The sequence below is a fragment of the Nitratireductor sp. L15S-10 genome (genome assembly GCF_045011005.1).
Lineage (GTDB): Bacteria > Pseudomonadota > Alphaproteobacteria > Rhizobiales > Rhizobiaceae > Nitratireductor.
In genome coordinates this window covers 225,424-449,546 of sequence record NZ_CP120674.1, presented here as the reverse complement: position 1 = coordinate 449,546, position 224,123 = coordinate 225,424, and the positions used below count along the sequence as shown (strand labels likewise).

Below are 224,123 nucleotides of genomic sequence, written 5' to 3'. Positions count from 1 at the left end.
AGTTCCATAACTGGACGGAACATGGTCTCAACTGTCTCCCCCATGCGCAAAAGCTCGCGCGTGGCGCTGGCCAGCGCCAGACGAGGCGTATCGATCACCGCCTCATCGAGTGCACTCATCGGGCGGGTGAGAAGCGCACCCGCCTTCTCCATCTTGGACTTATCGCCAATGAGGCGCTCCGTCAGACGTTCCACTAGTCCTGTGAATGGAAGGCAGACCAGAACCAGGAGAACGTTGAACACCAGGTGGAAATTGACGATCTGACGCGCCTCACCCATTCCCAGCGCATCCATGGGAACAAAGCTCAGTTCCACAACCGCCAGGGCCACGAGCGCTGCCGTGACGCGAAAGAGCAAATTTCCAAGCGGAATGCGTCGCGCATCTTCACTCAACCCGCGCGTAAGCCAGACAGCGATCAGCCCGCCGCCGATATTGGCGCCCAGAACCATGGGCAGCGCAACCTCGACCGGCAAGACGCCCTGCTCCGCAAATGCCGAGATAAGCAGGATCGCGGCCACCGAAGAATGAATGAGCCAGGTCAAAAACGCTGCCAGAACCAGCGCAGTGATCGGGTCATCCCGCAGGTAGCCCATAATTTGTGGCAGAACCTCACTTTCACGTAGCGGTGCGGTCGACTGGCCAATCATGGACAGCGAAAGTAGGATGAAGGCTATGCCCAGCAGGATGCGCCCGCCCTGGCGGATCTCACGACGTTCGAACTTGAGAAACATCGTTGCACCCGCAAGCATGACAAGCGGGATCGCCCAGGAAAGGTCGAAGGAGAGAACCTGCACCACCAGCGCCGAACCGAGGTCGGCGCCCAGAAGGATCGCAATTCCTGTCGAAACTGTCAGTATGCCGCTTGCAGCAAATCCCGCCGCCAGGATAGCCACCGCCGTCGAACTCTGCAGAACGACCGCCAGAACGGACCCCGCTACAGCGGCGCGCGCATGCCCGCCTCTGGCCTTCCGCAGTGCATCCTTGAGCGCGCGTCCATACGCACGTTCCACCCCCGTGCGCACCATGCGCACGGCCCATAGCAAAAGCATCACGGCAGCTGCCAGATGAAGCAGAACGACCAATGGATGCATGAACGTCTCCTTCAGGGAACGGGTATCACAACGGTCAATTTCGTGACGTCGTCCAGGTTCCAGCGATTTTGCTGCGAGCTGCCTGTGAAGTGGAGTTCAGTTTTTTGGTGTCGCTGGTATTACAACCTTGGGTCAGGCTGTGGTTTCTGAGCCTTTCAAAAGGCCCGCTAGCCAGGCAGAGACCGACCGGGACTGAAATGAAGGAACATGAGCTGTTTCAATCCGCCTACCGTGCTTTGGCGACCCTTCGTTGGTAAGTCACGATTGTTGAACATCCCAATGAGGCGCTTCATCGCCCATCTGTCGCTGTCCTGCGTCTCGAGTTCCCACCAGGACAGACCGTCTGCGCACATTTCCTGACCGATGCTATTTGATCCCGGCCCGCATGAAGCTCTGGACGAACTGCCTCTGAAACAGAAGGAAGCCGATCAGCAGCGGTCCGGATGTTATCAGGGTTGCCGCATTGATGATTGACCACTCGATACCGCTGTCCGTGGTTGCGAAGATCGAGAGGCCAACGGTGAGAGGACGCGTCTCGGTGGAAGAGGTGATGATCAGCGGCCAGATAAAATTGTTCCAATGGTGCGAGACCGAAACAAGGCCAAACGCGAGCATGGTGGGCTTCGCGAGCGGTACGTAAACCCTCCACAGCAACCCAAGCAGCGTGCAACCCTCAATGCGTGCGGCTTCGTCGAGCTCTTTCGGGATCGTTTTGAACGTCTGGCGCAGCAGGAAGATCGCAAAGCCGGAAGCAAAGTAGGGTAGCCCAATTGCAAGGATCGTATCGACCAGTCCGAGACTACTCATCGCAGCATAGTTCCTGACGATCAGGATATCCGGCATCACCATGAGCTGAAGCAGCACCAACGAAAACAGAAGGTTTTTTCCCGGGAATTCGAGCCTGGCAAAGGCAAAGCCCGCCAGGGTGCAGAGAACAAGCTGCGCGGACAGAATCATGCTTACGAGCAGGATGGTGTTCACGAAATACCGCGCGAATGGCGCTGCATTCCATGCCTCAACGAAATTCTCCAGAGTGAGCGGCGCAAACAGATCGAAACGCGTCTCATAGGCAGAGGGATGAATGGCGGTCCACACTGCATAAAGCAGTGGAAGGAGCCACACCAAAGCCAGCGCCCATGCGCCAGTGACGAACAGGATGCGGTCGAAGCTGATCTCACGCACGCTTGAACCGGAGGACACCTGCGTCTGTTTTATGGCGGTCGTCGTCATCTGTAGTGCACCCTGCGGTCGAGAAGAAAAAACTGGCCGATGCCGACAACCGCCAGGATCACAACCATGACAACGGTGAGGGTCGCGGCATAAGACGTATCCCAGAAACGAAAGCCCTGATCGTAGATATAATAGAGCAGCAGGATCGAAGCATTGTTCGGCCCCCCCTGCGTCATGACGAACACATGGTCGACCATGCGAAACGCATTGATCGTCGCATTGACCGACACAAAGAGAGTGGTTGGCATGATCAGCGGCCAGGTAACCCGCCAGAAGAACACCCAGCTTGAAGCGCCTTCAAGCGCCGCCGCCTCGCGCAGGCTTTGCGGTATGGTTTGCAGCGCTGCGAGGAAAAAAATCATGAAGAACCCGGCCTGGTTCCAGACCGTCACCGCTGTAATGGCGTAAAGCGCGGTGGAGGGCTGCCCCACCCAGTTGACGGGCGACAGGCCGAAAAGGCCGCGTATCTGGTCGAAAAGGCCGAAACCCGGAAGATAAAAAAACAGCCAGATGTTGGCGACCGCAATCAGCGGCAGGACAGTCGGCGTGAAATACGCCATCCGAAGCAATCCCTGCCCCAGAATCTTGCGTGACACGAACAGAGCCATCGACAGTGCGAGTGCGATCGAAGCGGGGATCGTTATGGCAGCATAGATCGCGTTGTTGATCATCGCCTTGATGAACACCGCGTCGGAGAGCATTCGCTCATAATTGTCGAGCCCGAGAAAGACCGCGGGACGTTGCCCGCGCGGCGTGGACCAGAAGCTGTCGAGAACCGTCTGCACGGCCGGCAGGTGCGTGAACCCGAAAAGCAAAAGCAGCGCAGGCATCAACAGGAGCCAGGCGTTTATCCACTCGCGTTTGATCATGATCTGCGGCCTTTTGGTGAAGACACAATCGGGGGCGGCCATTCTCGCCACCCCCGCTTGTTCCTACTGACGATACAGTTTCAGAACGGCGTCCGCTTCGCTCTGAGCATCCTTGAGAGCCTGCTCGGCGGACTTCTCACCGACAATCGCGGCCGCAATGGCGTCATTCAGGATCTGACGCACGCGGGCGTTCTCATAGGTCGAGAACTCGGCAACTGCATGCTCGAGCTGGTTGCGGGCAACAAGAGCACCCGGCGCCTCCCGAACGTACTCTTTCATCTTTTCGGTTTCCCAGATGTCGGGACGTGGCGCCACATAACCAGTCGCGATTGACCATGTGGCGGCCTGTTCGGGAGCTGTGGCCCATTTCACGAAATCGATGGCCGCACGGGTCGATTCCTCGTCATGTCCCTTGAAAAGGAAGAAATCACCGCCGCCTGTCGCAACGCCATACTGCTTGTTTTTTGGCAGCATTGCGACACCGAGATCGAAGGTTGCATTGGTGCGGATGTTGGTGAGATTTCCGGTCGTGGTGATCGCCATCGCGGTTTCGCCATCCAGAAAAGCGCGCGGGGTGGCGCCCCAGTCGACAATGCCCGGAGCCATGATTTCATGCTTTTTCGAAAGGTCGACGAAGAACTCAAGCGCCTCGATCACCGCCGGCTGATCGAAATAGGTTTCGGTGCCCTCTTCGTTCATGAGTTCAGCGCCATTCGCGATGGCAAGCGCCTGGAAAGGCCAGTAGGGAAAGCCTGAGGAGGGTATGCGAACTCCCCACTGGGTGACGTTATCACTGTCGTCGCGAACCGTAAGTTTTTTACCGGCCTCTATAAGCTCCTCCCAGTTACTGGGTGGGGCCTCCGGGTCAAGCCCTGCCGCCTTGAAGGCATCCTTGTTATAATACATCACTGGTGTAGACCGCTGGAACGGGATACCCCAGGTCTTGCCATCCTTGTAGGTGTTGGCGCGGAATGCATCGTAAAAGCCACCCACCCAGGTCTCGAGTTCATCTTTCGTCAGGTAGCTGTCCCATGCCTCAACGAGACCTTCATCCTGAAGCATGAACACATCCACGGCCGAGAGAATGGCGAGATGCGGCGGGTTGCCACCGCGGGCTGCCGTGATGGCACGGGTCGTCGTGTCAGCATAACTACCGGTGTAGATGGCGTTGATCTCAACATCAGCGTTCTCGGCCATGTACTGTTCGGTCATTTCCTGAATGGTGTTCGCCGCATCTCCTCCGACGGCGACCGGGAAATAGAGTTCGAGATCGACGGCAAGCGCCGTGGACATCGACAACGCCAGCATTGCACCGCAAAGCGACGAAGATTTCAGAATCTGTTTCATTGAATGCTCCTCCCTGGATTGTTCTTGTTTCACTTAATCAAGGCGTCGTCCGTCGGGACCGAACAGATGCGCGGCCGTCTGTGGCCAGACCAGCCTGATCGTGCCCTCTGGTGTCTGTGAACGCGCAGGCTGGCGGACAATCACCCTGGCATCGCCAATCCGGGCAGCCACAAGTTCATCCGCACCCAGATATTCAACCCCCTCGACCACGGCCTCCACGCCTTCGGTTCCGACCGCAATGTCTTCTGGACGCACGCCGATCAGACATCCATCGGGCGACCGCTCATAACCATGCACGCGGCGGGCCGGAATGAGGTTCATCGGCGGCGTGCCGATGAACCTGGCGCAGAAGGTAGTTGCTGGCCTGCCGTAGAGTTCACGCGGGGTCGCGATCTGCTCAATGCGTCCCTGGTTCATCACAACGATCTTGTCTGCCATGGTCATGGCTTCGACCTGATCGTGAGTCACATAGACCATGGTCAGGCCCAGGCGCTGCTGCAATGCGCGGATTTCGACACGCATGCTCGCACGCAGCTTGGCGTCGAGATTGGAAAGCGGCTCATCCATCAGACAGACCGGGGCCTCTGCCACGATGGCACGACCAAGCGCGACACGCTGCTGTTGCCCACCAGACAGCTGGTTTGGCGTCCGGTCCAGCAATTCGCCAAGATTGAGGATGTCACTCGCCCGCTTCAGCCGGCGCTCGCGTTCGGCCGCATCAACGCGTCTCACCCGGAGGCCGAAGATGATATTTTCTTTCACGCTCAGGTGGGGAAACAGTGCGTAGGATTGAAACACCATCGCAACGCCATGGTCGGCCGGCGAAGCATTCGTTACATCGCGACCGCTGATACGAATGGTGCCGGAACTGACTTCATCCAGACCGGCAATCAGACGGAGAGTCGTTGACTTGCCGCAGCCGGATGGCCCGAGCAACACTGTCAGCGTTCCCGGCTCCACCTCGAAGCTCACCTGGTGAACAGCACTCACGGTCCCCCACTGCTTGCTAAGATCGCTGATCTGAATTCCCGACATTTCCGATCCTTTGCCCCTCACCCGGAACCCAGCCAGCTTTGCCAGCAGGTACCTCCCGAATTCTTCATCCAAGCTATTGAACTAATTCTTCTAGGTCAATACAAATGTTCAAAAATGGATTTCGCGCCAATCTCAAAGCCGCCTTCCCCTTCGAAAAGGAGAACTGAAATGACCGCTTTCAGCATGCTTCATCTGTCCGACACACACCTGTCGGCGCGGATGGACCATTTTCGACGCAACAACGAACTCATGCTTGAGAAGCTGAAAGAAGCTGATCACGATCTCATGGTTCATACCGGCGACATCACGCTAGACGGCATTCGCCACGAGGACGACTTCGATTTCTGTCGCTCCTTTTATGAGGGACTGGAGCGTGACATCCTTTTCCTTCCAGGGAACCACGATGTCGGCGACAACCCGCGACTTTCCAGACCAGCCAGAGAAAACGGCAGCGCGATCGACGGGACACGCATGGATCGCTACCTTGCGCACTATGGCGAAGACCGCTGGGTGATCGATCGGGAACGCTGGCGCATTCTGGGCATAAATTCCCTGCTCATCGGCTCCGGTTTGTCCCGTGAGGCGGAACAGAATGCATGGGTGGAGGAACAGTTGGCGGACCTCGGTGATCGCCATCTGGCAGTGTTTAGCCATCAACCTTTTTTCATCAACGAGCCGGACCCGCTAGAGCTCAGCTACTGGACCGTCGATCCGGAAGGCCGGGAGGGTCTGCGCTTTTTGATGGAACACCCCAGTCTCAGGGTGATTGCGAGCGGACACCTCCACCAGCAGAGGTCGCGCGAATACGGCCAGACCGGCCTCATCTGGTGCCCGTCAATCGCCTTCACCACCCGTGCGGAACTCGTGCCCGAGATGGGCGGCCAACGACAGGTCGGCTATCTTGAGCATTCGTTCGAAGACGATGGAAGCGTTGTGACGAAGATGTGCACACATCCCGGGTTCGAAAACAGTCATCTCGATGACGTGATCAGGGTCGTCTACCCCTTCGCCGGATAAACGCCCGGCATAGAGATTTCCGCGCGTTCAGGCCGGCTGGACGCGCGCTACGGTCTCGTTCTCCCAGAGTGCTGCGACCGGAACGCTGCCCTGCCCCATCCAGTGCAGACAGGTTACGCTTGCGCTTCCGCTGTCAATCAGACTGTTCTCGTCACCATACTGGCTTGAATAATCCCGATCTGCCAATGGCTCGATGTCGGCCGATTCTCCATCCTGACGATGAACAATGACGCGCTTTGCGACCTTGTCCCGCCCGATACGCGCGGCACGCATGGGCGCTGGCAACTGATGCGGGAGATTCACACTCAGCCAGTGCCCTTCATAAGCCCATTCCCTGCGGGTGCGCCAGAAGCATTGAATACGGTCTGCCAGCCATCGGAGCCCCGCTCCCTCAACCGGCCCGGCGTCCCTCGGCATGGAAAACGCGATGCCCGGGATACCAGCCAGCGATGCCTCGCGGGCCACAGCCATCGTGCCGGAATAGGCAACATCCTCGGCAACGTTGCGCCCTTCGTTTATTCCCGAAAGGACCAGGTCGGGTGTTTCAGCCCCGTCGAAAACCCATTGCATGGCTGCAATAACGCAATCGGCAGGGGTTCCTGAACAGGCAAAACGTCGAGGCGAACGACGCTCGATGCGGAAACTGCGACGCAGCGTGATCGAATGACCATATCCGCTGCGGTTTCCATCGGGAGCAATGGTCCAGACGTCATCGCTCAGCAGGGAGGCCGCACGCTCCAGAACAGCCAGTCCCGGCGCATCGATACCGTCGTCATTGGAAATCAATATTCTCACAGAAGAGCCTCCCGATCATGACATTCGCTCGCTGAAGACCCCGGTCAAAGTGATCCCCCGTTGCATTCTTCGGAGCGGGTTTAGTGCATTTTTGAACATTTCTATTCTTCTACGATGTTTTGTTCATTATGAAAAGTCCGATAGTGTGGTATGAAGACGCACCATCGCCAGCAGCGCATTCTTCCAGAACGGGCAACAACGTCGTGACAGCCAGGAAAAAAACCAAACGGACCAGCTTTCAGGCCAATCAGGAGGAACTCAAACTCCGCTGCGCCTGGCTCTACTATGTCGAAGGAATGACTCAGGAACAGGTGGCTCACAATCTGGGCATAAGCCGCCTGAAGGTGCTGCGTCTGCTCGCAGCCACGCGCGAGGATGGGACTGTCCAGATCATCATCAATTCACAGGCTCAGTCTTCGCTCGCTCTCCAGCGCGCGCTGGAAAAACACCTCGGGCTGTTCGAAGCGATCGTGGTTCCTTCATCCGATCAAAGTGAATCGACCATTGCCGGCGTGGTTGGATATGCTGCAGCCCGCTTTCTCTCCGAGCAGGTTTCCGACGGCCTCTCGGTCGGCGTCGGCTGGGGTGGCGCTCTACAGGCATGTATGCGGGCCCTTACCTGGCACGAAGTCTCGGACATGACTGTTGTGTCATTGCTTGGCGGCCTGACGAGAGCCTCGGTTCACAACCCGTCCTCGGTCGCCTGGCGCCTGGCCGACTTCTATCAGGCCGAACTCTATCAGATCACCGCCCCCGTGTTCGTGCCCGACAACAGTCTCGTGACAGCGTTGTGGGATCAGGCCGATTTTCGTGCGCTGCGCGAGCGCGCCCGTTCAGTTGATATTGCTCTTTTCAGCGTTGGAGACCTGAGCGCGCAGGCATCGATCTTCAGGCGTGGCATCCTCAGCTCCGATGATGCCAAAAGCCTGCGCGATAGCGGTGCGGTGGGAGATGTGCTCTGCCACTTCATCGACAAGACCGGTGAGGTCATCGATCACCCGGTCAACCGGCGTGTCATGGCAATCAACCCCGCCGACCTGATGCAGGTCCCGAAAGTCGTGATAGCCTCAGGAGGCGTGAGGAAGGTTCAGGCAATTCGAGCCGGTCTGCTTGCCACTGGCGCGAGGGTGCTTATCACCGATGTTGCTGCGGCCAATGCATTGCTGGAGCTGCCTGCAATTGAAAGAACCAGTTCCTGAAGGAGCCGGTGCGACATTCCAGTTTGGGCTTATTGTTCTCTCGCTAGTGCAGCATGATAAAAAGCCAGCAACCTGAAACAACCACCTCATCCCTATCGTCATGGGAATTTGTCTGAAGCGGTTCGCTTTGCGCAAAGCGGTATCAAACTCGTCTTCGATGGCGATGCAGTCGTCCAGGTCGGATTATGCTGAAAAGTCGCCCTGCCGGCCGTACCGAGCGGAGAAACTCTACGCGGCAGGCGCGTCTTCTTCCTTCAACGAAAGGACATCAAGCATCAGCTCTGGTGCCACGCCAAGCCCCCAAAGAGCTGTCTGGCCTGCTGCCAGAGTAGCGTTCAACCCTTTCACGCACTGTGCGGTCGCTTTTCCAACGCATCCGGCTAGGCTACCGCAGTTCAGCCCGCTCTTTCCGCAAGAAGTCTGGCCGTGAACAGGTCCAGATGAGCACCGCCCACATTCTTGCACACTGTGATGTCTTCCTCAGATCGCCTACCCGATTTCACACCAGAGCACAGTTCAAAGAAATCGGCCTGCACGTCCTCCCAGTCGATCACGCCGTCGCGGACCGGACGGGCGAGGTCGCCCGCGCCCTCCATACCTTGCCGTGTATCGACGAAGATGGCGCCGCGCTTCATGGCCTCGTCATCGGCTTCGCGCATGTGCGGCAGATAGGCGCCCACAAGATCCAGATGAGCGCCGGGTTTGAGCAAACGTCCCTTCACCAGCGGCTCCTCGGCCATGGTCACACAGGAGATGATGTCCGCCTGGCCGACAGCCTCATCAATGTTTTCGACAGCCTGCGCGGTTACTGGGCCTTCAATCGATGAAGCAAGGGCCCTCGCCCGATCATGCGTGCGGTTCCAGATCAGGACGCGCTGTATGCCGGGCCGGGCAGCACGGTGGGCAGCGACCATATGCGGCGCAAGGCCGCCCGCCCCAACGATCAGCAGCGTTTCAGCATCCTGTCTTGCCAGAAGCCGTGTGCCCAAGGCTGAATCGGCGGCTGTCTTGCGAAAAGTCATGGCCTCGCCATCTGCAGCCAGAAGGGGCGTGCCCGTCCGGGCATCGAACACGCATACGAGGCCCTGCACCGAGGCCTGCGGCGGCGTGAGGGACAGGTTCTGAGGGAAGACCCCGACCGTTTTGACAGCGATGATGTCCTTCTGGCGCCAGCCAACGAGCGTCACGAACTTGTTTGGCCCGCCCCCTGGCTCATCCGCAATCGAGTTGGCCGTCTCCGGCATAACGCCGTGATGGGCCTGTTCGAGCGCGTCGATCAGCGAGGCATAGTCAAGAGTTTCGTGCACGGTTTGAGCATCGATATAACGCATGAATGGTCTCAGAAAAGAAGATTGGGCAGAGCGGTGACCAGCGGTGGGAAGAAGGCCAGCAGAAGAAGGACCGCCACCAACGCCGCCAGGAAGGGCAACGCCTCGCGGGTGTATTCCTCCACCGAGCATCGGGTGATGGCGCAGACGGTGTAAAGCACCGTTCCCACCGGCGGCGTCAGCGAGCCGATGGTGGTGTTCAAGACGAGAAGAACGCCGAAATGGACGGGATCAATCCCGAGCAGGCGCGTGACCTCCAGAAGCAATGGCGCAAGGATTACAAGCAAAGCCAGCCCTTCCAGAACGGTTCCAAGGGCAAGCAGCCCCAGCATGATGATCAGAAGAACCACATGCGGATTGTCGGAAATGACAAGCAGTGCCCCGACAATCTGCTGAGGAATCTGCTCCAGTGCGAGGATCATTGAAAAGACACTGGCAGAGGCGACGATGAACAGGACGCTCGCAGTGGTGTGAGCGGATTCACGCAGAAGAGCGTATGTGTCGCCAATGCCGATTCCGCGATAGATGACGAGGCCGACCGCGAATGCATAGATTGCGGCAATAGCACCAAGCTCTGTGGGGGTGAACCAGCCCGTGCGCAGCCCGAAGATGAGCATGACAGGCATGGCCAGCGCCCAAAGTGCGGCGCGCCCCCGACTGAAAACCTCGGTGGCCGGCGCTCTTTTCTCGCGTTCCGGCCGATATCCGCGCCGCTTGGCTATGAGCCTCACCGTCAGCAACAATGCGCCCGTGATCAGGAAAGCGGGGACGACTCCGCCGAGGAAAAGCCGCCCAATCGAGGTGTTGGTGAGCAGGCCATAGATGATGAGGCCGATGCTTGGCGGCATGATCGGCGCTATGGCGCCGGACGCCGCGCTGATGACGGAGGCAAATCCGTTGGAGTATCCCTTGTCTCGCATGATCGGGGCGATGGTGCGCGCATCAATGGCTGCGTCGGCATTGGACGATCCCGACATTGCGCCCAGAAACAGCGAGTTCATCACCGCCACCTGCGCCAAACCGCCCCACCAATGCCCCACCAGCGCATTGGCAAAACCGTAGAGGCGCTCTGCAATGCCGCCGCGGGCCATGGCGGCCCCTGCGACCACGAAAAAGGGAACGGCGAGAAGCGGAAAGGATTCCAGCGCCGACGACATGCGTTGAGCCACAATGCTGGCCATCATCGGGTTCAAGGCGAAATAGGCGACCGATGTTCCAAGCAGAACAAAGGCGATCGGCGTTCCGAGAACAAGAAGCAACAGGAAAACAATTGCGATAAGGGTCAAGGCCGATCCTCCGGGCCCGCTTTCAAGCGTCCCCATGCCTGTGTGATCTGAACGAGGATCAGCACCGCCATCGCAGCCAGAAGCCCCGCCGATACGATCCATTTTGGCCAGCCAAGTGCGAGGAAGCGTGTGAAGCGCGCTGTGGCGATCTGTGCCAGAGCCGCGTCAATCACTGCGAGCGCAATGGCAATGACGATGGCATGGACCAGCAACTGCACCGCAAGGCGCCAACGGGGTGGAAGCCGATTGGAGAAAAAGCTCACGCCAAAAAGCTGGCCATTGAGCGCCGCTCCGACGACGCCGAACCACACGACACCCGCAAAGGCCACCAGCGCAAGATCATGCGCCGCATGAAAGGTGATCCCAAACAGGCCGCGCGCGAGGACATTGGCACTAACGACCATCAGAACCACGCCCAACAGGATGGCCGGGATCACCGACCCGACAACGGAAAAGAACCTGTGCAGCACTCTCCTCACCTTTCCTCCCGGGGTCCCCGCGCCCGATTTTCCATGTTTTCAGGTTGAGACACCGGCGGCGATGACCTCTGTGTGGAGGACACCGCCGCCGGTCAATACGGGCCGATGGCAATCACGAATTGCCCCAACACGCCACCGACCCCTACAGGTTACTGTCCGGTGGCGGCCGCACGAACCTTTTCGTAAAGCCCTTCGGGCCATTGCGGAAAGCTATTGTAGAAGCCGGCAGTAGCGCTTCGGTAGGCGTCGATATCGGCGTCGTGGAACGTTACGCCAGCCGCTTCAAACTCCTTGCGTATCTCCGCCGCCTTCTCTTCCGATAGAGCTGTCAACTCGCGTCCGCCCTGACGGAACTCCTCGATGAGGATCGCGCGATCCTCATCGCTTATCGACTGATAGGCAGCCTCACTCATGACCCATCCGGTGAAAAGGTTGAAGTGACTCGTCAAGGTCAGATGCTTCGCCGGCTCATACCAGCGGCTCGCGCGCAGGCCCGTCAGTGGTGCCTCGGCTGCTGTCACCACGCCCTGCGACAGGGCGGAGTAAACTTCCGCCGCCTCAACCGTGGTCGCAATGACCTCAAGCGGCTCGAATGTCTTCAGCCATGTTTCCACCGGGGGCACGCGCATCCGCACCCCCTTCAGATCCGTCGGCTCGGTATAGGGTGCATCACCGATCATATGCCGCGGCCCATCGAACCAGTTGATCGCCAGGACCCTGATTGCCGCCTTTTGCGCCAGTTGGTCGTAGTAGCCCTGCATCAGGTCCGAATTGGCGAGGCGCTCGCCCTGTTCACTGTCATCAATGATGAACGGCCCCTCCACCACAGACAGTTCCGGCACGCCGAACGTGGCCATGAACGAGGCAGAAGTGAAAGTGATGATCGGCTGCCCCTGGCTGGCTTGCTCCAGTGAATCACTGGTCGAGCCAAGCTGTCCCGATGGAAAAAGCTGGAAGGCGACCCGTCCCTCGGTGCGCTCGGTGATGCGTTCGGCCACCTTTTCCACCATTATGACCGAATCCGCCGTAGGGGGATTGACCGAGGCGATGCGCAAGGTCACCGGCTCGGCGTGGGCAGCAGACAATGCCGCCATCGCCACGGCACCTGCAATACCGCCCAGTAGGTTTCGACGTTTGATCAAGTTCATGTTTAGGTTCCCCATGATTGCTCCTCCGTTATGGCGTGCCCATCTGAGATGATGAACGCCTTCTCCCTGTGTTTGCGGCGGCAATGTTTCCACCACCGCTCCCAGATTTTCTCCTCAGTAGTCGTGGATTTTCTTCATGTAGCGCCGTGCTTCGAGCATGGTGTGATTACGGCGCTGCGCAAGCTTGTATGCGAACCCCCAAAGGGCATCGAAGAAGATCAGGGGCACAAGATAGCCCTGGAAAGCCTCATCGATCCCACTCAGATCTAGCTCGGCTGCATCCAGAACCATGATCCTGTCGCGATCACCGAACCGGTAGAGAAAATCGCGTGTACGCTCTTCGATGCGTCGCGTCTCATCCATCCCGACGAGGAGAATGGCGTTCGTGCTTTCGTCAACCACCTCGAACGGCCCGTGAAAAAATTCATTGGCGTGAATGGCCTGTGAGTTGATCCACTGCATTTCCATCAACACGCAGATGGCGAAAGAATAAGCGGCCCCATAGCCGGCACCGCTGGCTGCGGTGTAAATGACCGAACTGTCCTTGAAGCGGTCCGCATATACCTCGAAGCGATCTTCATAGACGGCTTTCGCCTGTTCGATCGCCGATTGCAGATTGCCAAGGCTGGACAGAAGGGTGGAAACGACATCGCGTCCTTCCCGCTGGCGCAAAAGGCCAGCCAGGAGCATATAGAGAATCGCATAGTTGCTGTCTGCCGGGTCGATCGGGACGCCCGTCGTGTAGGGTGCATCATAGCGCACCACATGTTCTGCCGCTTCGGCCAAAGGCGATTGAAGATCAAGGGTCATCGCCACGGTAATCGCGCCGTTCTCACGCGCAAACCTCGCAGCATTCGCTGTTTCACGCGTCGTGCCGGTCTGCGAACAGAGGATCACAAGCGCCTTCTCGCCCAGATGACGGGGGTGGCGGCAGATGAATTCGTCCGCATTGTACAGGTCGGACGTGATTGTCTCGAAGTGCCGATCGATAAAATACTTTCCCGGGTACATGATCGACAGAGATCCACCGCAGGCAACCAAAAACACGTGGGTGATCTCGCGCTGTCCGATAGCCTCGAGGGCCGCCTGCACATCCGGGCTCAATTCACGCTTCATACCAAATCCTCTGTACAGCCTCCCCTCGACGGAGACCTTGTTGACACCATGAGACCATTGTGGGAACGTTCTCACATCTTGTCAATCGGAATAGAGAAAAATGGTTCGAATCGCGGCGATCGGAGACAATGATGTCGACTGCTACCTCTCCAACGGGCTGATGTATCCGGGAGGAAATTGTTACAATGTATCCGTCTTTGCCCGCCGCTTTGGTGCCGATAGCGCCTACGTCGGCGCCATGGCCGACGACGCGGCGGGGAGGCATATGCGCGATGTTCTGCTGCAGGAGAACATCAACATCGAGCGGCTGCGCACTGTCGAGGGCATCACCGCCTATTGCGTGATCGGCCACGTGGACGGGGACAGGGTGTTCCTCAACAACGATTTCGGCGTCTCGCGCTTCATTCCCGTGGCGGATGATTTCGATTTCCTCTCAGGGTATGACGTTGCCCATGTGGGCCAAAGCAGCGCACTTGACCAATGGCTTCCGGAGATCGCTGAGCGTACGGCCCTTTCTTACGATTTTGCCGTTCGTCACGAAGCGGAACATATCGCCAAAGTCGCTCCGTTGTGCCAGTTGGCTTCCGTTTCCACCAGTCATCTCTCGCGGCAGGACGCAGTTGCGCTTGCCCGGGCGATCAGCAATGCAGGCGCGCAATGGGTGCTGGCTACCCGAGGGCGCGATGGCGCCGTTCTCCTTAACGGCGACACGCAATACGACATGCAGGCTGTTTCAGTTGAGGCGGTGGATACCCTTGGCGCAGGCGATACTTTCATCGCCCGAACCCTGGTCGGTCTCATGACGGAGGAAAAGCCGAACGACACGCTATCGGCCGCAGCCAGGGCGGCTGCCGAAACGTGCTCCTATTATGGCGCCGTCGGCTATGGGGTTCCCATCGACCTTCCTGTGCAACTCGACATGGCGCAAGCTGCCCTCAACCGGAGTTCACCGGCGGCTGAATAGACTCCCTCAGGATCAGGTCGGCTTTCAACACCGAGCGGCGAGGAGGCCGCGCGGCGTGGGCGATTCGGTCGAGCACGAGACGCGCGGCCGTCTCGCCAACCTCTCTTGTCGGCTGCACAACGGCACTGATCGTCGGCTCATGGAACTGCATCCAGTCGAGATCATCGAAGCACACCAGTGAAACGTCTTCCGGGATCGAAAGCCGCCCCGACTTCAACACACCCATCAGCGCAGCAGACATCAGACCATCGGTGGAGAAGAAGGCCGTGGGCGGTTCACTGTGTCGGAAACAGGATGCGATGGCTGCGGTGGCAGCGTCGACCGAATAGGTGCCGACACGTGCCACAAGCGCCGGATCCACGGATACTCCGGCCTCCAGATGCGCCTGCAGATAGCCGAGCAGGCGTTGCCAACTGGGAAACAGGTGATCCGACGAGACCGTGCCCGCCAGGACGCCCGCAATAAAATCCTCGAGATTCCCGCCCTGCCACCATTCGAGTTCGGCAACGATACCGATCCGCCGGTGACCGGCCGCAATAAGCTCAGCCGTGCAGCGTCTGGACGCCGAAACATTGTCAACAGTCACAGCATCGGTGTCCAATCCTTCGACAATACGGTCGATCTGGACCAGGGGCTTCCCTGTGGCTACGAAAGCCCGCAGGTGTTCCGCGCCTGACAACTGGCTCGGGGCAACAATCAGACCATCCACCTGCTTCTGGATGAGCAGCTCTACGGCCTCAATCTCCTTCTGCGGGTCTTCATCGCTGCCGGTCAGCAGAATGCCGAACCCCTCGGCACGCGAAATGTCGTAGATTCCACGAAGAACGCTCGAATAAAAAGGGCTTTGGATGTCCCCGGCGACAACGCCAATTGTCTTGGTCACACCGGTGATCAGGCTGCGTGCGAGCTGATTGGGCTGATAGCCGAGCTGACGCGCGCTTTCATGAACGCGATTGCGCACATCCTCACTGCTATAGCCATAGCCGCCCAGCACCCGACCGGCGGTGGCAGTGCCCACACCTGCCAGTCTGGCAACCTCCGCGATCGTAACCTTGCGGCTTTTTTCCTGTGTCACATCGACCCTCCAGGCCCTCTATCTCGCAAAGCCGCCGCGCCGGCAAGCCACCTCTTTCATCAATCAGTCCCGTGAAACGGGAATGAGCGGCTGCGATATGTCGATCCTGGAGACCGCATCTCTTATGCGACTGATCACTTCACGTCCTGCGAGTGGCAACTCATGTACGCGTTATGTGCTCAGCCAGATGGACGTTTCAATACGTTCGGCGAGCGGACGAAAGTGTAAACCATCTCTCCGGTATCAAATGTAAACCATGTGACAAGAATGGACCCGCGGGTGGTTGGTGGAGCTGAGGGGAATCGAACCCCTGACCTCGTCATTGCGAACGACGCGCTCTCCCATCTGAGCTACAGCCCCATTTCGCCGGAGACCCGCATTTATGTCCGGTCTGGACGAGCTGTCAAGAATCCAGTTCGTGGCCAGATCACCCGTGCCTCTTCATCCCATAAATGCAAATATCCGGCCCAATTTCCCGCCGCCGTCCGGCAAATGATCGCGCCAGACTTGCCGCATCCATCGGCAATGGCTACATGTCGCAAAATTCACGGCATGGGAAGCGAGCTTTTTCGTTCCCGCTTCCCGATAGCCGCGCTTAACACGGCCCAGGAGACCGGCATGCTCGCGCTTATCCAGACCATCATCATGGCGCTCGACATTTATTGGTGGCTGATTATCGGTTCAGCTGTTTTTTCCTGGCTTTATGCGTTCAACGTGGTCAACCCCCGCAACCAGTTTGTCGGTTCGGTCGGCAATTTTCTCTTTCGCGTCACGGAGCCTGCACTTCGTCCGATACGGAAGCTTCTGCCCGATCTCGGCGGTATCGACATCTCGCCAATCATCCTGCTACTGATATTGTTCTTCGTTCGACAGTTCATACTGACGACCATCGCTCCCGCACTCCTCTGAAGCATGGTCGATGTACCGGCCTTCTGTCGGTTGTCTGACCAGGGGCTGGCGCTTTTCGTGCGCCTGACACCCAGGTCCGCGCGCGATGCGATCGAAGGCCCTGCGGAGACTGCGGAGGGCCGCTGCCATCTGAAGGTGCGCGTACGCGCCGTTCCAGAGAATGGCAGAGCCAACACCGCCCTGGAGAAACTGCTTGCCAGGGAAATCGGGGTTCCCCGAAACTCGGTTTCGGTCACCGGCGGAGCTACCACACGTCTCAAGACGGTGGAAATCCAGGGAATGCCAGAGGAGCTCCTCGCGCGCATTGGCGCGGTCGTCACACGCCAATAGGCGTTGTCACGAAATGCGTCTATGCTCGCCACCCCTGAAGGAAGGAGCATGGCTTATGCGACTGGCAATAGCGGGAGTTCTGGTGGCAGCACTCGGCAGCATGGCACAGGCCAGCGAGATCGAAAGCGCCTATACCGAGATCAACACGCAGGAGAATTGCGCGCCGTTTGCCGCCCCTGCAGCCGATGATCCAGGTGAATGGATGAATTTCGTCTGCGAGGGTTGGCGTGGCTACCCAGTGCTCATTTACTATGGTGATGCGCGTGAATCGATCTTTTACGGCTTCCCGCCGGACGGCGATCTCGCGCCGGAGTGGGAAAGCTTTGCCGGCTTCAACTCCACCGGATCGACCATTGAATGGCGCATCATGAGCGATGGTGACCGCAAGTGGCCCCTCGCAACGATCCACCGATGGTTCATCGACGACGGCGAAGGTGTGGGCGACAAGATCGAAGTGCTCGCCATAGAAAAGGTCGGGCAGGTTTTCGGGCGGGAGGGCTGCGTGATCGGATATGTCGTTGCCACCGGCAACGAAAATGCCAATGAAAAAGCCCGCCGCATCGCCGATGGGCAGGCTTTCGATTTTGCGTGTGGCGCGGATCAGCCGGTGATCGACGCCGGCGATGTGCCGCTGCCCATGACGACGGGCAGCGATGGCGGCGGTTGAGCGCCGCCCCCCTTACTTGCTTGCCTTGGCTCGCTCGACCGCCTCGACGATCAGCTTTCTGGCTGCCCCGGCATCCATCCAGTCGCCGATCTTCACCCATTTGCCGGGCTCCAGATCCTTGTAGTGCTCAAAGAAATGCTGGATCTGCTGGAGCGTGATTTCCGGCAGGTCGGTATAGTTCGTCACATTCTCATAACGGCGCGTCAGATGCGGCGATGGTACGGCAATGATCTTCTCGTCCTGACCGGAATTGTCTTCCATGATGAGTACGCCGATCGGCCGGACGTTGATAACGCAGCCGGGAATGAGCTGACGTGTATTGCAGACCAGCACGTCGATTGGATCGCCATCGTCGGACAGCGTGTGGGGCACGAAGCCGTAATTGCCCGGATAGGTCATCGGCGTGTAGAGGAACCGGTCGACGACCAGCGTGCCGGAGTTCTTGTCCATCTCGTATTTGATCGGCTGGCCGCCGACCGGCACTTCGATGATGACGTTCACGTCTTCTGGCGGATTGTCACCGGTGGAGATGGCGTCTATGCGCATGGGATAAGCAACCTCTGTTCTGACAGTTATGGCTGCCGGATACCGGCATGGCGACGGTGGAGTCAGCCAGCCGGAGCAGCCCGGAAACGGATGGCTGCCGCTTTATCGCGTCAAAAGCCGCATGGCAATGCAGCGAATGGTGCAGTGCGAAAGTTTTGGCGCTTTGGTTGCACACACACACATTTGGTTGCACACACAAATGCGCCGAAACGGAAGGCCGGGCCTTAATCCCAGACGAAAGCCAGCTTGCGCAACGCCCGGTGCTCAAACACCTCGACGCCTTCGGCGATGTCTCGACCGCCTGCGCCCGAATAAAATGCTAGAGCCGGTTCGTTGTCCTCCAGCGCCCAGACAACCAACCCTTTGAGACCATGGGCTTCGAGCATATCGCGCGCGGCCTGGAAGAGACGCCGGCCAAGCCCGACACCCTGGTATTCAGGCCGTAGGTAAAGCTCGTAGATCTCGCCTTCCTGGCTGAGTTCGCGTGCACGGTTTCGCCCGAGTGTTGCATAGCCTGCAATCTCGCCGCCTATCTCGATCACCAGAACGGTAGCGGAGCGGCGTATCGCGTTGGCCCACCAGCGCGGCCCGCGACGGCCGATCATGCGCCCAAGTGCCTGATAGGGAATAATGCCGGTATAGGCGCCGCGCCACGCGCTGTCATGGACCTCGGCGATAGCCTCGGCGTCGTACGGCTCTGCTCGTCTGATGTCGATCGTCAGCGTGTTCATGATTTCTTAACCATAGCTGCGTCGGGTCGACATGCGCAAGCATTAGAGCGCTCATCTTTGCAGTCACACACAAATCGCCGAAAAGTGCTCAGATTTCGGTCAAACGGTCCATGATTTCATTGGAATTACGTCGTCCGGCGGGAAAATGCATAGAAAGCACCTCGCCTGCATATGCTACCGTTTCCACGAACCCGTCTGCCAGCGTTCCGCGCCGTGCATGCTCCAGCATCAGCGCAACACCCTCGTTCCAGACTGTCTGCTCAACGCGAGCATCGATCTCGGAATCGGCCACGATTTCCACATAGCGCTCCGCCAATGAAACGAAAATGAGAACGCCGGTCCGACCTTGCGTTACATGAATGTTATGAGCCAGGAACTGGTTCTGTGCGTTGGCGTGTGCGCGCCGGTATTTCAACGCTTTGGGAACCAGCGCGACACGCAGCCCCTCGAACGCTGTCACCAGACCTGCAGCAGCGCAGAAAGCGGCAAGTTGAGCCACAGCGAAAATCACCGGATCGATTGATATCCACCAATACCTGAGAGCAAGGCCAACGAACGGCCCCAGAACGAGGATGGCAAGCGCCACCATCAGGCAGGCAGGATAGAGATAGGCATCACTGGAACGCGCAAGCACACAATATATCTCCCCCGATGTCTCTTTCTCGGCTTCGCCGATTGCCCGGGCGATGCGCGCATGTTCCGCGTCTGAAAGCTTTCTGATGCGTCGTGTCATATCTACCAGCTCCCCGAAGCACCGCCGCCGCCCGACGAGCCGCCACCGCCTGAAAAGCCGCCGCCACCACTACCGGAAGACCAGCCACCCGATGACCTTCCACCGGACGAACCGCCACGCGACTTTGTGTAATCCACTGTCATGCCGAGCCATTTGTAACGTCCAGGCCCGATCTTGCGGCCAAAAATCGGCGGTAGAAACGCCATCGCGAAACCACCGAAAAAGAACGTACCCCAGACGAGAAAGAACAGTATGACCGGCCACGCAGGCCCCTCGTCACTCTGTTGGCTGCGCCTGGCACGCGCTTCGAGTTCGGCTGCATTGCCTTCCAGAACCATGATGATGTCATCGACCGCACCACTGATGCCAGCCGAAAAATCGCCGGCGCGAAATGCAGGCACCATGGTGTTTTCGATTATGAGTTTTGAATGGAGGTCCGTCAGCGTTCCCTCAAGACCGTACCCCACTTCAATGCGCATCTTGCGGTCATCAAGCGCTACAAGAAGCAGGACGCCATTGTCCTCGCCCGCCTGCCCGAGTCCCCAGGCGCGAAACAGTTGGTTGGCAAACGGTTCCAGCGCCTCTCCATCCAGACTTCGAATCGTGGCAACCACGATCTGATCCGACGATCTCTCCTCGAAAGCTTCCAGCCGCGTACCGAGGGCCGCTTCGGTGGCTGCATCAATGATCCCTGCATTGTCGACCACCCGTCCGGTGAGCCGTGGCAATTCGGCAGCGGCGATTGGGGACGTCGCCACGACCCAGATCAATCCCGCCACAATTGCGAGCCAGATGTTGCGATGACCAAACGCGATCAGCGCCCGCGAGGCAGCCTCCCCCATGGATCAGTCTCCGTCAGCCGCCGCTGCTGGTGCCGAAATTCACAGACGGCACATCCATGTTCTCTTCCGAGATGGTGAAAGTCTCATAGGGTTCATTGCCTGTGAACCAGAACATGGCCCAAAGCATGGAGGGCAGCGTTTTCAAGGACGTGTTGTAGAGCCGCACCGCCTCGATATAGTCACGCCGGGCAACGGCAATGCGATTTTCCGTACCCTCGAGTTGAGCCTGTAGGGCGAGAAAGTTCTGACTCGATTTCAGATCCGGATAGTTCTCGACGACCGCAAGAAGACGCGACAGCGCGCCGGAGAGGCCGGCCTGGCTTTCCTGAAACGCCTTGAAGGCCTCCGGGTCGGTCAGCATATCAGCAGAAATCTGAACCTGGGTTGCTTTCGCGCGCGCTTCGACAACACCTTCGAGCACCTCGCGTTCCTGAGCGGCATAGCCCTTTACGGTCTCGACCAGATTGGGGATCAGGTCGGCACGGCGCTGATACTGGTTCAGCACTTCACTCCAGGCCGCTTTTGCCTGCTCCTCGCGTGTTGGGATGGTGTTGAAACCGCAAGCCGACAGCAACGGCAGCATCAGGCAGAGCCCCAGCAGGGTAAGTAGGCCGCGTACGGGTGTGGCGGCGAGCGGTTTGGCAATCGACATGAAGGAGCACCTCCGGGAAATTGGTTCTCTCGACATTAGAACATGGTCCACTGATAGGAAACCAATTCCGAACGATGGATCCTTGATGTACGGTCGTGCCTCAACAACGGCATCAGGTTTTTGCAAAGTGACAGCACGGAAGCGGGTGGAGCAGGCAGAAGCAGAATCGCGGCGGATCCTTGACCGGGTCAGCCGTGAAAGCGAAGGCAGCTCCATGATGACCCGCGCGCGCGATCACATTTCGGCAAGGGATGCGGTACAGGACGATCCAATCGAACTATGGGGAACGCGGATCGGCAGAGCCATCGCGGTAATCACCCTGACCGCCCTCATCCTTTGGATCCTCCTTTACGTTTTCGGAATCATCGGCGGGTAAATGACAGCATGACCAGAGAAGAACACCGGCGCGAAACCCGTGCCGTTATTGTCATATCCAGCCATGTAGCGCGCGGCAGCGTGGGAAATCGTGCCGCCGTCTTTACATTGGAGGCCCTCGGGTTTCCCGTCTGGGCGGTGCCCACAGTCATCCTGCCCTGGCACCCGGGCCACGGTCCCGCGACGCGCATCGTCCCTGAACCCGACCAGTTCGCGCGTTTCATGAACGATCTCGAAAACGCGCCATGGCTCGGCGAAGTCTCTGCAGTTCTATCCGGCTATCTGGGCGGTCCCGAACAGGCGGATGCGATAGCTGGCCTGGTGGAAACCCTGAAAAGCCGCAATCCAAAAGCGCGCTACGTCTGCGATCCGGTGCTTGGAGACCGGGGCGGCCTGTATGTGCCTGAGGCAACGGCTACAGCCATCCGCGACAGACTGTTGCCACTTGCCGATATCGCCACGCCAAACCGTTATGAGCTGGCCTGGCTCACAGGCGTCCATATTGATGGTACCGATTCTGCGATACATGCCGCCCGAAAGGCACCCCCTGCCGAAGTGATGGTGACATCCGCTCCCGCGAGCAGCCCCGACCGCCTGGCAAATCTGCTGGTTGGGAAGACGGAAGTCCTGCGCGCGGCCCATGACAGCATTCCCAAAGCTCCAAACGGTACCGGCGATCTCACCGCGGCACTTTACCTTGCCCGATTGCTCGCCGGCGAGAACCAGGAAGAAGCTCTCGCCAAGACCACAGGCTCGGTAGTCGCAATCCTCAACAGGGCGATCGAACGCGGGTCGGATGAGCTGATGCTGGAAACCGACCGGCAGATTTTGACACGACCACAAATGAGGATCGACATCGAGCGTGTCGCAGAACCCGCTTCCGCTTCACATTGAAGCTTTCAGCGTTCCGCGGATAGTTGAAAACACCGGGACCATGTCATTACTGCAAGTTTGAAGTCCGGGCGTCGATTAAGCGTTCGAGAACGGTGCACAGCACTGTTGCAGACGGATCAAACCGGATTGCGCGCCACGCATTTTCTCGCTATTCGAAAACCCATGACGCACCTTCCAGAACGCCTTATCTCCGGCTACCGCAATTTCATGGCGGGCCGATACAGCTCCGAGAGTGAGCGCTACCGCAAACTGGCCAAAGAAGGCCAGTCACCGCAGACCATGGTCATCGCATGCTGCGATTCACGCGCGGCACCGGAAACGATTTTCGATTGCGGCCCCGGTGAACTTTTCGTTGTGCGCAATGTGGCCAATCTTGTACCGCCCTATGAGCCAGACGATCACCATCACGGCACTTCGGCAGCGCTCGAATTCGCGGTGCAAAGCCTCAAAGTGAAACACATCGTTGTGATGGGTCATGGGCGCTGTGGCGGTATAGGTGCCGCGCTCAACCCGTCGGCTGAGCCGCTTTCGCCCGGCGATTTCATCGGCAAATGGATGGGCCTTGTAGCGCCGGCAGCCGAAGCTGTGGCAGGCAACAAGCTGATGACTCCGTCTGAGCGTCAGACAGCGCTTGAGCGCATTTCCATCCGCTATCAGGTGCAGAACCTGCGTAGTTTTCCATGCGTGAAAATTCTGGAAGACAAAGGCAAGCTCTCCCTGCATGGTGCCTGGTTCGATATTTCAAGCGGCGAGCTGTGGGTGATGAATCCTCAGACCGGCGATTTCGAGCGGCCGCAGCTTGATTAACGAGCCTTGTTAAACCGGCCCCGGCGGACTTGGCCTTAGCGCCGTCGCCAATGCCGGTTCCGGCAGCCTGTTCCAGATAAGCCACGCGAGGATCGCGGCGGTTCCAAGCGTCGGGATGATAATCACCATTGCGAGCACGGGGTCGCCGATCAATGCCGCGATGGTGCCTCCGGCAAGCCCGGTGCCCATTTGCAAAAACCCGGTGAGCGACGATGCTGAACCCGCAATGCGCGGAAACGGCGCCAGGCCGGCTGTCATCATTGCCGGCATCACAAAGGCGATACCGAACGCATAGATTCCGACAGGGCCCATAACTCCGATAAAGCTGGGCTCGAACTGGGTCAGCGAAACGATCAGAAGAAGACTGCCTAGCCCGATGGCGGCGAGGCCAATAGGCACGAGCCTGTAGGCTCCTAGCGACCTCATCAGATAACGCGCCGCGAGCGCACCCACGAAATACATGCCCGACTGCGCGAGCATGCCGATACCGAATTCAGCCGGGGTAAGACCAACCCGGCTCATCAGGATGAAGGGCAGTACGGACGCCTGGGTGTAGAGGGCCCCAACCGCACCTGCGATGACCAGGCTTGAAAGCATGAAATAGGCGCTGCGGATCAACAGACCGTAGGAATGGATCAGGGCTTTCGGACTGATCCGCGACAGGTCGCGTTCGACCGTTTCGCGCATGCAGAAATGAATGACGAGGGAAATCACAACGCCTGCTGCAAGCATCAGTCCGAAGATCGCATGCCAACCCGCCAGCTGCATGGTCAGCCCGCCGAGCGTCGGAGCAAATGCCGGCCCGATCGCGAGGATGATGCCAATCAGGTTCATGATCCGGGCAGAGCTCTCATGCGTGAAGAGATCCCGTACGACCGCCCGCGACACCGCAACCCCTACGGCGGCTCCAAACCCCTGCAGGAAGCGCGCTGCGATAAGCGTCTCGATATTGGGCGACATCAATGCGACAAAGCTTGCCACCACGTAGATACCGATAAAGCCGAAGGTGACCGGCTTGCGCCCCAGCCCATCCGAGAGAGGTCCGCAGAAGAGCTGCGCCAATGCAAAGCCGGCAAAATAAATCGATATGGTCATCTTGACCGCTGCTTCGGTGGTGCCGAACGCCTCGACGATCTGCGGCATGGCTGGCGTGAAAAGCGCCATCGAAATCGGTCCGAGCGCCACCAGCATCGCCCCGATGATGCTGACGCGCCGTTCGCTCATCAGCGGTGGTGAGACAACCTCGTCCGACGTATCGGCGCGCAGGTTCATAAACGTCCCTCCGCCGGCTTCTGAGAGAACACAGCGAGATTGGAGCGAACGAGCTTGAGCTGCTCCAGCAGGCTTTCCCATTCAGACTGGCTGAGCGAACCCGCTGCCTTCTTTCGCATTTCCGCAGCAACCGCACCAATTGCTTCCAGAACGCCGTCGGCTGCGTCGGTGAGTTCGACCAGTTTGGCACGACGGTCCTTCGGATCATTCAAACGGCGGACGAGCGCGCGCGCTTCAAGCCGGTCCAGATAACCGCTCAACGTCATGGCCTCCACACCCATGCGCTCAGCCAGAACGTTCTGCCGAACAGCCCCCGCGCGTGCCGCATGCACCAGAGTTCTCGCCTCACCAGGTGTTACACCGATACCGGCTTCCGCTATCGCGCGGTCCATCGTACCGCGGATCAAGCGATGGATATCTGCGACCAGAAAGCCGAAGGAATCGGGATTGACAGAATGTGTCACGACTGGACCCCTTATTATAAGGCAAGCTTAATATAAGCCTTACATACAGTCATGATTGATGACCGTCAACGCCGGCCATTGCGCCGCAGGTGAGCAAGGCTTACATCGCTAAGAGCTTTCCCTTCCAACGTTCCGGAACCGTCATGCAGAAATCCGCTCCCATTGACCTTGCAACGCATCCGCTGACGAGTTGGAAAGGCCCGCACGGCCTGCCGGATTTCACCGCTTTCGACGACGCGGCTTTTGCCCCCGTATTCGACGCTGCCCTGACCGCGCACGAAGCCGAAATCACCAAAATAGCTTCCAGTCCCGAAGCCCCCGACATTGCAAACACGCTGGTGGCACTGGAGTTGGCCGGCGAAGCGCTTTCCAGGGTCTCTGCCATTTTCTGGTGCCGCGCCGGAGCGCATACGAATGAAACCATCCAGGAGCTGGAGCGTGAGATTTCGCCACGCATGGCCCGGCACGTTTCCGCGATCTTCATGAACGAGGCGCTTTTCGCCCGCATCGACCGGCTCTATCAGGATCGTGAGACACTGGGTCTCGATACCGAAACGAGCCGCGTTCTTGAGAAGACCTGGAAACGCTTCGTGCGTGGCGGAGCACAGCTTGACCAGAACAAAAAGGACCGCCTTGCAGCGATTAACGAGGATCTGGCTGGGCTCGGCGCGCAATTTGGGCAAAACGTGCTCGCCGACGAAAGCGGATGGGCCCTGTTTCTCGAGGAACGCGACCTGGACGGGCTTTCAGAGGCCCTCAAGAGCTCCATGGCCGAAGCTGCGGAAGAACGCGGCGAAAAAGGACGTTACGCTGCAACACTGTCACGCTCCATTGCCGAACCGTTTCTTGCCTCATCGGAACGGCGTGACCTGCGCGAGAAGGTGTTCAAAGCCTTTGCGAAGCGGGGCGAGAACGGCGGAAAAACAGACAATACGGATGTGATCGCCAGAACCCTGAAGCTACGCTCCGAGAAAGCCAGGCTGCTTGGCTATGCGTCCTATGCCGCGCTGAAACTTGACGACACCATGGCCAAGTCACCAGAAGCCGTGCAGGATCTGTTGCAGCCTGTCTGGCAGAAAGCGCGCGAGAAGGCCGCCGAGGATGAGAAGGATCTGGCCCGCCTCGCCGCTCGGGAAGGACAGAACCAGCCCATTGCGCCCTGGGATTGGCGATACTATGCCGAAAAGAGGCGCGCTGAACGCTTTGCCTTCGATGAAGCCGCGTTGAAGCCCTACCTTGTGCTCGACAATGTGATTGCGGCTGCGTTTGACGTCGCACACCGGCTGTTCAACCTCACCTTCGAGGAGTTGAAAGAGGTGCCCGCATGGCACGAAGACGTGCGCACATTTGCCGTGCGCAATCCCGATGGCACGACGCGTGGTCTTTTCCTGGCCGATTATTTCAATCGCCCGTCCAAGCGTTCCGGCGCATGGATGAGCGCACTTCAATCCGGCTATCGTCTGGGTGAAGGCAAATCGCCAATCATCTACAACGTGATGAATTTCGCGAAGCCGCCCAAGGGTCGGCCAGCCCTGCTATCCGTGGATGAAGCACGCACATTGTTTCACGAATTCGGTCATGCGCTACATGGTCTCCTGAGCGATGTTACCTGGCCTTCCATTTCCGGCACATCGGTCTCGCGTGATTTCGTGGAACTACCCTCACAGCTCTTCGAGCACTGGTTCACCGTGCCCGGGGTGCTGCGCAAGTTTGCCTTGCACCACGAGACCGGCGAACCCATGCCCCAGGACCTGGTGGAGAAGATGCGCGCTGCCCGCACTTTCGATGCCGGCTTCGCCACAGTGGAGTTCACCGCATCCGCACTGGTCGACATGGCCTTTCACAGTCTGGCCGAGGCCCCGGACGATCCGCTGCGCTTTGAAGCAGAAACACTGGCAAAGCTTGGCATGCCCGATGCCATCGCCATGCGCCACCGGACACCGCATTTCCTCCATGTCTTTGCCGGCGACGGGTACTCAGCCGGCTACTATTCATATATGTGGTCCGAAGTTCTCGATGCCGATGCCTTCCGCGCTTTTGAGGAAAAGGGCGATCCGTTCGATCCGGAAACGGCAGAGAAGCTGCGTCGGTACATCTATTCTGCAGGCGGCTCGGCGGATCCCGAAGATCTTTACAGGGCCTTCCGCGGCCGCATGCCCACCCCGGAAGCCATGATGGAGAAGAAGGGGCTTTCCTGAGAGAGCTTTTGACAGTCACGGATGTGTCATGTGAGCGATAACTCACTGCAACATTGAAGCACCAGATTGCCTCCCGAGAATCAACCAGATTGAGGGAGACTGTCATGACGTCCTTTGCAGTGAGTACCCGCCGCAAATTCCTTCTTGGAACCGGCGCAACCGCACTTGCCACAGCCGTGAGCGGGCTTGCCATGCCCGCGATCTCGCGGGCTTCTTCACGCCCGGTGTTCACCCATGGTGTTCAGTCTGGTGATGTTGATACGACAAGCGGCATGATCTGGACCCGCACCGATCGACCGGCAAGGGTCGAGTTCGAGATTTCAACCACCGAGAGCTTTGCCAGTCCCGTGCGGCTGCCCACCATGGACGCGCTGCCGGAGAGCGACTTCACCGTAAAGCGGCTGCTCGAAAACCTCGCTTCCGATCAGGAAGTTTTCTACCGGATGAGGGCCGTTGACCTGAACGACGTCTCGGCTGGTTCCGAGCCGATTATCGGCCAGTTCCGCACGGCTCCGTCTGCCCGCCGCGACATCCGCTTTGCCTGGTCCGGCGATACGGCCGGTCAGGGCTGGGGCATCGACGAGACCGGCATGAAGACCTATGCCACCATGGCGAAGCACCGCCCGGATTTCTTCCTCCACTCGGGCGATACCATATATGCCGATGGCCCGATGGAAGATGAGGTTACGCTGAAGGACAGCAGTGTCTGGAAAAACACCGTACTCATCGACGAAAAGCGCAAGGTCGCCGAAACGCTGGACGAGTTCCGCGGCCAGTGGAAATACAACATGATGGACGATCACGTTCGCGCGCTGAACGCCGTCTGCCCGACCTTCTTCCAGTGGGATGACCATGAAGTGGTCAACAACTGGTCGGCCTCCAAGGATCTCTCGGAAGACGACCGCTACACCGAAAAATCGGTAGCGCTGCTGCAGGCGCGTGCGGCGCGCGCTTTCCACGAAATGACGCCGATCCGCTACACCCCGGCAGAGCCCGGCCGCGTCTATCGCAAGATCGCCTACGGGCCGATGCTCGATGTCTTTTTCCTGGACATGCGCTCCTACCGTGCCGCCAATTCGGAAGGCCTCCAGGAAGCCGCCGGCGAGGAAACCCGCTTCCTTGGTGACGAGCAGATCCGCTGGCTGAAGCGCGAACTCGCCAACTCCCGCGCCACATGGAAGGTCATTGCCGCCGACATGCCGATCGGCCTCGTGGTGCCTGATGGTGACAGGATCGAAGCCATCGCCAATGGCGACAATGCCGCCCCGAAAGGCCGTGAGTTCGAGATCGCCGATCTCCTGCGCTACATCAAGAATGCCGGCATCGAAAACACGGTCTGGTTCACCGCCGACGTGCACTATACGGCCGCGCATTACTACAATCCCGACAAGGCCGCGTTCCAGGACTTCAAACCGTTCTGGGAGTTCGTTTCCGGCCCGCTTCACGCCGGCACGTTCGGGCCCAACAGGCTCGATGGCACATTCGGACCCGAGCTCAAATATGTAAAGGCTCCAAGCGAAGAACAGGGCGCCAACCTGCCGCCCTCCGCCGGGTTCCAGTTCTTCGGTCTCGTCGACATCGACGCCGCCTCGGAACAGATGACGGTGCGCCTCATGGATCGTGACGACAACGAACTCTACAAGGTGACGCTCGATCCAGTACGCTCTGCCTGATCGGGGCTGCCGATCCATCAACCGGGGTCTCTGGCCCCGGTTTTTTCTTGCGCATATTCGAGAGATTAAGCCAACAGTTGGCTCAAACTACCAAATTGTTAGAACAGCATGCCCAATTGGTCGCAGTTTGCGAAATTGAATCTTCCTCGTATCGGCACTAACTATTTTGTATCGCAAGGACGCACGGAGAGCATGATGGACCATACGCACACGCCTCGGGAAGCCGATGCAGCGGTAAAAACCGCTTATGCAAGGCCGGACGTGACCGTCTTCTTCGACAAGCGCACCTCCTCCGCCCAGTATGTCGTTGCCGACCCGGCGACCGGAAAATGCGCCATCATCGATCCTGTGCTGGATTTCGACGAGAAATCCGGAAATACCTCAACGGAACACGCGGACAGGCTCCTCGCTTTTATACGAGAAAAGGATCTGGAGCTTGAATGGATACTCGACACGCATCCCCACGCCGACCATTTCTCCGCTGCAAGCTATCTTAAGGAGAAGACGGGCAGGCCTACTGCGATTGGCGAGAAAGTCGTCGAGGTCCAGAAGCTCTGGAAGGCGATCTACAACTGGCCCGACTTCAAGGCAGACGGCTCGCAATGGGACAGGCTTTTTGCCGATGGTGACACCTTTGCGATCGGTTCGCTGCCGGCAAAAGTGATGTTCTCGCCAGGCCACACACTTGCCTCCATCACCTATGTGATCGGTGATGCCGCCTTTGTTCACGACACGCTGTTCATGCCCGATTCCGGGACGGCACGCTGCGACTTCCCCGGCGGCAGCGCCGAACGGCTCTGGACGTCCATTCAGGATATTCTCAGCCTGCCTGACGAGACTCGCACCTTCGTCGGTCATGATTATCAGCCGGACGGGCGCGAGCCCCGCTTCGAAAGCACCGTTGCCGAGCAAAAGGCGACCAACAGCCACATCTCGAAGTGCAGGACGCAGGCAGAATTTGTCGCCATGCGCGAGGCGCGCGACCAGACCCTCCCCATGCCCAAGCTTATCCTGCATGCGTTGCAGGTAAACATCAACGCAGGGCAGCTTCCTGCGCCGGAGGCCAACGGCAAACGCTATCTGAAGTTTCCGATAAACGCGCTGGAAGGCGCAAGCTGGGGCTGAACGCGACCGGGTCTTGCCCGGCATTGGCACTGCACACTTTCGCAATTGCGAAAAAACCTGTATGAGCGCGGCAACGCAACTGGCCGCGCCATGCCTTTCGCGCGCCTTCCGACCCCAAAGAGCACATATGAAACTGCGCAATATTGCGATCATCGCCCACGTTGACCATGGGAAAACGACGCTCGTTGACGAGCTTATGAAGCAGTCCGGCGCCTTTCGCGACAACCAGCGTGTTGCCGAACGGGCAATGGACTCCAACGATCTCGAAAAAGAACGCGGCATCACCATTCTGGCGAAAGCCACCTCGGTGGAATGGAAAGATACCCGCATCAACATCGTCGACACACCGGGACACGCCGATTTCGGCGGCGAGGTGGAACGTATCCTTTCCATGGTGGATGGCGCCGTGCTTCTGGTAGACGCGGCCGAAGGCCCGATGCCGCAGACCAAATTCGTTGTCGGCAAGGCGCTGAAGGTCGGCCTCAAGCCGATCGTCGCCATCAACAAGATCGACCGCCCGGACGCCCGTGCCGACGAAGTGATCAACGAAGTGTTCGACCTCTTCGCCGCGCTCGACGCTACGGACGAACAGCTCGATTTCCCGATCCTCTACGGATCGGGCCGCGACGGCTGGATGAACTACGAGCCCGAAGGTCCCAAGGATCAGGGTCTTGCCCCGTTGTTCGATCTGGTGCTCAAGCATGTGCCCGAGCCGACCACCGAGCCCGGCCCCTTCCGGATGATCGGCACCATTCTGGAAGCCAACCCGTTCCTCGGCCGCATCATCACCGGCCGTATCGCCGCCGGCTCCATCAAGCCGAACCAGGCCGTGAAGGTGCTGCATCACGATGGTACGCCTCTGGAAAACGGCCGCATCTCCAAGATCCTCGCTTTCCGCGGGCTTGAGCGCCAACCCATCGAGGAGGCCCATGCGGGTGACATCGTCGCCATTGCGGGGCTATCCAAGGGCACCGTCGCCGACACGTTCTGCGATCCGTCGGTCACCCAGCCGATGGAAGCACAGCCTATCGATCCACCGACTGTGACCATGAGCTTCATCGTCAACGATTCGCCGCTGGCCGGCACCGAGGGCGACAAGGTGACAAGCCGTGTGATCCGCGACCGTCTCCTGAAGGAAGCTGAAGGCAATGTTGCGCTGAAGATCGAGGAAGCCGACGACAAGGATTCCTTCTACGTCTCCGGCCGTGGTGAACTCCAGCTCGCCGTTCTCATCGAAACCATGCGCCGCGAGGGCTTCGAGCTCGCCGTCTCACGTCCCCGTGTGGTGATGCAGAAGGACGACAGCGGCCAGCTCCTTGAGCCCATCGAGGAAGTGGTCATCGACGTGGACGAAGAGCATTCCGGCATCGTCGTGCAGAAGATGTCGGAGCGCAAGGCCGAGATGATCGAGTTGCGCCCCTCCGGCGGCGACCGCCAGCGCCTTGTCTTTCACGCGCCCACGCGCGGCCTGATCGGCTACCAGTCGGAGCTTCTGACCGACACGCGCGGCACGGCCATCATGAACCGGCTGTTCCACGATTATCAGCCCTACAAGGGCGAGATCGGCGGCCGCGTGAACGGCGTCCTGATTTCCAATGACGATGGTGAAGCGGCAGCCTATGCCCTGTTCAACCTTGAAGACCGCGGCCCGATGGTGATCGACGCCGGCGTGAAGGTTTATCACGGCATGATCATCGGCATTCACTCCCGTGACAACGATCTGGAAGTGAACGTTCTGAAGGGCAAGAAGCTCACCAATGTCCGCGCCTCCGGCAAGGACGAGGCCGTGAAGCTGACCCCGCCGATCCGCATGACACTGGAGCGCGCGCTTTCCTGGATCCAGGACGACGAGCTGGTTGAGGTGACGCCGAAGTCGATCCGCCTGCGCAAGCTTTATCTCGATCCACACGAGCGCAAGCGCTTCGAGAAAAGCCGCGCCGGCGCGGCTTGAGACTAACCGGTTTTCCGGCCAGGTTGTCTGCATGAATGACTTGGTCGAACCGCTCTATGCCGAACCAGATGTCGCGCAGTTCTATGATTTTCGCGGGGCTGCGCGACCTGACCTGGCTTTCTGCGGGAAACTCGCCGGCAACGCCCGCTCGGTTCTAGACCTCGGCTGTGGAACTGGCGAACTGGCCGCTCTCCTGAGCGCAGGTCGACGCGTTGTCGGGGTCGATCCCGCAGCGGCTATGCTCGACTCGCGCGCACCCGCCCAGATGGAAGTACGGTGGACTGGATCGAAGGCGATGCACGCACGATCCGACTTGATGAGCGTTTCGATCTGGTTGCTCTCACGGGCCATACGTTTCAGGTCTTTCTCACCGAAGCGGATCAGCGCGCTGTGATTGAAACCATCGCCGCACATCTGAAACCGAGTGGCCAGTTCATCTTCGACAGTCGCAATCCGGATTTTCCCGGCGGGAAGACCCGCACAAAGGAAACGACACTACGCCGCTTCACACACCCCGGGCATGGTGAGGTCGAAGCGTGGAATGAGTCCACCTTTGACGACGCGGCGCAGATACTCAGCTATCGAAACAGCTATCGCGTGCTGAAAAGCGGTGAGGCGCATACGGCCACGGCACGCATTCGCTATACGCCGAAGAATGTCATCGCAGAGCTGTTGCAGGAAAGCGGGCTTCAGGTCGAACGATGGTTTGGGGATTGGACCGAAAGCACCTTCGAACCAGCATCGAAGGAGATCATTCCGCTTGGGCGCGCAGTGCCGCAATAGCCAGTTGAAGCACGCTGTAGCGTCAGGCGGGCACCAATCTCGCGCCTGGCGCAGCCGTCAACACATCCCACCATCCGGGTTGACAGTTTCCATACATAGCGCCCTAATCTCCCCCGTTTTCGTGGAGGAGCTCCCCAATGGATCCCGCATTCCTGCTCACGGCGCTTGTCGTCGTGCTCATTCCCGGCACTGGCGTCATTTATACGCTGGCCATCGCGCTTGGGCGTGGCGGACTGGCATCCATTTCGGCCGCGTTCGGCTGCACGCTCGGCATTCTGCCCCATATCGCAGCCGCGATCCTCGGCATCGCCGCCCTGCTGCATGCCAGTGCGATGCTGTTCCAGATCGTGAAATTCGCCGGGGTGCTTTATCTCCTCTGGATGGCATGGGGCGCGCTGAAGGAGAACGGCATGCTGAATGCCGAGCCAGACCGCAGCGCGATCCCGCATCGGGCGATCATCCGCCGCGGCTTCCTGATCAACATTCTGAACCCAAAGCTCTCGATCTTCTTTTTGGCCTTCCTGCCCCAGTTCATTCCCGCCGAAAGCGCCCTGCCCGCGCTCGACATGGCGTGGCTGGGCTTCATCTTCATGGCGATGACCTTCGTCGTCTTCGTGCTCTATGGGCAGATGGCTTCGCTCGTGCGCGGCAGGGTCCTGTCGAGCCCGACCATCATGAAATGGCTGCGGCGTTCCTTTGCGGCAGCCTTTGCCGCGCTCGGCCTGCGTCTGGCGCTCTCCGCAAGGTAGAACAATGGATATTTCCGCCCTCATCATCTTTGCCGGTGCATTGCTTGTCGCGGCTGGCTCTCCCGGCCCCAGCATCGCGGCGCTGGTCGCCCGCGTCATCACGCGCGGCTGGCGCGATGTGCTGCCATTCCTGGCCGCCATGTGGATCGGCGAGGGGATCTGGCTCTCCTTCGCCATCCTAGGCCTCGCCTATGTGGCGGAGACCTTCCACATGGCTTTCGTGGTGATCAAATATGCGGGCGTGGCGTATCTGCTCTATCTGGCCTGGAAGATGTGGACCGCACCGGTGGAAGCAAGTGACGAAGCCCTGCCCAATGCCGGCTCGCGCCTGCGTCTCTTCTTCACCGGCATGGCAGTGACCCTCGGAAATCCGAAAATCATGATGTTCTATCTGGCGCTGCTGCCCACCATCATCGATGTCGCCTCGGTAACGCTGATCGGCTGGGCGGAACTGACACTCACCATGGTGGTTGTTCTGGTGGCGGTGGATGCCGTGTGGGTGCTTGCCGCCACACAGGCGCGCAGGCTGCTCAAAAGCCCGCGCGCCATGCGCATCGCAAACCGCACCAGCGCCTCAATGATGGCCGGTGCTGCGGCGGCGATCGCAACGCGCTAGAGCATCGGACCGAAAAGTGGAACCCGGTTTTCGGACTATTCCGATGCTCCATCAATAGTCTGGATCGCCGCGCGTCTTATAAGACGCGCAAAGGACGCTGTAACACTTTCAAATGATGCATGTTCGTTGTCTTTCAAATGAATTCATTTGAAAGCGACATGCATTAGAGCAACCACTCGATCCAGCGGCCATGGAAGTCGCAGCGTGCAAGATCGCGGCGCTCTCCAGTGGGCCACAGCGTGAGTGAAACCAGCGCGAATGGCTCATTCGTGTCCGAGGGTTCCATGCGCAGCCATGCGATGGGTGGACCGCCTGCCCGGCCAGCCGTTTCAAGCGCGGTCTCTATACGGGCCCGCGTTTCATGGCGAAGGTATTGCCACATGATCGAATGGAAAAGCACCGTGACCCGATCGGGCCGGCGGGCGGCAAGCGCGGCCTCCACAAAGTCAGCGGCATCCGCCTTTTCCAGTGCGAACGGCGTCTCGTTTGCCAGTTCCATGGCCGCACGCAGGCGGGAAAGCCGCGCCTCCTGATCGGCCCACACATAGGAGGTTAATCGCAACCGCTGATCATCACGGGACACGTCGATGGGCGCGATGTCGCTCCCCTGGCGCGTGGCGATATCCAGCACCCCCGACAGGTCCGGTGCTGACCCGCGCGTTTCAGGCGCCTGCCTCACGGGAGAAGCGGGGTCGCCCCATGCGCTATCGCCATAGCGGTAGTGAAAGCGGTCAAACAGAAGGTTGAGCCCTGCACTCGAGCCGATTTCATAAAGGTCGAGCGGCAGGCCGGTTTCCCGCACGATGGCGAGAAAGCCCGGCAGAAGCATCGCCGAACGGCCGATCTCATTGGTCTGTGGTGCGCTGTCCAGATTCGCGCAAAGGCGCTGGTCATGGCGCGCAATGGCCGCGCTCACGGCCTCCCGAAGCTCATCAGGTGAAGCCGCGTTCGGTGGATAGACCCCGGCAAGTGCGGCATCCTCACCGGCAAGAACGAGCGCATGAAGCCCGCCACACAGACGCAGCGCCAGCGCATCCTCCCCGGGCTCGCCCGGCCAGCCGAGCACCCGCGCGCCGGTGGCGGCCTCGCGGTCCAGGATTTCAGGCAGAAGGCGGCACAGTCGCGCCGTAAAAGGAGAGCCCATGCGATCACAGGCCTGCGCCTGCTTCTCGAAATGCGCGCTGATATGGGTCGTCATACATCCCTCCTGTTCGTTGGGATGAAAACCCTAGCATGCGTTTCACGGCACCTTTGCTGCAACGCAGCAATTCATCTGGGCCAATGAACAGGGCGTGGCCGATCAGCCCGCCGGGCGCACCGCCAGAGCCTTTTCGATCTCCGGCATCAGGTCGTTGCGGATGCTCTCGGGCGTGAACGGCCCCACATGCTTGTAACGGATCGTGCCATCGGGACCGACGAGAAAGGTTTCGGGAACGCCATAGACGCCCCAGTCGATCGCCGCGCGGCCGTTCTGGTCAACACCAATGAAATCGTACGGATTGCCGAGATCGCCAAGAAACCGGCGGGCGTTTTCCGGCTTGTCCTTGTAGTTGAGCCCCGCAATCACGACACGCTCGTCCTCGGCAAGCTGCATCAGCAGCGGGTGCTCCTGACGGCATGGCAGACACCAGGAACCCCAGACATTGACCAGCGTGACCCGGCCGCTGAACGCATCTGAAGAAAGGCCGGGCAGGTTCATGTCCTCAAGCGGGGGAAGATCGGTCTGCGGCGCGGCGCGGCCAATCAGTGCGGATGGCACCACAGACGTGTCCTTGCCGGAGATCAACTGAACCAGAAAGACCGCCGAAAGCGCCAGAAAGAGAAGAAGCGGCAGCAAAAACAGGACGAGCCGCGAACGTGCCGGTTTGTCGCTCGTCACGCTCATTTCTTCGGCGCCTTGCGGTCCGAGCGGCGACGAATACCGCGTTCCTCAAGCTCCTTGAGCTCGCGCTTGCGACCAGCCTGATCGATCAGGATCCACAGGCCAAGCCCCGCGATTACCAGCGCCGAGATCCCGTAGGCGGCGAAGACATACGCTGCGTGAGTCATCGTGCTGCCCTTTCTGCTGCCCGCGCCGAAAGCCGGCGCATGGCAACAACACGACGGCGCCAGATGTCCGCACGCATCGCCATCAGATGCAGCGTGACGAAAAGCAGTGTAAAGCCCAGCGCACAGATGAGCAGCGGCCACAGCAGCGAGGCGTGGATCGTTGGCCCATCGAGACGGAACACCGAGGCCGGTTGATGCAGCGTGTTCCACCAGTCCACCGAGAACTTGATGATCGGTATGTTGACGAAGCCGACGAGCGTGAGGATTGCCGCAGCCCGCGCCGAACGGCCGGGATCGTCCATGGCCCGCGTCAGGGCAATGATGCCGAGATACATCAGGAGCAGGATGAAGACGGAAGTGAGCCGTGCGTCCCAGACCCACCACGTGCCCCACATGGGCTTGCCCCAGACGGAGCCCGTAAAGAGCGCCAGCGCCGTGAAGGCCGCGCCGATGGGAGCGGCGGCTTTCAGCGCCACATCGGCGAGCGGATGCTTCCACACAAGCGTCCCAAGCGCGGAAATGGCCATCAGCGAATAGCAGAACATGGCGAGCCAGGCGAACGGCACATGGATATACATGATCCGGACGGTGATTCCCTGCTGGTAGTCTTCAGGCGCGGCAAACGCCATGTAGAAGCCGACAGCCAGAACCGCCAGTGCGAGACCGCCCAGCCACGGCACGAGGCTATCGGCCAGCGCGAGAAACCGCGTGGGATTGGCGAGCGCCGTCAGGCGACCGGAGAGCGTAGAGGCTTGCGGCGTGGCGTTTGTCATGCCTGAACCCATAGCGTTGCGTGTCCTGTTCCGCAATCGAATCGATTGCCGCACATCAGTCGCCGCCCCAGCGCAGTGCAAGGGAAGCGGCCAGCGGCCCGATGACGGCAAAGAACAGCATCAGCGCGGCAAGAATGAGGAAAGGCGGCAGAAATGGATCGGGGTCGGCCACCGCCCCGCGCGCCGCCGCCACACCGAAAATCAGAACCGGGATGGTGAGCGGCAGCACGAGCACCGAGACCAGAAGCCCGCCACGCGGCAGCGCCACGGCAAGGGCCGCGCCCACCGCACCGATGAAGGTGATGGCCGGCGTGCCGACGGCCAGTGTCGCGGTCGCAGCCAGAATGCCCACAGGTTCGATATTCATGAAAAGGCCGAGCAAGGGCGTCACCACCACCAGCGGCAAAACATTGACGGTCCAGTGCGCGCAGCATTTTACAAACACGGTCAAAGCCCTCATGTGCCGGCTGTCGGCCAGAAGCATCAGGTCCAGAGAGCCGTCCTCACGGTCAGCCTGGAACAGGCGCTCAAGCCCGAGAAGGCCGGCAAGCAGAGCACCGATCCAGAGAATTGCCGGGCCGATGCGCGCCAGAAGATTCAGATCCGGCCCGACGCCGAAAGGTATGACGGCGACAACGGCAAGAAAGAAAAGCACCCCTGTCAGCGCGCCGTTCCCGGTGCGCACGCCAATCTGCAACTCGCGTCGGAAAAGCGCTAGCATGGTGCAAACCGGGATGGTTGCTGTTTGAGGTGGCGCACGTCCTTCATCATCAACCCACAGCCTCCCCCATGCGCAATTCCCGCGCGCCCTTCAGGCCAAGCGGCAGATGGGTGGCGGCCACGATCATTCCGCCATCTTCGAGATGCACGCCCATGAGGTCGGCAAACTGCGCGTCGGATGCCTTGTCGAGGCCGGATGTCGGCTCGTCAAGCAACCAGACGGGCCGATAGCTCACCAGAAGCCGCGCGATGGAAGCGCGCCGTCTCTGCCCCGTGGACAGATAGCCGAACGGCAAATGGCCAATATCGCCCAGCCCCACCATCTCCAGCGCCTCGAATGGCGGCAGATGAGGCTCTCCCATGAAATCCTTCCAGAAGCGCAGGTTCTCCTCAACGCTGAGCTCCGCCTTCATCGCATTGCGGTGGCCGAGATAGTGGCAGGCGGACGCGACATCCGGAAACGCATCGCCGCCGCCGGAAAACTGCACCTTGCCCTCCGCGGCTGGCAAGAGGCCGCAGATCACGCGCAACAGGGTGGATTTTCCGGCGCCATTTGGCCCCGTAACCGTGAGCGCCTCGCCTTCACCCAGCGTGAAGGAAATGCCGGAGAACACGGTTTCGCCGCCGCGCTCACCGCCAAGCCCCTCGGCAGCAAGCCGCATCATGTGGTCGTCCTTCGGCAAAGAGATGGTCCTGAATTTTTTTACGAGATGGCAGATTTGCCATTTCTCACTCTAGAACTCTTCTACAAAATTCTCTATATCCGCCTCAACCACGCCAGCGGTCGGCGTGTAACTCTTTGTGCCGATACCCGCGCGCGCGCCGCCTTGAACGGCCGGGACGCTTGGGGGCGGACAGCGGAAATGACCGTACCCGCACCTTTTGCGCGTGATGCCTCGAGGAGTCCGTTCCCGTTTCGGATAGCAGAACAGGATAGGATCGCCCGTGACCAAATCTCTAGACAGTTTCAATTGCCGTCGCACCCTCCAGGTGGGGGATGCGGAGTATGTTTATTTCGACCTCAAGGAGGCCGAGAAAAACGGTCTCGAAGGCATTTCCCGCCTGCCCTTCTCCATGAAGGTGCTGCTTGAAAACCTGCTGCGCAACGAAGACGGACGCTCGGTCACCAAGTCCGATATCGAAGCGGTCGCGGCATGGCTCGACGACCGCGGCACGGCCGGCCACGAGATCGCCTACCGTCCGGCCCGTGTGCTCATGCAGGATTTCACCGGCGTTCCTGCCGTGGTGGATCTCGCCGCCATGCGCGATGCCATGGTTTCGCTCGGCGGCGACCCGCAGAAGATCAACCCACTGGTGCCCGTCGATCTCGTCATCGACCACTCGGTCATCGTCGATGAATTCGGCACACCGAAGGCCTTCGCGCGCAATGTCGAGCTGGAATACCAGCGCAATGGCGAGCGCTACCGCTTCCTCAAATGGGGTCAGAAGGCGTTCAAGAACTTCCGCGTCGTGCCGCCCGGCACCGGCATCTGCCACCAGGTGAACCTTGAATATCTCGGTCAGGCCGTCTGGACGAAGGATGAGGACGGCAAGACGATTGCCTATCCTGACACCTGCGTTGGCACCGATTCGCACACGACCATGATCAACGGTCTCGGCGTGCTCGGCTGGGGCGTTGGCGGCATCGAGGCAGAGGCGGCCATGCTCGGCCAGCCGATCTCCATGCTCCTGCCCGAAGTCATCGGTTTCAAGCTCACCGGCAGGCTGAAGGAAGGCGTGACGGCCACCGATCTGGTGCTCACCGTCGTGCAGATGCTGCGCAAGAAGGGCGTTGTCGGCAAGTTCGTCGAGTTCTTCGGCGAAGGCCTCGACCATCTGACGCTGGCAGACGCAGCCACGATCGGCAATATGGGTCCGGAATACGGCGCTACCTGCGGCTTCTTCCCGGTCGATTCGGAAACACTGAACTACCTCAACGTCTCCGGCCGCTCGAAGGAGCGCATCGCGCTCGTGGAAGCCTACTGCAAGGCGCAGGGCATGTTCCGCGAGACAGGCACCGAGCATCCGGTCTTCACTGACACGCTCGAGCTTGACCTTGGCGAAGTCGTTCCGTCAATGGCTGGCCCGAAGCGTCCCGAAGGCCGCATCCCGCTCGAGAACATTGCATCCGGTTTCGCCGAATCGCTCGAGAAGGAATACAAAAAGGATCCGTCCACACTCGAACAGCGCTGGAAGGTTGAAGGCGAGGACTACGACCTCGGCCACGGTGACGTGGCGATTGCCGCCATCACCTCCTGCACCAACACCTCGAACCCAAGCGTGCTGATCGGCGCCGGCCTTCTCGCCCGCAACGCCAACCGCCTCGGCCTCAGGCAGAAGCCATGGGTGAAGACATCGCTCGCCCCCGGCTCGCAGGTGGTTGCCGAATATCTGGAGAATTCCGGCCTGCAGAAGGAACTCGACCAGATCGGCTTCAACCTCGTCGGCTTCGGCTGCACGACCTGCATCGGCAATTCCGGTCCGCTTCCGGCCCCGGTCTCCAAGACCATCAACGACAAGGGCCTGATCGCCGCCGGCGTTCTCTCCGGCAACCGCAATTTCGAAGGCCGCATCTCGCCGGATGTGCAGGCCAACTATCTGGCCTCACCGCCGCTCGTCGTCGCCTACGCGCTCGCCGGTTCGGTGACCAAGGACCTGACCAAGGAACCAATCGGTCAGGACAAGGACGGCAACGACGTCTATCTGAAGGACATCTGGCCCTCCAATCAGGAGATTCAGGAGTTCATCCAGAAGAACGTCACCCGCGATCTTTTCGAGAAGAAGTATGCCGAGGTCTTCACCGGCGACGAGAACTGGCAGGCCGTACAGGTGCCGGAAGGCGAGACCTATGCATGGGACGACAAGTCGACCTATGTGCAGAACCCACCCTACTTTGTCGGCATGAAGAAGACGACCGGCGATGTGAGTGACATCAAGAATGCGCGCATCCTCGGCCTGTTCGGCGACAAGATCACCACCGATCACATTTCGCCCGCCGGTTCCATCAAGGCACAGTCGCCAGCCGGCAAGTACCTGATGGACAATGGCGTGGGCGTGGCCGACTTCAACCAGTACGGCACGCGCCGCGGCAACCATGAGGTGATGATGCGAGGCACGTTCGCCAACATCCGCATCCGCAACCACATGCTGGGCGAAAACGGTACCGAAGGCGGCTACACGATCCACTATCCCTCCAAGGAGGAGATGTCGATCTACGACGCAGCCATGGAATACCGCAAGGAAGGCGTGCCGCTCGTGGTCTTTGCCGGCGGCGAATACGGCAATGGCTCCTCGCGTGACTGGGCTGCCAAGGGCACCAACCTGCTCGGTGTCCGCGCCGTCATCTCCGAAAGCTACGAGCGCATCCACCGCTCCAATCTGGTTGGCATGGGCGTCATTCCCTTCGTCTTTGCCGACGAAGGAACGAGCTGGTCAAGCCTCGGCCTGAAGGGCGATGAGACCGTCACCATCGACGGGCTGGAGACCATCAAGCCGCGCGCCACGGTGAACGCGAAGATCACCTTTGCCGACGGTTCGGTCAAAGAGGTTCCGCTTCTGTGCCGTATCGATACGCTGGATGAGCTTGAATACTTCAAGAATGGCGGCATCCTGCAATATGTGCTGCGCGACCTGGCCGCCTGACGGGGCCACGCAGACGCGATGATCAGACCGCCGGCGGAAACGCCGGCGGTTTTTTTTCGCCTGAAGACGCTCCGCCAATCGGCTCACCGGAACGTGACTTCTTGTTGAGGCTCGCTCGCTCCTATAGTTCTGAAACAAAGCAATGTTCGCTTCAATTTCCACACGGAGAGCGCATGTTCCGGCTCTGGACACCAGGCCATTTCACGGCACTGGCTTTAGGCTTACTCGCCGCCATTGGCCCAGCGGAGGCGGAGAACACGGGTCGCCCGATCGGTGTTGTAGAACTCTTTACGAGCCAGGGGTGCAACTCCTGCCCTCCAGCGGACGCGGTTCTCGATGAGCTCGCCTCCCGTAAAGATGTCGTCGCACTCGCCTATCACGTCGACTACTGGGACTATTTAGGCTGGCGCGACGCACTCGCACGCCCCGCCAATTCTGAACGGCAACGAAAGTATGCCGGCACCCTTCAGAAGAGTTCGGTTTACACCCCTCAGGCTATTGTCAACGGCCACCGTGATATGAATGGCGCCAATCGAGCCGAGGTCATGTCGACGCTTGAAGCGCTGGCAGGAACGGCAGCTGGGCTCCAGGTGGATCTGTCTCTGGAAGACACGGGTGACAGCATCATTGTCAGCGTTGGCTCATTGCCTGAAGGCCTTGAGGACAAAGACATCAGCGCACATCTGGTCTTTGTGGATTATACACCAAAAAGCACCGTGGAGATCCGAGCCGGCGAAAATCGCGGGCGCACAATCCAGTATCGCAACGCGGTCAACCGCATTCAGACCATCGGCATGTGGGACGGCACCGCCAGGAAATTCGAAATGCCCAGGTCGGAGCTGATCCAGAAGGGCAATGGCTGCGCACTGCTGCTCCAGCGTGTCGATGGAAGTGGCTTGCCCGGCGCAATACTTGGCGCCATTGCACTCGACCCATAACACCCGCCAAAGGTTCACCGATGAAAGGCTGGTCCCAAAAGAAAAACCGGTGCTGACTCATTCAGCACCGGCTGTATTCCTTTGGGACCGTTGCCTTGCTCGGGCGTCCGAGAGTTGGTTCGATCCGGTCATGACCCCGAGGGCGGGGGGGCTTGGGGTTTTCGGGATCCGTGTCCGGACCGAACCGTCTCAGGCAACGTTCGGATCGTTGCGGCACAATGGGGCGTGAGCTTGAACAAAATGCGGCAAGAAAAAGGCACGCCATCACCAATTCCGACAAACGGTCCCGATTTGTGACTACCGGCTAAGAGATGAGGCTTGCAGAGCACGTATTCATACGTCGGCAAAAGATGTGGACGGATATAACCACTCCGATACCCCGGTCATCAAGAAGGATGACGCACGCCCGCAGGCCCCGTCGCGCCGCCCATCACGGGTCTCGGCAATGTGGGCTTGCAATTCCGTCTATGGCGGGCGAATCTTCCCTTGTCACCAAATCGTCATGAGGTATCGCCAATGACCGATTACGGCAGCGCCAGGGAGGATAGGGAAGGGTCCGGGATACTGATCCCGCTGCACGAGGCACGCAGGGCACGTTCCGACCTCCCCGTAACCTTCGAGCGGCGCGAATTGGATCAAATTCTGCGCATCTATGGCCGCATGGTCGCCGCGGGTGAATGGCGTGATTATGCCATTGATCATCTCAGGGACCGGGCCATCTTCTCCGTCTTCAGGCGAACCAGCGAGGTCCCGCTGTTTCAGATTGTCAAAGACCCCAAACTGACACGGAAGCAGGGTGCCTACAGCGTCATCGCTGCCACCGGCGCGATCCTGAAGCGCGGGCATGAACTGGCCCGTGTCCTGGCGGTGTTCGACAAAAAGCTGAAACTCGTTACCTAGACGAAGTCAGCGGACGGTCTCACCGCGAAACAGCCGCTCGGGAACAGACTGGGGATCAGGTGGCGCACCGTCCCCTTCGTTGAGGGCCAGTTGCATGAAGACCGTGTCGAGCCAGCGGCCGTGTTTGAAACCGCTGCCACGAAGAACGCCGGCATCGCGGAAACCCGCGGCCCGATGCAGCTTCACCGAAGCGCTTTCTTCCGAACCATCCCCGATAACCGCAACGATCTGGCGAAATCCGCGTTGCTCGCACGCTGCAATCAGCGTCTGGAGCAAACGCCGCCCAATGCCACGCCCCTGTGCCTCCGGTGCCAGGTAAACCGAATCCTCGACCATGAACCGATAGGCCCGCCGCGGGCGAAACGGCCCTGCATATGCGTATCCGAGAACGCCACTTCCATCTTCCGCAAGGATATAGGGATAGCCGCTGCGAATGAGCGCCTCCATGCGCTCAAGCATTTCTGCCTCGCCTGGCGGTTCGAGCTCATAACTTGCCGTTCCCTCGGTCACGGCTTGCGCGTAGATGCGGGCAATGGCTGAGACGTCGTGCGGGCTTGCGGGGCGAATGGCGGGTTTCATGAAAGCTCGAAGATCGTTCTGGAATGACGCAAAAAGGGCGGCCCGAAAGCCGCCCTTTCATAGCACTGTTTCAGGCCCCGTGCGCACTACTCGCGATTGCCGAGGAACTGCAGCAGGAACATGAACAGGTTGATGAAGTCGAGATAGAGACGCAGCGCACCCATGATCGCCTTGCGACCGGAAACGGTGGCGTCGTCACCCTCGTAATACATCTCCTTGATCTGCTGGGTGTCGTAGGCTGTGAGGCCCGCAAACACCAGAACGCCGATCACCGAAATGGCGAACTGCAGCGCCGAAGAGCCGAGGAAGATGTTCACGATCGAGGCAATGATGATGCCGATCAGACCCATGAACAGGAACGACCCCATGCCCGAAAGGTCACGCCTGGTCGTATAACCCCAGAGCGACAGTGCGCCGAACGAAGCGGCGGTGATGAAGAAGGTGCGGACAATGCTCTCGCCGGTGAACACCAGGAAGATCGTCGACAGGGAGAGACCCACCAGGGCTGAATAGACCCAGAAGGTCGTCTGCGCAGCTCCGACGCTCATGTTCTGAATGCGGAAGCTCAGGAAGAACACCAGCGCAAGCGGTGCGAGAATGACAACCCAGCGGAAGGCGCTGGCATAGATGAGCTGGCCGAAAGCCGTCAGTTGGCCGTCGGCAATGGCAAGGTTGAATGCGCCAAAGGCTGCAAGGCCGGTGATTGCCAGGCCGAGCGCCATAAGGTTATAGACGCGAATCATGTAGGCGCGCAGGCCCTCGTCGATGGCCGCGTCCGCGCGCACGCCGGGCGTTGCGCGGGCCTGATAGTTACGAAGGTCAGCCATAATTACCCCTTTCTGGCTTAAATCCCGTCCGGTGACGGCCAAAAGGCCGTGCGCCGCTGGCGGGATACCAGCATGCGTAGATCAAATATGATGTCAGTTTGTGTTCAGGACAAGACCTCTCCGCATCGGAAAAGCACCTGCGGCAACAGTTCGCGGGCGAAATCGCGCCTCTCGACGCAGAAGGTTAACGGCTAATCAAGCTCACAGATTGCGCAAAACCGGTGCCGCCTTGTGTCCAAGAACCCGCCAGGTACCGATCAACCCGAACCCGACCGTCAACACCAGTGCCACCGCCACCGTGGTCAGCGCAACCTCTGGAAGAAAGCTGGAAGGCAATCCCATGACCTTTGCCACCACAAACCACGCCGCGACTCCACCGGCAAGCAATGCGAACACCGCAGTCGCAAGACCGATCAGCAGATATTCAAGCGAGAAGGCCGCAATCAGCGTCCGACGTGTCGCGCCCAGAGTTTTCAGAACGACCGCATCGTGAACCCGCGCCCGATTGCCTGCCGCCAGCGCACCGGAAAGCACCAGCACTGAAGCAATCAACGCAACGGCCGCAGCGGCGCGGATGGCTGTGGCCAACTGCTCGACAAGCCGGTTCACCACATCGAGTGCATCTTTCACCCGGACGGTGGTCACCGTGGGGAAGTTGCGGGTTACGGCGTTCAGAATCTGCGACTCGTCGGCCTGTGTAGCGTCAGCATCCGTCAATGTCGCCAGCCACGCGTGTGGTGCCCCGGAAAAAGTGTTGGGTGAAAACACCATCACGAAATTGATGGCAAGCGTTTCCCATTCCACGGCGCGGAAATTGGCAATTCTGGCCGTGACCTCGCGCCCGAGGACGTTGACGGTGATCGTGTCACCGATCTTCAGGCCAAGCTCTCCACCTTCTTCCGCCGTGAAAGACACAAGCGGCTCTCCCTCATAATCCGCCGGCCACCATTCACCCTGCGTGAGCGTGGAGTTCTCGGGTGCGTTGCGGGCATAGGTGATGCCGCGATCTCCGCGCAGCACCCAGCCACCCTCCGGGGGAATCTCCATGTCCCGGACATTGATATCGTTGAGCGCCGTGATCCGTCCACGCAGCATTGGCACCTGGATCAGCTTGCCGCCAGGCGCTTCCCGGTTGACCAGATCAGAGAAGGCTTCCACCTCGCCACTCTGGATGTCTACAAAGAAGAAGTTCGGAGCGACTTCCGGCAAATTGCCTGTGATCTGGCGGCGCAGATTCCCGTCGATCAGCGCCAGCGTGGCAAGCAACGTCAGACCGAGACCCAGCGAAAGCACCACGGAGGGAGTCAGCGCGCCGGGGCGGTGGATATTGCCCAGCGCCAGACGCATTGGCGTGGATGCAACGCGCGGACTGCGACGCGCGAGCCATTCGATGCCAAGCGCCACGACCCTTAAAACGATAAACGCGAACACGGTCGCACCAACGAAAATTGCCGCCATGCGCCGATCGTCGGAGAACCAGATGGCAAAACCCGCCAGCCCGGCGGCGATGGCAACCGAGAGTGCGATATAGATCGGACGTGGCCAGCCGCGGCCATCCACGCCCATTTCGCGAAACAGCGCCGTCGCCGGCACATCACGAGCGCGGCCGAGAGGCATCAGCGCGAACACAAGCGTGATCATGACGCCGAACAGTGCAGCCACCAGAAGAGCCGCAGGATAGATCCCCCCCGTGGCAGGAACCGGCAGGACACTTGCCAGGACCGCCGATGCGCCGAACGGCATCAGGGCGCCGATCACAAGGCCGGCCAGGATGCCGATAGCGGCAATCATCATTATCTGCACGAGGTAGACGGTGAAGACGAACCCTCCGGAAGCGCCCAGGCTCTTGAAGGTCGCGATCACGGCGCGCTTGCTGTCCAGATAGGCGCGCACCGCATTGGCGACACCCACGCCGCCCACGACAAGAGCCGTCAGACCCACCAGGGTCAGAAACTGCGAAAACCGTTCGATATTGCGAGATAACGCGGGGGCGGCATTGCTGCGGGTGCGGATGCTCCACCCGGCCTCCGGGAACGCAGCCATCGCTCGCGCCTGTACAGCCTCCAGCGTACCCGCATCATCGCCAAGCCGCACCTTGTAAACATGCTCGACGAGACTGCCTGGCTGAACAAGCCCGGTAGCTTCAAGCGCATCCAGCGAAATCATCAGCCGCGGTGCAAAGCCGAACCCGTCGGAAACGGCATCCGGCTCGCTGACGAGAACGGCGCGAAGTTCGATCGTTGCACCGCCCAGCATGATGCGGTCGCCAATGCCAAGGCCCAGTCGTTCAAAGAGCAATTCCGGTGCCGCCGCCCCATAGGCACCATTGATTTTTTCAAAGAGCGCGTCATGCGAGAACTGCGGCTCCGTCACCCGCTCCCCATAGAGCGGATAGAGCGCATCGACGGCCTTCACCTCCACCAGTGTCTGATCCGAACCGTCAGGAAGCCGGGCCATGGAGCGCATGTTCGCGCTCTCGGCCACATCGCCCAACCCTGAAAGAAACGCTTGCTCCGCATCGCTGCTGCGCCTCTGGTTCAGTTCGAACCGCAGGTCGGCGGCCAGTAACGACTGGCCCTCCGCTTCCACGGCCCCGGTAATCGCGGTGGCAACCGAATTGACACCGCCAATGGCGCCAACGCCCAGCGCAATGCAGGCCAGAAAGATGAAAAATCCCGAGAGCCCGCCCCGCATCTCGCGTAGCGAAAAACGGAACGCCAGACCGAGCATGCGGCCGAAACTCATCTCCGCGGGCCTCATGCCATTGCGGCCTTGTCCAGGGCGGGGTGCTGCTCTATGCAGCCGGAGCGCATTGCCACCTGGCGCTCACAGCGTGCTGCGAGGGCAGGATCGTGCGTAACAAGCACCAACGATGTGCCACGCTCCTTTGCCTTGGCGAAAAGCATGTCGGAAATTTGCCTGCCGGTCGCCTGGTCGAGATTGCCGGTTGGCTCATCGGCGATCAGGATGGCCGGTCCCGGTGCCAGCGCGCGGGCTATGGCCACGCGCTGCTGCTCACCGCCCGAGAGCTCGCCCGGATAATGCGTCAGACGCTGTGAGAGACCCACGGCAGCCAGTTCTTCCTCGGCTGCACCAAAGGGATCGGAATGGCCCGCCAGTTCCAGCGGCACAGCGACGTTCTCCAGCGCCGTCATGTTGGGGATAAGATGGAAGGACTGGAAAACAATGCCGATGGAGCGGCCACGAAAGGCGGCAATCGCATCTTCGCTCAGCGCGTTGATCTGTGTTCCGCCGACGCGCACAATGCCGTCATCCACACGCTCCAGCCCTGCGATCACCATCAGGAGCGTCGATTTTCCCGAACCCGAGGGGCCGACGATTGCCGTAGAGCGCCCACGCTCTACGGAGAGGCTCACGCCTTTGAGAACATGCACGGAGGACGCGCCCTCCCCCAGTGTCAGAGACACGTTCTCAAGTTCGATCACGGCTTCTGTCACGGAAAAGACATCCTATATTGGGAAGAGATGACGCTGGAATCGCACCAATGCACGGTTTTGGCAAATATGGGTTATCCCGCATGGCATTCAAATTTTTTCGTCCTTTCGGCCAGTTCACAAAAATTTCATCGGCTGCTGCGGCGCTTGTCCTGATGCTTTCCGTGAGTGTAAGCGCGCGTGCTGAAACCATCCGGATTGTTGGCTTCGGCGACAGTCTGATGGCGGGCTACAATCTCGGGCCGGACGAGGGTTTCCCCGAACAGCTCGAAGACGCGCTCCGGGCCGAGGGCTATGATGTCGCCATCGCCAATGCAGGTGTTTCCGGCGATACGACGAGCGGTGGGCTTTCCCGCCTTGAATGGTCTGTTCCCGAAGAGGCGGATATTGTGCTTCTGGAGCTCGGTGCGAATGACATGCTGCGCGGCATTCCGCCCGCCTCCACCGAGCAGAATCTCGACCGGATGATCGCCATGCTGAAGGAACGCGGCCAGCAAGTGATCCTGGCTGGCATGCTGGCTGCACCCAATCTCGGCGAGGACTATGCCGCCGCCTTCAATCCGCTCTATGAACGGCTGGCCAATAAGCACGAGATCCACCTCATTCCGTTCTTTCTTGACGGCGTGGCCGCCGAACCGTCTCTGCTTCTGGAAGACGGTATGCATCCGAATGCCCAGGGCATTGCACGTATGGTGGAGCGTATTCTGCCCACCTTCCGCACAGTCCTCGATGAGCGATCCGAAGAAGGCGCGTAAAACCTGATAAAGAAACCGCTTGCTCACAGTGGCAATCGATGATTCGCTGTACTCGACACTGCGATTCGAGGAGGTTGCCATGCCGCGACTTTTCACCGCCCTCGAGATCCCGCGTGACGCCGCCTTGTCGTTGTCACTTCTGCGCGGGGGCCTCCCAGGAGCTCGTTGGATCGATGTCGAAAACTATCATCTGACATTGCGGTTCTTCGGTGACGTGGAAGGTCACACGGCGGACGAGATTGCCAATGCACTTGACAGGATTCGGCGCCCCAGCTTCACGATGAAGCTTTCCGGTGTCGGGGCTTTCGGGCAGAAGAAACCCCACTCCATCTGGGCTGGTGTGTCCGCCTCCCCAGACCTGCACGCATTACAGGGAGAAATAGACGGCATCTGCCGGCGGTTACGCCTGCCACCGGATCCCCGGAAGTTCACGCCACACGTCACCCTGGCCCGCCTGAAAAATTCCAGTCCGCACGACGTGGCAAGCTATCTTTCCGCTCGCGGGAATTTTGCTTCTGTGCCCTTCTCTGTCGGCCGCTTCGTGCTGATGTCGTCGCGCGCTTCCTTTGGTGGCGGACCATACATCATCGAGGAAGCCTGGCCTCTGGTGGGCGCTGAATATGATCGTCAGTCGAATTTCGACAGCAGCGCTTCAGAAGCCTCGCGGATCATCTGGTAAACCGACGCAAAGCCGTCCTCACCGCCGTAATAGGGATCGGGAATGTCGACCATGCGACCGTTGGCATAATCGAGAAAGAGGTGAATCTTTCCTGACACGCCTCGGGTGGCGCGCTCGCGCAGCGTTTGCACATTGTTGCGATCCATACCCAAAAGCAGATCGTAGCGGTTGAAGTCCGCCGCTTCCACCTGCCGTGCCCGTTGGTGAGAGATATCGACCCCGAACCTGCGTGCGATATCGACCGAACGCGGGTCAGGTGGGTTGCCCACGTGCCACGCACCGGTTCCAGCTGAGCCGACCAGGAAATCCGCCCCTCGCCCCCGCTCCACCGCGACACTGCGAAAGACCCCCTCTGCGAGCGGAGAGCGACAGATATTGCCAAGGCAGACGAAGAGAATCGAGATACGAGGCTTTGCGTTCATGGCGGGTGCGCTATCATCCAGATGAAGATGCCAACAGGCGATACCATGGAGAGACGCGATGGCAAGGGCAAAGCTCGATCCGGCTGCGCTGGAACAGGCGCTCAAGACACTCGACGGGTGGGATCTGGGGGAAGATGGGGACTCCATCGAGCGGCGCTTCATCTTCACCGATTTTTCCGAAGCATTCGCGTTCATGACGCGTTCGGCGCTCATGGCCGAAAAATTGAACCATCATCCAGACTGGTCGAATGTCTACAAGACCGTCGATGTCAGTCTTTCCACGCATGATGCAGGCGGGGTAACTGAACTCGATCTCAAGCTCGCCATGGCAATGAATCGATTCGCCAGGAGCTGATCTTGCTCGGATTCCGTCCAAATATTGAATTTCGATGGCTGATTCCCACATCTTGGTCAGCAGGAGCACACCATGGACGATGTGAAAATCGGCGAAATTCTGGAACCGGCCGGTCCCCGTGAAAACCGGGACCGCGAAGAGCGTGTGCGTGCCAAATTCTGGCGCACGATAAAGAAGGCGGCCCGGCAGGTGCCATTCATGGAAGAACTGGTGGCCGGCTATTATTGCGCGCTCGACAACGACACCCCGCCAAAGGTGCGCGGATTGCTGCTCGCTGCCCTCGCCTATTTTGTGCTTCCGCTCGACGTGGTGCCGGATTTTCTGCTTGGATTCGGCTTTACAGACGACATCGCCGTGCTGGCAGCCGCGCTTAACGCCGTACGCCACCATATCACACCGGCCCACCGTCTCGCGGCCAGGAACGCCCTCACTGAAACCGCCCGCGAGCACTGACCAGTCAAATTCTTGCCTCTTTCATTCGTTTCAACCGCTAGTGAAGGGGTGTTCGGAAGTTGGCGCATTTGTTTTGCGGCAACGGATATCGGGGTTGAACGCATGAAGAATCCGTCGATTCGCTTCACGCTTTGGTAACCCAGATTAAATAAAAATGAAGTGATCTAGAGGGACCAGCCGGTCTCCAAACACTGGCAGAAAAAGACGGTCAAGACGATGCGCGTACTGATTTCGACACTGATGCTCATTTGCGGAATGGCGGCGGCAAGCCCCGCGCTGGCCCAGGCAACGGCGGTGGGACAGCATCGCGACTGGGGCGTCTACAGCTACCAGTCCGGAAACGGCAAGGTGTGCTACGCCATGAGCGTGCCAAAGGAAAAGCAGCCGGCCAGCCTCGACCATGGCGACATTTTCTTCTTCGTCAGCCAGAAGCCCGGTCAGAACGTGGCTTCGGAACCGCAGTTTATCGCAGCGTACAATTTCCAGACGAATTCCAAGGTGATTGTCACAGTGGGCAACAAAAGCTTCACCATGTTCACGCAGGGCAAATCCGCCTGGCTTGAGAACGCGGCTGAAGAGCCTCAGTTAATCGCAGCGATGAAGGGCGGTTCAGACATGAAGGTTGCTGCGAAATCTGGCCGCGGCAACGACACCAGCTACACCTTCTCTCTCAGCGGTGTCACGGCTGCGATCAACGCCACCCAGAACTGCAAATAGAGTTTGCAGAAGCCGGCTGTCGGCTGCGACAGGTGACGGCAGCCCTCAGGCGTGCTATGAGCGCGGCAGATGAAGGGCAGCCGCTGAATTCGAGATACGAATTCGCAAAGCGCTGCCCGCAACGCACTTCAAGAACGCCATGGCACTGACACTCGATCTATCGACGCCCGAGGGGCGCGCTGACCTGCGCCCCGCCACGAAAGCCGAGAAGCAATCGCTGATCGGCCTTTCACGTGACGAACTGGCAGAAGCGCTGCTTTCACTGGGTGTGCCTGAGCGGCAGTCACGCATGCGCGTGCGCCAGCTTTGGCACTGGCTTTATGTGCGCGGCGTTTCCGACTTCTCGCAGATGTTCAACATCTCGAAGGATCTGCGGGCTCAGCTCGACGAGCGTTTTACAATCGCCCGCCCGGAAATCATCGAAGAGCAGATTTCGAAAGACGGTACCTGCAAGTGGCTGATGCGCTTTCCAGCGCGCGGCGCGGGCCGCCCGGTGGATGTGGAAACGGTTTACATTCCCGAGGAAGGCCGCGGCACACTTTGCATTTCCAGCCAGGTCGGCTGCACCCTGACCTGCACCTTCTGCCACACCGGTACGCAGAAGCTCGTGCGCAACCTGACGCCGGGCGAAATTCTCGACCAGCTTCTCGTGGCGCGGGATCGGCTTGGCGATTTCCCCGACGCAGACACGCCGGATGGCGCCATAGTGCCGGCAGAAGGCCGTAAGGTCACCAACATCGTCATGATGGGTATGGGTGAACCACTCTACAATTTCGAGAATGTGAAGCAGGCGCTTCTCATCGCCTCCGATGGCGAGGGCCTTTCGCTCTCGAAGCGCCGCATCACATTGTCCACCTCAGGCGTGGTTCCGGAGATCTATCGCACCGGCGAGGAAATCGGTGTCATGCTCGCGATTTCGCTACACGCAGTACGCGACGAACTGCGCAACGAACTGGTGCCGATCAACAAAAAATATCCGCTGAAAGAGCTGCTCGACGCCTGTCGCGCCTATCCCGGGCTGTCAAACGCGCGGCGTATCACGTTTGAGTATGTGATGCTGAAGGGTGTCAACGATTCGCTCGACGATGCCCGTGAGCTGGTGCGGCTTCTGAAAGGCATTCCCGCCAAGATCAACCTGATCCCCTTCAACCCATGGCCCGGCAGCGACTATGAATGCTCCGACTGGGAGCAGATCGAGGAGTTTGCGGACCTGGTCAACAAAGCCGGATACGCCTCGCCCATCCGCACCCCGCGCGGGCGCGATATCCTGGCAGCCTGCGGTCAGCTCAAATCCGCATCGGAGCGGATGAAGAAGGCTGACCGGCTGAAGCTGGAAGCCATGATGATCGCCAGCCACGGCGAATAGGGCAACTCTGGCTCACCGCGCCTGAGCGGTCAGGATTTTCAGCGCAAAGGCCGAGAAAACGCCGGCGAAAAGATAGTCGACCACGCGGGTGACACGCGGACTCTTCTTCAGAAGCTTGGAAAAACTGTCTGCCGCGATCACCATCGGCGCGACGATTGGCAGCGCCAGCGGAATGAACAGAAGGCCGAGAAAGAAGAGCTTGCCAGGTGCGTGCGGATCGCTGGCGGACACGAACTGCGGCAGAAAAGTCATGAAGAACAGGATAATCTTCGGGTTCAGAAGATTGATGCCGAGCCCCGTGGCCCAGTTCTTCAAGAGCGACCGCCCCGCCCCACCCTTCTTTTCCGGCGAGAAGGCGGAGCCCTTGCGGATCGCCTGGATGGCCAGCCAGATCAGATAGCCCGCACCGAACACCTTGAGCGCAAGGAAGGCCTCTGGCGAAGCCACGATCAGCGCTGAGAGCCCCAGCGCCACAAGCGCCGTGTGGATCATGATCCCGGTCATCGCGCCGAACATGCAGGCGAAGCCGGCCGCCCTGCCCTGGCTCAGCGCCCGACCGACGAACAGCGTCATGTCCGGACCCGGCGTGATCGAAATCACGAATGTGGCGAGGGCAAACTGGAGAATGGTGGCGAAATCGGGAATGAAGGTCATGGAAGTGCTTCCGGCACGATGTTGATCCGCCGGAAGCTAACGCAGGATCAAAGCTCACGCCAGCGGCATGATTGGGAGGCCGCTGGTTCAGGATCAGATCGTTTCCGTCACCTTCTTGAGCTTGTCCGGTGTGTCCGGATTGAGCCCACGCTCGCGCGCGACCCGTTCGATCAGGCGATAATAACCCACGAGCGAGACAAGCGGGTCCAGCTGGCCATGGCCGGTGGATGGCGTTTTTATGGTGCGTTCACCCAGATCACACGATGAAAAGCTCGCAATCTGTGCACCAAAGCCGCGCAGCTTTTCGAGCGATTGCGCGCTTGAAGCCATCGCTGCATCCTCCGGTACAAAGGCAAGAATGGGAAAGCCCTGATCGACAAGCTGCATCGGCCCATGCATCAGTTCGGCGAGAGAGAAGGCTTCGGCATGAAGCTGGGCCGTTTCCTTTGCTTTCAAAGCCGCTTCAAGCGCAATGGCAAAGCCCGGACCGCGACCGGCGGTATAGACGGATGCTGCACTCGTCAGGAGCGGCAGCGCCGGCTCCCAGTTTACATCGCAGGCGGCGGCTAGCGCTTCCGGAAGGCGGGCAAGCGCATTTTTGAGCGCGCCATTGCCCGACGCTGCCTGCGTAACACCGGCAAGCGCCGCGGCAGACGCGATGAAACTCTTCGTCGCCGCCACGCTCCGCTCCGGTCCGGCATGGATTGGCAACACGATGTCGGCCGCCTTCGCAAGCGGACTGTCGGCAACATTGACCACGGCCAGCGTAACCGCGCCGCCCTTCTTGGCCGAGGCCTGAGCGGCGACGATATCAGGGCTCCCGCCGGACTGGGAAATCGTGATGTGAAGCGCGCGCTCGAGCTTCAGCGACGCGTCATAGACCGATGCCACCGAGGGGCCGATGGAGGCCACGGGAATGCCCGTATGAATCTCGAACAGATATTTGAAGAAGCTCGCGGCATGGTCGGATGAACCGCGCGCCGACATGCTCACCACCGCAGGGGCGCGCTCGGCAATCACCCGAGCCAGTTCAGCGAAGGTTTGTGCTTCCTTGGAAAAAAGCCGGTCGACAGCTTCGGCAGCCTCAGCGGTTTCCTGAAACATCAGGGATGGCGTATCGGTCATTTCGGTCTTTCCGTGGTTGAAATTTGGATGTGAGATCTTTCAGCCCAGCGTCGCAATTGTTCGATGCAGATCGTCGCTGTTGCGATCGAGCGCGGCTCGCGCCTCCTCGGGCGAGAGTCCCCGCACCACGAGAACCGCTGGCTTGACGTGAAAGTCCGTTTGCTCGAGTGCGGCTCGCGCAGTCGCTTCATCACAACCCGCCACCTGCATCAGCATTTCGACGGCACGGCGCACCAGCTTCTTGTTCGATGGCTTCATATCCACCATGCGGCCGCGATAGACTTTGCCAAGCCGCATCATCACCGCCGTTGAGAAGAGGTTGATCGCGATCTTCTGGCTCGTACCGGCCGCCATACGCGTGGAGCCGGCAAGCACCTCCGCTCCAGTCTCCAGGAGCACCCCGCAATCGGCCTTTTCGAGCAGTCCGCTACCGGGATTGTTGGCGATGCCGATGGTCAGCGCACCGCGCGCCTTCGCGGCCTCCATCGCCGCCAGTGTGTAGGGCGTGCTGCCGCTTGCGGCGAGCCCCACCACCACATCGAGAGGCCCGCAAGCAAGCGCATCAATCTCGTTTCGGCCCGCCACCTCATCATCTTCGGCGCTTTCGCGTGCTTCAGCCACGCTGATACTGCCGCCGGCCAGCAGAAAGAGACTGCGCTCCTCGGGCCATCCAAAGGTGGGGTAAAGCTCGACCGCATCCAGCATAGCAACGCGGCCCGAGGTACCGGCCCCAACATAGATAAGACGGCTGTCCGAGTTCGCGAGGCGCTGCGCCGCTGCTTCGACGGCTTGTTCCAGCGCCGGGAGAGCAGCGGTAACCGCATCCACCGCAGCGCGCTGGCCCGTAAGCATGGCACCCAGCATATCGAGAGTCGAGAACCGCTCGATATCCCGATACGCCTGGCTTGCTGTTTCAGTTGAAGTTGTCATCGACGGCTCTCAGGTTGCAGGTTGCCTGCCTGTTCTAGACCAATTTAATACCAAATAGCATATACAGTCTTTGCCGCAAAAATCCATTCCCGTCCCGAGAAAATCTTTCCTGCCATGATTTAAAGCTTTTTCAGCGGCATGACAGCGCACATCTCCTCCGTATTTCTTGCAAAGCTTGTTCATCCCATCCATAATTGGACTTATAAATAATATACCACTCTTTTCAGCGAGCATGCCTGAACGATGACAGACGCCCTTTCGGGGACGAAGGAGGACTTTGGCACATTGCTCGCCCGGGAGATCCAGTCCGGTGCAGCAGACGCGACGCCGCGTTACATCCGGCTCGCCAACGCGCTGCGACAGATGGTGGAGAGCCTGGTTCTGGGTTCCGGCGCGGCTCTGCCATCGGAGCGCCTTCTGGCTGAGATGACGGGACTCTCGCGCGTCACCGTACGGCGTGGGATCGAGCTGCTGGTACGCGAAGGCGTACTGGAACAGCGCCGGGGCTCAGGCACCTATGTCCTCGCCCCCATCGAACGCTTCGAGCAGCCGCTTGCGGCGATCACCAGCTTCACCGAGGACATGCTGTCCTACGGTCGCAAGCCCGAAACACGCTGGCTGGCGCGCGAATATGCCAGCCCTTCAGCACAGGAAGCCATGACGCTGGGGCTTTCGCCCGGCGATCGTGTTCTGCGCCTGCATCGCCTGCGGCTGGCCGATGCCCTGCCGCTTGCGGTCGAACTGGCAATCGTGCCAGCAGATGTTCTGCCGGATCTCTCATTGTTGGGTACCTCGCTTTATGAAGCGATGGCGTCCGCTGGCGCACGGCCGCACAAGGCGCTGCAGCGTATGCATGCCTGTGCCCTGCCGGAGTTCGAGGCCCGCCTTCTCGAAGCCGAGGCCGGAGAGCCAGCTCTTTTCCTGGAGCGGATATCCCGAACCGCTGCAGGACGGGTGGTCGAGTTCACCCGCTCCCACTTCAAGGGCGACCGGTTCGATTTTGTTGCCGAGCTTAACCTGCAGGGTGAGATTTAAGACGAGAGCCTAAAGGGATTCCAGGAAACGGATCAGATCGTCCCGATCCTGCTTTGCCATATTGACCACCCTGTCACGGGCTGCCTGCGCTTCCCCACCATGCCATAGAATGGCCTCAAGCAGCGTTCGCGCGCGACCGTCATGCAGGAACGTCGCCTCCTCGTTCACCGTCGCGGTAAGGCCGATCCCCCAAAGCGGCGGCGTGCGCCATTCATAGCCATCGGCAAGACCTTCCGTGCGCCCGTCAGCCAGGCCCTCACCCATGTCGTGCAGCAGCATGTCTGTATATGGCCAGATCAGCTGAAAACGCAGGGCCGGGTCCTCCACGTCACGCCGGGTCACGTATTTGGGACGGTGGCAGGTGGCACAGCCACTTTCGTAGAACACTTTTTTCCCGGCAAGCACCGAAGGATCATCCACGCCACGCCGAGCCGGAACCGCGAGATGGCGCGAATAGAACGTCACCAGGTTCAACAGGTCCTCGGGCACCTCCTCGGCGCCCAGTCGCTCCTGCGCACCATGCGGCAGGTCACGGCATTTGGCCTGCGCCTCGGTGCAGTCGCCCCAATGATCTGGCGCAAGCGGGGTCGAAAGTCCCATATCGCCGGAAAACGCGCCTGCCGTCTGTTCGGCGATGGTGGGCGCAATGGCCTTCCAGCCAAAGCGGCCAAGCTTCCATCGGCCCTCCGCGTCGCGCACCCTTGCGGCACGTCCGGAAATACCGTCGCCATCTTCATCGTCGGGGTCAGCCCAGGCGAGAATGTCGGCCTCGTGCACGCTTTCCAGAAGACCGAGCCCGATCATCGGCGGCGCGACGCGCGCCGACATCATCAGATCATCGCGCATCGGACCGAAGCCGGGGTCGACGACCCTGAGCGCCGGCTTGCGCAGTGTGACCGTCTCGCCCTCGGAAAGCGCCACAGGTAAATCCTCATAGGTGACCGCGACGCGCCCCTCCGGGTTGAGCCCGGCCACCGCATGGTCCTGAAGCTGCAACCCGTAGACAGGATCAGGCGCAGCCGGTAACCGGCCATCCGCAATCGCCGCTAGCTGATCCTTGTCGGCTGGTACGGACAGGCGCACCAGCAGTGACACCGCCGAATCCTCGGGCCTCGCCGGCGCATGACCGCGCCCATCCTTGATATGGCACGACTGGCAGGCCCGTGCGTTGAACAGCGGCCCCAGCCCGTCGGACGCCTGCGTTGACGACGGCGAGGAAACCCAGTCCTTTCGGAAAAGACCGTTGCCGAGCAGGAAGCGCTCCAGCTCGGCAAATTCCAGATTGGCGGACGAATGGGAGAACGCATCCGCATTGATCAGTTTCGTCGACGTGGTCGCACCCGCCGACATGCGTTCGAAACGTTCCGCCTTGTCGAATGAAGACGTCGGTTGAGTAACGCTCTCGACCCTCTTGCGGTCCTTTTCATTCAGATCGTCGCGAAAACCTGAGAACTGTCCATCCGCATGGGCGCATAAGGCCACGAGAGCAAGCAGGCCGGTCAAAAGCGTGGCACGGACGGAAATGTTCATGAAAAAGGTCTTTATGGAAAACGCCGGGCCGACACGCGGCCCAGCGCAAAATTGGTCTTATTCGAATACGGCGTCGGGATTGTCCAGACTGTCGGAGCCTTCGAGTTCAATACCGGCCAGGTCGAGTGCGGCAATCACACGCTCCAGCGAACGCGTCTGATCGACAAGCCCGTCGATCGCGGCCTGCACGATTGCATTGCCTTCCTCGTTGCCCTGACCAATCATCTGGTCATAGGCTTCCCCACCCTCGGCGCGTTCCTTCATCGCCGTCATTGCCTGCAGTGTGGCGTCGAGCTTTGCCTTCACCTCTTCGGCAAGCCCCGGATCCTTCTCGGAGACCATGTCGGCGAGGCTCGGACCTTCTACCTTGGAGCCATCGACGCGCTCATAGGAGCCGAAATAGACATTCCGGATACCGACGAGATCATAATAGTGGCTGTTGTGCGTGTTGTCGGAGAAGCAGTCATGCTCTTCTTCCGGATCGTTTAGAAGCAGGCCAAGCTTCATGCGTTCACCGGCAAGTTCGCCATAGGAAAGCGAGCCGAGACCGGTCAGCATTGCCGTCAGACCCGCCTTTGGATCAGCCGTTACTTCAGCGCGTGCCTCACCATCGGTCTGCCAGTTTGCCACCATCTCCTCCAGGTCGGCAACCAGGAGGTCGGCAGCAGCCTGAAGATATTGTCCACGGCGGTCACAATTGTCACCGGTGCAGTTCTCCGCATCGAAATCGGTATAGGGACGCGCTCCGGCACCCGCCTCTGTCCCGTTGAGGTCCTGCCCCCAGAGAAGGAACTCAATCGCGTGGTAGCCCGTTGCCACATTCGCCTCGATGCCACCAACCTCGTGAAGCGACTGGATAACCTCGGGAGTAATTTCGGAAACGTCGACTTCCGTACCCCCTGCGGTGACTTTGTCTTTGGCGACCACGTTGACCGTGTAGAACTCATTCGTGTCGGATTCGGTGCCATAGCTGGCGTCGACGTAGTCGATCAGCCCCTCATCCAGCGGCCAGGCATTCACCTTGCCTTCCCACTCATCGACTATGGCATTGCCGAAGCGATAGGCTTCGCTCTGCTGGTAGGGGACGCGGGCCGCCAGCCAGGCCTCGCGGGCGGCAGCCATGGTCTCCCCGGACGGGCTTTCCACCAGTTTGCTCACCGCTTCGCGTAGAGCTTTCGCGGTCTCCAGGCTGTCCTCATAGGTGGCCAGCGCTATGTCGGCATAGGTGGAGACCACCTCCTGCGGCTCGGCAGCGACAGCCGGTGAGGCCATGATGGCCGCCAGTGCGGTACCGATGAGTAAACGACGCTTCATGTGACTTCCCCTCTCGTCCAATCCAGATCACCGGCGGCAGGAAAACGCGACCGGCCAGCGGCCGACGACCGCCACCAAATAATGTGGATTTAGATTATCAAGTTTATGAAGGCAAGCCCGCCACGGTTTTTGGGAGGCTATTCCATTGCCTTGACGGCTATGACTGCATTGGTCCCGCCAAACGCAAATCCGTTGCTGAGCGCCACTCTCACATTACGCTTACGCGCCGCATTCGGCGTTACGTCCAGATCGCAATCGGGATCGTTTTCCCGGTAACCGGCGGTCGGCGGCACTATGCTATCCCGGATTGCCATCACGCAGGCAATCAGCTCAAGCGCGCCGGACGCGCCCAGGCAATGCGCATGCATCGACTTGGTGGACGACACGGAGAGTTTTGGCGCGTGCTTGCCAAACACACGCTTGATCGCCTCTGTCTCGATCTTGTCGTTGGCTTTGGTGCCAGTGCCATGCGCGTTGATGTAGTCCACATCGGCTGCCGAAAGGCCGGCCTCGTGCAGACACGCCTTCAGGGCGGAGACCGGGCCTTCCACGGTAGGAGCCACAATATCGGAAGCATCGGCCGACATGCCACCACCGGCAAGTTCGGCCAGAATGGTGGCACCGCGCGCCTGGGCGTGTTCCAGCGTTTCGAGCACCGCAATGCCAGCGCCCTCGCCGAGGACCAGACCATTGCGGTCTGCCGAGAATGGACGACAGGTCTCGGGCGCGAGAACCCGCAACGCTTCCCACCCCTTCAGAATACCGTAAATGAGAGGTGCGTCAGAACCACCGGCAAGCATCACGTCGGCACGACCGAGCCTGATCTGATCGGCAGCGGCCAAAATCGCATGGTTGGATGAAGAACAGGCGGATGTAGCGCCGAAAACAGGGCCACGCAGACCAAGTGTCATGCTGACCTGTCCGGCCGCGGCCCCCGGCATCACGCGGGGAACGGTGAAAATACCGGTACGCGGCTTTCCTTCCAGGAGGATGGCACGATAGCTGTCTTCGATGGCTTCCCAGCCGCAAACTCCCGTGCCGACCACAGCACCCACGCGATGAGTGTTCCCGTCATCCACGATAAATCCGGACTGGGTTAGCGCCTCCCGCGCGGAAATTGCCGCAAGAAGGCTGAAACGGTCCATTGTCACAAGCCGCTTGCGGTCGATCCCATGGTCCGGCAATTCCTTGATTTCAGCGCCTATGCGCACTTTCAGTTCATGGAGCGGAGCCGTTGTAATCGGCCCTATAGCCTGTCGACCGGCCTGCATCGAAGACCAGATGGACGGGACGTCGGTTCCAAGCGCACAAATGCCGCCGATGCCGGTTATGACGATGCGCGGCGCTGTCATCTATTTCTTGGCATCCACCAGCTCGCGAACAGCGGCGACGATATCCTTCACCGTCTCCATGCTCTCCCAGGCTTCAGCGGTGTTCATCTCCACCTCGATATTGAATTCGTCTTCAACATCGAAAATGATCTCGGTAAGCTCAAGTGAATGAATGCCAAGATCAGCCAGCGGCGTATCGAGCGTGATGGTCTCGACATCGTCCTGTGCATGGGTCTTGATCTTTTCCAGGATCGTCCTGCCGATCTCATCGGTACTCAAACTGGCATCAGCATTCATGAAATATCTCCTCGGACCACTTTTGCGCTGGCTGGGATACCATGGGGCAAGGTGTCCGCGCTCTACTCTCAACAATTTGCAGCCATAAGAAACCAAAGCGCGGCGGGCGGCAAGTGTATGTGGTGCATATCCGCCGATGCCGCACAGTCAGTTTCCGCTGGCGCCACCCTTCACAAAGATGGTCACGCCACCGCGTTCAGCATATTCAAGGGCAACCACATCCCTGAGCTGGATCGAGCGTGAATCCACAGCGTGGAAAAAGAGCGCGCTGCCCTCGATCGCCTCACGCAGCATTGCGATCTCGTCCTTGTTCTCGGCAATAGCAGAAGCGATGCTGCTGTCTTTCTCTTCCAGATCGGGAAGGAAAACAATGTCAATCTCGTCAAGCGAAAAGGTTTTGCGCACCCGCTCGGCATTCTGGGCAGTGGCATCAATCGCCGCCAGGATCCGACTGCTCGCCGACTCCGCCTCCACCTCCTCGGTTTTCACTTCGGAACCGACGATTGCATCGATGGCTTCTTCCCGCTGCAATCCCTGTGCGAGAAGCGGTGACTGCAAGGCAACCGTCGCCGCGAATCCCAGGGCGATAATCAGGCGAAGCCTGGCATCGATCGTTGCCGGCCGATCAACAGTGCTCAAGTTCATCATTCAATCCCGTGTCCTCGTCGCGCAGAAAACATGTTCTGCCACGGAAGGCAACGGGCACACTGCGGCACGGGTTCCCTCAAAGCCAGCCTGGGTAATCGGAGACCAGAAGCCGATACGGATCTTCGTCTTCCTCGATGTCGGAAAACCGCGCAATCGGATCGGCAAAGATATTGTCTGTGATGTCATCGTTTACGGTTGAAACCTCACCGATCAGCACATCCTCCTTCTCGCCCCAGAACGCGTGCCAGACTCCAGGCAGGAGCGTAACGCTCTCTCCGGGCTGCAACCGCAGGACGCCGCCTGCGTCCACGCGGCGCATTACGCCGTCCGTGGGCACGCTAACCGGAGCCGTTCGATCGATGTTCCCACCGGCATCGGACGCAAAAAGCTCGATGCAGAGCGTGCCACCGCCACGATTGATAATGTCTTCGGCCTTGATGGCATGGGTGTGCATCGGCGCAAGCTGATCACGCCGGGAAATCATGATTTTCTCCGCATAGAGCATGCCGCGACCATGTTTCAGGTCGTCCTGATTGCCATTGCGCACCGTGAAGAGAAACAGGCCGCACCGATCGAAATCGCCGCGGCCATAGTCGGTAATGTCCCAGCCGAGTCTCGCATCGACAATGCCGCCGATCGACTCGCGTCTCTGCTTCATCTCATCGGGTGTCCAGTCCGCGAAGGGCGGCATCACATAGCCGAAGGAGCGGATGAACGCATCTCCTTCGCGCAAAATCTCATTGACTTTCGACCGTTTCACCGCCGCCTCCCTTTATGCGAACCGATTTAGATCGTTGGTTCGTATCGCAACCGGGACGCCGCGCCAAGGCGTTTGTTTTCTAGAACGCCTTGAAGGTCAAAGTGGTAAGCGAGCGGCGAATACCCGGCACGTTGGCGATGTTCTCGCTGACGAACTTGCCGATATCGACGCCATCATCGATATACACCTTCATGAGGAGGTCGTAATCGCCACTGGTCGAGTAAAGTTCGGAGGCGATTTCGCGCTTGTAGAGTTCATCGGCCACCTCATAGGTCTTGCCGGGCTTGCAGCGCAGTTGAACGAAGACAGGTCTCATAGGGGCTCCATGGAGCGGATTCTAAACAGGGTCCGGCCAGACTTGGCCTGCAGACTTACACTGTCAACAGACAGCGGACGATCTGATGATCGGAATCCGCGAGCCCGTCAATGACATCGAAATGATGGCGGTCGGGTTCTTCCACAGTCGCCGTGCTGGCACCAAGACCGATCCAGACATTTGCGAGCAGAGCGTTTTGGCGCAGGAACTCTCCCCGCTCCGCGGCTCCGACCCAGCAAGTCAGCCTGACGCCGGGCAAAGGAGCCAGCAAGGCCGGACTTTCGGCCTGCGCCTCTTCAGGCGTGATCTTCAGGTTCTCGTTCATGGCCGTGTTGATCATCGGACGCAGGTCATGCACCCCGGAAATTGACAGGACATGACGAAGCCGCGCCCGCACATCGGCGGGCAGGGGCGACGTCACGCATGCCATGCGTGACGCGAGATGACCGCCCGCCGAATGGCCAGTCAGGATCAGGGGGCCATCAACGCGTTCGGCCGCGGCGCGCACGGCATCACCGATTTCGCGCACAATGCCAGAGATCGAATTCTCGGGACACAGCGTGTAGGACGGCATGGCAACCGCATAGCCACTGTCCACCGCCCCGGCAGCCAGATGCGACCAGTAGCTTTTGTCGAGCTTCAGCCAGAAACCGCCATGGATGAAAACCACGAGACCGGCAGGCTTGCTTTCCGGTAGAAAAAGATCAAACCGATTGCGCGCGCCATCACCATAAGGAAGGTCGAGTTTGGCCCGCCCTGCAGCAGAAAGGGCATCTCGATAGGCTTGCGCGGGTTCGACCCAAACGCCAGGCCACTGGTCTCCTCGCGGAATGTTTGCTCCATTGGCATAAGCATCGTCCCAATCGATGACCTGATGATAGAACACGCGCGACCCCTCCCTCTGTCGATGTCGAAACACCCTGCTTGGCCTTGCCGGTGTATTCTGTCATCATCACACCGCGTCGTGTAGACTGCGTCCAGACCGGATATATTTCAACCTTAAAATTTCATACTTGAAATATCCTCTCTCCGGTGCAATGCTCCAAGCTTATAAGGCCAGGTGTTAAGCGATCCTGGGAGGAAGGAGCGCGAGCATGAAAGTTGCTGTTCTCGGCGGAGGTCCCGCAGGCCTCTACTTCGCAATCTCGATGAAGCTGCGCAATGCGGCTCACGACATCACGGTATTCGAACGCAACAAACCCGATGACACATTCGGCTGGGGCGTTGTGCTTTCCGACGAAACACTCGACAATCTGGCTGAAAACGATCCGGTCAGCGCCGAACGCATCCGCGAACATTTCGCCTATTGGGACGACATCGCCGTGGTCCACAAGGGTGTGCGCACTCTCTCCACGGGCCATGGATTCTGCGGCATTGGCCGCATGCGCCTGCTCATCCTCCTGCAGGAGCGCGCCCGTGAGCTCGGTATCAATCTCCAGTTCCAGACCGAGATCGACGACCCCCGCCCCTTCATGGCCGAATACGACATGGTGCTGGCGGCCGACGGACTGAACTCCAGAACGCGCACCACGTTCGCAGACGTCTTCAAGCCCGACATTGACGTGCGCAAATGTAAATTCGTCTGGCTCGGCACGCATCAGAAATTCGACGATGCCTTCACCTTCATTTTCGAAAAGACCGAGCACGGATGGGTCTGGGCGCACGCCTACCAGTTCGACGACGACACCGCGACCTTCATCGTCGAGTGTGGGCCCGAGACCTGGGAGAAATTCGGCTTCGGCGACATGAGCCAGCAGGAATCCATCGCGGTCTGCGAGCGGATCTTCAAGGATCATCTGGGTGGCCACAGCCTGATGACCAATGCCAACCACATTCGCGGTTCGGCATGGATCAACTTCCCCCGCGTGCTCTGCGAACGCTGGTCTCATGAAAACATCGCGCTGATGGGCGACGCCGCCGCCAGCGCCCACTTTTCCATCGGCTCGGGCACCAAGCTGGCGCTTGAGAGCGCCATTGCCCTGGCGGAGTATCTCCACACTGAGCCGACACTGAAGGAGGCTTTCGAGAAATACGAGGACGCGCGGCGGCTGGAGGTCTTGCGCCTTCAGTCGGCGGCACGCAACTCGCTCGAATGGTTCGAGGAGGTGGAGCGCTATCTCGATCTCGATCCGGTGCAGTTTAACTATTCGCTGCTCACCCGCTCGCAGCGCATCAGCCATGAGAACCTGCGCCTGCGCGACCCCGAATGGCTCTCGGGCGCCGAAAGCTGGTTCCAGCAGCAGGCCGGCGCGGAAGACAACGCCGCCCGCCCGCCCATGTTTGCGCCCTACAAGCTGCGCGGTCTCACGCTGAAAAACCGTGTCGTCGTGTCGCCCATGGCCCAGTACAAGGCTGTCGACGGCTGCCCGACCGACTGGCACATGGTGCATTATTGCGAGCGCGCCAAAGGCGGCGCAGGCCTCATCTATATCGAGATGACCTGTGTCAGCCCCGAGGGGCGCATCACGCCCGGATGCCCTGGCTTCTACAAGCCCGAGCACGAAGCCGCATGGACACGCATCGTCGATTTCGTTCATCGGGAAACGGATGCGAAGATCTGCGCGCAGATCGGCCATTCCGGCCCGAAAGGCTCCACCCAGCTCGGCTGGCAGGAAATGGACGCGCCGCTGAAAGAAGGCAACTGGCCGCTTCTGGCTGCCTCCGATGTGTCCTGGTCAGAAAAGAACCAGACACCCAGGGCCATGGACCGTGCCGATATGGACATGGTACGCGACCAGTTCGTTTCCGCTGCAGAAATGGCCGAGCGCTGCGGGTTCGACATGCTCGAACTGCACTACGCCCATGGCTATCTCCTCTCCTCCTTCATCTCGCCGCTCACCAACCGGCGCGCGGATGAGTATGGCGGCAGCCTTGAAAACCGCATGCGCTATCCGCTGGAAATCTTCCGTGCGGTGCGGGCCGTCTGGCCTGACGACAAGCCCATCTCGGTGCGCATTTCTGCCAATGACTGGGTCGGCGATGAAGGCGTGACACCGGAGGAAGCCGTCGAGATCGCCCGCATGCTGCAGGAGGCGGGTGTGGACATCTGCGACGTTTCCGCGGGCCAGACCTCCAAACGCGCCCGTCCCGTCTACGGGCGCATGTTTCAGACACCGTTCTCCGACCGCATCCGCAACGAGACCGGCATGGCAACCATGGCCGTGGGCAACATCTACGAGCCCGACCATGTCAATTCGATCCTGATGGCCGGCCGGGCCGACCTTGTCTGCCTCGCCCGCCCGCATCTGGCCGATCCCTATTGGACGCTCCACGCTGCGGCAACCCTCGGAGACAAAGGCGTGACCTGGCCCGATCCCTATCTGCCAGGCCGCGATCAGCTCTACCGCCTCGCCGAGCGCGCCGAGCAGATGACGGGGAAGGTGTAACGATGAACGCAACCCGCCACGCTCTCGTAACAGGCGGCGGTACGGGCGTCGGTGAAGCGATCGCGCTCTCCCTCGCGGAAGCCGGCATCAACGTCACCATATGCGGGCGGCGTGCCGAGCCGCTGGAAAAGGTCGCCGCACGCCACGAGCGCATCCACGCGCAGACGGCCGACGTGACCGACGAAGCCTCCATGCAGGCGCTCTATGAGACGGCGGAAGCCGCGCGCGGACCCTTCGACATTGTCATCGCCAATGCGGGCACCGCCTCCAGCGCACCGGCCCACCGCACGAAGCTCGAAGACTGGAACCGCATCCTCGACGTCAACATGACCGGCGCGTTCCTCACAGTGAAGCCCGCGCTTTCTCCAATGGCCAGGCGCGGCAGCGGTCGCATCATCTTCATTGCCTCGGTCGCGGGCCTCAAGGGCTATGCCTATGTCGCGCCCTATGTCGCATCCAAGCATGGCGTGATCGGACTGATGCGTGCGCTTTCGGTCGAACTGGTCAAGACCGGCGTGACCGTGAATGCCATCTGCCCGGGTTATGTTGAAACAGAGATGCTTGAAGAGTCCATCGAGCGCGTGGTCGAAAAGACCGGGCGCAGCCACGAAGAGGCCCGCAGGGGTTTCGTCGAAGCCAATCCCCATGGCCGGCTGATCCAGCCGGAAGAAGTGGCGGCGGCTGCATTGTGGCTGGTCAGTTCTGCGGCCTCGTCGGTCACCGGCCAGTCGATTTCCATCTCTGGAGGTGAAACATGGTAAGCGCTCCCCTGGCAGCCGTAAAAAGCGGAGCCCCGGCAAAGGAACGTCTGCGCCTGTGGATCAGGATCCTGCGTGCCTCGCGTCTGATCGAAGCCGTTTTGCGCGAACGACTCAAAAGCCGTTTTGACACGACTTTGCCTCGCTTCGATGTGCTTTCAGCGCTCGATCGCGCTCCCGAGGGCATGGCGATGAGCGACATTTCACGTTTTCTGCTCGTTTCGAACGGCAACGTGACCGGCATCGTGGAACGCCTGGTGACCGATGGCATGGCCAGCCGCACCAAGCGCGATGGCGACCGCCGCACCTCCATCATCAAGCTGACACCCGCCGGCAAGGAAGCCTTCGCGGCGATGGCCGAAGCACATGAGCGCTGGATCGACGAACTTCTCGGCAATTTGCCGGAAGATGAGGCGCGGGCGCTTGCCGGCACGCTCAAGACATTCGAAAGCAATTGGGAGGGCGGCGTATGAGCACTATGGCCAACCTGAAGCCGAAACATTTCATATGGCGCATGGAAGGCAGTGTCGCGCTGATCCAGCTCGACCGCCCCGACCGCAAGAACCCGCTCACCTTCGAGTCCTACGCCGAACTGCGCGACACGTTCCGCGCCCTGCCCTATGCGGATGATGTGGATGCGGTCGTGTTTCTGCCCAATGGCGGCAATTTCTGCTCGGGCGGCGATGTGCATGACATCATCGGTCCTCTGGTGGACATGGACATGAAAGGCCTGCTTGCCTTCACGCGCATGACCGGCGATCTGGTCAAGGCAATGATCGCCTGCAACAAGCCGATCATTTCGGCGGTCGATGGCGTGGCTGTCGGTGCCGGGGCAATCATCGCCATGGCTTCGGACATGCGGCTTGCCACACCGGAGGCCAAGACGGCTTTCCTCTTCACCCGCGTCGGGCTTGCCGGTTGCGACATGGGCGCCTGCGCCATGCTGCCGCGCATCATCGGTCAGGGGCGGGCGGCAGAGCTGCTTTACAACGGCCGCTCCATGAGCGCCGAAGAGGGCGAGCGCTGGGGTTTCTACAACCGCCTTGTTGCCGCCGACGCATTGGAAACGGAGGCGCTGACCATGGCCTCGCGGATTGCCGCCGGACCAACCTTTGCCCATGGCATCACCAAAACCCAGCTCAATCAGGAATGGTCTATGGGTCTTGAACAGGCCATCGAGGCGGAAGCCCAGGCGCAGGCCATCTGCATGCAGACCAGGGATTTCGAACGCGCCTATCGTGCGTTCGTCGCCAAGGAAAAACCGGTGTTTGAGGGGGATTGATGCCTGATCGCTCCTTCCTCGACTGGCCATTCTTCGAACAGCGCCACCGCGACTGGGCCGAAAAACTCGACACATGGTGCGCCAAGAACCTCCCCGTCGACCACGGCGACGTGGACGCTGCCTGCCGCGACCTTGTCGCCCGGCTGGGCGAAGCCGGCTTTCTGAAACCCACCGCGCTCGACACAGCCAATCCCGGCCCGCTCGACGTGCGCACGCTGTGCCTGACGCGCGAAACGCTGGCCCGCCATGACGGTCTGGCCGATTTCGCCTTTGCGATGCAGGGGCTCGGCACCGGCGCGATCAGCCTGTTCGGAACGCCGGAGCAGCAGCAATGGCTCGACAGGACCCGCGCCGGCAAGGCGATTTCGGCCTTCGCCCTTTCCGAGCCGCGCTCGGGCTCTGATGTCGCCAATATGGACATGACCGCCACCCGCGATGGCGACGATTATGTGCTTTCGGGCGAAAAGACCTGGATCTCAAATGGCGGCATCGCCGATCTCTACACGGTCTTTGCCCGCACCGGCGAAGCGCCGGGCGCCAAAGGCATCTCCGCCTTCCTCGTCCCTGCGGATACGCCGGGGCTGGAGGTGGCCGAACGACTTGACGTGATTGCCCCGCATCCGCTGGCGCGGCTTTCCTTCAATGATGTCCGCGTGCCTGCCTCCGCACTGATCGGCAAGCCGGGCGAAGGCTTCAGGATTGCCATGTCGGTGCTCGACGTGTTCCGCTCGACCGTGGGTGCGGCCGCACTCGGCTTCGCGCGCCGCGCACTGGATGAGACGCTGGACCGCGCAGGCAACCGCGAGCTTTTCGGCGCACCGCTTTTTGATCTGCAGATGGTGCAGGGGCATCTGGCTGACATGGCGCTTGATGTGGATGCCGCGGCTCTCCTCGTTTACCGCGCCGCATGGACCAAGGATATGGGCGCGCCACGCGTGACCCGCGAAGCGGCGATGGCGAAGCTTTTCGCCACCGACCGGGCGCAGCAGGTCATCGACAGGGCGGTGCAGATTCATGGCGGCGACGGCGTGCGCCGCGGACATATCGTGGAGAGCCTTTACCGGGAGATCAGGGCGCTCCGCATTTATGAGGGCGCATCAGACGTCCAGAAAGTCGTCATTGCACGGCAGATAAAATGAGGGTGAACACATGCTCGGACCGACGGGTCACACAGACACATTCGCGCGGGACAACCTCCCGCCCGTGGATCAATGGCCGGAATTCCTGCTCGATGGTTTTGAATACCCCGACTATCTGAATGCCGGCGTCGAACTGACCGACCGCATGGTCGAGCGTGGTTTTGGCGACCGCGTGGCGCTGATCGGCAATGGCCGCCGCCGCACCTACAAGGAGCTGGCCGACTGGACGAGCCGCCTCGCCCACGCACTGGTCGAGGATTACGGCGTCAAGCCGGGCAACCGCATCCTGATCCGCTCGGCCAACAACCCGGCCATGGTGGCGTGCTGGCTGGCCGCGACCAAGGCCGGTGCGGTCGTCGTCAACACCATGCCCATGCTGCGCGCCGGCGAACTCGCGAAGATTGTCGACAAGGCGGAGATCGGCCTTGCCCTGTGCGACACACGCATCAAGGACGAGCTCGTTGCCTGCGCCAAGGACAGTAAATTCCTCAAGAAAGTCGTCGGCTTCGACGGCACCGCCAATTTCGACGCCGAGCTCGACCGCATCGCCCTCGACAAGCCGGTCAGGTTCGACGCCGTCAAGACAGGCCGTGACGATGTCGCGCTTCTGGGTTTCACGTCCGGCACGACCGGCACGCCCAAGGCGACCATGCATTTCCACCGCGATCTCCTGATCATCGCCGATGCCTATGCAAAGGAAGTGCTGCAGGTCACACCCGAGGACGTGTTCGTCGGCTCGCCACCGCTCGCCTTCACCTTCGGGCTTGGCGGTCTGGCGATCTTCCCGCTTCGTTTTGGCGCGACGGCGACGCTGCTTGAAAGCGCCACCCCGCCCAACATGATCGAGATCATCGAAAAATACCGTGCGACAGTGAGCTTCACCGCTCCCACCGCCTATCGCGCCATGATGGCAGCGATGGATGAGGGCGCGGATCTCTCCTCTCTGCGTGTTGCCGTGTCGGCGGGCGAGACCCTGCCTGGCCCCGTGTTCGAGGCGTGGACGCAAAAGACCGGCAAGCCGATCCTCGACGGCATTGGCGCCACCGAGATGCTGCATATCTTCATCTCCAACCGTTTCGACGATCGCCACCCGGCCACCACGGGCCGCCCGGTCACCGGCTATGAAGCGCGCATCGTGGATGAAGAGATGAACGAACTGCCGCGCGGCGAGACCGGGCGTCTGGCCGTGCGTGGCCCGACCGGCTGCCGCTATCTCGCCGACGAACGGCAGAAGGAGTATGTCCGTGACGGCTGGAACCTGACGGGCGACAGCTTTTATCAGGATGAGGACGGCCGCTTCCATTTTGCTGCGCGATCGGACGACATGATCGTCTCCGCCGGTTACAACATCGCCGGTCCCGAGGTGGAGGCGGCATTGCTTGCCCATGCCGACGTCATGGAATGCGCCGTCATCGGTGCTGCAAGCGAGGAGCGCGGACAGATCGTCGAAGCCCATGTGGTTCTGGCCGAAGGGGTCGCGCGCGACGAGCTGACGGTGAAACGCCTTCAGGACCACGTTAAGGCGACCATCGCACCGTACAAATATCCGCGTTCCATCAAGTTTCTGGACGCCCTTCCGAAAACCGAAACGGGCAAGATCCAGCGTTTCCGCCTGCGGGAGAAGAATTGACCATGGCAAGCCAGCCGGAGCTCGACGACGACAGGGCAGCGGACATCAAACCGCCCATGTCCTACAGCGATTATCTGCATCTGGAAAAAATCCTCGATGCCCAGGAACCCCTGTCTGAAGCGCGCGACGAGCTGCTGTTCATTATTCAGCATCAGACCTCCGAGCTCTGGATGAAACTCGCCATCACCGAGATCCGCTCCGCACGCGCGGCCATCGCCGAAGACCGCCTGCGCCCCGCCTTCAAGATGCTGACCCGCGTGGCGCGCATTTTCGAACAGTTGAACAGTGCGTGGGACGTTCTGCGCACCATGACGCCAAGCGAATACTCCACCTTCCGCGATGCGCTCGGCCAATCCTCGGGCTTCCAGTCCTGGCAATACCGTTCCATCGAGTTCCTGGCCGGCAACCGCAATCTGGCAATGCTCAAACCGCATTCCGACCTGCCGCAGATCACCGCACGGCTTGAAGAGATTCTGGCCGAGCCCAGCCTCTATGACGAGGCGCTGCAGCTTCTGGCGCGCAACGGTTTCGACATTGGCCCCGATGCGGAGCGCACGAGCTGGCGTGAGAAGCGCGAGTCCAATGAACAGGTTCAGGCCGCATGGAAGGCGGTCTATGCGCGGCCCGATGCACATTGGGCGCTATACGAGCTGGCCGAAAAACTGATTGATTTCGAAGACTATTTCCGCCGCTGGCGCTTCAACCACGTGACCACCGTCGAACGGATCATCGGGCTGAAACGGGGCACCGGCGGCACATCCGGCGTTTCCTACTTGCGCAAGATGCTGGATGTGGAACTATTCCCCGAGCTCTGGCGGGTCCGAACGGACATGTAACCGGGCACGGGTAACAAAGCCGCAGGTTGCGGCGTCAATGACAAGGGAACGATTGGGAGACTACGCATGAGAAAGCTACTTGCAGCAAGCCTGCTTGCCCTTTCGGCAAGCGTCGCCGGAAATGCCTTTGCCGAACCGATCAAGATCGGCATGATCACCACGCTTTCGGGCGGCGGCGCAGGCCTTGGCATTGATGCCCGCGACGGTTTCATGCTCGCCATCGAGCAGTCCGGCAACAAGGAAGTCGATGTCGTTATTGAAGACGACGCCCAGAAGCCGGAACTTGCAGTCCAGATCGCTGACAAGATGATCCAGAGCGACAAGGTGGACCTGATGACAGGCATCATCTGGTCGAACCTCGCCATGGCGGTCGTGCCATCGGCGACGGCGCAGGATGTGATCTATCTGTCGGTCAATGCCGGTCCCTCGGCGCTGGCAGGCGCCGGGTGCAGCCCGAACTATTTCAACGTCGCCTATCAGAACGACAATTTCCACGAGGCGATGGGCGAGGCCGCCAACAAGGACTACAAGAAGACCTTCATCATGGCGCCCAACTATCCGGCCGGCAAGGATTCGCTGACCGGCTTCAAGCGCTTCTATAAAGGCGAGCTGGCGGGTGAGGTCTACACCAAGCTCGGGCAGACGGACTATGCCGCCGAGATCGCCCAGATCCGCGCTTCGGGTGCCGATTCGGTGTTCATCTTCCTGCCAGGCGGCATGGGTATCGCATTCACCAAACAGTATGCCCAGTCGGGCGTCGGCCTCCCGCTGCTTGGACCGGCTTTCTCCTTCAGCCAGGATGTGCTGCCGGCCATTGGTGATGCGGCACTTGGGGTGAAGAATACCGCTTCCTGGGCGTATGATCTCGACAACGAAGCCAACAAAGCCTTCGTCGAGGGCTTCAGGGAAGCCTATGGCCGCCTGCCCTCCGTCTATGCCGCGCAGGGCTATGACACGGCAAACCTCATCCTTTCTGCCGCCGAAAAGGCAAGCGTGAAGGATAAGGACGCCTTCCGCGCGGCGCTGAAGGAGGCGGATTTCGATTCCGTTCGCGGCAAGTTCTCCTTCAACACCAACAACCACCCGATCCAGGATTTCTATGTCCGCGAGGTGGTGAAGGACGGCGACACGCTGACAAACAAGATCGTTGCCACCGCATTCACCGACCACAAGGACGCCTACGCGGCCGAGTGCAAGATGTAGGACAGCCATGCGACATCCCGCCCTCGTGGTTCGACAAACTCACCATGAGGGCTGGGGTGGCGTGAGTTCTGCAACATGCACTCCATTTTTGGCGTGTTTCGCCTGACGCAGCTGTTTCACCCTCATCCTGAGCTTGTCGAAGGGCGAGGGTGAAACGCACCTCAGTCGCCTCAAGTTCAACCCAAACAACAGCTGACCCGTGTCCCTGACCCTACTCATAGAGCAGATCCTGAATGGCCTTCAGTTCGGCGTGATGCTGTTCCTTATGGCCGCCGGCCTGACGCTGATCTTCGGCGTCATGGGGCTCATAAACCTTGCGCATGGCTCGCTCTTCATGGTTGGCGCGTTTGCGTGCGCTTCCGTCGCGGCGGCCACCGGTTCCTTCTGGCTTGGCCTCGTGGCCAGTCTGGCCGCCGCGGCCGCCGCTGGCGCGCTGGTCGAAATCCTCGTGATTCGCCGCCTCTATGAGCGCGACCATCTCGATCAGGTGCTCGCCACCTTCGCGCTGATCCTCATCTTCTCGGAAGGCACGCGCTGGGTGTTCGGTTCCTTCCCGCTCTATCTCGACATTCCGCAGCTTCTTTCCGGTGCCGTGCATCTGCCCGGCGGCGCGCAATATCCGATCTACCGGCTGGCCGTGATCGGCGTCGGCATAGCGGTCGCTGTGGGGCTCTATCTCCTCATCGGCAAGACGCGGCTCGGCATGCGCATCCGCGCCGGCGAATCCGACCGTGAAATGATCGGCGCACTCGGCATCGACATCGGCACGCTTTACACGCTCGTCTTCGCGCTGGGGGCGGCCCTTGCCGGTCTGGCCGGTGCCATGGTGGGCGCCCTGCAATCGGTGCAGGTGGGCATGGGCGAGCCGGTGCTGATCCTCGCCTTCGTGGTCATCGTCATCGGCGGCATCGGCTCCATCAAGGGCGCGCTGGTGGGTTCGATCCTCGTGGGACTGACAGAGACGCTGGGCCGCTTCCTGCTGCCGCATTTCTTCGGCCTGTTCATGTCCAATTCCGAAGCCGCCACAGTGGGTGCGGCGCTTGCCTCCATGCTGATCTACATCGTCATGGCCCTCATCCTCGCCTTCAGGCCCCAGGGCCTGTTCGCGGCGAATGCGTGAGGGTGCCGTCATGACACGCGAAACATCAATCAGCATCCTCATCGTCGCCGGCCTGCTCGCCGCGGCCTTCATTGCACAGGCCATGGGCGAGACCTTCTACATCACGCTGGCGACCCGTATGGCGATCCTCGGCCTTGCCGCCACCGGTCTCAACATCGCGCTCGGCCTTGGCGGGCTGGTGTCCTTCGGTCACGCCGCCTTCTTCGGCATTGGCGGCTATGCGGCAGGCATTCTGGCCACCCACGCATTCAACAGCGAGCCGCTTCTCTTCGGCCTGCCCGGCACCAACCAGATGATCGTGATCTGGATCACCGGCGCCATCGCAGCCGCGCTGGTGGCAGTTTTGATCGGCCTGATCTCGCTCAGGACCTCCGGCGTGTATTTCATCATGATCACCCTCGCCTTCGCGCAGATGATCTACTATTTCGCGATCTCCTGGCCCGCCTATGGCGGCGAGGATGGCCTGTCGATCTATGTACGCAATGCCTTCCCGGGGACAAACACACTGGCACCGATGAGCTTTTTCCTCATCTGCTTCGCGCTTCTGACACTCGGTCTCATCCTCTTCGCGCTCATGCGCGATTCCCGGTTCGGTGCAGCGCTACAGGCCGGGCGCCAGAACGAGACACGGCTTGCCGCCGTCGGCATCGGCCCTTTCAGGGTGCGGCTCGCGGCTTTCGTCATCTCGGCCATGATGACAGCCCTTGCCGGCGCGCTCTTTGCCGATCTCAACCGCTTCGTCAGCCCGTCCATGTTTTCCTGGCACATGTCGGGCGAACTGATCGTTCTCATTATCATCGGCGGCGTTGGGCGTCTGGCAGGACCGTTGGCCGGGGCCATTGTCTATGTCCTCTTCGAGTTCGCGCTTGGCGGCATCACCGAGCACTGGCAGTTTTTCCTAGGCCTCATCCTTCTGGCGGTGGTGCTGTTTGCCCGCGGTGGCGTGATGGGCCTTCTGGCCGGGAGAGCACGTCATGGCTGAACCGATCCTCGACATTCGCGACCTGCGCAAAAGCTTCGGAGCGCTGAAAGCCACCGATGGCGTCAGCCTTGACCTGAAACCCGGAGAGATCCATGCGCTGATCGGACCCAATGGCGCCGGCAAATCGACTCTCATCCACCAGATTGCCGGCTCGCTCCAGCCTGACAGTGGCGAAATCCGCTTCGAAGGGCGTGATGTGAAGCCACTCGATGTGGCGGCCCGCGCCCGGCTCGGCATGGGCCGCACCTTTCAGGTGTCCTCGCTCGCACCCGAATTTTCAGCTCTGCGCAATGTGATGCTCGCAGTGCAGGCGCGTCAGGGCTCCAGTTTCCGTTTCTTTAGGCCAGTCATGCATGATCGCAGACTAACGGAACCCGCCAAAGAGGCGCTCGCCCGTGTCGGCCTCTCCGACCGCGCCGACGTGCCTGCCGCCGAGCTTTCGCACGGCGAACGCCGCCAGCTCGAAATCGCCATTGCGCTGGCGCTCGGTGCAAAGGCGTTTTTGCTGGATGAGCCGATGGCCGGCATGGGGCCGGAGGGTTCCCAGGCGCTCACAAACTTTCTTGACGGGCTTCGGGCCGAAGCACCGATCCTCCTGATCGAGCACGACATGGATGCCGTTTTCGCTCTTGCCGACCGGATTTCCGTCCTCGTCTACGGCCGCATCATCGCCACCGGAACAGTGGATGAGATCCGCAATCATCCAGCCGTGCGCGAAGCCTATCTGGGAGAGGGCGCATGAAGCTGCTCGAAATCCGGGATCTGAAAACCTTTTACGGAAAATCTCAGGCGCTCTTCGGCGTTGACCTTTCGGTCGAAGAGGGCGAGGCAGTCGCTCTTATGGGCCGCAACGGCATGGGCAAGACCACGACCATTCGCTCCGTCTGCCACCTCTCGCCCGCGCAGTCAGGCAGTATAATTTTTGCCGGCAAAGATATAATGCGCATGAAGCCGCACCGCATTGCCAGGCTGGGCGTGGGGCTGGTGCCGGAAGGTCGCCGCTGCTTCCCCAATCTGACGGTGGAGGAAAACATCCTCGCCGCCGCACGGCCCGGCAAATGGACGCTTGACGGCGTGAACACACTCTTTCCGCGCCTGGCCGAGCGGCGCGACCAGTATGCGAGCACGCTCTCGGGTGGCGAACAGCAGATGCTTGCCATCGGCCGGGCGCTCGCCACCAATCCGCGCCTCCTCATTCTCGACGAAGCGACCGAGGGTCTCGCCCCGGTGATCCGGCAGGACATCTGGCGCGCCATCCGCACCATCCGGACGGAAGGCCAGTCGATCCTGATCGTCGACAAGACGCTGAGCGAGCTTCTGCCCGTGGCGGATCGCTGCGTCATTCTCGAAAAAGGCCGCACCGCATGGACCGGTGCGCCCTCAGCACTCACGGACGAGATCCAGGAGCGCTTTCTCGGCGTGTGACCACGCCCTTGTTCTAAAGCATAAAGGAAATAGCATGACTGTCCCGCTTCACCAGATTCTCCAGCCTGAGAACTGGGTCCCCGCCAAGGGGTATTCCAATGGAGTGATCGCAAAGGGCCGCACCGTCTTCCTCGGCGGCCAGATCGGCTGGAACAGCGAGCAGGTGTTCGAGACCGACGATTTCATCGGCCAGGTCAGGCAAGCGCTGGAGAACATCGTAACACTTCTGAAGGAAGCCGGCGCCGGTCCCGAACATGTGGTTCGGCTCACCTGGTTCATCACCGACAAGCAGGCCTACGCCACTCGCCTGCGCGAACTGGGCGAAGCCTACCGCGCCACCATGGGACGCAACTTCCCGCCCATGAGCGTGGTGCAGGTGACGGCCTTGATCGAGGACGAGGCGAAGGTGGAGATCGAGGCGACCGCCGTTCTGCCGGAGTAGTCGAACGGCTCTCAGCGCTATGACTTTCCTCAGGAGCCAGGCGCCCTCATCCTGAGCTTGTCGAAGGGCGAGGGTGCTTGGCTCCACACCGGAGGAGTTATCTCCCCACGCCCAGTTCACCGCCGTCCACCTTCCGCGCGGCATCTTCCCGCGCATTGCGGCGCAGCGTGTAGACGAACGCCGCCACGAACAGTCCCGTCATCAAAAGCACGATCGTCGGCGCCGGCGCGCTATCGAGAAAGAAGCTGAGATAGACGCCGAAGAACGACGAGAACAGCGCCACCGCGAGGCTGACCAGCAGCATCCTGTCGAAACGCCTGACCAGCAGGAAGGCCACGGCCCCGGGCCCGATCAGAAGCGCGATCGCGAGGATGATGCCCACCGCCGTCAGTGCCGCGACGATGGTGAGCGACAGGATCGCGAGAAGCCCGTAATGCAACACCCGCACCGGCAGGCCTATGGCTCTGGCGTGCTGCGCGTCAAATGCGTTCAGCAACAGATCCCGGCGAAACAGCATGATCGCCACGCAAACGAAGAGCGCGATGATCCCCGTTTGCGCGATGTCTCCCCACGTGACGCCCAGCATGTCGCCGAACAGGATATGGTCCAGATGCACCTCGGTCTGGATCTTTGTATAGAGCAGCAGACCGAGACCAAACATGCCGGAGAAGACCACCCCCATGATCGTGTCTTCCTTCACCCGGCTGTTCTCCTTCAGGTATCCGATGCCCACCACACAGGTCATGCCCGCCACGAATGCGCCGAGCGCCAATGGTATGCCGATGATATAGGCGATCACCACACCCGGCAGCACCGCGTGGCTCACGGCATCGCCCATCAGCGACCAGCCTTTGAGAATGAGAAAGCAGGAAAGCAGCGCCATGGGCGCGGCGATCAGCACCGAGATGATGAAGGCCTGCTGCATGAACGGGAAAGCGAAAGGCAGCATCAGCGTGTCGAAAAGGCTGTTCATGCGCCGATCTCCTGCGCGTCGCCTTCCAGCGCTTCTCGCGCACGCCGGCGCGAAGCCAGAAGCCCGTGCTTCGGCGCAAGGACAAAGGCCGTGAGGAATGCAAGGGTCTGAAGCACCACGATGATCCCGCCTGTCGCCCCATCGAGAAAATAGCTCGCATAAGCACCGATGAAGCTTGAGAGCGCGCCAATCGCCACCGCAATTGCCACGAGCCGCGGAAAACGATCCGTCAGGAGATAGGCCGTCGCCCCCGGCGTCACCACCATGGCGATGACGAGAAACGCGCCTACCGTCTGCATGGCGGCCACCGTACAGGCACTCAGAAGCGTAAAGAAGATCAGCCGCAGAAAACCCGGATTGAGGCCGATGGAGCGCGCATGGTTTTCGTCAAAGAAGGCGACCATCAGGTCCTTCCACTTGAACGCGAGCACCAGCAGTGTGACTCCGGAAATGATGACAAGCTGGAGGGTGTCCGATGGCGTGATAGCCAGCACATTGCCCAGAACGATTGTCTGAATATTCACTGCGGCGGGCGACAGAGAAACCATGAAGAGGCCTAGGCCGAAGAACGACGTAAAAATCAGGCCGATAATTGCATCCTCACGTAGCTTGGTGCGCTGATTGAGAAAGAACATCGTACCGGCGGCCAGTCCGCCGGCAAAGAACGCGCCGATCGAAAACGGCAGGCCCAGCATGTAGGCCCCGGCTACGCCCGGCACGATGGAATGCGAAAGCGCATCGCCGATCAGCGACCAGCCCTTGAGCATCAGATAGGCGGAGAGAAAGGCACAGACCCCACCTACCAGCGCGCTCACCCACATGGCATTGACCATGTATCCGTAGGAGAAGGGTTCGAGCAGATAGGCGCTCATTTCCTGTTCCCTGCTTCCGGGGCGCCATCCTCATCGCCATAGATGACGAAGGGCCGCTCATCGTCGGTCAGAACCGTCAGCTGGCGGGAATCCTCCTCCGCGTCTTCATGCAGATCCGCCCCGCCAAGCGTGAACTGGCGCAGCACACCGCCAAACGCCTTTTCCAGATTGGCGCGGGTGAAAACTTCCGGCGTCAGTCCCGAAGCGAGTACCGTGCGGTTGATCAGAACGGTCCGGTCGCAGAAGCGGGGCACGCTGCCAAGATTATGCGTCGAGACAAGCATGACATGCCCTTCCTCGCGCAACGCCTTCAGGAGCGCGATTATGGATTCCTCCGTGCGCACATCCACGCCGGTGAACGGCTCATCGAGCAAAATCACTCTGCCCTCCTGCGCCAGCGCCCGCGCCAGGAAGACACGTTTTTTCTGGCCACCGGACAGTTCGCCGATCTGGCGTTTACGGAAATCGGCCATGCCCACGCGTTCGAGCGCCGCCTTGACCATCTCGTGATCCTGCCGGCGCGGCCACCGCATGAAATTCATGTGGCCGTAGCGCCCCATCATCACCACGTCCTCGACGAGAACGGGAAAATTCCAGTCCACCTCTTCGGCCTGCGGCACATAAGCCACCACATTGCGCTTGAGCGCGCGGCCAGCCGGCTGCCCCAGAATGGAGACCTCGCCTCTGGCGAGCGGCACGAAACCCATGATCGCCTTGAACAGCGTTGACTTGCCGCTGCCATTGACGCCGACAAGCGCCGCGATCGTCCCTGTCGGGATAGAAAAACTGGCGTCACGCAACGCCGTATGACCATTCCGATAAGTGACGGTCACATCCCGAACATCGATGCCGGCGGAGTTTGCCGCCGGCCTTCTGCCTTTGCTGATCACGGGTGCGTTCATTGCCCGCTCAGTCCTTCGGCAATCGTTTCGCTCGTAACCCGCAGAAGATCCAGATAGGTAGGCACCTCACCGCTCGCATCGCTCAGCGAGTCGACGTAGAGAACCCCGCCATATTTCGCTCCGGTCTCTCGCGCCACCTGCTGCGCCGGATCGGGAGAAACCGTGCTCTCGCTGAAAACAGCCGGCGCCCTGGTTTCCCTGATCTGATCGATCACGTGGCGCACCTGCTGCGGCGTGCCCTGCTGATCGGCGTTGATCGGCCAGATGTAGAGCTCCTTCAGCCCGAAGTCGCGGGCAAGATAGCTAAACGCACCCTCGCTGGTGACAAGAACCCGGTGTTCCTCGGGGATGGCCGCAAGCCGCTCGCGGATCGGGTCCACAACAGCCTTGATCTCTGCCTTGTAGGCCTCGGCGTTTCTCGCATAGACCTCGGCATTCTCCGGATCATGTTTCGAAAACGCATCACGGATGTTGTCCACATAGGTCAGCGCATCACTGGGCGACATCCAGGCATGGGGATTGGGCTTGCCCGTATAGGGACCTTCAGCAATGCCCATCGGCTCCACGCCCTCCGAAACCACCACGCTTGGGACGTCCCTGAGATTGCGGAAGAAGCGTTCGAACCAGAGCTCGAGATTGAGCCCGTTCCACAGAATGAGATCGGCATCCTGTGCCCGCAGAATGTCACCCGGAGTCGGCTGATAGTTGTGAATCTCGGCATTCGGTTTCGTGATCGATTCGACCACTGCTGCATCGCCCGCAACGTTACGCGCCATGTCGGCAATAACCGTGAATGTCGTGACCGCCTTGAAACGCTCATCCTGAGCGAAGGCGGAGGTCGCGGTGAGTGCTGCGACGATGAAGGTGGCCAATCCCTTGGCTAAACGCATGAATATCCCCTGAAACACATCGAATTGCTGCGACGGTTGGAAGCTAGGCTGAATTTTTCATCAGGTCAATGCAATTGCAAATCGTTTGCAATAAAAACATCCAATCCTGAAATTGCATGGGGTCCCGGGGAGAAACCTGAGTGCGAACAGATGGAATCTTTGCAACTGGTTGTCATCTGGCGCATAGTCGCCCCATGAATCAGCACGCCAGCCACAAGCCGGATTACGAGAAGGAACTGCGCCGCGCCGGGGTTCGTATCACCCGGCCGCGCAGGGTGATTCTGGGAATTCTCACGGAGACAGACGATCATCCGGATGCCATGGAAATCTTTCAGCGCGCCTCTGCCGTGGATTCGAGCATCTCGTTGTCGACCGTTTATCGCACGATGAAGCTTCTTGAAGAGTTGGGAGCCATTCATCGCCATGCCTTTGAGGGCGGACGCGCCCGCTTCGAACAGGCGGATGGCGATCACCATGATCATCTGATCGACATCGACACGGGTGACGTGATCGAGTTCCATTCAGACCGGATCGAGGCGTTGCAGGAGGAAATAGCCCGCGCACTCGGCTATGACATCGTGCACCACAGGCTGGAGCTTTACGGCAGAAAACGCAGGAAATCCTGACCCCAGAGTGTCAAGAGCCGCCGTGGTGGAGGGGAAACCACGGCGGCCATGCTTGAAACACCGCGGCAGCCCGGAGAGGGGGGATTAAGGCTGCCGCTATTTCGTCCGGGATAGGCGGGGGACGAGCCTAGGCCGAACCACGGCGAAAAACTGCCGCTGTCTGATATTTTGTATTTGAACGTGGCTATTCAAGGGCACGGACATTACATCTTCGTAACAAACGCGTGATAGAAAGCGGTAGGCCGCGTCCCATCGTGTCAGCACGCTTCTCCCAAAGGCGCTGAACACCCCCTTTTCCATGGACACGCTCCCCCCGCCGCGCTACCCGTACAGCCATGAAAAAAGGCGATCATCTCTTTCTCGTAGACGGCTCGGGATATATTTTCCGCGCCTATCACGCGCTGCCCCCGCTGACCCGTAAATCCGACGGCCTGCCTGTGGGCGCCGTGGCCGGCTTCTGCAATATGCTTTGGAAGCTTCTGCAGAATGCGCGCGACACGGATGTCGGCGTCACGCCGACCCATTTTGCAGTGATTTTCGACCATTCCTCGAAAACTTTCCGCAACGACCTTTACCCGGAATACAAGGCCAATCGCTCCGAACCGCCGGAAGATCTGGTTCCGCAATTCGGTCTGATCCGCGAAGCCACGCAGGCCTTCGATCTTCCCTGTATCGAGATGGCCGGTTTTGAGGCCGACGACCTGATTGCCACCTATGCCAGGCTTGCAAGCGAGGCCGGCGGCAAAACCACCATCATCTCCTCCGACAAGGACCTGATGCAGCTCGTCACCGACAGGGTCTCCATGTACGACCCGATGAAGGACCGCGAAATCCGGATTCCGGAGGTGATCGAGAAATGGGGCGTTCCGCCCGAGAAGATGATCGACCTTCAGGCGCTGACGGGCGATTCGGTGGACAACGTCCCCGGTGTCCCCGGCATCGGTCCGAAAACGGCTGCGCAACTGCTCGAAGAGTATGGCGATCTCGACACGCTGCTTTCTCGCGCAAATGAGATAAAACAGACGAAAAGACGCGAAAACCTGATCGAATTTGCCGAAAAGGCGCGCATTTCCCGCGAATTGGTGAAGCTAAGGATCGACGTCCCTGTCGAACACGGGATCGACACGTTCGAGCTTGCCCCACCCGACGGGCCGAAGCTGATTGGCTTCCTGAAAGCGATGGAGTTCTCCACACTCACCCGCCGCGTGGCCGAGGCCACCGGAGCGGAGGTGGCGGAGATCGAGGCAGCTCATGTGGAGGTTGAAGCGGGCGAGAACGCCCACGGGCCGGACCTCGACCCTTCTCCCGCCGAAAGCGGCGAGGACGCGGCAACGCCCGCGAAACTTGCAGCCAGTATCGCTGAAGCAGGTGCAGCCCAGACCTTCGACCATGCCGGCTACGAGTGCGTCCGCGATCTCGACAAGCTGAAACACTGGGTCGAGGAAGCCTGCGAAAGCGGAATCCTGGCATTCGACACCGAGACCACCTCGCTCGACCCGATGCAGGCGGAGCTGTGCGGCTTTTCGCTCGCCACGAAACCAGGTCGCGCCGCCTATATCCCGCTCAACCACAAGAGCGGCGACGGAGATCTGCTGGGTGGAGGGCTGATCGAAAACCAGATACCGCAGAAAGACGCGCTGGAAGCGATAAAGGCCATCATGGCCGATCCTGCCGTGCTCAAAATCGGCCAGAACCTGAAATATGACTGGCTGTTGATGTATCGGCTCGGTGTGGAAATCATCGGCGTGGACGATACCATGCTCATGTCCTATGTGCTCGATGCCGGAACGGGCAGCCACGGCACGGTGAGCCATGGAATGGATGCGCTTTCCGAACGCTGGCTCGGTCACACGCCTATTCCCTACAAGGAACTGACGGGAACGGGCCGCAAGCAGGTCACCTTCGACATGGTGGATCTGGAGCGCGCCACCGCCTATGCCGCCGAAGATGCGGATATCACGCTCCGCCTCTGGCAGGTGCTGAAACCGCGTCTTGCCGCCGAAGGACTTGTTTCCGTCTATGAGCGGCTAGAACGCCCCATGATCCCGGTGATCGGCCGCATGGAGCATCGCGGTGTTGCGGTTGACCGGCAAATTCTCTCACGGCTTTCCGGCGATTTCGCTCAAACGGCGGCAGGCATAGAGGACGAGATCTACCAACTGGCCGGAGAACGCTTCACCATCGGCTCGCCCAAACAGCTTGGCGAAATCCTGTTCGGCAAGATGGGCCTGCCAGGCGGCAGCAAGACGAAGACCGGCCAGTGGTCAACCTCGGCGCAGGTTCTCGAAGACCTTGCAGCCGCCGGTCATGAGCTCCCGCGCAAGATCGTCGACTGGCGCCAGGTGACCAAGCTCAAATCCACGTATACGGATGCACTGCCGGGCTATATCAACCCGGAAACCAGACGGGTGCACACCTCCTACGCGCTCGCATCCACAACGACCGGACGGCTTTCATCGTCCGAACCGAACCTGCAGAACATCCCGATCCGCACCGCCGAAGGCCGCAAGATCCGCACCGCCTTCGTGGCACCGGAGGGCACCAGGCTGATTTCGGCCGACTACAGCCAGATCGAGCTGCGCGTGCTTGCTCATGTGGCGGATATCCCCGAACTGAAGAAGGCTTTTGCCGAGGGGCTCGACATCCACGCCATGACGGCGTCGGAAATGTTCGATGTGCCGGTGGAAGGCATGCCGCCTGAGGTGCGCCGCCGCGCCAAGGCAATCAATTTCGGCATCATCTACGGCATCTCGGCCTTCGGCCTCGCCAATCAGCTTGGCATTCCACGCGAAGAGGCCAGCGCCTATATCAAACGCTATTTCGAGCGCTTCCCCGGTATCAGGGACTATATGGATTCAACAAAGGCCAAGGCCAGGGAATGCGGCTATGTCGAGACGATCTTCGGTCGCCGCGCGCATTATCCCGAAATCCGCTCATCCAACCCGCAATTGCGGGCCTTCAATGAGCGTGCGGCAATCAATGCACCGATCCAGGGCTCGGCAGCCGACATCATCCGCCGCGCCATGGCGCGCATGGAAGACGCTCTTGCTGATGCCGGCCTCGAAGACGTGCAGATGCTGCTTCAGGTCCATGACGAACTGATCTTCGAAGCACCGGAAAGCAAGGTGGAGAAGGCCATCCCCGTCATCTGCGAGGTGATGGAGAATGCAGCTTTGCCGGCACGCGCTCTCTCCGTTCCCCTGCAGGTGGAGGCGCGCGCAGCAAACAACTGGGACGAAGCGCACTGAGACCATGATATTTTCTGGACTCGATCTGACCGTCATCGCCTCGTTCGCCCTGGCATCGACATTGATCGAGCTCACTCCCGGTCCCAACATGGCCTATCTGGCGCTCATATCCGCGTCAGAGGGCCGCCGGGCAGGTTTTGCCACCGTCGCCGGCGTCGCGCTCGGGCTCGGCATCGTCGGTATCGTCGCGGCACTCGGTGTCGCACGGGTCATCCAGGCATCGATACTGCTCTATGAGGCTCTGCGCTGGTCCGGGATCCTTTTCCTGCTCTACCTTGCATGGGATGGCTGGCGGCAGGGCAGCGACGTGGTTTCGACAGGCGACAGACCGGACGAACAGCATTTTCTGCGCGGACTGGTAACCAATCTGCTCAATCCGAAAGCGGCCGTTTTTTACATCGCGGTGCTGCCCACTTTCGTCAATCCATCGTTGCCGCTTGCACCGCAGACCCTGGTTCTGACGCTGATCTATGTGGGCATTGCCACGCTGATCCACGGACTGATTGTCATTCTCGCCAGCCGGTTGCAGCCGTCTCTGACCAATCCGCGGCGGGAACGCATCGCACGGCGTACGCTTTCCGCGCTGCTGGCGCTCGTCGCTCTGTGGTTCGGCTGGACAACCGCTCGCTGAATGCGCAAAGACCCCGCTGCTGAAGCGGGGTCTGCCAATATCATTCAACCGGTTGGTGGTCTGGGTTCACCACAATTCGTAGCGCAGGCCAACCCTGATTTCATGCATGGATAGGCCGCTGTCGGACCCCTGGATGCCGGTTGCTCCGGCTCCGGCCGTGGCTGCATCCCAACCAAACATATCGCCGCCATCGATGTTGCGGTAGCGATAGCCCAGATCGACTTTCATATTGTTGGAGAAGTCGTAGGAAACGCCGGCCATCAGGGCATAGGTGAAACGCCAGTCCGACTCGCCGGAATGCGTCGCCGTACCGACCAGAGCCGGCGATGCACACCCGCCGCCCACACAGTAAGAGCTGTTGGACAGGTCGTCCCAGCGAAGATAGGTGTAGCCGACACCAGCACCGACATAGGGCGTGAAGCCGACAAAAGTGCCGAGATCGACATAGCCATTCAGAAGCATGGAATAGCCGGTTACCTCAGACGAATCTTCCGATCGACAGGTGGTACCGACTGGGCTTCCGGGGCAGGGAGATGCGCTCGAGGTCGAACCACTGAAGTCGGCTGAAAACCTGTCCAGCGTCACATCGGCACGAAGCCAGTCGGTAAAGGAATAACCGGCACCAATGCCGAAGGTGAAATCGTCGGACAGGGAAACGCTGTCAAATGACGCCGACCCGTAGCTGACGCCGTCAAACGTCCGGTAGGTGAAGGGGTCCTTCGCTTCCGTCTTAAGCGAATAGCCGATATCGCCGCGCAGATACCAACCGCTGCCAATCTCCACCGGCACCACGTCAGGCGCCTGGTCGATGATGATGGGTGGATCGTAATCAGCGGCGGTTGCCGTGCCGATTGAAATCAGCGTCAGGCATACCGAAGAAGCAAGCAAACGGGTGATGGTGCGCATAATCCGAACTCCGCAAAATGCGACGGATAAACGCTGCCCCCGCCGCTGTTGGAGATCATTGTTAACCATCCGGGTTAAGCCGAGGTTAAGGCTAATGCCGGGTTACCGCTCTTGTTCAGGACATCCGCTCAAACAAAAACCGCCCGGCTCGAGGCCGGGCGGTATCAGAAGTCAATTAGCTGATTTTATTTGTAAACCGGCGGCTCGAACGGCGGCGGGTCGTAGCTGACCACCTGCGGCCGTGCGCAGTTCGAGTTGCCGCCGAACTGATAACGCAGGCCGGCACGCGCCTCGTGCACGTTGAAGCCATCGTCAAAGCCCGGTGCAACCCCGGATGCATATTCAAACATGCGCCCGCCTGCGACGCGCGTGAAGCGATAACCCATGTCGAGATTGAGGTTTTCGGTGAGGCAGTAGGACGTACCGGCCATCAGCGAGTAGGCGAAACGCCAGTTGCTGGAGCCCTCATGCACTGTCGTGCTGCCACCGGATATCGAATTGGTCAGATCGTCCCACATGACGTAGGCGCCACCGATACCCGCACCCACATAGGGCGTGAAGCCGTAATAGGTGCCAAGGTCGACATAGGCATTGGCCATCAAAAGCCAGGCGCTGTATGCAGACGTGTCCGTGGAGACGCAGGGGCTGCCCCCGCATGTGCCGGAGGTGGAACCGGTGAAGTCGGACTTGAACCAGTAGTCCGCCGTCAGGTCGGTGCGCAGGTATCTGTTGATTTGATAACCGATACCGGCTCCAAGCGACATGGCGCCCTTAAGATCCGTTGTATCGAAGGAGGCTGTTCCGCCGCGAAGGCCGCCTGGCGCGTCTCCATAGGTGATGTATTCGGTGCCCCGCAGCTTCGACCAGTGATAGTCAATGTCGCCGCGAATATACCAGCCGCCAAACGAAGGAGCCGGATCCGGCTGAATCACGGGTGGCAAAGGCTCGGGAGCTTCGATGATCGGCGGCTCATAAAGATCCGCAGCATAGCCCGCGGTCGGAGCAATCAGCAGCAAGGCCGCCCCGAAGACCTTCATAGACTTCAACATAACATCCCATCCTTGGCGTTGCCGCGCCCCCCTGGGCACAGTGGCAAATTGCAACTCGACGGGAGTATTTGAGCAAAAAAGTTAAATACGCCTTAACCCTAAGCCTTAACCACGTTCACCATGCACGTTCTGCGTGAAATGACTGGCCCCGGATGAGGCAGCCGGTGTCTGGACAGGCGGAGAAAGATCCGGCGCTCGTGGAAAGCGCACGAATGACGAAAGCCGGCGCTGGGCACCGGCTTTTCTGCTGTCTCTGTTTTATCGCGTCAGGCCGCGTTCTTGGAATCGGCGATCGCATTGATAACGTCATCGACCACGCTTTCCACAAGCGCCGGATCGTCCGCCTCGGCCATCACACGAATGAGCGGCTCGGTGCCGGACGGCCGAATGACAAGCCTCCCCTTGCCACCCAACCGGGCTTCGGCCTCGGCGATGGCCGACTTGACCGGCGCCGATTCGAGTGGCTTCCCGCCGGAGATGCGCACATTCTTCAAGAGCTGCGGAACCGGCTCGAATTTCTTGCAGACTTCGCTCGCCGGGCGGTTCTCGCGCTTGATGCAGGCTAGAACCTGCAGCGCCGCCACCAGCCCGTCTCCCGTGGTGGAAAAATCCGAGAGGACCACATGACCTGACTGCTCTCCACCGACATTCAGCCCGTTGGCACGCATGCGTTCGACCACATAGCGGTCGCCAACCTTCACGCGGTGCAGATCGAGCTTCAGGTCCCCCATGAAGCGCTCAAGCCCAAGATTGGACATGACAGTCGCGACAACGCCACCGCCCTGCAGCTTTCCGGCCTTGTGCCAGGACTGAGCGATGAGCGCCATGATCTGATCGCCATCGATCACCGTGCCGTTCTCATCGACGATCACAACGCGGTCCGCATCTCCGTCGAGCGCGATACCGATATCGGCCCGAACTTCATGAACCTTCTTTGCAAGCCCGAGCGGATGCGTGGAGCCACAATCCTCGTTGATGTTGACGCCGTTCGGCTCGACATTGATGGCCACCACCTCGGCGCCGAGTTCCCAAAGCACGGCGGGAGCAACCTTATAGGCCGCACCATTGGCGCAATCGACCACGATGCGCAGCCCCGAGAGGGACATGGAGCGTGGCAGGGTACGCTTTGCGAACTCGATATAGCGATCATGAACACCGTCGACACGCTTGGCACGGCCAAGCCCGCCATTGTCAGCAAGCGCCAGCTCGACCTCCTTGTCGAGCATCGCCTCGATACGGCCCTCGATCTTGTCCGAGAGTTTGTAGCCGTCCGGTCCGAAAAGTTTGATGCCGTTGTCGTAATAGGGATTGTGCGAGGCCGAGATCATCACGCCGATATCGGCGCGCAGCGAACGCACCAGCATGGCTACAGCAGGCGTGGGTATTGGTCCCAACAGAAACACATCCATACCGGCAGCGCAGAACCCGGACACGAGAGCGTTCTCGATCATATAGCCGGAAAGCCGCGTATCCTTGCCGAGCACCACGCGGTGTCGATGGCTCCCGTTCTGAAATGAAAGGCCCGCAGCCATGCCGACCTTCATCGCGATCTCACCCGTCATCGGGAAGCGGTTCGCACGTCCGCGAATCCCGTCGGTACCAAAGTATTTTTTTGTCATTTTTCCCTTGCTGCCCGTCTGGCGCACTTTGTCTGGTTTTTTCGTCAAAGCGGCATCCCCACACTCACTCTTTGCCACAAGAGCAGCACTCGTTTGCATCAAATTCTGTGAGGCAGTGTAACGCTTTTCGACTAAACGTCTGCTTGCGAATTATACTTAAGGGCAAATTAACAGGCCGGTCCGTTTCATGGCCTGACCATTTGCCGGTGCCGTGCGGACGGCGCAAGAAAAAAGCCGTGAAACAACGTTCACGGCTTTTCTATAATGGTTGTCGAGCGAAGAGTAGCCTCAGCCCTGCGGCTGCGGTTCCATACCACCTTCAGGCTCATCGCCCCCCTTTTTCTGCCCCTGGGAGCGTGTGCCTGTCTTTGGCACAGCCGATCCGCGGGAGGGAGGCGTGTCATCACCAGCATCGCGGGACGGCTTTTCACCCCGAAGCAGTGCCTGGATCTCATCACCCGAAAGGGTCTCATATTCGAGCAGACCTTCGGCAATCGCGATCCAGCCCTTCTTTTTCTTCGTCAGGATATCGCGGGCGGTTGTATAGGCTTCATCAATCAGACGGCGCACTTCGCTGTCGATCTTCTGTTGTGTTTCCTGCGACATGTTCTGCTGGCGCGCGACCGAGTGGCCAAGGAACACTTCTTCCTGGTTCTCGCCATAGGCCACCTGGCCCAGTTCGTCGGAGAAGCCCCACTGGGTGACCATTGCACGGGCAAGCTTGGTGGCCTGCTCGATGTCGGAGGAAGCACCTGAGGTGATATTCTCCTTGCCGAATTTGAGTTCCTCGGCCACGCGGCCACCCATCATGATGGCCAGACGCGAGATCATCCACTTGTAGCTCATCGAATAGCGATCGCCTTCGGGAAGCTGCATGACCATGCCCAGTGCGCGGCCACGCGGAATGATCGTCGCCTTGTGGACGGGATCAGCCTTCGGCACGTTGAGTGCGACGATGGCGTGACCGGCCTCGTGATAGGCGGTCAATTCCTTTTCTTCCTGGGTCATGGCGTGCGAGCGGCGCTCGGCACCCATCATGACCTTGTCCTTGGCGTCTTCGAACTCCTGCATGGTGACGAGGCGCTTGTTGCGCCGGGCGGCCATGAGAGCAGCCTCATTGACGAGATTCGCAAGATCAGCGCCCGAGAAGCCAGGTGTGCCACGCGCGACAATCTTGAGGTCGACATTCGGTGCAAGCGGCACATTGCGCACATGCACTTTCAGGATTTTCTCTCGGCCGGCGACATCCGGGTTCGGCACCACGACCTGCCGGTCGAAGCGGCCAGGACGCAGAAGCGCCGGATCGAGCACGTCGGGGCGGTTGGTGGCGGCAATCAGGATGATGCCTTCATTGGCTTCGAACCCGTCCATCTCGACGAGAAGCTGGTTCAGCGTCTGCTCGCGTTCGTCGTTACCGCCGCCAAGACCGGCACCGCGATGTCGGCCGACCGCGTCGATTTCGTCGATGAAGATGATGCAGGGTGCATTCTTCTTGGCCTGTTCGAACATGTCGCGCACGCGGGACGCACCGACACCGACGAACATTTCCACGAAATCCGAGCCGGAAATGGTGAAGAAGGGCACATTCGCCTCACCCGCCACCGAGCGGGCAAGAAGCGTCTTGCCTGTTCCGGGAGGACCAACGAGCAGCACACCGCGCGGAATCTTGCCGCCCAGACGCTGGAACTTTTGCGGATCGCGCAGGAACTCGACAATTTCCTCGAGGTCTTCCTTGGCTTCATCGACACCGGCCACATCCTGGAAGGTGACGCGGCCATGCGCTTCGGTAAGAAGTTTCGCCTTGGATTTGCCGAAACCCATGGCCCGGCCCGAGCCCGACTGCATCTGACGCATGAAGAAAATCCACACGCCCAGGATCAGGATCATCGGCAACCAGGACACGAGATAGCCAAGGAAGGAATTGGAACCGTCGCTCTCGGGACGGGCATTGATCGTGACACCGCGCTCTTCAAGACGCTGCACAAGCGAGGGATCGCCCGGCGAATAGGTCTGGAAGGGCGTACGATTGCCCGTGTAGGTGCCGGTAATGCGATCACCGGTAATCGTCACCGATTCAATGCTTCCCGAGGAAAGCTCTTCCAGAAACTGCGAATACGCAATATCGCGCGTCGCGCCGCGCTGCTGGGGAGCCTGGAACAGGTTGAAGAGCGCAATCAGCAGGACGGCGATAATCGCCCAGAGCGCAAAGTTTCTGTAATTCGGATTCATATAAGTCCCGCATACTCGCCGTAGCCCGGCGATCGTCCGTTTTTCATGGTCTGAATTAACATAGGGAGCCGGCGCATTCTTGCCAAGCCGGAGCACCACACCAGCTCACCTTTAGGTTAAGCTTCGTCTTTGAATGTGGTGCGCTCAAGGCAGCGTCAGAACAGTTTTCCCGCCCAACAGACGGATAAGGGCCTGTGCCACTTCGATGTCGAAGGAGGGAAGCAGTTTCGCCCAGGGGGCAGGCACACCGACCTTGATCCCCGCGTCCGCTCCAGGGGCCGCGCCGACGCAAACATCGCCGCGCCACAGGGCCGGCTCGGCAAATTGCGCTGCAAAATGAAGATCCTGCGGCAGGATGGAGCCCGCCTTTGGCAGATGATCGCCTGCTACAGCGCCAAAAGGGGCGACGTGCAGACCGTCGCCGCCGGTGAGCCGGTAGCGTCCATCCCAGAGCATTCCCGCCACAATACGTGTTCTTGCGGGCAGGTTGCGCCGTTCACGGTAAAGATAGATGCCACTCGAACGGCGATCGATCACGGACCGCGACAATGTGGCGCAAACCCTGTCACGCAGCCCGGCAAGCACACGCAGCGATGGCTCCTCCGCCGGCAGATGGAGAGCGCCTCCCACCATCGCTGCCAGGACCCGCAGGGCATAGAGCGCCGACGCATCGTCAGCTTCATCGACAAGGATCGGATCAATGCGGTAGAGCCCTGGCGCAATCCGGCGCGCATGATCGTCGATTAGACGCGCCGCGCGCATTCCAAGCGCGCGACGCTCGGCAGCGACAGCATTGGCCTCCGCAGCCCGTCGTCTCACGAGTTGAGGAGTAAGCGATCGCCGCACACGCACGCGCTCATAGTTCACGTCGTCATTGGTTGGATCGTCGATCCAGCGAACGTTCCGTGTCGCCAGATAATCGCGCAACTCGGCTCGCCCGCAGGCAAGCAAAGGTCGCACGAACCAGATCCCGCTTTCGTGAAGTGAAGCCGGGGCGATGCCGGCGCCACCACGTCCTGTGCCGCGCGCAGCTCTCATGGATACCGTCTCGGCCTGATCGTCCCGTGTGTGACCGGTGAATATAAGCCCTGCGCCGATTGTCTGCGCCGCCTGTGCAAGAAGCTCCAGCCGTGCCGAACGCGCCGCGACCGAGAGGCCCGTCGCCGGCTTTTCGCCGCGCCAGACCATCGTGCGGTGTGCGATACCGCGGTGCTCGCAAAGCGCCGCGACAAAGCGCGCCTCTTCTGCAGCTTCCGCCCTGAGCGCGTGATCGACCGTCACGGCTGTAAGGGTCGGAGCATCTGCCTGTAAATCGAGGAATTCCTGAAGAAGAAGAAGAAGGGCGAGGGAATCGCCACCGCCGGAGACCGCTGCAACCACACCATCGTGCCGGGAGAATGCGATACCGTCGAAAAGCTGTCGCGGATCTGGCTGCATCACCGGGTTCAGCAACCCGCGAGCGCCTGTTCCTGCTTCACGCGCTCGCGCAGCGCTGTGGAGATATCAGGGTATTTCTGGCCGATTTCGTTATAGGTGACACAGGCCACGTCGCGCTGGTTCATCGCAGCAAGCGAGATGCCGAGCTTGAGAAGCATGTCGGGCGCCTTGTCGGCATTCGGGTATTCACGGCTCGCGCGCAGAAAAATCTCGGCTGCATCGCGATAGCGGTCCTGGCCGAGAAGCGACTCCCCGAGCCAGAAATGCGCGTCCGGTGTGCGGGCATCGCCTGGAAAGCGATCAATATGCTGCCGGAACCCGGCTTCTGCGGTCTTGTAGTCCCCCGAAAGGATGAACTCGTAGGAATTTCTGTAAAGCTCCTCCGGGTCATCGGCGGAGGGGAGCGAGGCCATCTGTTCACCCTGTCCGATCGGACCAATCTCACCCGAGCGGGTGAGATCGATGGGTTCGCCGACTTCACCGCCGACAATATTGCCGTTCGCATCGAAACGAACGCTCCCAAGTGTGCGCGGTGGTTCGCCCACGGTCGGCGCGTCCCGTGACGCACTTTGGGATCCGCCTTCCAGATTTCCCTCCGGGTTGCCCGAAGGCGGCAAACGTTCGGTGCGCTGATCGGGAAGCTCCCCTGCGGGTGCGGCTCCCGATCCGCCGTTCTTTTCGAGCTCCTGGAAGCGGAACTCATTGTCTTCCTGCATGCGGCGCAATTGATCCTGCATCTGCAGAATCTGGAAGTTCAATTCTTCCACACGCCCGTTAAGTTCGCGGACCTGCTCTTCCAGGCCGCTGACCCGCGGATCGCCCGCCTGGACAAGAACGACATTTCCACCATTTTGTTTGGCAAAGCCGGTTGATGGCGCTGCCGCTGGGCTGAGCGCAAAAGCGTGCCCCGCCATGAGAAACGGCAACGCGAGGACGCCGCCGAGAACTGTTCGCAAAAACATTCCACTCTCGCTTTCGCAATAGACAACAGGGCTGTTCTTCGCCCCATTTGCTCTTTATCAGGGCGCGAGACTTCGGCCAAATTTTGAATTTTGGCATCTGACGCCGAACGCAAAGGCGCATTTCACTCTCGAAAGCGGTCACATAAACCGCTATATGGCGCCTCAAAGGACTAGGAATGGCACGCATCTATCAGACACGGGCCTGGGAAAACCAGCTTTCGCCTTCGCTTCAGGAAATGGAGCTGTTAGCGCTTGAGGCCTATGCGAACTTCCCTGAGGAGTTTCGTCAACTTACCGGCGAAATCATCATTCAGGTGGCGGAGTTTCCCACTGAGGAGATCATGGACGATCTCGCCCTGGAGACGCCTTTCGACCTGCTCGGCCTTTTTGAAGGTCGCGGCATCGCCGAACGCTGGAACCCGGCGACGGGCGAGGGCCCCAATCGCATAACCCTGTACAGACGCGCCATTCTCGATTACTGGGCCGAGAATGAGGAGACGCTGGGTGACATCATCAACCACGTTCTCATTCATGAAGTCGGCCACCATTTTGGCCTGACGGACGACGATATGGCGCGGATTGAAGAGGCAGTGGCCTGAGCTCAATACTCCCCGAGTTTCATCCCGGCCGTGTATTCCAGTCCCTCGACCTCCTTGTAAACCGCCTGCCCGCACCGCATGGATTTGGTCTCGGCATCATAGGCGTAGCTGGGTGAGCCATGCAGTAGCCAGCCCTTGTTGAGCGCCGCCGTAACCTTGTGACAGAAACTTGCATCGTCCGGGCCGGTCAAAAAGCGATAGAGCCTCATCGGGCCGTCTCCCCACTCTCTTTCAGCCTGATGGCGCCAGCGCGCTCAAGCAGTGTCTGCGCCATTTCCAGATGCAGGCGTTCCACCATGCGCCCATTTAGGGAAATCACGCCGCGTCCGGTGTTTTCAGGGTCTGCGAATGCAGACACGATCGCTTCGGCCTCGGCAATGGCTTCAGGCGAGGGTGCAAAGACCGCATTGGCCTTTGCGATCTGTGCCGGGTGGATAAGCGTCTTGCCATCAAAGCCCATGGAACGGGCTTCCGTGCAACTACTCTCGAATGCATCGAGATCGCGAAAATCATTGGTCACGCCATCGAGCACCGAAATTCCTCCGGCGCGCGCCGCCATGACGAGCTGAAACAGGAATGGGGCCAGATAGCGCCGATTTTCGGTCAGGGCGAACCCGGCTTCCCTGGCCAGGTCATTCGTTCCGGCGACGAGACAGGAGAGACGCGCGGCCGGGTCACGTCCGAGTGCCGCTATCGGCCCCAGATTGAGCACGGCGCGCGGCGTCTCGATCATGGCCCACAGTTTGAGGCTGCGCGGCGCGTCGGTTTCATCGAGGGCGGCATCCGCGTCGAGGATGTCACGGGGGCCATTCACCTTGGGCAGGAGAATGGCATCGGGCTTAACCGCCCGGGCAGCGAGAAGATCCTCCGTCCCCCAGATACTCTCCAGCGCATTGATGCGCACCACAACCTCGCAGTGCGGGCGATCTCCACCGTTCAGGAAGTCTCGCAATCGCTCTCGCGCATCGAGTTTTTCGTCTGGCCCGACGGCGTCTTCCAGATCGTAGATCACCGCGTCGCAGCCGAGCGTTGCACTTTTTGCCAGCGCCTTTTCATTGCTGGCGGGCACGTAGAGAACGGATCGGCGAAGCTGTGCTGGATGATGCTGCATATCCGTTTCATGGCCCAGTACTGCATTCGAAGCAAGACAGGACAATTGGCCAAGGGAAAACTTCCTTGCACAATCCGAACGGAAGAAAGATTTCCATTCTGCGCAGCAAGATGGCAAGGCCGACCGGCCGCCGGCGCCTGTGCGCCGAAAGCCAGGGGCGCGTATGCGCCCGCCCGGCGCTTGAGGGACAAAAACAAGAGAGCTTTGCTTTGCGGAACCGGCTTGTGTATGGAGAGGCGGCAGATATGATGGCCGCGCAGACAACGGACCAGGATTCATGGACAAGTTTATCAAGCTGACGGGCGTTGCCGCGCCCATGCCGATCGTAAATGTCGACACCGACATGATCATCCCCAAGGATTATCTCAAGACGATCAAGCGCACCGGCCTCGGCGCCGGGCTTTTCGCCGAAATGCGTTTCAACGAGGACGGTTCCGAGAACCCCGACTTCGTGCTCAACAAGCCTGCTTACCGCAATGCCAGCATTCTCGTTGCCGGCGACAATTTCGGCTGCGGCTCGAGCCGCGAACATGCGCCATGGGCGCTGCTCGACTTCGGCATTCGCTGTGTCATTTCCACCAGCTTCGCCGATATTTTCTACAACAACTGCTTCAAGAACGGCATCCTGCCCATCAGGGTCAGCCAGGAAGAGCTGGACATGCTGATGGACGACGCGCAGCGTGGTTCGAATGCGACGCTCACGGTCGATCTGGAAGAGCAGGAAATCCGTGGCCCGGATGGCGGCGTGGTGAAGTTCGAGATCGACGCCTTCAAGCGGCACTGCCTCCTGAACGGCCTCGATGATATCGGCCTCACCATGGAGAAGGCCCCGGCCATCGAGACCTTCGAGAACAAATACACGGAAAGCCATCCGTGGGCATGAACCCGCAGGATAGAGGCGGCCAGCGTCGTCTCATCTCCACGGGGTCTCCCTTTGAGAAGACCGCAGGTTACAGCCGCGCGGTGGTTGATGGAGACTGGTGTTTCGTATCGGGCACCACGGGGTATGACTATGCTACCATGGCCATACCCGACAGTGTGGAAGAGCAGACCCGCAACTGCCTTTCCACCATCAGCGCCGCGCTGACCGAGGGCGGCTTCGAGCTCGCCGACGTGGTGCGTGCAAATTACTACGTGACCGACCGCGCGTTCGTTTCCCGCGTCTTCCCCATTCTTGGCGAAGCTTTCGGTAGCATTCGGCCTGCTGCCACGATGATTATCTGCCAGCTCAACGAGCCGGAGATGAAGATTGAGATCGAAGTGACTGCACTCAAACGCAACCGTACCGCTTCGTACGCCAGCAGCCTTGCGCAATCCGTCGCGGCGGATTAGCAAGTCCCTCGAATTCCCAAGTTCGAGAGGCTTTTCATGGCAACGCGCAAACTCCTTCTTCTCCCCGGCGACGGCATCGGCCCCGAGGCGATGGCCGAGGTCAAGAAACTCATCGAAATGATGAACGCCGATTTCAACGCCGGGTTCGAGACCGAGGAAGGCCTCGTGGGCGGTTGCGCCTATGACGCGCACGGCCAGTCGATCTCCGATGCCGACATGGACAGGGCCATGGCGGCGGATGCCGTTCTGTTCGGCGCGGTCGGGGGCCCCAAATGGGATGGCGTGCCCTATGAGGTTCGTCCCGAAGCCGGCCTTCTGCGCCTGCGCAAGGAGATGGAGCTTTTTGCCAATCTGCGCCCGGCCATCTGCTACCCGGCGCTGGCCGCCTCTTCCTCGCTCAAGCCGGAAGTCGTGGAAGGGCTCGACATTCTGATCCTGCGCGAGCTGACCGGCGGCGTCTATTTCGGTGAACCGAAAGAGATCACCGATCTCGGCAATGGCCAGAAGCGTGGCATCGACACCCAGATCTACGACACCTACGAGATCGAGCGCATAGCCGGCGTGGCCTTCGAGCTGGCCCGCAACCGGAGCAACAAGGTCTGCTCCATGGAAAAACACAATGTGATGAAGTCGGGCGTGCTCTGGAAAGAGGTCGTCACCAACACGCACAAGGCCAAATATTCCGACGTCGAGCTGACGCACATGCTGGCCGATGCGGGCGGCATGCAGCTCGTACGCTGGCCCAAGCAGTTCGACGTCATCGTAACGGACAATCTCTTCGGCGACATGCTGTCTGACGTTGCCGCCATGCTGACCGGCTCGCTTGGCATGTTGCCTTCGGCCTCACTTGGCGCACCGGACGAGAAGACCGGCTCCCGCAAGGCGCTCTACGAGCCCGTGCACGGTTCCGCACCGGACATCGCTGGCCAGGGCATCGCCAACCCGATCGCCATGATCGCATCCTTCGCCATGTGCCTGCGTTACTCGTTCAACATGGTCGAGGAAGCGGATCGGCTGGAGAAAGCCATCGCTTCGGTTCTGGACGACGGCCTTCGCACGAAAGACCTGATGTCCGACGGCATGACCGAGGTCGGAACCACGGCCATGGGTGACGCCATTGTCGCCAGATACAAGGCGCTCGCCTGACGCGTCTTTGCGGCCGGCATGGCTGGCCGCACACGCTATTTCGTTGACTTGCGCCCGATTCAGCGTAAAACAACGCGCGGAAACGGAGACCCCTTTGCCATGCGCGCGCATCATGAAGCGCCATCAGCACAAAGTTTTTTGAACGCGGCCGGGAACGGCAGCGTCGGTTTCCGCTTTACCAAAACGACAGCCAAAACGACGACCAAAACGGTCTGACGCCTCGGCTGCTCGTTCTCTCCCCGGGCCCAGCCGGGGAGAAGATGCCTGCCGAATGCAGGCCATCAAATCAAAGCCAAGCGGAGAGAGACAGGAGTAACAAACCAGATGGGTTTCAAGATAGCTGTCGCCGGCGCCACGGGGAATGTCGGCCGCGAAATGCTCAATATCCTCGAAGAGCGCGGCTTCCCGGCAGACGAGATCGTCCCGCTTGCTTCCCGCCGTTCAGTCGGCACCGAGGTCTCCTATGGCGACAAGACGCTGAAGGTTAAAGCGCTCGAGTCCTACGACTTTTCCGACACTGACATCTGTCTGATGTCGGCTGGCGGCACGGTGTCCAAGGAGTATTCGCCGAAGATCGGAAAGCAGGGCTGCGTCGTCATCGACAATTCGTCGGCCTGGCGCTACGACCCTGATGTGCCGCTGATCGTTCCCGAAGTGAACCCCGACGCGGTCGAGGGTTTCACCAAAAAGAACATCATCGCCAATCCGAACTGCTCCACCGCACAGCTCGTGGTCGCGCTGAAGCCGCTACATGAGGCAGCAACCATCAAGCGCGTGGTCGTGTCCACCTATCAGTCGGTTTCGGGCGCGGGCAAGGAAGGCATGGATGAACTGTTCGAGCAGACGCGCGCCGTTTTCGTCGCCGATCCGATCTCGACCAACAAGTTCACCAAGCGCATCGCCTTCAACTGCATTCCTCATATCGACGTCTTCATGGAAGACGGCTTTACCAAGGAAGAGTGGAAGATGGTCGCCGAGACCAAGAAGATGCTCGATCCGAAGATCAAACTTACGGCCACCTGCGTGCGCGTGCCGGTGTTCATAGGCCATGCGGAAGCAGTAAACCTCGAGTTCGACAAGCCGATCACGGCTGACGAGGCCCGCGAGATCCTGCGCGAGGCGCCAGGTTGCCAGGTCATCGACAAGCGCGAGGATGGCGGCTACGTCACGCCTTACGAAAGCGCCGGCGAAGACGCCACCTATATCAGCCGCCTGCGTGAAGACCCGACGGTCGACAATGGTCTGGCGCTTTGGGTTGTCTCCGATAATCTGCGCAAGGGTGCTGCTCTCAACACGGTGCAGATCGCCGAGCTTCTCGTGGCACGCGGCCTGATCCAGCCGAAGAAGGAAGCTGCCTGAGACAAGTCGGTTCTTTGATCGAAGAATGAGAAAAGCGGGCCTTCGGGTCCGCTTTTCTTTTGCGCCGCGTTTGTGTGTCGTGGTTGGCGCTCGCCCCTCATCCGCCTGCCGGCACCTTCTCCCCGCATACGGGGAGAAGGTAAGGGTGAGGGGCAAACGCCATCACCGATCACAACAGCACACCAAACAAAAATAGCGGGCCTTTCGACCCGCCATTCTCAATAGACATGCCTGCAAAGCTTATTCGCTTGCAGCAGCCTCTTCAGCCGGTGCCTCGGCGGCGGCAGCTTCGGCCTCGGCTGCAGCGGCCTTTGCGTCTTCTTCGGCCTGCTTGGCGGCATCAAGACGCTCCTGCGCCTTCTTGCCAGGCTTCGCCTTGTTCGGATTGCTGCGCTCGGGGCGCTTGGCAATGCCGGCCTCATCGAGGAAGCGCAGAACACGGTCGGTCGGCAGCGCGCCGTTGGCGAGCCAATGCTTGATACGCTCTTCGTTCAGAACGACACGCTCGCCATCCTTGGGCAGCATAGGGTTCCAGGAGCCGACCTTCTCAATGAAACGGCCGTCACGCGGGCTGCGCACGTCGGCGATGACAACGTGGTAGTAAGGACGCTTCTTGGAGCCCGCACGGGCCAGACGAATTTTCAGTGCCATGGTTTCTTCCTTTCGATAATGGCTTTCAGGCCGGCAACACGTGCCGGAATCTCAGGCGCGGCTCGCCGCGCAGTTCTGTGGGAGACATGGGCTCGGCACCCAGCCTCTTTGCAACGGCCTGTGAGGCCAGATTGTCCGGGTGGACGAAGCTCATAAGCGGCGGCAGTTTCAGGTCTTCGGCTGCCCAGACCTGCACACGGCGGGCCGCCTCAACCGCGTAACCCTTGCCCTCGAAACCGGCATAAAGGCTCCATGCCAGCTCAGGCTCATCAAGAAGTGGTGGATGCCACAAACCCACATAGCCGGCCACCGCGTCCGTGTCTTTCAGCTGAACAGCGAACATGCCATAGCCGTTCAGCGCCCAGGCACCAGCCATGGATGAAAAGCCTGTCCACGCCTCAAAACCGTTTTTCGGCCCACCAATATGGCGTGTACGCTCAGGATCCGCGCAAAAGGCCGCATATGCAGGAAAATCCTCCCGCTTCCAGCCGCGCAGGATCAGGCGCTCGCTTTCGAGGACCGGTGTCATGCTCAGGCCTTCTCACCGGTCTTGGAGCCATTGCCGTGCTCCTCGGCAATCGCCTCGTGATGGCGGATCACCTCGCGGATAATGAAGTTCAGGAACGTCTCGGCAAAGTCCGGATCGAGATTGGCGTCGTCGGCAAGCCGGCGCAGGCGCGCAATCTGGCGCTCCTCGCGAGCGGGATCAGCCGGCGGCAGATCGTGAACAGCCTTCAGGTGACCAACGGCCTTGGTACAGCGGAAACGCTCGGCCAGCATATGCACGAGTGCCGCATCGATATTGTCGATGGAGGCGCGCAGCTCGAGAAGCTGTGCCATGGCCTGATCCGTTTCGTCGCTCATCGCATTCCCTTACTTCTTTTTGGGCAGGCCAGGCAGTCCACCGGGAAGCCCCGGCAAGCCGCCACCCGGCACTCCTGGCAACCCTTTGGGAAGCCCGCCCTTGGGCAGACCACCGCCAAGGCCTGCGGCTTCTGCCTGCTTCTGCAGAGCTTCGAGCTGCTTCGGATCCATCTTCGAAAGATCGGGCATGCCAGCGCCCATGCCAGCGCCCATGCCACCGAGCCCCATCTTCTGCGCCATGCCGCCCATCAGGCCACGCATCATGCCGCCCTTGCGGCCCTTGCCGCCCATGGCCTTCATCATGTCGGCCATCTGGCGATGCATCTTCAAGAGCTTGTTGATCTGCGCCGAATCCGTGCCGGAGCCGGCGGCAATGCGCTTCTTGCGGCTATGCTTGAGCAGCTCCGGATTGGCGCGCTCCTTCGGCGTCATAGACTGGATGATGGCGATCTGGCGGCCGAACATCTTGTCGTCGAGACCGGCAGCAGCCATCTGATCCTTCATCTTCCCCATGCCGGGCATCATGCCCATGATGCCGCCCATGCCACCCATGTTCTGCATCTGGCGCAGCTGCTCGGCGAGATCGTTCAGGTCGAACTTGCCGGCCTGCATCTTCTTGGCCATCGCCGCGGCCTTTTCCGCGTCGATGGTCTCGGAGGCCTTCTCGACCAGCGAAACGATGTCGCCCATACCGAGAATGCGGTCGGCGATGCGCTTGGGATAAAACTCCTCGAGCGCATCCATCTTTTCGCCAACACCAATCAGCTTGATCGGCTTGCCCGTGACGGCGCGCATGGAGAGCGCCGCGCCACCGCGCCCGTCACCGTCCATACGGGTCAGGACGAGGCCGGTGATGCCGACACGGTCGTTGAAATTGTTGGCAAGATTGACGGCATCCTGACCGGTGAGCGAATCTGCAACGAGCAGGATCTCGTGTGGGTTCGAGGCGCTTTTGATGTCGGCCATCTCGACCATCAGCGGCTCGTCGATATGCGTACGGCCTGCCGTATCGAGGATCACCACGTCATGACCGCCGAGCTTTGCCGCCTGTGTGGCGCGCCTGGCGATCTCGACCGGTGTCTGGCCGGCAATGATCGGAAGCGTTGCGACACCGGTCTGCTCGCCAATCTGTTTGAGCTGTTCCTGTGCGGCGGGACGGCGCGTGTCGAGCGACGCCATCAACACCTTCTTGCCCTGCTTTTCAGTCAGGCGCTTGGCGATCTTTCCAGTCGTGGTGGTCTTGCCGGAGCCCTGCAGACCGACCATCATGATGACAACGGGTGCCGGCGCGTTGAGGTCGATCGTCTCGCCCTCGGTGCCCAGCATCTCGACCAGTTCGTCATGAACGATCTTGACGACCATCTGGCCGGGCTTGATCGATTTCAGGACCTCAGCGCCAACCGCCTTTTCGCGCACGCGATCGGTGAAGGAACGCACCACATCAAGCGCCACATCCGCCTCGATCAGCGCACGGCGCACCTCGCGCAGGGCCGCAGAGACATCCGCCTCCGACAGCGCACCGCGGCCCGTCAGGCCATTCAGGATGGAACCAAGGCGTTCCTGAAGCGATTCAAACATCCGCGTTCCTCATGTCTCGCATCACATTCATCTGTGCGAGAGGTAATGCATCCGCGCCAGGGCTTCAAACATCGCGCAAAGCCGAAAAGCACCCGGGGGCGCATCGCGCTGCCGGGTGTTGACCTCCAGGATCATCGTTTGCCGTTGAAACGTGCCCTGGTCGGCTGCTCGGAGTTGTCACTCGTCGCGGAATTTCGCGCCTGTAGACAGGAAATCGCTCCCAGAGTCAAGAAGAGCGTTCTCTGGGCCTCGTCGGAGCCCGCAGATCCGGGTGTTCAATTCTTGACTGCCGAAGATCTGCGTCTCTCCAGTTCCGCTTTTCGCTTCTCTTCGCCGCACATCTCCAGGAGATGAGTGGGAAGGTCCTCGCAGAAGCCAGGATAGTATCGCGCAGCCAGCCAGACAATGAACCAGCTGGATGCAACCTGTCGTTCAATTGGCGCTCCTGCAGGCAAAAGTGGGGATTGGCCGGACGGGGATACGCCACCCACTGTCCCAGGCGCAGCCGCCGCCGATGCATTCCCGTGTTCCTCGCCCGATTGAAATGGCAGGGTGTCACCTTCGAAAAGCCGCGCCTCAGCCGGGCGAGAGAAGGAAGAAACGAGAACGATAGCCGCCATCATCGCCATTGGAGATGCGCCTACTCGTCTAACCACGTCTAGAGATGTCATAACAATTCCTGTTCTTGAAATATCGCGCACCGCGAACCTGCGCTCTCTGCACACGACCCTCGCGAAAGGCACATATCCGCGGCAAAATGCCTGGGCTGGTATCCGCATGCACTTGGCAATACAAATTAGCTGGCTAATATTATGAGTGAAATTGCCGACTTTGTTTTCTGGCGTCAAGTCTCAGAAAGACGACCCATCAAAAAAGATCGCTGCGGCGACACAGTCGCCGCAGCGTGAAGTCTCCCACTTGGCCGGTTCAATAACCTGGGATCGACTCTACCGTTTAACGCAGAACATAGACGATGCGCCGCGTCTCAGGCTCGATCAGAACCGGCTGCTGGTTCACATAGACGTAGCGGTACTCGTAGTCAGGAATCTCACGCACTTCCACTGTTTCGGGAACCACGGCTCCAACCACTGCCTCGCCCTCCAGATATACAGGTTCAACCCGGTTGCTCTGGATATAGGTCGTGACTTCCGCTGGTGGTGGTGCAATGGGTTCCACCGTGCCGAGAGCCGTTTTGCGGCCAATCAACTCTCCGCGCAGGGGTTCAACTTCGACACTTGAGGTCGCTTCAAAGGAGACCGGGGGCAACGCCTCGGTTGGACGTTCGGTCACCACTACATAGTCCCCACCGCCCCCGAAGGGCGCTGTCAGATAGTCCGAATATGCCCAGCCATTCACGCCGGCATGATTGACCGCGCACCATTTACTGCCTTCTCGGCAACCTTCGATCTCGGCTTCCTCGTTCACGCCGATAACGCCAACAATGGGATATTGCGGACCAGGTCCCGAGCGGATGTTGAGGTCGGCCGTTGCTCTGGCAAGCACCTCCGCACCGGCAACACCGGTCAAGGCCAAAAGCGCCGCTCCTGCGGCTGCACCTTTGAGAAGCATCGTGTTCATGGCTTGTCTCCAGTCGGTTTCAACTGGGGCTCAAAACGGACCGGACCGCGATGAGTTCCGAGAGAGACGACCGCAAACGAGATGATTCTCGCCGCGAAAGGGTTCGGTAATGACCGTTATGCTAGGAAACTCAACGCTTGCGACCGCCGACATGTTGTGTAATCGCTGGCAACATCACATTATATAGCCATCATTTATCTTAAGGAGAGCAACATGGCTTTCGGGGGAAGAGCGGTGGTCCTGGCCGCTGCGGTTAGCGCCTCACTTCTCATGGCGGGGCATGCTTCCGCCGCGCAGTGTGGAAACAACGCCGGGGGATTCGAAACCTGGAAGGCGCAGTTCAGCCAGGAAGCGGCGTCACGCGGTATCGGCCAGCGAGGCCTCAACGCGCTGGCGAAGACCCGGTACGCCAGCAAGACCATCGCTGCGGATCGCGGACAGAAGAGCTTCAAGCTATCGCTGAATTCGTTCATGCAGAAGCGGGGTTCGAACGCAATCATATCGCGCGGTAAGGGGATGAAGAAGAAATATGCTCGTCTCTTCGCCAATATCGAAAAGCGCTACGGCGTTCCTGCCGGACCGCTGATTGCTATATGGGGCATGGAAACGGGATTTGGCGGATTTCTCGGAAATCAGAATATCGTTTCAGCGGTTGCCACGCTCGCCTATGATTGCCGTCGCTCCGACTTCTTTACAGGCCACCTCTATGGCGCACTGACCATGGTGGACCGTGGAATGCTGCACCCTGACGCTCGGGGCGCCGCTCATGGCGAGATCGGCCAGACCCAGTTTCTTCCAGGCAACGCTCTCAAATATGGTGTCGACGGTGACGGCAACGGTCGCGTCGACATGATCCGCTCCAGCGCTGACGCGCTCGCCTCCACCGCAAACTTCCTGCGGGCTCATGGCTGGCAGCGCGGCGCTGGCTATCAACCCGGCCAGCCGAATTTCCGTGCTATCCAGGGCTGGAACGCTGCAAGCGTTTATCAGCAGGCCATCGCCATCATGGCCAAGGAGATAGATGGGTAAGGAGCGTCCCGCAAAGCGGGCGAAAAGCCTGCGATTTGGCTTTTTGAGCCACGAACGCCCGGAGCAATAGCGAAGGGCCGACAGGCGCCAAATCCTGCCCCCTGCTGCTCAACTCACAAAAAAGCCGGCTGCGTTGCCGGCTTTTTTATTATCGAAACGCTGGAGTGATCAACGGCCGCGCTTTCTCGCTGCCAGAGTGCGCAGGCGCAGGGCGTTCAGCTTGATGAAGCCGGCTGCGTCCTTCTGATCGTAGGCCCCCTGATCGTCTTCAAAGGTGACCAGAGCGTCGGAATAGAGCGACTTGTCGGATTTGCGACCGGTCACGATCACATTGCCCTTGTAGAGTTTCAGACGCACTTCGCCTTCCACGTCCTCCTGGCTCTTGTCGATGGCCGCCTGCAGCATTTCGCGTTCGGGCGAGAACCAGAAGCCATTGTAGATCAGCTCCGCATAACGCGGCATCAGTTCGTCTTTCAGATGCGCTGCACCGCGGTCGAGCGTGACGGACTCCATGGCCCGGTGGGCCGCAAGGAGAATGGTACCGCCAGGTGTCTCGTAGACACCGCGAGACTTCATGCCCACGAAGCGGTTTTCGACGAGGTCGAGGCGGCCAATGCCATTGTCGCGGCCAAGATCGTTCAGCGCCTTGAGCAGCGTTGCCGGCGAAAGCGCCTCGCCATTGATGGCCACGGCGTCGCCCGCCTTGAAGGAGATGGTAATCTCGGTCGGCTCGTCGGGCGCATCCATCGGCGAAACGCTGCGCTGGTGAACATATTCCGGCGGCTCGATCCACGGATCTTCAAGCACCTTGCCTTCCGAGGAGGAGTGCAGAAGATTTGCATCGACGGAGAACGGTGCCTCACCCTGCTTGTCCTTGGGCACCGGGATCTGATGCGCCTCGGCGAAATTGATGAGATCGGTGCGGGACTTGAACTCCCAGTCGCGCCACGGCGCGATCACCTTGATGTCCGGGTTGAGGGCATAGGCGGAAAGCTCGAAGCGCACCTGGTCGTTGCCCTTGCCGGTCGCACCGTGCGCGATGGCATCCGCCCCGGTTTCGGCGGCGATCTCCACCAGACGCTTGGAGATCAACGGACGGGCAATCGACGTACCCAGAAGATAGACGCCCTCATAAACGGCATTGGCGCGGAACATCGGGAACACGAAATCGCGCACGAATTCCTCACGCACATCCTCGATGTAGATTTCCTTGATGCCGAGCATCTCGGCTTTCTTGCGCGCCGGCTCCAGCTCATCGCCCTGGCCGAGATCGGCGGTGAAGGTCACCACTTCCGCGCCCAGCTCCGTCTGCAGCCATTTGAGGATGATCGAGGTATCGAGGCCGCCCGAATAGGCAAGAACGACCTTTTTCACGTCTTTGAGTTTCGTCATGGTCTTTCCCGGTATGAGAGGTTCGGCATGGCCGGCCGGCTCCGCACGCCGGAGCCTTGGAAGTCGAGGCGACTAATATCAGGAATGGCGGCGCGGGCAAGGCCAGTCCCCGCAAATGCCGAAATCTGGACATGAAAAGGGCCACACCGTTTCCGGCATGGCCCGGGCCCCCTCCGCCAGGGAAAATCAGGCCGCCTTCAGTGTCTCCACTGTCTTAAGCGCCCCATCGAGCAACTCGCCCTTCTCGTCCTTGAGGGCGGCTTCGCGCAGCCGCCGCAACCAGTCTGCCGCATCGTCGCGGCCCTCCAGCAGGGGCAGACCGGAGAGCACGCGGTCGAATTTGGAATGCGCGCGCACATGCGTGTCGCTGTAACCCTTGATGAGCCGGCGACAATTGAGAATCTCAACCGCCAGCGCATAGTCGCGCTGTGCCGTATCAAGCGCCAGCGCGTACCATCGCTCCAGATGCGCTTCTTCCACCTGGTGACGCAGCAGCGACCGGCGCCATGGCCGCAGCGTTCCGATCAACCAGAGAGCGCCGAAGCCGAACAGGCTGTCGGTCCGGATCCGCCTTCCGCGATTGATGCGCCGGTCGACCCAGCGGGCAAGTCCCGGCCGGTTTTCGATGAAACGGCCAAGCCCCGCCGGCAGCGTGCCACAGAATTCTTCCACGCGCGGGTGAAAGAACTCGGTCACCTGGAGCACATTGGCTTCACCGACCTTCATTTCCGTGCGGATGCGTTCAGCGCGTGCAGTTCGCGTTTTGAGATCGGCAACGCGTAGAATGTCGTCATAGCACATGGCGTTTGCCACATGCTTTGCCGCCGCTTCTCCCAACGCATAACTCTTTTCCGCACTGTCCGCTGCCAGTGCCTTGTCCAGCCGGTCGAGATACTCCGCGCCATAAGCCAGGTCCTGATAGTCGACCACCTTGCGCAACCCGGCAAGCGCCATGCTCCTCACAGGTTCGGGATAGGCCTCTGCACGGGCGGACAGCGCGTTCCAGCGCGCCACAAGCCTCTGCGGTCCGTCCACAGTGATCTGCTTTGAAGCCGGTGCAGCGTCCGGGCGGCCTTCTTCCACACGCGCACCGGACACGGTGAGATCGTATGCCCTGCCGAATGCGGCAAGGCTGGCTTTCACCCCGCGCCCGGACGCCTCGATGGTCTTCTCGTAGCTTTCGCGCGGAAATGGCAGGGCACCGGAACCGGCCAGCGCCCCGAACAGGCTCGATGAAATGACGGAGCCGGCTTCCACGGCCACCTTTTCCATATCGAAGCAGATGTAGCGGCTCGCCGCCTCGCGCGCGTTTCGGTGAACGGTGGGCGAATCCGCCCGCCCGTCGCCGGGCTCGATCTTTTCCGAAACGGCGGCAATGCGGTGCGCAGAAGCAATCAGCGTCGTGCGGTCGGGCGTCACGAAACCGCGCATCACCGCACGCCCCGCCTCCATGAGCTCCGCCGCAATCAGAATGTCGATATCGCCCTGCGCAGGGGCCAGGGAGAAAACCGGACGGCGTCCCGTATCAGGGCACATTTCCACATAGTAGATCGTCGCACCCGTGCGCTGCGCCACGCCCGCAACGGAGGTCGCCTGAGCGAGATAGCCATTGCGCTCTGCCACATCGGTGATCCAGTTGGTGAGAACACCACCGCCCTGTCCGCCCACGGCGAGAATGGCGAGCTTGATGATTTTCTGGTCTTCTTTTGCTTTCATACGCTTGGCCATGATCGATCCCTCAAGCGTCGGCGAATGTCAGGCGCCGCTTTTCACGACGGGATTGCAGGAAGCCTGTCACCCCACGGCGCACCCTGTCGGTAAAACGGTCCCACCAGCCCGGATTGTGAACCACATCCGCGCGATAGAAGGACGGGCACAGAACCGCCGCGTCCGCCACCTCGCCGCAATTACCGCACCCTACACAGGTGTGGTCGATTGAGGCCACCGGGTCGTCCCGCAGCGGATCGTCCAGCTTCTTGACGGAGAGCGACGGACAGCCTGAAAGGCGCATGCAGGCGTGATCGCCCGTACAGACATCCTCATCGACACCGAAACGCGGTTTCACCACCCGCTCGCCGCCGGAGATCGCTTTGGCGGTCAGGGGCTTTTCGCGGCGCTGGCGGTTGAGCATGCATTCGGAAGAGGCCACGATCACCTTCGGCCCCTTCTCCTTGGTCGTCAGCGCCTCACGCAGCGCCGCGCGCACCTTCGTTACGTCATAGGTGCGGTCGATGTGCCGGACCCATCTCACGCCCATCCCCTTCACCGCATCGGTGATCGGATGTTTCGTAGACTTGGTGGGATTGTCGGCACGAGAGGAGAGAATGTCCTGCCCGCCGGTCGCCGCCGAATAGAAATTGTCGACCACGACAATGACACCGTCATTCTCGTTGAAGACCGCATTGCCGATCGAGGAGGTCAGGCCGTTGTGCCAGAAACCGCCATCGCCAACGAAGGAGATCGAGCGCCGTTTGGCGTCTGGCGAATTGAATGCGGATGCAGATGCCGGCCCAAGCCCATAGCCCATCGTTGTCGCGCCAAGCTCGAAGGGCGGCATGATCGAGAACAGATGACAGCCGATATCCGATGAAATGTGGTGTGGCCCGAGCTCCTGTTCGATCAATTTGGTAGCGGCAAAGATCGGCCGCTCGGGGCATCCGGTGCAGAAGCCCGGCGGTCTCCCCGGCACTACTTTGGCGAGATCTGCTGCCAGCGTGTTTTCGCCTGGTGCATTGGGGGCCAGCACCTGGGCCGCCAGAAGCTCCGGCGCATTGGCACGCAGATAGGCGCTGATGCCGTCGAGCATGACCTGGCCGGTATATTCACCCGCCATGGGCAGAATATCCTTGCCGAGAATGCGCGTGTCGACACCCTTCTTGTGCATCATCGAGGCGATCGCCTGCTCCAGATAGTTGGGCTGCCCTTCCTCCACGATCAGGACAGATTCCTTGTCCTCGCAGAAGTCAATCACCTCGTCATCGATGAGCGGATAGACCGCGTTGAGCACATAGAGCGGCACATCGGTCTCACCATAGACATCGGCAAGGCCGATGCGCTGAAGCGCCCGGATGACGCTGTTGTACATGCCACCCTGAAGGATGATGCCGGCCTTGCCCCGCTCTGGCCCGAAAAATTCGTTGATCTGGCGCGAGCGGATGAAATCCACCGCAGCCGGCATGCGCTTTTCCACCTTCTCCTTCTCATGCAGGAAGGAAGCGGGCGGCAGCACGATGCGGTTGGTGTCGCGGCGCGGGTTTTCCAGCGCATCAGCCACCGTCATCTCCGGGCGCTTGTTGTCTTTCGTCTCAAAACTTCCGGTCACGTGGCAGCTTCGGATGCGCACCATCAGCATGACCGGAGTGTTCGAAACCTCCGACAGCTCGAACCCGTCTTCCACCGCCTTGACGATGGAAGGCAGATTGGGTCGTGGGTCGAGGAGCCAGACCTGGCTCTTCATGGCGAAGGGATGGCTGCGCTCCTGCATGATGGAGGAACCTTCGCCATAATCCTCGCCGACGATGATGAGTGCACCACCCGTCACACCGCCTGAAGCAAGATTGGCAAGGGCGTCGGACGCCACATTGAGACCAACCGCCGACTTGAACGTGCAGGCGCCGCGAATGGGATAATGGACGGAAGCCGCCAGCATGGCGGTTGCGGTGGCTTCCGAGGCACTGGCCTCGAAATGGACGCCGAGTTCACCGAGAATGTCCTGGGCATCAGCAAGAACGTCCATAAGATGGCTGATCGGCGCGCCCTGATAGCCGCCGACATAGCCCACACCGCATTGCAAAAGCGCCTTGGTGATGGCGAGGATCCCTTCGCCGTGAAAGGTTTCACCGGCCCCGAGCCTGAGCTTCTGGACCTCTTTCACAAACGAACGTTCAGCCATAATCCAGTCTCCCGTCGCTGGCGCCGCGGTTTCGCACCGCAGTCAAGCTCGCTAAAAGTTATGCTTTCTGATGTTGCCGAGGATTTTCTGTAGCGTTGCGACGAACGCTGCGTACTCCGCATCGTCAATATCCCTGAACATCTCGGCAAAAGCGTCGTGCATGGCCGGCCACGCCCGATTGAATTCCTCCCGCCCCTTGTCTGTGAGGAAGATGTTGCGGGTACGGCTATCATCCTGACAGGCCTCGCGCCGGACAAGACCCTGCGCCTCCAGCGCGTCGAGCGTGCGGCTCATGGTCGATTGCTCGATCACCGTGTAGACAGAGAGCTCGTTGATCGACATGCCGTCTCCGACTGCCAGAACTGCAAGCGCACGCACCTGCGGCACCGTGAGCCCCTGCCGGCGCAGGTCCTGCCGCAGGGTCGCGTTGTAGCGCCCCATGATGCGATTCATCAGATAGGGCGCAAATTGCTGGAGCCCCATCTGGCCCAGCGTTTCAATTCTCGAGTTCCTGCTATCCAAGCGTTCGTCCATCAAAGCTTCTCCGCCAACAGGCAACGTGAGATGCCAGCCCACCTGCCATCACACAGAAACGGGATAAGCCGTCCAGATCGCCCAGACCGAAGGACCTTTGGAGAAGCGGGCAGCGGAATGAGGCCGCTACCCTTGGTCCTTCTGTCGGGGTTCAGCATGAAGGAACGAACCTAGTTTCGCGCCACGAGCGCCAGAACGCGGCAGGGACTTCCCGTACCATGCTCGATTTTAAGCGGTGCCGCGATGAGAATCGCTCCCTTCGGCGGCAATTTGTCGAGATTGGCAAGGCTGGCAAGTCCGTAACGATTGGCCTTGTGCAAGAGGTTGTGCGCGGGGAATGGAGGCTCCATCCCACCGGCCTGCCCGGCATCGGTTCCGATCGTTTCGCTGCCCCAGCCGATGATCCCCTTGTCAAGCAGATAGGTAATCGCTTCGGGTGTTGGCCCCGGTGAATGCGGGCCGGTTTCATCAGCGTTCAGAAAGCTTTCTTCTGAGCCATTGCGTTTGTACCAGTCGCTGCGCAACACGACCCACTCGCCCTTCTGAATTTCACCATGTTCGGCCTCCCAGGCCTTGATGTGATCCACGGTCAGAAGGAAATCGGGATTCTCCGCCGTTTCCTTCGAACAGTCGATGACATTGACCGGAGCAACGAAATTCTTTGGATCAATCGTATCGGTGGAACCATCTGGATGATCGCGCCCGGTAATCCAGTGGATCGGCGCATCGAAATGCGTGCCGGAGTGTTCGCCAAGCTTGAGCCAGTTCCAGGCCCACCAGGGACCATTATCGTCGTAAGCGGAAATCTTGTGGATCTCGATCTTGGGCGTGTCCACGGCAAGCTCTGGTGGAAGCTTGAGAAGTGGCGTGTTGGGGCCCAACACCGCCGAAAGGTCGACAACCTCGACTTTGCCAGACAGCAACTGGTCCGCAAATTCGCTCATAATGGACTGGCTCATAGGTCTCCTCCCAAAAACGTTCGAGACCGCTGCGGAACGTCACCGGCGGCCCAGAACGGTCTAACCGAAAAAGAATGCATATGCAAATATCTTCAAAAGCCCGGTCACATGCATACAACCAGGAATCCGCACTTCAGAAAGCATATGCCTGCTGAATTTGCGATATCAGCTCGAAGATTAGTAATCTCTCGTGGATCTCAACCCGCATCAGAAAGTTTCATATGCATATGAACTGAGCAAGGCTTGAAGCGTCCCGGTCGTTCACCTCCAACCGATCCACAGGCTGGGTAAAGCATCCACCGCGCCCTCCGCAGAAGAGAAGAGAGCCCCGTGTTCAACCACACTCAACGTGCTGACAGACACTCTTTTTTCACTGATGCCCTCGGCGGTCTGCTGTGGTATCCAGCCGACATGGCACAGAAGAAAGCGCATGAAGTTGACCGCTGGCTGACCAGGCCGGAGCAGGCTTACCGGATTATCCTGATATACGGACCGGATCGCGGTCTCGTCAGCGAACGCGCCAAACGCTTCGCCATGGGGACAGGCCTGCCTTTGGATGATCCCTTCACTGTAGTGCGTATGGAGGCAAGCGAAGTAGAGCAGCAGCCCGGACGGCTGGCCGATGAAGCGCAAACAGTGCCGATGTTCTCCGATCGGCGTCTGATCTGGGTGAAAGGTGCAGGCAATCAGAAGGCTCTGGTCAGCGACCTCACCACTCTCATCGCAGAGCCGCCAGCGGATTGTTTCATTCTCGTCGAAGCAGGCGATCTGCGCAAAGGTTCTTCTTTACGTTCTGCCGTGGAACGGGGCGCAGGCGCCATGGCGTTGCCCTGTTATGCCGACGACGGACGCGGTATCGACGCCGTGATTGACGAAACCCTTGGCAGTGCGGGACTCAAAATTTCACTGGAGGCACGCCAGCTATTGAAAGCCAACCTCGGCGGCGATCGTCTGGCGACCCGCGGTGAGCTGGAAAAGCTGACCCTCTACTGTGCCGGGGCCAACGAGGTAAACCCGGAAGATATCCGGCTCCTCATCGGTGATGTGGCAGGACTGAGTGCGGATGAGGCGGTCGACGCGGTCATTTCCGGCCGCTTTCAGGCGTTCGACATTGCCTTCCAGCGCTTTCTGGCCGCTGGCAATCCACCTTTTCTGGTGCTCTCGGCAACACTTCGCCAGATACATGCGTTGCAGATCATGCGACAGGCAATGGACAGCAAAGGTGTGAGTGCGAGTGCTGCCGTTGCCGGAGCCCGGCCTCCGATATTCTTTTCACGACGCAAAACCGTCGAGAATGCGCTCAGCCGGTGGAATAGCATCGCATTGCAAAACGCGGCTGAAAGGCTGCAGGCGACGATCCTGCGCACGCGACAGAAGCCGGCACTCGCCGGCTCAATCGCCCGGCAGGCGCTACTGGCCCTGACCGTGGAAGGCGCCCGCGCCCGTCGTTAACGCGTTGACAACCATGTAAAGTACTGATCGAAAACGAAAGTTTCTCCCCGAGTTGCTTCCTGGCGTTGTCGGGAGCCAGCCTCAGGGAAAGAGGCCTGGTTCCGTTCATCAGACCTTCGGAGTTGTTCAGCGCTTCTTGGAAACGCCCTTCGACCTGTCTCGTTCTTCGCCTTTATGCGACCGTCAGGTGTTTCTGCCAGACAGCGGGATACCCCGCGGTTTTATTGCTGAAGAAGCCGGCACAACTCATCCAACTGCTCGAGCGAGCGATAGGCAATCCGCATCTCGCCTCCACGCTCCTTGTGGTTGATCACCACTTTGAGTCCGGTGCGATCGCTCAAAAGTTTCTGGAGCGCCAGCGTATCCGCGTCCTTGTCTTTCTTGGGTGCCCGTGGCGCCTTTTCCTCACCGTGCGGCGCGGCGGCCAGCGCTTCCGCCTGGCGAACGGAAAGCCCGTCCTCGACAATACGCTGAGCAAGAGCGACAGGATCTTCGGCCGTCACCAGTGTGCGCGCATGACCTGCCGACAGTGACCCGTCGACAATAAGATCACCAATCGCATCCGGAAGCTTCAGGAGACGCAACGTGTTGGCGACGTGACTGCGGCTCTTGCCGATGACCTGCCCCAGATCGGCCTGCGTGTAATTGTGCTCATCGATAAGCTGCTGATAACCCCGCGCCTCTTCCAACGGGTTGAGGTCCGCGCGCTGAACATTCTCGATGATGGCCAGCTCCAGCGCCGCCTTGTCGTCCACTTCCCGCACAATCACCGGGATTTCCGTCAAACCGGCGCGTTGCGCAGCGCGCCAGCGGCGTTCGCCGGCGATGATCTCGAAGCGGCCTGGCGCATCTCCGGAGCGCACGACGACCGGCTGCACGATACCGTGTTCGCGGATTGACTGTGCCAGGTCGCTCAAATCGCTCTCGGCAAATTGCCGGCGCGGGTTGCGCGGATTGGGAGAAATGAATTCGATCGGAACAGAGCGGTCGGCCCGAACCGCCTCTTTCTGCTCGGCTTCCGGCTTGTCCATCTCGCCGATCAACGCGGCCAGACCGCGCCCCAGGCGCTTGCGTGAAGGATCTTCGTTCATGTCACAACACCATCAACCACAAAACTCAGTTTTCCTGCGAGCGCCTGCGCTTCCAGCTCATGCTGCGCGCAGCCGACGCTCCCGGCGAATCACTTCGGACGCAAGCTGCAGATAAGCCTGGCTGCCCGAGCACTTCAGATCGTAAAGAATCGCCGGCTTGCCATAGGATGGCGCTTCGGAAACTCGCACGTTGCGCGGGATTATCGTGTCATAAACCGTATCGCCCATATGCGCGCGCACATCCTCGACCACCTGGTTGGCAAGATTGTTGCGTCGGTCAAACATGGTAAGGACAATGCCCTGAATACCAAGATGCGGATTGATCGATCCACGCACCTGCTCGACAGTCTCCAGCAATTGACTCAATCCCTCCAGCGCAAAGAACTCACACTGCAGCGGCACCAGGATTGAATCCGCCGCAGCCATGGCGTTCAACGTGAGAAGGTTCAGCGACGGCGGGCAGTCAACCAGAACATAAGAATAGGGGATGCCGTCGGCACTGAGGGCGTTGCGCAACTTCAGGACACGATCTGGAGCGCTGGATATTTCCATTTCGATGCCAAGAAGATCGAGAGTAGACGCAACAATCGAGAGACCCGGAACCGCGGTTTCCATGGCGGCTTCAAGAATGCCCGCATTGCCTGTCAGGACGTCGTAAGATGACACCAGCCGTTTTTGACGGTCGATACCCAGACCCGTACTGGCGTTACCCTGCGGATCAAGATCAACCACAAGAACATTCTCGCCGATGGCAGCCAGCGCCGTAGCGAGATTGATGGCCGTTGTCGTCTTGCCGACCCCGCCCTTCTGGTTTGCGACTGTGATGATTCGCGTGCCGCTGTTCATCGCTGCTGCTACCCCGATCTGATCCTACTGAAAGGTCCTGCGGCAAAGCCGGCTATCGCCGAACCGGGTTACTCACCTCAAGAATGATGGCTGCCGCATCAACCTTATCCTCATGTTCTACCAGATCGAATCGCCACGTGTTACCGCTTTCTTCGACTTCCCGCCGGTAATCCCGGCCTTTGTGAAAGAGCGCTCTTGCTCCACTTCTTAGCCAGGGTTCCGTCAGCGCGATAAGCAGCGGCAACGATGCAAGCGCCCTTGCTGTGATGATCTGCGGTGTCGGGATAAGCTCATGGCAATCCTCGATCCTCTTTGCATGAACGCGGGGGGAAACGCCCACCTCATTGAGAGCAGAGATCAGAAACGCGGCCTTTTTTCGGTTGCTTTCAACAAGATGAACCTCCGCGCCGGGTTTCTCGGCCAGCAGAATGGCCATCACTGCCCCCGGGAAACCGCCGCCCGAACCCACATCCAGCCACCGCAGTGCTTCAGGTGCGAGACGAAGCAGCTGCGCACTATCCAGGATATGCCGTTCCCAAAGATCATTCAGGGTTGACGGAGCAGCCAGATTGATCCGCCTTGACCAACGCCGGAAAACGTCTTCAAACGCAACCAGCCTATCATATGTTTCACGTGAAACCGGCCCGGAAACCTCCAGCAGCCGCGAAAATCGCGCTGTTTCCATCAGGCAGCGCCCCGCCTGCTCTCAAGCTGTCGCAAGCTGGCAATTATCAGCGCCAGCGCTGCCGGGGTCATGCCATCGATCCTTTGAGCATCGGCAATGCTTCTTGGCCGCCGCTCCCTGAGCTTCTGTTTGAGTTCGTTGGATAGTCCTGCAATTGAATCAAACATCAGCTCCGGCGGAATCAAGCGTGCCTCCTCACGACGTAACATGGCTGCGTCGGCGCCCTGCCGTTCCAGATAGACCGCATACCGCGCTTCCGTTTCAATACGTTCCGCGAGATCCGTTGAAATGCATGACAACTCAGGCCATATACAACTAAGCCGGCTTATATTCATGTCGGGGTAGGATAGAAGCTCGTAAGCCGAGCGACGAACGCCGTCTTTGTTGAGATTGATGCTGTGGCGCTCAGCTTCGTTGGGACTTATATCTCGGCTTTTGAGAAGTTCACGCGTCGTGGACAAAGCGCCCTCCAGCGCCTCGAATCTCTTCGTCCGCTCCCCGGAAGCAATACCGAGCCGAATTGCTAGTGGCGTCAGGCGGGTATCTGCATTATCAGCCCGCAGAGAAAGGCGGAATTCCGCCCGCGATGTGAACATGCGATAGGGTTCGCTCACCCCGCGGGTTACCAGATCGTCAATCAGAACCCCAATATAGGCATCGGCGCGCCCAAGCGTGATCATCTCCGCATCTGATGCAGAGAGGGCGGCGTTGAGGCCTGCTAGGATCCCCTGCGCCGCAGCCTCCTCATACCCCGTCGTGCCGTTAATCTGTCCCGCCAGGAAAAGACCGCGCACACGACGCGTCTCGAGCGTGGGTTCAAGATCTCGCGGATCCACATGGTCATATTCGATCGCGTAGCCTGGTTGCAGCATAACCGCACGCTCCAGCCCCGGGATCGTTTTCAAAAGAGCGAGCTGTGCATCCTCCGGCAGCGAAGTGGAGATACCGTTGGGATACACGGTATGGTCGTCGAGTCCCTCCGGCTCCAGGAATATCTGATGCCCCTCCCGGTCTCCAAATTTAACAATCTTGTCTTCTATTGAGGGGCAATAGCGGGGCCCGATGCCATCAATCGCACCGGAGTACATCGCAGAACGATGCAGATGCGCGCGGATCACCGAATGTGTCTCGCCTGTTGTGCGCGTAATGCCGCATTCGATCTGCCGATTGGTGATCTGATCCGTAAGCAGGGAAAACGGCGTCGGATCATCGTCCGCCGGTTGCATATCCAGCGAGGCCCAATCGATCGTCCGCCCATCAAGCCGCGGTGGTGTACCGGTTTTCAGGCGGCCCAAACGAAAGCCCGCCGCTTCCATGGAAATCGAGAGACGTTCTGCCGCCTGTTCATTCATCCGCCCCGCAGGAAAAGTCTTGTCCCCGATGTGAATGAGACCACGCAGGAAAGTTCCTGTCGTGAGAACCACGGACCCACAGGTCAGTTGGCGCTCTCCGGACACTATCAGCCCGCTAATCCGGCCAGCGCTGATCTGCAACTCCAGCGCTTCCCCTTCGATCACTTCGAGATTGGGAGTTGCCCTGATCGCTTTCTGAACAGCATTTCGATAAAGCTTCCGGTCCGCCTGCGTGCGCGGACCGCGCACAGCGGGACCCTTACGGCGATTGAGCAGTCGAAACTGAATTCCCGCTTCATCAGCCGCACGCCCCATAACACCGTCGAGCGCGTCCACCTCCCGCACGAGATGACCTTTGCCAAGCCCGCCAATAGCGGGGTTGCAGGAAATCGCGCCGATTGTCTCGAAGCGAAGTGTTACGAGGGCGGTTCTGGCGCCCGAGCGCGCTGCGGCAGACGCCGCTTCGGTTCCGGCGTGTCCGCCTCCAATAACAATTACATCATAACTGCTGTTCGTCATTGTCCGGTTCCAACGGCGGTGCGGGGCATCGTGAAGACCGGGCGAAGCCCGGAATTTCGCGGGAATGAGGAGGGCCAGACATGTCCTTTTCTGCAAAAGCAGTCAAGTCATTTGCGAAGCGTATCCGTTTCACGTGAAACATTGTTGCGTAAAGCCAAAGCACGCCAGTCGATGTTTCACGTGAGTCACGCTGTGGCCCGCTTGCGCGTGTTTCACGTGAGTCATTGATCGGGATTCGGTTCCAAGTGTTTCACGTGAGTCACTTGCCTATGCAGAACTGCGAGAAAATTGTGTCGAGAAGATCTTCCACGTCAATTGTGCCTGTAATGCGCCCAAGGGCATCAGCTGCTAGTCTCAGTTCCTCAGCGCGGATCTCAAGTGGCAGGTTGTATTGCGTGGCGGCCCGCTCAACATGCTCGGCTGCTTCCAGGATCAGTTGAACGTGTCGCTCCCGAAAAGGAAGCGTCTCGGTAGCGCCGGTTGTGGCTGTCTCTGCAATCGAGCGCAGTTTGTTCAGAAGACTGTCAATCCCCTCCCCGGTACGGGCAGAGATCAGCAGGTCGTAGAGCGTACTTTTGGGAACACCGCCAGCAAGATCAACCTTATTACCGATTCTCAGATACGGTACGTCATGAGGAATATCTATGCTGACAGGGTTGCTGCAATCTTCAAGAAGAAGAAGAAGATCGGCCTGGCGCGCGCGGTCGATGGCACGGTCTATTCCCAATGCTTCAACACGGCCTGGGTTCTCTCGGATTCCGGCGGTGTCGGTGAGGATCACCCTGATGCCATCGACATCCAGAATCGCTTCAAGGACGTCGCGGGTGGTGCCTGGTTCCTCCGTCACGATGGCGATATCACGGCGCGCAAGGGTGTTCAGGAGGCTCGATTTTCCCGCGTTTGGCGCGCCGAGGATCACCACCCGAAACCCTTCCCTGATGATTTCGGCAGTACGATAGCCGGCCGCATGATGTTTAAGTGAATCCCGCAGGCGCTCCACTCCCTGCCACACCCGATCGCCAACCGAGCCCGGCACATCTTCCTCATCCGCGAAGTCGAGCTCCGCCTCGATCATTGCGCGCGTCTGAATAAGGATTTTGCGCCATTCGTCGTAGAGCCTCTTATGGCGGTCCTCAGAATTCGACAGCGCGAAACGCCGCTGTGTTTCTGTTTCTGCGGCAATCAGATCTGAGAGCGCTTCCGCCTCCGTGAGATTGAACTTCCCGTTCAGAAATGCGCGCCGCGTGAATTCACCCGCTTCCGCCAGTCGAAAGTATTTTCGCCGGGAAAGCGTCTCCAGCACAGCCCTGACAACTGCACGCCCGCCGTGAAGATGCAGTTCGCCGCAATCCTCGCCGGTAAAGCTCTCCGGACCGGGAAAGAAAAGAACAAGAGACTTGTCCAGAACCACGCCGTCCTGATCTCTCAGTGCTTTCAGCGTCGCGCGACGCGGCTGAGGCAATTCACCTGCCAGCGATACAAGCGCATCAGCAGTATCTGGCCCCGACAATCGCACGACGGCCACGCCCGATGGCAGCGCGCCGCTGGAGAGTGCGAATATGGTTTCTCTCATGTTGTTTGCTCTCGCGTGGAAAGCGCCCTACCGTGGCGCCAAAGTCGGGGTTAGATATTTTCCATAACCGTCGGATGTGCAAGGAGCCGCCATGTCGCTGCCCGCAAAAAACCTTCTGGCTGAAGAGACAAGTCCGTATCTCCTTCAGCACAAGGATAATCCTGTTCACTGGAGGCCCTGGACAGCAGATGCCCTGGAGGAGGCAAGGGAAGCCGGCAAGCCCATCCTGCTTTCGGTTGGCTACGCGGCCTGTCACTGGTGCCATGTGATGGCGCATGAGTCGTTTGAGGATCCTCGGATCGCGGAGGTGATGAACCGTTATTTCGTCAATATCAAGGTCGATCGGGAAGAGCGGCCGGAGATTGACCAGATATACATGGCTTCGCTTTCCGCGATGGGAGAGCAAGGCGGCTGGCCGTTGACGATGTTTCTCGATTCCGAAGCCAAACCCTTCTGGGGAGGTACATACTTTCCTCCGGAACAACGATACGGTCGACCCGGTTTTCCGCAAATCCTCGAAGCTGTACATGAAGCCTGGCAGAACAAGCGAAGCGAGCTTTCTAAGAGCGCCGGCGCACTCAGCGCACACGTCAAAGCGCAGCTTGCATCCGATCGGGGAAATCCAGTTTCGCCGCGCGCTACGCTTGAGTCCCTCTCCACCAGGATCTATTCGATGATCGACAAGGATCTCGGCGGGTTGCGCGGAGCGCCCAAGTTTCCCAATGCCCCGTTCATGCGCACGCTTTGGCTGAGCGGTACCGCTGATCATAGATCCGCCGTCACCGAAAGTCTCGCTGCGATGCTCGCTGGCGGGATCTATGACCATGTCGGCGGTGGGCTTGCACGCTACTCGACTGATGACAGATGGCTTGTCCCTCACTTCGAGAAAATGCTGTACGACAATGCCCAGCTCCTGCGTTTGTTGTGCTGGGTTTACAGCGACACAGCAGATAAGTTGTTCCGTATCCGAATCGAAGAGACTGTCAGCTGGATACTGCGTGATATGCGGGTGGAGGGTGGCGCCTTCGCCTCCAGTCTTGATGCCGATACGGGTGGCGTTGAAGGAACAACCTATCTTTGGACGAAGGGACAGATCGCGGACGTACTGGGCAATCAGGCAGGCTCCTTCTTCGAGACCTTCTCTCTGGCCAGACCTGAGCATTGGGAGGGGGATCCGATCCTTCACCGCCGCGGCCACCCTCAATATCTCGGCGAACCGCGGGAAACGCACTTGCGGTCCATGCTGGATGAGCTCCTCTCAGCCAGACAGAGGCGTGATCAGCCCGACCGCGACGACAAGGTGCTTGTCGACTGGAACGGCCTCGCGATCGGTGCACTTGCAGAGGCGGCACGCCTGCTCGAGCGCCCAGACTGGTTGAACGCAGCACGACAGGCTTTTCGTTTCGTATGCGAATCGATGAAAGACGGACGTCTACCGCACAGCTTCCGCGATGGAAGAGGGGTTTTCCCAGGCCTCTCAAGTGATTACGCCTGCATGATTTCCGCCGCAGCGTCGCTTTTTCAATCAACCGCAGAGCAGGCCTATCTGGATCAGGCCAGGGATTGGGCTGACAACCTCCGTGCCTGGTACCTGGACGACAGCGGAACAGGCTACTATCTCACGGCAAGCGATGCGGCGGATCTGCCCATGCGGATACGCGGAGATGTCGATGAAGCCGTGCCATCCGCCACGAGCCAGATTATTGAGGCCCTTCTGGCGCTCTCCATGCTTTCCCACGAGACGCTGAACACGCATGTTTCAGACGTGGCGGAGGCCGCTCTGGGCCGGACAGTGGGGCAAGCCTATGGCCAGGCGGGCATTGTCTACGTCGCGGCACTGGTTGAGATGTCCAAAAAGCTTCTTATGGTCGAACCCGACCGTCATCGCTTTTTCGTTCCGGTAGCGAATCGAAATCTGGATCCATCGCGATTCGATATTGTGATCACCGATGGCCGCCCTCAAAACCTGCCGGACGGAATGAGCATCAATGCTGATAAGAGAGCGGCCTATCTCTGCATCGGGCAAATCTGTCTGCCACCATTTCAATCGTCTGAGGAGCTGGAGGCCGCCCTGCGCCGAGCCAACCAGCCGAAAACTTCTTGGTGAACAAATGATAAAGGCGGCACATAAGCGCCGCCTTCAGTTTCGTCAGAAGCGTTGAAAAACCGCAAACCGATCAGGTGTTCATGGAATCGAAGAATTCCGAGTTCGTCTTGGTCTGCTTCAGTTTGTCATTGAGGAACTCAATGGCGTCGGTCGTGCCCATCGGTGCGAGAATACGGCGCAGAACGAAGATCTTCTGCAGATCTTGACGGGCAATGAGCAGGTCTTCCTTGCGCGTGCCGGACTTGAGAATGTCGATCGCCGGGAAGATGCGTTTATCGGCAACCTTGCGGTCGAGCACGATTTCCGAGTTGCCCGTTCCCTTGAATTCCTCGAAGATCACTTCATCCATACGGCTGCCCGTATCGATAAGCGCGGTTGCGATAATCGTCAGCGATCCACCTTCTTCGATGTTGCGCGCGGCACCAAAGAAGCGCTTGGGACGCTGCAGGGCATTGGCGTCAACACCGCCTGTCAGAACCTTGCCGGAAGACGGCACGACCGTGTTGTAAGCTCGGCCCAGACGCGTGATCGAATCGAGCAGAATGACCACGTCGCGGCCGTGCTCCACAAGACGTTTAGCCTTCTCGATGACCATCTCGGCGACCTGCACGTGGCGAGAAGCCGGCTCGTCGAATGTCGAGGAAATCACCTCACCATTCACCGAGCGCTGCATATCCGTCACTTCTTCCGGACGTTCGTCAATCAAAAGCACGATCAGAAAGCATTCCGGGTGATTGGATGTGATGGAATGCGCGATGTTCTGAAGAAGAACTGTCTTACCCGTACGCGGCGGCGCGACGATCAGGCCGCGCTGGCCTTTTCCGAGCGGTGCCACCAGGTCGATGACACGCGCTGACAGGTCTTTCTTCGTTGGGTCTTCGATTTCCATGTTCAGCCGCTCGTCGGGATAGAGCGGCGTCAGGTTATCGAAATGGATCTTGTGACGGATCTTCTCCGGATCCTCGAAATTGATCGTGTTAACCTTGAGAAGGGCGAAATAACGCTCACCTTCCTTGGGGCTACGGATCGGCCCTTCCACCGTATCACCGGTTTTCAGTGAGAAGCGGCGGATCTGCGAGGGAGAGATATAAATATCGTCAGGGCCAGGCAGATAGTTTGCTGTCGCCGAGCGGAGGAAACCGAAACCGTCCTGCAACACTTCGACAACACCCTCACCGATGATCTCGATATCCTGGGTGGAGAGCTTCTTTAAGATCGCGAACATCAGCTCCTGCTTGCGCATGATGCTGGCGTTCTCGACCTCAAGCGATTCTGCGAACGCGATGAGATCGGTGGGCGATTTGCTTTTCAGCTCTTGAAGTTTCATTTCCTGCATGTGCGGACTCTGGAAGGGCAAAGGGAAGATGGAGATTGGGTAGGCGTATTTGAGGCCTGCCGGCTTCACTCAAAAAGGAAGATATGGGTGAAACCGGACAAAGAGGAAGGAACCGACTCTTACCGCTGTCGCAACCAAAGGGCAAGACAGCTTTGGCGATCCCTTTAAAAGGCAGTCCCGAAACCCGTATCAGAAGGGTTTGACGATAACAAGGATAACGATGACGATCATCAGAAGCGTCGGCACTTCGTTCATTATACGCCAATGACGCGCCGGCTTGCTGTTCTGATCTGCCGCAAAGCGCCGGACAGCGGCCGAGAAGTAGCCATGGACGCCCGACATGGCGACCACCAGTGCGATCTTTCCATGCAGCCATCCGCCGGAAAATCCAAAGCCGCTCCAGGCAAGCCACAGTCCGAACACCCAGGTGACCATCATTGCCGGGTTTATGATCAACCGTAAGAGACGTCTTTCCATAACCTTGAAGGTCTCGGACTTCTCCGAGCCCGGCTCCGCATCCGCGTGATAGACGAAGAGACGCGGCAGGTAGAGCATGCCCGCCATCCAGGCGATCACCGCGATCACATGAATGGCTTTGGCCCAGAGGTAGAATCCGGACGGGTTGTAGATAAACAGAAGCGCCGTGAGACCACCGAAGATCGCCAGTGCCGCAAAGGCCCTGCCTGCGGCTTTTCTGCCGCCCGTGTCGCTTTCAGCCATCACTCGGTCTCCCGAACGCGTTTCAGCATCGCTTCCACATGCTCAACCGGAGTTTTCGGCGTGATGCCATGTCCCAGGTTAAAAATGAACGGGCCATGCCGCAGCGCATCCACAATAGCGTCCACGCCCTCATGGAGAGCCTTCCCGCCGGCAATCAGCCTCAGGGGGTCCAGATTGCCCTGAACCGCGCCCTCGGCCTGCAGGCGGCGCGCTGTGCCCAGCGGAACCGTCCAGTCGAGACCAAGCGCCGTCACGCCCGTTTCCCGGCGATAGCCCGCATAAAGCGCACCTGCGCCCTTCGGAAAGCCGATGATCGGTGTATCGGGGTGCTTCTCCCGCACCTTTGCCACCATCCGCGCGACTGGTCTGACGCACCATTGCTCAAAGGAAAGTTCGTCAAGAACACCCGCCCAGGAATCGAAGATCTGCACGGCGTCCGCGCCAGCATCAATCTGCCGGATGAGATAATCGGCGGAGCAGTCCGCAATGCAGTCGATCAACGCGGAGAAGGCTTCAGGCTGTTCCAGAGCAAACATACGCGCCGGAGCCTGGTCTGGCGTGCCGTGTCCGGCAATCATGTAAGTCGCCACTGTCCATGGCGCCCCGCAAAAACCAAGCAGTGTCGTCTCTTCGGGAAGTTCCTTCCTGAGCCGCCGCACCGTTTCGTAGACCGGCGCCAGATGATCGTGAAAACCCGATGCTTCAAGTTTTCCGATGCCGTCCACATCGATCGGCGTCAGGATGGGTCCTCTGCCCTCTTCAAAGCGCAGATCGCGTCCGAGGGCGTGAGGCACAACAAGAATATCGGAGAAGAGGATGGACGCATCAAAGCCGAAACGGCGGATTGGCTGCAATGTCACTTCCACCGCCAGGTCGGGATTGTAGCAGAGATCGAGAAAGCTACCCGCCTGCTTACGGATTTCCCGGTATTCTGGCAGATACCGTCCTGCCTGGCGCATCATCCAGACGGGAGGCGGAAACACCGTTTCGCCTCTAAGGACATCAAGGATTTTCCGGTGCCCCATCAGGCTGCTCCACAGTCAGGATTCAAAAGATAATTACTGATTTGATGATTCTTTTGATTCTTAGACTCTGTTTGTAATGTGGATTCAAATCTGTCCACGGTTTTGCGCATCATCATCCCGGTCTTATTGCCGCGCCCCAAGGAAACGCACATCTTCAGAAGATCGGGGATAATGCGGATTCAACGCGCAGATTCAATAGGATGACAGGACTTCATTTATTCTGCCCCAGTGGACAATGAAGGAAGCTTCGGGAATTGTCGATTGTTCTCCACATGGGACGATCGCAATTCACATAGGGCTGATCTGTGGAAGAACAGGTGGAGTTATCAAAGGGTGCGGCCTCGCCATTCTTTCGGGCCCGCGTTATCAACAGGCATCCACATGGCGGGGCAAAAATCCGTGCAACAGCCACAGCGCTTCTTCCATCTTCACATGATTTCTGATGCGACCGGTGAGACCCTGCTCGCTGCCGGACGCGCCGCGGCCGCTCAATACAAGGACGCGCGGGCGATCGAGCACATCTATCCGCTGATTCGAAACGAGAAACAGCTTGCCCGTGTACTTGATGAGGTGGAACGTGAACCCGGCATCGTGCTCTATACGGTGGTGGACCAGAAACTCGCCCGCCAGGTCGACGAGAGCTGTGCTGCCCTGGGCCTGCCCTGCGTGTCGGTGCTCGAACCTGTTTTGATGGTCTTCCAGTCTTATCTCGGAACGCCGGCAGGAAGGCGTATGGGTGCTCAGCACGTGCTCGATGCCCAGTATTTTCACCGCATAGAAGCGCTGAATTTCACGATGGACCATGATGATGGACAGCTCCCGCTCGATGTGGAGGAAGCCGATGTCATACTCGTGGGCATTTCCCGCACTTCAAAAACGCCGACCAGCATCTACCTGGCCAACAGGGGTGTTAAGACCGCGAACGTACCCATCGTTCTGGACATGAAGCTTCCGGAGCAGCTTTCCAGTGCGCAAAGGCCCTTGATCGTGGGACTGGTCGCCTCGGCGGAACGCATTTCGCAAATCCGCCAGAACCGGATTTTGGGGTCGGTGGATGAAAACGCCTTCAACCCCTATACCGATCGCCTGACCATTTCCCGAGAGATCGCCTATGCCCGCCAGCTCTGCGCGCGCCATGGCTGGCCGGTAATTGACGTAACCCGCCGCTCGATCGAGGAAACCGCCGCAGCAATTCTCGCATTGTATGCGAAGTCGAAGGAGAACAGAGGGTGACGACATGACCGACAACCCCGACATCATTCTTGCGTCTGGCAGTGTCTTTCGCCAGAAAATGCTGCGCGATGCCGGAGTGACGTTCCGCGTGGAGCGCTCGCAGATCGACGAGCGCGCCGTGGAAAAGGCCCTGGAGGGCAGTGGTTCTGACCCCGAAACCGTCGCGCAAATTCTCGCTGAAGCCAAGGCCATCGACGTTTCCGAACGAGAGCCGGGCGCTTTGGTGATTGGTGCCGATCAGACGCTTTCGCTGGGCGATGAGGTGTTTCATAAGCCGGCTGATATGGAGGGCGCGCGCCGCCACCTTCTGAAGCTTTCCGGTCGTACGCATCAGCTCAACAGTGCTGTGGTCATTGCACGCGATGGCGAGGTGATCTGGCGGCATGTGGGCGTTGCCCGCCTCACCATGCGTGACCTCGATCCCGGCTTTGTCGGCAGACACCTCTCCAATGTGGGAGAAAAGGCGCTCGCAAGCGTCGGCGCTTATCAGATCGAGGGCGAAGGGATTCAGCTTTTCGAGAAGATTGAGGGCGACACGTTCACCATCGTCGGCCTTCCGCTTTTGCCTTTGCTTGCCGAGCTTCGCAGCCTGGGAGCCATTGATGGCTGAGATCCGCGCTTTTGTTTGCGGTCATCCGATCGCCCACTCGCGTTCGCCACTCATTCACGGATTCTGGCTTGAACAGCACGGCATCGACGGCAGCTATGAAAGGCTTGACGTTGCGCCACTTGATTTCCGTGGATTTCTCGATGATTTGCGAGCGACCGGGTATGCTGGGGGCAATGTCACCCTGCCCCACAAGGAAGCGGCCTTCTCGGCGGTTGATGGCCGCGATGAGGCAGCGGAGATGATCGGTGCGGTCAACACGCTCTGGTTTGAATCCGGCAAACTGATTGGTGGAAACACGGACGCTTATGGCTTCGCCGCACATTTGAGCGCCAGCGCACCGGGCTGGGCTGATGGCCAAACGGCAGTCGTGCTCGGCGCGGGTGGTGCGGCACGTGCCATCGTCCATGCCATTCATAAAGCCGGCTACAAGAAGATCTGCATCGTCAATCGCACACTTGCCCGCGCACAGGAACTCGCGACCCGCTTCGGCAAAAGCGTCAGCGCTCACAATTGGGCGGAAATACCTGCGCTTCTTGGCAGAGCGGACCTCGTGGTCAATACCAGCTCGCTCGGTATGACCGGTCAGCCACCGCTGGATATTTCGCTCGTCCCTCTGCCGGAGGGCGCAATTGTCAGCGATATCGTTTATGCCCCGCTAAAGACTGACCTTTTGGCTGCTGCTGAGCAGCGTGGGCTGAAAGCGGTCGATGGTCTCGGCATGTTGTTGCATCAGGCCGTGCCTGGTTTCGAGCGCTGGTTCGGTGTCCGGCCAGACGTGACGGATGCGCTGCGGTTGCACGTGCTTGCAGGTGGAGATTCGGCATGACAATCGTTCTCGGCCTGACCGGCTCCATTGGCATGGGAAAATCGACCACGGGCAGGATGTTCATGGACGAGGGTATCCCGGTTCACGATGCCGATGCGGCGGTTCATCGTCTATACACTGGCGTCGCCGCGCCGCTGATCGAGGCGCGCTTTCCCGGAACCGTGATCGAGGGCACGGTCGACCGGGCCCGCCTTGCCGAAGCGGTGATGGGCAAGCCGGAAGCCTTCAAAGCTCTGGAAGAGATCGTCCATCCCCTTGTACGTCAGGATGCCGATGATTTCGTCGCCGGTCACCGGGAGAATGCCACACCCCTCGTCGTGCTCGATATACCGCTTCTTTTCGAGACTGGCGGGGAAGATCGTGTCGACCGCATCGTCGTGGTAACCGCCCCTGCGGAAGAGCAGCGCAGACGTGTCCTTTCTCGTCCTGGCATGACGGAAGAGAAGTTCGCGGCGATTCTCGCACGACAGGTGCCTGACGCGGAAAAACGCAGACGCGCGGATTTCATTATTGATACGGGCGAGGGCATGGAACCGGCGCGTCAGGCTGTGAAAGCCGTGATAAGTGAACTTTCCCCAGCGGATTAGGATGCAACCTGACGGCAACCTTGCGTCTACCGCAGCGGGTGCGCATGTTGATTTGGTCCGACCTTCGGAGTGTGGGAATGCGCGAAATCGTTTTTGATACGGAAACCACGGGTCTTGATCCCAATGAGGACCGGGTGATCGAGCTTGGCTGTGTCGAACTGGATAACCGGTTTCCGACGGGCCGCTCACTCCATCATTTCATCAATGCTCAGGGCCGCTCGGTTCATCCTGAAGCGCAGGCGGTACACGGCATTTCCGACGCGGATCTGGCTGACAAACCGGTGTTTGGAGCGATTCTCGATGAGTTTCTCGAATTCATCGATGGCGCAAAGCTCGTCGCGCACAACGCAAATTTCGACATCGGCTTCATTAATGCCGAGTTCGACCGGCTTGGTGTGCCGCCGGTGGATCCCGCTCTGGTCGTTGATACACTGGCGATCGCACGGCGCAAACATCCGATGGGTCCGAACTCGCTTGATGCGCTCTGCCGCCGCTACGGGATCGACAACAGCCACCGTACCAAGCACGGAGCTCTGCTCGACGCCGAGCTTCTCGCCGAGGTGTATATCGAACTTATCGGCGGAAAGCAGGCCGCACTCGGACTTGAAGTCTCGTCCGGTGGCGATGATGCGGGGCAGGATGCGAACCATGGCTCGGTGAGAGTTTCAGCAAGGCCTGTACCCTTACCCCCCAGGATTAGCGAAGCCGAGCGGGCGGCGCATGAAGCGCTGATCGAGAAGCTCGGTGAAAAATCCCTGTGGCACGCTTTGCGCACCTGAACTGCTCTGTCTCAATGCGCCCGGCATCGGGCGTTGCCCAGAGTGTTTTATTTTAACCACAGTGCTTGATTTTAAAATGAAACGGGGCAGCGCCCGAAAGCACCGCCCCGTCTGAAAACCTGGAAATGGCTGGTTCAGGAAACCTGAACCTGCCCCTTCGCCTGTTCCTCGGCAACACGCTGCTGGAACATGCGGGCAAAATCGATCGGATCGATCATCAGCGGCGGGAAGCCACCTGCACGCGTCGTATCCGCGATGACCTGACGGGCAAACGGGAACAGCAGACGCGGGCATTCGATGAAGAGAACCGGAAGCATGTGTTCCTGGGGGAACCCGGCAACCCGGAAGACACCGCCATAGATCAGCTCGACATTGAACAGGACTTTGCCTTCTGCCTCGGCCTTGGCATTAAGCGTCAGCACCACGTCATAGTCCGTGTCGCCGAGCGGGTTGGCATTGACATTGACATTGATGTTGATCGCCGGTGCCTCGGAACGGCCACGCAGCGACTGCGGAGCGCCAGGGCTTTCGAAGGAAAGATCCTTCACATACTGAGTCAGCACATTGAGAGAGGGCTGAGCGCCATTGCCTGCCTTGGCAGCTTCGGTCTTTTCTTCTGGTTTCTTCGCCATGCGTCTATTCCTCAAGCGTGGTTCGGCAGCCGCCGCGGCTCCCCTTTTTTGAATTTGCCTGCTCGCTAGCATGGGCATTGGCGCATGACAAGGCGGCGCCAGGTCCGGAAACTAGTCCTGATCGGGTTTGCGCCATGGTGATTCGTGGTTTCCCGTATGGCTGTAATCGTCCTCTGAGAGATCGATTGTCTGAGCGCCGCGGTCAGGCCGATAGGCCGAGGTGGGTCCCGTACCATGCGGTGCCGGATCGCCAAGGATCACGATGCGGTTGCGCAGGAATGACCAGCCCGCCTCGCGGATCGCCGGGACAAAGAGCAGGAAACCCAGCGTGTCGGTGACGAAGCCCGGGGTCAACAGCAGCACCCCGGCAACCATGATCATCATGCCATGGACAAGATCCCGGCCTGGCACACCACCCTCATTCATGGTTTCCTGGATTCGGCGAACAACGCCAAATCCCTGAATCCGGAGCAGGATGGAGCCGGCAATGGCCGTCACGACCACGAGACCGAGCGTGGGAAAGACACCAATCTGGCTGCCGACCACGACAAAGGTCGCGATTTCTGCGAGCGGTATGGCGAGAAGCAGGAAGGGGACGAGGGAAAAGCGCACGAACCTGTTAGCCTTGTTGCGTGTTTCAGCCGATTCTGACCGTTCCATGCTGGCCAGTTGAGAAAACATAGGTATTCTGACCGGAAATTTGAATGATGGCTCTCTGCGTTCTATATGATTTCCAGTAGGGACGGGATGCCGTCGCCTCTGCGCCTGCCCCGAGCCGGCAGGTGCTGTGGACCATAGTGGCTCGTTTGGCTGGACGTTATGGAATTCTTCGATTTCGGCACGATTTTCTTCCTGATTGCCGCTGTGGTGATCTTTTTCCAGTTGCGCAATGTGCTGGGCCGGCGCACGGGCAATGAGCGTCCACCGTTCGATCCTTACACGGCTGGACGCAATGCTTCCCGGAAAGAACAGGCCGCCGACGGCGAAAACGTGGTTTCTCTACCGCGGCGTAAAGGCGCTGCGGAACCTGACCAGACCTATGCCGATATCGACAGGGTGGCCAAGCCCGGCACCGAACTGAACAGGGGAATGCGCGCCATACGGGATGCCGACCCGTCCTTTGCCCCCAAAAGCTTCGTTGAGGGCGCAAAGATGGCCTATGAGATGATTGTCATGGCTTTTGCAGATGGTGATCGTCGTACGTTGAAGAACCTGCTTTCCCGTGAGGTCTACGAGGGTTTTGTTTCTGCCATCGACGAACGCGAGAAGCGCAACGAGAAGATTGAATCCTCATTTGTCGGCATTGATGACATGACCATCATCGCAGCCGAGATGAAGGGCTCCGAGGCACACGTTACCTTGCGCATTGTCAGCGAACTCATCTCTGCCACGCGCGACAGCGCCGGCGAGGTGATCGACGGCGATCCGGAGACGGTGGCTGAGGTCAAGGACGTCTGGACTTTCGCGCGTGATACGCGTTCCCGCGATCCCAACTGGAAGCTCGTCGCCACCGAAGCCGAGGATTGATCCTTGCCAGGCGAAGCGTCGTGTACGGCCGCACCCTTTGCGGCGCTTTCGCCAGGCTTTGAACGCCTCTCGTTCGAAGATGTGCCGGGATGGCAGCAGGACACTGTAGTCGACGCCTTTCATGCCTTTGCCCGCTCGGCGGCCCATGTCGAGACAAAGCCATATCGTTCGGGCTCTCTCGGTATTGTCCTTTCCGCCTTTGCCCCTGCGTACACGGCAGCGCGTGCCATGTTGGATGCCCCGGATGCCGATGAGCGGGCAGCGCGCGCCTTCTTTGAAGATCACTTCATTCCCTGTCGCATCAGGTCGGAGGATGGAGGCCCGGGTTTCGTAACCGGTTACTACGAACCGGAAGTCGAGGCCTCGCGCGTCAAAACCGGACGCTTCCATGTCCCCCTCTATCGGCGTCCGCGCGATCTGGTTGATGTCGATGACAGCAACAGGCCTCGTGATCTGGATCCCTATTTCGCCTTTGCCAGAGAGACGGACAGCGGTCTGGTTGCATACCATGATCGGGGCGCAATCGATCGCGGTGCCTTGACGGGCCGCGGGTTGGAGCTTGTCTGGTTGGACGACAGGGTCGATGCCTATTTCATCCACGTCCAGGGCGCAGCGCGACTGCGTCTCCAGGATGGATCGGTAATGCGTGTCACCTATGCCGCCAAGTCCGGTCACTATTTCACAGGCGCGGGAAAGGTGCTCATCGAACTCGGTGAACTCTCTCCGGAAGCGGTGACGATGCAAAGCATTAGGGCGTGGTTTTCGGAGAATCCCGACCGTATCGACGAAATTCTGTGGCAGAATCGCTCATTCATCTTCTTTCGGGAGACACAGGTAGGCGATAGCGAATTGGGGCCCGTCGCCGCCGCAAAGGTTCAACTGACACCCGGGCGCTCGATTGCGGTTGATCGGCTCCTTCACACATTTGGCACACCCTTTTTCATCGACGCGCCGGATCTTCGTGCAGTGGATGGGGGGCCGCTCCGCCGCCTGATGATCGCCCAGGATACGGGTTCGGCGATTACAGGGCAGGCACGCGCCGATCTTTTCATCGGCAGCGGATTCGCTGCCGGAGAGGTCGCCGGCGGAATCCGCCATAAAGCGGATTTCTATGCACTGGTTCCGCGCACACTCCTGGGAGGCTGATCAATGACCAGCCTCCCACCCAAACGACTGAGCATGGAAGACCGCATTCTTTGGAACCGGGTGGCGCGGTCAACCGAGCCGCTAAAGGGAAAAATGCTGGAAGAGGCGTCGGAGCCTACCGACGACACGATGGCAGAACTTTCCCGCCTTGTTGCAAAGGACACGAGCAGCAAGAGCCCTGCCAGGCCGGCGCTCAGGGAGACACCCCAGCCGAAAGCGCATCCCACACGGCGGATAGACAAGCCTACTCATACCAAGCTCGCACGGGGCCGGCTTGCGTTGGAAGGCCGCGTGGATCTGCACGGGCTGACGCAGCCTGAAGCGCATAGCCTTCTCCTTTCCTTCCTGAGCCGGGCCCATGCGGATGGTGTGCGCCATGTGTTGGTCATCACCGGAAAGGGAGCTTCGTTCGGAAGTGACGGCGTGTTGCGGCGTGCCGTTCCGCAATGGCTTGCAACGCCGCCATTTTCCACCCTTGTCAGCGGAATCGACGAGGCGAGCCGCCGGCATGGTGGGGGCGGTGCGTTTTATGTTCGGCTGAAACGCAAACACAGGAGCGGGATGTGACACCGCTTGGGGAGAAAATCCGGCGCCTTCGCAGGGAACGCGGCGTTAGCCAGAAGGAAATGGCGGCTGCCATTGGTGTGAGCGCCGCCTATCTCTCGTCTCTGGAACATGGCCGCGCCAGCCCACCCAACTGGGCAATGGTTCAGAAGATCATTGGCTATTTCAACGTGATATGGGACGACGCAGACGAGATGCAGCGCATCGCGGAGCTCTCCCATCCGCGTGTTGTGGTGGACACGGCAAGGCTTTCTCCCAATGCGACCGAGCTCGCCAATCTCCTGGCGGCGCATATAGGTTCTTTGAAAAACGCCGAGATAGACCTGCTGCTGAAGCAGTTGCGTGATATCACCGGGGACCGCGCGGCCAGCAAAAAATAGAATATGTCACGAGTCCTGGAATAGCGCCTTCAGCTCGTCCAGCTTGTCGTTCACCAGCCAGCCATAATAGTTTTCTTCGGGAAGCTTGACCCGCTGCCCCTTAGCCCGGCGAATGCGGTTTTCGGCCGCGAGCCGCGCGGCGCGCGCCTCGGGATTTCCAAGATTGTAAAGCGTTGCCGTAATGCCGGGATTCCCGGAAATGTCGAAATCGGCAATGCGCTTATAAGCGGAGATGGACTTTTTCACGGTCGCCGCGACATAGGCGAGCGACTTATCCGGGTCCATGATGGTCTGGTAAACTTCCTGCGGGTTGTCATGGCTGATCCGTCTGAATCCGGAGACCTTGTGCACCATGTCGGTCATTTTAAGCGCGGTCAGCGGATTGAGCTGGCCAATACCAAAGGTCTGACCGGCATAGAAGGGCTGGAAGAAAACCGCGCCGAAACGATCATTCGGCCATTTTGTTCCATCCACGCTCTTGCCGCGAAACGCTTTGTCCCACACTGCCTCGCGACAGCTCCATAGTTCGTAGCTGCCATTTTCCTTCTCGCATTCGGCGAACTCGGGTCGCTTTATGAATTGCCCAACGGTCTCACCGCCATGGGAAAACGAGAAATCGCTCTTCAGATAGGAGATTGCCTTCACATAGTAGGTTTGCAGGCGGTCGTAGGCATCCACATTGTAGGTGTGTTCGCCGACGATAGCGCCGACCATGTGAACGGGATCGATCTGATACCGGGCGGAAATGGAGCGGATCTTGGAAACCAGCCCACTGTCGTTCTTCAGAAGCTGATAGACCTTTCCATATTTGGCATCATAAGTGGTTTGCGCAGACTTGGTGCGTTTTGCGGAAACCCCGGGTATGGGGGGCTGTTCGGCATTGCGATTGCCTTCGGGCACCAGGTTTGCCGCTGCCACAGGCAAATTGCCGGCGCCCATCAAGCCGGCGCAAATGCCAATAACCAATCGAGCCCGTGATGCCATGTCGCGCCGCTTGCGCCCCCGGTGCATTCTTTTTTTGGATGAAGCGCAAGTTAGGCAAAGCCTGTCAGCAAGTCGAGAGGCATTCGGATCCCTGGCGCGATGACATCGCGACCGCGGCAGAGATGTCACACTTGAAAAAGCGGTTTCACGGCCCCGTCCCGGCGGGCCATGAAACCGCGTCTGCCTAGAGTATGAAGCGCGACAGGTCTGTGTTTCTGGCCAGATCGCCGACATTCTCGTCGACATAATCTGCATCGATCTTGAGTGCGCTACCCGAGCGGTCGGGCGCATCGAAAGATATCTCGTCGAGCACACGTTCCATCACCGTCTGCAACCGGCGGGCTCCGATGTTCTCGACGGTCGCGTTGAGGTCGACAGCGATGGCCGCCAGCCGGTCGATGGCATCGTCAGTGAACTCCAGGGTCACGCCTTCCGTCTCCATCAGCGCCACATACTGCTTGATGAGGCTCGCTTCGGTTTCCGTCAGGATGCGGCGGAAATCGTCCTTCTCCAATGCCCGCAGTTCAACGCGGATCGGCAGCCTGCCCTGAAGCTCCGGCAGAAGATCCGATGGCTTGGAGACATGGAACGCACCGGAGGCGATGAAGAGGATGTGATCGGTCTTCACCGGCCCGTATTTTGTCGCAACCGTGGTGCCTTCCACCAGCGGAAGCAGATCGCGCTGTACACCTTCGCGCGAAACGCCCGCCCCCACGCCGCCCTCGCGGGTGGCGATCTTGTCAATCTCGTCGAGAAAGACGATGCCATCGTTCTGCGCCGATTCCAGAGCCCGCTGGGTCACTTCGTCCTGGTCAAGAAGCTTGTCGGATTCATCGGCGATCAGGAGTTCGTAGGATTCCTTGACCGTCGTCTTGCGCTTCTTGGTCTGCTGGCCGCCCATGGCCTTCTGCAGCATGTCGTTGATGTTCAGAACGCCGATATTGGCGCCCGGCATGCCGGGAAGCTCGAAACCGGGCATGCCGCCACCGGAATCGGAAACCTCCACCTCGATTTCCTTGTCGTCCAGCTCGCCACTGCGCAGCTTCTTGCGGAAACTGTCTTTCGTGGCGGGGCTTGCCGTTTTGCCAACCAGCGCTTCAAGAACCCGCTCTTCGGCGTTCATATGAGCCCGCGCCTTGACATTCTCGCGCATCTTCTCGCGTGTCAGCCCGATTGAAACCTCGACCAGGTCGCGGATGATCTGTTCCACATCGCGTCCGACATAACCGACCTCGGTGAATTTCGTTGCCTCGACCTTCACAAACGGCGCACCGGCGAGCTTGGCCAGGCGTCTGGAAATTTCGGTCTTGCCGACGCCGGTGGGGCCGATCATGAGGATGTTCTTGGGCATCACCTCTTCGCGCAGCTTGGGTTCAAGCTGCTGCCGGCGCCAGCGATTGCGCAGCGCGATGGCCACGGCGCGCTTGGCATCCTTCTGGCCGATAATGTAGCGATCGAGTTCGGAAACGATCTCGCGCGGGGAAAATGTGGTCATGTGTCCGTCTCGTTGTTCTTGTCGTATTGCATGATGAGAGCGCTTCCGGAGCGTCCTTCGAGATGGGGGATCGGTCGGAAGCCCGCTTTCTCGTAGGCACGCACGGCACGGCTATTTTCGCGCTCCGGGTCGATCACGATGTTGGTATATCCCTTGCCCACAAGCCGATGGACCATCTGCTTCACCGAGCGGCTGCCGATACCTCTGGAAAGAAGCGCTTCTTCGCCGATAGACAAATCAACGCCCACGGCATCGTCCGGCAACTCGGCCACCCAGGGCTCATCCACAAGGATTTCGGGGCCCCTGTTGTCAGCTACAAACCAGTACTGGATGTAGCCAATGGGGTTCCCATCCAGAAGGATCAGAAAAGGCCGGGAGCTATCGCGCCCTTCCACCATATCGCGGATATACTCTAGCTCCGTCTCGGGTTCGCCCCACCATCGCCGCACGTGCGGTCGGTGGAGCCAGTCAAGCAGGAGCGGATAGTGCTCGGCCGTGACCGGGGTAAAGTCGATCTGCCCCGGGTCACTCGGCATCGAGCGTTTCCACCACGACATTGTCATTGGTGTAGATGCAGATGGATGCGGCGATCTCCATCGCCCTGCGGGCGATCTCTTCGGCGTCCTTGTCGGTGTCGGCCAGCGCACGCGCTGCGGCGAGTGCAAAATTGCCGCCGGAACCGATGGCCATGATGCCCCCTTCCGGCTCCAGCACGTCGCCATTGCCCGTCAGCGCCAGGGTGATGTTCTTGTCGGCGACCAGCATCATCGCTTCGAGCCGGCGCAGATAGCGGTCCGTACGCCAGTCCTTGGCCAGTTCGACACAGGCACGCATCAGCTGCTCGGGATACTGTTCCAGTTTGGCCTCGAGCCGTTCGAGAAGGGTGAAGGCATCGGCCGTCGCTCCGGCAAAGCCGGCAATCACATTGCCCTTGCCGATGCGCCGCACCTTGCGCGCATTGCCCTTCATCACGGTATTGCCAAGGCTGACCTGCCCGTCCCCGGCAATCACCACCCTGCCGCCCTTGCGCACAGTGACGATTGTCGTGGCGTGCATGGAATTCTCGTTGCTCATCGCACACTCCTTTTCGTGCCGCCCGATAAGGCACGGCACCGTCAGAGCGAATATGTAAGTTCAACATCGTCGAATGCAAACGCGAGAGACGAGATTGGCGAGAGTGCTTGGCGCTGCCCGAACATGCTGCTAGAAGGCTGGCCTTCATGCAGCGCAAAGGGAAAGACCATGGCTTCCAGCAAGACGCGCACCGCCGAAATCAGCCGCAAGACCAATGAGACGGCCATTTCGGTCAAGGTTGATATCGATGGCGCCGGCCGCTTCGAGGTGGCCACCGGTGTGGGCTTTTTCGATCATATGCTGGAGCAGCTTTCCCGTCATTCGCTGATCGACATGACGGTGAAGGCCAAGGGCGATCTTCATATTGACGATCACCACACGGTGGAGGATTGCGGCATCGCGCTGGGCAAGGCGATCTCCGATGCGCTCGGCGAGCGGCGCGGCATCACCCGCTATGCTTCACTCGACCTTGCCATGGATGAATGTCTGACACGCGCGGCGATCGATGTGTCGGGGCGCCCCTTCCTTGTCTGGGATGTGGCGTTTCCGACCCAGAAGATCGGCACGTTCGACACCGAGCTGGTGCGTGAGTTCTTTCAGGCGCTGGCGCAGAACGCCGGCATCACCCTGCACGTGACCAATCACTACGGCGCCAACAGCCACCACATTGCCGAGACCTGTTTCAAGGCAGTGGCGCGTGTGCTGCGCACCGCCTGTGAGGCAGATCCGCGCCAGGGCAACGCCATACCCTCCACCAAGGGCAGCCTGAAGGGATAGGCCGATGGCAAGCTATATGGTGATGGAGCCGCCCGAGGGAGGTCCGGAACAGGCAATCCTCGTGCGCGATGGTTTTGCCCTGCTGGCCTTCATCATGCCGTTTCTCTGGTTTCTCTGGCATCGCATGTGGCTGGAGGCGCTGGCGGCTCTTGCCGCCGCCCTTCTCATTGCCGCGCTGGGAACGCTGGAAGGCTGGTCCGCGTCGGCGACGGTCGCTTCGCTGTGTCTCTCGCTCTTTCTTGCCCTCGAGGCGCGCAATTTGCGCGTCGCCATGCTCACACGGCGCGGCTGGCGTGAATGGGGAGTGGTCGATGCGACAACCCGTGACGAGGCCGAGACCCGCTATATGGCCGGGCTCTTGTCCGACGAGCCGGAAGCCCGCAGGGAAACACCACTTCCCGCTCTCCGGGAAACGCCGGGACCGGCAAGGATTGCAAGCCGTGCCAGCGAACCGGCGCTCGGTCTCTTCACCTATCCTGGAGCGCGTTGACCATGAAGGTTGCGATCATCGATTACGGTTCGGGCAATCTGCGCTCGGCCGCAAAGGCCTTTGAGCGTGCCGCTCGTGAAAACGGCATAGCGGCGGAAATCGACGTGACTGCGGATGCCGATGCTGTGCGCACTGCCGACCGGGTCGTTCTGCCGGGCGTCGGTGCCTATGCGGACTGCCGGCATGGGCTCGATGCAGTGCCCGGCATGGTCGAGGCGATAACGGATGTCGCCATCCACCAGGCGCGTCCCTTCCTCGGCATCTGCGTCGGCATGCAGCTCATGAGCGAGCGCGGGCTGGAGAAGACGGTTACGGACGGGCTTGGCTGGATCGCCGGAGATGTGGTCGAGATGACACCCTGCGACCCGGGACTGAAGATTCCGCAGATCGGCTGGAACACGATTCACGTGAAACATTCGCACCCGGTCTTCAAAGGCATCCCTACTGGAACCGACGGGTTGCATGCCTATTTCGTGCATTCCTATCACTTCGCCGCCCGCAATGAGGCGGAGGTCCTCGCCACCGCTGACTATGGTGGACCGATCACCGCCGCGGTCGCGCGGGACAATCTGGTGGGCACGCAGTTCCACCCGGAAAAGAGCCAGGCGCTTGGCCTGGCCCTGATCGCCAGTTTCCTTCGCTGGAGGCCTTAGAAACCTGGCAGCATCGGTTCTGAACTTGCCTGCTTCTGCAAGCGCATGAAGCGAGGCTGGTGCTTCTCGAATCTATCCTTAACTGGTTGATTCGGAAGCAGTCGTCGGAACACTTTAATCGCAGCTTCTTTACTGCCTGGACATTCTATCTCTTCCCATACCTCGTATAGGCGACGCGGGTCGACGTCGAAGCGTGCTTGAATGTCTCTTAGTTTCCAGCCGCAAGCCCTCAATACCCAGGACTTTACGGCGTCGGTATGTGTTAACTTGGCATGAGCCATTGCTCTTCTCCTTGGGAGGAAAATGCGGATGCCGGCCAAAGGAAGGAAGTTGACTGAGATTCAGCGATATGATTTGAAACTCCAGTAGGAAATATCCTATTGCCCTCGGCATCCAATTCGTTGCGGGCTTCAAAAAGCCGGGCCGGAATCCCGGCTTTTTGTATTTGGCGAATCGAGTCTTACGTAGGGAGCGTGAGGGAGTCCAGATTGGTTTAATGCAGATTAACAGCCGCTTATGCTTTTTGGGGATAAGTGGCCGAATGAGAATTGCAGCATCTATTCAAGTCGAACACCGCTGGATTCTTATTTTTCATTCTGAATCCCTTCCAAAAGTGCATGAACAAAAAAGGCTACTGGATCGCGCAGGTCGAGATCGCCGACCTCGAGGGCTACAGGAAATATATCGAAGCCAACGCTGTAGCCTTCGAGAAATACGGCGCGAAATTTCTGGTGCGGGGCGGGCAGTCGGTTGCGCCGGAGGAGCCGGCGGGCGATCGTCAGGTGGTCATCGAGTTCGCATCCTATGAGCAGGCGCTCGCCTGCTACCACTCGCCTGAATACCAGCATGCGATCACATTCCGGCAACCCGTTTCAAGAGCCAGGCTCAGCATTATCGAAGGCGTTTGACACATGATCCTTTTTCCCGCCATTGACCTGAAAGACGGCCAGTGCGTTCGGCTCAAACTGGGCGACATGGACGAGGCGACGGTCTACAACACCGACCCCGCCGCCCAGGCCCGCAGTTTCGAAGAGCAGGGCTTTGAATGGCTGCATGTGGTCGACCTGAACGGCGCCTTCGCCGGCGCGAGCGTCAATGGCGATGCCGTCGAGGCGATCCTGAAAGCGACGAAAAACCCGGTACAGCTCGGTGGCGGCATCCGCACGCTCGCCCATATCGAGGCCTGGCTCGACAAGGGCCTGTCGCGCGTGATCCTCGGCACTGTCGCGGTGCGCGATCCCGATCTGGTGAAGGAAGCCTGCAGGGCGTTTCCGGGCAGGATCGCCGTCGGCATTGATGCGCGCGGCGGCAAGGTGGCCGTCGAAGGCTGGGCGGAAACATCCGATCTCTCGGCCATCGAACTCGCCCGCCGGTTCGAAGGCGCAGGCGTGGCTGCGATCATCTATACCGACATCGACCGCGACGGTGTTCTGACCGGGATCAACTGGGAATCGACCATCGAGCTTGCCGATGCCGTTTCCATCCCCGTAATCGCCTCTGGCGGCCTCGCCTCCCTCGCCGACATTGTGCGGATGACCATGCCCGACGCGACCAAACTGGAAGGCGCAATCTCCGGCCGCGCGCTTTATGACGGGCGGATTGATCCGGCGGAGGCGTTGAGAGTGCTTAAGGGAGAAGCCGCGTGAGCGGTGACGGGAAGCTGAACCGGAAGACGAAAACGGCCTTCATTGTTCTTCTCGTTGTCATCCTCGTTCTTGCTGCCCTGCCCGTCCTTTCTGTCGCGTTCTCCAGCATTCTGGCGAGCTGGCATGGCTGCACGCTTCACGAGGGTTTCAGTAATCCCTGCATGATCGCCGGTGCGGATCGAGGCGACATGCTTTATACGATGTTCGTGATGGGCTGGCTGATGCTGATCAGTCTGCCTTTCGGCATGGCAGCACTGATTGCCTGGACCATTGCGCTGATGATCGCCGTGATCCAGGCGCGGAGGAAGGCAGAAATCGCATGACACTCAAAGCCCGCGTCATTCCCTGTCTCGATGTGAAGGACGGCCGCGTCGTCAAGGGCGTCAATTTCGTCGATCTGATCGATGCCGGCGATCCGGTGGAAGCGGCAAAAGCCTATGACGCCGCAGGCGCGGACGAACTCTGCTTCCTCGACATCACCGCCTCCAGCGACAACCGCGAGACGATCTTCGATGTCGTGGCGCGCACTGCCGAACAGTGCTTCATGCCGCTGACGGTGGGCGGTGGCGTGCGCGAGGTTTCCGACATCCGCAAACTTCTGCTCGCCGGAGCCGACAAGGTGTCGATCAACACAGCCGCGGTGAAGGATCCCGAGCTGGTGGCGCGCGCGGCAGACAAATTCGGCGATCAATGCATTGTTGTGGCGATAGACGCCAAGCAGGTCTCTGGTGAAGGGGAACCGCTGCGCTGGGAAATTTTCACCCATGGCGGGCGCACACCCACCGGCATTGATGCAGTGGAGTTCGCCCGAAAGGTAGTGGATCTCGGTGCCGGCGAAATCCTGCTTACTTCCATGGATCGCGATGGCACCAAGGCCGGCTACAATATCCCGCTGACGTGCGCCGTGGCCGATGCGGTGCGCGCGCCGGTGATCGCCTCGGGTGGAGTGGGCACGCTCGATCACCTGGTCGAAGGCGTGCGCGATGGGCATGCGAGCGCCGTGCTGGCCGCCTCGATCTTTCATTTCGGCACCTACACGATCGGCGAGGCCAAGGCGCATATGGCCGCCGCCGGCATTCCCATGCGGCTCGATCCCGCGCAGACCCCGGAGCAGGCATGAGCCAGTTCGACCTCACCCGCCTGGAAGCGATCATCGCCGAGCGCGCGCGTTCAGGTGACGAAAATTCATGGACGGCCAGGCTGTTTTCCAAAGGCACGTCAAAGGCTGCACAAAAGCTCGGCGAAGAAGCTGTCGAAACGGTGATTGCCGCTGTTTCGCACGACAGGCATGAGCTCGTTTCCGAAAGCGCCGATCTTCTTTATCATTGGTTGGTGGTTCTGGCTCTTGAGGGAGTCTCGCTTGATGAGGTGATGTCCGAGCTCGAGCGTCGCACGGCGCGCACGGGTGTTGAGGAAAAGGCATCCCGAAAGGGATAGATCGTTTCTGCGCAGGATGGCATCATCTGGCACATGGGCGATAGCCAGAGATCCCGGAGGGCGAAGACAGCCATGGCGGCGAGGAAGGGGGCCGCGAATTTCATGGACCAGCTTGTCTCAGGGGAGAAATACTCCCCCTATCGCATTTTCACGGCGGAAAACTGGGCGAAGTTTCGCGCCGACACGCCACTCACCCTGACCGAGGACGAGGTTCGGCGGTTGCGTTCGCTGAACGACCCCGTCGATCTGGAAGAAGTGCGCCGGATATATCTGTCCATGTCGCGGCTTCTTTCGGCTCATGTGGAGGCCACGCAGCTTCTGTTTCGCCAAAGACAGGCGTTTTTTGACAGCCAGGACGTAGTGAAATCACCCTTCATCATCGGCATCGCCGGCTCGGTGGCGGTCGGCAAGTCAACAACTGCCCGCGTTCTGCAGGAACTGCTCGCTCGCTGGCCTTCCAGCCCGAAAGTGGATCTGGTGACAACGGACGGTTTTCTCTATCCCAACGAAATTCTGCGGCGCGACAACCTCATGGAGCGGAAGGGATTCCCGGAAAGCTACGACCTTGGCGCGGTGCTGCGGTTTTTGTCTGCGATCAAGGCGGGGTTGCCAAACGTTCAGGCGCCGCTCTATTCACACCTTACCTATGACGTTCTGCCGGGCGAATTTCGCACCATCGACCGACCGGATATTCTGATTTTCGAAGGGATCAATGTCCTGCAGACACGCGATCTGCCGCAGGATGGAACAGCGGTTCCGGTTGTTTCGGACTTTTTTGATTTCTCGATTTACATCGACGCGCCGGAAGATCTGATTCATCAATGGTATGTGGACCGCTTCATGCGGCTGCGCGAAACGGCGTTCCAGAACCCCCAGTCGTTCTTTCACCGCTACGCAGCACTAAAACCCAATGCGGCGCTCGCAATTGCCGAGCAGCTCTGGGAGAACATCAACCTCAAAAATCTGCGCGAGAATATTCTTCCCACCAGGCCGCGTGCCGACCTCATTCTGCGCAAGGGCGCCAACCATTTGACGGAAGAGGTTGCGCTCAGGAAGCTGTAACGCGTCGCAGGGTCAGATTGATGCGACCTGGTGCTGAGAGCAGCGTGGACGTGCCCGGATAGATGCGGTCGACCCCGTGAAAGGCAAGTCGCCCTGCCCCGCCGAGCACCACCACATCGCCGGACTGGAGCCTGACTGACAGGGTTTTGTCGCTGCGTTTTGTTCCACCGACACGAAAGAGACAGGCATCGCCGAGGGATACTGAGATCACAGGTGCTGCGAAAGCTTCCTCATCGCGATCCTGATGCAGGCCCATCTTTGCCCCTTCGGTATAGTGGTTGACAAGGCAGGCTTCAGGCGGAGCGGGAAATTCCGCGACCTCGTTCCAAAGTGCAAGAAGCCGTGCCGGGATGGCAGGCCAGGGCTTCCCGGTGACAGGGTGCGTCTCCTGATACCGGTATCCGCGTTCCTTGTCCGTAACCCAGCCGAGCACTCCGCAATTGGTCATGCGGACACTCATTTCCTTGCCGGTCCGCGGCATGGCCGGCACGAACAGCGGCGCCTCGCGCACCACGGCGCGTATCTCGCCGAGCAGCGCCTCCTGTGCCGAGCGGTCGAGATATTCGGGCAGGTGGATCACGCCTTCGGTGAGGGTGGGCAATCAAATCTCCTTAAATCAAGTAAGGTGCATGATGCGCCGTTGCATTGATGGAGTGCGTGGTTCGACACGCTCACCACGCAGACAGCCTCGCGTAGGAAACTTACGCCTGCAAACAAAAAACGGCGACCCGAAAGCCGCCGTCTCATGCCAGATCATGACAGGTGCGATCACGCCTCGGCGAGATCGGGAATGCGCAGCACCTGGCCGGGATAGATCTTGTCCGGGTCGTCAAGCATGGGCTTGTTGGCCTCGAAGATGACGGTGTATTTCGCACCTTTGCCCTTGCCGTAATTGGCCTCGGCAATCTTCCAGAGATTGTCGCCTTTTTTTACGGTGTAGAAGACCGGTGCCTTTGCCTCGGCTGAAGCGACCTTGAGTTCGCCAGCCTCCACCTTGGAAATGCCGAGCGTGTTGCCGACCGCGACAACAGCCTTTTCAAAAGCCGACTGATCAGCCACCTCACCTTTGAGAACGACCTTGTCACCTTCCACGACCACATCGACCCTGTCGGTTCCGAGCTTGTGGGAATCGAGTTCTTTCTTCAGTTCGTCCGCTGCTGGTGGCTCTTCGTCCACCATGCCGAGCTTCTTGCCGACTGATTTGACAAAATCGAAAATGCCCATGGAAATGTCTCCGGTTAGAATTCGCTGATATTTGACGTGTATCAGCCCAAAATTTCAACTGCAAAACAGTCACTGGGCATAAGTTACGGTAGCAGGTCCGCCGGCGAGACTGTGACAATCTCAATCGAAACTGATTTTCCCGCGTAGTTTCTTGACCGATGAACGACCGGCTTTGGCCTTCAACCGGCGTTCTATCGCGGAACGAGAGGGTTTGGTCTTCTTGCGGGGTCTGGGTGGGGGTTCGGCGGCGCGGGTCAGAAGTTGGGTCAGCCGATCGCGTGCGTCGGCGCGATTCAGTTCCTGGGTGCGGTAGCGGCCTGCCTCGATGACGACCTCGCCTTCTTTGGTGGCACGGCTTCCCGCAAGCTCCAGAACCTTTTCCCGCACGCGCTGCGGTAGGCCGCGTGCTGCCCTTGCGTTGAAACGCAGCTGCACGGCGGTTGCCACCTTGTTGACGTTCTGACCGCCGGGACCGGAGGACCGGATAAACTGTTCTTCCAGCTCGTCCTCGAAAACCGTCATACCGTCCCTGATATTGAGGTCGCCCTCGGCCATCGCTCCTGTCCGCCATAATGAAAAGGCCCGGTCTTGGAGACCGGGCCTGAACATGCGCATTCAGCCAGTGGGATGCAAGCGTGCTGGTGCTATTCTGCGGCTTGTGCCATCTGCGGTGCCGCTTCGCGCACGGTGGCATCCACATGCGTTTCGAACTTTTCGAAATTGTCGATGAACATGCCGACGAGCCGGCGTGCCTGCGCATCGTAGGCTGCTTTGTCAGCCCAGGTGGAGCGCGGATCCAGCACGTTGCTTTCGATGCCCGGTACCGCCACAGGCACGGCGAAGCCGAAATGCGGGTCGGTCCGGAATTCCGCGTCGTTCAGCTCACCGCTTAATGCTGCGTTGAGCAGGCCCCGCGTCACCTTGATTGGCATACGATTGCCGACACCATACGCACCGCCGGTCCAGCCCGTGTTGACCAGCCAGCAGTCGACACCGTGACGGGCGATCAGATCGCGCAGCAGGTTCCCGTATTCGGAAGGATGACGCGGCATGAAGGGTGCCCCGAAACAGGTGGAGAAGGTGGCCTCAGGTTCCGTCACGCCCTTTTCGGTTCCGGCCACTTTTGCGGTGTAACCCGACAGGAAGTGATACATGGCCTGGGCAGGGGTGAGTTTGGCGATAGGTGGCAGGACACCGAAAGCATCCGCTGTCAGCATGATGATGTTGCTTGGATGACCGCTACGACCGGTTTCGCTTGCGTTCGGGATGAAGTGCAGCGGATAGGCGCAGCGCGTGTTTTCGGTCAGTCTGCCATCGTCAAAATCCGGCCGGCGCTCTTCATCCAGAACCACATTCTCCAGAACCGTGCCGAAACGGCGCGTGGTGGCAAAGATTTCCGGCTCGGCCTCTTCAGAAAGGCGTATCGTCTTGGCGTAGCAGCCGCCCTCGAAGTTGAAGAGGCCCGTTTCGCCCCAGCCATGCTCGTCGTCGCCGATCAGCGTCCGTGACGGATCCGCCGAAAGCGTGGTCTTGCCGGTACCCGAGAGGCCGAAGAACACGGCGGCATCGCCATCCGGTCCGACATTGGCCGAGCAGTGCATCGGCATCACGCCCTTTGCCGGCAGAATGTAGTTGAGGGCGGTGAAGACCGACTTTTTCATTTCGCCCGCATAGGAGGTACCGCCGACCAGAACGATATTGCGGGTCAGATCCACGGCGATGACGGTTTCCGTACGGCAGCCATGACGCTCCGGGTCGGCGCGGAAGGACGGCAGATCGATGATCGTCATCTCCGGCACGAAGGAGGCGAGCGCCTCCACCTCGGGCCGCAGGAGCAGATTGCGGATGAACAGCGAATGCCATGCATATTCCGTGATGACGCGCACGGGCAGGCTGTTTTCGGGATCGGCTCCGCCGACGAGATCCTGCACAAACAGATCGCGGTCGGCTGCATGGGCGATGAAATCGGCGTGAAGCGTCTCGAAATGCGCCGATGACATGGGCTTGTTGTTGTCCCACCAGACCGCATCTTCCGTCTCGGCGGTACGCACGACGAACTTGTCCTTGGCGGAGCGGCCCGTGTGCTGGCCGGTTTCCGCGACCAGGGCACCATCTGCGGTGAGTTTCGCCTCCCCGCGGCGGATCGCCTCCTCATAAAGCGCAGCCGGCTGAAAATTATAATGGACGGCACCCGTCGTTTTCAGACCATTGCTGTCGATCCCGCAAGCCGGGTTGCGCATGCCGGTTTCGTTCATCGTAACCACCAGATTTCCCTTGAGATGCCTGTCCGCGCAGGCGATCCAAGCTGAAAACACAAATAAGCAAGAGATATCAAACCATTAATCGATTTAAATTTTTTAAAATCGTTTAAATCGTTTAAATCGGGTTGGATTCGACCAGTATTTGCACAGCTTCGCAGCGTCGGGAGGTGTCATGAGAAGCACCCGTGTGACACGGGGGGCTTTATATGCCACATTTTGTACCCAATTTGTCCTGCATCTGCACAGCCGACCGATGCAGATAGGGACGACATGCCCATGAGGGAGCCGCTGGATATGGCAACAATCGCGCTTGTCGATGACGACCGCAACATTCTCACCTCCGTTTCCATTGCACTGGAATCGGAAGGCTATCGGGTCGAAACCTATACGGATGGAGTTTCGGCGCTGGAAGGACTTGGTGCCCGTCCACCCAATCTCGCGATTCTCGATATCAAGATGCCGCGGATGGATGGCATGGAGCTTCTGCGCCGACTGCGCCAGAAGAGCGATGTGCCGGTAATCTTCCTGACTTCCAAGGATGACGAGATCGACGAACTTTTCGGCCTCAAGATGGGCGCCGACGATTTCGTCCGCAAACCGTTCTCGCAGCGCCTTCTGGTTGAGCGGGTCCGGGCAGTTCTGCGCCGCGCGAGCAATCGCGAAACCGCTGCAAAGACGCCGGGCAAGCAGTCGCAATCGCTGGAACGCGGACAGCTCGTCATGGATCAGGAACGCCATACCTGCACGTGGAAGGGCCAGCCGGTCACGCTCACCGTCACGGAGTTCCTGATCCTGCATTCTCTGGCCCAGCGTCCAGGCGTGGTGAAGAGCCGCGATGCGCTGATGGATTCAGCCTATGACGAGCAGGTGTACGTGGACGACCGCACCATCGACAGCCACATCAAGCGCCTGCGCAAGAAGTTCAAGGCAGTTGACGGCGAGTTCGACATGATCGAAACGCTCTATGGCGTAGGTTATCGCTTCCGCGAGATCTAGACCTTGGGATCATCCCGGAGATGCGGTTGCCCGGCGCGCGCGTCGGCAAGACAGTGGCGATGAGTGCAGAAGCAGACAAGACGGAGCGGCGGTCCTCGAAGGCCGCACGTCCAGCGGGTCAGCCCTTTCTGGGTCGGCTTGCCGTGCCGCTGCGTCGTCTTTTCGGCCACTATGTATTCTCCAGCCTCACACGGCGTATCCTGTTTCTCAATCTCGCTGGCCTTGGCGTTCTGGTGGTCGGCGTTCTCTATCTGAATGAGTTTCGCGAAGAGCTGATCAGCGCTCGCGTCGAGAGCCTGATGACCCAGGGCGAGATTATCGCTGGCGCCATCGCCAGCTCTGCCGAGGTGGAGACCGATTCCATCCTTGTGGATCCCGACAAGCTGCTCGAGCTGCAGGCGGGGCAAAGCCTTCCGCCGCGAGGCGACCAGTTGGAGAGCCTTGATTTCCCGATCAATCCGGAACGTGTAGCCCCTCTTTTGCGAAGGCTCATACCGCAAACCCGCACCCGTGCCCGCATCTATGATCCGGATGCCAACCTGCTGCTGGATTCCCAGTATCTCGGACAGGTTCTTCGCTACGAATTGCCGTCTATAGAGGATGACGATGCGAGCATTTTCGATCAGGTCTGGCAGCGGTTGAAAGAGATTTTCCGTCGCCGGGATCTGCCGGTTTACAAAGAGCAGCCGGGAGGCAGCGGCGTGGCCTATCCCGAGGTGATGCGGGCACTCACCGGCACCACCAACCACGTGGTGCGCGTCAGCGAACAGGGCGAGCAGATTGTCTCCGTTGCAGTACCGATTCAGCGCTTCCGGGCTGTCCTCGGCGTGTTGCTTCTGTCGACGCAGGGTGGAGATATCGACAAGATCGTGGCTGCCGAGCGCAAGGCCATTTTGCGCGTTTTCTTTGTGGCTGCTCTGGTCACAGCCATCCTGTCCCTGCTTCTTGCTTCCACCATTGCAAACCCGCTGCGGCGGCTGTCTGCGGCAGCGGTGCGGGTGCGTCGTGGTGCGCGGTCACGAGAGGAAATTCCCGACTTTTCCCATCGCCAGGATGAGATCGGCAATTTGTCCTCGGCTCTGCGCGATATGACCAAGGCGCTCTATGCGCGCATTGATGCCATCGAAAGCTTCGCTGCCGACGTGGCCCATGAGCTCAAAAATCCGTTGACCTCGTTGGGCAGCGCCGTTGAAACGCTTCCGCTTGCCAAAGACGAGCGCTCACGCGAGCGGCTTCTGGAAATCATCCAGCACGATGTGCGGCGGCTGGACCGTTTGATCACCGACATTTCCGACGCCTCGCGCCTTGACGCCGAGCTTTCCCGCGAGGATGCAGACCGTGTGGAACTGAAGCAGTTCGTTGGCGATCTGGTCGGAGCGATCCGTGAGGCAGGCTCGACAAAGAAGCCCGTGGAGATAACCTTTACGGCCGAACCGAAGGGTGAAACCGAGACGGCCTATCTCATCCAGGGGCACGATCTGCGTCTCGGGCAGGTGATCACAAATCTCATCGAGAATGCTCGTTCCTTCGTGCCGGAAAAGACGGGACGGATTGATGTACGCCTGTCGCGCGCCGGCAAGCGCATCATCCTCACCGTGGAAGACAATGGGCCGGGGATTCGCGTGGAAAATATCGATCGGATTTTTGAGCGATTCTACACGGATCGTCCGGCCGGTGAAGCGTTTGGCCAAAACTCCGGCCTTGGTCTTTCGATCAGTCGCCAGATCATCGAAGCGCATGGCGGCACATTGACGGCGGAGAACATCGCCGGGGCGAAGCCTGGTGACATCAAGGGCGCCCGCTTCATTGTGGCTCTGCCCGCCGAGGCCTGACCGAAATGCCCAACTGCCACGCCACCGCCATTGTCGTCGCCGGAATCGGAATACTGGTCGAGGGTCACTCGGGCAGCGGCAAGACGATGCTCGCTCTGGAGGCCCTCGCCTTTTTCCAGGCGGCAGGCATCTTTGCAGCCTTTGTTTCAGACGATCAGGTCTGCCTCTCGGCACGAAACGGGCGTCTCGTCGCACGCACGCCTCGTTCCATCGCCGGGTTGGCCGAAGCGCGCGGTCTGGGGCCGGCAAGGCTGGACCATGTGCCGGCTACGGTCATCGATCTTGCCATTCTTCTGGTCGATGAGCAAAAGGCGCCACGCATCTCCGAGGAAACGGAGATTGTCCGCGAGGGCATTGCGATTCCGTGCGTGGTATTGCCGCAACGGCAGGCACGAAGGGCGGTCCATGCCATTGCCGCAACCCTGCAATTGCCGCCTTTTGGTCCGGGTTGCACCGCCGTTTGAACTTTATTTAGGCGAATCGCCGCAGTTTTGGGCTTGTCAACGGCCTGTGCGTTGACAAGATAGCGCTCTTGCCATGGGGCAGGACGAGACTGGGGCGTTTCCGGTCCTGTCTCCAACAGGGGTGGACCATCAGGGTCCGAACGCTAAGTGAAGAAAAACCGGATAAACGGGCAGGCCCGTGAAGCCAGTGGATGGAGTGAACGCGTGACAGGCTCGAGCGCAAAACCAAGCATTCGGATGATGTGCCGATGATCGGGCTCGTCTTGGTGACGCATGGCCAGCTGGCCGAGGAATTCCGCCACGCTGTGGAGCATGTGGTGGGCCATCAGGAAAACCTGGAAACGGTTTCCATCGGCGCCGAGGACGACATGGAGCAGCGCCGCCGCGACATTGTCGATGCGGTTGCTCGGGCAGACACCGGTTCGGGCGTGATCATTCTCACCGACATGTTCGGTGGAACGCCCTCCAACCTCGCGATTTCGGTGATGGACGCGGGCCGTGTCGAGGTGATAGCGGGCGTAAATCTGCCCATGCTCATCAAGCTCTCTTCCGCACGCGCCAATGACGACATGGCGCAGGCGCTTGATGAGGCGCAGGCGGCCGGTCGCAAATACATCAATGTCGCAAGCCAGGTACTGAGCGGAAAATGACCGGGGCCCAGGCAAACGATATCTCTGCGCGGACGCGGCCTTCGGAAGCGTTGACGCGCGAGTTCAGCATCGTCAACCAGCGCGGCCTTCACGCGCGGGCGTCGGCCAAGTTCGTGCAGATGGTGGAAAGCCACGATGCTGATGTCGAGGTCGAGAAAGACGGCATCACCGTGGGCGGTACCTCCATCATGGGGCTGATGATGCTCGCCGCGAGTCCGGGCTGCAAGATCCGCGTGAGCGCCAGCGGCCCGGAGGCGGAAGCACTGCTCGACGCCCTGCAGACCCTCATTGCAGAGCGCTTCGGTGAGGAGTGTTGAGGCTTATGTAGTCTCACACATGCACGAATAAAGATTTCTTTATGTCCATTGTGAGCGGCGGCGTGATCTGGTAGTCAGACACCAGCATTCGCGCCCGGCTTGCTGCTCGTGGCGCCCGGATTCATGAAAATCGGAGAGTACACCAATGAGCGCTGACAAGGATTATGTGGTCGCTGACATTTCTCTGGCCGACTGGGGCCGCAAGGAAATCGAGATCGCGGAGACGGAAATGCCGGGCCTGATGGCCTGCCGCGAGGAGTTTGGCACCGAGCAGCCGCTCAAGGGCGCGCGCATCTCCGGCTCGCTGCACATGACGATCCAGACCGCCGTTCTTATCGAGACGCTGAAGGCGCTCGGCGCGGATGTGCGCTGGGCCTCCTGCAACATTTTCTCCACCCAGGACCATGCCGCTGCAGCAATTGCAGAGAGCGGCACGCCGGTGTTCGCCGTCAAGGGTGAGACGCTTGAAGAGTACTGGACCTACACGGACCAGATCTTCCAGTGGAGCGATGGCGAGCCCTCCAACATGATCCTGGATGATGGCGGCGACGCCACCATGTACATTCTGATCGGCGCCCGCGCTGAGGCCGGTGAGGACGTTTTGTCCAACCCGGGCAGCGAGGAAGAAGAAGTCCTGTTCGCGCAGATCAAGAAGCGCATGGCTGAAACCCCGGGCTTCTTCGCGCGCCAGAAGGCAGCCATCAAGGGCGTGACAGAAGAAACCACGACCGGTGTGAACCGCCTCTATCAGCTCCAGAAGAAGGGCCTCCTTCCCTTCCCGGCAATCAATGTCAATGATTCCGTGACCAAGTCGAAATTCGACAACAAGTATGGCTGTAAGGAATCGCTGGTCGACGGCATCCGTCGCGCTACCGACGTGATGATGGCCGGCAAGGTGGCCGTGGTTTGCGGCTATGGCGATGTCGGCAAGGGCTCGGCCCAGTCGCTGGCGGGTGCCGGTGCGCGCGTGAAGGTCACGGAAGTCGATCCGATCTGTGCCCTTCAGGCTGCCATGGACGGTTTCGAGGTGGTCACGCTCGATGACGCCGCCCCCACCGCCGACATCGTTATCACGACGACCGGCAACAAGGACGTCATCACCATCGATCACATGCGCAAGATGAAAGACATGGCGATCGTCGGCAATATCGGCCATTTCGACAACGAGATTCAGGTCGCGGCGCTGCGCAATCTCAAATGGACGAACATCAAGCCGCAGGTGGACATGATCACCTTCCCGGACAACAAGCGGATGATCCTCCTGTCCGAAGGCCGTCTTCTCAATCTTGGCAACGCCACGGGCCACCCGAGCTTCGTCATGTCTGCTTCCTTCACCAATCAGGTGCTGGCGCAGATCGAGCTCTTTGTGCGCGGCGATCAGTACAAGAACGAGGTCTATGTCCTCCCGAAGCATCTCGACGAAAAGGTCGCGCGCCTGCATCTCGACAAACTGGGCGCTCAACTGACCACACTTTCGGAAGAACAGGCCTCCTATATCGGTGTCACACCGCAGGGGCCGTTCAAGCCGGAACACTACCGCTATTAAGTAAAATTAACTAAGACACAATATATTGATACCGGGCCATTGACTTTTGGCCCGGTATTATTTTTGTCGCGTGCCCTTCTTCACGGCGATTCGCTCACGCGGTACAGTGCTGTGATTCGCGAGGCGGCTGACCTTCCGGGCTGCGGGCCTGGCGAAAGGAAGGGGCGGTCTTGCCAGATCATGCGGCGGAGAAGGAACAAGACATGCCGGGGCTGGACCCGCTGAACGGCGGATCTACAGGCCCTAGGGGCCGACAGCGCAAAGCAGGCATCGTGCGGGGGCTGATGCGGTTACTGACGCTGACGACTGGTGTGGCAGTGCCTTCCGTGGCCGCCGCGCAGGCGACTGCGCAACTTGCACCGGGCATATCGGTCACCGCTGTCGAGGTCATCCAGATCGCGGTCTTTGCCGGCGTCATGGGCGCAGCATTTCTCTCTGCCATATGGTTGATCCGCCAACGCGCCCGCATCGCGTCTGAAAATCTCGAACTGCGCGCGCGGATTGCTGAGTTGAGTGGCGCACTCGGCCGCTCCGAGGCTCTCCTCAATCTGAAGGATCAGCGTGCGGTCGTCTGGGGCGGCGGTTCGGACAAGCCGGCGATTGTAGGCGATCTTCCACCTGGATGCGGTGCGCCGGACGAGCGTTCCGCATTCCTGGCGTTTGGGCGGTGGATGATGCCGCGTTCCGCCTCTGCGCTCGACCGCGCGCTCGCCACTCTGCGCGAGACCGGAGAAAACTTCGACCTGACCATCGAAACCAGATCCGGCACGATGCTGGAGGCTCAGGGGCGCAAATCCGCGCAGCACACGGTTCTGCGGTTCGTCTCGCTTGCCGGCGTGCGTGAAGAACATGCACGTCTTCAGCTTGAGCAGGATAATCTGTTGTCTGAACGTGCCACGCTTCTGGGTCTGCTCGATGCGCTCGACATGCCGTTCTGGCTGCGCGACAAGGCAGGACAACTGGCCTGGGTAAACCGTGCGTTTACCGGTGCGGTGGATGCCGCCACGGGTGATGCGGTTCTGCGCGAACAGGTTGAGTTCCTGCCCATGTCGGCGCGGGAGGAAATCATCAGCCGTCACCGCGAGGCCAATGAGGTGTTCCGGCAATCCTTGTCCGCCGTTGTTCATGGCGAGCGGCGGGTTTTTGCTGTCACCGATTACGCTGGCGGGCACGGCTCGGCGGGCATTGCTGCCGACATCAGCGAAGTGGAAACGATCCGTCGGGAATTTGAGAGCACGGTTCAGAGCCACTCCGACACGCTCGATCAACTCACCACAGCGGTGGCGATTTTCGACGAAAACCAGAAGCTGCGCTTCTTCAATCAGTCGTTCCAGAAGCTCTGGGACCTCGATACGCCCTTTCTTGAGAGCAGACCTGACAACGCATTGTTGCTCGACCGGCTGCGCAGCGAAGGCACGCTGGCCGAACAGCCCGAATGGCGGCGCTGGAAGGAAGGCCTCCTGTCCGCCTATCGCAGCATGAAGCCACAGGAACACTGGTGGCACCTGCCTGACGGACGCACGATCCGCGTGATCGCCAATCCGCAACCCAAGGGTGGCGTGACCTGGGTTTTCGAGAATTTGACGGAAAAGTTCGATCTGGAGAGCCGCTACAATGCGGCGATGCGCGTTCAGGGCGAAACGCTGGACAATCTCACCGAAGGCGTCGCGGTGTTCGGGCCGGATGGGCGTCTGCGCCTTTCCAATCCCGCATTCCAGCGCATCTGGAACCTGCCGGATCAGCTTGTCACGCCCGAGGCGCACATTGCCGATATTCGAGCGGTGTGCGACCCGCTGGCCAAGGAAAGCCCGTGGCACAGCTTCGTCGCGTCGGTCACCGGGTTCGATGACGAGCGGCGCAGCCAGCATGGTCAGGTGGAGCTCTCAAACGGTTCCGTACTGAGCCATGCCACGATTCCGCTGCCCAACGGCCAGGTGATGATAACCTTTGTCGACATGACCGACAGCGTGAATGTGGAACGCGCGTTGAAGGAAAAGAACGACGCGCTGCAGAAGGCAGACAAGCTCAAGAACGATTTCGTGCAGCATGTTTCCTATGAACTACGCTCACCGCTGACCAACATCATCGGCTTTACCGAACTCCTGAACCTTCCGGAAACGGGTCCGCTCAATCAGAAGCAGCGTGAGTATCTGGATCACATAGGGTCCTCATCCTCCGTGCTGCTCACTGTCGTGAACGACATTCTCGACCTTGCGACGGTTGACGCCGGCATCATGGAACTGGAGATCGGAGAGGTCCGGGTTGGCGACATGGTGGAGGCTGCGGCCGGGCTCATTTCCGAGCGCCTGCGCGAGCACCAGATCCGCCTCGACGTGCAGATGGACGATGGCGCACTCGTTTTCCATGCAGACGAAAACCGTGTGCGGCAGGTGCTGTTCAACCTGCTCTCCAATGCGGCCAATTACGCGCCCGAACACAGCACAATCCGCCTTTCTGCGCGGCAATATGACGACGCGGTGGAATTCAGCGTCCATGATGATGGGCCGGGCATGGCACCCGATGTGCTTGAAACCATCTTCAAACGTTTCGAACCGCATGTTAATGGCGGCCGCAGACGTGGTGCGGGGCTTGGCCTCTCCATCGTCAAGAGCTTCGTTGAGCTGCATGGCGGCTCGGTTCACATCGACACGGGCGAAGGGCGCGGAACCACGGTAACCTGCCGGTTCCCCTCCGCGCCGACACAGGCGCGGGTCGCCGCAGAGTAGCCAAACCGTATGACAGCACGCGTTCTGGAACGCTTCCTGCCGGATGAAGACGCAACCACGCTTTTCGGCGAGGATATCGCCGTGGCGTTGCGGCCCGGCGATATTCTGGCTCTCCGAGGCGATCTCGGCGCCGGCAAGACGACCCTCGCCCGTTCCATCATCCGCGCTTTGGCCGACAATCCGGAGCTGGAGGTACCAAGCCCCACCTTCACGCTGGTGCAAAGCTACGACGCGCGCATCCCCGTGCATCATTTCGATCTCTATCGGCTGGCCGATCCCGACGAGTTGGAAGAGCTCGGCCTGTTCGAAGCGGCAGAAGATGGCGTTGCGCTTGTGGAGTGGCCGGAGCGTGCTGGCGAGCGTTTTGCTGATGCGATCCGCATTGAGCTGCACGACAGCGGCGAGGGCAGGCTTGCGGTGATCGCGGGGCCCGGGGAAGCGATGCTACGGCTGGAGCGCAGCTTCGCCATTCGTGATTTTCTCAACAATGCCGGCGAGCCGCGCGCCCACCGTGCGTTTCTCCTCGGGGACGCCTCACTGCGTGCCTATGAGACCGTGACGACACGCACGGGTGCCCGTCGCATTCTGATGAACGCGCCGGAGCGCCGCGATGAGCCGCTGCTTGCCTGCGGACGCCCCTATAGCCGGATCGCCCATCTGGCGCAGTCCGTCGCCGCCTCCGTTGCCATGGCAAACGCCATCCGCGCCCGTGGCTTCTCGGCCTATCAGGTCTATGCACAGGATCTGGAAACAGGGCTTCTCCTGACAGAGCATCTTGGCGAGACACCGTTTCTCTCGGCCGAGGGCGAACCGGTTGCGGAGCGCTATATGGAGGCCGCGCGCCTTCTGGCGGCACTTCACCGCGATGCCTGGCCGAAAGAGATACCCGTCAACGATCAGCTCATCCACGAGCTGCCGCCCTATGACGGCGAAGCGCTCGGCATCGAAGTGAGCCTTCTGACCGACTGGTACATGCCGTTCATGGCCGGACGCCCCGCAAACGATGCGGAACGCGCGGGCTATATGGAACGCTGGAACCGGCTCTTCGCACGCCTTGAAGACTTCGAGAAAAATCTCGTCCTGCGCGATTTTCACTCGCCAAACCTGATCTGGCGCGGCGAGCGCGAAGGGTTCGACCGGCTGGGGCTGATCGATTTGCAGGATGCGGTGTGCGGGCCGGCGGCCTATGACGTCGCCTCGCTTGCGCTCGATGCCCGCGTCACCATGCCCGAAGCGCTGGAACGCGCTGTGGTGGAAGCCTATTGCGCCGCCCGTGCCGAGCAGGCGCCGTTTGACCGCGAAGCTTTCGACGAGGCCTATGCGATCTGCGCCACCCAGCGCAATTCCAAGCTGCTTGGCACCTTCGTGCGGCTGGAGCAGCGCGATCACAAGCCTTTCTACATCAAGCACCTGCCGCGCATCCGCGCCTATCTTCGCCGTGCAATGCGCCATCCCGTGCTGGACGAGCTGCGCACATTCTATGAAGAAGCCGGCTTCCTGAGCGGAGACGAGGCATGAGCGGAACGGTCCCGACAAAGGCGATGGTGCTCGCCGCCGGGCTCGGCAAGCGCATGCGCCCCATCACCGACACCATGCCCAAACCGCTGGTGAAGATCGCCGGACGCACGCTGATCGACCGAGCGCTCGACATGCTGGAGCGTGTCGGGGTCGAGACGGCCGTGGTGAATGTGCACTACCTCGCCGACCAGATGGAGGCGCATCTGGCAGGCCGCACCGCGCCGAAGATCGTCATTTCCGATGAGCGCGCGCAGCTTCTGGATTCGGCCGGTGGCATCATTCACGCCCTGCCGCATCTGGGAAACGCGCCCTTCTTCATTCTAAACGCCGATACGTTCTGGCTTGAATCTGGCACGTCCAATCTCGAGCGCATGGCACTTGCCTGGGAGCCTGACAACATGGATATTCTCCTCATGGTTGCAGACACCGAACAGGCGACGGGTCATTCCGGCTCGACCGATTACCGAATGGATGCACAAGGCCGCCTCACCCGTGATCGCGGCGTGGAAGGCGGCGTCATCTATGCCGGCGCGATCGTGCTTCACCCGCGCATCTTTGCCGGTGCAGGCAATGAGCCGCAGTCTCTCAACGCCTATTTCGACGCAGCCGAAGCCAAGGGCCGGCTTTTCGGCATGAGAATGGACGGCGCGTGGATCACCGTCGGCACGCCGGATGCCATCGCGCCCGCCGAAACGGTGGTGGCGATGCACACCGAGAAGAGCGATGCTGGCTGAAGATAAAAGCCGCGTCTTTTCCATTCCCCCCGGTGTCGGCTTTCTGGAGACGCTTGTCGAAGCTCTATTCGGTGGAAAGCTCGTGCCGGGCTTTCGCCACACGGGCGATCCGCTGGCGCTGGCCGATGTCACCATCTATCTGCCGACCCGCCGTGCCGCCCGCGCCCTGCGCGATGTCCTGCTGCGAAAGCTCGACGGCCAGTCCGCCATCCTCCCCGTCATTCGCCCGCTGGGCGAGTTCGATGAAGAGGCCGCGCTGTTCGATACGGAGGGTGCCACCGCGCTCGATCTCGCCCCGCCGATAGAGGCGCTGGATCGCATCCTGTTGCTGGCACCGCTCGTGCAGGCGTGGAAGGCGCGGCTGCCCGGCCACGTGGCCGCACTCTTCGAGGAAGGCGTTGTGGTGCCGGCTTCGGCGTCGGATTCCATCTGGCTCGCGCGCGATCTGGCCGGCTTGATGGACGAAATCGAAACCGAGGAAGCCGGCTGGACGAAGCTTGCCAGCCTCGCGCCCGATACGCTGGCGCATTGGTGGCAGGTGACGCTCGAATTCCTGCAGATCGTCACCGCCCATTGGCCAAAGCTGCTCGAAGAGCTCGACCGTTCCAACCCCGCCGCACACCGCAACGCGATGCTGGCAGCAGAAGCCGCGCGTCTCAGGGCCCACGCACACAAGGGCCCGGTCATCGCTGCCGGCTCCACCGGCTCCATACCGGCGACCGCCCGGCTTCTGGCGACAATCGCCGGGCTGGAAAACGGTGCCGTGGTCCTGCCGGGTCTCGACACGCGGCTCGACGCGCGTGCCTGGGAGGCGGTGGGCGATGCGGACGAGCCATCTGCCTTCGGCCATCCGCAGGCCGGCTTGAAAAAGCTGCTTTCAGCGATGGGCATCGCGCGCGAAGCGGTGGTGGAGCTTGGCGAGCCTGCCCCGCCGCTCGCCCTGCGCCGTGCACTGGTCAGCGAAACCCTGCGCCCGGCCGAGACCACGGATGCCTGGCTCGAAAATCAGGCGCTGGCAGCCGATGCGACAGAAGGGGATGCGCTTTCCGGCGTGACCCTGGTCGAGACCGCAAACGAGCGTGAGGAAGCGCTGTCGATTGCCGTTGCGCTGCGCCTGGCCCTGACCGACGAGAACGCCACGGCAGCACTCGTCACACCCGATCGCGGTCTGGCGCGGCGTGTCGCGGTGGAGCTGCGCCGCTTCGGCATCGAGGCGGATGATTCCGGCGGCACGCCGCTCGCCGACACGCCGCCGGCAACGCTCGCCCGACTGCTGCTCGAAACCGTGTTCCGCCCGGGTGAACCCATCGCCATGGTGGCCCTGCTCAAGCATCCCTTGCTCCGGCTGGGGCTGAAGCGCGCCAGCGTGCGCCGCGCTGCCGAGACCATCGAGCTCGTGGCGCTGCGCGGTGGCACGGGTCGGCCAGACATCGCCACGCTCGATGCGCTTTTTGAAACACGCTGGGGAGCGATTGAACGCGACACGCGCAAGCCTTTCTGGTTCCCGCGTGTCAACGACGCCGCACTGGCCGAAGCGCGCGCGGTGCTCGGTGCTCTGGTCGAAGCGCTGCGCCCACTGGTCGCCCTGCGCGGGCAATCGGGCATCGGCGTGCCCGAGATGGCGCGCAAGACAGTCGAGGTTCTCGAAGCGCTGGGTCGCTCAGAGGATGGCAGTCTCACCAGTTATTATGACGGCGAGCGCGGACAGGCCATGGCCGCCTTCCTGCGCGGTCTGGTGGGTTCGCAAACCACCCTGCCCTTCGATGCCGCCGAGTGGCCGGCGGTCTTTGCCGCGCTCATCGCCACCGAAGTCGTGAAACCCACCATGGGCGCAGACAGGCGCGTGGCCATCTGGGGCACGCTGGAAGCACGGCTTCTGCATGTCGACACGATGGTTCTGGGCGGCATGAACGAGGGCACCTGGCCTGCCATTCCCTCCTCCGACCGCTTCATGTCGCGGCTGATGAAGGCCGAGCTTTCGCTGGAGCCGCCGGAGCGACGCATCGGCCAGGCCGCGCATGATTTCATGATGGCGATGGGCACGAAAGAGGTGGTGCTGACACGCGCCGCCCGCGCCGGCGATGCGCCGGCTGTCGCTTCACGCTGGCTGCAGCGCCTCACGGCGTTTGCCGGCAAAGATGTTGCCGAAACCATGCGCGCGCGGGGCCGGGAGCTGATCGCCTGGGCACGCCTTCTGGACGACAGGCCGGACGAGGATTTCGCCCCACGGCCCGAGCCAGCACCGCCCGTCGAGGCGCGCCCCACCCGCTTCTCCATCACCGAGATCGAGACGCTGCGGCGCGATCCCTATGCCGTCTACGCCAAACGCATTCTGGCGCTTGTCGCGCTCGACCCGCTGATCCGCGATCCGGGTGCCGCAGAACGCGGCAATCTCTTCCACGATGTTCTGGAGCGCTTCATCAAGGAGGTGGAAGACCCGACGGCCCCCGACGCGCTCGACCGCCTGATCGCCATTGGCCGCGAGCTTTTTGCCGAAGCCGGTCTCCCGCAGGATGTGGCAACGGTCTGGTGGCCGCGCTTCGAGCGCACGGCGGCCTCCGTCGTCGAATGGGAGCGCGGTCGCGCCGAAGGCATCGCAAAGCGCCATGCCGAAATCCGCGCCTCGGCCATCGAGGTGGCAAAGCTCGGCCTCACCCTTTCAGGCCGCGCCGACCGCATCGACATCCGCGCCGATGGCAGCGCCGAAATCCTCGATTACAAGACCGGCGCCTCGCCGTCGCGCCGGCAGGCACACACGCTTCTCTCGCCACAGCTTGCGCTGGAGGCGGCGCTGCTTCAGCGTGGCGCCTTCGCCGATATCGGCCCCGCCGAGCCCGGCGACCTCGCCTATGTGCGGCTCAAGGCCAATGGCGAGGTGGTGCCTGAATCCATTCTCCGCATGAAGGACAGCGACAAGACCGCGCCCGGCATGGCCGAAGAGGCATGGGAACGGCTGGGGCAGCTTCTCGCCCATTATCACAAGCCTGAGACAGGCTATCGCTCGCGCGTCCTGCCTTTCCGCGAGGGCGATGTGGACGGCGATTACGATCATCTGGCGCGTGTGCTCGAATGGTCTGCCGGCGGCGATGCAGGCGATAGCGGAGGGGACGAATGAAAAAGTTTCCCTTCATCCCCGAGGACACGATAAAGGCGCAGTCGCTTGCCGCCGACCCCACCACATCGGCCTGGGTTTCGGCCAATGCCGGCTCCGGCAAGACGCACGTCCTTGCCCAGCGCGTGATCCGGCTTCTGTTGCAGGGGGCGGACCCGTCCAAGATCCTCTGCCTCACCTACACGCGCGCTGCCGCTGCCAACATGGCCAACCGCGTGTTCCGCGATCTTGCCGGCTGGAGCCTCCTGCCCGACGAGGCGCTGTCCGATGTGATCGCAAAGATGGAAGGCAAGGCACCCAGCCGTGAAAAGCTCGCCCGCGCGCGGCGGCTTTTTGCCCGCGCGCTGGAAACGCCGGGCGGTCTGAAAATCCAGACGATCCACGCCTTCTGCGAGGCGATCCTGCACCAGTTCCCGCTGGAGGCAAACATTGCCGGCCATTTCGAGCTGCTCGACACGCAGATGGAGGAGGCGCTTCTCGCCGAGGCGCGGCGCGATCTTCTGTCCGGGGCCGCCGGCGAGGATGGCGCGCTGGCCGAAGCCTTTGCCGAGGTGCTGGAGCGTGGTGGCGAGAGCGGCTTGCAGGAGCTCCTGTCGGAGATCATCGCCCGCCGCGACGGCTTGCGCACCTTTATCGATGAAATCGGCAACGACCCGGTTCCCTACAGCGCCCTGTTCGAGGAGTTCGATTTCGCAGCCAATGACACCGCAGCATCGATTGCCGCCTCCATCTGGCCGCTTCCGGGCTTCGATGCCGGCGCGTTTCGTGCCTTCGTGGCCGAGGCGGAGGCCGTCGACGCCAAAACGGTTTTGAAGAGCATCGTGCCCGATGCCAGCCGCGCCTTCGAGGAGGCGGACCCGCTGCGAAGGCTCGACCATCTGCGCAAGGGCTTTTTGAAGGCCGATGGCGGCGTCTATGGCGAGACCACGTTCAAAAAGGCGCTGCGCACCGCCCTGCCCGACATTGTGGAGCGCTATGGCGAGGCGGCGGAGGCAATCCGCGATGCGGTCGACCGCGTGGCGCTTTTCCGCATGCTGGAGGCAACGCGTGCGGCCCTTGTCATCGCCGATGGCATGATCGCCCGCTATGAGCGGCTGAAGCGCGCGCGCGGCTTTCTCGATTTCAATGATCTCATCATGCGCACCATCCGGCTTCTGGCCCGCGCCGACGCCGGACCGTGGGTGCAGTACAAGCTCGACAAGGGCATCGACCACGTGCTGATCGACGAGGCGCAGGACACGAGCCCCGAGCAATGGCAGATCGTGCGCCTTTTGGCGGAAGAGTTCTTTGCCGGCGAAGGTGCGCGCGAAGGCCTCCTGCGCACCATCTTCGCGGTGGGCGATGAAAAGCAGTCCATCTATTCGTTTCAGGGAGCGGAGCCTGCGGCCTTCGGCGAGAGCGGCCGCGCTTTTGAGAAAAAGGTGCGCGAGGTCGAGCGCCGTTTCGAGCGTCTGCGCCTGCGCTATTCCTTCCGCTCCACCGAGGATGTGCTGCGCGCCGCCGATCTCGTGTTCTCGAAGGCTGATGTGGCGCAGGGGCTGACGCATGATCCCGAGCCGATCGAGCATCTGGCGGTTCGCGCGGGCCAGCCCGGCTATGTGGAAGTCTGGTCGCCCATCGCGCCGGTCGCGGTGGATGAGCCGGAAGACTGGACGGAGGCCATCGACCATGCCTCCGCACCCGCCGTGCGGCTGGCCGAAACCATCGCGCAGACGGTCGAGGACTGGATCCGCAATGGCGAGATCATCGAAGGCACCGGCAAGCGCCTCACCGCTGGCGATGTGCTCGTGCTCGTGCGCAAGCGCGACCGGTTCGTGCACGCGCTCTCGCGCAGTCTGAAAAACCGCCACATCGATGTGGCCGGTGCGGACCGCCTGCGGCTCACTGCGCACATCGCCGTGCAGGATCTGATCGCGCTTGGCCGCTTCCTGCTTCAGCCGCATGACGATCTCTCGCTGGCAGCAGTGCTGAAAAGCCCTCTTTTCGGCATGGATGAGGAACGCCTCTTCCGCCTTGCCTGGAACCGCGGGCGCGCCGTGCCGCTGTTCGATGCCATGCGCGCGCAGGCGCTGGAGGATCCGGCCGTGGCCGGCATGGTCGAGACCCTGCAGAACTGGCAGAACGAAGCGGCTTTCAAGCCGGCTTTCGAGTTTTATGCCAGTCTTCTCACGGGCACACGTGAGCGGGAGGGCGCGCGTCGGCTTTTCGTTGCCCGGCTTGGCCATGAGGCAAACGACATTCTCGACGAGTTCCTCTCCTTCGCGCTCGCAGGTGAGCGGGCGGGGCTGAACGGGCTCGAAGCGCTGCTTTCGGCGCTTGAAGGGCAGGCGCCGGAAATCAAGCGCGAGATGGACCAGACGCGCGACGAGCTGCGCATCATGACGGTTCACGCCGCCAAGGGGCTCGAAGCGCCGGTGGTGTTTCTGGTCGATCCGGGCAGTGCGCCCTTCGTCTCCCAGCATCTCCCCAAGCTCATGCCCTTCGCGCCGCGCGGTGAAGGCTGGCAGGGCAAGGGTTTCCTCTGGCGCGCCGGCAAGGATGTTTCCAACACGGTGGCCGCGCGTTTCGAGGCTGATGCGAAGATCAAGGCGGAGGAAGAATACCGCCGCCTTCTCTATGTGGGCATGACGCGCGCCGAGGACCGCCTCATCGTCTGCGGCTATCACGGCCAGCGCGAGCCTCAGGAATTGACCTGGCTCAATGTCGTGCGCGCCGCGCTTTCCGGGGCCGACCGGGTGGAGGAACGGGCGAGCCCGGAAATCTGCGTTCCGGTCTATCGCTATCGTGTCAGTGATGCACCGGCAGTGAAGCCTGAGGTAGAGAAACCTGCTGAGACCGCGCCCGAAACCGCGCTTCCCGAAGCCCTGCTCACCCCGCCGCCCATGCCGGTCGATCTGCCGCGCCCGCTTTCGCCGTCACGCGCTGGCGCTCTGATCGAAGCTGATTACGAGCCGGTCCCGTCTCCCCTCTCGCCGGTTCTCGATGAGGCGAGCAGACCGGGCTTTGCCATCCAGCGTGGTCTGGCCGTGCACAGGCTTCTGCAATTGCTCCCCGAATGTCCGCAGGAAGAGCGAGAGGCTGCAACCGATCGCTATCTCAACCGTGTCGGCGGCACCTGGAGCAGTAAAGAACGGGAGGCTGTCTGGCGCTCTGTCTGCGCGATCCTTGAGGACACGCGCTTCGCGCCCATCTTCGCGTCGGGGTCCCGCGCCGAAGTTTCGGTGATGGGAGAACTCACGCTTGGCAAGCGCCGCCACGCCGTCTCCGGCAAGATCGACCGCTTGGCTGTCACCGATGAGGCGGTTCTGATTGTCGATTACAAGACCAATCGCCCTGCCGCCGAAACGCTGGAAGAAGCACCCGCCGCCTATGTCGCGCAGCTTGCGCTCTATGCGGAGCTTCTGAAACCGCTTTATCCCGGCCGCCGGATCGAAGCAGCCCTTCTGTTCACCGAAACGCCGGTCCTGCTGCCGGTGCCCGGGGATCGACTGGCAGACGCGCTTGAACGACTCACGGGAGCGTGACACAAGAGAGCTTGACGCGACCCCGCGCCACCCCCACATGTGGTGTGACCGATTTGCCGATAAGGAGAATTCCCATGGCCACCGTGAAGGCGGACAAGAACAATTTCCAGTCCGACGTGCTGCAGGCGTCCGAGCCCGTGGTTGTTGATTTCTGGGCCGAGTGGTGCGGCCCGTGCAAGATGATCGCGCCCGCGCTGGACGAGATTGCCGCCGAGCTCGGTGGCAAGGTCAAGATCGCCAAGGTGAACATTGACGAGAACCCGGAACTCGCCGCGCAGTATGGCGTGCGCTCCATCCCGACGCTCATGATGTTCAAGGGCGGCGAAGTGGCCGACATGAAAGTCGGTGCTGCACCGAAGACTGCTCTCTCGGCCTGGATCAATGGTGCCGTTGCCTAAAACGTCACCTGCAGAGACATGAAAAGCCCGGCCTCGTGCCGGGTTTTTTGTTGGATGGGTGAGTCTGTGTTCATGTGGACGCGCCGCCATGGCATTGATGGGGTGCGTGGTTCGACAAGCTCACCATGAGGGAGGGTGTATGACTGCAACACCAGCTGAAACACCGTGGAGACAGGCATTTCTGCAAGGCTCTACATCCCTCATGGTGAGCTTGTCGAACCACGCACGACGGTACTGCATTCGGTCCTCAACCCCACACAAGCAGTGCGATCAGACCGACACTGCCCACGAGCAGCCGCCACCAGCCAAACAGCGCATAGCCACGCCGCGATACGTAGCCAAGCAGCCAGCGCACCACCAGAAGCGCAGCAAAAAAGGCGGCGATGAAACCGATGGCGATGATCTTCACATCCGCTGCCGAGAGAAGATCGTAATTCTTGTAGAGATCATAGGCGAAGGCGCCGGTCATGGTCGGCATGGCGAGGAAGAAGGAAAACTCCGCCGCCGAGCGCTTGTCCGCGCCCATCAGGAGCCCTCCGACGATTGTCGCACCGGAGCGTGAGGTGCCCGGGATCATCGAAAGGCACTGGAACAGACCGATACCAAGATACATGGAGAGCGGGAATTTCGTGATGTCATGGTAGCGCGGCTTGTTGGCCCGGCGATCCACCCAGAGAAGAACGAAGCCGCCCAGAATGAGCATTGCGCAGATCAGAAGCGGCGTCTCGAAGAACACGGTCTTGATGATCTTGTAGGCCAGCACACCGATGATCGCAGCCGGCAAAAAGGCAATCAGGATGCCGATGACGAAGCGCTGCGTTGCAGGATCGCGCGGCAGAGCGACAAGCATCTGCCAGAGGCGCGCGGCATAGACGCTGAGGATCGCCAGTATCGCGCCGAGCTGGATCAGAACCTCAAACGCCTTGCCGGTGGATTCAAAACCGAGGAAATGGCCGGCCAGCAGGATGTGACCGGTCGAGGAGACGGGTATGAATTCCGTCAGTCCTTCGAGGACGCCGAGAAGGAGGGCCCCCACGATGGTCTGATCCGTCATGTTTGCTCCTCAATCACGGCTTGCTTGTCAGCAGATACGTCTCCCCCTATAGCAGAAGGGAGTACTTGCAGAATCAGGTAATCGAAGAATTACCGCCAAGGCCATGAAATGGCCAGAGCCTTCCTTTAGAAGCGACAGCATGCTGACCCTGTTTCATCACCCCCTCTACGCTTCGTGCCGTTTTATCCGGCTTTCCTTCGGCGAATATGGCGAGGAACTCGCCCTGATCGAGGAACGGCCGTGGGCGCGGCGCGAGGAATTTCTGACGCTCAATCCCGCCGGCACCATTCCGGTGCTTCTGGCCGAGGGCGATCACCCGATCGTTGGCGCCACGGTCATCGCCGAGTACCTGGACGAGACGCGTGGCGCGCTCAAGCGCGAGAAGCGGCTGATGGCGGAAGATTCCGTCGACCGGGCGGAAATTCGTCGTCTGGTCGAGTGGTATCTCGTCAAGGCCGATGCCGATGTCACCCGGCATCTGGTGCGCGAACGCGCGCTCAAGCCGCAGATGGCTGGCTCGGAAGGCGGCGGGTCTCCGGACTCGGCAGCCATCCGCGCTGCACGCACCAATGTGCGGCAGCATATGAAATACACCAACTGGCTGGCCGGCACGCGCGACTGGATGGCCGGCAAACGTCTCTCCTATGCCGACCTTGCGGCAGGCGCCACAATCTCGGTGCTCGATTATCTGGGCGAGATTGAATGGAATGATTATCCTGCGGCGCGCGACTGGTATACCCGCATGAAGTCGCGCCCCTCCTTCCGCTCCATCCTGGCTGACCGCGTGCGTGGGCTCTCTCCCGTTTCCCATTACGCGGATCTGGATTTCTGATGCAACGCGCGCAGGCCGACAGGCTTCGCGCGTTCGTCGACAAGGAGGCGCGCGCACTGGGCTTCGATGCAGTGGCGGTAGTCTCGGCGGAGCACGCTCCATCGCGCGCGGCCGAACTTGGCCATTTCCTCAAGGAGGGCCGGCATGGCAGCATGCAATGGATGGAGGAAACGGCCGATCGCCGCGCCCACCCGCGCGATCTCTGGCCGGAAGCGCGCTCTGTCATCATGCTCGGCATGAATTACGGTCCGGACGACAACCCGCTTGAGATATTGAAAAGCCGCGACCGGGCGGCGATTTCGGTCTATGCGCGCAACCGAGACTATCACGACATCATCAAGGGACGGCTGAAACAGCTTGCCGGCAAACTCGCTGCCCGCACCGGCGAGGATGTGAAAGTTTTCGTCGACACCGCGCCGGTGATGGAAAAGCCGCTGGCCCGCGAGGCCGGCCTCGGCTGGCAGGGCAAGCACACAAATCTGGTAAGCCGTGAATTCGGCTCCTGGCTGTTTCTCGGTTCCGTCTTCACCACGGCGGAGTTGCCGCCGGATGCGCCGGAGCGCGACCATTGCGGCTCCTGCCGCGCCTGCCTGGACATCTGTCCGACGAAGGCCTTCCCCGCCCCCTATCAGATCGATGCGCGGCGCTGCATCTCCTATCTCACCATCGAAAACAAGGGGCCAATTCCCCGCCAGTTCCGCATTCCCATGGGTAACCGCATCTATGGCTGCGACGATTGCCTTGCCGTCTGCCCGTGGAACAAGTTCGCGCAGGATGCCGCCGAAGCGAAGCTGAAGGCACGTGACGAACTCAGGGCGCCGTCGCTTTCCGAGCTTCTGGAACTGGACGATGCCGGCTTTCGCGCATTGTTTTCCGGCTCACCGGTCAAGCGCATCGGTCGCGACCGTTTCATCCGAAATGTGCTGATTGCGGCGGGCAATTCCGGCGAAACCAGCCTGCTTGACCCGTGCAGGCGCCTCGCCGAAGATGCTTCGCCGCTCGTGCGTGGCGCGGCTGTCTGGGCGCTGTCCCGACTTCTGGACGACAAGGCCTTTCGGGCAATCGAAACCCGGCTGCGCCCGCAGGAAACGGACGCACAGGTGCAGACTGAATGGGACGGGCGATCATGACCAAGCGATTCTTCATCTTCGGAGCAGGCTATTCGGGCCGGGCCATCGCCCGCGAAGTCGCTCGCGAAGCCGCGACCGTGGCCGGCACCACACGCAGCGCTGAAAAAGTCGAGGAACTGAAACGCGCGGGCATCGTGCCCTACCTGTTTCAGGGCACCATTCCCGCCGAAGCGAAAGATGCGCTGGCCTCCACCACGCATCTCATCGTCAGCATTGCACCGGACGCGGAAGGCGATCCTGTACTGGCTGCCGGGCGCGATGTAATCACCCGGGCCATGCCGTCGCTCAGATGGATCGGCTATCTCTCCACGGTGGGAGTCTATGGCGACCATGGCGGAGCGTGGGTGGATGAAACCGCAGCCTGTGATCCGGTCTCAGATCGTTCGAAACAACGGCTTGTTGCAGAAGAAGAGTGGATGCGGCTTGGCGCGGCGCTCAATCTGCCCGCCGCCATTATCCGCCTGTCGGGTATTTACGGGCCGGGCCGCAATGCATTCTGCAGTCTTCACACGGGCAAGGCGCGACGCATCGTCAAGCCGGGCCAGGTGTTCAACCGCATCCATGTGGGCGACATCGCAGGGGCGACAGCGCATCTCGCCCGACGCTTTGAGACGGGTATTTTCAATGTGACGGACGACGCGCCTTCTCCCCCGCAGGATGTGGTGGCGCACGCCGCCGCTGTGGCAGGTCGCCAGCCGCCCACGGAGATCGCATTTGAAGACGCAGACCTCTCCCCCATGGGTCGGTCGTTTTACGGCGAATGCAAACGCGTTTCGAATGCACGACTCAAAGGCACGGGCTATCGAATGCGGCATCCGGAGTATCGCGCGGCACTCGAAACCATGTGGGCAGACGGAAGCTGGCGTGGAGAAGAATCGTAAACGAATGCGGTAAGCGGTTGGCAAGCATGATATGATTCGATCATCGCGCGGTGGGCTGACAACGAGGAAGCGATGCGATTCCAACGGACTTTGAAATTGGTGGCCCTGGCCATGCTTGGCCTTTCCACCACGATTGCCTCCGTTCAGGCTGAACCCCTCGCCAAGGAGCTTTTTGGGGCCAAGAAACTCCCCGCCGCTACGCGGCCTGCAGCCTATGGCTTTTACTCCAAGGGGTGTTTTTCCGGTGGCGTTGCCATCGCACCCGATGGCCCGCACTGGCAGGCCATGCGCCTCTCGCGCAACCGCCGCTGGGGGCATCCTGTCCTCATATCCCTGCTGGAGCGCCTGTCGAGAGAAGCCGCGCAGGATGGATGGCGCGGGCTTCTCGTCGGAGACATTTCGCAGCCGCGTGGCGGTCCCATGCTTTCCGGTCATGCGTCGCATCAGATCGGGCTGGATGCCGATATCTGGTTCACCCCGATGCCGGCCCAGCGCATGAGTGTGACGGATCGTGAGCGCATCAGCGCAGTCTCGATGCTGAAGAAAGATTCGCTTTACGTCGATGACAGAAAGTGGACTCCGGCCCACGAAGCCGTTTTGCGTCGCGCTGCAAATTACTCCGAAGTCGAGCGCATCCTCGTTCATCCGGGTATCAAGAAGAAGCTTTGCGATACCGTGCGCGGTGATCGCTCGTGGCTCAGCAAGATCAGGCCATTCTGGGGGCATCACTACCATTTTCATGTCCGCATCGGTTGCCCGGCTGGCTCTACCGGCTGCAAACCGCAAAGCCCGCCCCCTCGCAGCGAGGGGTGCGACGATTCACTCGCCTGGTGGTTCACAGATGAACCATGGAAGCCGGCAAAGGGTCCTGCCAAACCGAAGGCCCGCGACGTGATGACCATGGCGGCCCTGCCCACTGCGTGCCGCGCCGTGCTAGATGCGCCGAATCCTGCTTCGGAAGCAGCAGTGACCGTCGCCGGTCAGGGCGGGGTTCCACAGGCTGCGGGCGCTGATCTGCCCGCACTTGGCTACCAGCCCGCCAGCCCTGCCAATGTCCTTTCGGCGATGCCCCCGGCGCGGGTTCCCCGGCCGACCAATCGCCCCGGGTTTCAGTAGAGCCAATCGGCGCTGATGTGGCGGCCGCGCCGACATTTTTGCTGCCGGCGCGCTTGCGTTCCGGCTTTAACCGATTTAATTCCGCTTTAACCCCTGTCTTTGAAGCGGCAAATCGCCAGAGTCTGTCCCATGCATTTCAAGAATGAGAACGATACAGCCCTGCGATTTCCCGTCCTGATCGGCGACATCGGCGGCACCAATGCGCGCTTCGCCATTCTGGTGGACTCCAACGCCGAGCCGAAAACATTTCCGGTGGTGCAGACCGCAGACTTTGCGACCATCGACGAAGCCATTCAGAGCGCCATTCTTGATCGTACCTCGATTATTCCGCAATCGGCGGTGCTGGCGGTGGCTGGTCCGGTCGAGGGTGATGAGATCGACCTGACCAACTGCGACTGGGTCGTGCGCCCGCGCAAGATGATGGAGACGATGGGTTTTAGCGACATCATCGTCATCAATGATTTCGAAGCCCAGGCGCTGGCTGTCGTTGCGCTCGACGACGACAGTCTGGAAATGGTCTGTCCCGGGAGGTCGGAAGCCACGGGCAGTCGCGTGGTCCTTGGACCCGGCACAGGGCTTGGCATGGCCGGCCTGGTCCATGCGCAGCACACCTGGTTTCCGGTGCCGGGCGAAGGCGGGCACGTGGATCTGGGCCCGCGATCCGATCGTGACCTCGAAATCTTTCCGCATCTGGAGCGTATCGAGGGCCGCGTAGCGGCGGAGCAGATACTATGCGGGCGTGGCATGATGAATCTATACCGCGCAATTAATGCTGCCAACGGTAAGGAGCCGGTCCACGAAACGCCAGCGGAGATCAGCAGCGCCGGTCTCGAGGGGGCCGATCCGGTTGCCGTCGAAACCCTTGATCTCTTCGTCACCTATCTGGGGCGGCTTGCCGGCGATATGGCGCTCATCTTCATGGCGCGGGGCGGCGTTTATCTAAGTGGTGGCATTGCCCAGAAAATCGTTCCAACGCTCAAGAACGGTCATTTCCGGGCGGCCTTCGAGGATAAGGCGCCGCACGGAGCCCTGCTAAAAGACATCCCTGTCTATGTCATCACGCATCCGAAAGCCGCCCTTGTGGGCCTTGCCGCCTATGCCCGCACACCCGTTCGTTTCGGCATCGAAACCCAGGGGCGGCGCTGGAAGGCCGCATGAAAAGCGGCTTCTGGAACAGGATTCACCGTTGCATGAGTGCGGTCGAACGGGCATAGCCTGTTGCTGAAAAAGTGCGGCCGTCCAACGCCCGGTCGCCCGGCTGAACAGGAACGGATGTTTTGAAGCTTGGAAAGAACAAGGCGGATGTGGGAGACGTTCTTCCTGTCATTCGCCGCATCTTCGCCGAAAACGGCCGCGACTATATCGGCCATTATGCGATCGCGATTGCCTGCATGCTGGCCATCGCCGCGACCACCGCTTTCAGCGCGTGGATCATGCGGGACATCATTAACGAGGTGTTCTATAACCAGCGCTGGGAACTGGTCGGCTGGATCTGCGCCTCCATCGTCGTAGCCTTCGCTGTTCGCGGTTTCGCCACCTACGGCCAGTCGGTGATACTGGCCAAGATCGGCAACAACATCGTTGCCCGCTACCAGCAGCGCATGTTCGATCATCTTATGCGGCTTGGCATCGATTATTTCACCACCACGCGTTCCGGCCAGCTTGCAGCTCAGATCAGCCAGAACGTGACCGGCATCCGCGACCTGCTCAACATGACGGTCGCCTCCATAGCCCGCGATCTGGTCACGCTCATCGGTCTCGTGGCCGTCATGGTGATGCAGGATCCCCTGCTCTCGGTGATCGCTTTGGTCATCGGCCCGCCGCTCATCTATTCTGTCAATTACCTGATGCGCCGCCTGCGCCGCGTCACGCGTGAGGCCGTCGATGTGAACTCGCGCCTGCTGGGAGCCATGCAGGAATCGGTTCAGGGCATCGCCATCATCAAGGCCTTCACCATGGAGAAGCAGCTCTCGAACAAGATGTCAGGGCTGATTTCCTACGCCGAGGACCGCTCCAACAAGATTGCCCGCGTCTCCGAGCGGCTTGGCCCCATCACCGAGCTGCTGGCGGGCCTCGCGATCGCCGGCGTGATAGGCTACGCGGCTTGGCGCGCATCCGTCAGCGCGCAGCCGCCGGGGGGGGTTTTCTCCTTCATCACCGCTCTGCTCTTGGCCTATGATCCCGTGCGCAAGCTTGCGCGCGTCCAGGTCAATCTGGAACGCGCGCTGGTCAATGCGCGCATGATCTACGAGATTCTCGACACCGAGCCGCAGCAACGCGATGCGCCGGGGGCAGGCACGCTTTCGGTCAGTGAGGGCACGGTCACCTTCGATAAGGTCGCCTTTTCCTATGGTGACGATCTGCCCGTTCTGCACGGCGTCAGCTTTGTTGCAAAGGCGGGTGAAACCACGGCCATCGTGGGCCCGTCGGGTGCCGGCAAGTCCACGCTCTTTGCGCTTCTCCAGCGCTTCTACGATCTCGATGGCGGCAAGATCGAAATCGACGGGCAGGATATTTCTGGCGTCACCAAGAGCTCGCTGCGCAATGCCATCGCCTATGTGTCGCAACAGCCCTACCTGTTCGAGGGCACGATCCGCGACAACATCCGCTATGGCCGCCCGGACGCAACCGACGCGGAGGTGGAGGAGGCAGCACGGCTTGCCTTTGCCGACGAGTTCATCCGCCAGCAGGCAAAAGGTTATGAAACGCTTGTGGGCGAGAATGGCGCCAATCTTTCCGGGGGGCAACGCCAACGCATTTCCATCGCCCGGGCCATTGTGCGCGACGCACCGATCCTGCTCCTCGACGAGGCGACCTCTGCTCTCGATAACGAGTCGGAGGCACGTGTCCAGCAGGCGCTGGAAGGCATCATGGAATCCCGCACCACGCTGGTCATCGCGCACCGGCTATCCACCGTCGTCAATTCCGACCGCATCATCGTGCTTGAAGAAGGGCACCTGGTTGAGGAGGGCACACATGAAACCCTCCTTGCCAGGCCACATGGCATCTATGCGCGCTTCCATCGCATGCAGAGCCAGAAGGGCGAGAACCTGCTCGCCAACACGACAGCAGCAGAGCCGCAGGAGCAGAACACATGAGCGATATGGGGCTTGTCATCGTCGGCGCTGCCGGCCGTATGGGGCAGACGCTCATCCGCACCGTGCATACGATGGAGGGATTGCACGTCGCAGCCGCCGTGGAGCGCCCGGACTCGTCCTTCCTTGGCCGCGATGCGGGCGAGCTTGCCGGCATCGGCACGATCAATGTTGCGATCACCGACGACCCGCTGGCAGCCTTCGCGAAGGCCGATGGCGTGCTGGATTTCACCGCGCCGGACTCCAGCGTCGAGTTTGCCGGCTATGCCGCTCAGGCACAGATTGTCCACGTGATCGGCACCACGGGCTTTGCACCGGAACACGAAGCGAAGATCAAGGCTGCCGCACACCACGCCACCATCGTGAAATCAGGCAATATGAGCCTTGGGGTGAATCTGCTTGCGGTGCTGGTTGAAAAGGCCGCCCGCGCGCTGGAGGCGTCCGATTTCGACATTGAGGTGCTGGAGATGCACCACCGCCACAAGGTCGATGCCCCTTCTGGCACTGCGCTACTGCTCGGAGAGGCCGCTGCAAGAGGGCGTGAAATCGCGCTTGCGGAAAAGAGTGTGCGTGTGCGCGATGGGCAGACCGGCCCGCGCGAGGAAGGCACGATCGGTTTTGCCACGCTGCGCGGCGGCTCCGTTGTCGGCGAGCACTCGGTCATTCTGGCGGGCGCGGGCGAGCGCATCACCCTTTCGCACCAGGCCGAGGATCGTGGCATCTTCGCCCATGGAGCGGCAAAGGCCGCCCTTTGGGCGCATGGCCGCAAGCCCGGCCTCTATTCCATGCTCGACGTGCTCGGGCTCAACTGAACTTTCACCCACGAAGCAACAAGGAACGCACCATGTCCGGTACTCTCATTCTCGTTCGTCACGGTCAGAGCGAATGGAACCTGAAGAACCTGTTCACCGGCTGGCGCGATCCGGGCCTCACCGAGAAAGGCCATGAGGAAGCAAAGGATGCCGGCCGCCGGCTGAAGGCGCGCGGCTTCAGGCCCGATATCGCCTACACCTCGGTCCTCTCCCGCGCGCAGGTTACCAATGACCACATCCTGAAGGAGCTCGGGATGGAAGATCTGGAGACCATCCGCGACCAGGCGCTCAATGAGCGCGACTATGGCGATCTGTCGGGCCTCAACAAGGATGATGCGCGCGAAAAATGGGGTGAGGAGCAGGTGCATATCTGGCGCCGTTCCTACGACACACCACCCCCCGGCGGCGAAAGCCTGAAGGACACGGGCGCACGCGTGTGGCCCTATTTCCTGCATGAGATCCTGCCGCATGTGCTGCGCGGCGAGACGGTTCTGGTGGCCGCCCATGGCAATTCGCTGCGCGCCCTCGTGATGGCGCTCGACGGTCTTTCAGGCGAGGAGATCGTGAAGATGGAAATCGCCACCGGCGTTCCCATTGTCTACAGGCTCAACGCCGATTCGACCGTGGCGTCGAAAGAGGTTCTTGAAGATTGATCCGTCATGGCAGGGGCTCCGCAGCGCCCCTGCCCGCTTTTGCGGGAGGCCTCGGTATCGGCCCGTGTCATTTTCCTGACAAACAGCAAGAATCCGCGTTGACACGGACGGGCTTGCCCCTTACATCGGCATCGCACACCTGCCCAGGTGGCGGAATTGGTAGACGCGCACGGTTCAGGTCCGTGTGCCGCGAGGCGTGGAGGTTCGAGTCCTCTCCTGGGCACCATTCTTTCATATCAGAATGCGTATTTTCCGGCGCTGCGTGATCGTTTCCGCAGCGCATTTTATTTGGGTCGGGCCGGGCCTTCACGAAGCCGTGCGCAGCTGTACGGTCACCGTCTCCGGATCCGGCGCGCACACCTGGTTGCGGCCCCGCCCTTTCGCGGCATAAAGCTGTTCATCGGCGATCGCCATCAGAGTGGAGAAGTCGGCTGCCGTCTCCACGAACGAAACCCCGATGCTGACACTGAGACGGGCAGTCCCGCCTTGTATCGTCCGGACCTCGATCCGCTCGACACTTCGCCGCAGCCGTTCGGCCAGCGCTCTGCCGCGGGAGAGGGGCACCCCTTCCACAAACACCCCGAATTCCTCGCCGCCAATCCGCCCGGCAATGCCTTCCGCGCCAAACAAGTCCTGAATGACATCAGCGATTGCGGCAAGCGCACGGTCCCCGGTCAGATGGCCGTGCGTGTCATTGATCCCCTTGAAGTCGTCGGCGTCGATGACGAGCAAAACGCCGCCCGCGCCCCGCTGTCCTGCCTGATTCAGCTCCTTGATGAAGGTGCTGCGATTAAGAAGTCCGGTCATATCATCAATGCGCGCTGCCGCGGCAAGCCTGCGATAGACGCCGGCGAGTTCGCGGTGTGCAGCCTCCAGCTCCTGGTGCGCCAGAGCGATCCTGTGGTTCTGGTAGAATGTATAGGTGCTGGCCGGGAATGCGATCAGCAGCGGACACAGCGTACTCATGAAGGCAGCAAACCCGTTCATTGAGCTGCCGGTCAGGCGTATCGTCGTCCAGGAGATCGCCAGTGAAGCGATGATGGAAAGAAGCGTTGCGATCGCAGCCTTGAGCAAAACCGGTTTCATGGTTCGGCGGATATCAGCCGCCCGTTACCCCAACGTTAAGGGGACCGGTCGTGCCGCCCCGGGGCAACGCCCATTCATCGCCTCATTTGGCCGATAAAGCGCTTCCCGGGACAATCGGCTTCCGGTTTTCCATCCGGAATCCGTGAAAACCATCCTTTGGATCGCTTTACCCATTCCGTGAAACGCTGAAGGGGGCCGTTTGCTCCGCAACGAAATTCAGGACGATAATATGCACAAGCGACTTTCCCGCAGCGTGTTGATCACGCCGGCAGCCGCCCTGATCTTGGCCGTGGTGACCGCGCCGGCCTTTGCGCAGTGCGGTGGCGCCTCATGGTATGCCCTGACTTCAAAGACGGCCTCGGGCGAACGGATGAACCCGGCGGCGATGACTGCGGCGCATCGCACCCTGCCCTTCGGCACGAAACTGCGTGTGACCAACGAGAGAAATGGACGCAGCGTCGTTGTGCGGATCAACGATCGCGGGCCGTTTGTGCGTGGCCGGATACTTGATCTGTCGAAAGCTGCGGCTGCCAGGCTTGGCTTTATCCGGGCCGGCCACACAAGGGTCTGCCTGCAAAAGCGCTGAACCCTTCGCTCCGGGTTGATCAGATAATCTGCTTGTGCTGAGCCGGAAACCAGCTGTTCTGTCGAAGATAACCGAGTGTCTCGTCGGCGTTGCAGGGACGACCGAAGAGAAAGCCCTGCCCGCCTGAGCAGCCGAATTGCACCAGGCGGTCGGCCTGGGCCTCCGCCTCGATGCCTTCGGCCACCACGTCCATACCCAATCCCTCGCACATGGCGAGAATGGCACGGATGATGTGTTCGGACGGACGATCTTCCAGAATGGAAGAAACGAAGGCGCGGTCGATCTTCAGCTTGTCGAAGTGAAACTCGCGAAGCCGCCCGAGGCTCGACTGGCCGGTGCCGAAATCATCCAGCGAAACGCGGATGCCGACACGGCGCAGATCTTCCACGATGCGGCGGGCTGAAGCAGGGTCGTTCATCAGGCCGGTTTCGGTTATCTCGATCTCCAGACGACGCGGGTCGAAGCCCGTCCGTTCCAGGATGGAGAGGATCTGCAGGCCCGTATTGTGGTCCACGAGCTGTGATGGCGAGAGATTGAAGGACAAAAACAGGTCTTTCGGCCAATCGCGCGCGGCCTCGGTGGCCTTGCGAAGCACGAGCTGCGAAAGCTGGCCGATAATGCCGCGCTCTTCGGCAATGGGGATGAAAATGCCGGGGGAGACGGGGCCCAGATCACGGTCTGTCCATCGGGCCAGCGTCTCGAAGCCGACAGTGCGGCGCGTTTCAAGGTCGACAATCGGCTGGAAATGCGGCTCCACCTCTCCTGCGGCCACGGCGCGTCGCAGCGCCTGTTCGATATGGGTCACCCGCTTGGCGGCTTCCTCCATCTCGCGGGTGTAGACCACCACCGCCCCGCGCCCGGTGCGTTTTGCCTGATAGAGCGCGGTTTCGGCCTTGTTGAGCAGAACCTCGCTCGTTTCCTCTTCGGAGTAGTAGAGCGAACAACCGGCCGAAGCCGAGAGCCGCGCCGTGCGCTGACCCACATCATAGGGGGCGGAGAGAATCTCAATCAGAAGCCTTGTTTTCTCTCGGGCCGTCTCTTCGCTGAAGACGAGGGGAAACAGAAACGCGAATTCATCGGCGCCGATCCGCGTCACGGTGGAATTTCCATCCATCGCGGCCCGAAGCCGCATGGCTACCTGTTGCAGGATTTCATCGCCGGCAGCGCGACCGAAGAGGTCATTGATCGGTTTGAATCCGTCGAGGTCGAGAACACCGATGGCGAACGGGGCGGGATCGTCGGCGCGCTCTTCGATCAGTCGATCAATCTTGTCGAAGAACCGGCGCATGTTTCCAAGGCCCGTCAACGCATCGGTGAAGGCAAAATCGGACTGGTCCGCCGTTATCGTCCGTTCAGGTGCGGGCGCCGGCTGCATCGAAACTCCGTTGCTTTGGCGATTTTTTGATCACATGGGCCGAACCATGGACCTAAATTGTTTAGGAATCGTATCCAATACTCTGACAATACGCACGTGGTTTCTGCCAGTTCGGGCGCGACTTTGCATCTGGGCCGCTGCCCTGTCTTGACACATGCGTGCCTGCGCCGTCATCTGCTGGCGTTGGTGGATGGAGTTTGACGTCGAAAGCTGTTTGCACTCACCTTGAGATTGAATGTCAAATACATAAATTCCATCCGGGTCACGTCCCAGGAAACATAAAGCTGCCAGTGGCATCGTGTTTCCAATATTTGCTCTGGCGGCTCGGGCGGCCAGGATGCGAATGTTGAATGCGAACTGCCTGAGTCCCTCCGGAGTTTATTCCATGCCCCTCAAAATCGCGGTCCAGATGGACCATATTTCTACCGTTTCGATTGCCGGCGACACGAGCTTTGCGCTTGCGCTGGAAGCACAGGCGAGGGGCCATGCGCTCTGGCACTACACGCCGGACAGGCTGTCCATGGTCGACGGCAGGGTCATCGCCTGGGCGGAAACTCTGGAAGTGCGCGATATCAAGGGCGATCATTTCACGCTTGGCGAGCCAAAGCGGCTTGATCTTTCCGGGATGGACGTTGTTCTCCTGCGTCAGGATCCGCCCTTCGACATGAATTATATCACCACCACCCATATCCTCGACCGTATTCATCCCAGCACACTGGTCGTCAACGATCCGTCCTGGGTGCGCAACAGTCCCGAAAAGATCTTTGTCACCGAGTTCGCGGATCTGATGCCCGAAACGCTCATCACGCGGGACACGCGAGAGGTCGATGATTTTCGCAGGAAGCACGGCGACATCATCGTCAAGCCGCTTTATGGCAATGGTGGCGCTGGCATCTTTCATCTCAGGGAGGGTGACCGAAATCTCGCCTCGCTGTTGGAAATGTTCATGGGGGCGTTTCGCGAGCCCTTCATCGTGCAGCGTTATCTCAAAGAGGTGAGGGGTGGTGACAAGCGGATCATTCTCATCGAGGGCGAACCTGTTGGCGCCATCAACCGGGTTCCCGCCGAGCATGACTCCCGTTCAAATATGCATGTGGGTGGACGCGCCGAGCATGCGGAACTGACAGATCGTGAACGCGAAATTTGCGCGCGTATCGGGCCGTCCCTGCGTGAACGTGGCTTCACCCTCGTCGGTATTGATGTCATCGGCGACTGGCTGACGGAAATCAACGTGACGTCGCCGACGGGCATACGCGAAGTGAAGCGTTTCGGCGGCGCCGACATTGCTGCGCTGTTTTGGGACGCGGTCGAGGCACGCCGGGCCGGCGAATGACAGCCGGATGACGAATGGATTGTTCCGCGGGTACAACCATTCGCAACCGGAAAACAGCCATGGCGTTTCCTTGTTCCTGAAATGTTCTTGATCTGGGTGCCGCAAGCTGCTTCAATGTGGTTGTGAGGCGATCAAATTTCTTGTCCTGGGTGTATCCCGGGGCTGAGCATGTGGTCGCCCGGTGGCATTTTCGAGCGTCTTGCGTGTGTTTTTTGCCCGCAAAGCGCTCCGGGGACTTGGGGGAAACGCATGGTTTCGCATGTCTGCACGGTGGCCTTTCAGGGGGTGGAGGCCGTTCCTGTCGACGTGCAGGTCATGATCGCGCCCGGCAAGATGGGGATGCAGATTGTCGGGCTTGCCGACAAGGCGGTGGCGGAAAGCCGGGAGCGGGTGCAGGCAGCACTTCATGCATCCGGCTTGTCGATGCCTCCCAGGAAGGTGACGATCAATCTCGCGCCCGCCGACTTGCCGAAGGAAGGAAGTCATTATGATCTCCCCATCGCTCTCGGTTTGATGGCGGCGCTTGGCGCTGTCCCGTCGGACGCACTGTCGGGTTATGTCGTCCTCGGTGAGTTGTCGCTCGACGGCACAATTGCTGCGGTCAATGGTGTTTTGCCGGCGGCCATTGGCGCAAACGCCATGGAGCGCGGATTGATCTGTCCTCATGCCTGTGGGGCCGAGGCTGCCTGGGCGGGCGCGGACATCGACATTCTCGCGCCGCGCAGCCTGATTGCGCTTGCAAATCACTTCCGTGGCACCCAGGTCATGAGCCGGCCTGAACCGGCACTCTATCCCGCGCCGGTCTCGATGCCTGACCTTGCCGATATCCGTGGGCAGGAAGCGGCCAAGCGGACGCTCGAGGTGGCGGCCGCTGGCGGGCACAATCTCCTGATGATCGGGCCTCCCGGGGCAGGCAAGTCCATGCTGGCGCAGCGCTTGCCTTCCATTCTGCCTCCGCTCTCGCCGCGCGAGCTTCTGGAGGTTTCGATGATCGCCTCCATCGCCGGGGAACTGGCGGATGGAAAACTGTCCGACCGGCGTCCCTTCCGCGCACCCCATCATTCAGCCTCGATGGCTGCGATCGTGGGCGGCGGGCTGAAGGCGCGGCCGGGGGAAGCTTCGCTGTCTCATCACGGCGTCCTGTTTCTCGATGAATTGCCGGAGTTTTCACCGCAGGTACTTGATTCCCTGCGTCAGCCTCTGGAGACGGCCGAATGCGTGATCGCCCGTGCCAATCACCGGGTCAGCTACCCGGCGCGCATCCAGCTTGTCGCTGCCATGAACCCGTGTCGCTGCGGCATGGCGGGGGAGCCCGGCCATCGTTGCCGGCGCGGGCCGCGCTGCGTGGCAGATTATCAGGCGCGCATTTCAGGTCCGCTGCTCGACCGCATCGATCTTCGCATCGATGTTCCGGCGGTTTCTGCCGGGGATCTCATCGGCGGGGGCGGGCGGGCCGAAACGAGCGCCACGGTGGCCGATCGTGTCGCCTTTGCCCGGCAAAAGCAGCAGGCACGCTATACGGCGCATGGCCTGCCGGCGTGGACCACGAATGCATCCTGTTCCGCGGCACTCATCGAAGACGTCGTTTCTCTCGATGCCGATTGCACGGCCCTGATCCGTCAGGCGAGCGAGAAACTTGGCTTCTCTGCCCGCGCCTATCATCGCGTGCTCAAGGTTGCGCGCACGCTGGCGGATCTCGACGGTGCCGATGCTGTTGCGAGACCCCATATCGCCGAAGCGATTTCCTATCGCATGGCCGGGCAGGCAAGGGCGGAGATTGCCTGAATCTGTCGCGCGGGGTTCGAGGTTGCTGAAGCCTGAAAAGCACCGCATAGTTGCGCCGGTGGCTGGAGCATCTTGCGGTCAGATGGGATCATCTGGCGTCCGCATGGATGGGAAAGAGTGCAGAAATTGAACGTCCTTCAAGTGCCCGAAAGGGTGCATGGCGCTCCACGGAGAGGATGAAATGGTCGAGACCGGAACCCTGTTGACCTACGTACTCGTTGTCCTGGGACTGTTTCTGATCCCCGGTCCTGCAGTGCTGATGACACTTGCCCGTGCCGCCAGCGGCGGTCGGCGGATCGGCATTGCTACAGGGCTCGGCATCGCGGCGGGCGATCTCGTTCACACGATCATGGCGACAGTCGGCCTGTCCGCGATCCTCATGACCTCGGCGCTGGCCTTCACCATCGTCAAATATGTCGGTGTCGCGTATCTGATCTACCTTGGCATCAGTGCTTTTCTGGAGAAGACGGATCGGTTTAATCTGCCCGTCGTGCGGCCGCTGACGGCGCCACGGGCCTTTCGGCAGGCACTGCTTGCCGAGGTGCTCAACCCGAAGACGGCTTTGTTCTTCCTTGCCTTTCTGCCGCAGTTCGTTCAGCCGGGAGGCTCGGCCGTCCTCCAGCTCGCGACGCTGGGATTTGTCTTTGTCGTGATGAGCGCGGCCTTCACCTCGCTGATTGCGATCGGCGCCGGCTCGGTCGGTGCGTGGCTGCGGCGCAACCCTGCGGTCGCACGCTGGCAGGGGCGCGTCGTCGGCACCATCTATCTGGCTCTCGGGGCACGTCTTGCCCTGCAGGAAAGATGATGGCTCTGACGAGGAATAAAGCTGGCTAATTAATGCACCGCGCCAGGGCGTCAGGGTTGGATCATGAAACGGTGAACTGTTCCAGAGCATCGACCCGAAAAGTGGAAACCGGTTTTCGGTTTATTTCGATGCTCCATCAATAGTTTAGATCGTCCTTTGTGCGTCTGGATGGACGCACGGCGATCTTAAGCATCGGCCTGAAAAGTGGAATCCGGTTATCGGGTTGTTCCGATGCTCCAGCAGGGGTTTAGATCGTCCTTTGTGCGTCCGGGTGTACGCACGGCGATCTAGGGAACCCAGCCGGGCAGGGCGGAAGCCTGCCGCACCCATGAGACGAACTGTTTCTCGTCGAGCACTTCATCCTCATGAAGGTGAAAATAGCGCGTGTTGGCGTCTTTGGATGCCACGGGGGGCAGCGGTTCAAGCGCGGCGCCGTGAAAGAATGCCATTTTGATATAGCGCGTGTAGCAGTGCAGCCCGAGAAACCAGCCCTGGCCCTCGATCCCGTAGAGCGGTGAGTTCCACTTCACCGCCTTGCGAACCTCTGGAAGCTCGCGCACGATCAACCGGTCGATCACGCAACCGGCCTCACGCTTCCAGCCTGGCATCGCCGCGATGTAGGCCTGAACGGGTGCATCCCCATCGCCCTTGGGTATCTGCGGGTTTCCGCCGGAGAGGAGGCGTGGCGATTCCGCCTTGCCCTGTACTTTCCCGGAAGGCTTCGCAGGCATTTGCATGCCTCCTGATATTGTCTATGCGTCGGCTTCCCCATGCGCGCGGTGGCGCGTCACATAGGGAAGCGCAAAAAGATAAAGTCCGGTGATCAGCAGCAGGATGAGCGGGCCACCCGCCAGAAAGTAAACCCAGACGGGGGGTTCCTGGCCGCGCATTGCCGCGATGGTGTTGATGATCACGCCAACCGTGAAGGCGATCGAAATCCAGCGATGCGCCTGTCGAAGCCAGAGGTTCCACTTCATCCGGTACGCTCCTGTTTCTGTGTCGATGCGTTCAGTCGGGCGGCGGCGCGAAGGAGCGCTTTCAGCGCGTCCTCGTCGATGGCCTCACCTTCATGGAAATCGATGGCGCGCCGTGTGTTGCCCTCAAGACTGGCGTTGAAAAGACCGGAAGGGTCTTCAAGCGAAGCACCCTTGGCAAAGGTCATTTTCACAGCCTTCTTGTAGGTCTCGCCGGTGCAGAGCATTCCGTCGTGGTACCAGACGGGCACGCCGCGCCATTTCCACTCCTCGATCACGTCGGGAAGCGCCTGTTTGATGATGCCGCGAAGCCTTGAAAGCATCGCGCCCCGCCAGTCGCCCAGTTCCGCGATCCTGGCGTCGATCAGCTCGGGCGGTGATTTTCCGGTATCGGTTGTGGTCATGTATCGTCCTCGTGCATTCCGGGTTTGCATTCGTTCGGCTTTGCGCAGCCGCCTCAGTCGAGCCTCTCGACCACCCGTTCGAGCGCCGAGATGAAGCGCGGCCATCCGACGCTTGCGCCCTGATAATAGGGCTTCTGGTTCGGCTGAAACCCTTCCTGCTCCATGCGCAGGAGCGTCCCATTCTTTGTGCGAGTGAGAGTCCAGCTGACGGTGCTGCGCAGGTCCTTTGTGTCCCAGGCGTAGGAAAGCGCCCTGTGCGGCTCCACCGTCTTTACCACGCAGTCCACTCCGCCCCAGTCGGCGGTCAGGCTGAACCGATGACCCTCACGCGCTTCGAAGTCGTTCTTCATCAGCCATTCCGCGATCAAATGCGGCTGCGTGAGCGCGCGCCAGATCTTTTCCGGGGGGTGCGGAATCTCACGCTCAACCACCACGGAGCGCGTCTGGGTTGCGGCACTTGTCATTGATCCATCCTGTTGAGCAGATCTTCCAGATCGTCGAACCGGCTCTGCCAGAAACCGCTCATCTCCTTGGTCCAGTCCACGAGCGGGGCCAGCGCTTCGATGCGCGCACTGTAGCGGGTCTGTCGGCCTTCCTGCCTGTCTTGCACCAGCCCGGCGCGCTTCAGCACGCCAAGGTGCTTGGAAACCGCTGGCTGCGACACACCGGCGCCGGCCGTCAGCACTCCGACCGTCAGGTCGCCATCGCGGCAGAGACGCTCGAAAATCGCGCGGCGCGTCGGGTCAGCCAGTGTGCGAAAGAGGATATCGCGAGTTTGTTGCATTTCAATTCATAACTGAATGGCTATGAATTTGATCAATAACCATCCAGTTATGAGTTGTCAAGACTGGAAGAGGCGGGCATATCGGCCATCTTGCGCTTTGCCCGGATGCTTGTGTGTGCGGGTCTAACGCGCGCCGGCGGCCTCAAGTATCTCGACGATCTCTGTATAGCGGCTGCGTTTTGCGTGCTGCAGCGCGGTTACGCCCGCGCGGTCGGCGATGTCGGTGCTGGCCCCGGCGTCAACCAGCAGTCCGACGATGGCCACATGATCTGGCCCCCCGTCGCCGAGGATCACGGCTTCGAGCAACGCCGTCCAGCCAAGTCTGTTTACATGATCCAGATCCACACCCGCCGCGATCAGCGTTCGCCCGGTCTCTACATGGCCACGCTCGGCAGCGGGGATCAGTGCAGTGCCACCGAACCGGTTGGTGCTTTCCAGATTGGCTCCGTTTTCGAGAGTAAGGCGAAGAATCTCCAGATAGCCCCGTGCGCCCGCCAGAAGATAAGGACTGTCCTCGATACTGTCGCGGGCGTTGACGTCTGCCCCTGCTTCTATGAGCAGGCGTGCCGCTTTTGTCTGGTTCGCCTGGACGGCTGCCATCAGCGCAGTCCTTTGCTGCGCGTCGCGCTCTTCCAGCGCCGCCCCGGCTTGCAGCGCGCGTTGCAGCGCCGGGAGGTCGCCGCTTTCGGCCGCGGTGATGAGAGACGTTTGCGCGAAAGCGCCGCTGTGAGGGGCGGCTGCGATCAGAAGCGCCACCACAACGCACAAAGCCCGACCGCCGGACAAAGGCAACAATCCATACATCCAGAGTTCCCTTTCGCGAAAGTCTGGAGAATATAAAAGATCAACTGTGACAAAGATTGGAGCAGCGCTGCTCCGCTTATTCGCTGACCGCGCCGACAACCGGGTTGTTGCCCTCGCGCAGGCTTACCCAGCGGCCCGTGTGATTGCTGGCTTGCCGTTTCAGGTAGCGATAACTGGTAGCATTCCACAACTTCACGCTGTCACTCAAATTGTCCAGCACGAAGTCACCCCGGTCCGTTCGGACGGTAAGGACAGCATGGCCCTCGCCATTGGGCTTGCGGACAACGGTGATCAACAGGTTCGTGAGCGATAACCCCGCGCGCTTCAGTTCACGGCGCTTTTCGAGCACATAATCCTCGCAGTCACCGACCCCGGTCGAGGGATAGGTCCAGACCTCTTCCGCGCCATAAATGTCGATATCGTTCATCGGCTGAACGGCGCGGTTCACCGCCGCGTTGATATCGCTGATGGTTTTCCAGAGCGTCTTCGTCATGTGCTCCGGTCCCCGATCCCGCAAACGGATGGAGCATTCAACAGGATTGGCCTTGCAGAATTCGTAGTGTCCGATCGGCTGGGACGTGAAGCCACCGGTTTCCATTGCGTTCATTGCTCCAGCCGGTGCCGTCATGGCGCCCGCCAGAATCAGGCCCGCAAAAAACCCGTTGCGGATTACCCCCCGCAAAGCAGCCATCATGCCGCTCCCCGCTTGTTTCTATCGTTAATGAAACGTTAAGAAACGTGAGGGGGCAATGTCAATTGCTGCACGGGCAATCTTACCAGCTATGGTTACCGGCGGCGGATGGCAGGGTCGGTTTCAACCGGGCTGTTGCCGAAATACACGGTAGGTTGGGGTTGCTGCTGCGGAGGGTTCTTCGAGATGGCAGGAAATTTCCGAAACCGCCCCGTTTTCCGGAATTTCAGGGCTGTTTAGCCCGAATTTGTCGTTTCTGAACCTTTTTCCGGGAAACGCCGGAGGGTGTTTTTGCCGTGGTTTTCAGTCCGCCGGCAGGATGGCTGCGCATGAAATCAAGAATGCGTGGCGCGATCTCGGAGCGGAAGCGCGAACCGTTGAAAACGCCATAATGGCCAACCGCCGGCTGCATGTAGTGATAGCGCATGTCTTCGGAGAGGTTGATGCATAGATCATGCGCAGCCTTCGTCTGCCCGACACCGGAGATATCGTCGTTCTCACCTTCCACGGTCAGGAGCGCCACGCGGCGGATTGCGCCGGGGTCCACCAATTCGCCGCGATGCCGCATCTGCCCGCGTGGCAGGTCGTGGCGAATGAAAACGGTTTCCACCGTCTGCAGGTAAAACTCGGCGGTCAGGTCCATCACCGCAAGATACTCGTCATAGAAGTCGCGATGCTTCTCGGCGGAATCACCGTCGTTTTTCACCAGGTGCATGAAAAAGTCCTTATGCGCCGTGATGTGGCGATCAAGGTTCATGCTCATGAAGCCGGAAAGCTGCAGAAAACCCGGATAGACGTGTCGCATGAAGCCGGGATTGGGCCACGGCACCGGCATGATCACGTTGTCGCGGAACCAGGAGATGTCCTTCTGCTCGGCCAGTTCATTGACCGCCGTCGGGTTCTTGCGTGTGTCGATCGGCCCCCCCATCAGTGTCATGCTGGCGGGCACATTCTTCTCGCCGCGTGCTTCCATCAAAGCGATGGCTGCGAGCACGGGAACAGAAGGCTGACAAACCGCCATCACATGCGTGTCTGGGCCCAGATGGTCGAAAATGTCGATCAGGTAATCGATGTAGTCATCGAGATCGAACGGCCCATCGGAAACCGGCACCATGCGCGCGTCCGCCCAGTCCGTGATGTAGACATCCGCGTAGGGCAGCATCGTTTCCACTGTGCCGCGGAGCAGCGTGGCATAGTGGCCCGACATTGGCGCCACCATCAGGATCTTCGGGCCTGGATGCGCTCCCCTGGGTAGATCACGCTTGAACCTTATGACATCGCAGAAAGGCTGCGACCACACGGTCTGTTCGCGCACATCCACTCTCACGCCGTTGACGTTCGTTTCCTTGAGGCCGAACTCGGGCTTCGTGTAGCGGCGTGTGCTGCGCTCGAATACTTCTGCTGCGGCAGCGACGGTTCGTCCAAAATAGGTCTTGGCCACCGGGTTCAAAGGATTGCTGTAAAAGAGCCGAACCGCATCGGCATAGGCCCGCGCCGGTTGAAGCGCGGCGTGGTTGAATTCATAGAGCTGATAATACATCGCTAGGTTTCCTGACAGGACCTTCGCTATGGCCGGATCGCCGCGTGAAATGGATAAAAAATGGCGTGGCCTTGATCATTTGCTTTCCGGTTAGAGTAAACGACTTTTGCTGCGTTGCAATAGAAGGGCGATTTCCGGCTAAAGTGCCGGAGCCAGAATGCGCTAGTTGGTTGAAATCAAAATACTAATTTTGTCACTGCGTCATGCGTCCCTGTTGCGGCGCAGCATCAAAAGGCGATCGTCTGCCGCAACTCCCGCAGGAATTTCAGTGAAGAATCGCTCTTTCAGTCCCTCGGGCGCGGTATCGAGAGACTGTTCCACAAAGCCGTGGTGCGCATAGAAAGGGGCGTTGAAAGGCACAACTCGAAAGGTACTGAGCGATACGCCATCCAGCTCACGAGAAACGCTTTCGGCAATCACTGCCTCAAGCAACGCACCTCCAAGCCCCCGCCGTCCGTGCTCCGGTGCCACGGAAAGCTCGTTCAGATGAAGAAAAGACCCGATCTGACCGAAAATAGCGAACCCTACGGCGCCATCGGTCTCATGTGCCGCGACAAGGGTGCCGTTCTGCAGGGCGATTGTGTCAAAGGCGTCCTTCGCCATGGCCGGGGTGGACGCCAGGCTGGCATATCCATACGCCGCAAAGAGCCGAGCCGCACGCGCTTCCACCTCTGGAAGAAGTGCGGCATCGGCACTGCGATAGGGCCGAATTGCATATTTGGCGGGAAGATCGGGCGTGGTTCTGTCTCCTCCGCGCAGCCTATTCCGCGCCTTCGACGAGGATCATGTCCGCATCAGCCACAGAAGTGCGGATTGCCTTAGCGGCCTGATATTCAGGCGAATTGTAGCAATCATGTGCGGCCTGCAGAGAAGGAAATTCGATCACCACATTGCGCCCGCGCCCGGTGCCCTCCAGCCCTTCCCACGCGCCACCGCGCGCGAGGAAGCGCGCCCCGAATTTCTCGAAGGCAGGCCTGGCTGTGGCGACGTAATCCTTGTAGCGCTCGGGGTCGCGCACATCCACATGAGCGATCCAGTATCCCTTGGGCATGGGTTTCTCCTCCGTTGATCAGCTTTGGTCCCACTCTGTCAGGCCGAGGCCATCTCGTCGAGAATGCTCTCGGCTGCTGCCTTGGGATCCTGCGCTGCCACGATCGGGCGGGCCACCACCAGGTGTGAGCTTCCCGCACGGATTGCGTCGGCTGGAGTCATTACGCGCTTCTGGTCGCCATGGTCGCTGCCGGCGGGGCGGATGCCGGGCGTGACCAGTGCCATACCGGGGCCGGCCACATCACGCATTTCGCTGACTTCGGTCGGTGCACAGACAATACCGCCCATTCCCGCCTCGCGCGCCTGCTCCACACGCTTCTTCACCAGATCACGTGCCGTCAGCGCATAGCCGGCTTCGCTTAGATCTGCATCGTCCATGGATGTCAGCACCGTCACGCCGAGCAGGGTAAGCCCTGATCCATCAGCCGCCTTTACCGCCGCGCGCATGGCCTTCGGATAGGCATGGATCGTCAGCATCGTCATGCCCATTCGTGCGATGTTCTCGACGCCCTTGGCGACCGTGTTGTCGATATCGAGCAGTTTCATGTCGAGGAAGATTTTCTTGCCAGAGCCTGCCAGTTCCCGTGCAAAGCTCAACCCGCCGGCGAATGCGAGCTGATGGCCGATCTTGTAGAACGACACGGTATCGCCAAGCGCGGCGACCACCTTGTCGGCTTCGGTCAGGGTCGGCACGTCCAGGCCTACGATCAGGCGGTCCCGCATTGCGTCGCTCATAGTGTCAGGCTCCCACTCTTGTCGATGTCAATTTCGCGCGTTCGATCAGGTTGCTGCACACGGCTTCCATCATTCCGCGCGTTCGGTCATCCCTGAAGTTGCCATTCTCGTCGAAGGCATCCTGCGCACGGGCGACCGAGCACTGCTGGGTGATGATGTCAGCCTTGCAGTTCATCAGCACCGCGCGCAGGTGATAGAGCCCGCGAATGCCGGCGAAGTTTCCATCCGAAGAAGAGCAAAGGCCAACCGGTTTTCCAGTCCAGGGGCGCAGCGGTTTGCCACCGTCCTTCGAGATTCGGCTTATCCAGTCGACTGTATTCTTGAGCAGAGGGGGGATGGAGGCGTTGTATTCGGGGCTGGCAATCAGGACGCCATCATGGGCGGCGATCAGCCGGCCGAGCCGGTAGGCATTGTCAGGAATGCCTTTTTCCTTCTCCAGGTCCTGGTCCATGATGGGCAGCGGATAATCCGCCAGCGAGATGCGTGTCACCTCGGCGCCCTGCTGCGCCAGTTCCTTCATGGCGGCGTCGGCAGTTTTGCCGCTAAAGGCGCCGGTACGGATTGAGCCCGCGAACACCAGAATCTTTGGGGTCATTGGTCACAGCTCCCTTTTGAGAGAGCCGTATAGCCAATGTGATCGAGGATTGATAGGTGCTGACTTTAATGCCTGCCGCGACGGTATACCCAGAGCTGTGTCGGTGGAATGTTCCGCAGCACGAAATCAAAATGCTCGACCGTATAGTTGCCCTGTCCGGGTGGGATCGGCGATTTCGGTCCGTAGGTAAGCTGGATCACGGGACGCCCTTCGGGAATGCGATCCAAAAGGGAATCGAGATAGGCGATGCGCGCTTCAACAGGGAAGTTGAGCAGCGGCACGCCGGAGATGACACTATCAAAGACCCGCGGGGCCTCGTCGCCCAGAGCCTGCGTCAACGTCTGTTCGAGGTTGAAAGCATCGCCCTGGATGACGTGCACTCCAGGGTAGGCTTCGCGCAGGTGCTTGACGAAATCCGGTGAGTATTCGACCGCGTAGAGTTGGTCGGGTTTTACCCCATGTGCCAGGATGGCCTTGGTGATGACGCCTGTGCCGGGCCCCACTTCGAGAACCGGGAGACCGGAACCGGTGTTGATGACAGACGCCATACGTCGCGCTGTCACGCCACTCGTTGGAATGATGGAGCCGACGGCCTTGGGCTGCTCGATCCAGCCGCGAAAAAAACGCAGCTCTTCTCCAAAGCGATCCGCGATGGCCTTGCGCATATCCAAGCCCTTGCTCATCTTTCCGGCGTCCTCCTTTATGTTCCCGAACTCCGTGCAGCCTCCGCGTATGCGTGACCGCAAAGGAGTAACCGGGCAACCGACCCGGTGGTTCCTCTTAGCACGCTTTGGCTACTCACCGAAGGATTCGAAGAAGTCTTTCATCCGTGAAAAGAAACCGGCCGATTGAGGGCTGTTTTCTTTGGAAGATATGTTCTCGAACTCCTCCAGAAGTTCCCGCTGCTTCCTGGTCAGGTTTTGCGGCGTTTCTACGGCCACCTGAATGTAAAGATCGCCAACCTTGGGCTGGCGGAGAATAGGCATGCCCTTTCCGCCGAGGCGGAACTGCCGCCCATTCTGCGTGCCTTCAGGCACTTTCACGCGGGTCTGTGTCCCATCGAGCGTGGTGACCTCGAACGCGCCGCCAAGCGCAGCCGTGGTCATTGAGATTGGCACCTTGCAGTAGAGGTCTGCACCGTCGCGCTGGAAGAACTCATGCGGTTTGACGGAAAGAAAAATGTAGAGGTCGCCCGCGGGGCCACCTCGCAAGCCTGCTTCGCCTTCACCCGCGAGGCGGATGCGCGTGCCATCCTCGATGCCCGCGGGTATGTTGACGGAAAGCGACCGCTCTTCGGCGACGCGCCCCTGCCCGGAACATTTGGGGCAGGGATCGGAGATGGTCTCTCCGCGCCCCTGACATGTCGGGCAGGTTCGCTCGATCGAAAAGAAGCCCTGTGCGGCGCGCACCCGTCCGGAACCATGGCACATCTGACACTGCGTCGGCGAGGTGCCCGGCTTGGCCCCGGTGCCGGCACAGTCGTCGCAGGCGACCGCCGTCGGAACCCGAATCTGTCCGGTCTTGCCGGTAAAGGCTTCCTCGAGGGTTATTTCCATATTGAAGCGCAAATCCGCGCCATGTTGGCGACCACCGCGGCGGCGTCCGCCGCCGCCCATCATGTCGCCGAAAATGTCCTCGAAAATATCGGCGAATCCACCGCCACCGCCAAAGCCGCCGCGCGCGCCCATGCCGCCATTCTCAAACGCGGCGTGGCCGAACTGGTCGTAGGCTGCACGTTTCTGAGGATCGCGCAGCGTCTCGTAGGCTTCGTTGACTTCCTTGAACTTCTGCTCGGCCTCTTCGTCGCCCGGATTGCGGTCAGGGTGATACCGCATGGCGAGCTTGCGAAAAGCGCTCTTAAGTTCCTTCTCGTCGGCGTTTCTCGACACGCTGAGCGTCTCGTAAAAATCTGCCTTCATGAATGAGAGTCCCGCATAGTCTATCTGGAGCGAACACTGTTCCCCCGATCAGTGTTCGTTATTTAGGTATTCGCGACAGCGAATGCCATAGTTTTCAGCAGATTGCCAGCCATGCGAGCGAGTAGGCAGTTCCATCCGGCTGCAGGAACCGGTTTTCAGTTTGTCTCGGTCGCGGGCGTGGCTGCGCCGGGTCTGGGCCGTGTGAGGCCGGCGACCCGCAGAAGGTATCCGGACAGCCTGTTCTCAAAGAAGCGGAAAGAGGCCATGGCAACGATCACGGTCACCAGCATTACAAAGGCGGTGTACATGAAAAAAAGCGCAATCGAATGGGATTGGATCCGATGGCTCCACAGGTAGGAAAAGAAGATGCTCTCTGTCACCGGATGCCAGAGATAGATACCGAATGAGACAGCGGCTGCCGGGCGCAGGAAGACCGGGTAGCCATACCGTTCAGGATCATTGCGCTCGACAAGCCCCGCAAGGAAAACCGCAATCGCAAGCAGAAGCAGGGTTACGTAAATGTTGAGTTGAAGCACCATGGACGTGCAGGCCAGCAGGATCGCGATCCATGCAGGCCATCGCGCTGAAACGGTCATGGAGGAGCGCTGCGCCAGAACAGCCAGTAGCGCTCCCAGAACGAAGTCGGCAAAGGTGCGGTAAGCGCCCCATGTATCCGCCTTGACCCAGCTTTCGAACGGCATGACGCCGGTGTGCACCAGCAACTCCAGAACCGCGTAGCAGGCGAAGAGCAGGAGGAACAGGCCGGCAAGTCCTGAACGGCGATAGGCGAAGAGGATCACGGGCAGCAGAAGATAGGCAAACCACTCGGCGGAAAGCGACCAGGAGACAAAATTGAAGGTCAGCCTGTCTTCCACACCCCAGGCCTGGATGAGCAGGAGATTGGATGGCAATGCACTCCAGTCGTAAAGCTGCGGCTCGCCGCCTGTACGCAAGACACCAAGAGCGACGAGAAGCCCGATCAGGACAAAATAGGAGAGTGTGGCCAGATGCAGCGGGTAAAGGCGGATCAGTCGCTTGTAGAGATAGACGCCATAACTCTTCGCATCCCGGACCTGTTCCCCGTACCGCGCAAAGATCAGGAATCCCGATATGATAAAAAACATGTCGAGCAGCGGCCGGAGCGAGGCCAGCTCGTTCTTGACGGCAAGACCAGCGCCGGGCGCGAAATGCCCGAAGTGGTATAGCATGATCAGCAGCGCAGCGACGAAGCGCCAGATCTCGAAGAGCCGGTACCGGATCATCAGCCTCCCCATGACCAATCCGTGGATTTTAGTTTGCCGGCAAGTCTATTGGGGGGAGATTTAAGAAGATATGAAAAAGCCCGGGAGGTGAATCCCGGGCTTTTTCGATCGGTTTATCGCCTCGCTCAGGCAGACTTCTTGTCGTCTTCGTCGATTTCCTCGAAATCGGCATCCACGACATCATCGCCCGAAGCCTTTGCGTCGGCAGCCGCATCGGATTCGGCCGCTTCTGCCTGGCTTGCCTCATACATGGCCTGACCAAGCTTCATGGAAGCCTCGGCGAGTGCGTTGGTCTTCGCCTTGATGTCCTCGGCATCGTCGCCTTCGGTAGCGGTTTTCAGTTCGGCCAGCGCGTCCTCGATGGCCTTCTTCTCCTCTTCGGAGACCTTGTCGCCATATTCGCTGAGGGACTTCTCGGTCGAGTGGATCAGGGCTTCCGCCTGGTTCTTGGCTTCCACGGCTTCACGGCGCTTCTTGTCGGCTTCGGCGTTGGACTCGGCGTCCTTCACCATCTTCTCGATTTCGTCGTCGCTGAGACCGCCAGAGGCCTGGATGCGGATCGCCTGCTCCTTGCCGGTGCCCTTGTCCTTGGCCGAGACGTTCACGATGCCGTTGGCGTCGATGTCGAACGTGACCTCGATCTGCGGCACGCCGCGCGGTGCGGGCGGAAGGCCGGTCAGATCGAAACGGCCAAGGCTCTTGTTGTCGGCAGCCATTTCGCGCTCGCCCTGGAACACGTTGATGGTCACCGCATTCTGGTTGTCCTCGGCGGTCGAGAAGACCTGGCTCTTCTTGGTCGGGATCGTCGTGTTGCGGTCGATCAGGCGGGTGAAGACACCGCCCAGCGTTTCGATGCCCAGCGACAGCGGGGTCACATCAAGCAGCAGAACGTCTTTCACGTCACCCTGCAGAACACCGGCCTGAATCGCAGCACCCATGGCGACCACTTCGTCCGGGTTCACGCCCTTGTGCGGCTCCTTGCCGAAGAAGCTCTTCACCGTTTCCTGGACCTTGGGCATGCGGGTCATGCCACCGACCAGAACCACTTCGTCGATCTCGCCGGCGTTCAGACCAGCATCTTTAAGGGCGGCCTTGCAGGGCTCGACCGTGCGCTTGACGAGGTCCTCGACGAGGCTCTCGAACTTGGCGCGTGTCAGCTTCATCGTCAGGTGCTTCGGACCCGACTGGTCAGCGGTAATGAAGGGGAGGTTGATCTCGGTCTGCGAAGAAGACGAAAGCTCGATCTTGGCTTTCTCGGCAGCCTCTTTCAGGCGCTGAAGAGCCAGTTTGTCCTGCTGGAGATCGATGCCCTGCTCTTTCTTGAACTCGGCAGCCAGATACTCGACAAGACGCATGTCGAAGTCTTCACCGCCCAGGAATGTGTCGCCATTGGTGGACTTCACCTCGAACACGCCATCGCCGATCTCGAGGATCGAAATATCGAATGTGCCGCCGCCAAGGTCGTAGACGGCAATGGTCTTGCCGTCCTTCTTGTCGAGGCCGTAGGCGAGTGCAGCCGCGGTCGGTTCGTTGATGATGCGCAGCACTTCAAGACCGGCGATCTTGCCGGCGTCCTTGGTGGCCTGACGCTGGGCGTCGTTGAAATAGGCGGGAACGGTGATAACCGCCTTCTCGACCTTTTCGCCGAGATAGGATTCAGCCGTTTCCTTCATCTTCTGCAGCGTCATCGCAGAGATCTGTGAGGGCGAATAGGTCTTGCCGTGCGCCTCGACCCAGGCATCGCCATTATCAGCCTTGACGATCTTGTAGGGGACCAGCTTCTTGTCCTTCTCGACCGTAGGGTCGGAGAAGCGGCGGCCGATCAGGCGCTTGATTGCAAAAAGGGTGTTCTCCGGGTTGGTGACCGCCTGGCGCTTCGCCGGCTGACCAACCAGACGCTCATCCGAATCCGTAAAGGCCACGATGGATGGCGTGGTGCGTGCACCTTCCGCGTTCTCAATAACCTTGGCGTCCTTGCCGTCCATGACGGCGACGCAGGAATTGGTTGTTCCGAGGTCGATACCGATAACTTTTGCCATGTCTTCTCTCCGCTAAGCAGACTGTCAGGACCCATTCCGGCGTTCCAGATGACAGCCCCTGTTCACACGAATTTGCTGCGGCAGCATCCCTGGACGAAACGCGCCGAACAGCTTCGGGGCGTATATAAGAACGCTATTTTTGCAACGCAAGGCGGGATTTGCCTCGATTTTGATCGAGCTGGTCCCGTTCCGGCGCGAGGTGTCCGCCGGTGGGCACCCTGACGAAAGGTAAACCTTCATATCCGGATTTGAAGCAAAGCCAATTTGTTTTCACGCATAGGTTGTGTGACTGATCTGCGACAGGGGCCCGGGAGGGTGGTGATACCAGGATGGTATTCACAGGAGTGTCAATGTTTGCAGAAAGTATTTTGTTCGGGGGATTGTACGTTTCATCACTACTTCAGTCGATCCCTGCCTGGGAGCCCGATGCGGTCTTCCCGGCCACTTTCAAAACGATAACAAAGCTGGCCAGCGGGGAAATCGCTTCGCCCCGGCGTTCCGCATTCAATCCAGTGTTGCCCTCCCTTATCAGGGAAGCCGAGATGACCTGTCTGTCGGCGGCGGTTTATCATGAGGCGCGCAGCGAGCCCGTAGACGGCCAGAAGGCGGTTGCGATGGTCATCGTAAACCGTGTTCGCTCCGCATCGTACCCCAGCACTATTTGTGGCGTGGTGTTTCAGAACGCACACAGGCCCTATCGCTGCCAGTTCTCTTTCACATGCACCGGCGTGGCGCTCCTTCCAAAGGAAGAGAAGCCTTGGCGGCGGGCCCGGGAGATTGCTGCGGCCATGCAGAGTTGCGCCAATGAGTGCGCCAGGGAAACGAGCTCAGCCGATGGTCGCTTGCAGGCCCTGAGCGCGGCTACGCATTACCATGCCAGCTATGTGCGTCCGGGATGGGCGCGGCGTCTGCACAAGCTCGGACGCATAGGCCGGCACATATTTTTTGCAAGAAAGCGCCGCGGGCCCGTTTGAACTGATGCTGAACGCTAAACGGTCTCCCAGCCGTCATGCGCGCCGGCACGGAAGATCGCATCGATCAGCTTCTGGTTCCTGATCGAGTCTTCAAGCGTGAAGACAGTTGCTTCCGCGCCGCCCTCTGCCGCCCGCACAATGGCTTCCGCCTGCAAACGATACTGACGTGCACGTGGAAAGCGGAAGATGCTGGCGCTGTTGTGATCTGCGCTGAAGAGCGTCACCCGCGTATCGCCATAGTCGGGTGTGTTGAAGGGCGCGTTCACCTCAATGAACCCCTTGTCGCCGTGGAACACCATACTTTGGCGAAGCGCCATCTGCGTCGACACGTAGAAGCTGAGTTCGAACGTGCCGAAGTCGGCCTTGACGCTTGAGTAGATGTCGGTGCCGAATTTCGGGTCGCGTTCGACCACGGCCTGCACGCGCTCGGGCTCCAGCCCCGTGGCGAAGCGCGTGGTCACGGTGGGGTAGACGCCGATGTCGGGGAGACCGCCACCGCCAAGCTCGGGCTTGTTGCGCATGTTGTCGGGATCGACATTGTGGTAGCAGAACACGCCCTGCACATGCCGCAACCGCCCGATCGCGCCTTCGGCGATCAGATCGCGCACCTTGTGCCATTGTGGGTGATACGTCACCATAAAGGCTTCCGATACGACCACATTGTTGCGGTCGCGTGCCTCGATGACGCGGGCAATCTCCTTGGCATCGAGTGCCAGAGGCTTTTCCACAAGCACGTGCTTTCCGGCATCCGCGGCCTTGATCGCAAAGGCCACGTGATCGGAGGTGGGCAACGGAATATAGACGCCGTCGACCTCGGGCGAGGCAAGAAGCGCGTCGTAGGAAGAAAACACGTGGGGGATGCCGAAGCGGTCCGCCACTGCCTGCGCCTTCGATTCATCGCGGCTGGCGATCGCCGTCACAACGCCGTTTTCCGAATCCTGGATCTGCGGAATCACCTGTTCGCGGCCAATCCTTGCCGTCGAAAGAACGCCCCAACGGAACATGCACTTTCCTCCTGTTTTGCGCAGGCAAACACATAGAGCATTTTGCAGTCAGGTGGAATCACCTGACGTCCGCACTAATGCGGGAAGAGAGGGAAGGATTGAGCGGAGCAGCGTTTCTATGAAACGGTGATCCGCTCTATGCCGGGGATTGAAAACCGGCAAGGTTTCGCGCGCCATTTTGTTCTTCTAATGTTCTGGAAACCCTTGGAGAGGCGCATGAAAGCGGATGAACCCGTCCATCTCGTGGAAGATGCAGAAACCGGAGACCGGTTTCTGATCTACGATGGTGAAAAGGGCCTGCGGCTCGACATTCGCTATGAGGGCGAAACGCTCTGGATGACGCAGGATCAGATCGCCCGACTATTCGGGCGTGAGCGAAGCGTCATCACCAAACATATTGCAAACATTTTGGAGGAAGGAGAACTCGACGAAGAGACTTCTGTGCAAAAAATGCACACAAGTACAGGTCGAGAATATGGGGCTGCAAAGCTGGCCAGGCGACACGATCCGCAAGCGGGACGTAACTGTCTCAAAGAATTATCTTGCCGATGCTAAAATCCGTGAGCTCAACCGCCTGACCACGATCCTTCTGGATATCTTCGAGGATCAGGCGGATCTAGGCCGGCTTGTGGTCATGGAGGATGCAACCCGGCTTCTCGACCAACAGCTCGAAGGTCTTGGCCGGCCGTCCTGCGCACAGGCGGCGGTGTGAGTGCGGATGCTGCAAAGGATCATGCGCGCGCGGAATTCGAGAAATTTTCCGAACAGCAAAAGATCGAGCGCCACAAAAAAGCGGACGAGCACATTGCTGCGCTCGTCCGCGAAGCGAAACAGCTGCCGAAAAGCCGCCGCTGAACGCGTTTAACCCCGCAGTGCGCCGCCCGTCTGCTTGCCGACATTGGCGACGATGCGGTCGGCGATGGCTTCGAGCTCCTCATCCGTCAACGTCTTGTCGCGCGGCTGGATCGAGACTTCGATGGCGACGGACTTCTTGTCTTCGCCAAGCGAGGCACCTTCGAAAATGTCGAACACGCGCACACCGGTGACGAGTTTCTTGTCGGCGGCGGCTGCCGCGCGCTCGATGGTTGCAGCTTCCACGGCCTTATCGACAACGAACGCAAAGTCGCGCCGCACGAGCTGGAAGGGCGAAAGGTCGAGACGCGGCTTGGTGCGTGTGGCCTTTGCCTTCGGCTCGGGAATCGCGTCGAGGAACACTTCGAAACCACAGATCGGCCCTTCGGCATCCAGCGCCTCCAGCGTGCGCGGGTGCATCTCACCGAACGTGGCAAGCACGATCTTCGGCCCAAGACGGATCGTGCCGGAGCGGCCGGGGTGATACCAGTCCGGACCGCCGGCCACCACCTGCAGTTTGTCGGCGGGTGCGCCCGCAGCCTCAAGGGCTGCCAGCGCATCGGCCTTGGCATCGAACACGCCGACCGGCGCGCTGTTGCCCGACCAGTGCCGCCCGGCACCGTCAATCACCGCTGTGCCGCGACGAATGCCGCCCGCCACGCGGCGCTGGCCTTCATAGCTGTCGTTCTCATAAGTGCTCGACACCTCGAACAGCGCCACATCGCCATAGCCGCGCGCTGCATTGCGCTGGGCTGCTGCGATGAGGCCCGGCAGCAATGAGGGGCGCATGTCCGACATGGAGGCGGCTATCGGGTTGGAGAGTTTGAGCGAAGCATCACCCCCGCCGAAAAGCTTTGCCTGATTCTCGTCGATGAAGGTCCAGGTGACAGCCTCCAGCATGCCGCGCACGGCTAGCGCGCGGCGCGCCTGGCGCGTGCGGTTCTGAAGCACGGTGAGGATCTGCCCGTTGACCGCGCCGTGAGAGGGCAGGGGCTGCGGCGCGATCTCATTGACGCCGTGAATGCGCATCACCTCTTCCACCAGATCGGCCTTGCCGTCGATGTCTGGACGCCAGGATGGTACGGACACTTCCAGCACATCGCCGTCGCCGGTGGAGGCGAAGCCGAGGCGGTTGAGAATGTCCCTGCTTTCCGCACTCGAAACCTCAAGTCCGGTCAGGCGCTTCACCTCGCTCACCGGGAAGGTGATGCTGCGTGGCTTATAGCCTTCATAGCCGACAACGCAGCTTTCGGTGGCCTCACCGCCGCACAGGTCGAGAACGAGCTGGGTAGCAAGCTCAAGGCCTGGCTCCATCATTTCCGGGTCGACGCCACGCTCGAAGCGATAGCGCGCATCGGTGATGATGCCGAGGTCGCGGCCCGTGCGGGCAATGTTCATCGCGTCCCACAGGGCGGATTCGATCAGCACATCCGTGGTGTTCTCGTCACAGCCCGAATGCTCCCCGCCCATGATGCCGGCGATGGATTCAACACCGTTTTCGTCGGCGATGACACACATTTCCGGCGTCAGCGTGTATTCGCGCTCATCGAGCGCCAGCAGCGTCTCGCCCTCTCTGGCGCGGCGCACGGTGAGATTGCCTTTCACCTTGGCAGCGTCGAAAACGTGGAGGGGGCGCCCGCGGTCGAAGGTCACATAATTGGTGATGTCGACCAGCGCATTGATGGGACGCAGGCCGATGGCCGTAAGCCGCTGCTGCATCCATTTTGGCGAGGGGCCGTTCTTCACGCCGCGTACGAGCCGTAGCGCGAAACCGGGACAGAGTTCCGGCGCTTCGATGGTGAGATCGACCGGGCATGCTCCCTTGCCGGCCACCGGCGCGATGGGCGCATCCTTCAATGTGCCGAGGCCAGCGGCTGCCAGATCACGCGCGATGCCGTGGACGCCGGTGCAATCGGGCCGGTTCGGCGTGAGGCCGATTTCAATCACCGGATCGTCGAGCTTCGCCCAGCTTGCGAAGGAGATGCCGACGGGGGCGTCTTCGGGCAGGTCGATGATGCCGTCATGCTCGTCCGACATCTGCAATTCGCGTTCCGAGCACATCATGCCGTGGCTTTCCACGCCGCGTATCTTGCCGACCGAGAGCGTGACGTCGATGCCGGGCACATAGGTGCCGGGCGCTGCAAACGCGCCGACGAGACCCGCGCGCGCATTGGGCGCACCACACACCACCTGCACCGGCTTGCCGTCGCCCGTGTCGACGGAAAGCACGCGCAGCCGGTCGGCATCGGGATGCTGCTCGGCGGTCAGAACCTTTGCAATCACGAAGGGCTTCAGCGATGCCTTGTCGTCCACCTCCTCGACCTCGAGGCCGATCATGGTGAGCTTTTCGACGATCTCGTCGAGCGTGGCATCGGTCTCAAGGTGCTCCTTGAGCCAGGAGAGCGTGAATTTCATTGGTCTATCTCCTTAGGCGCTCAATCCGCCGAACAGCGTCGGCAGGTCCAGCGGGCGGAAGCCGTAATGCTCGATCCAGCGCACATCGGCGTCGAAATAGTCGCGCAGGTCCGGCATGCCGTATTTCAGCGTGGCGATGCGGTCGATGCCCATGCCCCAGGCAAAGCCCTGATACACATCGGGATCGAGATTGCAGGCGCGCAGCACATTGGGGTGCACCATGCCGCAGCCGAGGATCTCCATCCAGTCATTGCCCTCGCCGAAGCGCACTTCGCCCGGCTGCGAGCGGTCGCACTGGATGTCCACCTCCAGGCTCGGCTCGGTGAAGGGGAAGAAGGACGGGCGGAAGCGCATGTTCAGATGCGGCACCTCGAAGAAGGATTTGCAGAATTCCTGCAGCACCCACTTCATGTTGGCAACATTGGCCGTCCTGTCGATCACCAGACCTTCGAGCTGGTGGAACATGGGCGAATGGGTTGCGTCCGAGTCCTGCCGGTAGGTCTTGCCCGGAATGACGATGCGGATCGGCGGCTCCTGCGCCTCCATCGTGTGGATCTGCACCGGCGAGGTGTGCGTGCGCAGAAGCTTGCGCTCGCCCTTCTCATCCGGCGGGAAGAAGAATGTGTCGTGCATCTCGCGCGCCGGATGGCCTTCGGGGAAATTCAGCGCCGTGAAATTGTAATAGTCGGTCTCGATGTCCGGTCCTTCGGCGATGGAAAAACCCATATCCGCGAAGATCGCCGTGATCTCGTCGATCACCTGGCTGATCGGGTGAATGCGGCCGCGCTCGGCGGGTGGGCGGCGCACGGGCAGGGTGACATCCACCTTCTCGCGCTCGAGCCTGGCGTCGATGGCGGCGTTGCGTAGCGCATCACGCCGTTCAGTCAGCGCTTCGGTGATGCGCGCCTTCAGTCCGTTGATCGCCGGGCCCATCACCTGCCGCTCTTCCGGGGACATGGAGCCGAGCGTTTTCAGCATCTGCGAGACTGAGCCCTTCTTGCCGAGCGTGGCCACGCGCACTGCCTCGATCTCCTGCTCGTCGGCGGCAGCTTCGATCTGCCCGGCGATGGTCTTTTCCAGTTCCTCGAGTTCGCTCATGCCTCGTAGCCCCTTTTGGCTTTCATATCTTTCTGGCTCTTGTCGGTGGGGATCTCCACCGTTTTGCCGAGAGCCGATTTCAAGAACCGTGTTGCTTTCAACACGCGCTTGCCGTCGCTGCCAAGCCCCCAGTGCTCGATTGCACCAAGAAGGGGGATGAGCGGCGCAAAAAACCGAATGATCCGCCGCAACTCGTCGGCCACCAGCCGGGGCGGTTCGGAGAAATATGCGTCGAATGCCCTTTGCGGCGTGTCCGGCAGCTTCGCCTGCATGCAGATCTGAAGAAAGACAAGCCACACATCGCGCGCCTGCGCTGTCGCAAGCGGCATCGCGGCCTCGGGTTCCTCCTCGAAATCCACAAAGCCCCAGTGGCCATCCCCGGTGATGAACATGTCGCGCGGGTGTGGCCGACCGTGGCAGAGGCCAAGTCCGTGCGCTTTGCATAGCGCTTCCGCCGCCTGTACCAGAAGACCGTCATGGGCGTCATGTTCGCCATGACGTGCCAGCATATCGAGCTCACTCTGGGCGATGGGGGCGACATTCGACAGGACCAGAACCCGGTCGTTGCGGAAAAGCAGTTTCGCTGTCGGTAGCCCTGCCCTGCGGAAGGCCTCGAGCTTGCGCACTTCGCGCTCGATGGCGGTGGCGGTGTTCGTGCTGGGCGAGGCTCGCAGAAAGGCGGCCGGCATCAGCGGGGTCATTGCCCCGTGAAGCCATTTGGCCAACGGCTGACGCTCCACGTCATAGCGTTTGATCCAGACGGTATGCCCATCCAGCACGGTAGACGAAACGCGCCGACGCTCACCGGTAATGAGCAGGCGCAGGAGCGCCGCCGTCGCTTCCGGCGAAAGCACGTCCCTTTTGTTCTCTGTCTCGTCATCCATGGTCATCATCGCAAAGAAAAACCCGCGCCAGCCCTGCCAGCGCGGGTTTCCCGAATTAAACCTGTTTGCTTCGGGAAGCGCTGACCTTAAGCGACAGCGCTTTCAAAAGCATTCGGGGTGGTGTCCTTGAGGTACACGAGCGCTTCCTTGGACTTCTTCACCAGAGCGGCGAAGGCCTGCGGCTCATGCACGGCCATGTCGGCCAGCACCTTGCGGTCGATCTCGATGCCGGCCTTGTTGAGGCCGTCGATGAAGCGGCCATAGGTCAGGCCGTGTTCGCGCGCGCCGGCGTTGATGCGCTGGATCCACAGGGCGCGGAAATTGCGCTTGCGGGCCTTGCGATCGCGGTAGGCGTACTGCAGCGACTTCTCGACCGCCTGCTTGGCGATGCGAATGGTGTTCTTGCGACGGCCGTAGAAACCCTTTGCGGCTTTCATGACCTTCTTGTGCTTGGCGTGGGCGGTAACGCCCCTCTTTACGCGTGCCATGACATGATCTCCTTAAATCTGTTCCGGGGTTCCTGCGATCACAGGCCGTAGGGCATGAACTTCTTCACGATCTTCGTATCGGGATCGGAAAGAACCATCGTGCCGCGGGCGTCGCGGATGAACTTGTTGGAACGCTTGATCATGCCGTGGCGCTTGCCAGCGGCTGCGACTTTCACCTTGCCGGTGGCGGTTACCTTGAACCGCTTCTTGACAGAAGACTTTGTCTTCATCTTGGGCATTTTGCTTCTCCGTTCTATCGCTTGCGCTACCTGTCGCGTGAAGCGCGCCGAGCGGCTTCCGCTTCCCACAGTGTCACGCATGCGCATTTCAGCATTAAGGACCGCCACGGCATGCCCTGCCGGCCGGTCCAGGAACGCGGCCTTATAGCGGCGACCGTCCGTTTGCGCAACTCCTCATTTGATGGTGTGTTGCCCGCGCCTCGTTAGTAAAGACGGAAAAGGATCGGCAGGAGCGCGTGATCCTGAGCGTACTCTACCAGTTCGAACGCGGGCATCGAGAGGAAGAAGATCAGCCCGTCCCGCAGCGTGCCATAAAGGCGCTCGGGCAAAATGGTCAGCGTTTTGGGATCGTGAAAGAGACGCGGGTTCGGAATGAAGGCGGGTACGCGCGCCAGATAGGCGTCGTAGGCCTCGCCGAAGGTTTCGCGCAGGTGGTGCTCTTCCCGGCGCGTGGTGATGCTGAGAATAAAGGCCGCCAGAACGCCGCAGATCGCCGCAACCACCATGCTTCCGGTTTGGGCGCCGACCCCCATGGCTCCAATGGTGGAGAAGAGATAGAGCGGGTTGCGCGTCATGGAATAGGGGCCGTCCTGCACGAGCTCTGCTGCCTTGCGCCCGCCAATGTAAAGCGTGCACCAGAGTCTGCCCGCGATGGCGATGCCGATGAGTCCGAGCCCCGCGATTTCGATGATTTCCTCGATATCGATGCCGAGAGGCTGATAGTGCGCCCAGCCCGAGTGGAAGAAGAGAACAAAGCCGCAAAGCAATGCAGCGATGAGCCAGAAGCTCGCGATACGCAGGCGCTGGAATTGCCCCAGCGCAATTTGATGAATCGACATTCTCGCATCCCGGATGATGTTGCACCCCATCGTCAGGCTTTTTCAAAACTGACAGGAAATGACGCCTAGGAAAAGAATGCGGCGCATTTGCGAAAGAAAAAGCCGGAGCGAGCCCCGGCTTGTTGTCGTGTTGGTGTGCGTCTTTTCGAGCGCAGTGCCAATCAGGTGGTGCGCGGTGCCAGAACCATCATCATCTGACGGCCTTCGAGCTTAGGCTCGGCTTCCACCTTGGCAATAGGCTCGACCTCTTCCTTGACCCGGTTGAGGAGCTGCATGCCGAGTTCCATATGCGCCATTTCGCGGCCGCGGAAACGCAGCGTCAGCTTGACCTTGTCGCCAGCCTCGAAGAAGCGGCGCACGGCCTTCATCTTCACCTCATAGTCATGGGTGTCGATGTTCGGACGCATCTTGATCTCCTTGATCTCGATGGTCTTCTGCTTCTTGCGCGCCTCGGCAGCCTTTTTCTGGCTTTGATATTTCATCTTGCCAAGATCGGTGATCTTGCAAACGGGCGGCTTGGCGTTGGAAGCCACCTCTACCAGGTCCAGACCCGCTTCCTCGGCAAGACGCAGGGCTTCTTCCGTGTCGAGAACGCCGCGGTTGTTGCCTTCATCGTCAATGAGCTGAATCTGGGGAACCCGGATGTCGCGGTTTGCGCGCGGGCCTTCTACTTTCTGAGGCGGCGCTTTGAATGGTCTGCGAATGGTCGTGATCTCCTGATTGTTGAACCACTTGTTTCGGCTTTGCCTTTGAGACGAGGCGTATGTCGTCTCGGCAGGCGAAGTGTCAATAGCATATAAGGGCAAAAGAATCACGTTTCTCGTTCTGCCTGAACGGGAAAGCGTTTGATCGACCATTGGTTCCGGTATGGGAGACAGTTGATGAGTGATGCGAAGGCGAGCTTTCTGACGATTGGCGATACGCAGATCGCATACCGATATCGGGAGGGCCGCGCACCCGGTGTCGTCTGGCTGGGCGGCTATAAATCCGACATGCTCGGCACCAAGGCTGAGGCACTGGATGGATGGGCAGCCAAAAAGGGCCACGCTTTCCTGCGGCATGATTATTCTGGCCATGGTGAATCCGGCGGCGCGTTCAAAGAAGGCACGATCTCTCTCTGGCTGGAGCAGAGCCTTGGCGTTTTCCGGGCTTTCACGAAAGGGCCGCAGATTCTCGTTGGGTCGTCCATGGGCGCGTGGATCGCCCTGCGGATGGCGCAGAAGCTGAACGAGGAGGGAGAGGGTGACAGGTTGGCCGCCCTGCTTCTCCTGGCGCCGGCTCCCGATTTCACCAGCGAGCTGGTCGAGCCCAAAATGTCGGCGGCCAATCGCCGGGAGCTTGAAGAGAAGGGGTATATGGAAGAGCCCTCCGAATATTCCGACGAACCCTACATTTATACACGCGCGCTGCTTGAGGACGGAAAGCGCAATCGGGTGCTTGATGGCATTCTCGACACGCACTGCCCGGTCCACATTCTGCAGGGCAAAGCCGATCCCGACGTTCCCTTCACCCACGCCATGCGGCTTACAGAACACCTGCCGGCGGATGACGTCACCCTGTCGCTCATCGGCGACGGCGATCATCGGCTTTCCAGGCCGCAGGACATCGCACTGATCTTGCGGTCACTGGAAGGTTTGATCGATCGCGCGGTTTAGGCTGGTTGCCGGAATGATGCGGAAATGTGTAAATAAATGTCGTAAAATCAAATGTTTGTGCGATTCTCGTTTATCATTTCCTTGAATCTCGAAAATTGAGCCCCCATTTCGAAACCATGCAGCTTCCCGGGGGTTGCATGCTCAAGGAAAGGAACGGGTGAACATGACAAATTCTGCGCTTATCCGTCCCGCCTGGACGCCTGCGACGATTGCTCTGATGGTGGTGGGTTTCATGGTGTTCTGGCCGCTCGGCCTCGCCATGCTCGCCTACATTCTGTGGGGTGACCGGCTCGGGGAGTTCAAGAAGGACGTGAACCGAAAAACCGATGAAGTTTTCGCCGGCTGCCGGCGTGCATCAAAGCGTCATGCGTTTACAGGCAACGTCGCCTTTGACGACTGGCGCGACAAGGAGCTGGAGCGCCTCGCCGAGGAACGCCGCAAGCTCGACGAGATGCGCGACGAGTTCGATGATTACATGCGCGAGCTGCGCCGGGCCAAGGATCAGGAAGAGTTCGATCGTTTCATGAACGAACGCAACAAGGGTCGTAAATCGGGCCGCGGCAAGTCCGTCCCCGATGTGACCGACGAGGCCTGATCCAGTGGACAACAGGTAAACGGTTGAAACGGCATCTCATCGAGGTGCCGTTTTCTTTACGCGTTTTTCTCCACGAATCGCTTATTCTTTCTCCATGGCGCTTGGTTTCCTCAACAAGATGATCGGGCTCAGGGTGGCAGCTCCTCCGGCCGAACGCATGCATCGCGTTGCCGGACGGGAGTTGCCGCTACGCATTGTCGAAAATGCCAGAGCGCGGCGGTTAACGCTGCGTATCGAGCCTGGCGGACGGGGTCTTCGCGTCACTGTTCCGCCGGGACTCTCCCGCTCCCGTGAGGTGGAAGAGTTTCTCGACCGCCACACCGGCTGGCTTGAGCAGAAGCTGAAAAAACTGCCCGAACGACCTCTGGTCCGACCGGGCATCAAGATCCCGGTGCGCGGCGTGCCGCATCTCATCGTGCACGATCCGGAGAGGCGTGGCGCTGCGCGGCTTGCCGTGCACGAAGGCGCGCCCGTGATCGTTGTGCCTGGGGAGGGGGAGCGCCTGCCGCGGCGGGTCGCAGACTTCCTGAAGCGCGAGGCCAAGCGCGACATCGAAGCTTTGGTGGCAAAGCATACCACCACCATCGGCAAACGCGCCCGCGCGATCCGCTTCCGCGACACCAGGAGCCGCTGGGGCTCCTGCACCTCCGATGGCACACTCTCATTTTCCTGGCGCATCATGATGGCTCCGCCGCTGGTGATCGATTATCTGGTCGCTCATGAGGTCGCGCATCTGAAAGAGATGAACCACAGCGCCCGTTTCTGGAAGCTCTGCCGGGAGCTGTGCCCCGAAACGGACCGTTGCAAGGACTGGCTGAAACGCAACGGCACGGCTTTACAGGCCATTTGGTTTGAGTGACGGGCGTGCTTTGCCGGGTCTGTCTCTGAGGGCAGGTTTGCCTGATTGCTATTGAGATGCCGGCGCCTGGCGCCCTCGCCTCCAGCCTCGACTCCGCCGCCGTTTCGTGCCACTTCCCTTTTATGACATTCGACGTGAAAATCTGTGGTCTGAAGACCGATGAAACCGTGGCGGCAGCACTCGATGGCGGGGCGAGCCATATCGGCTTTATTTTCTTCGAGAAAAGCCCTCGCCATGTGGAGACCGATACGGCTGCAAACCTGCGAAAAGCAGCCCTTGGCCGCGCACAGGCTGTTGCCGTTTCGGTGAATGCCGATGATGCGGGACTGGATGCCATCGTGAGCGCTGTTCAGCCCGATGTTCTGCAGCTTCATGGCGGCGAGAGCCCGGAGCGCGTCGCCCAGGTGAAAGCACGCTACGGCCTGCCGGTGATGAAGGCCTTCGCCATCCGCGAGGCGGCCGATCTGGATCGCATCGCACCCTATCGCGGCGTTGCCGACCGTTTCCTGTTCGATGCCAAGCCGCCGAAAGGATCCGAGCTTCCCGGCGGCAATGGGGTCTCCTTCGACTGGCAGCTTCTGGCCGGCCTTGACGATAACGTGGATTACATGCTTTCCGGTGGCCTGAATGCGGCCAATATTGGCGCGGCCCTGAAAGCCGCGACGCCGCGCGGAATAGACATTTCGTCTGGCGTTGAAAGCGCGCCTGGCGAGAAAGACCCGGAATTGATACGCAACTTCTTCGCCGCCATCCGGCGTGCGCTTGAACCAGATGCGGCTCCGGCATGAGGAGAGTGGCTTGAACAAACCGGCAGAACCCAATTCCTTCCGGATTGGCCCTGATGACGAGGGCATGTATGGGATCTTCGGCGGCCGGTTTGTGGCCGAGACGCTGATGCCGCTGATCCTCGATCTGGAAAAACACTGGAATGAGGCGAAGAACGATCCGGCGTTTCGCGCCGAGCTTGAATATCTGGGCCGCCACTATACGGGCCGGCCCTCGCCGCTCTATTTCGCCGAACGGCTGACCGAGCATCTGGGCGGCGCGAAGATCTACTTCAAGCGTGAGGATCTGAACCACACCGGCTCGCACAAGATCAACAATTGCCTTGGCCAGATCCTGCTCGCAAAGCGCATGGGCAAGACCCGCATCATCGCCGAGACCGGCGCCGGCCAGCATGGCGTGGCGTCTGCCACCGTGGCCGCCCGCTTCGGCCTGCCCTGCGTGGTCTATATGGGCGCGACCGATGTGGAGCGGCAGAAGCCGAACGTCTTCCGCATGCATCTTCTGGGCGCCGAGGTGAAGCCGGTTTCTTCCGGGCATGGCACGCTGAAAGACGCCATGAACGAGGCGCTGCGCGACTGGGTGACCAATGTCGGGGACACCTATTATCTGATCGGCACGGCGGCAGGCCCGCATCCCTATCCCGAGCTGGTGCGTGAGCTGCAGTCGGTGATCGGCACGGAAGCGCGCGAGCAGATAAAGGAGCTGGAAGGCAGGCTGCCCGATGCCATCGTGGCGGCCGTGGGCGGCGGCTCGAACGCCATCGGCCTGTTCCATCCCTTCCTCGACGACCGCCAGGTGGCAATCCACGGCGTGGAGGCCGGTGGGCACGGGCTTGCGGGTGACGAGCACTGCGCCTCCATGACGGCGGGCCGCCCGGGCGTGCTGCATGGCAACCGCACCTATCTTCTGCAGAATGAAGACGGGCAGATCCTCGACGGGCATTCGGTCTCTGCCGGGCTCGATTATCCCGGCGTCGGGCCGGAGCATAGCTGGCTGAAGGATACGGGCCGTGTGATCTATTCGCCCGTTCTGGACGATGAGGCGATCGAGGCGTTCCAGATGACGACGCGGCTTGAGGGCATCATCCCGGCGCTGGAATCGGCCCATGCGATTGCCCATGCGATCAAGCTTGCACCCACCATGGGCAGGGACCAGATCATGATCGTCAATTTCTCCGGACGCGGGGACAAGGACGTCCACACCGTCGGAAAGATGCTCGGCATGGAGATGTGAACATGTTCGAAATCTATCGTTCCAAGCAAAACCAGCACCACTACGTGGCCATTCGCCAGGACGACGATAGGGAAAACCCGAAGGGGATAAGGGCAAGCCAGAACCTTGCCTTCCTGACCCGTGTGGCCGATGACGGCGAACCGCGCATCGCCTTCGACCCCGAAGAAGCGAAAAGCCGGATCGAGCGCGATGGCTTCTACGCCTTCACTGTCACCATTGAAATCCGCGAGCACGCCGAGGGATAGGCTGATCGCATTGCATTGCCGCGTTCGTGATCGAGCGATAAGGCCGCTGCAACCGCAAGGACTGCAAGACGGCGTGGGGGCGCCGCGCTGGATGTACGAGGACCCAGGACCATCATGACCACCCGCATTGACCGCCGCTTCGCGCGGCTGAAGGAAGAAAACCGCCCGGCACTCGTGACCTATTTCATGGGCGGGGATCCGGACTATGAGACCTCGCTCTCGATCATGAAGGCGCTGCCTGCGGCCGGCAGCGACGTGATCGAGCTGGGCATGCCCTTCTCCGACCCCATGGCCGACGGCCCGGCCATCCAGGCCGCTGGCCTGCGCGCGCTCAAGGGCGGGCAGACGCTTGCGAAGACGCTCCAGATGGCGCGTGACTTTCGCCAGGAAAATAACGACACGCCCATCGTGATGATGGGTTATTACAACCCGATCTACATCTATGGCGTGGAACGCTTCCTGACCGATGCGAAGGAAGCCGGCATTGACGGGCTGATCATCGTCGACCTGCCGCCGGAGATGGATCAGGAGCTTTGCGTTCCGGCGATCAAGGCGGGGCTGAATTTCATTCGTCTGGCCACACCGACGACAGACGAGGAGCGTCTCCCAAAGGTTCTGGAGAACACGTCGGGCTTTGTCTATTACGTCTCGATGACGGGTGTGACGGGATCAGCATTGCCTGACACGAACAATGTTTCGGAAGCGGTTTCGCGCATCAAGGAGCACACGGATCTGCCGATCTGCGTCGGCTTCGGCGTGAAGACGGCGCGGCAGGCCAGGGCGATAGGCGAGGCGGCGGATGGTGTTGTGGTCGGCAGCGCCGTCGTTGCGGCCATCGCCCAGTGCTACGACGACAACGGCAAACGGATCGAAGACCCCGCCGAGGCCGTGGCAACCCTTGTGAAGGGGCTGGCAGACGGGGTGCGCCAGGCGCGCCTTGCTGCTGCCCGATAATTGGCGCATCTTCGGAATGCGGAAAAACAGAAGGCATATGGAATGAACTGGATCACCAGCTATGTGAGACCGAAGATCAACTCGATGCTCGGTCGCCGGGACATGCCGGAGAACCTCTGGATCAAGGATCCCGAGACCGGCGAGATGGTCTTTCACAAGGATCTGGAAGACAATCTCTGGGTCATTCCCTCCTCCGGCCATCACATGAAGATTTCCGCCCGCGAGCGGCTGAAAAGCTTCTTCGACGATGGCGAGTATGAGACGCTGGAAAACCCGAAGGTCGTGACCGACCCGCTGAAATTCCGCGATGAACGCCGCTATACCGAACGCCTGCGTGATGCCAAGGCCAAGACCAACATGGAAGATGCCGTGTTGAGCGGCGTTGGCCGGGTTCAGGGGCTTGAGCTACTGGCCACGGTGCAGGATTTCGCCTTCATGGGCGGTTCCCTTGGCATGGCAGCCGGCGAAGCGATCGTCCGGGCGTTCGAGACCGCCGTTGAGCGCAGGTTGCCGCTGGTGCTCTATGCCGCCTCGGGCGGCGCGCGCATGCAGGAAGGCATCCTCTCGCTGATGCAGCTGCCGCGCACCACGGTCGCGCTCGACCGGCTGAAGGAGGCGGGCCTGCCCTACATCGTCGTGCTCACCAACCCCACGACCGGTGGCGTGACCGCGTCCTACGCCATGCTGGGCGATGTCCACATCGCCGAGCCCGGTGCGCTGATCGGCTTCGCCGGCCCGCGCGTGATCGAGCAGACCATTCGGGAAAAGCTCCCGGAAGGCTTCCAGCGCGCCGAATACCTGCGCGATCACGGCATGGTCGACATGGTGGTTTCGCGGCTGGAGATGAAGGAAACCATCGCACGGCTGTTGAAGATTCTGCTCAGGGAGAAGGCGGAAGCTGCGCCGGAAGTCGTGGAAGACGCACCGGTGGACGAGGCCGAAACGGCTCCGGTTCCTGTCGAGTCAAAACAGACAGCGGTGGAACAGCCGAAGGCTTGATGACATAGATATTAGCCGGCTGAAAAACCTCCAGGCAGGACTCAGATGACCATTCTCTCCGCCGAGCGGGAAATAGAGCGTCTTCTGTCGCTCCATCCCAAGGGCTTCGACCTGTCGCTCGAGCGCATCACGCGCCTGCTCGACCGGCTGGACAACCCGCATCTGAAAATGCCGCCAGTCATCCATGTGGCCGGAACGAACGGCAAGGGTTCGGCCACGGCTTTCGCCCGCGCCGTTCTGGAAGCGTCGGGCCGGATCGTTCATGTCCACACCTCACCGCATCTGGTCAACTGGCACGAGCGCTACCGGCTCGGTGCCGAAGCTGGCGGAAGGCTGGTCGAGGATGCGGTTCTGGCGGATGCCGTGGCGCGGGTGGCTGAGGCGAATGCCGGTGAAAAGATCACCGTCTTCGAGATCCTCACGGCGGTGATGTTCGTGCTCTTTTCGGAGCATCCGGCGGATGTGGCGATTGTCGAGGTCGGGCTCGGCGGCCGGTTTGACGCGACCAATGTCATTCCCCATCCGGCAGCCAGCCTCATTATGCCGATTTCGCTCGACCACGAAGCCTATCTCGGCGACCGTGTAGAGCTGATTGCTGTCGAGAAGGCCGGCATCATCAAGCGCGGTGCGCCTGTCGTGGTCGGGCAGCAGCCGTTCGATGCGGCGCGCGAGGTCCTTGTGGACACGGCGGAGCGGCTTTCCTGCCCGCTCACCGTCTATGGCGAGGATTTTCTGGCCTTCGAGGAAAACGGCCGCATGATCTATCAGGACAATGACGGTCTCTTTGACATGTCGCTGCCCCAGCTTTCGGGCCGGCATCAGATCGCCAATGCGGCGGCAGCCATCGCCACCGTCAAGGCGGCGGGTTTTCCTGTTGGTCTGCGTTCGGCCGAGGCGGCGATGGAGCGCGTTGTCTGGCCCGGTCGCCTGCAGCGTCTCCCACAGGGGACGCTTTCGGAGCTCGGGCCGGAAGGCGCTGAAATCTGGATCGATGGCGGGCACAATCCCGGCGCGGGCGAAGCGATAGCCGAGGCGCTTGCTTCCGAGGAAGACCGCTCGCCGCGGCCTCTTTTCCTGATTGCCGGCATGATCAACACCAAGGACCAGACCGGCTATTTCCGCGCCTTCGAGGGCATGGCCAGGCATGTCTATACGGTCCCGGTGCCGTCGAGCGATGCGGGTGTGCCCAATGCCGAGCTCGCGGCGCGCGCCATGGACGCGGGGCTTTCGGCCGAACCTGTCCATTCGGTCGCCAATGCGCTCAAGCTTTTGCGTGATACGCTCGATACCGGCCGCGACGGCACCGAGCCCCCGCCGCGCATCCTGATCTGCGGTTCGCTCTATCTGATTGGTGCGGTCCTGGCCGAAAACGGCACCCCGCCGCGCTGATTCCGGCTCCCGTCTCGTCATCCTATGGTCTAGCCACAGGATGACGAATGAGGACGTGGAAAGCCGCTTACATCATCCCAATCACGCCGCGACGGATGAGGTCGAGTGCGAGAAGCGTGAGACCGATCCTGAACCAGCGGCGGAAGGTCTTTTCCGGCATTTTCTGAAGAAGGCGCGTTCCATAGACCGTGCCGAGATAGCCCGATGCGATCATCAGCGCGATGAAGGGAAGCCAGCGCCAGAAGGCGAAGCCTGCAAGGGCAAAGGCAATCACCTTGAGCGCGTGCTGCACCGTCATGCCGGCCGCGTGTGTGGCGATCAGCGCTTTCCGGTCGTCGGGAATGATCTGCGCGAAAAAGGCCGATAGCAGCGGGCCAGTTGCACCTACAAACATTGTCGCAAGCGCGAGCACCGCACTGCCGGCGGCGAGGCCTGCGTGGCTGAGTTGCGCCGCACCGGGGATTTTTGTCCACGTGACGGCGATGACGAAAACGCCCAGAACGAGCTTCAGGAGCGCGTCGGGCAATTGCACCACGAAATAGGCACCCACGGCAGCGCCGATCAGGCTACCGAGAATGAACGGCGTGGCGATGGAAAAGCGGATATGCGCCCGCTGATGCCAGGCGCGGCCGGTGTTGGAGCCGAGCTGTACCGCGCCATGAACGGGGATCAACGCCGCGACCGGGATGAAAAGGCCAAGCAGCGCCAGCATGGCCACACCGCCGCCCACGCCAAAGGCGGCGGTGAGCGCGGAGGTGAAGAAGCTGGCGATCACAAGGAGAAGCGCCGGGACCGCGCCCAGCGCTTCAGGTAGAAGCGTATCCCAACCGCTCAAGAGCCCCGCCTTACAGGAACTGTTTTCGGGTAAACTGGCCAGCCGGGCGGTAGCGCCAAAGATAGGTTGGCAGAATGGCAGCCAGTGAATGCTTCTGGATGCCAAGGCCGTCGAGCGTGCGACCAGCCGTTTTCGCCTCTTCGGAAACGATATTATCGGTCTTCAGGAGCTTCACCTGATCGAGCGTCAGCATCGGATTCGGCAAAAGTCCGAGAATGCGGGCCTGAATGCGCGCGACGAACCAGGGCAGGGTGACGAACCAGCGCTTGCGATAGGTCGCTTCGAGCATTTCTTCGAGACACTCTCGGAAGGAGAGCACTTCCGGTCCACCCAGCTCGTAGATCTGGCCGCCTTTGAGATCTCCATCGACCGAGCGGGCATAGGCCTCGGCCACATCACCAACATAGACAGGCTGGAACTTCGTCTCGCCACCACCGATCAGCGGCAGGAACGGCGAGAACCGCGCCATGTTGGCAAAGCGATTGAAGAAATCGTCTTCCGGACCGAATACGATGGAGGGGCGAATGATCACCGCATCCTTGACGGTTTCCAGCACCGCCTTTTCGCCCAGTGCCTTGGTGCGGGCATAGTCGGAATCGGACTCCGGATCGGCCCCGATGGCAGACCCGTGGGTCAGTTTCGCACCGGCGGCGCGGGCGGCTTCCGCCACCGCACGGGCACCGAAATGCTGAACCGCGTCAAAAGACTGGCGGCCGGATTCATAGAGGATGCCAACGAGATTGATCACGTGATCGGCACCGTCGACCGCGCGGTCGATCGAAGCGCGGTTGCGCAGGTTTGCCTGCACGACCTGCACCTGGCCCACATTGCCGAGCGGCTGCAGGTGTATGGCCAGATTGGGATTGCGGCATGCAACACGCACCCGGTGGCCGCGTCGTGTGAGGGCCTGTACCAGATGTCGGCCGACAAAGCCGTTGCCGCCGAAAATGGTGATGAGCTTAGGTTTCTGGCTGATGGTGGCCATTTGCCTCTGTCTCCGGTTTCTCAACGGCTTCATAATCGGTTTCGCTCCAAAGGCAAAGGGTGCCCCGCGATAGTTTTCATCCCCAGGCGGAAATCGCTGCAAAACTTGGAAAAAAGCCCTGAAACGCCTATATCTTGGGGGACAGGCGCCGGATGATTCGCGGCGCAGATTTCCCATGCCCAAAAGGGGGTTCCCTCAGGGCTCCTGAGCGAAAGAATTTGATGAGCGACACGCCCGAAACTCTCCCAGGCGAACCGGCCGAATACGGCGCTGAATCCATCAAGGTTTTGAAGGGGCTGGATGCCGTCCGCAAACGCCCCGGCATGTATATTGGCGATACGGATGACGGGTCCGGCCTGCACCACATGGTGTATGAGGTGGTCGACAACGCCATCGACGAGGCGCTGGCGGGGCATGCAACCCTGGTGACGGTAACGCTCAATCCCGATGGTTCCTGCACGGTGACCGACAATGGCCGCGGCATCCCGACCGACATGCACGCAGGGGAGGGTGTATCTGCTGCCGAGGTCATTATGACGCAGCTCCATGCCGGCGGTAAGTTCGACCAGAATTCCTACAAGGTTTCCGGTGGTCTCCACGGCGTCGGTGTGTCGGTGGTGAACGCACTGTCCATCTGGCTAAAGCTCAAGATCCGCCGCAAGGGCAAAGTCCACGAGATGAGTTTCACTCACGGCGTCGCCGATGCGCCGCTTGCGGTGACGGGTGACGCAGGTGACGAGACGGGGACGGAAGTGAGCTTCCTGCCTTCGCCCGATACCTTCACGATGACGGAATTCAATTACGACACGCTGGAGCACCGCCTGCGCGAGCTTGCTTTCCTGAATTCGGGTGTGCGCATCCTTCTGACCGACAAACGCCATGCCGACGAGAGGAAGCAGGAATTCCTCTTCGACGGCGGTATTGTCGAGTTCGTCAAATATCTGGACCGCGCCAAGAAACCGCTGATCGACGCGCCGATTTCCATCGGCGCTGAGAAGGACGGCATCACGGTGGAAGTGGCCATGTGGTGGAACGATTCCTACCATGAGAATGTGCTGGCCTTTACCAACAACATTCCTCAGCGTGATGGCGGCACCCACATGGCCGGCTTCCGTGGCGCTCTGACAAGGCAGGTGACGGGTTACGCGGAGAACTCGGGCCTTACCAAGAAGGAAAAGGTCTCGCTCACCGGCGACGATTGCCGTGAGGGTCTGACAGCGGTTCTCTCGGTGAAGGTGCCGGATCCGAAGTTCTCCTCCCAGACCAAGGACAAGCTGGTTTCCTCCGAAGTGCGACCGGTGGTGGAAAGTCTCGTCAACGAGGCGTTAGGCACCTGGTTCGAGGAGCATCCGGCGGAAGCCAAGGTGTTGATCGGCAAGGTGGTGGAAGCTGCGGCAGCGCGAGAGGCGGCGCGCAAGGCGCGTGAGCTGACACGGCGCAAGGGTGTGCTCGACATCACGTCTCTGCCAGGCAAGCTCGCCGACTGCCAGGAACGCGACCCGGCCAAATCCGAACTCTTCATCGTCGAGGGTGACTCCGCTGGCGGTTCGGCAAAATCCGGCCGCTCGCGCAAGAACCAGGCGATCCTGCCGCTGCGCGGCAAGATTCTGAATGTGGAGCGCGCCCGCTTCGACCGCATGCTTTCATCCGACATGATCGGCACGCTGATCACGGCGCTGGGAACGGGCATCGGCAAGGATGAGTTCAACGCAGAGAAGCTGCGCTACCACAAGATCATCATCATGACGGACGCCGACGTTGACGGCGCCCATATCCGCACGCTGCTTCTTACCTTTTTCTTCCGGCAGATGCCGGAACTGATCGAGCGCGGGCATCTCTATATCGCCCAGCCGCCGCTCTACAAGGTGACGCGCGGCAAGTCCGTTCAGTACATCAAGGATGAGGCGGCATTTGAGGAATTCCTGATCGATTCGGGCCTCGAAGAGGCAACGCTGGAACTTTCCAACGGCGAAGTGCGCGGCGGTCAGGATCTGAAGCAGGTGATCGAGGATGCGCGCGGGGTACGCTCGCTGATCAATGGCCTTCATACCCGCTACAATCGTTCTGTGGTGGAGCAGGCGGCGATTGCCGGTGCGCTCAGCGCGGCGGTGCTCGCCGATCCGGGTCGAGCCGCAGAAGCTGTGAAGCACGTGGCCGAGCGGCTCGACATGATCGCCGAGGATACCGAGCGCGGCTGGGAAGGGCGCGTCAACCCTTCGAACGAGGGTGCGGGCGGTTACCTCTTTGAGCGCACAGTTCGTGGCGTACGGGAGGTGGTTGTGCTTGATTCGGCGCTGGTCGCTTCGGCCGATGCGCGTGCGATCGACCGCTACACAGCGCGTCTGCAGGAGATTTATACAAAGTCGCCTGTGCTGCGCCGCAAGGACAAGTCGGAAGTCATTTCCGGGCCGATGGCGCTGCTCGATCAGGTCTTCGCCACGGGCCGTAAGGGCCTCACCATGCAGCGCTATAAAGGCCTTGGCGAGATGAATGCCGAGCAGCTTTGGGAGACGACGCTGGATCCCGATGCGCGCTCGCTGCTCCAGGTCAAGGTGACCGATGCGACGGACGCGGATTCGCTCTTCTCACGCTTGATGGGTGACGAAGTGGAACCGCGTCGGGAGTTCATCCAGGACAACGCGCTGTCTGTGGCAAATCTCGATATTTGACGCTGTTCCGCAGTCGGTTTCATGCAAGCGGCGCCGGGCAACCGGCGCCGTTTTCGTTTGGCGCACATCCGTTCTTCGGTTCAATCATTGACTAACCGGCAAAATGGTTTTAGCTGGTTAGTCAATGGGAGATTGGAGCCTTGGCTGAGAACGCAGCGTGGCCAGTGCCGTTCTTTTTTGGCGGCAGGCTTTGCCTGGACTTCGTCAACACGGTGAATTGCCGTTCGAGGCCGGCAACGAAGGACTATATCCCCGATATGGCGGCACTGCTCGGCTGGTGCAGCCAACTGGCTGTGTTCGACACGGAAACTCTGACCCGTCTGCAGACGATGGCGGAAACGAACCCTCCTGTGGCGGCGGCCGCACATGCCAGAGCCGCGCAATTTCGCGAAACGCTCTTTGCGGTTTTCCAGAACACGATCATCGGAGAAGACCCGTCGAAGGATGCGCTCGGCGCGCTTGGCGAACTCGTGAGCGCGGGCCGGCAGCGTCAATGCCTGAAGAAGGACGCGGAGCGCTTTATCTGGAGCTGGGACAAGAGCCGCCTCGATCTCGATGTTCCTCTTCTGGCTGTTGCGCTCAGCGCTGAAGCGATGCTCACAGAAGGCGAGCTGCATCGACTGAAGGCCTGTCCCGGGCCGGAAGGCTGCGGATGGCTGTTCTTCGATGAAACGAAAAATGCCTCCCGCCGCTGGTGCAGCATGGAGCATTGTGGGGGCGCGGCGAAAGCACGGCGCCATGCTGCCCGTTTGAGGGAAAAAAGATCATGAAATTCATATCTTTACGCAGCATCGTCGTTGCCGCATTTGTGTTGTGTGGGCTGCTTTTTGCTGTGGGGTGGTTCACCCGCAATGATCCCTCGCAGGACCCCTACGTGAAGATCCTGGGCGGTGGTTTCATGTTCAACTACCGCCAGGGTGAGGTGTTCTATGGGTTTACCGCTCAGGTGGTGCGACCGCTGGCCAGTGGCTCAATCATCGAGGCGACATTCGAGAACCCGGCGGGCGGCGCGCCGCTCGTGGTGTCGGAGCGGGTGAGCACGATGACCGACCGCTACGCGCTCAGAACACCGCCGGTTCGCGGGGTCGAAGCGAAGAAGCCGTACAAGGTATCGATCCGTGTCTACGACCGTGAGAAAACCAGCATGATCTGGGAAGGGGACACGACCTTTGCGAGCCAGATCAGCGACAAGGTCGTACCAGACAGGCCGCTCACCGTCGGGCCGGGCTACCATCTCAACCCCAACTGAGAAGCGAACGTCCATCAGAATTTTCCTGATGAACCTTTCTCCAGACCACGGCGACTAACGGATGTCGGGGCGTGATTGCCCCTTCCCGAAACCCGAACTGGACCCGAACTGGACCCGAACTGGAGATGACAATGCCCTATTCTTTCAAGACCAACCGCATCGCAATGGCTGCAGCCTCACTGATCATGCTGTCAGCCACTGGATTACCCACCACCGGCGTTGCCGGTCAATTCGCCCTTGCGCCGCAGATGGCAGGGCCGTCCATGAATTGTTCAGTGCCCAACCACGTCGTCTGCACCATCAGCAGCGCCAAGGGACTGAAGCTGGTCAAGATCACCGCCAACACCCCGCAGGGCAGCGTGAACCTTGTAGACAAGACCTATCGCAGCTGTCCGAAGACGGTGAAAGTCTCATGGGACTCTGCTTATCAGATGGCCGGCAAGCAGATCGTCGAATGCAGCGGAGGCTTGAAGCTCAAGGCCCGCTGAACAAGAAACGGTGCCGCCGGGCCCGGGTGGCGGGGCAGCCCGTTTCAGCGGCATCGGGGTGGGTTTGTCTGCCGTGGCAGCAAGCCCACCCGTTTTCCGCTCTTGTGCGCAAGTCAGGTGTTTCCACCTGACTGCGAGATGCTTTAGTCACTCATCTTCAGGGCCTGGATGAAGGCTTCCTGCGGAATCTCGACCTTGCCGAACTGGCGCATGCGCTTCTTGCCCTCTTTCTGCTTCTCGAGCAGCTTGCGCTTGCGGGTCACGTCGCCGCCGTAACACTTGGCCGTCACGTCCTTGCGCATGGCCGAGATGGTTTCGCGTGCAATGACCTTGCCGCCGATGGCCGCCTGGATCGGGATCTTGAACATGTGGCGAGGGATAAGCTCTTTCAGCTTCTCGCACATGACGCGACCGCGCTTTTCCGCGGCCTGCCGGTGCACGAGCATGGAAAGCGCATCCACCGGCTCCTCATTGACGAGGATCGACATCTTGACGAGGTCGCCTTCGCGGTAGCCGGTGAGCTGATAGTCGAAGCTCGCATAGCCCTTGGTGATGGATTTCAGCCGGTCGTAGAAATCGAACACCACCTCGTTGAGCGGCAGCTCATAGGTGACCATGGCGCGCTTGCCGACATAGGAAAGATCCGTCTGGATGCCGCGCCGCTCCTGGCAGAGCTTCAGGATCGCGCCGAGGTAATCGTCCGGTGTGAGGATGGTCGCCTTAATCCACGGTTCCTCGATGGAGGCGATCTTCACCACGTCCGGCATGTCGGCTGGGTTGTGAAGTTCGACCTGATCACCGGATGTCAGGTTCATGCGGTAGACCACCGAGGGCGCGGTGGCGATGAGGTCAAGATTGAACTCGCGCTCCAGCCGCTCCTGAATGATTTCCAGATGCAGAAGGCCGAGGAAGCCGCAGCGGAAGCCGAAACCAAGGGCTGCGGAGGTCTCCATCTCAAAGGAGAAGGAGGCATCGTTGAGGCGCAGCTTGCCCATGGCGGCACGCAGGTCTTCAAAATCTGCCGCATCGACGGGAAACAGACCACAAAAGACCACTGGCTGCGCGGGTTTGAAGCCCGGTAGCGGTTTATCCGTCTGCCGTTTGTCCTCGGTGATGGTGTCGCCGACACGGGTGTCGGCCACTTCCTTGATCGAGGCGGTGATGAAGCCGATCTCACCGGGACCAAGCTCCTCCACCATCACCATCTTCGGGGTCATGACGCCAACCCGATCCACCGGATATTTGGCGTCCGTGCCCATCATGCGGATGGTCTGGCCCTTCCGGAGCTTTCCGTCGATCACCCGCACCAGCACGATCACGCCGAGATAGGCATCGTACCAGCTATCGACCAGCAACGCCTTGAGTGGAGCCTCACGGTCACCGCCCTCGGGGGCGGGCAGGCGTGTCACGATGGCTTCCAGAACCTCGGCGATGCCCACGCCGGTCTTTGCGGAAATCGGTATCGCATCTGAGGCATCAAGCCCGATCACCTCTTCGATCTGTTCCTTGACGCGATCGGTGTCGGCGGCCGGCAAATCGACCTTGTTGAGGACAGTCACGATCTCATGATCGTTGTCGATGGCCTGATAGACATTGGCAAGTGTCTGAGCCTCGACGCCCTGGCTGGCGTCGACCACCAGAAGCGAACCCTCGCAGGCCGAGAGCGAGCGCGAGACCTCGTAGGCAAAGTCCACGTGGCCGGGCGTGTCGATCAGGTTCAGCACATAGTGCTGCCCGTCGCGCGCATCATATTCGAGACGCACGGTCTGCGCCTTGATGGTGATGCCGCGTTCACGCTCGATATCCATCGAGTCGAGGATCTGATCCTTCATCTCGCGGTCTTCCAGGGATCCGGTCATCTGGATCAGCCGGTCGGCGAGCGTCGACTTGCCATGGTCGATATGCGCGACGATGGAAAAGTTGCGAATATTGGAAAGTGGCGTGTTCGTCATGCCGCTGGCCTTAGCAGGCAGTCCGTTCTTCGACAAGCAGATTGCTGCAGCAGATCGACGTCGTGGCGTGTCAGGAGCAAAAAGTTCGCGACATTGCGCATGGGAATGGGCGACCATATATCCCGCCCATGAACGATCCCGATGAAACCAAGCTGGGTTTCCTGATCCATGACGTCGCGCGCCTGATGCGCAAGCGTTTTCAGGAAATAGACAATGAGTTCGGCCTTTCATCCGCTCAGTGGCGGTTGCTCTTTGGCCTTTTGAAGGCAGATGGTATGCCGCAGGTGCGGCTGGCCGAGCTTCTGGAAGTAGAGCCAATCAGCGTTTCGCGTATGGTCGACCGTTTGGCGGAAAGCGGCTGGGTGGAGCGCCGTCTAGCTCCTACAGACCGCCGCGTCCGCATGATCTACGCCACGCGCAAGGCTCGTGAAGCGTGCTCCGGTATTCGGGCGATCACCGAGACTGTGCATGATGAGGCGCTTTCCGGCCTCGCCGATGATGAACGGCGCATCCTGATCGACGCGCTGGGCAAGGTCGCGCACAATCTCTATGGAGCTGCGGCAGAAGAGCCGGCGGTGATCGCTCCCTGTGCCTCACCGGCGCCACGCAACGGGGCTTCCGCTTAGACGGCAACAGGACGGCCGATCAATCGGCCACCAGTTTGCGGTAGAGGTGCCATGTGGCGTGACCGAGAATTGGCATCACCACGGCAAGACCGGCAAAGAGCGGCAGAGACCCGACAATGAGCGCGCCCGCCACCAGCACACCCCAGAGAGCGATGGGTACGGGGTTGGCGCTGGCCGCCCGTACGGAGGTGACAATTGCAGCCACCGCCCCGCAATCCCGGTCGAGCAGGATGGGAAAGGCTATGACTGTGGTGATCAGCACAAAGAGCGCAAAAATGAAGCCGATCGCATTGCCGAGTGTCAGGAGCATCAGGCCGGCATCGGTTGTAAACAGCAATTCAAGGAACTGTGAGAACGATGCGGGCGGTTCGGGACCGAGAAGGCGCACATAAAGTCCCTGCGCCACCAGAAGCCAGGTCACGAAGACGGCAAAGAGCATTGCGCCCACAGCCATGATGGAAGGGATCGCCGGCGATCTACGCACCGCCAGAGCGTACCGCCAGGACGTGTTGAGCCCGGCCTCGCGTCTGCGGCTGATCTCATAAAGACCGATGGCGGCAAAGGGGCCGATAAGAGCAAAGCCGGAAGCAAGCGGAAAAAGAAGCGGCAGCGCATTCGCGCCCGAAGCCCAGTATATCAGAACCACTCCGACCAGCGGGTAGATGACACAAAGGAACGCGTAATGTGAGGGTTTCTGCCAGAAATCATCCAGCCCACGTCCAAGCGCATCGATCACATCCGACGTGTTGATCTTGCGAACAGCCGGCAAAGACAGGGTCTTCTCGGTTCCTGCCATGACATGAAAATCCGTCATTTCAGACCTCCCGGATCTGCCGGGACGCAGGCCGCACCCCGACGGCAAAGTGTAGCCGGATTATAGGCCCTCCGCCGGCTCGCGGCGAGGTTGTTGCCGGTAACATCTTCCGGAGCGGTTGGTGACCGGCGTCAGGACCGCACGGGGAAGAATGTCTTCTGCGCGAAGGGCGCCGTCGCCCCGTGAAGGAGCACTGAAAGAAGAATCGCGAAGACGGCTATGTTGGTAATCGCCTGCGCCACATCGAAGCCGGACTGGTCCACCACAAGAATGAGATAGAGGACCGAGGCGAGCCCGCGCGGACCGAACCAGCCAACGAACAGCTTGGCTCTGGTGTCGGTTCCCGTACCCAGCATGGCGACGAAAACGGGAACAATGCGAATGACGGTGAGACTGAGTGCTGCATAAAGCAGTGCCGGCAAAGCGGGTGCTTGCAGCGCCTGCGGGAGCATTGCCATGCCAAAAAGGAGAAAGGTGAGATTGGTGAGGATCGAGCCTTCCGTCATGGCGAAATTGCTGGCTTTTTCGACGGTTTCGGTGGGCAGCCGCCATCCAAACGCCAGCCCGGCCGCGAAAGCCGCAAGAAACCCGTTGCCGCCGGTCAGTTCCGCACCGAGATAGGCGAGCCCCGCAAGACCGACCATGATGGGCGTACGCCCGGCGGGATTTGAAAGTGAATGCGTAAATGCATGGGCAGCTGCCGCTGCACCGGCGTAGCCGACAGCGAGACCGGCGAGCGGACCGAGAACCACCTGCTTTAGGAAAAACGTGGCGTGACCGGCCATGCCTTCGCCGCTGCCGGTATCGGCTGCGAGCGCCAGGGCGATCAGCAGGAGAGGCAGGCACAGGCCATCGTTCAGCCCGCTTTCGACATCCAGAGCCTCGCGCTCGACCTCGGGGAGACCGTCATTTCCGAAGACCGGCTGCGCCAGCGCCGCGTCTGTCGGTGTCAGAACAATGGCGAGCACGAGCGCACCGAAAACGCCGAGTGCCGGAAAAAGAACCATTCCCGCAGCGGTCCCGGCAAGGATCGTGAGCGGAATGCCGATGAAGAGAAGGCGTGCGGAAAGGAGGGCCGTTGCGCGCTTGGCCATGACGCTCGAGATACGAATGTTCGCGGCATCGCGGAAAAGGATAATCGCAAGCGTTGCCGTCGCGAGGAACTCTACAACTGAACTATCCAGCGGCGAAGCGAGTGTGGCGTCGGCCATGTAGAAGCCATAACCCAGCGCGGTAAAGAGCATTGGGCCTGACAGAACGGAGGCTTCAAGCTTTCGCGAGATGAGCGAGTAGCCGGTGAATGCGACAAAAAGCAGAACAAGCGCCACATGAGTGTCCATCAGTGCGTTCCCCTGTCTTCCGTGGTGGCGCCAGCACTTTTCGGCGTGCCCCATTTCAGTGTCTTGTAGTCGAAGCCGAAGGCGAGGGTCGGCTTGACGATGGCAAAATAGGGAGAAAGGTCAAAATCACGCGGCGTGAAAAGGCTGTGATGACGGATGTGGAGAATCTCCTGCCGCGAGTAGGCGGATTCGGCGGAAGCATGCCCTTTGGCTTTGGTAGTTTCGGGCAGGATCGGATAACCCACGTTTTGAAATGCCTGGGCAATGAGCGATGAACAGATGGCGCGCGTCGGATCGCCGGAGCCGATGGCGATCATTCGGCGGCGCCAGCGAACCGGCACGGGAGGCGTCGGCAGGAAGTAGCGCATCAGATCGAATATGTTGCGCATGTCGTAACGCAGGCCGAGCTTCTCGATCATGAATGCGACGATCGAATCCCGATCATCCGGTGTAAGACCGTTCGCGCGACAGATGCGTGTGTTGTACGTTCTGTACTTGGACAGGGGCACGGCAATGCAGCCATCGCCCAGGATGACTTCTACGAGACGAGGGCGTTCGGAGCCGTCCTCGGGCTCCGGCAGGGCATCGCCTACATAGAGCGCTGCGTGGCTCCAGGTGGACTGGGTAAGATATTTGATCGCTGCTGAAATGCGCTGATTGCCCTCGATCAGCAGAATATCGCCGGGCTGCAGGGTGCGATGCAGGGTTTCCGGGTCCGACGGCGTGTAGGGTTGATACCCCGAGGATTCGCTTTGCAGCCGCCGCGCCAGGAAACGGCCGAACCGGTCGAGCAGGGTGCTGGGTTGTTCGCTCATTCGCTCCCGTCCGCGATTCTTCGATCAATGGCAGGTGGAACTTAGAGGTTTTATTCCGTTGGGCAAACGGGCTGATGTGACCGAGCTCTCTCGGAGATCAGCTTGACTTAATTCAATCGTTTGATTAAATCAGAGGCATGATGCAGAATAATGGCAATACGCAAAATGCCGAAGCGCGGCTTTCATCGGCGGAGCACACGCGGCTCTCGCTCATTCGAGCGGGTTTGAAGCTCTTCGGTGAGAAAGGGTTTGACGGTACGACAACGCGCGAGATTGCGCGGGCGGCCGATGCGAATATTGGCTCCATCTCCTATCATTTCGGCGGCAAGGAGGGCCTGCGCGCGGCGTGTGCCGACCACATCGTCGAGTTGATCGGCAGGATTGCCGGCAGTGCCCTCAACCTCGAGCCGGACCATGGGGCTACCCTGACGCCTGCTGAGGCACGCGCGGTGCTGATGCAGGTGCTCGAAACGATGACCGGGTTTATAGCCGCGCGGCCCGAAGCCGGGCTGATCGTCAAATTCGTTCTGCGGGAACTCTCCCATCCCACGGTCGCACTCGATCGCATCTATGAAGGCATGTTCGCCCCGGTTCACAAACGTCTCTGCGTGGTCTGGGAGGCGGCGACTGGCGAGCCTGCGGAGAGCGACGAGACAAGGCTGACCGTCTTCACGCTGATCGGCCAGCTTGTTTACTTCCGCATTGCCAGCGAGGCGGTGCAGCGACGCATGGGCTGGAGCCGGATCGGTGCGCGGGAAGCAGCCGCCATTACGGCCATAGCCAGCGGAAATCTCGACGCCATACTTGCCGCGCGGATGCGCGAGAAGGAAACACCATGAGCATGCTTTGTGCCATACCGGTTCTGGCTGGTCTGATCACCGGTTGCGGTGCAGCCGAGCCCCTGGCAGTCGGCTATGTGGAAGGCGATTATGTGCTGCTCGCACCAACGGAAGTGGGGCAGCTGAGCGCCGTTCCGGTGCGGCGCGGCGCGATCGTGGAAGCCGGTGCGACAGTTGCCGTTATGGATGACACGGATGCACGCATCGCCGTTCGGCAGGCTGAGGCGGGACTGGCGGAAGCGGAAGCCCAGCTTGCCGACCTCAAGGAGCCGAAGCGGCCAGAAGAGATCGCCGTGCTGGAGGCAGCGCTGGCCTCCGTGAAGGCTGAGGCGGCGGAGGCGGGACGCGTGCTCTCGCGAACCGAAGATCTCTCTCGCCGCGGCATCGCCACGCAGGCCGAGCTCGACAAGGCACGCACGGCAAAGGAACTGGCGGACACGCGCGTCGGCCAGGCCGAAGCCAATCTGGCGGTCGCCAGACTGCCGGCCCGCGCCGAGGCGATCAGGGCCGCAGCCAGGCGTCGCGACCAGATGCAGGCAGCGCTGGAGCAGGCGCGCTGGCGGCTTTCCGAACGCGCCATCACCGCGCCTTCCGCCGGTCGCATCGATGATGTGATCCGCAATGCGGGCGATGTGGCAGGACCCTCTGCGCCGGTGGTCTCGCTTCTGCCGGATGGCGGGGTAAAGCTGAAGGTCTATGTGCCGGAAGCAGCTTTCTCCAGTCTTGAACCCGATGCGCTGCTGGTCGTGAACTGCGATGGTTGCGCGCCGGGGCTGACGGCACGCATCTCCTATATTTCCCCGGACCCGGAGTTCACACCGCCGGTGATCTACTCGCTTGAGACGCGCCAGAAGCTGGTTTATCTCGTCGAGGCGCGGCCGGAGGGTGAGGCGCGCAGTCTGCAGCCGGGACAGATCGTGGATGTACGTCTGAAAGCCGACGCGCCATGAACGCGATCGATGTCCACGGCCTGGTGAAACGCTTCGGCGACAAGACCGTCGTCAACAATGTGACGATGCAGGTGGCGAAGGGCGAGATAGTCGGCTTTCTCGGCCCGAACGGATCTGGCAAGACAACGACCATCCGCATCATGTGCGGGCTTCTGACACCGGACGAGGGCGATGGCACGGTTCTGGGCTTCAACCTGCGAACCGAAGGCCTGAAGATCAAGCGTGAAGTCGGCTACATGACTCAGCGTTTCTCCTTCTATGAAGACCTGACCATCGCCGAGAATCTGGCCTTTGTCGCAAGGCTCTACGATCTCAGACCGGTGGGCGCGCATGTAGACCGGACACTTGAGGATCTCGGACTTTCCT

Annotated in this window: 228 protein-coding genes and 2 tRNA genes (2 of these 230 only partly in view); 114 read left to right on the top strand and 116 right to left on the bottom strand. The window is 60.2% G+C overall.

Annotation, left to right across the window (positions count from 1 at the left end; translation table 11 throughout):
• The 5 genes from P2W41_RS02205 to P2W41_RS02185 all read right to left on the bottom strand — a co-directional run.
• Positions 1–1,091, bottom strand: the 5' portion of a protein-coding gene (locus tag P2W41_RS02205) for a Na/Pi cotransporter family protein (RefSeq protein WP_404934187.1). It extends 604 nt beyond the left edge of the window; the window shows 1,091 of its 1,695 coding nt (coding positions 1–1,091); its start codon is at positions 1,089–1,091; the stop codon falls past the left edge of the window.
• A 366-nt stretch (positions 1,092–1,457) separates the two neighbouring features.
• Positions 1,458–2,321: a carbohydrate ABC transporter permease gene (locus tag P2W41_RS02200; RefSeq protein WP_404934186.1), complete on the bottom strand. Its 864-nt coding sequence runs from the start codon at positions 2,319–2,321 to the stop codon at positions 1,458–1,460.
• A complete protein-coding gene (locus P2W41_RS02195; protein WP_404934185.1) occupies positions 2,318–3,232 on the bottom strand; it encodes a carbohydrate ABC transporter permease in 915 nt (304 codons plus the stop codon). Before P2W41_RS02195 ends, P2W41_RS02200 begins: the two co-directional genes overlap by 4 nt.
• A gap of 21 nt (positions 3,233–3,253) precedes the next feature.
• Complete coding sequence (locus tag P2W41_RS02190) at positions 3,254–4,537, bottom strand: ABC transporter substrate-binding protein (protein ID WP_404934184.1); 1,284 nt, start codon at positions 4,535–4,537, stop codon at positions 3,254–3,256.
• 33 nt (positions 4,538–4,570) lie between these two features.
• Positions 4,571–5,572, bottom strand: coding sequence for an ABC transporter ATP-binding protein (locus P2W41_RS02185; RefSeq protein WP_292898148.1), 1,002 nt, complete (start codon positions 5,570–5,572; stop codon positions 4,571–4,573).
• Positions 5,573–5,740: 168 nt separating this feature from the next.
• Between P2W41_RS02185 and P2W41_RS02180 the strand changes: the two genes are divergently transcribed.
• Positions 5,741–6,589 carry a metallophosphoesterase family protein gene (locus P2W41_RS02180; protein WP_404934183.1) on the top strand — a complete coding sequence of 283 codons (849 nt, stop codon included), beginning with the start codon at positions 5,741–5,743 and terminating at the stop codon, positions 6,587–6,589.
• A gap of 27 nt (positions 6,590–6,616) precedes the next feature.
• Here the strand turns inward: P2W41_RS02180 and surE are convergent, their stop codons facing one another.
• Complete coding sequence (gene surE / locus P2W41_RS02175; RefSeq protein ID WP_292898150.1) at positions 6,617–7,384, bottom strand: 5'/3'-nucleotidase SurE; 768 nt, start codon at positions 7,382–7,384, stop codon at positions 6,617–6,619.
• Positions 7,385–7,587: 203 nt separating this feature from the next.
• On the opposite strand from surE, the gene P2W41_RS02170 reads away from it, so the two are divergent.
• A complete protein-coding gene (locus P2W41_RS02170; protein ID WP_292898151.1) occupies positions 7,588–8,583 on the top strand; it encodes a sugar-binding transcriptional regulator in 996 nt (331 codons plus the stop codon).
• 395 nt (positions 8,584–8,978) lie between these two features.
• Here the strand turns inward: P2W41_RS02170 and P2W41_RS02165 are convergent, their stop codons facing one another.
• From P2W41_RS02165 to P2W41_RS02145, 5 genes are all read right to left on the bottom strand, one after another.
• Positions 8,979–9,914 (bottom strand): ornithine cyclodeaminase family protein, encoded by a 936-nt coding sequence (locus P2W41_RS02165; RefSeq protein WP_404934182.1) that lies wholly within the window; start codon positions 9,912–9,914, stop codon positions 8,979–8,981.
• Positions 9,915–9,922: 8 nt separating this feature from the next.
• Positions 9,923–11,197 (bottom strand): TRAP transporter large permease, encoded by a 1,275-nt coding sequence (locus P2W41_RS02160; RefSeq protein ID WP_404934181.1) that lies wholly within the window; start codon positions 11,195–11,197, stop codon positions 9,923–9,925.
• Complete coding sequence (locus P2W41_RS02155; RefSeq protein ID WP_404934180.1) at positions 11,194–11,667, bottom strand: TRAP transporter small permease; 474 nt, start codon at positions 11,665–11,667, stop codon at positions 11,194–11,196. The genes P2W41_RS02160 and P2W41_RS02155 overlap by 4 nt, the downstream gene beginning before the upstream one ends.
• Before the next feature lie 158 nt (positions 11,668–11,825).
• The gene (gene dctP, locus P2W41_RS02150) at positions 11,826–12,824 is read right to left on the bottom strand and encodes a TRAP transporter substrate-binding protein DctP (RefSeq protein ID WP_404934179.1); all 999 of its coding nucleotides are present in this window, start codon (positions 12,822–12,824) and stop codon (positions 11,826–11,828) included.
• Positions 12,825–12,938: 114 nt separating this feature from the next.
• Positions 12,939–13,940: an SIS domain-containing protein gene (locus P2W41_RS02145; protein ID WP_404934178.1), complete on the bottom strand. Its 1,002-nt coding sequence runs from the start codon at positions 13,938–13,940 to the stop codon at positions 12,939–12,941.
• A 100-nt stretch (positions 13,941–14,040) separates the two neighbouring features.
• On the opposite strand from P2W41_RS02145, the gene P2W41_RS02140 reads away from it, so the two are divergent.
• Positions 14,041–14,904 (top strand): PfkB family carbohydrate kinase, encoded by an 864-nt coding sequence (locus tag P2W41_RS02140; RefSeq protein ID WP_292898157.1) that lies wholly within the window; start codon positions 14,041–14,043, stop codon positions 14,902–14,904.
• Here the strand turns inward: P2W41_RS02140 and P2W41_RS02135 are convergent.
• Complete coding sequence (locus tag P2W41_RS02135; protein ID WP_292898158.1) at positions 14,876–15,979, bottom strand: LacI family DNA-binding transcriptional regulator; 1,104 nt, start codon at positions 15,977–15,979, stop codon at positions 14,876–14,878. The genes P2W41_RS02140 and P2W41_RS02135 overlap by 29 nt on opposite strands.
• 284 nt (positions 15,980–16,263) lie before the next feature.
• Positions 16,264–16,339: transfer RNA gene (locus P2W41_RS02130), tRNA-Ala, on the bottom strand.
• Between the two features lie 258 nt (positions 16,340–16,597).
• Between P2W41_RS02130 and P2W41_RS02125 the strand changes: the two genes are divergently transcribed.
• The 3 genes from P2W41_RS02125 to P2W41_RS02115 are packed head-to-tail and all read left to right on the top strand — an operon-like array spanning position 16,598 to position 17,885.
• A complete protein-coding gene (locus tag P2W41_RS02125; RefSeq protein ID WP_292898159.1) occupies positions 16,598–16,888 on the top strand; it encodes a YggT family protein in 291 nt (96 codons plus the stop codon).
• A gap of 3 nt (positions 16,889–16,891) precedes the next feature.
• Complete coding sequence (locus P2W41_RS02120) at positions 16,892–17,218, top strand: DUF167 family protein (protein WP_292898160.1); 327 nt, start codon at positions 16,892–16,894, stop codon at positions 17,216–17,218.
• A 55-nt stretch (positions 17,219–17,273) separates the two neighbouring features.
• The gene (locus P2W41_RS02115; RefSeq protein ID WP_404934177.1) at positions 17,274–17,885 is read left to right on the top strand and encodes a hypothetical protein; all 612 of its coding nucleotides are present in this window, start codon (positions 17,274–17,276) and stop codon (positions 17,883–17,885) included.
• A 12-nt stretch (positions 17,886–17,897) separates the two neighbouring features.
• Here P2W41_RS02115 and ppa read toward each other — a convergent pair whose 3' ends face one another.
• From ppa to P2W41_RS02090, 5 genes are all read right to left on the bottom strand, one after another.
• On the bottom strand, positions 17,898–18,431 hold the full coding sequence (gene ppa, locus P2W41_RS02110; RefSeq protein WP_292898162.1) for an inorganic diphosphatase: 534 nt from the start codon (positions 18,429–18,431) through the stop codon (positions 17,898–17,900).
• Between the two features lie 224 nt (positions 18,432–18,655).
• Positions 18,656–19,162 (bottom strand): GNAT family N-acetyltransferase, encoded by a 507-nt coding sequence (locus P2W41_RS02105; RefSeq protein ID WP_229449538.1) that lies wholly within the window; start codon positions 19,160–19,162, stop codon positions 18,656–18,658.
• An 88-nt stretch (positions 19,163–19,250) separates the two neighbouring features.
• Complete coding sequence (locus P2W41_RS02100; protein WP_404934176.1) at positions 19,251–19,895, bottom strand: TPM domain-containing protein; 645 nt, start codon at positions 19,893–19,895, stop codon at positions 19,251–19,253.
• Between the two features lie 2 nt (positions 19,896–19,897).
• Positions 19,898–20,737: a YgcG family protein gene (locus tag P2W41_RS02095; protein WP_292898164.1), complete on the bottom strand. Its 840-nt coding sequence runs from the start codon at positions 20,735–20,737 to the stop codon at positions 19,898–19,900.
• A 13-nt stretch (positions 20,738–20,750) separates the two neighbouring features.
• Positions 20,751–21,389 carry a LemA family protein gene (locus P2W41_RS02090; protein WP_292898165.1) on the bottom strand — a complete coding sequence of 213 codons (639 nt, stop codon included), beginning with the start codon at positions 21,387–21,389 and terminating at the stop codon, positions 20,751–20,753.
• Positions 21,390–21,516: 127 nt separating this feature from the next.
• On the opposite strand from P2W41_RS02090, the gene P2W41_RS02085 reads away from it, so the two are divergent.
• From P2W41_RS02085 to P2W41_RS02075, 3 genes are all read left to right on the top strand, one after another.
• Positions 21,517–21,765: a hypothetical protein gene (locus P2W41_RS02085; protein ID WP_404934175.1), complete on the top strand. Its 249-nt coding sequence runs from the start codon at positions 21,517–21,519 to the stop codon at positions 21,763–21,765.
• 8 nt (positions 21,766–21,773) lie between these two features.
• A complete protein-coding gene (gene pdxY / locus P2W41_RS02080; RefSeq protein WP_404934174.1) occupies positions 21,774–22,658 on the top strand; it encodes a pyridoxal kinase PdxY in 885 nt (294 codons plus the stop codon).
• Between the two features lie 162 nt (positions 22,659–22,820).
• Entirely contained in the window at positions 22,821–23,465 is a 645-nt protein-coding gene (locus P2W41_RS02075; RefSeq protein WP_292898168.1) for a carbonic anhydrase, read from the top strand.
• A 9-nt stretch (positions 23,466–23,474) separates the two neighbouring features.
• Here P2W41_RS02075 and P2W41_RS02070 read toward each other — a convergent pair whose 3' ends face one another.
• Positions 23,475–24,737 carry a multidrug effflux MFS transporter gene (locus tag P2W41_RS02070; RefSeq protein WP_404934173.1) on the bottom strand — a complete coding sequence of 421 codons (1,263 nt, stop codon included), beginning with the start codon at positions 24,735–24,737 and terminating at the stop codon, positions 23,475–23,477.
• The gene (locus P2W41_RS02065; protein WP_292898170.1) at positions 24,734–25,201 is read right to left on the bottom strand and encodes a MarR family winged helix-turn-helix transcriptional regulator; all 468 of its coding nucleotides are present in this window, start codon (positions 25,199–25,201) and stop codon (positions 24,734–24,736) included. Before P2W41_RS02065 ends, P2W41_RS02070 begins: the two co-directional genes overlap by 4 nt.
• Positions 25,202–25,344: 143 nt before the next feature.
• On the opposite strand from P2W41_RS02065, the gene P2W41_RS02060 reads away from it, so the two are divergent.
• From P2W41_RS02060 to P2W41_RS02025, 8 genes are all read left to right on the top strand, one after another.
• The gene (locus tag P2W41_RS02060) at positions 25,345–27,399 is read left to right on the top strand and encodes a M3 family metallopeptidase (protein WP_404934172.1); all 2,055 of its coding nucleotides are present in this window, start codon (positions 25,345–25,347) and stop codon (positions 27,397–27,399) included.
• A gap of 104 nt (positions 27,400–27,503) precedes the next feature.
• Entirely contained in the window at positions 27,504–29,072 is a 1,569-nt protein-coding gene (locus P2W41_RS02055) for an alkaline phosphatase (RefSeq protein ID WP_292898172.1), read from the top strand.
• 195 nt (positions 29,073–29,267) lie between these two features.
• Positions 29,268–30,197, top strand: a complete 930-nt coding sequence (locus P2W41_RS02050) for an MBL fold metallo-hydrolase (protein WP_404934171.1) — start codon at positions 29,268–29,270, stop codon at positions 30,195–30,197.
• 127 nt (positions 30,198–30,324) lie between these two features.
• Positions 30,325–32,148 (top strand): translational GTPase TypA, encoded by a 1,824-nt coding sequence (typA, locus tag P2W41_RS02045; protein WP_404934170.1) that lies wholly within the window; start codon positions 30,325–30,327, stop codon positions 32,146–32,148.
• Between the two features lie 31 nt (positions 32,149–32,179).
• Positions 32,180–32,542, top strand: coding sequence for a class I SAM-dependent methyltransferase (locus P2W41_RS02040; RefSeq protein ID WP_404934169.1), 363 nt, complete (start codon positions 32,180–32,182; stop codon positions 32,540–32,542).
• Positions 32,425–32,931, top strand: a complete 507-nt coding sequence (locus P2W41_RS02035) for a class I SAM-dependent methyltransferase (RefSeq protein ID WP_404934168.1) — start codon at positions 32,425–32,427, stop codon at positions 32,929–32,931. Before P2W41_RS02040 ends, P2W41_RS02035 begins: the two co-directional genes overlap by 118 nt.
• Before the next feature lie 137 nt (positions 32,932–33,068).
• Positions 33,069–33,680: a LysE family translocator gene (locus tag P2W41_RS02030; RefSeq protein ID WP_292898175.1), complete on the top strand. Its 612-nt coding sequence runs from the start codon at positions 33,069–33,071 to the stop codon at positions 33,678–33,680.
• Positions 33,681–33,684: 4 nt separating this feature from the next.
• Positions 33,685–34,296 carry a LysE family translocator gene (locus tag P2W41_RS02025; RefSeq protein WP_292898176.1) on the top strand — a complete coding sequence of 204 codons (612 nt, stop codon included), beginning with the start codon at positions 33,685–33,687 and terminating at the stop codon, positions 34,294–34,296.
• A 163-nt stretch (positions 34,297–34,459) separates the two neighbouring features.
• Here P2W41_RS02025 and P2W41_RS02020 read toward each other — a convergent pair whose 3' ends face one another.
• The 6 genes from P2W41_RS02020 to ccmA form a co-directional block, all read right to left on the bottom strand.
• Positions 34,460–35,494 carry a DUF2332 domain-containing protein gene (locus P2W41_RS02020; RefSeq protein WP_404934167.1) on the bottom strand — a complete coding sequence of 345 codons (1,035 nt, stop codon included), beginning with the start codon at positions 35,492–35,494 and terminating at the stop codon, positions 34,460–34,462.
• Between the two features lie 102 nt (positions 35,495–35,596).
• Positions 35,597–36,181, bottom strand: coding sequence for a DsbE family thiol:disulfide interchange protein (locus tag P2W41_RS02015; RefSeq protein WP_404934166.1), 585 nt, complete (start codon positions 36,179–36,181; stop codon positions 35,597–35,599).
• Entirely contained in the window at positions 36,178–36,345 is a 168-nt protein-coding gene (ccmD, locus tag P2W41_RS02010) for a heme exporter protein CcmD (protein WP_007010672.1), read from the bottom strand. The genes P2W41_RS02015 and ccmD overlap by 4 nt, the downstream gene beginning before the upstream one ends.
• On the bottom strand, positions 36,342–37,130 hold the full coding sequence (locus tag P2W41_RS02005; RefSeq protein ID WP_404934165.1) for a heme ABC transporter permease: 789 nt from the start codon (positions 37,128–37,130) through the stop codon (positions 36,342–36,344). The genes ccmD and P2W41_RS02005 overlap by 4 nt, the downstream gene beginning before the upstream one ends.
• 43 nt (positions 37,131–37,173) lie before the next feature.
• Entirely contained in the window at positions 37,174–37,839 is a 666-nt protein-coding gene (gene ccmB, locus P2W41_RS02000; RefSeq protein ID WP_404934164.1) for a heme exporter protein CcmB, read from the bottom strand.
• Between the two features lie 49 nt (positions 37,840–37,888).
• Positions 37,889–38,500 (bottom strand): heme ABC exporter ATP-binding protein CcmA, encoded by a 612-nt coding sequence (ccmA, locus tag P2W41_RS01995; RefSeq protein ID WP_404934904.1) that lies wholly within the window; start codon positions 38,498–38,500, stop codon positions 37,889–37,891.
• 283 nt (positions 38,501–38,783) lie between these two features.
• Here ccmA and acnA point away from each other — a divergent pair, with 283 nt between their 5' ends.
• From acnA to P2W41_RS01980, 3 genes are all read left to right on the top strand, one after another.
• Positions 38,784–41,480 carry an aconitate hydratase AcnA gene (gene acnA, locus P2W41_RS01990; RefSeq protein ID WP_292898181.1) on the top strand — a complete coding sequence of 899 codons (2,697 nt, stop codon included), beginning with the start codon at positions 38,784–38,786 and terminating at the stop codon, positions 41,478–41,480.
• 173 nt (positions 41,481–41,653) lie between these two features.
• A complete protein-coding gene (locus P2W41_RS01985) occupies positions 41,654–42,418 on the top strand; it encodes a DUF1223 domain-containing protein (RefSeq protein ID WP_404934163.1) in 765 nt (254 codons plus the stop codon).
• A 516-nt stretch (positions 42,419–42,934) separates the two neighbouring features.
• Positions 42,935–43,318 carry a DUF2794 domain-containing protein gene (locus tag P2W41_RS01980; protein ID WP_404934162.1) on the top strand — a complete coding sequence of 128 codons (384 nt, stop codon included), beginning with the start codon at positions 42,935–42,937 and terminating at the stop codon, positions 43,316–43,318.
• A gap of 6 nt (positions 43,319–43,324) precedes the next feature.
• Here the strand turns inward: P2W41_RS01980 and P2W41_RS01975 are convergent, their stop codons facing one another.
• The 4 genes from P2W41_RS01975 to P2W41_RS01960 all read right to left on the bottom strand — a co-directional run bounded on the left by P2W41_RS01975 (position 43,325) and on the right by P2W41_RS01960 (position 48,182).
• Positions 43,325–43,897 carry a GNAT family N-acetyltransferase gene (locus P2W41_RS01975; protein WP_404934161.1) on the bottom strand — a complete coding sequence of 191 codons (573 nt, stop codon included), beginning with the start codon at positions 43,895–43,897 and terminating at the stop codon, positions 43,325–43,327.
• An 86-nt stretch (positions 43,898–43,983) separates the two neighbouring features.
• Entirely contained in the window at positions 43,984–44,724 is a 741-nt protein-coding gene (locus tag P2W41_RS01970) for a Bax inhibitor-1/YccA family protein (RefSeq protein WP_292898185.1), read from the bottom strand.
• Positions 44,725–44,925: 201 nt separating this feature from the next.
• Positions 44,926–47,469 (bottom strand): ABC transporter permease, encoded by a 2,544-nt coding sequence (locus P2W41_RS01965; protein ID WP_404934160.1) that lies wholly within the window; start codon positions 47,467–47,469, stop codon positions 44,926–44,928.
• A gap of 11 nt (positions 47,470–47,480) precedes the next feature.
• Positions 47,481–48,182: an ABC transporter ATP-binding protein gene (locus P2W41_RS01960; RefSeq protein WP_404934159.1), complete on the bottom strand. Its 702-nt coding sequence runs from the start codon at positions 48,180–48,182 to the stop codon at positions 47,481–47,483.
• An 80-nt stretch (positions 48,183–48,262) separates the two neighbouring features.
• On the opposite strand from P2W41_RS01960, the gene P2W41_RS01955 reads away from it, so the two are divergent.
• Together P2W41_RS01955 and thpR are read left to right on the top strand one after the other, a co-directional pair.
• Entirely contained in the window at positions 48,263–48,934 is a 672-nt protein-coding gene (locus tag P2W41_RS01955) for an arylesterase (RefSeq protein ID WP_404934158.1), read from the top strand.
• Between the two features lie 79 nt (positions 48,935–49,013).
• Positions 49,014–49,613 carry an RNA 2',3'-cyclic phosphodiesterase gene (thpR, locus tag P2W41_RS01950; RefSeq protein ID WP_292898189.1) on the top strand — a complete coding sequence of 200 codons (600 nt, stop codon included), beginning with the start codon at positions 49,014–49,016 and terminating at the stop codon, positions 49,611–49,613.
• On the opposite strand, the gene P2W41_RS01945 is transcribed toward thpR, so the two are convergent.
• Positions 49,562–50,035, bottom strand: a complete 474-nt coding sequence (locus P2W41_RS01945; RefSeq protein WP_292898190.1) for a low molecular weight protein-tyrosine-phosphatase — start codon at positions 50,033–50,035, stop codon at positions 49,562–49,564. The two genes, thpR and P2W41_RS01945, sit on opposite strands and share 52 nt — an antisense overlap.
• 58 nt (positions 50,036–50,093) lie before the next feature.
• Between P2W41_RS01945 and P2W41_RS01940 the strand changes: the two genes are divergently transcribed.
• From P2W41_RS01940 to rlmN, 4 genes are all read left to right on the top strand, one after another.
• Positions 50,094–50,390: a 4a-hydroxytetrahydrobiopterin dehydratase gene (locus tag P2W41_RS01940; RefSeq protein WP_292898191.1), complete on the top strand. Its 297-nt coding sequence runs from the start codon at positions 50,094–50,096 to the stop codon at positions 50,388–50,390.
• Between the two features lie 72 nt (positions 50,391–50,462).
• Complete coding sequence (locus P2W41_RS01935; RefSeq protein WP_404934157.1) at positions 50,463–50,843, top strand: YkvA family protein; 381 nt, start codon at positions 50,463–50,465, stop codon at positions 50,841–50,843.
• A gap of 216 nt (positions 50,844–51,059) precedes the next feature.
• The gene (locus P2W41_RS01930; protein WP_229449509.1) at positions 51,060–51,560 is read left to right on the top strand and encodes an invasion associated locus B family protein; all 501 of its coding nucleotides are present in this window, start codon (positions 51,060–51,062) and stop codon (positions 51,558–51,560) included.
• A gap of 139 nt (positions 51,561–51,699) precedes the next feature.
• Positions 51,700–52,926 carry a 23S rRNA (adenine(2503)-C(2))-methyltransferase RlmN gene (gene rlmN / locus P2W41_RS01925; RefSeq protein WP_404934156.1) on the top strand — a complete coding sequence of 409 codons (1,227 nt, stop codon included), beginning with the start codon at positions 51,700–51,702 and terminating at the stop codon, positions 52,924–52,926.
• 12 nt (positions 52,927–52,938) lie between these two features.
• Here the strand turns inward: rlmN and P2W41_RS01920 are convergent, their stop codons facing one another.
• From P2W41_RS01920 to P2W41_RS01905, 4 genes are all read right to left on the bottom strand, one after another.
• Positions 52,939–53,580, bottom strand: a complete 642-nt coding sequence (locus P2W41_RS01920; protein ID WP_065816817.1) for a LysE family translocator — start codon at positions 53,578–53,580, stop codon at positions 52,939–52,941.
• Positions 53,581–53,673: 93 nt separating this feature from the next.
• Positions 53,674–54,705, bottom strand: coding sequence for an SIS domain-containing protein (locus tag P2W41_RS01915; RefSeq protein ID WP_292898194.1), 1,032 nt, complete (start codon positions 54,703–54,705; stop codon positions 53,674–53,676).
• Between the two features lie 39 nt (positions 54,706–54,744).
• Entirely contained in the window at positions 54,745–55,635 is an 891-nt protein-coding gene (locus tag P2W41_RS01910) for an N-acetylmuramic acid 6-phosphate etherase (protein ID WP_404934155.1), read from the bottom strand.
• Between the two features lie 9 nt (positions 55,636–55,644).
• Positions 55,645–55,869: a hypothetical protein gene (locus P2W41_RS01905; RefSeq protein WP_404934154.1), complete on the bottom strand. Its 225-nt coding sequence runs from the start codon at positions 55,867–55,869 to the stop codon at positions 55,645–55,647.
• Between the two features lie 9 nt (positions 55,870–55,878).
• Here P2W41_RS01905 and P2W41_RS01900 point away from each other — a divergent pair, with 9 nt between their 5' ends.
• On the top strand, positions 55,879–56,670 hold the full coding sequence (locus tag P2W41_RS01900) for a GntR family transcriptional regulator (protein ID WP_292898196.1): 792 nt from the start codon (positions 55,879–55,881) through the stop codon (positions 56,668–56,670).
• 9 nt (positions 56,671–56,679) lie between these two features.
• Here P2W41_RS01900 and P2W41_RS01895 read toward each other — a convergent pair whose 3' ends face one another.
• The 8 genes from P2W41_RS01895 to P2W41_RS01860 form a co-directional block, all read right to left on the bottom strand.
• Positions 56,680–58,200, bottom strand: a complete 1,521-nt coding sequence (locus P2W41_RS01895) for a di-heme oxidoredictase family protein (protein WP_404934153.1) — start codon at positions 58,198–58,200, stop codon at positions 56,680–56,682.
• 57 nt (positions 58,201–58,257) lie between these two features.
• A complete protein-coding gene (locus P2W41_RS01890) occupies positions 58,258–59,514 on the bottom strand; it encodes an imelysin family protein (protein ID WP_404934152.1) in 1,257 nt (418 codons plus the stop codon).
• Positions 59,515–59,651: 137 nt separating this feature from the next.
• Positions 59,652–60,866 (bottom strand): beta-ketoacyl-[acyl-carrier-protein] synthase family protein, encoded by a 1,215-nt coding sequence (locus P2W41_RS01885; protein ID WP_404934151.1) that lies wholly within the window; start codon positions 60,864–60,866, stop codon positions 59,652–59,654.
• Positions 60,867–61,142 carry an acyl carrier protein gene (locus tag P2W41_RS01880; protein ID WP_292898200.1) on the bottom strand — a complete coding sequence of 92 codons (276 nt, stop codon included), beginning with the start codon at positions 61,140–61,142 and terminating at the stop codon, positions 60,867–60,869.
• Positions 61,143–61,289: 147 nt separating this feature from the next.
• Positions 61,290–61,787, bottom strand: a complete 498-nt coding sequence (locus P2W41_RS01875) for a hypothetical protein (protein WP_404934150.1) — start codon at positions 61,785–61,787, stop codon at positions 61,290–61,292.
• 79 nt (positions 61,788–61,866) lie between these two features.
• On the bottom strand, positions 61,867–62,550 hold the full coding sequence (locus P2W41_RS01870; RefSeq protein ID WP_292898202.1) for a D-lyxose/D-mannose family sugar isomerase: 684 nt from the start codon (positions 62,548–62,550) through the stop codon (positions 61,867–61,869).
• A 79-nt stretch (positions 62,551–62,629) separates the two neighbouring features.
• Positions 62,630–62,866, bottom strand: coding sequence for an Lrp/AsnC ligand binding domain-containing protein (locus tag P2W41_RS01865; protein WP_007010700.1), 237 nt, complete (start codon positions 62,864–62,866; stop codon positions 62,630–62,632).
• Between the two features lie 55 nt (positions 62,867–62,921).
• Positions 62,922–63,752 carry an alpha/beta hydrolase gene (locus P2W41_RS01860; RefSeq protein WP_292898203.1) on the bottom strand — a complete coding sequence of 277 codons (831 nt, stop codon included), beginning with the start codon at positions 63,750–63,752 and terminating at the stop codon, positions 62,922–62,924.
• A gap of 208 nt (positions 63,753–63,960) precedes the next feature.
• Between P2W41_RS01860 and P2W41_RS01855 the strand changes: the two genes are divergently transcribed.
• The 13 genes from P2W41_RS01855 to P2W41_RS01795 all read left to right on the top strand — a co-directional run bounded on the left by P2W41_RS01855 (position 63,961) and on the right by P2W41_RS01795 (position 77,069).
• The gene (locus P2W41_RS01855; protein WP_404934149.1) at positions 63,961–66,252 is read left to right on the top strand and encodes a bifunctional salicylyl-CoA 5-hydroxylase/oxidoreductase; all 2,292 of its coding nucleotides are present in this window, start codon (positions 63,961–63,963) and stop codon (positions 66,250–66,252) included.
• A gap of 2 nt (positions 66,253–66,254) precedes the next feature.
• Complete coding sequence (locus P2W41_RS01850; protein ID WP_404934148.1) at positions 66,255–67,013, top strand: SDR family NAD(P)-dependent oxidoreductase; 759 nt, start codon at positions 66,255–66,257, stop codon at positions 67,011–67,013.
• Entirely contained in the window at positions 67,007–67,483 is a 477-nt protein-coding gene (locus P2W41_RS01845) for a MarR family winged helix-turn-helix transcriptional regulator (protein WP_404934147.1), read from the top strand. Before P2W41_RS01850 ends, P2W41_RS01845 begins: the two co-directional genes overlap by 7 nt.
• Positions 67,480–68,292 carry an enoyl-CoA hydratase family protein gene (locus tag P2W41_RS01840; protein WP_404934146.1) on the top strand — a complete coding sequence of 271 codons (813 nt, stop codon included), beginning with the start codon at positions 67,480–67,482 and terminating at the stop codon, positions 68,290–68,292. Before P2W41_RS01845 ends, P2W41_RS01840 begins: the two co-directional genes overlap by 4 nt.
• Positions 68,292–69,431 carry an acyl-CoA dehydrogenase family protein gene (locus P2W41_RS01835; RefSeq protein ID WP_404934145.1) on the top strand — a complete coding sequence of 380 codons (1,140 nt, stop codon included), beginning with the start codon at positions 68,292–68,294 and terminating at the stop codon, positions 69,429–69,431. The genes P2W41_RS01840 and P2W41_RS01835 overlap by 1 nt, the downstream gene beginning before the upstream one ends.
• A 10-nt stretch (positions 69,432–69,441) precedes the next feature.
• Positions 69,442–71,061, top strand: coding sequence for an AMP-binding protein (locus tag P2W41_RS01830; protein WP_404934144.1), 1,620 nt, complete (start codon positions 69,442–69,444; stop codon positions 71,059–71,061).
• Positions 71,062–71,063: 2 nt separating this feature from the next.
• Positions 71,064–71,897, top strand: coding sequence for a tryptophan 2,3-dioxygenase (gene kynA / locus P2W41_RS01825; RefSeq protein WP_065816803.1), 834 nt, complete (start codon positions 71,064–71,066; stop codon positions 71,895–71,897).
• A gap of 66 nt (positions 71,898–71,963) precedes the next feature.
• On the top strand, positions 71,964–73,100 hold the full coding sequence (locus P2W41_RS01820; RefSeq protein WP_292898210.1) for an ABC transporter substrate-binding protein: 1,137 nt from the start codon (positions 71,964–71,966) through the stop codon (positions 73,098–73,100).
• A gap of 199 nt (positions 73,101–73,299) precedes the next feature.
• A complete protein-coding gene (locus P2W41_RS01815; protein WP_292898211.1) occupies positions 73,300–74,220 on the top strand; it encodes a branched-chain amino acid ABC transporter permease in 921 nt (306 codons plus the stop codon).
• Positions 74,221–74,230: 10 nt separating this feature from the next.
• Positions 74,231–75,202 (top strand): branched-chain amino acid ABC transporter permease, encoded by a 972-nt coding sequence (locus tag P2W41_RS01810; RefSeq protein WP_404934142.1) that lies wholly within the window; start codon positions 74,231–74,233, stop codon positions 75,200–75,202.
• Positions 75,195–75,944, top strand: coding sequence for an ABC transporter ATP-binding protein (locus P2W41_RS01805; protein WP_404934141.1), 750 nt, complete (start codon positions 75,195–75,197; stop codon positions 75,942–75,944). The genes P2W41_RS01810 and P2W41_RS01805 overlap by 8 nt, the downstream gene beginning before the upstream one ends.
• A complete protein-coding gene (locus P2W41_RS01800; RefSeq protein WP_292898214.1) occupies positions 75,941–76,627 on the top strand; it encodes an ABC transporter ATP-binding protein in 687 nt (228 codons plus the stop codon). The genes P2W41_RS01805 and P2W41_RS01800 overlap by 4 nt, the downstream gene beginning before the upstream one ends.
• Before the next feature lie 34 nt (positions 76,628–76,661).
• Positions 76,662–77,069 carry a RidA family protein gene (locus P2W41_RS01795; protein WP_292898215.1) on the top strand — a complete coding sequence of 136 codons (408 nt, stop codon included), beginning with the start codon at positions 76,662–76,664 and terminating at the stop codon, positions 77,067–77,069.
• Positions 77,070–77,166: 97 nt separating this feature from the next.
• Here the strand turns inward: P2W41_RS01795 and P2W41_RS01790 are convergent, their stop codons facing one another.
• The 4 genes from P2W41_RS01790 to P2W41_RS01775 are packed head-to-tail and all read right to left on the bottom strand — an operon-like array spanning position 77,167 to position 80,706.
• On the bottom strand, positions 77,167–78,042 hold the full coding sequence (locus P2W41_RS01790) for a metal ABC transporter permease (RefSeq protein ID WP_404934140.1): 876 nt from the start codon (positions 78,040–78,042) through the stop codon (positions 77,167–77,169).
• Positions 78,039–78,914 carry a metal ABC transporter permease gene (locus P2W41_RS01785; RefSeq protein ID WP_404934139.1) on the bottom strand — a complete coding sequence of 292 codons (876 nt, stop codon included), beginning with the start codon at positions 78,912–78,914 and terminating at the stop codon, positions 78,039–78,041. Before P2W41_RS01785 ends, P2W41_RS01790 begins: the two co-directional genes overlap by 4 nt.
• Positions 78,911–79,816, bottom strand: a complete 906-nt coding sequence (locus tag P2W41_RS01780; protein WP_404934138.1) for a manganese/iron ABC transporter ATP-binding protein — start codon at positions 79,814–79,816, stop codon at positions 78,911–78,913. Before P2W41_RS01780 ends, P2W41_RS01785 begins: the two co-directional genes overlap by 4 nt.
• Positions 79,813–80,706 (bottom strand): metal ABC transporter substrate-binding protein, encoded by an 894-nt coding sequence (locus P2W41_RS01775; protein ID WP_404934137.1) that lies wholly within the window; start codon positions 80,704–80,706, stop codon positions 79,813–79,815. Before P2W41_RS01775 ends, P2W41_RS01780 begins: the two co-directional genes overlap by 4 nt.
• A gap of 194 nt (positions 80,707–80,900) precedes the next feature.
• Here P2W41_RS01775 and P2W41_RS01770 point away from each other — a divergent pair, with 194 nt between their 5' ends.
• From P2W41_RS01770 to P2W41_RS01760, 3 genes are all read left to right on the top strand, one after another.
• Positions 80,901–81,332 (top strand): Fur family transcriptional regulator, encoded by a 432-nt coding sequence (locus P2W41_RS01770; RefSeq protein ID WP_292898220.1) that lies wholly within the window; start codon positions 80,901–80,903, stop codon positions 81,330–81,332.
• Positions 81,333–81,667: 335 nt separating this feature from the next.
• Positions 81,668–84,580 carry a DNA polymerase I gene (polA, locus tag P2W41_RS01765; RefSeq protein WP_404934136.1) on the top strand — a complete coding sequence of 971 codons (2,913 nt, stop codon included), beginning with the start codon at positions 81,668–81,670 and terminating at the stop codon, positions 84,578–84,580.
• A 4-nt stretch (positions 84,581–84,584) separates the two neighbouring features.
• Positions 84,585–85,211, top strand: coding sequence for a LysE family translocator (locus P2W41_RS01760; RefSeq protein WP_404934135.1), 627 nt, complete (start codon positions 84,585–84,587; stop codon positions 85,209–85,211).
• A gap of 66 nt (positions 85,212–85,277) precedes the next feature.
• Here P2W41_RS01760 and P2W41_RS01755 read toward each other — a convergent pair whose 3' ends face one another.
• The 6 genes from P2W41_RS01755 to ybgF all read right to left on the bottom strand — a co-directional run bounded on the left by P2W41_RS01755 (position 85,278) and on the right by ybgF (position 93,413).
• Entirely contained in the window at positions 85,278–86,117 is an 840-nt protein-coding gene (locus tag P2W41_RS01755) for an outer membrane protein (protein ID WP_404934134.1), read from the bottom strand.
• 185 nt (positions 86,118–86,302) lie between these two features.
• A complete protein-coding gene (locus tag P2W41_RS01750) occupies positions 86,303–87,166 on the bottom strand; it encodes an outer membrane protein (protein WP_404934133.1) in 864 nt (287 codons plus the stop codon).
• Between the two features lie 266 nt (positions 87,167–87,432).
• Complete coding sequence (gene glmM, locus P2W41_RS01745) at positions 87,433–88,785, bottom strand: phosphoglucosamine mutase (RefSeq protein ID WP_223022176.1); 1,353 nt, start codon at positions 88,783–88,785, stop codon at positions 87,433–87,435.
• 288 nt (positions 88,786–89,073) lie between these two features.
• Complete coding sequence (ftsH, locus tag P2W41_RS01740; protein WP_292898225.1) at positions 89,074–91,014, bottom strand: ATP-dependent zinc metalloprotease FtsH; 1,941 nt, start codon at positions 91,012–91,014, stop codon at positions 89,074–89,076.
• A 144-nt stretch (positions 91,015–91,158) separates the two neighbouring features.
• Complete coding sequence (gene tilS, locus P2W41_RS01735; protein WP_404934132.1) at positions 91,159–92,451, bottom strand: tRNA lysidine(34) synthetase TilS; 1,293 nt, start codon at positions 92,449–92,451, stop codon at positions 91,159–91,161.
• A gap of 8 nt (positions 92,452–92,459) precedes the next feature.
• Positions 92,460–93,413 carry a tol-pal system protein YbgF gene (gene ybgF / locus P2W41_RS01730; RefSeq protein ID WP_404934131.1) on the bottom strand — a complete coding sequence of 318 codons (954 nt, stop codon included), beginning with the start codon at positions 93,411–93,413 and terminating at the stop codon, positions 92,460–92,462.
• 176 nt (positions 93,414–93,589) lie between these two features.
• Here ybgF and P2W41_RS01725 point away from each other — a divergent pair, with 176 nt between their 5' ends.
• Complete coding sequence (locus P2W41_RS01725; protein ID WP_229449475.1) at positions 93,590–94,012, top strand: metallopeptidase family protein; 423 nt, start codon at positions 93,590–93,592, stop codon at positions 94,010–94,012.
• Positions 94,013–94,014: 2 nt separating this feature from the next.
• Here P2W41_RS01725 and P2W41_RS01720 read toward each other — a convergent pair whose 3' ends face one another.
• Together P2W41_RS01720 and P2W41_RS01715 are read right to left on the bottom strand one after the other, a co-directional pair.
• The gene (locus tag P2W41_RS01720) at positions 94,015–94,221 is read right to left on the bottom strand and encodes a DUF1737 domain-containing protein (RefSeq protein WP_292898228.1); all 207 of its coding nucleotides are present in this window, start codon (positions 94,219–94,221) and stop codon (positions 94,015–94,017) included.
• The gene (locus tag P2W41_RS01715) at positions 94,218–95,123 is read right to left on the bottom strand and encodes a CoA ester lyase (RefSeq protein ID WP_292898229.1); all 906 of its coding nucleotides are present in this window, start codon (positions 95,121–95,123) and stop codon (positions 94,218–94,220) included. The genes P2W41_RS01720 and P2W41_RS01715 overlap by 4 nt, the downstream gene beginning before the upstream one ends.
• Positions 95,124–95,400: 277 nt before the next feature.
• Here P2W41_RS01715 and leuD point away from each other — a divergent pair, with 277 nt between their 5' ends.
• From leuD to P2W41_RS01690, 5 genes are all read left to right on the top strand, one after another.
• Entirely contained in the window at positions 95,401–96,006 is a 606-nt protein-coding gene (gene leuD / locus P2W41_RS01710) for a 3-isopropylmalate dehydratase small subunit (protein WP_404934130.1), read from the top strand.
• A complete protein-coding gene (locus P2W41_RS01705; RefSeq protein ID WP_404934129.1) occupies positions 96,003–96,455 on the top strand; it encodes a RidA family protein in 453 nt (150 codons plus the stop codon). The genes leuD and P2W41_RS01705 overlap by 4 nt, the downstream gene beginning before the upstream one ends.
• Positions 96,456–96,491: 36 nt before the next feature.
• On the top strand, positions 96,492–97,601 hold the full coding sequence (leuB, locus tag P2W41_RS01700) for a 3-isopropylmalate dehydrogenase (RefSeq protein WP_404934128.1): 1,110 nt from the start codon (positions 96,492–96,494) through the stop codon (positions 97,599–97,601).
• A gap of 18 nt (positions 97,602–97,619) precedes the next feature.
• Positions 97,620–97,817 (top strand): hypothetical protein, encoded by a 198-nt coding sequence (locus P2W41_RS01695; protein WP_404934127.1) that lies wholly within the window; start codon positions 97,620–97,622, stop codon positions 97,815–97,817.
• A 108-nt stretch (positions 97,818–97,925) separates the two neighbouring features.
• Positions 97,926–98,960, top strand: a complete 1,035-nt coding sequence (locus P2W41_RS01690; protein ID WP_292898233.1) for an aspartate-semialdehyde dehydrogenase — start codon at positions 97,926–97,928, stop codon at positions 98,958–98,960.
• A 240-nt stretch (positions 98,961–99,200) separates the two neighbouring features.
• Here P2W41_RS01690 and rpsP read toward each other — a convergent pair whose 3' ends face one another.
• The 5 genes from rpsP to P2W41_RS01665 form a co-directional block, all read right to left on the bottom strand.
• Entirely contained in the window at positions 99,201–99,611 is a 411-nt protein-coding gene (gene rpsP / locus P2W41_RS01685) for a 30S ribosomal protein S16 (protein WP_292898234.1), read from the bottom strand.
• 25 nt (positions 99,612–99,636) lie between these two features.
• The gene (locus P2W41_RS01680) at positions 99,637–100,140 is read right to left on the bottom strand and encodes a GNAT family N-acetyltransferase (protein WP_404934126.1); all 504 of its coding nucleotides are present in this window, start codon (positions 100,138–100,140) and stop codon (positions 99,637–99,639) included.
• A 2-nt stretch (positions 100,141–100,142) separates the two neighbouring features.
• Positions 100,143–100,475: a chorismate mutase gene (locus P2W41_RS01675; RefSeq protein WP_292898236.1), complete on the bottom strand. Its 333-nt coding sequence runs from the start codon at positions 100,473–100,475 to the stop codon at positions 100,143–100,145.
• Positions 100,476–100,484: 9 nt separating this feature from the next.
• Positions 100,485–102,053, bottom strand: coding sequence for a signal recognition particle protein (gene ffh / locus P2W41_RS01670; RefSeq protein ID WP_404934125.1), 1,569 nt, complete (start codon positions 102,051–102,053; stop codon positions 100,485–100,487).
• 954 nt (positions 102,054–103,007) lie between these two features.
• Positions 103,008–103,631, bottom strand: a complete 624-nt coding sequence (locus P2W41_RS01665) for a DUF1236 domain-containing protein (protein WP_292898238.1) — start codon at positions 103,629–103,631, stop codon at positions 103,008–103,010.
• A 213-nt stretch (positions 103,632–103,844) separates the two neighbouring features.
• On the opposite strand from P2W41_RS01665, the gene P2W41_RS01660 reads away from it, so the two are divergent.
• A complete protein-coding gene (locus P2W41_RS01660) occupies positions 103,845–104,660 on the top strand; it encodes a lytic transglycosylase domain-containing protein (protein WP_292898239.1) in 816 nt (271 codons plus the stop codon).
• 168 nt (positions 104,661–104,828) lie between these two features.
• Here P2W41_RS01660 and P2W41_RS01655 read toward each other — a convergent pair whose 3' ends face one another.
• The 5 genes from P2W41_RS01655 to P2W41_RS01635 all read right to left on the bottom strand — a co-directional run bounded on the left by P2W41_RS01655 (position 104,829) and on the right by P2W41_RS01635 (position 111,437).
• The gene (locus P2W41_RS01655) at positions 104,829–106,052 is read right to left on the bottom strand and encodes an argininosuccinate synthase (protein ID WP_229449462.1); all 1,224 of its coding nucleotides are present in this window, start codon (positions 106,050–106,052) and stop codon (positions 104,829–104,831) included.
• Positions 106,053–106,238: 186 nt separating this feature from the next.
• Complete coding sequence (locus P2W41_RS01650; protein WP_404934124.1) at positions 106,239–107,780, bottom strand: indolepyruvate oxidoreductase subunit beta family protein; 1,542 nt, start codon at positions 107,778–107,780, stop codon at positions 106,239–106,241.
• A 10-nt stretch (positions 107,781–107,790) separates the two neighbouring features.
• Complete coding sequence (locus P2W41_RS01645) at positions 107,791–109,944, bottom strand: thiamine pyrophosphate-dependent enzyme (protein WP_404934123.1); 2,154 nt, start codon at positions 109,942–109,944, stop codon at positions 107,791–107,793.
• A 51-nt stretch (positions 109,945–109,995) separates the two neighbouring features.
• Positions 109,996–110,478, bottom strand: a complete 483-nt coding sequence (locus tag P2W41_RS01640; protein WP_404934122.1) for a MarR family winged helix-turn-helix transcriptional regulator — start codon at positions 110,476–110,478, stop codon at positions 109,996–109,998.
• 170 nt (positions 110,479–110,648) lie between these two features.
• Positions 110,649–111,437, bottom strand: a complete 789-nt coding sequence (locus P2W41_RS01635) for a cyclase family protein (protein WP_292898243.1) — start codon at positions 111,435–111,437, stop codon at positions 110,649–110,651.
• Between the two features lie 411 nt (positions 111,438–111,848).
• On the opposite strand from P2W41_RS01635, the gene holA reads away from it, so the two are divergent.
• Positions 111,849–112,889 carry a DNA polymerase III subunit delta gene (holA, locus tag P2W41_RS01630; RefSeq protein WP_292898244.1) on the top strand — a complete coding sequence of 347 codons (1,041 nt, stop codon included), beginning with the start codon at positions 111,849–111,851 and terminating at the stop codon, positions 112,887–112,889.
• Between the two features lie 221 nt (positions 112,890–113,110).
• Here the strand turns inward: holA and P2W41_RS01625 are convergent, their stop codons facing one another.
• The 5 genes from P2W41_RS01625 to mnmE form a co-directional block, all read right to left on the bottom strand.
• Entirely contained in the window at positions 113,111–113,980 is an 870-nt protein-coding gene (locus P2W41_RS01625; protein ID WP_292898245.1) for a ParB/RepB/Spo0J family partition protein, read from the bottom strand.
• Between the two features lie 57 nt (positions 113,981–114,037).
• Complete coding sequence (locus tag P2W41_RS01620; protein ID WP_292898246.1) at positions 114,038–114,826, bottom strand: ParA family protein; 789 nt, start codon at positions 114,824–114,826, stop codon at positions 114,038–114,040.
• 52 nt (positions 114,827–114,878) lie between these two features.
• The gene (rsmG, locus tag P2W41_RS01615; RefSeq protein WP_404934121.1) at positions 114,879–115,511 is read right to left on the bottom strand and encodes a 16S rRNA (guanine(527)-N(7))-methyltransferase RsmG; all 633 of its coding nucleotides are present in this window, start codon (positions 115,509–115,511) and stop codon (positions 114,879–114,881) included.
• Positions 115,511–117,382: a tRNA uridine-5-carboxymethylaminomethyl(34) synthesis enzyme MnmG gene (mnmG, locus tag P2W41_RS01610; RefSeq protein ID WP_404934120.1), complete on the bottom strand. Its 1,872-nt coding sequence runs from the start codon at positions 117,380–117,382 to the stop codon at positions 115,511–115,513. Before mnmG ends, rsmG begins: the two co-directional genes overlap by 1 nt.
• Positions 117,383–117,641: 259 nt before the next feature.
• Positions 117,642–118,955: a tRNA uridine-5-carboxymethylaminomethyl(34) synthesis GTPase MnmE gene (gene mnmE, locus P2W41_RS01605; protein ID WP_404934119.1), complete on the bottom strand. Its 1,314-nt coding sequence runs from the start codon at positions 118,953–118,955 to the stop codon at positions 117,642–117,644.
• 91 nt (positions 118,956–119,046) lie between these two features.
• On the opposite strand from mnmE, the gene P2W41_RS01600 reads away from it, so the two are divergent.
• The gene (locus tag P2W41_RS01600; protein WP_404934118.1) at positions 119,047–121,062 is read left to right on the top strand and encodes a thioredoxin domain-containing protein; all 2,016 of its coding nucleotides are present in this window, start codon (positions 119,047–119,049) and stop codon (positions 121,060–121,062) included.
• 70 nt (positions 121,063–121,132) lie between these two features.
• On the opposite strand, the gene rho is transcribed toward P2W41_RS01600, so the two are convergent.
• The 3 genes from rho to hemE form a co-directional block, all read right to left on the bottom strand.
• Entirely contained in the window at positions 121,133–122,398 is a 1,266-nt protein-coding gene (rho, locus tag P2W41_RS01595; RefSeq protein WP_113153616.1) for a transcription termination factor Rho, read from the bottom strand.
• Between the two features lie 189 nt (positions 122,399–122,587).
• Positions 122,588–123,118: a protoporphyrinogen oxidase HemJ gene (gene hemJ / locus P2W41_RS01590; RefSeq protein ID WP_404934117.1), complete on the bottom strand. Its 531-nt coding sequence runs from the start codon at positions 123,116–123,118 to the stop codon at positions 122,588–122,590.
• Positions 123,118–124,143 carry a uroporphyrinogen decarboxylase gene (hemE, locus tag P2W41_RS01585; RefSeq protein WP_404934116.1) on the bottom strand — a complete coding sequence of 342 codons (1,026 nt, stop codon included), beginning with the start codon at positions 124,141–124,143 and terminating at the stop codon, positions 123,118–123,120. The genes hemJ and hemE overlap by 1 nt, the downstream gene beginning before the upstream one ends.
• Before the next feature lie 399 nt (positions 124,144–124,542).
• On the opposite strand from hemE, the gene P2W41_RS01580 reads away from it, so the two are divergent.
• From P2W41_RS01580 to dnaQ, 5 genes are all read left to right on the top strand, one after another.
• A complete protein-coding gene (locus tag P2W41_RS01580) occupies positions 124,543–125,376 on the top strand; it encodes a pyruvate, water dikinase regulatory protein (RefSeq protein WP_292898253.1) in 834 nt (277 codons plus the stop codon).
• Between the two features lie 4 nt (positions 125,377–125,380).
• The gene (locus tag P2W41_RS01575) at positions 125,381–125,986 is read left to right on the top strand and encodes a Maf-like protein (RefSeq protein WP_292898254.1); all 606 of its coding nucleotides are present in this window, start codon (positions 125,381–125,383) and stop codon (positions 125,984–125,986) included.
• Positions 125,979–126,812 carry a shikimate dehydrogenase gene (locus tag P2W41_RS01570; RefSeq protein ID WP_404934115.1) on the top strand — a complete coding sequence of 278 codons (834 nt, stop codon included), beginning with the start codon at positions 125,979–125,981 and terminating at the stop codon, positions 126,810–126,812. The genes P2W41_RS01575 and P2W41_RS01570 overlap by 8 nt, the downstream gene beginning before the upstream one ends.
• Positions 126,809–127,399: a dephospho-CoA kinase gene (coaE, locus tag P2W41_RS01565; RefSeq protein ID WP_404934114.1), complete on the top strand. Its 591-nt coding sequence runs from the start codon at positions 126,809–126,811 to the stop codon at positions 127,397–127,399. The genes P2W41_RS01570 and coaE overlap by 4 nt, the downstream gene beginning before the upstream one ends.
• 77 nt (positions 127,400–127,476) lie before the next feature.
• On the top strand, positions 127,477–128,178 hold the full coding sequence (gene dnaQ, locus P2W41_RS01560) for a DNA polymerase III subunit epsilon (protein WP_292898257.1): 702 nt from the start codon (positions 127,477–127,479) through the stop codon (positions 128,176–128,178).
• Between the two features lie 134 nt (positions 128,179–128,312).
• Here the strand turns inward: dnaQ and secB are convergent, their stop codons facing one another.
• Both secB and P2W41_RS01550 read right to left on the bottom strand, forming a co-directional pair.
• A complete protein-coding gene (gene secB, locus P2W41_RS01555; RefSeq protein WP_229449443.1) occupies positions 128,313–128,810 on the bottom strand; it encodes a protein-export chaperone SecB in 498 nt (165 codons plus the stop codon).
• A gap of 111 nt (positions 128,811–128,921) precedes the next feature.
• On the bottom strand, positions 128,922–129,470 hold the full coding sequence (locus P2W41_RS01550) for an FxsA family protein (RefSeq protein WP_366931276.1): 549 nt from the start codon (positions 129,468–129,470) through the stop codon (positions 128,922–128,924).
• A gap of 159 nt (positions 129,471–129,629) precedes the next feature.
• On the opposite strand from P2W41_RS01550, the gene P2W41_RS01545 reads away from it, so the two are divergent.
• Genes P2W41_RS01545 through P2W41_RS01530 form a run of 4 tightly spaced genes read left to right on the top strand, consistent with a single transcriptional unit; the run spans position 129,630 to position 132,427 of the window.
• Positions 129,630–130,337, top strand: coding sequence for a Tim44/TimA family putative adaptor protein (locus tag P2W41_RS01545; protein ID WP_292898258.1), 708 nt, complete (start codon positions 129,630–129,632; stop codon positions 130,335–130,337).
• Positions 130,338–130,340: 3 nt separating this feature from the next.
• Positions 130,341–131,483 (top strand): murein transglycosylase A, encoded by a 1,143-nt coding sequence (locus tag P2W41_RS01540; protein ID WP_404934113.1) that lies wholly within the window; start codon positions 130,341–130,343, stop codon positions 131,481–131,483.
• 3 nt (positions 131,484–131,486) lie between these two features.
• Positions 131,487–132,050, top strand: a complete 564-nt coding sequence (locus P2W41_RS01535; RefSeq protein ID WP_404934112.1) for a Smr/MutS family protein — start codon at positions 131,487–131,489, stop codon at positions 132,048–132,050.
• Positions 132,047–132,427: a helix-turn-helix domain-containing protein gene (locus P2W41_RS01530; RefSeq protein ID WP_404934111.1), complete on the top strand. Its 381-nt coding sequence runs from the start codon at positions 132,047–132,049 to the stop codon at positions 132,425–132,427. The genes P2W41_RS01535 and P2W41_RS01530 overlap by 4 nt, the downstream gene beginning before the upstream one ends.
• A gap of 6 nt (positions 132,428–132,433) precedes the next feature.
• On the opposite strand, the gene P2W41_RS01525 is transcribed toward P2W41_RS01530, so the two are convergent.
• The 4 genes from P2W41_RS01525 to hslV all read right to left on the bottom strand — a co-directional run bounded on the left by P2W41_RS01525 (position 132,434) and on the right by hslV (position 135,980).
• Positions 132,434–133,411, bottom strand: coding sequence for a DUF1402 family protein (locus P2W41_RS01525; RefSeq protein WP_404934110.1), 978 nt, complete (start codon positions 133,409–133,411; stop codon positions 132,434–132,436).
• A gap of 184 nt (positions 133,412–133,595) precedes the next feature.
• Positions 133,596–134,906, bottom strand: a complete 1,311-nt coding sequence (hslU, locus tag P2W41_RS01520; RefSeq protein WP_292898262.1) for an ATP-dependent protease ATPase subunit HslU — start codon at positions 134,904–134,906, stop codon at positions 133,596–133,598.
• Positions 134,903–135,442 (bottom strand): GNAT family N-acetyltransferase, encoded by a 540-nt coding sequence (locus P2W41_RS01515; RefSeq protein WP_292898263.1) that lies wholly within the window; start codon positions 135,440–135,442, stop codon positions 134,903–134,905. Before P2W41_RS01515 ends, hslU begins: the two co-directional genes overlap by 4 nt.
• Positions 135,432–135,980 (bottom strand): ATP-dependent protease subunit HslV, encoded by a 549-nt coding sequence (hslV, locus tag P2W41_RS01510; RefSeq protein ID WP_292898264.1) that lies wholly within the window; start codon positions 135,978–135,980, stop codon positions 135,432–135,434. The genes P2W41_RS01515 and hslV overlap by 11 nt, the downstream gene beginning before the upstream one ends.
• Positions 135,981–136,148: 168 nt before the next feature.
• Between hslV and hisB the strand changes: the two genes are divergently transcribed.
• The 9 genes from hisB (at position 136,149) to coaA (ending at position 142,045) form a co-directional block, all read left to right on the top strand.
• Positions 136,149–136,757 (top strand): imidazoleglycerol-phosphate dehydratase HisB, encoded by a 609-nt coding sequence (gene hisB / locus P2W41_RS01505; RefSeq protein WP_404934108.1) that lies wholly within the window; start codon positions 136,149–136,151, stop codon positions 136,755–136,757.
• 4 nt (positions 136,758–136,761) lie between these two features.
• Positions 136,762–137,247 (top strand): DUF2628 domain-containing protein, encoded by a 486-nt coding sequence (locus P2W41_RS01500; RefSeq protein ID WP_404934107.1) that lies wholly within the window; start codon positions 136,762–136,764, stop codon positions 137,245–137,247.
• A 2-nt stretch (positions 137,248–137,249) separates the two neighbouring features.
• Complete coding sequence (gene hisH, locus P2W41_RS01495; RefSeq protein ID WP_404934106.1) at positions 137,250–137,900, top strand: imidazole glycerol phosphate synthase subunit HisH; 651 nt, start codon at positions 137,250–137,252, stop codon at positions 137,898–137,900.
• Between the two features lie 617 nt (positions 137,901–138,517).
• Entirely contained in the window at positions 138,518–138,808 is a 291-nt protein-coding gene (locus P2W41_RS01490; protein ID WP_292898268.1) for a DUF1330 domain-containing protein, read from the top strand.
• Positions 138,809–138,811: 3 nt separating this feature from the next.
• Positions 138,812–139,546 carry a 1-(5-phosphoribosyl)-5-[(5-phosphoribosylamino)methylideneamino]imidazole-4-carboxamide isomerase gene (hisA, locus tag P2W41_RS01485; protein ID WP_404934105.1) on the top strand — a complete coding sequence of 245 codons (735 nt, stop codon included), beginning with the start codon at positions 138,812–138,814 and terminating at the stop codon, positions 139,544–139,546.
• The gene (locus P2W41_RS01480) at positions 139,543–139,869 is read left to right on the top strand and encodes a hypothetical protein (protein ID WP_404934104.1); all 327 of its coding nucleotides are present in this window, start codon (positions 139,543–139,545) and stop codon (positions 139,867–139,869) included. Before hisA ends, P2W41_RS01480 begins: the two co-directional genes overlap by 4 nt.
• Positions 139,866–140,666 carry an imidazole glycerol phosphate synthase subunit HisF gene (hisF, locus tag P2W41_RS01475; protein WP_404934103.1) on the top strand — a complete coding sequence of 267 codons (801 nt, stop codon included), beginning with the start codon at positions 139,866–139,868 and terminating at the stop codon, positions 140,664–140,666. Before P2W41_RS01480 ends, hisF begins: the two co-directional genes overlap by 4 nt.
• Complete coding sequence (locus P2W41_RS01470; RefSeq protein WP_292898272.1) at positions 140,663–140,983, top strand: phosphoribosyl-ATP diphosphatase; 321 nt, start codon at positions 140,663–140,665, stop codon at positions 140,981–140,983. Before hisF ends, P2W41_RS01470 begins: the two co-directional genes overlap by 4 nt.
• Positions 140,984–141,085: 102 nt before the next feature.
• Positions 141,086–142,045, top strand: coding sequence for a type I pantothenate kinase (gene coaA / locus P2W41_RS01465; RefSeq protein WP_292899976.1), 960 nt, complete (start codon positions 141,086–141,088; stop codon positions 142,043–142,045).
• On the opposite strand, the gene P2W41_RS01460 is transcribed toward coaA, so the two are convergent.
• The 4 genes from P2W41_RS01460 to P2W41_RS01445 form a co-directional block, all read right to left on the bottom strand.
• On the bottom strand, positions 142,032–142,646 hold the full coding sequence (locus P2W41_RS01460) for an alpha-ketoglutarate-dependent dioxygenase AlkB (RefSeq protein ID WP_292898273.1): 615 nt from the start codon (positions 142,644–142,646) through the stop codon (positions 142,032–142,034). The two genes, coaA and P2W41_RS01460, sit on opposite strands and share 14 nt — an antisense overlap.
• 167 nt (positions 142,647–142,813) lie before the next feature.
• Positions 142,814–143,269, bottom strand: a complete 456-nt coding sequence (gene lysM / locus P2W41_RS01455; RefSeq protein WP_292898274.1) for a peptidoglycan-binding protein LysM — start codon at positions 143,267–143,269, stop codon at positions 142,814–142,816.
• Between the two features lie 120 nt (positions 143,270–143,389).
• Complete coding sequence (gene arfB / locus P2W41_RS01450) at positions 143,390–143,824, bottom strand: alternative ribosome rescue aminoacyl-tRNA hydrolase ArfB (RefSeq protein WP_292898275.1); 435 nt, start codon at positions 143,822–143,824, stop codon at positions 143,390–143,392.
• 89 nt (positions 143,825–143,913) lie between these two features.
• Positions 143,914–145,524 (bottom strand): phosphoenolpyruvate carboxykinase, encoded by a 1,611-nt coding sequence (locus P2W41_RS01445; protein WP_404934102.1) that lies wholly within the window; start codon positions 145,522–145,524, stop codon positions 143,914–143,916.
• Positions 145,525–145,824: 300 nt separating this feature from the next.
• Here P2W41_RS01445 and P2W41_RS01440 point away from each other — a divergent pair, with 300 nt between their 5' ends.
• The 12 genes from P2W41_RS01440 (at position 145,825) to trxA (ending at position 163,347) form a co-directional block, all read left to right on the top strand.
• Positions 145,825–146,526 (top strand): response regulator transcription factor, encoded by a 702-nt coding sequence (locus tag P2W41_RS01440; protein ID WP_229450074.1) that lies wholly within the window; start codon positions 145,825–145,827, stop codon positions 146,524–146,526.
• 59 nt (positions 146,527–146,585) lie between these two features.
• Positions 146,586–148,358 carry a stimulus-sensing domain-containing protein gene (locus P2W41_RS01435; protein WP_404934903.1) on the top strand — a complete coding sequence of 591 codons (1,773 nt, stop codon included), beginning with the start codon at positions 146,586–146,588 and terminating at the stop codon, positions 148,356–148,358.
• Positions 148,359–148,363: 5 nt separating this feature from the next.
• Positions 148,364–148,822, top strand: a complete 459-nt coding sequence (locus P2W41_RS01430; protein ID WP_404934101.1) for an HPr kinase/phosphorylase — start codon at positions 148,364–148,366, stop codon at positions 148,820–148,822.
• A gap of 248 nt (positions 148,823–149,070) precedes the next feature.
• Positions 149,071–149,472 carry a PTS sugar transporter subunit IIA gene (locus tag P2W41_RS01425; protein WP_292898278.1) on the top strand — a complete coding sequence of 134 codons (402 nt, stop codon included), beginning with the start codon at positions 149,071–149,073 and terminating at the stop codon, positions 149,470–149,472.
• Positions 149,469–149,789: an HPr family phosphocarrier protein gene (locus tag P2W41_RS01420; protein WP_292898279.1), complete on the top strand. Its 321-nt coding sequence runs from the start codon at positions 149,469–149,471 to the stop codon at positions 149,787–149,789. The genes P2W41_RS01425 and P2W41_RS01420 overlap by 4 nt, the downstream gene beginning before the upstream one ends.
• 145 nt (positions 149,790–149,934) lie before the next feature.
• The gene (gene ahcY, locus P2W41_RS01415) at positions 149,935–151,335 is read left to right on the top strand and encodes an adenosylhomocysteinase (protein WP_292898280.1); all 1,401 of its coding nucleotides are present in this window, start codon (positions 149,935–149,937) and stop codon (positions 151,333–151,335) included.
• A gap of 203 nt (positions 151,336–151,538) precedes the next feature.
• The gene (locus P2W41_RS01410) at positions 151,539–154,061 is read left to right on the top strand and encodes an ATP-binding protein (RefSeq protein WP_404934100.1); all 2,523 of its coding nucleotides are present in this window, start codon (positions 151,539–151,541) and stop codon (positions 154,059–154,061) included.
• Positions 154,062–154,070: 9 nt separating this feature from the next.
• Complete coding sequence (gene tsaE / locus P2W41_RS01405; protein ID WP_404934099.1) at positions 154,071–155,579, top strand: tRNA (adenosine(37)-N6)-threonylcarbamoyltransferase complex ATPase subunit type 1 TsaE; 1,509 nt, start codon at positions 154,071–154,073, stop codon at positions 155,577–155,579.
• A complete protein-coding gene (locus P2W41_RS01400) occupies positions 155,576–156,313 on the top strand; it encodes a nucleotidyltransferase family protein (RefSeq protein ID WP_404934098.1) in 738 nt (245 codons plus the stop codon). The genes tsaE and P2W41_RS01400 overlap by 4 nt, the downstream gene beginning before the upstream one ends.
• Entirely contained in the window at positions 156,303–159,428 is a 3,126-nt protein-coding gene (gene addB, locus P2W41_RS01395) for a double-strand break repair protein AddB (protein WP_404934097.1), read from the top strand. Before P2W41_RS01400 ends, addB begins: the two co-directional genes overlap by 11 nt.
• Positions 159,425–162,949: a double-strand break repair helicase AddA gene (gene addA, locus P2W41_RS01390; RefSeq protein WP_404934096.1), complete on the top strand. Its 3,525-nt coding sequence runs from the start codon at positions 159,425–159,427 to the stop codon at positions 162,947–162,949. The genes addB and addA overlap by 4 nt, the downstream gene beginning before the upstream one ends.
• 74 nt (positions 162,950–163,023) lie before the next feature.
• Positions 163,024–163,347: a thioredoxin gene (trxA, locus tag P2W41_RS01385; RefSeq protein ID WP_007009092.1), complete on the top strand. Its 324-nt coding sequence runs from the start codon at positions 163,024–163,026 to the stop codon at positions 163,345–163,347.
• A gap of 247 nt (positions 163,348–163,594) precedes the next feature.
• On the opposite strand, the gene P2W41_RS01380 is transcribed toward trxA, so the two are convergent.
• Positions 163,595–164,401, bottom strand: a complete 807-nt coding sequence (locus P2W41_RS01380; protein WP_404934095.1) for an undecaprenyl-diphosphate phosphatase — start codon at positions 164,399–164,401, stop codon at positions 163,595–163,597.
• A gap of 139 nt (positions 164,402–164,540) precedes the next feature.
• On the opposite strand from P2W41_RS01380, the gene P2W41_RS01375 reads away from it, so the two are divergent.
• The 9 genes from P2W41_RS01375 (at position 164,541) to P2W41_RS01335 (ending at position 173,146) form a co-directional block, all read left to right on the top strand.
• Positions 164,541–165,233: a glutathione S-transferase family protein gene (locus P2W41_RS01375; protein ID WP_292898287.1), complete on the top strand. Its 693-nt coding sequence runs from the start codon at positions 164,541–164,543 to the stop codon at positions 165,231–165,233.
• Positions 165,233–166,363 (top strand): tRNA epoxyqueuosine(34) reductase QueG, encoded by a 1,131-nt coding sequence (gene queG, locus P2W41_RS01370; RefSeq protein WP_404934094.1) that lies wholly within the window; start codon positions 165,233–165,235, stop codon positions 166,361–166,363. The genes P2W41_RS01375 and queG overlap by 1 nt, the downstream gene beginning before the upstream one ends.
• Positions 166,360–167,244, top strand: coding sequence for an SDR family oxidoreductase (locus P2W41_RS01365; protein WP_404934093.1), 885 nt, complete (start codon positions 166,360–166,362; stop codon positions 167,242–167,244). The genes queG and P2W41_RS01365 overlap by 4 nt, the downstream gene beginning before the upstream one ends.
• Before the next feature lie 42 nt (positions 167,245–167,286).
• Positions 167,287–168,360 carry a penicillin-insensitive murein endopeptidase gene (gene mepA, locus P2W41_RS01360; protein ID WP_404934902.1) on the top strand — a complete coding sequence of 358 codons (1,074 nt, stop codon included), beginning with the start codon at positions 167,287–167,289 and terminating at the stop codon, positions 168,358–168,360.
• Positions 168,361–168,489: 129 nt separating this feature from the next.
• Positions 168,490–169,518, top strand: a complete 1,029-nt coding sequence (locus P2W41_RS01355) for a glucokinase (RefSeq protein ID WP_292898291.1) — start codon at positions 168,490–168,492, stop codon at positions 169,516–169,518.
• Positions 169,519–169,637: 119 nt separating this feature from the next.
• Positions 169,638–171,458: an ABC transporter ATP-binding protein gene (locus tag P2W41_RS01350; RefSeq protein ID WP_292898292.1), complete on the top strand. Its 1,821-nt coding sequence runs from the start codon at positions 169,638–169,640 to the stop codon at positions 171,456–171,458.
• Positions 171,455–172,267, top strand: coding sequence for a 4-hydroxy-tetrahydrodipicolinate reductase (dapB, locus tag P2W41_RS01345; protein WP_404934092.1), 813 nt, complete (start codon positions 171,455–171,457; stop codon positions 172,265–172,267). Before P2W41_RS01350 ends, dapB begins: the two co-directional genes overlap by 4 nt.
• Before the next feature lie 32 nt (positions 172,268–172,299).
• Positions 172,300–172,920: a 2,3-bisphosphoglycerate-dependent phosphoglycerate mutase gene (locus P2W41_RS01340; RefSeq protein WP_292898294.1), complete on the top strand. Its 621-nt coding sequence runs from the start codon at positions 172,300–172,302 to the stop codon at positions 172,918–172,920.
• Between the two features lie 141 nt (positions 172,921–173,061).
• A tRNA-Leu gene (locus P2W41_RS01335) sits at positions 173,062–173,146 on the top strand.
• Positions 173,147–173,226: 80 nt separating this feature from the next.
• Here the strand turns inward: P2W41_RS01335 and P2W41_RS01330 are convergent.
• The gene (locus P2W41_RS01330; protein WP_404934091.1) at positions 173,227–174,006 is read right to left on the bottom strand and encodes a GGDEF domain-containing protein; all 780 of its coding nucleotides are present in this window, start codon (positions 174,004–174,006) and stop codon (positions 173,227–173,229) included.
• A 229-nt stretch (positions 174,007–174,235) separates the two neighbouring features.
• Between P2W41_RS01330 and P2W41_RS01325 the strand changes: the two genes are divergently transcribed.
• On the top strand, positions 174,236–174,592 hold the full coding sequence (locus tag P2W41_RS01325; protein ID WP_292898296.1) for a septal ring lytic transglycosylase RlpA family protein: 357 nt from the start codon (positions 174,236–174,238) through the stop codon (positions 174,590–174,592).
• A gap of 19 nt (positions 174,593–174,611) precedes the next feature.
• Here P2W41_RS01325 and P2W41_RS01320 read toward each other — a convergent pair whose 3' ends face one another.
• Positions 174,612–175,967: a bifunctional diguanylate cyclase/phosphodiesterase gene (locus P2W41_RS01320; protein WP_292898297.1), complete on the bottom strand. Its 1,356-nt coding sequence runs from the start codon at positions 175,965–175,967 to the stop codon at positions 174,612–174,614.
• 385 nt (positions 175,968–176,352) lie between these two features.
• On the opposite strand from P2W41_RS01320, the gene gshB reads away from it, so the two are divergent.
• From gshB to P2W41_RS01305, 3 genes are all read left to right on the top strand, one after another.
• Entirely contained in the window at positions 176,353–177,300 is a 948-nt protein-coding gene (gene gshB, locus P2W41_RS01315) for a glutathione synthase (RefSeq protein WP_404934090.1), read from the top strand.
• 249 nt (positions 177,301–177,549) lie between these two features.
• The gene (locus P2W41_RS01310) at positions 177,550–179,085 is read left to right on the top strand and encodes a YifB family Mg chelatase-like AAA ATPase (protein WP_404934089.1); all 1,536 of its coding nucleotides are present in this window, start codon (positions 177,550–177,552) and stop codon (positions 179,083–179,085) included.
• A gap of 181 nt (positions 179,086–179,266) precedes the next feature.
• Positions 179,267–179,890: a LysE family translocator gene (locus tag P2W41_RS01305; RefSeq protein ID WP_404934901.1), complete on the top strand. Its 624-nt coding sequence runs from the start codon at positions 179,267–179,269 to the stop codon at positions 179,888–179,890.
• Between the two features lie 287 nt (positions 179,891–180,177).
• Here the strand turns inward: P2W41_RS01305 and P2W41_RS01300 are convergent, their stop codons facing one another.
• The 16 genes from P2W41_RS01300 to dnaK all read right to left on the bottom strand — a co-directional run bounded on the left by P2W41_RS01300 (position 180,178) and on the right by dnaK (position 192,687).
• Complete coding sequence (locus P2W41_RS01300) at positions 180,178–180,621, bottom strand: DUF1801 domain-containing protein (RefSeq protein ID WP_404934088.1); 444 nt, start codon at positions 180,619–180,621, stop codon at positions 180,178–180,180.
• 21 nt (positions 180,622–180,642) lie between these two features.
• A complete protein-coding gene (locus P2W41_RS01295) occupies positions 180,643–180,867 on the bottom strand; it encodes a hypothetical protein (protein WP_404934087.1) in 225 nt (74 codons plus the stop codon).
• Positions 180,864–181,268, bottom strand: a complete 405-nt coding sequence (locus P2W41_RS01290; RefSeq protein WP_404934086.1) for a DUF1801 domain-containing protein — start codon at positions 181,266–181,268, stop codon at positions 180,864–180,866. The genes P2W41_RS01295 and P2W41_RS01290 overlap by 4 nt, the downstream gene beginning before the upstream one ends.
• A 53-nt stretch (positions 181,269–181,321) precedes the next feature.
• Positions 181,322–181,732, bottom strand: a complete 411-nt coding sequence (locus tag P2W41_RS01285) for an SRPBCC domain-containing protein (RefSeq protein WP_292898303.1) — start codon at positions 181,730–181,732, stop codon at positions 181,322–181,324.
• Positions 181,729–182,052 carry a helix-turn-helix transcriptional regulator gene (locus P2W41_RS01280; RefSeq protein WP_292898304.1) on the bottom strand — a complete coding sequence of 108 codons (324 nt, stop codon included), beginning with the start codon at positions 182,050–182,052 and terminating at the stop codon, positions 181,729–181,731. The genes P2W41_RS01285 and P2W41_RS01280 overlap by 4 nt, the downstream gene beginning before the upstream one ends.
• A 123-nt stretch (positions 182,053–182,175) precedes the next feature.
• Positions 182,176–182,856: an ankyrin repeat domain-containing protein gene (locus P2W41_RS01275; protein WP_404934085.1), complete on the bottom strand. Its 681-nt coding sequence runs from the start codon at positions 182,854–182,856 to the stop codon at positions 182,176–182,178.
• A gap of 76 nt (positions 182,857–182,932) precedes the next feature.
• On the bottom strand, positions 182,933–183,547 hold the full coding sequence (locus P2W41_RS01270; RefSeq protein ID WP_404934084.1) for a transglutaminase-like cysteine peptidase: 615 nt from the start codon (positions 183,545–183,547) through the stop codon (positions 182,933–182,935).
• A gap of 226 nt (positions 183,548–183,773) precedes the next feature.
• Entirely contained in the window at positions 183,774–185,087 is a 1,314-nt protein-coding gene (locus tag P2W41_RS01265; protein WP_404934083.1) for a polyhydroxyalkanoate depolymerase, read from the bottom strand.
• 201 nt (positions 185,088–185,288) lie between these two features.
• Complete coding sequence (locus P2W41_RS01260) at positions 185,289–185,690, bottom strand: GNAT family N-acetyltransferase (RefSeq protein ID WP_404934082.1); 402 nt, start codon at positions 185,688–185,690, stop codon at positions 185,289–185,291.
• 157 nt (positions 185,691–185,847) lie between these two features.
• Entirely contained in the window at positions 185,848–186,138 is a 291-nt protein-coding gene (locus P2W41_RS01255) for a DUF1330 domain-containing protein (protein ID WP_404934081.1), read from the bottom strand.
• Between the two features lie 38 nt (positions 186,139–186,176).
• A complete protein-coding gene (gene pyrF, locus P2W41_RS01250; protein ID WP_404934900.1) occupies positions 186,177–186,860 on the bottom strand; it encodes an orotidine-5'-phosphate decarboxylase in 684 nt (227 codons plus the stop codon).
• A 16-nt stretch (positions 186,861–186,876) separates the two neighbouring features.
• The gene (locus P2W41_RS01245) at positions 186,877–187,467 is read right to left on the bottom strand and encodes an NADPH-dependent FMN reductase (protein WP_292898311.1); all 591 of its coding nucleotides are present in this window, start codon (positions 187,465–187,467) and stop codon (positions 186,877–186,879) included.
• A gap of 65 nt (positions 187,468–187,532) precedes the next feature.
• Complete coding sequence (gene pmtA / locus P2W41_RS01240; protein ID WP_292898312.1) at positions 187,533–188,150, bottom strand: phospholipid N-methyltransferase PmtA; 618 nt, start codon at positions 188,148–188,150, stop codon at positions 187,533–187,535.
• 111 nt (positions 188,151–188,261) lie between these two features.
• Positions 188,262–189,386, bottom strand: a complete 1,125-nt coding sequence (gene dnaJ / locus P2W41_RS01235; protein WP_292898313.1) for a molecular chaperone DnaJ — start codon at positions 189,384–189,386, stop codon at positions 188,262–188,264.
• Between the two features lie 155 nt (positions 189,387–189,541).
• Positions 189,542–190,648: an acyltransferase gene (locus tag P2W41_RS01230; RefSeq protein ID WP_292898314.1), complete on the bottom strand. Its 1,107-nt coding sequence runs from the start codon at positions 190,646–190,648 to the stop codon at positions 189,542–189,544.
• Between the two features lie 125 nt (positions 190,649–190,773).
• On the bottom strand, positions 190,774–192,687 hold the full coding sequence (gene dnaK, locus P2W41_RS01225) for a molecular chaperone DnaK (protein ID WP_404934080.1): 1,914 nt from the start codon (positions 192,685–192,687) through the stop codon (positions 190,774–190,776).
• Positions 192,688–193,016: 329 nt separating this feature from the next.
• Between dnaK and P2W41_RS01220 the strand changes: the two genes are divergently transcribed.
• On the top strand, positions 193,017–193,661 hold the full coding sequence (locus P2W41_RS01220; RefSeq protein ID WP_404934079.1) for a cell wall hydrolase: 645 nt from the start codon (positions 193,017–193,019) through the stop codon (positions 193,659–193,661).
• Positions 193,662–193,675: 14 nt separating this feature from the next.
• Here the strand turns inward: P2W41_RS01220 and P2W41_RS01215 are convergent, their stop codons facing one another.
• Positions 193,676–194,665 (bottom strand): Gfo/Idh/MocA family protein, encoded by a 990-nt coding sequence (locus P2W41_RS01215; RefSeq protein WP_292898317.1) that lies wholly within the window; start codon positions 194,663–194,665, stop codon positions 193,676–193,678.
• A gap of 475 nt (positions 194,666–195,140) precedes the next feature.
• Between P2W41_RS01215 and rhuM the strand changes: the two genes are divergently transcribed.
• Positions 195,141–195,377: a RhuM family protein gene (gene rhuM / locus P2W41_RS01210; RefSeq protein ID WP_404934078.1), complete on the top strand. Its 237-nt coding sequence runs from the start codon at positions 195,141–195,143 to the stop codon at positions 195,375–195,377.
• Positions 195,378–195,526: 149 nt separating this feature from the next.
• Here rhuM and pheT read toward each other — a convergent pair whose 3' ends face one another.
• The 7 genes from pheT to infC all read right to left on the bottom strand — a co-directional run bounded on the left by pheT (position 195,527) and on the right by infC (position 202,184).
• Positions 195,527–197,932: a phenylalanine--tRNA ligase subunit beta gene (gene pheT, locus P2W41_RS01205; protein ID WP_404934077.1), complete on the bottom strand. Its 2,406-nt coding sequence runs from the start codon at positions 197,930–197,932 to the stop codon at positions 195,527–195,529.
• Positions 197,933–197,944: 12 nt separating this feature from the next.
• Positions 197,945–199,030: a phenylalanine--tRNA ligase subunit alpha gene (pheS, locus tag P2W41_RS01200; protein WP_292898321.1), complete on the bottom strand. Its 1,086-nt coding sequence runs from the start codon at positions 199,028–199,030 to the stop codon at positions 197,945–197,947.
• Positions 199,027–199,914 (bottom strand): serine/threonine protein phosphatase, encoded by an 888-nt coding sequence (locus P2W41_RS01195; protein ID WP_404934076.1) that lies wholly within the window; start codon positions 199,912–199,914, stop codon positions 199,027–199,029. Before P2W41_RS01195 ends, pheS begins: the two co-directional genes overlap by 4 nt.
• A gap of 86 nt (positions 199,915–200,000) precedes the next feature.
• The gene (gene rplT / locus P2W41_RS01190) at positions 200,001–200,402 is read right to left on the bottom strand and encodes a 50S ribosomal protein L20 (protein WP_025029706.1); all 402 of its coding nucleotides are present in this window, start codon (positions 200,400–200,402) and stop codon (positions 200,001–200,003) included.
• 38 nt (positions 200,403–200,440) lie between these two features.
• Positions 200,441–200,641 (bottom strand): 50S ribosomal protein L35, encoded by a 201-nt coding sequence (gene rpmI, locus P2W41_RS01185; protein WP_007009054.1) that lies wholly within the window; start codon positions 200,639–200,641, stop codon positions 200,441–200,443.
• Between the two features lie 203 nt (positions 200,642–200,844).
• A complete protein-coding gene (locus P2W41_RS01180; RefSeq protein WP_292898323.1) occupies positions 200,845–201,480 on the bottom strand; it encodes an isoprenylcysteine carboxylmethyltransferase family protein in 636 nt (211 codons plus the stop codon).
• A gap of 161 nt (positions 201,481–201,641) precedes the next feature.
• On the bottom strand, positions 201,642–202,184 hold the full coding sequence (gene infC / locus P2W41_RS01175) for a translation initiation factor IF-3 (RefSeq protein ID WP_229450069.1): 543 nt from the start codon (positions 202,182–202,184) through the stop codon (positions 201,642–201,644).
• Positions 202,185–202,361: 177 nt separating this feature from the next.
• Between infC and P2W41_RS01170 the strand changes: the two genes are divergently transcribed.
• From P2W41_RS01170 to P2W41_RS01130, 9 genes are all read left to right on the top strand, one after another.
• Positions 202,362–203,135, top strand: coding sequence for an alpha/beta hydrolase (locus P2W41_RS01170; RefSeq protein WP_404934075.1), 774 nt, complete (start codon positions 202,362–202,364; stop codon positions 203,133–203,135).
• A gap of 163 nt (positions 203,136–203,298) precedes the next feature.
• Positions 203,299–203,730, top strand: a complete 432-nt coding sequence (locus tag P2W41_RS01165; RefSeq protein ID WP_292898325.1) for a DUF2852 domain-containing protein — start codon at positions 203,299–203,301, stop codon at positions 203,728–203,730.
• Positions 203,731–203,824: 94 nt separating this feature from the next.
• On the top strand, positions 203,825–204,589 hold the full coding sequence (locus P2W41_RS01160; RefSeq protein ID WP_404934074.1) for a M48 family metallopeptidase: 765 nt from the start codon (positions 203,825–203,827) through the stop codon (positions 204,587–204,589).
• A 122-nt stretch (positions 204,590–204,711) separates the two neighbouring features.
• Positions 204,712–205,377, top strand: coding sequence for a phosphoribosylanthranilate isomerase (locus P2W41_RS01155; protein WP_404934073.1), 666 nt, complete (start codon positions 204,712–204,714; stop codon positions 205,375–205,377).
• A gap of 10 nt (positions 205,378–205,387) precedes the next feature.
• A complete protein-coding gene (trpB, locus tag P2W41_RS01150) occupies positions 205,388–206,608 on the top strand; it encodes a tryptophan synthase subunit beta (protein ID WP_404934072.1) in 1,221 nt (406 codons plus the stop codon).
• A gap of 2 nt (positions 206,609–206,610) precedes the next feature.
• Positions 206,611–206,853 carry a hypothetical protein gene (locus tag P2W41_RS01145; protein ID WP_229449376.1) on the top strand — a complete coding sequence of 81 codons (243 nt, stop codon included), beginning with the start codon at positions 206,611–206,613 and terminating at the stop codon, positions 206,851–206,853.
• Positions 206,854–206,967: 114 nt separating this feature from the next.
• Positions 206,968–207,807 (top strand): tryptophan synthase subunit alpha, encoded by an 840-nt coding sequence (gene trpA / locus P2W41_RS01140; protein WP_404934071.1) that lies wholly within the window; start codon positions 206,968–206,970, stop codon positions 207,805–207,807.
• Between the two features lie 42 nt (positions 207,808–207,849).
• Complete coding sequence (accD, locus tag P2W41_RS01135; RefSeq protein WP_404934070.1) at positions 207,850–208,806, top strand: acetyl-CoA carboxylase, carboxyltransferase subunit beta; 957 nt, start codon at positions 207,850–207,852, stop codon at positions 208,804–208,806.
• A 45-nt stretch (positions 208,807–208,851) separates the two neighbouring features.
• Positions 208,852–210,195 (top strand): bifunctional folylpolyglutamate synthase/dihydrofolate synthase, encoded by a 1,344-nt coding sequence (locus P2W41_RS01130; protein WP_404934069.1) that lies wholly within the window; start codon positions 208,852–208,854, stop codon positions 210,193–210,195.
• Positions 210,196–210,262: 67 nt separating this feature from the next.
• On the opposite strand, the gene P2W41_RS01125 is transcribed toward P2W41_RS01130, so the two are convergent.
• Together P2W41_RS01125 and P2W41_RS01120 are read right to left on the bottom strand one after the other, a co-directional pair.
• Positions 210,263–211,030: a sulfite exporter TauE/SafE family protein gene (locus P2W41_RS01125; RefSeq protein ID WP_404934068.1), complete on the bottom strand. Its 768-nt coding sequence runs from the start codon at positions 211,028–211,030 to the stop codon at positions 210,263–210,265.
• Between the two features lie 10 nt (positions 211,031–211,040).
• The gene (locus P2W41_RS01120) at positions 211,041–212,015 is read right to left on the bottom strand and encodes a complex I NDUFA9 subunit family protein (RefSeq protein WP_404934067.1); all 975 of its coding nucleotides are present in this window, start codon (positions 212,013–212,015) and stop codon (positions 211,041–211,043) included.
• Positions 212,016–212,236: 221 nt separating this feature from the next.
• Between P2W41_RS01120 and gyrB the strand changes: the two genes are divergently transcribed.
• The 4 genes from gyrB to P2W41_RS01100 all read left to right on the top strand — a co-directional run bounded on the left by gyrB (position 212,237) and on the right by P2W41_RS01100 (position 216,421).
• The gene (gene gyrB, locus P2W41_RS01115) at positions 212,237–214,684 is read left to right on the top strand and encodes a DNA topoisomerase (ATP-hydrolyzing) subunit B (RefSeq protein ID WP_292898334.1); all 2,448 of its coding nucleotides are present in this window, start codon (positions 212,237–212,239) and stop codon (positions 214,682–214,684) included.
• 140 nt (positions 214,685–214,824) lie between these two features.
• The gene (locus P2W41_RS01110; protein ID WP_404934066.1) at positions 214,825–215,454 is read left to right on the top strand and encodes a CGNR zinc finger domain-containing protein; all 630 of its coding nucleotides are present in this window, start codon (positions 214,825–214,827) and stop codon (positions 215,452–215,454) included.
• A complete protein-coding gene (locus P2W41_RS01105; RefSeq protein ID WP_292898336.1) occupies positions 215,451–215,933 on the top strand; it encodes a hypothetical protein in 483 nt (160 codons plus the stop codon). The genes P2W41_RS01110 and P2W41_RS01105 overlap by 4 nt, the downstream gene beginning before the upstream one ends.
• Positions 215,934–216,064: 131 nt before the next feature.
• On the top strand, positions 216,065–216,421 hold the full coding sequence (locus P2W41_RS01100) for a hypothetical protein (RefSeq protein WP_404934065.1): 357 nt from the start codon (positions 216,065–216,067) through the stop codon (positions 216,419–216,421).
• A gap of 143 nt (positions 216,422–216,564) precedes the next feature.
• On the opposite strand, the gene lepA is transcribed toward P2W41_RS01100, so the two are convergent.
• Positions 216,565–218,373, bottom strand: coding sequence for a translation elongation factor 4 (gene lepA / locus P2W41_RS01095; protein WP_292898338.1), 1,809 nt, complete (start codon positions 218,371–218,373; stop codon positions 216,565–216,567).
• Positions 218,374–218,501: 128 nt separating this feature from the next.
• On the opposite strand from lepA, the gene P2W41_RS01090 reads away from it, so the two are divergent.
• Positions 218,502–218,999: a MarR family winged helix-turn-helix transcriptional regulator gene (locus P2W41_RS01090; RefSeq protein WP_404934064.1), complete on the top strand. Its 498-nt coding sequence runs from the start codon at positions 218,502–218,504 to the stop codon at positions 218,997–218,999.
• Between the two features lie 19 nt (positions 219,000–219,018).
• Here P2W41_RS01090 and P2W41_RS01085 read toward each other — a convergent pair whose 3' ends face one another.
• The 3 genes from P2W41_RS01085 to P2W41_RS01075 form a co-directional block, all read right to left on the bottom strand.
• Entirely contained in the window at positions 219,019–219,813 is a 795-nt protein-coding gene (locus P2W41_RS01085; RefSeq protein WP_404934063.1) for a DUF2189 domain-containing protein, read from the bottom strand.
• Between the two features lie 131 nt (positions 219,814–219,944).
• Positions 219,945–221,153 carry a cation:proton antiporter gene (locus P2W41_RS01080; RefSeq protein WP_292898341.1) on the bottom strand — a complete coding sequence of 403 codons (1,209 nt, stop codon included), beginning with the start codon at positions 221,151–221,153 and terminating at the stop codon, positions 219,945–219,947.
• Entirely contained in the window at positions 221,153–221,968 is an 816-nt protein-coding gene (locus P2W41_RS01075; RefSeq protein ID WP_404934062.1) for a YiiX/YebB-like N1pC/P60 family cysteine hydrolase, read from the bottom strand. The genes P2W41_RS01080 and P2W41_RS01075 overlap by 1 nt, the downstream gene beginning before the upstream one ends.
• A gap of 137 nt (positions 221,969–222,105) precedes the next feature.
• On the opposite strand from P2W41_RS01075, the gene P2W41_RS01070 reads away from it, so the two are divergent.
• The 3 genes in view from P2W41_RS01070 to P2W41_RS01060 are tightly spaced (each overlapping or abutting the next) and all read left to right on the top strand, a layout consistent with a single transcriptional unit that may run on beyond the window.
• On the top strand, positions 222,106–222,807 hold the full coding sequence (locus tag P2W41_RS01070) for a CerR family C-terminal domain-containing protein (protein ID WP_404934061.1): 702 nt from the start codon (positions 222,106–222,108) through the stop codon (positions 222,805–222,807).
• On the top strand, positions 222,804–223,757 hold the full coding sequence (locus P2W41_RS01065) for an HlyD family secretion protein (protein WP_404934060.1): 954 nt from the start codon (positions 222,804–222,806) through the stop codon (positions 223,755–223,757). Before P2W41_RS01070 ends, P2W41_RS01065 begins: the two co-directional genes overlap by 4 nt.
• Positions 223,754–224,123 carry the start of an ABC transporter ATP-binding protein gene (locus P2W41_RS01060; protein ID WP_292898345.1) on the top strand. It continues 548 nt past the right edge of the window, so the window shows 370 of its 918 coding nt (coding positions 1–370); the start codon lies at positions 223,754–223,756; its stop codon lies off the right edge, out of view. Before P2W41_RS01065 ends, P2W41_RS01060 begins: the two co-directional genes overlap by 4 nt.

What these genes read in the sequence shown, in the direction of transcription:
- P2W41_RS02200 (WP_404934186.1), bottom strand. Translation starts at nt 2,321, where the DNA reads ATGACGACGACCGCCATAAAACAGACGCAGGTGTCCTCCGGTTCAAGC.
- P2W41_RS02195 (WP_404934185.1), bottom strand. Translation starts at nt 3,232, where the DNA reads ATGGCCGCCCCCGATTGTGTCTTCACCAAAAGGCCGCAGATCATGATC.
- P2W41_RS02190 (WP_404934184.1), bottom strand. Translation starts at nt 4,537, where the DNA reads ATGAAACAGATTCTGAAATCTTCGTCGCTTTGCGGTGCAATGCTGGCG.
- P2W41_RS02185 (WP_292898148.1), bottom strand. Translation starts at nt 5,572, where the DNA reads ATGTCGGGAATTCAGATCAGCGATCTTAGCAAGCAGTGGGGGACCGTG.
- P2W41_RS02180 (WP_404934183.1), top strand. Translation starts at nt 5,741, where the DNA reads ATGACCGCTTTCAGCATGCTTCATCTGTCCGACACACACCTGTCGGCG.
- P2W41_RS02165 (WP_404934182.1), bottom strand. Translation starts at nt 9,914, where the DNA reads ATGCGTTATATCGATGCTCAAACCGTGCACGAAACTCTTGACTATGCC.
- dctP (WP_404934179.1), bottom strand. Translation starts at nt 12,824, where the DNA reads ATGAACTTGATCAAACGTCGAAACCTACTGGGCGGTATTGCAGGTGCC.
- P2W41_RS02145 (WP_404934178.1), bottom strand. Translation starts at nt 13,940, where the DNA reads ATGAAGCGTGAATTGAGCCCGGATGTGCAGGCGGCCCTCGAGGCTATC.
- P2W41_RS02140 (WP_292898157.1), top strand. Translation starts at nt 14,041, where the DNA reads ATGGTTCGAATCGCGGCGATCGGAGACAATGATGTCGACTGCTACCTC.
- P2W41_RS02125 (WP_292898159.1), top strand. Translation starts at nt 16,598, where the DNA reads ATGCTCGCGCTTATCCAGACCATCATCATGGCGCTCGACATTTATTGG.
- P2W41_RS02120 (WP_292898160.1), top strand. Translation starts at nt 16,892, where the DNA reads ATGGTCGATGTACCGGCCTTCTGTCGGTTGTCTGACCAGGGGCTGGCG.
- P2W41_RS02115 (WP_404934177.1), top strand. Translation starts at nt 17,274, where the DNA reads ATGCGACTGGCAATAGCGGGAGTTCTGGTGGCAGCACTCGGCAGCATG.
- ppa (WP_292898162.1), bottom strand. Translation starts at nt 18,431, where the DNA reads ATGCGCATAGACGCCATCTCCACCGGTGACAATCCGCCAGAAGACGTG.
- P2W41_RS02105 (WP_229449538.1), bottom strand. Translation starts at nt 19,162, where the DNA reads ATGAACACGCTGACGATCGACATCAGACGAGCAGAGCCGTACGACGCC.
- P2W41_RS02100 (WP_404934176.1), bottom strand. Translation starts at nt 19,895, where the DNA reads ATGACACGACGCATCAGAAAGCTTTCAGACGCGGAACATGCGCGCATC.
- P2W41_RS02095 (WP_292898164.1), bottom strand. Translation starts at nt 20,737, where the DNA reads ATGGGGGAGGCTGCCTCGCGGGCGCTGATCGCGTTTGGTCATCGCAAC.
- P2W41_RS02090 (WP_292898165.1), bottom strand. Translation starts at nt 21,389, where the DNA reads ATGTCGATTGCCAAACCGCTCGCCGCCACACCCGTACGCGGCCTACTT.
- pdxY (WP_404934174.1), top strand. Translation starts at nt 21,774, where the DNA reads ATGACCAGAGAAGAACACCGGCGCGAAACCCGTGCCGTTATTGTCATA.
- P2W41_RS02075 (WP_292898168.1), top strand. Translation starts at nt 22,821, where the DNA reads ATGACGCACCTTCCAGAACGCCTTATCTCCGGCTACCGCAATTTCATG.
- P2W41_RS02070 (WP_404934173.1), bottom strand. Translation starts at nt 24,737, where the DNA reads ATGAACCTGCGCGCCGATACGTCGGACGAGGTTGTCTCACCACCGCTG.
- P2W41_RS02060 (WP_404934172.1), top strand. Translation starts at nt 25,345, where the DNA reads ATGCAGAAATCCGCTCCCATTGACCTTGCAACGCATCCGCTGACGAGT.
- P2W41_RS02055 (WP_292898172.1), top strand. Translation starts at nt 27,504, where the DNA reads ATGACGTCCTTTGCAGTGAGTACCCGCCGCAAATTCCTTCTTGGAACC.
- P2W41_RS02050 (WP_404934171.1), top strand. Translation starts at nt 29,268, where the DNA reads ATGGACCATACGCACACGCCTCGGGAAGCCGATGCAGCGGTAAAAACC.
- typA (WP_404934170.1), top strand. Translation starts at nt 30,325, where the DNA reads ATGAAACTGCGCAATATTGCGATCATCGCCCACGTTGACCATGGGAAA.
- P2W41_RS02040 (WP_404934169.1), top strand. Translation starts at nt 32,180, where the DNA reads ATGAATGACTTGGTCGAACCGCTCTATGCCGAACCAGATGTCGCGCAG.
- P2W41_RS02030 (WP_292898175.1), top strand. Translation starts at nt 33,069, where the DNA reads ATGGATCCCGCATTCCTGCTCACGGCGCTTGTCGTCGTGCTCATTCCC.
- P2W41_RS02025 (WP_292898176.1), top strand. Translation starts at nt 33,685, where the DNA reads ATGGATATTTCCGCCCTCATCATCTTTGCCGGTGCATTGCTTGTCGCG.
- P2W41_RS02020 (WP_404934167.1), bottom strand. Translation starts at nt 35,494, where the DNA reads ATGACGACCCATATCAGCGCGCATTTCGAGAAGCAGGCGCAGGCCTGT.
- P2W41_RS02015 (WP_404934166.1), bottom strand. Translation starts at nt 36,181, where the DNA reads ATGAGCGTGACGAGCGACAAACCGGCACGTTCGCGGCTCGTCCTGTTT.
- ccmD (WP_007010672.1), bottom strand. Translation starts at nt 36,345, where the DNA reads ATGACTCACGCAGCGTATGTCTTCGCCGCCTACGGGATCTCGGCGCTG.
- P2W41_RS02005 (WP_404934165.1), bottom strand. Translation starts at nt 37,130, where the DNA reads ATGGGTTCAGGCATGACAAACGCCACGCCGCAAGCCTCTACGCTCTCC.
- ccmB (WP_404934164.1), bottom strand. Translation starts at nt 37,839, where the DNA reads ATGCTAGCGCTTTTCCGACGCGAGTTGCAGATTGGCGTGCGCACCGGG.
- ccmA (WP_404934904.1), bottom strand. Translation starts at nt 38,500, where the DNA reads ATGCGGCTTGCTGCCGAGGGGCTTGGCGGTGAGCGCGGCGGCGAAACC.
- P2W41_RS01985 (WP_404934163.1), top strand. Translation starts at nt 41,654, where the DNA reads ATGTTCCGGCTCTGGACACCAGGCCATTTCACGGCACTGGCTTTAGGC.
- P2W41_RS01980 (WP_404934162.1), top strand. Translation starts at nt 42,935, where the DNA reads ATGACCGATTACGGCAGCGCCAGGGAGGATAGGGAAGGGTCCGGGATA.
- P2W41_RS01975 (WP_404934161.1), bottom strand. Translation starts at nt 43,897, where the DNA reads ATGAAACCCGCCATTCGCCCCGCAAGCCCGCACGACGTCTCAGCCATT.
- P2W41_RS01970 (WP_292898185.1), bottom strand. Translation starts at nt 44,724, where the DNA reads ATGGCTGACCTTCGTAACTATCAGGCCCGCGCAACGCCCGGCGTGCGC.
- P2W41_RS01965 (WP_404934160.1), bottom strand. Translation starts at nt 47,469, where the DNA reads ATGAGTTTCGGCCGCATGCTCGGTCTGGCGTTCCGTTTTTCGCTACGC.
- P2W41_RS01955 (WP_404934158.1), top strand. Translation starts at nt 48,263, where the DNA reads ATGGCATTCAAATTTTTTCGTCCTTTCGGCCAGTTCACAAAAATTTCA.
- thpR (WP_292898189.1), top strand. Translation starts at nt 49,014, where the DNA reads ATGCCGCGACTTTTCACCGCCCTCGAGATCCCGCGTGACGCCGCCTTG.
- P2W41_RS01945 (WP_292898190.1), bottom strand. Translation starts at nt 50,035, where the DNA reads ATGAACGCAAAGCCTCGTATCTCGATTCTCTTCGTCTGCCTTGGCAAT.
- P2W41_RS01940 (WP_292898191.1), top strand. Translation starts at nt 50,094, where the DNA reads ATGGCAAGGGCAAAGCTCGATCCGGCTGCGCTGGAACAGGCGCTCAAG.
- P2W41_RS01935 (WP_404934157.1), top strand. Translation starts at nt 50,463, where the DNA reads ATGGACGATGTGAAAATCGGCGAAATTCTGGAACCGGCCGGTCCCCGT.
- P2W41_RS01930 (WP_229449509.1), top strand. Translation starts at nt 51,060, where the DNA reads ATGCGCGTACTGATTTCGACACTGATGCTCATTTGCGGAATGGCGGCG.
- rlmN (WP_404934156.1), top strand. Translation starts at nt 51,700, where the DNA reads ATGGCACTGACACTCGATCTATCGACGCCCGAGGGGCGCGCTGACCTG.
- P2W41_RS01920 (WP_065816817.1), bottom strand. Translation starts at nt 53,580, where the DNA reads ATGACCTTCATTCCCGATTTCGCCACCATTCTCCAGTTTGCCCTCGCC.
- P2W41_RS01915 (WP_292898194.1), bottom strand. Translation starts at nt 54,705, where the DNA reads ATGACCGATACGCCATCCCTGATGTTTCAGGAAACCGCTGAGGCTGCC.
- P2W41_RS01910 (WP_404934155.1), bottom strand. Translation starts at nt 55,635, where the DNA reads ATGACAACTTCAACTGAAACAGCAAGCCAGGCGTATCGGGATATCGAG.
- P2W41_RS01905 (WP_404934154.1), bottom strand. Translation starts at nt 55,869, where the DNA reads ATGCTCGCTGAAAAGAGTGGTATATTATTTATAAGTCCAATTATGGAT.
- P2W41_RS01900 (WP_292898196.1), top strand. Translation starts at nt 55,879, where the DNA reads ATGACAGACGCCCTTTCGGGGACGAAGGAGGACTTTGGCACATTGCTC.
- P2W41_RS01895 (WP_404934153.1), bottom strand. Translation starts at nt 58,200, where the DNA reads ATGAACATTTCCGTCCGTGCCACGCTTTTGACCGGCCTGCTTGCTCTC.
- P2W41_RS01890 (WP_404934152.1), bottom strand. Translation starts at nt 59,514, where the DNA reads ATGAAGCGTCGTTTACTCATCGGTACCGCACTGGCGGCCATCATGGCC.
- P2W41_RS01885 (WP_404934151.1), bottom strand. Translation starts at nt 60,866, where the DNA reads ATGACAGCGCCGCGCATCGTCATAACCGGCATCGGCGGCATTTGTGCG.
- P2W41_RS01880 (WP_292898200.1), bottom strand. Translation starts at nt 61,142, where the DNA reads ATGAATGCTGATGCCAGTTTGAGTACCGATGAGATCGGCAGGACGATC.
- P2W41_RS01875 (WP_404934150.1), bottom strand. Translation starts at nt 61,787, where the DNA reads ATGAACTTGAGCACTGTTGATCGGCCGGCAACGATCGATGCCAGGCTT.
- P2W41_RS01865 (WP_007010700.1), bottom strand. Translation starts at nt 62,866, where the DNA reads ATGAGACCTGTCTTCGTTCAACTGCGCTGCAAGCCCGGCAAGACCTAT.
- P2W41_RS01855 (WP_404934149.1), top strand. Translation starts at nt 63,961, where the DNA reads ATGAAAGTTGCTGTTCTCGGCGGAGGTCCCGCAGGCCTCTACTTCGCA.
- P2W41_RS01850 (WP_404934148.1), top strand. Translation starts at nt 66,255, where the DNA reads ATGAACGCAACCCGCCACGCTCTCGTAACAGGCGGCGGTACGGGCGTC.
- P2W41_RS01845 (WP_404934147.1), top strand. Translation starts at nt 67,007, where the DNA reads ATGGTAAGCGCTCCCCTGGCAGCCGTAAAAAGCGGAGCCCCGGCAAAG.
- P2W41_RS01840 (WP_404934146.1), top strand. Translation starts at nt 67,480, where the DNA reads ATGAGCACTATGGCCAACCTGAAGCCGAAACATTTCATATGGCGCATG.
- P2W41_RS01835 (WP_404934145.1), top strand. Translation starts at nt 68,292, where the DNA reads ATGCCTGATCGCTCCTTCCTCGACTGGCCATTCTTCGAACAGCGCCAC.
- P2W41_RS01830 (WP_404934144.1), top strand. Translation starts at nt 69,442, where the DNA reads ATGCTCGGACCGACGGGTCACACAGACACATTCGCGCGGGACAACCTC.
- kynA (WP_065816803.1), top strand. Translation starts at nt 71,064, where the DNA reads ATGGCAAGCCAGCCGGAGCTCGACGACGACAGGGCAGCGGACATCAAA.
- P2W41_RS01820 (WP_292898210.1), top strand. Translation starts at nt 71,964, where the DNA reads ATGAGAAAGCTACTTGCAGCAAGCCTGCTTGCCCTTTCGGCAAGCGTC.
- P2W41_RS01810 (WP_404934142.1), top strand. Translation starts at nt 74,231, where the DNA reads ATGACACGCGAAACATCAATCAGCATCCTCATCGTCGCCGGCCTGCTC.
- P2W41_RS01805 (WP_404934141.1), top strand. Translation starts at nt 75,195, where the DNA reads ATGGCTGAACCGATCCTCGACATTCGCGACCTGCGCAAAAGCTTCGGA.
- P2W41_RS01800 (WP_292898214.1), top strand. Translation starts at nt 75,941, where the DNA reads ATGAAGCTGCTCGAAATCCGGGATCTGAAAACCTTTTACGGAAAATCT.
- P2W41_RS01795 (WP_292898215.1), top strand. Translation starts at nt 76,662, where the DNA reads ATGACTGTCCCGCTTCACCAGATTCTCCAGCCTGAGAACTGGGTCCCC.
- P2W41_RS01790 (WP_404934140.1), bottom strand. Translation starts at nt 78,042, where the DNA reads ATGAACAGCCTTTTCGACACGCTGATGCTGCCTTTCGCTTTCCCGTTC.
- P2W41_RS01785 (WP_404934139.1), bottom strand. Translation starts at nt 78,914, where the DNA reads ATGAGCGCCTATCTGCTCGAACCCTTCTCCTACGGATACATGGTCAAT.
- P2W41_RS01780 (WP_404934138.1), bottom strand. Translation starts at nt 79,816, where the DNA reads ATGAACGCACCCGTGATCAGCAAAGGCAGAAGGCCGGCGGCAAACTCC.
- P2W41_RS01775 (WP_404934137.1), bottom strand. Translation starts at nt 80,706, where the DNA reads ATGCGTTTAGCCAAGGGATTGGCCACCTTCATCGTCGCAGCACTCACC.
- P2W41_RS01770 (WP_292898220.1), top strand. Translation starts at nt 80,901, where the DNA reads ATGAATCAGCACGCCAGCCACAAGCCGGATTACGAGAAGGAACTGCGC.
- polA (WP_404934136.1), top strand. Translation starts at nt 81,668, where the DNA reads ATGAAAAAAGGCGATCATCTCTTTCTCGTAGACGGCTCGGGATATATT.
- P2W41_RS01760 (WP_404934135.1), top strand. Translation starts at nt 84,585, where the DNA reads ATGATATTTTCTGGACTCGATCTGACCGTCATCGCCTCGTTCGCCCTG.
- P2W41_RS01755 (WP_404934134.1), bottom strand. Translation starts at nt 86,117, where the DNA reads ATGCGCACCATCACCCGTTTGCTTGCTTCTTCGGTATGCCTGACGCTG.
- P2W41_RS01750 (WP_404934133.1), bottom strand. Translation starts at nt 87,166, where the DNA reads ATGTTGAAGTCTATGAAGGTCTTCGGGGCGGCCTTGCTGCTGATTGCT.
- glmM (WP_223022176.1), bottom strand. Translation starts at nt 88,785, where the DNA reads ATGACAAAAAAATACTTTGGTACCGACGGGATTCGCGGACGTGCGAAC.
- ftsH (WP_292898225.1), bottom strand. Translation starts at nt 91,014, where the DNA reads ATGAATCCGAATTACAGAAACTTTGCGCTCTGGGCGATTATCGCCGTC.
- tilS (WP_404934132.1), bottom strand. Translation starts at nt 92,451, where the DNA reads ATGCAGCCAGATCCGCGACAGCTTTTCGACGGTATCGCATTCTCCCGG.
- ybgF (WP_404934131.1), bottom strand. Translation starts at nt 93,413, where the DNA reads ATGTTTTTGCGAACAGTTCTCGGCGGCGTCCTCGCGTTGCCGTTTCTC.
- P2W41_RS01725 (WP_229449475.1), top strand. Translation starts at nt 93,590, where the DNA reads ATGGCACGCATCTATCAGACACGGGCCTGGGAAAACCAGCTTTCGCCT.
- P2W41_RS01720 (WP_292898228.1), bottom strand. Translation starts at nt 94,221, where the DNA reads ATGAGGCTCTATCGCTTTTTGACCGGCCCGGACGATGCAAGTTTCTGT.
- P2W41_RS01715 (WP_292898229.1), bottom strand. Translation starts at nt 95,123, where the DNA reads ATGCAGCATCATCCAGCACAGCTTCGCCGATCCGTTCTCTACGTGCCC.
- leuD (WP_404934130.1), top strand. Translation starts at nt 95,401, where the DNA reads ATGGACAAGTTTATCAAGCTGACGGGCGTTGCCGCGCCCATGCCGATC.
- P2W41_RS01705 (WP_404934129.1), top strand. Translation starts at nt 96,003, where the DNA reads ATGAACCCGCAGGATAGAGGCGGCCAGCGTCGTCTCATCTCCACGGGG.
- leuB (WP_404934128.1), top strand. Translation starts at nt 96,492, where the DNA reads ATGGCAACGCGCAAACTCCTTCTTCTCCCCGGCGACGGCATCGGCCCC.
- P2W41_RS01695 (WP_404934127.1), top strand. Translation starts at nt 97,620, where the DNA reads ATGGCTGGCCGCACACGCTATTTCGTTGACTTGCGCCCGATTCAGCGT.
- P2W41_RS01690 (WP_292898233.1), top strand. Translation starts at nt 97,926, where the DNA reads ATGGGTTTCAAGATAGCTGTCGCCGGCGCCACGGGGAATGTCGGCCGC.
- rpsP (WP_292898234.1), bottom strand. Translation starts at nt 99,611, where the DNA reads ATGGCACTGAAAATTCGTCTGGCCCGTGCGGGCTCCAAGAAGCGTCCT.
- P2W41_RS01680 (WP_404934126.1), bottom strand. Translation starts at nt 100,140, where the DNA reads ATGACACCGGTCCTCGAAAGCGAGCGCCTGATCCTGCGCGGCTGGAAG.
- P2W41_RS01675 (WP_292898236.1), bottom strand. Translation starts at nt 100,475, where the DNA reads ATGAGCGACGAAACGGATCAGGCCATGGCACAGCTTCTCGAGCTGCGC.
- ffh (WP_404934125.1), bottom strand. Translation starts at nt 102,053, where the DNA reads ATGTTTGAATCGCTTCAGGAACGCCTTGGTTCCATCCTGAATGGCCTG.
- P2W41_RS01665 (WP_292898238.1), bottom strand. Translation starts at nt 103,631, where the DNA reads ATGAACACGATGCTTCTCAAAGGTGCAGCCGCAGGAGCGGCGCTTTTG.
- P2W41_RS01660 (WP_292898239.1), top strand. Translation starts at nt 103,845, where the DNA reads ATGGCTTTCGGGGGAAGAGCGGTGGTCCTGGCCGCTGCGGTTAGCGCC.
- P2W41_RS01655 (WP_229449462.1), bottom strand. Translation starts at nt 106,052, where the DNA reads ATGACGAAACTCAAAGACGTGAAAAAGGTCGTTCTTGCCTATTCGGGC.
- P2W41_RS01650 (WP_404934124.1), bottom strand. Translation starts at nt 107,780, where the DNA reads ATGGCCAAGCGTATGAAAGCAAAAGAAGACCAGAAAATCATCAAGCTC.
- P2W41_RS01645 (WP_404934123.1), bottom strand. Translation starts at nt 109,944, where the DNA reads ATGGCTGAACGTTCGTTTGTGAAAGAGGTCCAGAAGCTCAGGCTCGGG.
- P2W41_RS01640 (WP_404934122.1), bottom strand. Translation starts at nt 110,478, where the DNA reads ATGGACGAACGCTTGGATAGCAGGAACTCGAGAATTGAAACGCTGGGC.
- P2W41_RS01635 (WP_292898243.1), bottom strand. Translation starts at nt 111,437, where the DNA reads ATGAGCCAGTCCATTATGAGCGAATTTGCGGACCAGTTGCTGTCTGGC.
- holA (WP_292898244.1), top strand. Translation starts at nt 111,849, where the DNA reads ATGGCACAGAAGAAAGCGCATGAAGTTGACCGCTGGCTGACCAGGCCG.
- P2W41_RS01625 (WP_292898245.1), bottom strand. Translation starts at nt 113,980, where the DNA reads ATGAACGAAGATCCTTCACGCAAGCGCCTGGGGCGCGGTCTGGCCGCG.
- P2W41_RS01620 (WP_292898246.1), bottom strand. Translation starts at nt 114,826, where the DNA reads ATGAACAGCGGCACGCGAATCATCACAGTCGCAAACCAGAAGGGCGGG.
- rsmG (WP_404934121.1), bottom strand. Translation starts at nt 115,511, where the DNA reads ATGGAAACAGCGCGATTTTCGCGGCTGCTGGAGGTTTCCGGGCCGGTT.
- mnmG (WP_404934120.1), bottom strand. Translation starts at nt 117,382, where the DNA reads ATGACGAACAGCAGTTATGATGTAATTGTTATTGGAGGCGGACACGCC.
- mnmE (WP_404934119.1), bottom strand. Translation starts at nt 118,955, where the DNA reads ATGAGAGAAACCATATTCGCACTCTCCAGCGGCGCGCTGCCATCGGGC.
- P2W41_RS01600 (WP_404934118.1), top strand. Translation starts at nt 119,047, where the DNA reads ATGTCGCTGCCCGCAAAAAACCTTCTGGCTGAAGAGACAAGTCCGTAT.
- rho (WP_113153616.1), bottom strand. Translation starts at nt 122,398, where the DNA reads ATGCAGGAAATGAAACTTCAAGAGCTGAAAAGCAAATCGCCCACCGAT.
- hemJ (WP_404934117.1), bottom strand. Translation starts at nt 123,118, where the DNA reads ATGGCTGAAAGCGACACGGGCGGCAGAAAAGCCGCAGGCAGGGCCTTT.
- hemE (WP_404934116.1), bottom strand. Translation starts at nt 124,143, where the DNA reads ATGGGGCACCGGAAAATCCTTGATGTCCTTAGAGGCGAAACGGTGTTT.
- P2W41_RS01575 (WP_292898254.1), top strand. Translation starts at nt 125,381, where the DNA reads ATGACCGACAACCCCGACATCATTCTTGCGTCTGGCAGTGTCTTTCGC.
- P2W41_RS01570 (WP_404934115.1), top strand. Translation starts at nt 125,979, where the DNA reads ATGGCTGAGATCCGCGCTTTTGTTTGCGGTCATCCGATCGCCCACTCG.
- coaE (WP_404934114.1), top strand. Translation starts at nt 126,809, where the DNA reads ATGACAATCGTTCTCGGCCTGACCGGCTCCATTGGCATGGGAAAATCG.
- dnaQ (WP_292898257.1), top strand. Translation starts at nt 127,477, where the DNA reads ATGCGCGAAATCGTTTTTGATACGGAAACCACGGGTCTTGATCCCAAT.
- secB (WP_229449443.1), bottom strand. Translation starts at nt 128,810, where the DNA reads ATGGCGAAGAAACCAGAAGAAAAGACCGAAGCTGCCAAGGCAGGCAAT.
- P2W41_RS01550 (WP_366931276.1), bottom strand. Translation starts at nt 129,470, where the DNA reads ATGGAACGGTCAGAATCGGCTGAAACACGCAACAAGGCTAACAGGTTC.
- P2W41_RS01545 (WP_292898258.1), top strand. Translation starts at nt 129,630, where the DNA reads ATGGAATTCTTCGATTTCGGCACGATTTTCTTCCTGATTGCCGCTGTG.
- P2W41_RS01535 (WP_404934112.1), top strand. Translation starts at nt 131,487, where the DNA reads ATGACCAGCCTCCCACCCAAACGACTGAGCATGGAAGACCGCATTCTT.
- P2W41_RS01525 (WP_404934110.1), bottom strand. Translation starts at nt 133,411, where the DNA reads ATGGCATCACGGGCTCGATTGGTTATTGGCATTTGCGCCGGCTTGATG.
- hslU (WP_292898262.1), bottom strand. Translation starts at nt 134,906, where the DNA reads ATGACCACATTTTCCCCGCGCGAGATCGTTTCCGAACTCGATCGCTAC.
- P2W41_RS01515 (WP_292898263.1), bottom strand. Translation starts at nt 135,442, where the DNA reads ATGCCGAGTGACCCGGGGCAGATCGACTTTACCCCGGTCACGGCCGAG.
- hslV (WP_292898264.1), bottom strand. Translation starts at nt 135,980, where the DNA reads ATGAGCAACGAGAATTCCATGCACGCCACGACAATCGTCACTGTGCGC.
- hisB (WP_404934108.1), top strand. Translation starts at nt 136,149, where the DNA reads ATGGCTTCCAGCAAGACGCGCACCGCCGAAATCAGCCGCAAGACCAAT.
- P2W41_RS01500 (WP_404934107.1), top strand. Translation starts at nt 136,762, where the DNA reads ATGGCAAGCTATATGGTGATGGAGCCGCCCGAGGGAGGTCCGGAACAG.
- hisH (WP_404934106.1), top strand. Translation starts at nt 137,250, where the DNA reads ATGAAGGTTGCGATCATCGATTACGGTTCGGGCAATCTGCGCTCGGCC.
- P2W41_RS01490 (WP_292898268.1), top strand. Translation starts at nt 138,518, where the DNA reads ATGAACAAAAAAGGCTACTGGATCGCGCAGGTCGAGATCGCCGACCTC.
- hisA (WP_404934105.1), top strand. Translation starts at nt 138,812, where the DNA reads ATGATCCTTTTTCCCGCCATTGACCTGAAAGACGGCCAGTGCGTTCGG.
- hisF (WP_404934103.1), top strand. Translation starts at nt 139,866, where the DNA reads ATGACACTCAAAGCCCGCGTCATTCCCTGTCTCGATGTGAAGGACGGC.
- P2W41_RS01470 (WP_292898272.1), top strand. Translation starts at nt 140,663, where the DNA reads ATGAGCCAGTTCGACCTCACCCGCCTGGAAGCGATCATCGCCGAGCGC.
- coaA (WP_292899976.1), top strand. Translation starts at nt 141,086, where the DNA reads ATGGACCAGCTTGTCTCAGGGGAGAAATACTCCCCCTATCGCATTTTC.
- lysM (WP_292898274.1), bottom strand. Translation starts at nt 143,269, where the DNA reads ATGGGCATTTTCGATTTTGTCAAATCAGTCGGCAAGAAGCTCGGCATG.
- arfB (WP_292898275.1), bottom strand. Translation starts at nt 143,824, where the DNA reads ATGGCCGAGGGCGACCTCAATATCAGGGACGGTATGACGGTTTTCGAG.
- P2W41_RS01445 (WP_404934102.1), bottom strand. Translation starts at nt 145,524, where the DNA reads ATGAACGAAACCGGCATGCGCAACCCGGCTTGCGGGATCGACAGCAAT.
- P2W41_RS01440 (WP_229450074.1), top strand. Translation starts at nt 145,825, where the DNA reads ATGGCAACAATCGCGCTTGTCGATGACGACCGCAACATTCTCACCTCC.
- P2W41_RS01435 (WP_404934903.1), top strand. Translation starts at nt 146,586, where the DNA reads ATGAGTGCAGAAGCAGACAAGACGGAGCGGCGGTCCTCGAAGGCCGCA.
- P2W41_RS01430 (WP_404934101.1), top strand. Translation starts at nt 148,364, where the DNA reads ATGCCCAACTGCCACGCCACCGCCATTGTCGTCGCCGGAATCGGAATA.
- P2W41_RS01425 (WP_292898278.1), top strand. Translation starts at nt 149,071, where the DNA reads ATGATCGGGCTCGTCTTGGTGACGCATGGCCAGCTGGCCGAGGAATTC.
- P2W41_RS01420 (WP_292898279.1), top strand. Translation starts at nt 149,469, where the DNA reads ATGACCGGGGCCCAGGCAAACGATATCTCTGCGCGGACGCGGCCTTCG.
- ahcY (WP_292898280.1), top strand. Translation starts at nt 149,935, where the DNA reads ATGAGCGCTGACAAGGATTATGTGGTCGCTGACATTTCTCTGGCCGAC.
- P2W41_RS01410 (WP_404934100.1), top strand. Translation starts at nt 151,539, where the DNA reads ATGCCGGGGCTGGACCCGCTGAACGGCGGATCTACAGGCCCTAGGGGC.
- tsaE (WP_404934099.1), top strand. Translation starts at nt 154,071, where the DNA reads ATGACAGCACGCGTTCTGGAACGCTTCCTGCCGGATGAAGACGCAACC.
- P2W41_RS01400 (WP_404934098.1), top strand. Translation starts at nt 155,576, where the DNA reads ATGAGCGGAACGGTCCCGACAAAGGCGATGGTGCTCGCCGCCGGGCTC.
- addB (WP_404934097.1), top strand. Translation starts at nt 156,303, where the DNA reads ATGCTGGCTGAAGATAAAAGCCGCGTCTTTTCCATTCCCCCCGGTGTC.
- addA (WP_404934096.1), top strand. Translation starts at nt 159,425, where the DNA reads ATGAAAAAGTTTCCCTTCATCCCCGAGGACACGATAAAGGCGCAGTCG.
- trxA (WP_007009092.1), top strand. Translation starts at nt 163,024, where the DNA reads ATGGCCACCGTGAAGGCGGACAAGAACAATTTCCAGTCCGACGTGCTG.
- P2W41_RS01380 (WP_404934095.1), bottom strand. Translation starts at nt 164,401, where the DNA reads ATGACGGATCAGACCATCGTGGGGGCCCTCCTTCTCGGCGTCCTCGAA.
- P2W41_RS01375 (WP_292898287.1), top strand. Translation starts at nt 164,541, where the DNA reads ATGCTGACCCTGTTTCATCACCCCCTCTACGCTTCGTGCCGTTTTATC.
- queG (WP_404934094.1), top strand. Translation starts at nt 165,233, where the DNA reads ATGCAACGCGCGCAGGCCGACAGGCTTCGCGCGTTCGTCGACAAGGAG.
- P2W41_RS01365 (WP_404934093.1), top strand. Translation starts at nt 166,360, where the DNA reads ATGACCAAGCGATTCTTCATCTTCGGAGCAGGCTATTCGGGCCGGGCC.
- P2W41_RS01355 (WP_292898291.1), top strand. Translation starts at nt 168,490, where the DNA reads ATGCATTTCAAGAATGAGAACGATACAGCCCTGCGATTTCCCGTCCTG.
- dapB (WP_404934092.1), top strand. Translation starts at nt 171,455, where the DNA reads ATGAGCGATATGGGGCTTGTCATCGTCGGCGCTGCCGGCCGTATGGGG.
- P2W41_RS01340 (WP_292898294.1), top strand. Translation starts at nt 172,300, where the DNA reads ATGTCCGGTACTCTCATTCTCGTTCGTCACGGTCAGAGCGAATGGAAC.
- P2W41_RS01330 (WP_404934091.1), bottom strand. Translation starts at nt 174,006, where the DNA reads ATGAAACCGGTTTTGCTCAAGGCTGCGATCGCAACGCTTCTTTCCATC.
- P2W41_RS01325 (WP_292898296.1), top strand. Translation starts at nt 174,236, where the DNA reads ATGCACAAGCGACTTTCCCGCAGCGTGTTGATCACGCCGGCAGCCGCC.
- P2W41_RS01320 (WP_292898297.1), bottom strand. Translation starts at nt 175,967, where the DNA reads ATGCAGCCGGCGCCCGCACCTGAACGGACGATAACGGCGGACCAGTCC.
- gshB (WP_404934090.1), top strand. Translation starts at nt 176,353, where the DNA reads ATGCCCCTCAAAATCGCGGTCCAGATGGACCATATTTCTACCGTTTCG.
- P2W41_RS01310 (WP_404934089.1), top strand. Translation starts at nt 177,550, where the DNA reads ATGGTTTCGCATGTCTGCACGGTGGCCTTTCAGGGGGTGGAGGCCGTT.
- P2W41_RS01305 (WP_404934901.1), top strand. Translation starts at nt 179,267, where the DNA reads ATGGTCGAGACCGGAACCCTGTTGACCTACGTACTCGTTGTCCTGGGA.
- P2W41_RS01300 (WP_404934088.1), bottom strand. Translation starts at nt 180,621, where the DNA reads ATGCCTGCGAAGCCTTCCGGGAAAGTACAGGGCAAGGCGGAATCGCCA.
- P2W41_RS01295 (WP_404934087.1), bottom strand. Translation starts at nt 180,867, where the DNA reads ATGAAGTGGAACCTCTGGCTTCGACAGGCGCATCGCTGGATTTCGATC.
- P2W41_RS01290 (WP_404934086.1), bottom strand. Translation starts at nt 181,268, where the DNA reads ATGACCACAACCGATACCGGAAAATCACCGCCCGAGCTGATCGACGCC.
- P2W41_RS01285 (WP_292898303.1), bottom strand. Translation starts at nt 181,732, where the DNA reads ATGACAAGTGCCGCAACCCAGACGCGCTCCGTGGTGGTTGAGCGTGAG.
- P2W41_RS01280 (WP_292898304.1), bottom strand. Translation starts at nt 182,052, where the DNA reads ATGCAACAAACTCGCGATATCCTCTTTCGCACACTGGCTGACCCGACG.
- P2W41_RS01275 (WP_404934085.1), bottom strand. Translation starts at nt 182,856, where the DNA reads ATGTATGGATTGTTGCCTTTGTCCGGCGGTCGGGCTTTGTGCGTTGTG.
- P2W41_RS01270 (WP_404934084.1), bottom strand. Translation starts at nt 183,547, where the DNA reads ATGGCTGCTTTGCGGGGGGTAATCCGCAACGGGTTTTTTGCGGGCCTG.
- P2W41_RS01265 (WP_404934083.1), bottom strand. Translation starts at nt 185,087, where the DNA reads ATGTATTATCAGCTCTATGAATTCAACCACGCCGCGCTTCAACCGGCG.
- P2W41_RS01260 (WP_404934082.1), bottom strand. Translation starts at nt 185,690, where the DNA reads ATGGCGAAGGACGCCTTTGACACAATCGCCCTGCAGAACGGCACCCTT.
- P2W41_RS01255 (WP_404934081.1), bottom strand. Translation starts at nt 186,138, where the DNA reads ATGCCCAAGGGATACTGGATCGCTCATGTGGATGTGCGCGACCCCGAG.
- pyrF (WP_404934900.1), bottom strand. Translation starts at nt 186,860, where the DNA reads ATGCGGGACCGCCTGATCGTAGGCCTGGACGTGCCGACCCTGACCGAA.
- P2W41_RS01245 (WP_292898311.1), bottom strand. Translation starts at nt 187,467, where the DNA reads ATGACCCCAAAGATTCTGGTGTTCGCGGGCTCAATCCGTACCGGCGCC.
- pmtA (WP_292898312.1), bottom strand. Translation starts at nt 188,150, where the DNA reads ATGAGCAAGGGCTTGGATATGCGCAAGGCCATCGCGGATCGCTTTGGA.
- dnaJ (WP_292898313.1), bottom strand. Translation starts at nt 189,386, where the DNA reads ATGAAGGCAGATTTTTACGAGACGCTCAGCGTGTCGAGAAACGCCGAC.
- P2W41_RS01230 (WP_292898314.1), bottom strand. Translation starts at nt 190,648, where the DNA reads ATGATCCGGTACCGGCTCTTCGAGATCTGGCGCTTCGTCGCTGCGCTG.
- dnaK (WP_404934080.1), bottom strand. Translation starts at nt 192,687, where the DNA reads ATGGCAAAAGTTATCGGTATCGACCTCGGAACAACCAATTCCTGCGTC.
- P2W41_RS01220 (WP_404934079.1), top strand. Translation starts at nt 193,017, where the DNA reads ATGGTATTCACAGGAGTGTCAATGTTTGCAGAAAGTATTTTGTTCGGG.
- P2W41_RS01215 (WP_292898317.1), bottom strand. Translation starts at nt 194,665, where the DNA reads ATGTTCCGTTGGGGCGTTCTTTCGACGGCAAGGATTGGCCGCGAACAG.
- rhuM (WP_404934078.1), top strand. Translation starts at nt 195,141, where the DNA reads ATGGGGCTGCAAAGCTGGCCAGGCGACACGATCCGCAAGCGGGACGTA.
- pheT (WP_404934077.1), bottom strand. Translation starts at nt 197,932, where the DNA reads ATGAAATTCACGCTCTCCTGGCTCAAGGAGCACCTTGAGACCGATGCC.
- pheS (WP_292898321.1), bottom strand. Translation starts at nt 199,030, where the DNA reads ATGAGCGAACTCGAGGAACTGGAAAAGACCATCGCCGGGCAGATCGAA.
- P2W41_RS01195 (WP_404934076.1), bottom strand. Translation starts at nt 199,914, where the DNA reads ATGGATGACGAGACAGAGAACAAAAGGGACGTGCTTTCGCCGGAAGCG.
- rplT (WP_025029706.1), bottom strand. Translation starts at nt 200,402, where the DNA reads ATGGCACGCGTAAAGAGGGGCGTTACCGCCCACGCCAAGCACAAGAAG.
- rpmI (WP_007009054.1), bottom strand. Translation starts at nt 200,641, where the DNA reads ATGCCCAAGATGAAGACAAAGTCTTCTGTCAAGAAGCGGTTCAAGGTA.
- P2W41_RS01180 (WP_292898323.1), bottom strand. Translation starts at nt 201,480, where the DNA reads ATGTCGATTCATCAAATTGCGCTGGGGCAATTCCAGCGCCTGCGTATC.
- P2W41_RS01170 (WP_404934075.1), top strand. Translation starts at nt 202,362, where the DNA reads ATGAGTGATGCGAAGGCGAGCTTTCTGACGATTGGCGATACGCAGATC.
- P2W41_RS01165 (WP_292898325.1), top strand. Translation starts at nt 203,299, where the DNA reads ATGACAAATTCTGCGCTTATCCGTCCCGCCTGGACGCCTGCGACGATT.
- P2W41_RS01160 (WP_404934074.1), top strand. Translation starts at nt 203,825, where the DNA reads ATGGCGCTTGGTTTCCTCAACAAGATGATCGGGCTCAGGGTGGCAGCT.
- P2W41_RS01155 (WP_404934073.1), top strand. Translation starts at nt 204,712, where the DNA reads ATGACATTCGACGTGAAAATCTGTGGTCTGAAGACCGATGAAACCGTG.
- P2W41_RS01145 (WP_229449376.1), top strand. Translation starts at nt 206,611, where the DNA reads ATGTTCGAAATCTATCGTTCCAAGCAAAACCAGCACCACTACGTGGCC.
- trpA (WP_404934071.1), top strand. Translation starts at nt 206,968, where the DNA reads ATGACCACCCGCATTGACCGCCGCTTCGCGCGGCTGAAGGAAGAAAAC.
- accD (WP_404934070.1), top strand. Translation starts at nt 207,850, where the DNA reads ATGAACTGGATCACCAGCTATGTGAGACCGAAGATCAACTCGATGCTC.
- P2W41_RS01130 (WP_404934069.1), top strand. Translation starts at nt 208,852, where the DNA reads ATGACCATTCTCTCCGCCGAGCGGGAAATAGAGCGTCTTCTGTCGCTC.
- P2W41_RS01120 (WP_404934067.1), bottom strand. Translation starts at nt 212,015, where the DNA reads ATGGCCACCATCAGCCAGAAACCTAAGCTCATCACCATTTTCGGCGGC.
- gyrB (WP_292898334.1), top strand. Translation starts at nt 212,237, where the DNA reads ATGAGCGACACGCCCGAAACTCTCCCAGGCGAACCGGCCGAATACGGC.
- P2W41_RS01105 (WP_292898336.1), top strand. Translation starts at nt 215,451, where the DNA reads ATGAAATTCATATCTTTACGCAGCATCGTCGTTGCCGCATTTGTGTTG.
- P2W41_RS01100 (WP_404934065.1), top strand. Translation starts at nt 216,065, where the DNA reads ATGCCCTATTCTTTCAAGACCAACCGCATCGCAATGGCTGCAGCCTCA.
- lepA (WP_292898338.1), bottom strand. Translation starts at nt 218,373, where the DNA reads ATGACGAACACGCCACTTTCCAATATTCGCAACTTTTCCATCGTCGCG.
- P2W41_RS01090 (WP_404934064.1), top strand. Translation starts at nt 218,502, where the DNA reads ATGAACGATCCCGATGAAACCAAGCTGGGTTTCCTGATCCATGACGTC.
- P2W41_RS01085 (WP_404934063.1), bottom strand. Translation starts at nt 219,813, where the DNA reads ATGACGGATTTTCATGTCATGGCAGGAACCGAGAAGACCCTGTCTTTG.
- P2W41_RS01080 (WP_292898341.1), bottom strand. Translation starts at nt 221,153, where the DNA reads ATGGACACTCATGTGGCGCTTGTTCTGCTTTTTGTCGCATTCACCGGC.
- P2W41_RS01075 (WP_404934062.1), bottom strand. Translation starts at nt 221,968, where the DNA reads ATGAGCGAACAACCCAGCACCCTGCTCGACCGGTTCGGCCGTTTCCTG.
- P2W41_RS01070 (WP_404934061.1), top strand. Translation starts at nt 222,106, where the DNA reads ATGATGCAGAATAATGGCAATACGCAAAATGCCGAAGCGCGGCTTTCA.
- P2W41_RS01065 (WP_404934060.1), top strand. Translation starts at nt 222,804, where the DNA reads ATGAGCATGCTTTGTGCCATACCGGTTCTGGCTGGTCTGATCACCGGT.